Origin of the sequence: Microbacterium sp. SORGH_AS_0888, assembly GCF_030818905.1 — a bacterium.
Classification (GTDB): Bacteria; Actinomycetota; Actinomycetes; order Actinomycetales; family Microbacteriaceae; genus Microbacterium.
This window is the reverse complement of sequence record NZ_JAUTAZ010000001.1, coordinates 57,672-285,901: the sequence shown is the minus strand read 5'-3', so window position 1 is coordinate 285,901 and position 228,230 is coordinate 57,672. Positions and strand designations below refer to the sequence as shown.

Sequence of the window (228,230 nt, the reverse complement as noted above, 5' to 3'; positions counted from 1 at the left end):
CTCGGCGGCTACCTCGGGGTCGCGGGCGCCCTCTTCCAGACCGTGACGCGCAACCCGCTGGCGAGCCCGGACGTGCTCGGCCTGTCGAACGGCGCGTTCACCGGGATGCTGCTGAGCATCGTGGTCTTCCGGGCGTCCTGGCCGGTCACCACGGTCGGAGCGGTCGGAGGAGGTCTGCTCACCGCGGTCGTGATCTGGCTCCTCGCTCGGCGCGACGGCACGCAGGGCTTCCGGCTCATCGTGGTCGGCATCGGCGTGGCCGCCCTGCTCGCGTCCGCCAACACCTGGATGTTGCTCGAGGTCGAGCTCGAGACGGCCATGTTCGCCTCCGCGTGGGGCGCCGGAAGCCTCAACGGCGTCACGGCGCCGCAGGTCGCCGGAGCAGCGCTGTGCGGCATCCCGCTGCTGTTGATCGTCGCCGCCCTCACCCCCCGCCTGCGCCAGATCGCCCTCGGCGACGACCTGGCCACCGCGACCGGGGCACGACCGGCGCTCGTGCGCACCCTCGCGCTCCTCGCGGCAGTGGGGCTGGTGTCCTTGGCGACGGCGGTCATCGGACCCGTCGCCTTCATCGCACTCGCCGCCCCACAGGTCGCCCGACGCATCGCCCGCACGCCGGATCTGTCGCCGGCGCTGTCCGCGCTCACCGGGGCGCTGCTGCTCCTGGCGTCCGACCTCATCGCCCAGCACCTGCTGCCCGGGTCCCTCCCGGTCGGCGTCGTGACCGTCTCGGTCGGCGGCGCCTACCTCGTCCTCACCCTCGTCCAGGAGATCCGCCGTCGTGTCTGACCACGTCCCCACCGCCCCGTCCGCCCCCGGTGCCGCGCGACTGCGCGCGGACGGGATCACCGTCGGCTACGACGACAGACGCATCATCGAACGACTCAGCGCACAGATCCCCGACCGCTCGTTCACGGTGATCATCGGTCCGAACGCCTGCGGAAAGTCGACGCTCCTCCGAGCCCTCTCCCGGCTGCTCACCCCGCGTGAGGGGCGGGTGGTCCTGGACGGAAAGGACATCGCGCGTCTGCCCGCGAAGGACGTCGCGCGCCGGCTCGGACTGCTGCCGCAGACCGCCATCGCGCCCGACGGGATCACGGTCGCGGACCTGGTCGGGCGCGGACGATACCCGCACCAGGGTCTGCTGCGACAGTGGACGGAGGCCGACGAGCTCGCCGTGCGGGAAGCCCTCGAGGCGACGGGCGTCCAGGACCTCTCCGCCCGCCGGGTCGAAGAGCTCTCCGGCGGCCAGCGACAGCGGGTGTGGGTCGCGATGGTGCTCGCGCAGCAGACCGATCTGCTCCTGCTGGACGAGCCGACGACCTACCTCGACATCGCGCATCAGGTCGAGCTGATGGAGCTGTTCTCGCGGCTGAACCGCGCCGGTCGGACGATCGTCGCGGTACTGCACGACCTCAACCACGCGGCTCGGTACGCCGACCACATCATCGCGATGCGGCAGGGACGCGTCATCGCCGCGGGACCGCCGGTCGAGGTCGTGACGAGCGCACGGGTCGAGGAGATCTTCGACCTGCCCAACGTCGTGATCGACGACCCGGTGACGGGCGGGCCGCTCGTCGTGCCTCGGCGGATGCACGGCGCGACGGCGGCGGGATCGACGCGATGAGCCTCTCGCCTTCCCGCCCGTGGGAGTACAGCGCCTTCCCCGTCTCCGTGGCGGCGACCACGCGTCTGAGCCCGGGATTCATCCGGCTGACGCTGACGGGAGCGTCCCTGCGGCACTTCGCCCCGTGGGGCCTGGACCAGCGGATCAAGCTCGTCATCCCGATGCCGGACGGCACGCACCCCGACTTCGGCCTGACCCAGCAGCCGACCCCGCATCCCCGAGAGTGGTACGCGCGTTGGAAGGCGCTGCCCCCCGAGGGGCGCAACGCGCTGCGCACCTACACGCCGTCGGCGATCCGCGCCGATGCGGCGGAGATCGACGTGGATGTCTTCCTGCATCGGCCGCACGGTCCGGCGTCGGCGTGGGCACACGCCTGCCGACCCGGGGACGAGCTGATCGTCACCGGCCCCGACATCCGCGTCGGGCACACCGGCTACGGCATCCACTACAGCCCGCCTGCGCCGCCCTCCCGGCTGCTGCTGATCGGTGACGAGTCCGCCCTTCCCGCGATCAACAACATCCTCGCCGCGACTTCCGACATCCCCGCCGAGGTCTTTCTGGAGCTGGGCGATCCGGCCGACGACATCCTGGCCGTGCGCGGGGATCACGTGGGATGCCACGTGATGACGCGCGGCGCGCCGCCCGGCGCGCACATCGAGCGCGCGCTGCGCGACGCCTCCGCCGACGTGGCCGCCGCGGGCACCTACGCCTGGATCGCCGGCGAGGCGGCAGCCGTCGTGCGACTGCGCACACACCTCGTCGCGGAGCGCGGGCTCCCCAAGGACGCGGTCGCCTTCCTCGGCTACTGGAAGCTCGGCGGACCGCTCGTGGCCTGATCCGGGCCGGCGTCCGGCCGCGTCATCGCGCGCTCAGACGTTGAAGCGGAACTCCACCGAGCGCCGATCGCCCCGCGTGCTCGGCGCGCTGACGACGAGGAATCTCACGTCGCTGTCGCTCGGATTGAAGAAGCGATGGGCACGACCGGGCTCGACCTGAACACCCTCGCCCGCGACGAGAGGGACTGTGCCCGTCTGCGTCTGCATCTCTGCACGCCCATCGAGCACGTAGAAGAACTGACGAGCGACGTCGTGCACGTGCCACTCCTCGCCCTCGCCCGCGGGGACGCGCTCCTCGATCACCGAAAGACCGCCCTCGTCGAGCAGCCGCCATCCGTCGGAGACCTCTCCCCACACGTAGTGCTCCGCGACGGCGCGACTGACAGCCGTCACGACCTCATCGGTCATTTGGATCCGCCAGATGTGTTTCCGATGCGGAACTCCACGACGTCGCCGTCCTGCATCACGTAGTCCTTGCCCTCCATGCGGGCCTTGCCCTTGGCGCGGGCCTCGGCGACGGAGCCGGTCTCCACCAGGTCCTCGAAGGAGATGACCTCGGCCTTGATGAAGCCGCGCTCGAAATCGGTATGGATGACCCCGGCGGCCTGCGGCGCCTTCCATCCCTTGCCGATCGTCCAGGCGCGCGCCTCCTTGGGACCGGCCGTGAGGTAGGTCTGCAGACCGAGCGTGTCGAACCCGATGCGCGCCAGCTGGTCGAGTCCCGACTCCTCCTGGCCCGTGGAGGCCAGCAGCTCCGCCGCATCCTCCGGGTCGAGATCGATGAGCTCGGACTCGATCTTCGCGTCGAGGAAGACGGCCTTCGCGGGCGCGACGAGCGCGGCGAGCTCCGCCTTGCGCGCGGCGTCCGTCAGCACGGCCTCGTCGACGTTGAACACGAAGATGAAGGGCTTGGCCGTCAAGAGGCCGAGCTCCCGGATGGGCGCGAGATCGAGGTCGGATGCCGACAGCAGCACGCCGCGCTCCAACGCATCCTTCGCCGCCTGTGCCGCCTCGAGGACCGCAGGGTCGGTCTTCTTGCCCCGCACCTCTTTCTCGTATCGCGTGATCGCCCTCTCGAGGGTCTCGAGGTCGGCGAGCTGGAGCTCGGCGTTGATCGTCTCCATGTCCGACGCCGGGTCGACCTTGCCGTCCACGTGCACCACGTCGCCGTCGGCGAATCCGCGCACGACCTGCGCGATCGCGTCCGCCTCGCGGATGTTGGCGAGGAACTTGTTGCCGAGCCCCTCGCCCTCGGAGGCGCCACGGACGATGCCCGCGATGTCGACGAACGACACGGCTGCGGGCAGGATGCGCTCCGAGCCGAAGATGCCGGCGAGCGTCTCGAGTCTCGGATCGGGGAGGTTCACGACCCCGACGTTGGGCTCGATCGTCGCGAACGGGTAGTTCGCCGCGAGCACCTGGTTCTTGGTCAGGGCGTTGAAGAGGGTGGACTTGCCCACATTGGGCAGTCCGACGATTCCGATGGTGAGAGCCACGGGGATCCAGTCTAGGCGGCCCGCTGTCTCTCCCCGGTCACGGCCGCCGCGCGCGGAACGCCTCCGTGCGGTACGGCAGCGTCAGCACACCCTCCGCCGACTCCGCGTCGAACAGCGCGCCGACCTCGCCGAGGATGCGCTCGCGCTCCGCCGGCTCGGAGGTGATGATGTAGCTGCGCGACGCGACCATGTCCTGGAGCTGCTGCCGATCGAGTCCGCGCCCCCACTCCCAGGTTCGCCGCTCGAACGCGGCGAAGGGAGGATGCGGCGCCGGACCGCCGGCCGCGACCAGCTCCTCGGCCGCGGAGCCGCGCATGATCGCGGTGAGACGCCGGACGAGCGGGTCGCGGTCGTCGCGCACGTTCCAGATGGGGCCGAAGACGCCGCCGGCGCGAAGCACACGTCCCACCTCCGCCGACCCCGCGACGGGGTCGACCCAGTGCCATGCCTGCCCGCTGAGCACCGCGTCGACCGACCCGTCGGCGAGCGGGAGCGACTCCCCCGTGCCGACCACCGTGTCGACGCCCGGCGCCTGCCGGCGCAGCTCGGCGAGCATCTCGGCGTCCGGGTCGACGGCGGTCACGGCGGCGCCCGCCGCCCGGATCGCCCTCGTCAGCTTTCCGGTCCCCGCCCCGAGGTCGACGACGCGGGGGTCGTCTCCGAGCGGCTCGAGCAGCCACGCCACCGCCTCGACCGGATAATCGGGTCGCCCCGACTCGTACTGGCCGGCCACGGCGCCGAAGCTCCGGGCCATCGTCTCTTTGTCCGCCATGATCCGAGCCTACGGCGGCGTGCCTCCACGGCGCTCGCCCCGACTCGGACGAAGCTGGCATCGTGGCCCTGGACTTCACCGCGATCGACTTCGAGACGGCCAACTCCTCCAGCGCCTCCGCCTGCGCGGTCGGCCTCGCCCGCGTGCGCAACGGCCGCATCGTCGCCCGCGCGGGGTGGCTCATCCGGCCGCCGGAGGGTCACGACCGCTTCTTCGACCTCAACGTCGGGATCCACGGCATCCGGGCCGACGACGTCGCGGGCGCCAAGAGCTGGAGCGAGCAGCTCGACGACCTCGTCGCTTTCGCGGGAGCAGATGTGCTGGTCGCCCACAATGCAGGCTTCGACATGGCCGTGATGCGACGCGCCTGCGAGGCGACGGGCGACACGTGCCCGCCCTACCGCTACGCGTGCAGCGTGCAGGTCTCTCGTCGTGTGTACGACCTGCCGTCGCACCGGCTCCCGGTCGTGGCCGAGGCGGCGGGCTTCGGACCGTTCCCGCACCACGACGCGACCGCGGACGCCGCCGCCTGCGCGCACATCATGATCGACGCCGCGCGACGCGTGGGCGCGACCGACATCGCGGAGCTCGCCGCCCTGTGCGGCGTCACGATCGGCGAGATCCCCCGCACCTCGGCTGCGCGCGCGGCCGCCTGAGCCGTCGCCCTCGGCCGGGGTTCGGTCCGAGCCCGCGCCCGCGTGTCCGAGGACGGATGTCGGAGGTCCCGGCAAGACTTCGGTCATGGAGCTCTCGGTACTCGCCGTCGTCGCCGGCATCGCACTCGGGGCGCTGTGCGGCTGGTTCGCCGCCGCCGCTCGCGGCGCCCGCCACCGAGCGGCGGACGCCGCGCGTCTGGCCGCCGCGGAGGCCGAAGCGCGCACGGCGCGGCAGCTCCTGGAGCAGGCGCGCAGCGACCAGCGGGCGCAGCAGGAACGAGACGCACGCGAGCAGGCCGTGCTGCGGGCGCTGTCGCCCGTGCGCGAGACGCTGCTCGGCATGCAGCGAAAGGTCGACGACCTCGAACGCGACCGCCACACCCAGTTCGGTGTGCTCGCCGAGCAGCTGCGCCGCGCTCAGGAGTCCGACGAGTCGCTGCGACGCACGACCGAGTCGCTCGCCGGCGCTCTGCGCTCCTCGCGCACCCGCGGCGTCTGGGGCGAGGCGCAGCTGCGCCGCGTCGTCGAGGCCGCAGGTCTCACCCGACACGTCGACTTCGACCTGCAGTCCGCGACCGCTTCCGACGCGGGCGCCGGCCGTCCCGACCTGGTCGTGCGGCTGCCCGGCGGCAAGGCCATCGCCGTCGACGCGAAGGTGCCGCTCGACGCCTACCTCGACGCGGCCGAGATCGCCGACTCGGCGACGGGTGGCGAGGCCGCGCGCCGAGACGATCTCCTCGCCCGGCACGTGAAGGCGCTCCGCGCGCACATCGACGCGCTCGCCAAGCGCGCGTACTGGGCGGGGCTGTCGACGAGCCCGGAGTTCGTGATCTGCTTCCTCCCCGGCGAGTCGATCCTCTCCGCGGCACTCGACGCCGATCCGGGGCTCCTCGACTACGCCTTCTCCCGTCGGGTCGCGCTGGCCTCGCCCGTCAACCTCTGGGCGGTCCTGAAGACGGTCGCGTACACGTGGACGCAGGACGCCGTCTCCGAGCAGGCGCGCGAGCTGTTCGATCTGGGCAACCAGCTCTACGACCGGCTCGGCAGCATGGCCGGGCACGTCGACGATCTGCGCCGAGGGATCGAACGCACGGTCGACAGCTACAACCGCTTCGTCGGCTCGCTCGAGACGCGCGTGCTCGTGAGCGCGCGGCGGTTCCCCGGGATCGACGAGACGCGGCTGGACGCGCTCGCGACGCCCGTCACGGTCGTGCAGCAGCCGCGGCCGCTCAGCTCACCCGAGTTCACAGCGGCGATGGACGCGGCGACCCGCCGCTCGTCCTCGGGACCGGCCGACGAGGACGAGCGTCACACCGACCACGACGAGGTGGTCACGCCCCACCCGGAACGAAGCTGAAGAGCACGATGACCACCGCCGAGACGGCGAGGAACGCGCCCACCATCCACCATGCGCTGACCTGCTGACCCTCGGGGCGCCGCTTGCGGAACAGCACGTCGGGGCGACGGGCCGGATCGATCGGTGCCTGGACCGCCGCCTGCGACGCCAGGGCATCCGCGATGACGGCATGCGCCCCGGTACGGGGACCGGGATCGTTCGTCGGCTCAGCCACGCGCGTTCCTCCTCAGGGTCGCCGCCGTGCGAACACGGCGCCCACCATTCTGCCAGAGGACAGGAGAAAGGCAGTCGGCTGCGTCGCGCGTCGGCTCAGGAGGAACGCTCGCGGCTCACAGCCACTTCGAGGCGAGGTGCTCCGAGTTGATGCGGCGCAGCGTGCCCGATGCGCCGCGCAGGACCACGCTCTCGGTGACGATGTGGTCGCCGCCGGAGCGGCGGACACCTGCGACCAGCTCACCGTTGGTCACGCCGGTGGCGACGAAGATCGTGTTGTTCCCCTTCACCATCTCGTCCGCCTCGTACACGTGGTCATCGAGCTTCAGGCCGGCATCGATGCCGCGCTGCTTCTCGTCGTCGGTGCGCGGCCACAGCCGACCCTGGATGTGACCGCCGAGCGCCTTGATGGCGCACGCCGTGACGATGCCCTCCGGGCTGCCGCCGATGCCGATGCACATGTCCGTACGGGCGTTGTACCGGGCGGCGTTGATGCCGCCCGCGACGTCGCCGTCGCTCATCAGCCGGGTCCCGGCGCCCGCATCGCGGATCTCCTGGATGAGCTTCTGGTGGCGGGGCCGGTTCAGCACCGACACGACGAGCTCGTCGACCGGCTTGCCGAGCGCAGCGGCGAGCCGGTGGATGTTCTCGGCGACGGGAAGGCGGATGTCGACGACCCCGACTCCCGCCGGTCCGGTCACGATCTTGTCCATGTAGAACACGGACGACGCGTCGAGCATCGTGCCGCGGTCCGAGACGGCGAGCACGGAGAGCGCGTTGTTGCGCCCCTCCGCCGTCAGCGTCGTGCCGTCGATGGGGTCGACCGCGATGTCGCACTGCGGACCGCGGCCGGTCCCGACGTGCTCACCGTTGTAGAGCATCGGCGCGTTGTCCTTCTCGCCCTCGCCGATGACGATCACACCGTCGAAGTTGACGGTGGAGAGGAACGCACGCATCGCGTCGACGGCTGCGCCGTCCGCGAGCTCCTTCTGCCCCCGTCCGATGAACGGCACCGAGCGGATCGCGGCCGCCTCGGTGGCGCGCACGAGCTCGAGCGCGAGGTTGCGGTCGGGATGCAGCGGGCTCATGTCCGCGGTCAGGCTCACCATGGGATCAGCCTATCGACGCGGCCGACGCGGAACCCGCGGTTTGCACGTCCGTGCGGCGGAAGGATCGCCGTTTCTTTCCGACACGCGATCGGCGGGCACCGTGCGCGGCGCCCCGCCGGGTGCCGCGCACGGCCTTCGCTAAAGTGGCCATGGAGACCCTAGAGCTAAGGAGCAGACATGCCCGTCGCCACCCCCGAGCAGTACGCCGAGATGCTGGACCGCGCGAAGGCCGGCGGCTTCGCCTACCCCGCGATCAACGTGTCGAGCTCGCAGTCCATCAACGCCGTGCTCCAGGGCCTGACCGAGGCCGGGTCCGACGGCATCCTGCAGGTCACGACGGGCGGCGCCGACTACTTCGCCGGCCACACCGTCAAGGCACGGGCCACGGGTGCGCTCGCGATGGCCAAGTTCGCCACCGAGGTGGCCAAGAACTACCCGATCACGATCGCGCTGCACACCGACCACTGCCCGAAGCCCGCGCTCGAGGACTTCGTGCTGCCGCTCATCGCGGCGTCCGAGGAGGTCGTCGCCGAGGGCGGTAACCCGATCTTCCAGTCGCACATGTGGGACGGCTCCGCCGTGCCGCTGGCGGAGAACATCGAGATCGCCAAGGAGCTGCTGCCCCGCATCAAGGCGATCAACGCCATCCTCGAGGTCGAGATCGGCGTCGTCGGCGGCGAGGAGGACGGCGTCAAGCACGAGGGCACCAACGACGCCCTCTACACGACCACCGGCGACGTCGCCCAGGTCGTCGAGGCTCTCGGCCTCGGCGAGGCGGGCCGCTGGATCGCCGCCCTCACCTTCGGCAACGTCCACGGCGTGTACAAGCCGGGCAACGTCAAGCTCAAGCCCGAGCTCCTGGGCGAGATCCAGGAGGGCATCGCCGCCGCCTTCGGCACCGGCCCCAAGCCGCTCGACCTCGTGTTCCACGGCGGCAGCGGCTCGACCGACGAGGAGATCGCGCTGGCCGTCGCGAACGGCGTCGTCAAGATGAACATCGACACCGACACCCAGTACGCGTTCACGCGGTCCGTCGCCGGTTTCATGTTCACGAACTACGACGGCGTGCTGAAGGTCGACGGCGAGGTCGGGAACAAGAAGGCCTACGACCCTCGCGCGTGGGGCAAGGTCGCCGAGTCCGCCATGGCGGCCCGAGTCGTGGAGGCGACCCGCCAGCTGGGCTCCTACGGCAAGAGCCAGAGCTGAGATCGGAGAAGAGCGCCCGGCATCCTCGAGATGCCGGGCGCTCTTCCGTGTCCGGCGTCAGCGTCCGGCGGAACCCATCAGCGTGCTCTCGATCGCCGACCAGACGGCGTGGTCGCTCACGAGCGGGATGATCACGAGCGCCGAGGACACGAGGTTGCAGACGATCCCCGCCACGAGAGGGATCCAGAACGTGATCCGGCCCGCCCGCAGGTTCGCGAAGCTCAGCAGGACGGCCACGAGCCACCCCACGCCGAGCACGAGCGACGCCGCGAGCCCCCAGCCGCGCCCCGCCCCGGGGTCGGCCAGGGTCGCGCTGACCCCGAGCGCCGACAGGAACGTCGAGGCGAACCCGCCGTAGTCGATGAAGGTCGGGATCGACGTGAGAACGATGAACAGGCCGTATCCGAGCAGAACACCGGTCACGACACGGTCGACGAGCCGGCCGCGTCCGCGCACGGACGGCGCGGCGCCCACGGCGGGCCCTCTGGGCGTGGTGCGCTCGTCCGGAGCCTGTCCGTTCGAGAGCGCTGCCGTCGTCTCCGGCTGACGGATGCGAGCGCGCTGCTCCTCGGGCGTCGCGTACTCGCCGAACTGCGGTCGAGGACGGCCGTCGGGGTCGACCTCGGGGGCGTCGTCGGTCATGACCGTCCCCGTCCCCCGAGCGCGCGGCCGTCGCGGCGGCCCGCGGCGTCCTGGCGCAGCTCCTTGGGCAGCGAGAACATGAGGTCCTCCTCCGCGGTGCGCACCTGCTCGACATCCCGGTAGCCGGCGCCGGCCAGGTCGTCCAGCACCTCCTGGACCAGGACCTCGGGAACCGACGCACCGCTCGTGACGCCGACCGTGCGCGCCCCGTCGAGCCACTCCTGCTGCACCTCGTGCGCGTAGTCCACCCGATAGGCGGCCTTGGCGCCGTGCTCCAGCGCGACCTCGACGAGCCGGACGCTGTTCGACGAGTTCGCCGATCCCACGACGATCACGACGTCGGCGTCCTTCGCGACCTTCTTGATCGCGACCTGACGGTTCTGGGTCGCATAGCAGATGTCGTCGGAGGGCGGATCGTGGAGCTCGGGGAAGCGCTCGCGCAGCCGCCGGACGGTCTCCATGGTCTCGTCGACCGAGAGCGTCGTCTGCGACAGCCACACGACCTTCGACGGATCCTTGACCTGCACGTGGTCCGCATCCTCGGGCGAGTTGACGATCGTGACGTGCTCCGGCGCCTCGCCGGCCGTTCCCTCGACCTCTTCGTGCCCGAGATGACCGATCAGCAGGATCTCGAAGTCGTCACGCGCGAAGCGCACGGCCTCGCGGTGCACCTTCGTCACGAGCGGGCAGGTCGCATCGATCGCCTGCAGTCCCCGGTCGGACGCCGCCGAGACGACGGCCGGCGACACGCCGTGCGCACTGAAGACCACGTGCGCACCCTCGGGGACCTCGTCCACCTCGTCCACGAAGATGGCGCCCTGCGCCTCGAGCTCCGTGACGACGTGGATGTTGTGGACGATCTGCTTGCGGACGTACACCGGCGCACCGAAACGCTCGAGCGCCTTCTCGACGGCCACGACCGCACGGTCGACGCCGGCGCAGTAGCCGCGCGGGGCGGCCAGCAGCACCCGCTTCTCCCCGTCGACGGGGATATCCTGGAGGCGCCCGCGACGGCCCGGGACGCGCGGCACGGGCAGATGGACGGCGGGGGTGGTCACGCCTCGATTCTATGGGCGTGCCCCTGGACGGGCGCCGAGCGGAGGACACGCGTGACAGGATTCACCCCGGATGACGGAGCCCCGAGCGGCGACGCGATCCACCCGCGCGACTCGACGCGCGAGGCGCCGACCTCCGTCGCCCGCTTCGCCGAGACGATCCGCGCGTTCATCTCGGGGTGGGGCTCGGTGTGGGTCGAAGGCGAGATCGTGGGCTGGAACGTCCGCGGCGGCAACGTCTTCGGTCGCCTGAAAGACCTCACGACCGACGCCAGCGTCTCCTTCCGGATCTGGAGCTCGACGCGCCAGCGACTCGGCATGGAGCCCGCCGTGGGCGACCGCGTCGTCGCGGCGGTCAAGTCGGACTTCTTCGTCAAGACCGGCGACTTCTCGGTCATCGTGTCCGCCATGCGTCACCTCGGTCTCGGCGACCAGCTCGAGCGGTTGGAGCGGTTGCGCGCGCAGCTGATCCGGGAAGGCCTGTTCGACGCGGCCCGCAAGAAGCCGCTCCCCTTCTTGCCGAACACGATCGGCCTCATCACGGGCGAGCGCTCCGACGCCGAACGCGATGTGCACCGCAACGCCGAGCTGCGCTGGCCGGGCGTGCGCTTCCGCACGCGCCACGCATCCGTGCAGGGGGACCGCTGCGTTCCCGAGGTCATCGCGGCGCTCGAGGCACTCGACGCCGATCCGGAGGTGGACGTCATCGTGATCGCCCGCGGCGGCGGGGACCCGCAGCACCTCCTCGGCTTCAGCGACGAGCGCCTTCTCCGCGCGGTGGCGGCTGCGTCGACTCCCGTCGTGAGCGCCATCGGTCACGAGAACGATCGGCCCCTGCTCGACGAGGTCGCCGACCTCCGGGCCTCCACCCCCACGGATGCCGCCAAGCGCATCGTGCCCGACGTCGCCGAGCAGCGCGCGCTCGTGCGTCAGCTGCGCAGCCGGCTCGCGACGCGCCTGACGACGCGGATCGGCACCGACATCGCGCACCTCGAGCAGATCCGGAGCCGCCCGGCGCTGCGCCGACCGGAGCATCTCCTGGAACGCCGGGCCCAGGAGATCGAGCTCCTGGCCGCTCGAGGCCGCGACACCGTGGACCGCACGCTCGCCGAGGCGGCGCTGCGCACCCGAGAGCTGCGCGCGTCGCTGCGTGCGCTCTCCCCCGCGGCCACGCTCGCCCGCGGCTACGCGATCGCCCACCTGCCCGGCGGTGTCGTGCTGCGGGACGCCGCACAGGCACCACGCGGCACCGACCTCGTCGTCACGCTCGGACGCGGGTCGGTCAGCGCCCGTTCGGACGGTGAGATCGCCGAGGACGGGGACGGACGCGTCCCGGACGCGAACTAGGATGGACGGCATGTCCCAGCCCGCCGACAGCGTCGCCGACGTGGCCGGTCTCACTTTCGAGCAGGCCCGCGACGAGCTCGTCCGCGTCGTCGCCGAGCTCGAGCAGGGCGCTCCGACCCTCGAGCAGTCGCTGTCGCTGTGGGAGCGCGGCGAGGCGCTCGCGGCGCGCTGCGAGGAGTGGCTGCTGGGCGCGAAGCGCCGGCTCGACGAAGCCCGGGCGAGCGCAGAGGAGCAGTCGTGAGCCCCCGCGGGCCGCGGATCGTGGCCGAGCTCGGGCGCCCGGAGACGCCGGAGGAGACGGCGGCCCGCAAGGCCGAGTCCTCGCGCGCGTACCGCTCGAGCCAGACCTTCCGGCATCTCATCGCCGCCCTGCTCGCGACGCTCGCGGTCGTCGCGATCGTGATCTTCATGGTCCCGCGGGGCGATGTCGTCGGAGTCTCCCGGGTCGACGTCGCCACCGAGGCCGCGGCCATGGCGACGGCCTATCAGCGCACGGTCATCGCGCCCGCGGCGCCCGCCGGGTGGCTCGTGAACTCCGCCAAGATGGAGGGCGACGACGTCTCCGCGTGGACGGTCGTGTACGTGCCCGACGAGGAGGCGGGCTACCTGCGGTTCGCGCAGGCGTTCGATCCCGACCCCGCCTGGGTGTCGCGGACACTGTCGGGTGCGAGCTCGAACGGGAGCGTGACGATCGCCGGCATCGAGTGGACCCGCTACGAGATCTCGGACGCCGCGCGCGCGGGCAACGTCTCTTACGCCCTCGCGACCGACGCCGGAACCGACGAGGTGCTGCTCTACGGCACGGCCGACGCGGACACGACCGCGGTGCTCGCGGCGGCCGTCGCCGATCAGATCCGCGCGATGCGAGGAGGAGACCGATGAGCGAGACGGAGACGAGGATGACACCCGAAGAGGTCTGGACCCGGATGCTGGAGGGCAACCGCCGGTTCGTGGCCGGCGAGCCCCTGCACCCCCGCCAGGACGTCGATCGCCGTCACGAGCTGGCCGCCGGCCAGACGCCGCACACCGCGCTGTTCGGCTGCTCCGACTCGCGCCTGTCCGCGGAGATCATCTTCGACCAGGGACTCGGAGACCTCTTCGTCATCCGCAACGCCGGCCAGGTGATCTCCGACTCGGTGATCGGCAGCATCGAGTACGCCGTGGCGGTCCTCGGCGTCCCGCTGATCATCGTCCTCGGCCACGACGCGTGCGGCGCGGTCCGCGCCGCGATCGACAGCACGGCGCCCGAGGCGACGCCGCTGCCCCCGCACATCTGGCGTCAGGTCGCCCCCATCGTCCCCGCGGTGAGGCGCGTGCAGGCCGTCGACGGCAGCAGCGCCGGCCAGGTCGACCCCGACCACGTCGGGCGCGAGCACCTGCGCGACACCGTGAACGAGCTGCTGCACTCCTCCGAGCTCGTCAGCCAGGCGGTGGCCGATGGGGCGCTCGCGATCGCAGCCGTGAACTACCGGCTGTCCGAGGGGACCGCCGTACCCGACTTCATCGTGGGCGTGGCCGAGAGCCCCGCATCCTGAGATCGCCGAACGAACGCCGAAGGAGACATGACGTGGCTGAGATCGAGTACCGCATAGAGCACGACACGATGGGCGAGGTGCGCGTTCCCGCCGCCGCCCTATACGGCGCGCAGACGCAGCGCGCCGTAGAGAACTTCCCGATCTCGGGCAAGGGCCTGGAGTCGACGCAGATCGCGGCGCTGGCGCGGATCAAGAAGGCCGCGGCGCTGGCCAACAAGGAGCTCGGCGTCCTCGACGCGTCCGTGGCCGACGCGATCGCGCAGGCCGCGGACGAGGTCGTCACCGGGGTCCACGACGGCGACTTCCCCGTCGACACGTACCAGACCGGCTCGGGCACCTCCTCCAACATGAACATGAACGAGGTGCTCGCCACGCTCGCGACGCGCATCCTCGGCGCGGCGGTGCACCCCAACGATCACGTCAACGCATCGCAGTCGTCCAACGACGTGTTCCCGACCTCCGTGCACATCGCCGTCACGCAGGCCCTCATCGACGACCTGATCCCCGCGCTCGACCATCTCGCCGTTTCGCTGGAGGCCAAGGCAGAGCTCTGGAAGGACGCCGTCAAGTCCGGGCGCACACACCTCATGGATGCGACGCCCGTCACCCTGGGGCAGGAGTTCGGCGGCTACGCCCGGCAGGTGCGTCTGGGCATCGAGCGGGTGCAGGCCGTGATCCCGCACGTCGCGGAGGTCCCGCTGGGCGGCACGGCCGTCGGCACGGGCATCAACACGCCGCTGGGCTTCCCGCAGAAGGTGATCGCACTGCTCGCGGCCGAGACCGAGCTGCCGATCACCGAGGCCAAGGACCACTTCGAGGCGCAGGCGAACCGGGACGGGCTCGTGGAGGCCTCCGGAGCGCTGCGGACCATCGCGGTCTCGCTCACGAAGATCAACAACGACCTGCGCTGGATGGGCTCGGGGCCGAACACCGGACTCGGCGAGCTGCACATCCCCGACCTGCAGCCGGGGTCGTCGATCATGCCCGGCAAGGTCAACCCCGTCGTCCCGGAGGCGACCCTCATGGTCTGTGCGCGCGTGATCGGCAACGATGCGACCGTGGCGTGGGCGGGGGCGTCCGGCTCGTTCGAGCTCAACGTCGCCATCCCGGTCATGGGAACGGCCCTTCTCGAGTCGATCCGGCTCCTGGCGAACGCGGTCCGCGTGCTCGCCGACAAGACGATCGACGGCCTCGAGGCCAACACCGAGCGCGCCGCGGCCTACGCCGGCATGTCGCCCTCGATCGTCACGCCGCTGAACAAGGTCATCGGGTACGAGGCCGCGGCGAAGATCGCCAAGCACGCCGTCGCGAAGGGCATCACGGTCCGCGAGGCCGTCATCGACCTCGGCTACGTCGAGCGGGGCGAGATCACGCTGGAGCAGCTCGACAGCAAGCTCGACCTGCTGTCGATGACGCACGCGGGCTGACGGGCGCTCCGGGCGCCGGGGGCGATAATCGGAGGGTGAGACAGTCGCCGAGGATGCTCTCGGCCCGTGTGCGCACGCTGGGGACCATCCTGCTGGTGACGTGCATCGGGCTGGTCGTCGTGGGCGCGACCACGTTTCGGGCTGCAGTACGCCCGTATCTCCGCGGCTCTGGACCATCGGCTGATCACCAAGGTCGAGTCCCTCCCGGAGCCGGCGGGCGACGCGAACACGGTCGCCTACGTGACGCGCATCGTCTCCGGCTTCCTGCCGCTGCAGAACGAGGCGGTGGCGGGGATCGTGGACGGACGACCCGTCGCCTATCCGTCCGCCGGGAGCGACTTCACCGCCATCTTCGACCCCGCGCTCGTCACGGCCGCGGTGAACGCCGCGCAGGGCGCGCACGAGCCCGTGCTCGGCACGGTGGACACGCGGGCCGGCGTCGTGAGGTTCGTCGCCCAGCCGCTCGGCGTTCCCGGCGACCCTGCGCAGGGGATCTACCTGCGCGCCGTGGGAATGGACGAGGAGCTCGCACCACTGTACGCCTCGATCCTCACCTTCGCCCTCAGCGGACTCGTCGTGCTGACCGTCCTCGGCGTCGCCGGCTGGTTCGTCACAGGCCGGCTGCTCTCCCCGCTGCAGCGGCTGCGGGAGGCGGCGGACGCGGTCACGTTCGACGACCTGGGCGCACGTGTCCCGGAGACCGGCGACGACGAGTTCGCAGACCTCTCCCGCACCATGAACTCCATGCTCGAGCGGCTCGAGCTCTCGGTGGACAGTCAGCGGCAGCTGCTCGACGACATCCGTCACGAGCTGAAGACCCCGATCACGATCGTGCGCGGGCACCTGGAGATGATGGACGTCGCGGACCCGGTGGATGTCGCGGGCACGCGCGATATCGGCATCGCCGAGCTCGACCGTCTCACCCGGCTCGTCGAGGACATCGATCTGCTCTCCTCCGCCCAGGACGACCAGTTCTCGATGCGACCGATCGACCTGAGCGTGCTCACCGAGCACGTCGGCGAGCTGGTCGCAGCGATCCCGGGCCATCCCTTCACCGTCACACGCCGCGGACGCGGTGTGCTCGTCGGCGACTCCGACCGGCTCACGCAGGCGTGGCTGCAGCTGGCCGAGAACGCCGCGAAGTACACCCCTCCCGGATCCCCCGTCGAGATCGGCAGCGAATGCGACGGCGACGAGGCCCGGCTGTGGGTCCAGGACCACGGTCCCGGAATCCCGCCGGCCGCCCGGCGCCGGATCTTCCACCGTTTCGACCGCGCGGACACGCACCGGAGCGTCGGCGGCTCCGGGCTCGGGCTGGCGATCGTCGACGCGATCGCGAAGGCGCATGCCGGAGTGTGCACCGTCACCGACACCCCGGGCGGCGGCGCGACGTTCACGATCCGCATTCCGATCGGACGTCACCCCGATACGCTCGTCCCCACCCCGGTTCGCGCCGGGGACGTCGTGCTCCAACGAGAGGCCACCACATGACACTCATCCTCATCGCCGAGGACGAACCCCGCATCTCGGCGTTCGTGAAGCGCGGGCTCGAGTCGGCGGGGTTCGCCACCGAGGTCGTCGCGGACGGCGTCGAAGCGCTCGAGCGCGCCGAGTCCGGCGCGATCGATCTGCTGCTGCTGGATGTCGGGCTGCCGAGCATGGACGGGTTCGAGGTGCTCCGTCACCTCCGCGGTCAGGGCTCGACGCTCCCGGTCATCATGCTGACCGCACGAAGCAGCACGCGCGACACGGTGGACGGACTGAACGCCGGTGCCAGCGACTACGTCGCCAAGCCGTTCAAGTTCGACGAGCTGCTGGCGCGCGTGCGCTCGCGGCTCCGCGACACGGCGCCGACGGGTCCCGTCACCGTCGTCCACAGCGATGTCCGTCTCGATGTGCTCGCGCGCCGTGCGACGGTCGCGGGACGCGAGGTCGACCTCTCCGCGAGGGAGTTCGCACTGGCCGAACAGTTCCTCCGCCATCCCGGACAGGTCCTCAGCCGCGAGCAGCTGCTCTCGAGCGTCTGGGGCATCGGCTTCGATCCCGGCTCCAACGTGGTCGACGTCTACGTGCGCTATCTGCGTGCGAAGTTCGGCCACGACCGCATCACGACGGTGCGCGGCGCCGGCTACAGGTGGGAATAGGCCCCCGGCGCTGGGGGACGCCGGGGGCCTCAGGAGTTTCACGGGACCCGAACCCGTGATGCCGTTCCACGTACCGGGGGGTAGATCGTGTTCGGCCACTCCCTCGCTTCCCTCCGCCGGGTCTGGGGGAACCGTCGGCGGGGGATGAATGACTCGTCGTCATCCTTGCCTCTATCCTGCGCGAGCGGAGTGAGAACAGCAGGAGGACCACATGAGAAAGCTCTCATGTGGTCCTCCTCGCGATTCAGCTGAGCTCGCCGGACTCCAGGAGATCCGTGACGAGCGCCGCGATCGCGGATCGTTCGGAGCGCACGAGCGTGATGTGGCCGAACAGGCTGTGATCCTTCAGCGTCTCGATCACGGAGGCGACGCCGTCGTGGCGACCGACGCGCAGGTTGTCGCGCTGTGCGACGTCGTGCGTGAGCACGACGCGCGAGTTCTGCCCGATCCGGCTGAGCACGGTCAGCAGCACATTGCGCTCGAGCGACTGCGCCTCATCCACGATCACGAACGCGTCGTGAAGCGAACGCCCGCGGATGTGCGTGAGCGGGAGCACCTCGAGCAGCCCCCTCGCCACGATCTCCTCGAGCACGTTCGCGCTGACGACCGAGCCGAGGGTGTCGAACACGGCCTGGCCCCAGGGGTTCATCTTCTCCTGGGCGTCGCCGGGCAGGTAGCCCAGGTCCTGCCCGCCCACCGCGAACAGCGGTCTGAAGACGATGATCTTCCGCTGCTGCTGACGCTCGAGAACGGCCTCCAGGGCCGCGCAGAGGGCGAGGGCGGACTTTCCCGTCCCGGCGCGTCCGCCGAGCGACACGATGCCGACCTCGGGGTCGAGCAGCAGGTCGATGGCGATCCGCTGCTCCGCCGACCGGCCGTGCAGGCCGAACACCTCGCGGTCGCCGCGGACGAGCCGGAACTCGCCGTCACCGGTGACCCGGCCGAGGGCGGAGCCCCGCTCGGAGTGGATGATGAGGCCGGTGTTCAGAGGCAGTCCCCTGACGTCGTCGCTCATCGCGATCTCGGTCTCGTAGAGGTCGCTGATCTCGTCTCCGGACAGGTCGATCGCGGCGATGCCGGTCCAGCCCGAGTCCGCGGCCTGCTCGGCGAGGTACTCCTCCGCGTCGATGCCGAGCGAGGCGGCCTTCACCCGCATCGGCAGGTCCTTGGAGACGACCGTGACGTGATGCCCTTCCTGCATCAGGTGCATCGCGACGGCGAGGATGCGGGTGTCGTTGTCGCCGAGACGCATGCCGCTCGGAAGCACCGACGGGTCCGTGTTGGTGAGCTCCACCCGGAGGGTGCCGCCATGGCCCACCTCGATGGGGTAGTCGAGCCGTCCATGCTCCACCCGCAGCTCGTCGAGGTGCCGCAGCGCCTGCCGGGCGAAGTAGCCGAGCTCGGGATCGTGCCGTTTTGCCTCCAGTTCGGTGATGACGACGACAGGGATGACGACCGAGTGCTCCGCGAATCGGAAGAACGCTCTCGGATCGCTCAACAGGACCGACGTGTCCAAAACATAAGAGCGCAGATCAGTGGACTGATCTGCGCTCTCGTGGACGAGGTTCTGCCGGCTCTGCTCTGGTGCTCGTGTGGTCACAACCCGCTCCCACTCCGGGCATTGCCCGGTGTCTCGCCGAGTCGACCGTGGGTCGCGAGTCGCATCCTTCGGCCGACTCGATCAGGCGCCTTGCCCGATGCGTCGAACGTACGGCCCCGCGGCGGCACATGCCAACCGATCCCGGGCGTGTCGCGTTACGAGCAGATGAACTCTTCGGAGGTGCGGCCGGGCACCGAAACCGCGCTCCGCGGGGCGGTCACCGGCCGAAGCGCCGATCGCGACGACCGAAGTCACGGATCGCCCGCAGGAAGTCGACCTCGCGCAGGTCGGGCCCGAGGGCCTCCACGAAGTAGAACTCGCTGTGGGCGGACTGCCACAGCAGGAAGTCGCTGAGGCGCTGCTCCCCCGACGTGCGGATGACGAGATCGGGATCGGGCTGCCCGCCCGTGTACAGGTGCTCGCCGATCTGCTCGGGCGTGAGGCTCGCCGCGAGCTCCTCGAGCGAGCCGCCCTCCTTGTCGTGCTGCATGATGATGCTGCGAACCGCGTCGACGATCTCGCTGCGCCCGCCGTACCCGACCGCGAGATTGACGTGGAGGCCGGTGTGATCGGCCGTGCGGCGCTCGGCATCGGCGAGCACTCGCGCCAGCTCCGAGGGGAGGGCACCGGCGCGGCCGACGTGCTGCACCCGCCAGTCCCGCTCGTCCGCGAGCTCGGTGGCGAGCTCCGCGATGATCTCGATCAGATCGGTGAGCTCCTGCGAGTCGCGCTTTCGCAGGTTGTCGGTCGAGAGCAGGTACAGCGAGACGACGCCGACGCCGACATCGTCGCACCACCTCAGGAACTCCCGGATCTTCGCGGCGCCCGCGCGGTGGCCGTGCGCAGCCGAGGAGTAGCCGAGCTGGCGCGCCCAGCGGCGGTTGCCGTCGATCATCATCGCAACGTGCCGCGGCACGGCCATCCCCGGGATCCGGCGTCGGAGCCGGGTGCTGTAGAGCCGGTAGAGGGGGCCCCGTTCCCCGCGCGACGACCCGTTGATCACCCTCCTACGCTACTCCGCTCCCGGTTCCCATTCGATCCACAGCCCATGTGCTCTCGGCGGCATACGGCGGGATCTAGCCTGGGACGGTGAGACGCCCCCCGCGAGCACCCGACGTTCCCTCGCTTCCTCTGATGGATGCCGCCGCGTCCGAGCCGGCCGAGATCCGCCCAACCTGGCGCGGCTGGCTCCATGCCGGGACGTTCCCGGTGGCGATCGCTGCCGGGATCGTGCTGATCGTGCTCGCACAGGGAACGGCGGCGAAGTGGTCGGCGGCGGTGTTCATGGCCACGTCGCTGCTGCTGTTCGGGAACTCCGCGCTCTACCACCGCTTCAACTGGAAGCCGCGCGTGAAGCTGGTGCTCAAGCGCATCGACCACGCGAACATCCTGCTGCTGATCGCGGGCACCTACACGCCGCTCGCGGTGCTGGCCCTTCCGACTCAGCAGAGCGTGATCCTGCTGTCGATCGTCTGGAGCGGGGCGACCCTGGGCATCCTCTTCCGCGTTTTCTGGATCCATGCGCCGCGGTGGCTGTACGTCGCGCTCTATCTGCTCCTCGGCTGGGCCGCCGTGATGTACATCGTCGATCTGTTCGCGGCCGACGCCGCGATGATGGTGCTCGTGCTCGTCGGAGGCATCCTGTACACGCTGGGCGCCGTGGTGTACGCGCTGAAGCGGCCGAACCCCTGGCCGGGGTCCTTCGGCTTCCACGAGATCTTCCACCTGTGCACGGTGCTGGCGTTCCTGTGCCACTGGACGGCGAGCCTGCTCATCTGTCTGCACCCCGCCTTCCACGGCTGAGGACGGCTACGCGCGCGGACGGGCGTCCTGATCGCCGCCGCGGTCCTGCTCTGCGGGCCGGGACGCGGCATCCGCTCCCCCGGCGTCCTTCGCGGACAGCTCGGCGTCGAGGTCCTCGATCACCTCCGAGCGGTAGCGCGCGCGACGGATGCGGCGGAGCATGTCGACCACGAGGAGGATCACCGCCACGCCCAGGACCGCCATGACGGCGAAGCCCCACGGACCCGGCGTGACCAGGTTGGCGTCGACGTCCGGAGTGTCGCTCGGTGACGGCGTCACCGCTGCGGCCCACACGAGAAGATGCATCGTGACCTCTGTTCTGCACGTCGACGCGCACGGGAGCGCATAGCCTGGAAGCTCCAGCCTAATTCCCGACAGGGAGCGCCATGACGACCACGCAGCAGATGCTCGACGAGCGCTACGGCAGAACTCCCCGCAGCCGCCGGTTCTGGGTGTGGTTCACGACCGTCGCAGTCGCCGTCGCGATCGCCGTGGCCGGCTGGTTCGCGTGGTCGTCCACGGTCGCGGCGACGGATGCGACGACGACCGGCTTCGAGCTGATCGACGCGCATACCGTGACGGTGACGTTCCAGGTGACGGCGCCGGCGGGCTCGCCGATCGCCTGTGTCCTCGAGGCGCAGGACACCGATCACGGCGTGGTGGGCTGGAAGGTCGTCGAATACCCCGCATCCGACGCGCACTCGCAGGCGTTCACCGAGACCGTGCCGGTCGTCGCCGAGGCGACGACCGGTTTGGTCAACTCGTGCTGGGTGCCGTAGCCTGTCGGGACCACAGACGACGCCCCGGTCATCCGCCGGGGCGTCTCGGCTTTCACACGCCCCGCTCAGGGGCTTCCCCGAAGGAGGAGACGCCTGTGTCCGAAGAAGCCCCGGTGACCTTCCTCACCCAGGACGCGTACGACCGTCTGGTGGCGGAGCTGGAGCACCTCTCCACGACCGGCCGCGAAGAGATCGCCAAGCGCATCGAGGCCGCCCGCGAGGAGGGCGACCTGAAGGAGAACGGCGGGTACCACGCCGCGAAGGACGAGCAGGGCAAGCAGGAGGCCCGCATCCGCACGCTCCAGGCACTGCTCAAGAACGCGAAGGTGGGCGAAGCCCCCACGAGCACGGGCGTCGTCGAGCCCGGCACCGTCATCACCGCCACGATCGCCGGCGGCGAAGAGGTGTTCCTCCTCGGCAACCGGGAGATCGCCGCGAACTCCGAGCTCGACGTCTACAGCGAGGCCTCGCCCCTCGGGTCCGCGATCCTCGGCCTCAAGGAGGGCGACAGCACCTCCTACACGGCGCCGAACGGCCGCGAGATCGCCGTCACCGTCCTCAAGGTCGAGACCTACAGCGGGCAGTAAGCTGCGCCGTCGTGCCGCTCAGTCGGGCACGACGGCGGGCTCGTAGCCCGCATCCTGCAGCGCTCGCAGCACCTGGACGCGGTGGTCCTCACCCCGTGTCTCGACGCTCAGCTGCAGGATGACCTCGCTGATCTGCAGCCCGTGCCCGTGCCGGGTGTGCAGGACCTCGATGACGTTCGCGCCGACGGACGCGAGCAGCTCCGACACCCGGGCGAGCTGTCCCGGCCGGTCGGGCAGCGGGATCTGCAGGGTCATGTAGCGGGCGGATGCGGTGAGGCCGTGCGCGACGACGCGCTGCAGGAGCAGCGGGTCGATGTTGCCGCCCGAGAGGATCGAGACCGTGGGCCCCGACGCCTGCACGCGTCCCGTGAGGATCGCGGCCACGCCGACCGCACCCGCGGGCTCCACGACGAGCTTGGCGCGCTCCAGGAGCACGAGGATCGCGCGCGCGATGTCGTCATCGGTGACGGTGACGACATCGTCGACCACCCGCTCGATGATCTCGAACGGGATGTCGCCGGGCCGTGCGACCGCGATGCCGTCGGCGATCGTGGGCGTCGTGGCGACCTGCAGCGGCGCGCCTGCGGCGAGGGAGGCGGGGTAGGCGGCGGAGTTCGCGGCCTGCACGCCGATGACGCGGATCGTGCGGCCGGCGGCCGCGGCGCGCGCCTTGAGCGCGGTGGCGACCCCGGCGATGAGCCCGCCGCCCCCGATGCCGACCAGCACCGTGTCGACGTCGGGCACGTCGTCCCACAGCTCGAGGCCCAGCGTGCCCTGTCCGACCACGATGTCGCGGTGGTCGTAGGGCGGGATGAGGACCGCCCCCGTGCGCTCGGCGAACTCGGCCGCGAGACGCAGCGGTGTCTCGACCGTGTCACCCTCCAGCACGACCTCGGCCCCGTATCCGCGGGTCGCGAGCAGCTTGGGCACGGGGACTCCGAGCGGCATGAAGATGGTCGCGGGGATGCCGAGCCGCTGCGCGGCGCGTGCGACCCCCTGCGCGTGGTTGCCCGCGGAGGCGGCGACGACCCCGCGGGCGCGCTCCTCGGCGGTGAGCCGCGAGAGCCGGTACGCGGCGCCGCGGATCTTGAAGGAGCCCGTGCGCTGCAGGTTCTCGAGCTTGAGGTGCACGGGGACGCCGAGGACCTCGGACAGGTACTCCGAGGTCTCGAGCGGGGTGTGGTTGATGTGCGGCGCCAGGACGGCGGCGGCGTCTTCGAAATCGGCGAGTGTGGGCAGGTTCACGCCCTCTTCCTCCTCTGTCGGGGAACGGTGCTCCAGATGAGATCGTGGGGGTCGGGTCGCTCCCCCGTCTCCCACGCGCGGCTGGCGAGGTGGACGGCGGCGACGTTGACGAAGGCGGCGAGCGGCACGGCGAACAGGGCGCCCGGGATGCCCCCGATGAGCGCGCCGCCGGCGACCACCAGGACCACGGCGAGCGGGTGGACCTTCACGGCCGAGCCCATGAGGAGCGGCTGGAGGACGTGTCCTTCGAGCTGCTGCACCGCGAGCACGACCACAAGCATCCAGACCGCGATCCACACACCGTTGTAGACGAGGGCGAGGAACACCGCGATCGCGCCCGTGAGGACGGCCCCCACGATGGGCACGAAAGCGCCCAGGAAGACCAGGACGGCGACCGGGATCGCGAGCGGGACCCCCAGCAGGAAGGCGCCCAGGCCGATCCCGATCGCGTCGATCGTGGCGACCAGCAGCTGCGTGCGGGCGTAGTTCACCACCGTCACCCAGCCCGCGCGCGCGGCACCGTCGACGGCGGCGCGCGAGCGCTCCGGGAAGAGACGGGTGGTCCACCGCCAGATCCCGCCGCCGTCCGCCAGGATGCACAGGAGGATGAAGACGGCGAGCAGCGCCCCGGTCGCGACGTGACCGACCGTGGACCCGATCGCGAGGGCGCCCGACCACAGCAGCTCGGCCTGCTGCTGCACGAGGGCGAACGCCTGACGCAGGTAGTCGTCGATCTGCGCGGTCGTCAGGTGCAGCGGGCCGTCGACGAGGTAGGCGCGCAGCTCGCCCACGGCCGCCACCGTACGCGCCTGCACGGAGCCCCACTCACGGGTGATCTGCCAGATCGCGAGCCAGAACAGGCCGGACACGATCGCGATCGTGCCGATGAGCGCGATGACGATCGCGAGCCATCGCGGGAGCCGGTGCCGCAGCATCCACGTGAAGCCGGGCCAGACGAGCGCGGCGACGAGGATCGCGATCAGGAGCGGGATGACGAGCATCTTCAGCTGGATCACGAGCCAGACGGCGATGCCGGCTGCGACGGCGAGGACGATGAAGCGCCACGCGAACGCCGTGGCCACCCGCAGCCCACGGGGGACGGCGTCCGTCACGTCGGTCGAGACCGTGCGGGCGCGGAGCGCGTCGAAGAGCGATCCTCGGCTCTTCTGGTCCGGATCGCTCATCCGGCCAGTCTAGATCCGGCGCACGCTCAGGACCGACGACGTCACGCCGGTTGCCCGGCGCGGTCGTCGCGGTCGGTGTCCGCGGCCCTGCCTAAGCTTGCGCTCGTGCGCACTCGACTCTCCCGGTCCCAGGCCCGCCGCGTCGCCCTCTCCGCTCAGGGAGTCGGCTCGAGCCGCGTGTCCCGCGTCACCGATCGTCACCTTCATCGGGAGCTCGGCCGCATGTCGGTGCTGCAGATCGACTCCGTCAACGTCTTCGCGCGTTCGCACTACATGCCGCTCTTCTCGCGGCTCGGGCCCTACGACCGCGACCGCCTCGACCGCCTCGCCTTCTCCCGGCGCTCCCCGTACGTCGAGTTCTGGGCCCATCAGGCCGCGTTCATCGCGGCGGAGGACTGGCCGCTCTTCCGCTTCCGGATGGCGGAGCACCGCGAGCGGCACGAGCAGAAGGGCTGGTTCTCCGTGTCCGACCAGACGCTGGCCTGGGTGCGTGACGAGCTCGCCGAGCGCGGACCGGTGCGCCCCGCGCAGATCGAGCAGGACGCACTGCGGACCCCGCGGGGCCCGTGGTGGGACTGGAGCGCCGTCAAGAGCGCGCTGGAGTACCTCTGGTTCACGGGCGAGGTCGCCATCGCGGGGCGCCGCGGATTCGAGCGGGTCTACGGCCTCGCCGCCGACGTCCTGCCGGCGACCGTGATCGATCGGCACGTCGAGCGCGCCGACGCGCTCCGCGTGCTCGTCGAGCGCGCCGCACGCGCCTCGGGCGTCGCGACGGTCGCCGACCTCGACGACTACTGGCGCCTCGGCGACCAGCGCACGACGGCCGCGGTCGTCGCCGACCTCGAGCGCGAGGGCGTGCTGCAGCCGGTGGAGGTCGAGGGGTGGCGCCGCGGCGCCTGGCTCCACCGCGAGGCGAGCGTGCCGCGCGCGCTCGACGCCGCGACCGTGCTCACACCGTTCGATCCGGTCGTGTGGTTCCGTCCGCGCGCCGAGCGGCTGTTCGACTTCGACTACCGCATCGAGATCTACACGCCGGCGGCGAAGCGCCGGTTCGGCTACTACTCGCTCCCGGTCGTCCTGGGCGACGACGTCGTCGGCCGCGTCGATCTGAAGGCGGACCGCGCCGGCTCGGTGCTGCGGGTGCAGTCGGCCTGGTGGGAGCGCGCCCGGCCGCAGGACGCCGCCGAGCGGCTCGCCGGCGTCCTGCGCGACGCGGCGGCCTGGCAGGGCCTGTCGGGCATCTCGATCTCGCGCTGGGGCGACGCGGTCGAGGACCTGGCCCGGGCACTGCCCGATGCCGAACGTCACGAGGCGGGTCCCGAGCCGGTCGCGTTGGCCGCGGACGAGCCCGCGACTGCCTGAGACGCCGGCCGCCGGCCGCGGCGTCCGGTCGGCTAGAACCGTCCGCCCATCTCGTGGAGCCGTTCGATGCGGTCCGCGAGCGGCGGATGTGTCGCGAACATCCGCGAGAGGGCGCCGGGCCGGAGCGGGTCCGCGATCCAGAGGTGCGCCATCGAGGTGTTCGCCCGCTGCAGCGGCGCACCGTGCTCCTGGAGCTTCTGGAGCGCCGAGGCCAGTCCCTCCGGGTCCCGGGTCGTGAGGGCGCTCGTCGCGTCCGCGAGGTACTCGCGCTGCCGCGAGATCGCCGCCTGCACGGCTCCCGCGATCAAGGGCGCCACCAGCGCGGCGATGACACCGAACACGAGGAAGATCACCTGCGCCTGGTTGTTGCCGCTGCGGCGGGCACCGCCGAAGAAGGCGAACCGCAGGAGCATGTCGGCGACGATCCCGACGGCCACGACCAGGCCGAACACGATCAGGGAGACGCGGATGTCGTAGTTGCGGATGTGTCCGAGCTCGTGTCCGAGCACTCCCTCCAGCTCGCGGTCCGTCATGCTCTCGAAGAGCCCGGTCGTGACCGTGATCGCGGCCTTCTCGGGCGTCCGGCCCATGGCGAACGCGTTGGGCGCGGCGTCCTCGACCACGTAGAGACGCGGCATCGGGGTCCCCGTCGCGATGCAGAGGTTCTCCACGAGCCGGTAGTAGCGCGGCGCATCTGTCTGCGACACCTCTACCGCGCCCGCCAGGGCGAGGGCCTCCCTGTCGGCGGCGAAGTACTGCACGACCGCGTACCCCGCCGCGAAGACGAGGATGATCGCGGTGAGCCACCAGTTGTTGCCGGCGAGCCATCCCGCCAGCAGGCCGATGGCGGCCAGCAGCAGGAGGAATCCGATGAGGATGAACCAGGTGTTGCGCTTGTTCCGCGCGATCGCTGAATACACGCCAGCCTCAGCCGGCCCGGATCAGAACTGCACGCGGGGCGGCTCGGCGATCGCCGCGCCGTCGACGACCTCGAAGAACTCACGCTCCGAGAACCCCAGCCGACGCGCGAACAGGTTGTTCGGGAACACCTTGATCTTCGTGTTGAGCTCGCGCACGCCACCGTTGTAGAACCGGCGGGAGGCCTGGATCTTGTCCTCCGTGTCGACGATCTGCTGCTGCAGCTGCAGGAAGTTCTGGCTCGCCTGCAGCTGCGGGTAGGCCTCCGCCACGGCGAACAACGACTTCAGCGCCTGCTGCATGTGCCCCTCCGCCACTCCGGCCGAGGCGGGCCCCGTCGCGTTGATCGTCTCGGCCCTGGCCTGGGTGACGTTCTCGAACACGGCCTTCTCGTGCGCCGCGTATCCCTTCACCGTCTCGATGAGGTTCGGCAGGAGGTCGGCGCGACGCTTGAGCTGAACGGTGATGTCGCTCCAGGCCTCGTCGACGCGGACGGCGAGTTGAACGAGCGAGTTGTACGTCGCCCAGAGGTAGATGCCCACGATCACGACGAGCGCGACCACGATCAGAACCGGGATGAGCCATTCCCACATATGCCGTGTTCTCCGTTCCCTGTTGAGAGCATCCTACGCTCCGCGGGGATCACTGCCCCAGGACGCGATCCAGATAGGCGTTGGCGAAACGGCGCTGCGGGTCGAGACGGTCGCGCACCGCGAGGAAATCGTCGAATCGCGGATAGCGGGAGCGCAGGACGGCGGCGTCCAGCGTGTGCATCTTCCCCCAGTGCGGACGCCCGTCGTGCTCCTGCATGAGCTCCTCGACGGCCCGGAAGTAGGACGTCGGGTCCTCCCGCCAGTACCTGTGCACGGCGATGTAACCGCTGTCGCGCTCGTACGCCGTCGACATCCACCGATCGTCGCCCTCGGCGATGCGCACCTCCACGGGGAACGAGACGGGCCAGGGCTCGGTGTCGACGAGCTCGCGCAACGCGCCGAACACCGCGGGGAGACGCTCGACCGGCACCGCGTACTCCATCTCACGGAACCGGACGTCGCGGTCCTGGGTGAAGACACGGTGCGACCGGTCGGTGTACGTGCGGGCGCCGATCGTGCGCGCGCCCAGGCGTGCCAGCGGCGTCGACAGTGCCGGGACGGCGGCGGCCGCAGCGCACATCGCACGGTAGGCGTGATTGGACAGGACCGTGTCCTCGATCCAGCCCCCGATCCGCGGCAGCGGCTGGCGCGGCTCGCTCTCCGGCAACCGGGCGTTGCTCTTGGTGAGCGCGACGTCGGTGCGCGGGAACCAGTAGAACTCGAAGTGGTCCTCCCCCGCAGCACGGTCCGCCAGCTCCGGCAGGAGGTCGTCCAGCCCCTCCCGTCGCTCGACGGCGCGCAGGAGGAAGGCGGGCACGACCTGCACCGTGACCTCGACCAGGACACCGAGCGCTCCGAGGCTCAGCGCGAGCGCCGGGAGCAGCTCCGGCTCGTGCGACTCGTCCACGCGGAGCAGGTCGCCGTCCGCGGTGACCACCGTGACGCCGACGACCTGCGTCGACAGCCCTCCGAACCGGGCGCCCGTGCCGTGCGTCCCGGTGGAGATCGCGCCCGCGATCGTCTGCCGGTCGATGTCGCCGAGGTTCGTCATCGCCCAGCCGTACGGGGCGAGCAGGTGCGGGATCTGGCGCAGGCGCGTGCCGGCGCGCAGCGTCACGCGGCGGCGTTCGCGATCGACCGATACGAGGCCCGTCAGGTCGCGAAGGTCGAGCAGGATGCCGGGGGCCACGGCGATCTCGCTGAAGCTGTGACCGCTGCCGACCGCCTTGACGGGCAGACCGCGCGCCGCCGCCGCACGGACGGCGCGCTGCACGGCGGCCGTCGAGGCCGGGAACTCGATCCTCACCGGACGCACCGAGGCGCTGCGCGCCCAGTTGCGCCAGACGCCGCCGGGCCGCGTCACAGGAACGCCTTCCCCTCGCCTCGATAGGTGGGAACGGATCCCACGACGCGGTCGTCGTCCACGAGCGCATAGGCGTCGACGCGCTCCGCCAGCTCGCCGCTCTTCGCGTGACGGAACCAGACGCGGTCACCGATCCGCAGCGACCGCGCGGACGCACCCGACAGCGGGGTCTGCACCTCGCCCGTGCCCTCACGGCCCAGCGTCCGCAGCCCCGCCGGCCAGACGGGCTCGGGCTGCCGGGAGGCGAGCGGTGGGCCCGAGGCGACCCAGCCGCCGCCCAGAACCGTCGCGACGTCCGGCAGCGGGCGGCGCACGACGTCGAGCGCGAACGCCGCCGCCGGTGCCGGGTCGAACGCGCGATAGTGCGAGAAGAGATGGCCGGCGAGCAGACCGCTGCCGGCGGTCAGCTCCGTCACAGCGGGGTCCGCGGAGGTCACCTCGAGGGAGCCCGTCCCTCCCCCGTTCACGAACTCGAGCAGCGCGATGTCGTGGAGCGCGGCGACGATGGCGGCGCGACGATCGAGCAGTTCCGCCGCCGACCGGCGCTGCATCCACCGGATCACCGGATCCGCGGGGCCGGCGGCATCCGGCTGACCCGCGATCTGCGCCTCGTACATCATGAGTCCGACGAGCCGCACGCCGGCGCGCGCCGCGACCGTCCGCCCGAGCCGTGCGACCTCGTCGGCGTCGTGCACGGGTGACCGCCGCACGCCGACGTGGCCGAGGACGGACGATCGCCACGAGGCGTCCGCGTCGATCGCGACACGGATCTCGGGCCTCGTTCCGGGCGCGGCGACGCTGTCGAGCACGTCGAGCTGCGCCGCGTCGTCGACCATGAGCGTGATCCGCTCGGCAGCCTCCGCGTCCGCGGTCAGACGAGCGAGCGCGGCTCGGTCGACGGTCGGGTACCCGACGACGATGTCGTCGTGCCCGCCGCCGTCGGCGGAGGCGAGCCAGAGCGCCTCGGGGAGCGTGAAGGCGAGAATGCCGCGGAAGCCCGGGACCCGCAGCAGCGCGTCGAGGACCGCACGGACCCGGATCGACTTGCTCGCGACGCGCACCGGCACACCGCCCGCACGCACGAGCATGTCGAGCGCGTTGTAGCGCAGTGCGTCGGCGCTCAGCGCCGCGACCGGCGCCGGCAGCTCGTGCGTGGCGCGGGTCATGGCGTCCCAGTAGGAGCCCGCGTCACGCCACGGCTCGCGTGCACCGGGCGGTGACAGCAGATCGAGGTCCACGGGTCGAGAGTACCGCCGACGCGCGATCTGCGATCCTGGGGGTATGCCGCCTCTCGCCGCCGATCGATCCGCCTCCTGGCGACGCGCGCTCGCGCTCGAGCCGCTTCCCATCGAATCCGGGTGGTGGGCGCCGCTGTCGCGTTCGACTCTTCGCGTGCGCGAAGGCGGAGCGGAGCTCGACGCGCACAGCTCCATCTACTACCTGCTGGACGAGGAACGACCGGTCAACTACTGGCATCGGCTGGCCCCGGACGACGTCCACGTTCTCCTCGACGGCGGCCCGGTCGAGTACGTGATCGTCTCGAGCACGGGCGAGGTCACCAGACGCGTGCTCGGTCACCGCGTCGACGCCGGCCAGGAGCTCGTCATCCCCTGCGCCGCCGGCTCGACGAAGGCCCTGCGGCTGCTCGATCCGAAGGGGTTCGCGCTGATCGCGAGCGTCCTCACTCCGGCGTGGACGCCCGACCGCGTCTGGTTCGAGCCGCCGGCCGTGCCCGACGACGCGGCGCCGGAGTGGTTCGACGCCGCCCTCGTCGCGGCCCTCACCTCGCCGGAGACCTGAGGGTCCGGCCGACGAGCGGGACGACGGTGGGGAGGGGACGCGAGAGCGTCTCCCCTCCCCACCGTGACCTCAGCGCGCGGGATCGATCGCGATCGGCTCCGGGTGCGCCTCGTGGTGGTTCCGGTTGGCGGGCGTGGCGAGGACCTCGGCCGTGCGGGCGTCGAGGGCCGCGGCGTCGATGTCGCCCGCGGCCTCCATCACGCCTTCGAGGGCGACGAGCCAGTGCTCGTAGTACGACCACGGATCGCTGTCGCGATCGCCGCCCCGCGACTCCCACTCCGCGATGGAGGCGATGAGTGCCGACTGGAACTGCCCCCAGTCGAACTTCTTCGCGTGATACGCCGTGACCGCCAGGGCGAAGGCGCGGATCTCCCACGGCTTCTCGAACGACAGCTGATCCGGCGAGCCGCCGGGAAGGTCGCAGACGAGCTCCTCCACCAGCCGACGGTCGCGCTCGAGATCGCCGTCGTCGACGTAGGGAGAGGGCAGCACCGAGGTCATGCGAGCTCCGCCGGGCTCTTGGTGGCGCCCACCCCGATCATCGAGTCGCGGGTCACCAGCTCGTAGAGCTGCTCCTCCGTCCACCCCTCGGTGCCGGCGGGACGCTGCGGCAGGACCCAGTAGCGCATCTCGCTGCTCGAGTCCCACACACGGACCTCGACGTCGGTGGGCAGATCGTAGGAGAAGGCCTCGCTGAGGACCTTGCGCGGCTCCCGCGTGATCGCGGCACGGTACTGCGGGTCCTTGTACCAGTTCGGGGGCAGGCCGAGGACGGGCCACGGGTAGCACGAGCACAGCGTGCACACGATGATGTTGTGCACCTCGGGGGTGTCCTCGACGACGACCATGTCCTCGCCCTGGAGGCCGCTGATCCCGAGCTCCGCGCAGGCCTCTGAGGCGTCGTGGAGGAGCCGGGCCTTGAACTCCGGATCCGCCCATGCCTTGGCGACGACACGCGCGCCGAGCTGGGGCCCGACCTCGTTCTCGTAGATCTCGACCATCCGGTCGATCGCCTGCGTGGTCATGATGCCCTTGTCGATCAGCATCGACTCGAGCGCCTTCACGCGCGCGGCGATCTCCTCCTGGCTGCGGATGTGTGAACTCATGCTGCTGTCTCTCCCTTGCGCTCAACGAGTTCGATGTAGGGTTCCCAGACATCGAAGTAGACCGAGTCGTGCGGCTGGTCGGCACCGGTCCCCCAGAGCTCCTCCGCCGTGAATCGGACCGTGTAGACGTGCTCGGGCGCCTCGCCGAGCCCGTTCCCCGCCGTGTCGGGGTAGATGAAGACGCCGTGGGCGAAGACGATCTCGCCGACGGCCCCGCGCACGTACCTCGCCCGCCGGGTGTGCCCGTGGGGCGCGTCGCGCTCGACGCGCACGACGTCTCCGACCTGGAAGCTCGCCGGCTTGTCGGACTCGCGCTTCGCGGTCGCGCCCGCCTTCACGACGGCGTCGACGAAGGCGAGCAGCTCGGGGTCGTCCGCATGCTCCGGAAGAGGGGCGTCCGGGTTGGCGAGGTAGTACTCGGTGCGGCGGTCCAGCTCTTCCATGTCGAGCACGCCGCGCTTCTGCCCGTAGTGCTCGACGGTGTGCACCCAGTGCTCGTAGTAGGGCGACGTGAGGTACACCACGGGATCGATGAGCTCGATCCCGTGCCGGAACTCGTCGACGCCGAAGAAGCCCGCTCGGAAGCACATCGCGAACATGGGGAAGACGGCCTTCTCCCACTCGGCCCGGAAGGTGGGTTCGCTCTTCGGCACGACGACGGGCCCGATGCCGTCGGTGCCGGCGAGGTCGAACACTCCGTTCATAGCTCGCTCTCTTTCTGCGATCGGAGGGAGCACGCTGCTCCGCTCGTGTCATTACGTCAAGACTTACTGACGCGTTGAGGTATAGAGAACTCGCTCCCCCGCCATTCGTCAAGCGCGGACACGAGCTTTGCGCCGCTCGCGCTCAGAAATTCACACGCCCGACACAAACGGGGGCACTCAGCGCAGCTCGAACCCCGCACGACCCGCGATCGCGAGCCGGGTCGTGGAGGCGTACGTCTCCTCGTCGCCGAAGGTGAGAAGACCCCGCGGCGTCTCGAGCCGGACGCGCCGCACCGCCTTGGCGAGGAGCTCGGGTGTCGCGTCCGGCTCCTCCGCCAGGGCGCGATCGAGGAGCAGGAGCGCGCTGTAGACCGACTCGGAGAGGCTCGACAACGGCGGGGCCCACGCACCGAAGCGCGCCCGGTAGCGTGCGACGAACTCCTGGTTGACGGAGGACGGGAAGGCCTCGAAGTAGCCCATCGCCGCCCAGACGCCCGCGCTCTGCTCGGCCCCGATGTGCTCCCGTGTCGACTCGTCGAGCACGAGAGAGAGCGTCGTCGCTCTGGCTCGGAGCCCGAGCTGGTGGCTGCTGCGCTCGAACCGCACCTCGTCGTCGCCGACGAGGCTGGTGAGCACGAGGTCGGCGCCCGAGCGCTGGATGCGCTCGACGACCGGGGCGTAGTCGGGGTGGCGCAGTGGCAGACGCGCCTCCCCGACCACCTGGGCACCGGCCTCCGCCAGCATCGCGCGCGCCACGCGCCCCGCCGCCAGCGACCACGAGTAGGTGTGGCCGACGATGAACCATCGCGACCCGCCCGTCTCCCGCATGAGCGGCACGAGCGCCGCCCGCAACTGATGGGCGGGGCGCTCACCGAGCCGCAGCGCGGAGCGCGCCGGACGTCCGCCCTCGTTCAGCAGCGAATGGATCGCCAGCACACCGTGCCGCTGCGCGACCTGGCGCACCGCCGCGAAGCTCGCCGAGATCACCGCGGCCACGATCACGCGACAGCCCGCGGCGATGAGCCGCTCGGCCTCGATCGCCGCCATCGTCGGATCCGTGGCGTCGTCGCCGACGAACAGCTCGTTCGGCGGCCCCGTGCCCGAGGCGTTCATCTCCTCGATCGCCAGCAGCGCCGCGTTCTCCGCGCCGAGGGCGAACACCGCCCCCGAGCCGGACTTCGTCGTGAGCAGACCCCATCGCCGGCCCCGCGAGCGTGCGGCCGGCGACGAGGGGATCCCCGTGCGCCGCACCATCCAGTCCACACCGGCATCGTCGACGTCGCACGAGAGGGACACGCGTGTGCCGGCGGCGATGGGGGTCAGCCGGAGTCGGACCGTCCCCTGCCACGGCTGCGAGTGCTCGATGGAGATCGATCGCCCCCACACGACACGGCGGATGCGTCCGAAGATCGTGAACCCCGCTCCCGCTCCCCCGAACGGCACGGTGAGCGTGATCGGCTGGCCGACCTCGAGCCGCTCGCACATCGCATTGAACAGCCACACGCCGAAGGTCTCGAACACGACCTCGGGCGTCGCCGCCACGTCGCGCGTCGCCGTGAGGACGATGCCCGACACGGGACGATCAGCCGGCGCGTCGAGCGCGTTGCACCGAGGAGATCGGCGCGGTGGCCGCCGAAGCCGGCGCTCGGTCGACATCCTCGAGCGCGTCGCTCATCAGGGAGCGGAAGTAGCCCACCGCGATCATCGCGGACCCTTCGCGATCGAGCGAGTAGAACCGCTGCCGTCCGGCGCGACGCTCCCGGACGAGCCCCGACGAGCGAAGGATACGGAGGTGGGTCGAGACCGAGGTCCGGCCGACATCCGAGATCTCATCCGCGATCTCGCCCGCGCTCGCATCGCCGTGGGCCGCCAGGAACGTCAGGATGTCGCGGCGCACCGAGCTGGAGAGGGAATCGAACACGCTGTCCGCGTCCATGTGTCACTCTCCCTCTTCGTGTCTACACGCTGAACACCGGAAGTCTACCGCCCCGCGTCGCCGGACGGTCGGCTACGCGCCGACGCCCGACACCAGCCGGAGCCGGAGCGATCCGTCGGGCCGCCGCGACACGCCCACGACGGCGAGCGGCTCGGCGTCCACGTTCCAGATGCTCGCGACCGGAAGGCCCAGCGCCGTCAGCACGGCGGCGCGCACGACCGCCTGCGGGACGACGGCGATGTACCGTCCCCCCGGCAGCGAGCGCGCGACATCCGCGACCCGAGCGCAGACCTCCCCGAACGACTCGCCGCCCGGGGGCGCCTCGCCCGCCCGCCAGCGGGCCAGGTCCGCCTCGGAGAGCGAAGAGACCTCGCGTCCCGCCCACTCACCGGCCCCGGGGTCGTGCAGCTTTGGGACCACACGGGGCTCGTCCCATCCGAGCGCCGCGACGGTCTGCGCGCACGGCCGGCCCGGAGCGCTCAGGACCTCGTGGCGCCCCGGACGCAGCGATGACCTGCGACACAGCTCACGACCGGCCGGGGCGAGCTCGTCGTCCGCGTCCGGGAACGCCGCCCGCAGCTGAGATCTCGTCGTCGCCTGGACGACGAACACGATCTCGGCCCGACGGGCGGCGTTCCCTTCCGCGTTCGTCACCGCGAGAGCACGGGATCGCCGGCACCCGCCTGGAGCGCGGCGACGGGAACCGGCCGGTCGCCGCCCCGTCCGCCGACCAAGGCGGCGAGCAGCACGGTCGCGACGCCGAAGATCGTCGTCGCCACGAGCAGCGAGCCGAGGCGGAATCCCCCGAGGACCGCAGCGGGGTACCCGTCCAGGATGATCTCGTCGCCGTCCGTCACGGGCCCCGGGATCTCGGACGCCGCGCCCACGATCTCCGCGACCGAGGGCAGGAACGTCGCGGCGACGATCACCACGACGAGGTAGCCGGCGCCCACGGCGAGCGTGGCCGAGAACCAGCTCCAGCGCTTCGCGAGCCGCGTCGCGACGACGACCGCGATCACCATCGCGAACACGGAGATCGCGACCATCGAGTAGTACGCGACGGTGCGGGCGACGAGGTCGTCGTGGCTGCCGATCGCGGGCGGGTTGCTCGGGTACTTCGCGTAGGGCACGAGGAATCCCGCGACGAAGGCGAGCGACCCCGCGACGAGCGCCGCCCGACGGGCCGGGAGCTGCGGCAGGAGCTTCAGGACGGCGTAGGCCGCGACCGCGATGAGCAGCCCCATCGCCATGCCGAACAGACCGACGGACAGGAAGACGCCGAGGGTGGCCTGCACCCCGCGGGGCACGACCTCCTCCTCGCCGCCCCCGTGGTCATGGGCGGCGCCGGCATCGAGCATGGCGTGGTGGTCCCCGCCCGTGCCGCTGCCGACGGCCGCCTCCGCGGCGGAGCGCATCGACTCGTAGTCGATCGCCCCCGAGATCGAGGGCTCGACGGCGACGAGCGCCACCACGGCCCCGAGAAGCCCCGCAACGAGTCCCGCGCCGGCACCGGCCAGGACGATCCGCGACTCAGCGCTCATCGCTCCGCCTCTCAGTGGCACGGGAAGCCGAGCATGTGCCGGCCGTCGTGCATCATCTCGTGGATGTGGGTGTCGGACCCGAAGACGGACACGACGCCCTGGTCGATTCCGACGAAGTAGTACGCCGCTGCCGCGACCAGGACCGCGCCGGCGATCCACAGTGCGCGGACGGCGGCGCCGGCGGTCCGCGCCGTGGGGACGGCGACGACCTCGGAGTGTGTGCTCATGATCTCTCCTCTTACGTGGGGTGGGGGTGGGTGTCAGGCGTGGTGCACGAGGGCGGGCGGGGTCAGCGGACCGCGCTGGGCTTGGACCGCGGCGGCGACGCGCAGGCCGAGTGCGTCGTTGAAACGGGGCGCGACCACCATGAGTCCGACCGGGAGACCGGAGGCCAGCCCCACGGGCACGGAGGTCGCGGGGTGGCCGGTCACGTCCTGCGGGGATGTGTTGGCGATCATGCTCAGCGCCTTGCGCAGGTACTCCGGCCGGTCGTCGCCGGCCTCGAGCAGCGGAAGCGCCGTGAACGGGGTCGTGGGCAGCACGAGGACGTCGACCTCGGCCAGCGCGGCGTCGTAGCCGTCCCGCACGAAGGGGACGAGGCGCTGCGCCTTCGCGTACGACGAACCGCCGAGGCCGCGCAGTCCCCAGGCGCCGGTCAGCGCCGTGACCTTCACGGTGTCCGCGAGGGCGTCCGCGTGCTCGCGCTTGCCTCGCGAGAAGTACTCCATCTGGTGCGGGTCGTAGTAGCCGGGCACACCGAGGCCGTAGCCGTTGCCGTCGAGCATCTGGTACGTGGCACCGTCCGAGGCGATCGTCCCCCACAGCGCGCCGGCGTACGTGTGCGCGGGCACGCTGATCCGGGTCACCGTGGCGCCGTCTGCGGCAAGCGCCTCGGCCGCCGCGGTGACCAGCGCGTCGACCTCGGGGTCCGACATCCCGGGGATGCCGAATCCCTCGCTCAGCAGTCCGATCCGCAGCCCCGCGACGCCGTCGCCGACCGTGGAGAGGTCGCCGGGCCCGCGCGAGCCCTCCGTCTGACGCGGGTCGAGGCCGTCCGGGCCGGCGAGCACGGACAGCAGCAGCGCCGCATCCTCCACCGTGCGCGCCATGGGCCCGAGGTGGTCGATGGTCCGCTCGATCGGGAACGCACCCGTGTACGGGACGAGGCCGAAGGTGGGCTTGTGCCCGACGATCCCGGTGAAGGAAGCCGGCAACCGCACCGATCCGCCCTGGTCGCCGCCCACCGCGAGGTCGACCTCGCCCGTGGCGACGAGTGCGGCATTGCCGCTGGACGATCCGCCGGTCGTCCGGGCGAGATCCCAGGGGTTGTGGACCGGCCCGCTCGCGGAGGTGAAGCTCGACCCCGAGAAGCAGAGGTCCTCGCAGACCGCCTTGCCGAGGATCGTCGCTCCCGCCGCGAGCACGCGCGTGACGACCGTGGCATCCTCCCGCGGAACGAAGCCCTCGAGGGTGCGCGAGCCGTTCATCATCGGCACGCCCGCCACGGCGACGTTGTCCTTGATGGCGACCGTCCGCCCATCGAGCACGCCGGCGGAGGTCGGAGCGATCTCGGTCCGCACATACCAGGCGCCGAGTGGGTTCTCGTCGGCGTCCGGGTACCGGGAGTCGCGTCGGGGCGCCTCGACCTCGATGTGCGCGGCGTACAGCTCGTCGACCACGTCGTAGCCGGCGAGCCCGGCCACCACGATCTCATGGAGCTGATCGAACTCCGACTCGTCGAACTGGTAACGGAAGCGGTGCGCGAACGCCTTCACGTCCTCTTTCGTAGGGCGGCTGACAGCCATGGTGCATCCTTCCGTCGAACGTCGTTGCTGCGAGGGCCGGTCCAGCCTCCACCGCGAGCGTGTTACCTGTCAATAGGTATTGACTCATTGACGGTTTTCATCCGAGTGACGTCCGTGTTTCCATTCCGTGACACGTGCGCTCGGGCTGCCGCGCGGTGCGCAACGTGCCCGTCGCGTCACGGAGATCCGGGAAGTGCTCCTCGCGCCACTCGTTCGGAGCCGTCTCGCCCACCGCGGCGAGCGCGGCCTCCCGCTCCCGCAGCTCGACGCGGCGGATCTTCCCCGAGATCGTCTTGGGCAGCTCCGCGAACTCGATCCTCCGCACACGCTGGTAGGCGTTGAGCTCGGTGCGCGCGTGAGCCAGGATCGAGCGGGCCGTCTCCGCCGAGGGCTCCACGCCGCTCGCGAGCGCGACGTACGCCTTCGGGACGGCCAGCCGCAGCGGGTCGGGCACGGGGACCACCGCGGCCTCGGCGACGGCCGGATGCTCGACGAGAACCGATTCGAGCTCGAACGGGCTGATCTTGTAGTCGGACGACTTGAACACGTCGTCGCTTCGGCCGATGAAGGTGATGTAGCCGTCCGCGTCCCGCTCGGCGACGTCGCCCGTGTGGTAGTAACCGCCCACGCGCGCCTGCGCGTCGCGCTCGGGATCGTCCCGATACTGCGTCATGAGCGCGAGGGGCTCCTGAGACAGGTCCAGGCAGAGCTCGCCCTCGCCGACCCCGTCGATGCGCTCGCCCGTCACCGGGTCCACCAGCACGACCGGCACCCCGGGGAGGGGCAGGCCCATCGAGCCCGGCTTGATGGGGGCGCCCGGCACGTTCCCCACCTGCGCCGTCGTCTCGGTCTGGCCGTAGCCGTCGCGGACCGTGAGACCCCACGCATCCCGGATCTCGGAGATGACCTCCGGGTTCAGCGGCTCCCCGGCGCCGATCAGCTCCCGCAGCTCCGCAGGCCGGTCGCCGAGGTCGACGCCCACCAGCATCCGCCAGACCGTCGGCGGCGCACACAGGGTCGTCACCTGCTGCTCACGCAGGACCGCCAGCAGCCGGGCCGGCTCGAAGCGCTGGTAGTTGTAGACGAGCACGGTCGACTCCGCGATCCACGGTGCGAAGAAGCACGACCACGCATGCTTGCCCCACCCCGGCGAGGAGATGTTCAGGTGGCGGTCGCCCGCGCGCAGGCCCAGCCAGTACGCGGTCGGCAGGTGACCGACGGGGTAGGAGACCTGCGAGTGCTCGACGAGCTTGGGCCGGGAGGTGGTGCCCGACGTGAAGTAGAACAGCAGCGGGTCGTCGGGAGCGGTCCCGGGGTGGGGTGCGGGCGGCGCGTCGTGCTGCTGCGCGTCACGGAGATCCCGCCAGCCGTCGGCGGCTCCGACGCTCACGCGCACGACGGCGGGATCGACGTCCGCGAAGGCCTCGACGTCCCCCGCGTCGCAGATCACATGGCGCGCACCGGAGCGGGCGACGCGATCGCGGAGATCCGCGCCGCGCACCGTCGGCGCCGTCGGCAGCACCACGCCGCCGAGCTTCATGATCGCCAGCATCGACTGCCACAGCTCGACCTGGTTGCCGAGCATCAGCACGACGACGTCGCCCCGTCCGACGCCGCGCTGCGCCAGCCAGGCGGCGAGCCGGTCGGATTCACGGGAGAGCTGGTCGAAGGTGCGCCGGGTGACGGAACCGTCGAGCTCGAGGACCACGAGCGCCTCACGGTCGTTCCCCCGGGCGATCGCGTCGAACCAGTCGACGGCCCAGTTGAAGCGCGGTCCCACATCCGGCCATCGGAACTCCGCTGCGGCGGATCGCGGATCGCCCGCGAAGGAGCTGAGTCGGTCGCGCGCTGCGCGATAGGCCCGGGTGGCGACGGCATCGTCTGTCATGGGAGTCCTCCTCGTCGTGGACAGCCGGTCCAGGCTCGCGGCGACCACGCCGGGCCGGTACCCCCGAACGGGGGGTGAGATCCGGCCCGCACCCGGGGGTAATGTGTCAGCACATCGCGACACGACGACGACGTCGGGACCGTGTGCGCGGCGCAGCGCACCGAGGAGGACAAGGCATGGACGATGCGACCGCCGGCTTGACGGCGACACTGGCACCCGCCGCTCAACGCGCCCGCCGCGCGAGCGGCCTCGACATCGCCTTCATCGGCACGACCGAGCCCGGCTCGCCGGGACGGCGCCTCGTGATCTCCTCGCTGAGCGGCGCACGCAGCACGGCTCTGCGCGGTCTGCGCGTCCCCTCCGGAATCGGACTGGGCGGTCGGGTGCTCGCCGTCGCTCATCCGGTGGTCGTCTCCGACTACGCCGCGGCCGCCGACATCACCCACGACTACGACGCCATCGTCGTCGGGCACGAGGGCATCACCTCGGTCGCCGCCGTCCCGATCACGCGGAACGGCCGGGTGCACGCGGTGATCTACGGCGGCACACGACAGGGCCTCATGGTCGGCGATCGCGCCGTGCGCGCGCTCGAGGTCGCGGCCCGCCAGATCGCCGCGGCCACGCCGCAACCGGAGCTGCCCGCGCAGCCGGACAACCGCGCGGCGCTCGATGAGCTCGACCGCGCGCTCGCCCTCGCCTCGGGCGAGATGAGGACACGGCTGGAGCGCGTGCGGGCGCTCCTGGAAGCCCGCCCGCCCGCGTCGCCCTCCGCGCCGGCGCTGACCGCTCGGGAGCGCGACGTGCTGCGGCACGTCGCGGATGGCGCGACGAACCTCGAGATCGCCGTGGCGGAAGGGCTGCGGCCGGAGACCGTGAAGGCGTATCTCCGCTCGGCCATGCACAAGCTGGGCGCACACACGCGGGCCGCTGCGTGCCTGCACGCCGACCGGCTCGGGCTGTTGGGCCCCGCTCCCGCACACGAGTGAGCCCCGCCCCATCGACACCCCTGACGCCGCTCGCGCCCCACCCCTCGGTGGCGGCGCCGCATCCCCTCGTCGTGCGCCACGGCTTCGCCGCCGCGGCATCGACGCTCATGAGAGAAGGAGAACCATGGACATCGCCGGAACCGTCGCCCTCGTCACGGGAGGCGCATCAGGTCTGGGGCTGGCGACCGCCCGGCGCCTGCTCGCTCGCGGCGCGGACGTCGTCATCGCCGATCTGCCCACGTCGCGCGGCGCAGAGGTCGCCGCCGAGTTCCCCGGCCGTGTGCGGTTCGCCCCGGGCGACGTCCGCAGCGAGACCGACGTCGCGGGCGCGCTGCAGCTCGCGTCCGAGCTCGGCGATCTGCGCATCGTGGTCACCTGCGCGGGACTGGCTGACGCGATGAAGGTCACCGGTCGCGCGGGGACCTATCCGCTCGACCGCTTCCGTCGGGTGATCGACGTGAACCTCGTCGGGACCTTCAACGTGATCCGCCTCGCCGCGGCGCACATGCAGGAGCTCGCCCTCGCCGACGACGACGAGCGCGGCGTCATCGTCAACACCGCCTCCGTCGCGGCCTTCGACGGTCAGATCGGCCAGTCCGCGTACAGCGCGTCGAAGGCCGCCATCGTCGGCCTCACGCTTCCGATCGCACGCGAGCTCGCCGCATCCCGCATCCGCGTGGTGACGATCGCGCCGGGGACCTTCGACACCCCGCTGCTCGCGAGCCTTCCCGAGGCGGCGCGTATCTCGCTCGGCTCGCAGGCCCCGCATCCGTCGCGTCTCGGGCACCCCGACGAGTTCGGGTTGATGGTCACGCAGATCGTCGAGAACCCGATGCTCAACGGCGAGACGATCCGGTTGGACGCCGCGATCCGCATGGCCCCGCGCTGACCCGCGCCGCCTGAGACCACCACCCGCCCCCTCCCGAAACGAGGTCGCCACCATGCCCGTCGATCGCCTCCTGCCCACCGAGGAAGCAGCGGAGTTCATCGAGATCGTCGAGGAGTTCGCGTCGCGCACGATGGATCCGATCGTGGACGACTACGAGCGAGAGGAGCGCTACCCCGAGGGCCTGTTCGCACAGCTCGGCGAGACCGGGCTGCTCTCCCTCCCCTTCCCCGAGGAGGTGGGCGGCGCGGGCCAGCCCTATGAGGCGTACCTGCAGATCCTCGAGCAGATCGCGCAGCACTGGTCCGCCGTCGCGACCGCGATCAGCGTCCACACGATGGCCGGGTTCGCGATCCTCACGCACGGCACGCCCGAACAGATCGAGCGCTTCCTCCCCGACATGCTCGAGGGGCGGCTCATCGGCGGCTACAGCCTCTCCGAGCCGCATGCCGGCTCGGACGTGTCGGCCCTCCAATGCCGCGCCGTTCGGGCCTCCGGCGGCTACACCGTCACGGGCGAGAAGTCCTGGATCACCCACGGCGGGCGCGCCGACCTGTACATCCTCTTCGCACGCACCGGCGAGGGCGCCAAGGGCGTCTCCGCCTTCATCGCCCCCGGCGACACGGAGGGCCTGTCGTTCAGCCCCTCGCTCCAGAAGATGGGACTGTCGGCCGTGCCGACGGCATCCGCCTACTGGGACGGCGCGTTCCTCCCCGAGGACCTGCGCCTGGGCACCGAGGGGAAGGGTCTGGCGATCGCCCTCGGCGCCCTGGACTCCGGGCGACTCGGCATCGCCGCCGTCGCGACCGGCATCGCGCAGGCGGCGCTCGATGTCGCGGTCGGCTACGCGATGGAGCGCGAGGCGTTCGGCAAGGCCATCGCACAGCATCAGGGCGTCGGGTTCATGCTCGCCGACATGGCCGTCGCGGTCGACGGCGCGCGCACGCTCTACCTCGATGCCGCCCGGCGCCGCGACCTGCGCAGGCCCTTCACCCGCCAGGCGTCGGTGGCCAAGCTCGCCGCGACGGACGCCGCGATGAAGGTCACGACCGACGCCGTGCAGGTGCTCGGCGGCGCCGGCTACACCCGCGACTTCCCCGTCGAGCGCTACATGCGCGAGGCGAAGGTCACCCAGATCTTCGAGGGCACCAATCAGATCCAGCGCCTCGTCATCGCCCGCCAGCTGCTGAGCTGACGACGACCGGCTCGGCGGACGACGGACGATCTCGTCCCATATATGTGCACATCCATATATTTCATTGTCCATTCAGTTATCGTGTCCGTACGGCGCCGATGCCCGCGCCGGGCGGCACACCGAAAGCGCGAGGTTCCTCATGGTGCGTGAGCTCACCCACTTCATCGGCGGACGACACGTCGCCGGCACGTCCGATCGGTTCTCGGATGTCTTCGACCCCTCGACCGGAGCGGTGCAGGCACGCGTGCCACTGGCCTCGACGGCCGAGGTCCAGGACGCCATCGCGAACGCCGAGGCGGCCCAGCTCGAGTGGGGCGCCTGGAACCCCCAGCGACGCGCGCGCGTCCTCCTGCGGTTCCTGGATCTCATCGCCCGCGACACGGACGAGCTGGCGCGGCTGCTCTCCAGCGAGCACGGGAAGACGATCCCCGACGCGAAGGGCGACATCCAGCGCGGCGTGGAGGTCGTGGAGTTCGCGGCGGGCGGGCCGCACCTGCTCAAGGGCGAGTACACGACCGGCGCGGGCACCGGGATCGACGTGTACTCCATGCGTCAGCCGCTCGGCGTCGTCTCGGGCATCACCCCGTTCAACTTCCCCGCGATGATCCCGATGTGGAAGATCGGCCCGGCGCTCGCCGCCGGCAACGCCTTCGTCCTCAAGCCGAGCGAACGCGATCCCTCGGTGCCGCTGCGGATCGCGGAGCTGTTCCTGGAGGCGGGGCTTCCCGCGGGCGTGCTGAACGTGGTCAACGGCGACAAGGAAGCCGTCGACGCGATCCTGCACGACGATCGCGTCGCCGCGGTCGGCTTCGTCGGGTCCACCCCGATCGCGCAGCACATCTACGAGACCGCCGCCGCGAACGGCAAGCGCGCACAGTGCTTCGGCGGTGCGAAGAACCACATGATCGTCATGCCGGACGCCGACCTCGACCAGGTGGCCGACGCCCTGATCGGCGCGGGCTACGGATCGGCCGGCGAGCGCTGCATGGCGATCTCCGTCGCCGTGCCGGTCGGCGAGGAGACCGGGGACGCCCTGGCCGCGAAGCTCGCCGAGCGCGTCGCGAGCCTGAAGGTCGGTGCCGCGACCGACGAGACCGCCGACTACGGCCCGCTCGTGACCCGCGCAGCCGTCGATCGGGTCTCCGACTACATCCGGATCGGCGTCGAGGAGGGTGCGGAGCTCCTCGCGGACGGCCGCGGTCACACGGTCGAGGGATACGAGAACGGCTTCTACCTCGGCCCGACCCTCTTCGACCACGTCACGGCGGAGATGACGATCTACCGCGAGGAGATCTTCGGCCCCGTCCTGATCATCGCCCGCGCCCGGGACTACGAGGAGGCCCTCGCCCTGCCCAGCCGTCACGAGTTCGGCAACGGGGTGTCGATCTTCACCCGCGACGGCGACACCGCCCGCGACTTCACGGCGCGCGTGAACGTGGGCATGGTCGGCGTCAACGTCCCGATCCCGGTCCCCATCGCGTACCACACCTTCGGCGGCTGGAAGAAGTCCGGGTTCGGCGACCTCAACCAGCACGGGCCCGACGCCTTCCGCTTCTACACGAAGACCAAGACCGTCACGAGCCGCTGGCCCTCCGGCATCAAGGAGGGGGCGAGCTTCGTCATCCCCACGATGCACGAGAGCTGAGCGAGATCATGAGCCTGACCACCGACGTCCCCTCCCCCTACGAGCTCACCCCGGACCAGCACGACATCGTGGCCGCGGTGCGCGACTTCGCGCAGAGCGCGCTCCGGCCGCACGCGGTGGAGTGGGACCAGGACAAGCACTTCCCGACCGACGTCCTCGAAGAGGCGGGCGCCCTGGGCCTGGGCGGCATCTACGTCCGCGACGACGTCGGCGGCTCCGGCCTCACCCGCACGGACGCGACCCTGATCTTCGAGGAGCTCGCGAAGGGGGACACCGCGATCGCCGCCTACGTCTCCATCCACAACATGGTCGCCTGGATGATCGACCGCTTCGGCAGCCCGGAGCTGCGCACGACCTGGCTGCCCGGCCTGACCTCGTTGCGACTGCGCGGCAGCTACTGCCTCACGGAGGCGGAGGCCGGCTCGGACGCCGCATCGCTCCGGACGACGGCGGTCGCGGACGGCGACGACTACGTGATCAACGGCGAGAAGCTGTTCATCTCGGGCGCCGGCTCCTCCGCGGTCTACGTCGTCATGGCGAGGACGGGTGGCCCCGGCCCCGCCGGCATCAGCGCCCTCCTGGTCCCGGCGGACGTCCCGGGACTCGGCTTCGGCGCCAACGAGCGGAAGATGGGATGGAACGCGCAGCCCACGCGCGCGGTCGTCTTCGAGGATGTGCGGGTCCCCCGCTCGCACCTGCTCGGCCAGGGGGGCGACGGCTTCACGATCGCGATGCGGGGACTCAACGGAGGGCGCCTCAACATCGGTGCGTGCTCGCTCGGCGGAGCCCAGTGGGCGTACGAACAGGCCGTCCGCCATGTCCGGGAACGCGTCGCCTTCGGGCGCCCGCTCGCCGAGAACCAGTCGCTCGTGTTCCGACTGGCCGACATGCACACCCGGCTCGAGGCCGCGCGCGGACTGCTGCGCCGTGCCGCCCATGCGCTCGACGTCGGGGCCGCCGACGCCGTCGAGCTGTGCGCCATGGCCAAGCGGTTCACGACCGACGTCGGATTCTCGGTGGCGAACGACGCGCTGCAGCTCCACGGCGGGTACGGCTATCTGGCCGACCACGGCATCGAGAAGGTCGTGCGCGATCTCCGCGTCCACCAGATCCTGGAGGGCACGAACGAGATCATGAGCCTCATCGTCGGCCGATCGATCGTGGGGCGGCCGTGAACGGCGCATCGCCCGACGCCGAGGTGCTGTTCGCACGCCGGGGGCGAGCGGGCATCATCACGCTCAACCGCCCGCGGGCGATCAACGCGCTCACGCACGCCATGGTCGGGCTGATCCGCGAGCGTCTGGAGGCCTGGCGCGCCGACGACTCCGTGCAGACCGTCGTGCTCGACGGCGCCGGCGAACGCGGGCTCTGCGCAGGCGGCGACATCGCGCGGCTGTACCAGGACGCCACGAGCGGAGACGGCGCCGCATCCCTCGCCTTCTGGCGCGACGAGTACGCCCTCGACGCCGCCATCGCTCGCTACCCGAAGCCGTTCGTCGCGATCATGGACGGCCTCGTGCTCGGCGGAGGCATCGGCCTGTCGGCGCACGCCTCGCACCGCGTGGTCACGGAGAGCTCCCGGCTCGGGCTCCCCGAGACGGGCATCGGCTTCGTGCCGGACGTCGGCGCCACCTGGCTGCTCTCGCGCGCCCCCGGCGAGCTGGGCACCTACCTCGCCCTGACCGCCGGCACGGTCGGCGCCGGGGATGCGATCGCGCTCGGGCTCGCGGACGTCTACGTCCCCCGCCGACGCCTCCCGCTGCTCGTCGCCGACCTGGAACGGAGCGACGCCACCACGGCACTGGCCCGGCACACCGTCGAGTCGCCGGAATCGGAGCTGCTCGCGGAACACGGGTGGATCGACGCCGCGTTCGGGGCGGATCGTGTGGCCGAGATCCTCGTGCGCCTGCGTACGGGCCCGACCGATGATCGCGCCCACAAGACGGCGGAGCTGATCGAGACGCGGTCCCCCGTCGCGTCCGCGGTCGCCCTCGCCGCGCTCCGACGCGCGGCCTCGCTCCCCGATCTGGAGAGCGCCCTCGAGCAGGAGTACCGGGTCTCGGCCCGTGCACTGCAGACGCACGACTTCGTGGAAGGCGTGCGCGCTCAGGTGATCGACAAGGACCGCGCCCCGCGATGGCAGCCGAAGGATGCGGCCACCGTCGACGAGGCGATGGTCGCCGCCTATTTCGAGCCGGTCTCGACCCGCTTCCCCGACCAGCCGCCCCTCGTGCTCGGCCCTGGTCCGTCCCCCGCCCCGGCATCGCCGCCGGCCTGAACCGAAAGAAGTACCGCTCATGGACATCGCATTCATCGGCCTGGGGCACATGGGCGGCCCCATGGCCGCCAACCTCGTGCGGGCAGGGCACCGCGTGCGCGGCTTCGATCTCGTGGATGCCGCGATCTCGGCGTCAGCCGAGGCCGGCGTGGAGATCGCCGCATCCGCCGCCGACGCGGCCTCCGACGTCGACGTCGTGATCACGATGCTGCCCGCCGGGCGCCACGTGCTCGCCGCCTACCGTGACGAGGGCGACGGGCTGCTGACGGCAGCGCGGGCGGGGACGCTGTTCATCGACTGCTCCACGATCGCCGTCGACGACGCGCGCGCCGCTCACGACCTCGCGATCGCCGCGGGGCACCGTCAGATCGACGCGCCCGTCTCGGGCGGCGTCGTGGGCGCCGAGGCCGGGACCCTCGCGTTCATGGTCGGTGGCGGCGCCGAGGACGTCGCCGCCGCCGGACCGCTGCTCTCGGTCCTGGGCGGCCGGATCGTGCACTGCGGCGGTGCCGGGCTCGGGCAAGCGGCGAAGGTGTGCAACAACATGATCCTCGGCATCAGCATGATCGGAGTGAGCGAGGCGTTCGTCCTCGGCGAGCGGCTCGGGCTCAGCCACGAGGCTCTGTTCGACGTCGCCTCCCACGCATCCGGTCAGTGCTGGGCGCTGACGACGAACTGCCCCGTCCCGGGGCCGGTTCCCTCGAGCCCCGCGAACCACGACTACCGGCCGGGTTTCGCGGGTGCCCTCATGGCGAAGGACCTCGGACTCGCCCTCGAGGCGATCGCGACCACCGGCGTGGACGCCGCCGTCGGGCGACTCGCCGGCGCGATCTACCAGGCCTTCGCCGCGGGCGATGGCGCACGCCAGGACTTCTCCGGCATCATCAACAGCATCCGTGAACGCAGTGAAGGAGCGCACCCCGCATGACCGAGCTCGAGAACATCCTGGTCGAACGTCGCGAGCGTGTGGGGATCATCACCCTGCACCGGCCGAAGGCGCTGAACGCCCTCAACACCGCCCTCATGCGCGAGGTCGTGCATGCGGCCCGTGAGCTCGACGACGACCGGGGCGTCGGCGCGATCGTCGTCACGGGCTCGGAACGGGCGTTCGCCGCGGGCGCCGACATCAAGGAGATGGCGAACCTGGACTACATCGACGCCTACCTGGGCGAGCTCTTCGGCGGGTGGAAGGCCTTCGCCGAGCTGCGCACCCCGACGATCGCCGCCGTCGCGGGCTACGCACTCGGCGGCGGCTGCGAGCTCGCCATGATGTGCGACATCATCTTCGCGGCGGACACCGCCGTGTTCGGTCAGCCCGAGATCAACCTCGGCGTCGTGCCCGGCATGGGCGGGACCCAGCGGCTCACGCGCGCGGTCGGCAAGGCCAAGGCGATGGATCTCATCCTCACCGGGCGCACCATGGATGCCCAGGAGGCCGAACGCGCGGGACTCGTCGCCCGAGTGGTGCCCGCCGCGCAGCTGCTGGAGACCGCGACGGAGGCGGCCGCCGTGATCGCGTCGAAGTCGCTGCCGGTCGCCTACGCCGCGAAGGAGGCGGTCAACGTCGCGTTCGAGTCCACCCTGGCGGAGGGGATCCGGTTCGAGCGGCGCGCCATCCAGGCCACGTTCGCCCTGGCCGATCAGAAGGAGGGGATGGCGGCGTTCACCGAGAAGCGGGCGCCGCGCTTCGTGAACGGGTGAGGGCCGGCCCGCTCACAGCGGATCGGGCAGCGGATCCGGATCGCGGAAGTCGCCCACGTTCCGGCGCATCCGCGCAAGGATCCCCACCAGCGCGGAGAGGTCTTCGCCGGCCAGGGTCGGGCGGGCGAAGACCTGCGCGTTGAGCGCGGCGGTCGCCTGCTCGACGACCTCGCTCCCCCGCGGGGTCAGCGTGAGCATCGTCGCCCGCCCGTCGGTCGGGTGGGCCGCGCGTTCCACCATGCCGTCGCGCACCAGCCGGTCCACGGTCTTCGTCACGCTCGTGGGATGCACCTGCAGCCGGGCGACCGCACTCGACATCGGCAGCTCACCGCCGCGCGTGAAGCCGAGCAGGCGCAGCAGCTCGAACCGCGCGAACGAGAGCGAGAAGGGCCGAAGCACGGACTCCACCTGCGAGAGCACGATCTGCTGCGCACGCATGATCGAGGTCACCGCAGCCATCCCCGTGGCCGCATCGTGCCACCCGTGGACGAGCCACTGGCGCTTCGCCTCGGCGATCGGATCCACCGGCAGCGGCGCGGATGCTGGCACGGCAGTCCCTCCTGTGGGCCGGTACCCCCGGTCAGACTCGAACTGACACTGAAGCGATTTTAAGTCGCCTGCCTCTGCCATTGGGCTACGGGGGCTTCTCCCCCACCCTAGACGGCGGGGAAGACTACTTCGCGGCTCCGACCGGGGCGGTCGGCGTCGTCGCCGCCGGCGCGACATCCGTCTGCGCCGGACGCGGACGCGACGCGAACTCCTCGAAGAACCCGCGCGGGTTCTGCACCGCCTCGAGGCTCACGATGTCGCGACCGAGCCAGAAGTTGTTCCACCATCCCCACAGCACACGCCACTTGCGCTCCCACGACGGCATCGCGAGCCCGTGGTAGCCGCGGTGGGCGCACCACGCGAGGAAGCCCTTGAGGGCGATGTTCCCCGACTGGAACACGCCGTTGTACAGGCCCAGGCCCGCGACGGCGCCGAGGTTCTTGTGCACGTAGTCGACGGGCTTCTCGCCGCGCAGGACCGCCGTGATGTTCTTCGCCAGGCGCTTGGCCTGACGCACGGCGTGCTGCGCGTTGGGCACGCAGAAACCGCCCACCCCGCCGCCGCTGAGGTCGGGGACCGCGGCGACGTCACCCGCCGTCCAGGCGCCCTCGACGACGTTGCCCTCGGCGTCCACGACCCGCAGGTCGGCCTGGGCACGGATGCGGCCGCGCTCCTCCGAGGGGAGGTCGCTGCCCTTCACGACCTGCGGGTTGGCCATGACGCCCGCGGTCCAGACGATGATGTCGGTAGGGATGACCTCGCCCGTCGAGAGCTCGACGTTGCCGTCGACCGCGCCGGTCACCTGCGTGTCGAGGTGCACGAACGCACCCCGCTTGGCGAGATCCTTCAGCACCCATTCGCTCGTCTTCAGCGAGACCTCGGGCATGATCCGCCCCATGGCCTCGATGAGGTGGAAGTGGGTCTCGTCGAAGCTCAGCTGCGGGTACTTCGGCAGCAGCGCGGAGGCGAAGGAGCGGAGCTCGGCGAAGGTCTCGATGCCGGCGAAGCCACCGCCCACCACGACGACCGTCAGCAGCCGCTCACGCTCGGGGCCCGGGGGAATCGAGGCCGCCCGGTCGAAGTTGGAGATGAGCTTGTCGCGCACCCACACGGCCTCCTCGATCGCCTTCATGCCGATCGCGTTGTCGGCGATGCCGGGGATCGGGAAGGTGCGGGAGACCGAGCCCGCGGTCACGACGATCTGGTCGTACTCGAACTCGTACGAGGGCGCGTCCTTCGGCGTGATCGTCGCGACCTTGTTCGCGTGGTCGATCTTGGTCACCTTGGCCGCGACCACCTGGGTGCGGCTCAGGTGGCGGCGCGTGGAGACGACCGCATGCCGCGGCTCGATGGCGCCGGCCGCGACCTCGGGGAGGAAGGGCAGGTACGCCATGTAGGGCAGGGGGTCGACGACGGTGACCTCTGCCTCGCCCCGGCGCAGATGCTTCTCGAGCTTCCACGCGGTGTAGAAGCCGGCGTAGCCGCCGCCGACGATGAGAATGCGGGGCACGGCTGTGGTCTCGGTGCTTGTCACGGTGGGAGGAACTCCTGGAAATCAACGGCGTGGTACGCGGGAAACGCGCGCCGATCGGACACGTCGGACAGCAGCAGTGACGCCGAGTGAGACCAGTATAGCGGCGACCGTGAACGCCAGAAGCGGAAGCGAGCCGTATAAAAGGGTCATCTGCGTCGGAAGCAGCGGAGAGGCCGCCGTCGACGGCGGATCCGCCTCCGGCAGCGGGGGGATCTGAACCGGCGAGGCGGAGGGCGTCTGCGAGGTCGCCCCGGACGCCCGGCGGTGGATGCGGATCCATTCCCGGAGGTCGCCCATCGGGTTCGCGCTCACGGTCGGGACGTCGCGCGATACAGCGGCGGCGGCATCCACCAGACCGTATCCGTACAGCGCGTCGGGCAGGTTCGACACGCCCGCGGGCGGGCGGGCGGTGCGGATGAGGCGATTGATGACGTTCGCGGCATCGAGCTCCGGATGCGCCGCCCGCACGAGCGCGGCGATGCCGGCCACGATCGGCGCGGCGCCGCTCGTCCCGTTCCACGTGACGGTCTGTCCGTCCGCGGACACCCCCAGCAGCTTCTCGCTCGGGGCGGCGAGCCCGATCGTGATCCCCTGCGTGGAGGCCTCGAGGCTCGCTCGTCCCTGCGGGTCGACGCCGCCCACCGTGAGCACGCCGGGGATCGTCGCCGGCGCCCCCACCCGGTTCGTGCCGCTGCCGCGGTTGCCCGCCGCGACGACCACGACGACGTCATGGTCGAAGGCGTAGAGGAACGCGTCGTCCCAGCTCGGATCCCAGTCGAGCGTGTTGGTCGTGAAGGACAGGTTGATGACCTTCGCGCCCTGATCGACGGACCAGCGGATGGCGTCGGCGATCTGCGTGGCGAAGGGCACGGTCGCGGTGGCCCCGAAACCGACGGAGACCGAGAGCAGCTGCGCCTCCGGCGCGACCCCGACCATGCCGCCGTTGACCTCCCGTGCCGCCGCGAGCGACGCCACCCAGCTGCCGTGGTTCGCATCGACCGCACCCACCGGGGTGCGACCGTCCGGCGCGCCGACCCCGGACACGTCCGTGCCCGCGGCCACGGCGCCGTCGAACGCCGGCGCCCGCCCGATCCCGGTGTCGATCACGGCGATGCGCACACCGGCGCCGCGGGTCGTCTGCCATGCCGTCGTGATGCCGTAGCCGTCGAGCCAGTACTCCTGGCCGCGCGAGGAGGTCGGCGTCGGAGCGGGCGCCGGCGGAACCGTCGCCGCAGCGGCCGACGTCGCCGGTGCCGCCAGGGCGAGCACCAGCACCAGCGCCGAGACGAGGCGCAGGCGCTGGATCACGGGGCCTCCGCCTCGACGGCGGCGCCGGGCTCGTCGCAGACGCACCGCGACGGAGACCACTCGGACCGCGCGAGTGCGGCGTCGCCGATCGGATTCACGCCGGGGCCCGCCGCGAGGGCGTGTCCGCCGAGCGCGTGCAGGCACTTCACCCGCGTCGGCATGCCGCCGGCCGAGATCCCGGCGATCTCGTCGACCTCGCCGTAGACCGCACGATCGCGCAGGTAGGCGCGGTGCGCGGCGTCGTAGGCCGCCCGGATGTCGGGCTCGTCGAGCAGCGCGGCGAGCTCGGGCATGACGTGATCCGCCTCGAGCCGCGACATCGCGGCTGTCGCGGCCGGGTGCGTGAGGTAGTAGAACGTCGGGAACGGGGTGCCGTCATCCAGCCGCGGGGATGTCGCGACCACCGTCGGGTTGCCGCACACGCACCGCGCGGCGATCCCGACGACGCCGCGCGCGGGCCGGCCGAGCTGGGCGCGCAGAACCGTCAGCTCACGCTCGGTGACCGGGGCGAAGGGGGGCGTCGTCACCCCCACAGGCTACCCGGAGCCGCGCAGGACCCGGGCTCAGCCGGTCGGACCGGTCGCGGTGCGTGCGGCTCCGGCGGCCGCGACCGAGCGCACGAGCTGCGACATCCAGTCGGTGCGCGTCTGCTGCACCTGGTCGCTCACCGGCGCCTCCTCCTGCGGCTGGGCCGAGGCCGGCAGGTCGTTGTCCACGAGGTAGACGACCTCGCCCGGCAGCACGTAGTACAGCCGCTCCCTGGCCTGCGTCGTGACGTAGGCGGGGTCGCGCCAGCGATCGTCCTGCTGCTGGAGGTCGGCGATCTCCTGCTGCGTGACCTGGACGGAGTGCTCGAGGGCCGCGATGCGCTGCCGCTGCCCGACATAGGTGCCGATCGTCGGGACGAGCACGAGCACCGCGAGCACCACGAGCCCGAGCATGATGATCATGAACCCGGACAGCCGCATGCCGCCGAGCCACTCGCGGACATCGACGCGGCGGCGGGCACGGGAAGGGGGAGCCGCGTTCTCGGACAACGACTCCCCCTTCCTCTCGTGCTCGGTGCGCACTCAGCCCTTGAACCGGGGGAAGGCCCCGCGGCCGGCGAAGACCGCCGCCTCGCCGAGGTCCTCCTCGATGCGCAGAAGCTGATTGTATTTCGCGACGCGCTCGCTGCGGGCGGGCGCGCCGGTCTTGATCTGGCCCGCGTTCACGGCGACGGCCAGGTCGGCGATCGTGGTGTCCTCGGTCTCCCCCGAGCGATGCGACAGCATCGAGCGGTAGCCGTTCTGGGTCGCGAGGGCGATCGCGTCGAGCGTCTCGGACAGCGTGCCGATCTGGTTGACCTTCACCAGGAGCGCGTTGGCCACCCCCAGGTCGATGCCCTTCTGGAGACGGATCGGGTTGGTGACGAACAGGTCGTCGCCGACCAGCTGGACCTTCGAGCCGATGACGTCGGTGAGGTGCTTCCAGGCCTCCCAGTCGTCCTCGGCGAGCGCGTCCTCGATCGTGACCACGGGGTAGTTGGCGACGAGGTCGGCGAAGTAGTCGGTCAGCTTCTCGGCCGACCATTCCTTGCCCTCGACGGTGTAGACGCCGTCCTTGTAGAACTCGGTCGCGGCGACGTCCAGACCCACGGCGACGTCGGTGCCGGGGGTGAAGCCGGCCTTCTCGATCGCCTTGATGAGGAAGTCGAGGCCCTCGCGGTTGCTGGGCAGGTCGGGGGCGAAGCCGCCCTCGTCGCCGAGCCCGGTGTTGTAGCCCGCGGACTTCAGCTCGCCCTTGAGGACGTGGTAGACCTCGGTGCCCCAGCGTAGCGACTCGCCGTAGGTCTCGGCGCCGATGGGAGCGAGGAAGTACTCCTGGAAGTCGATGCCGTTGTCGGCGTGCTCGCCGCCGTTGATGACGTTGAACAGCGGGACGGGCAGGACGTGCGCGTTCGGTCCGCCGAGGTAGCGGAACAGCGGCAGGTCGGCGCTGTCAGCGGCCGCCTTGGCGACCGCGAGCGACACGCCGAGGATGGCGTTCGCGCCGCACCGCGACTTGTTCTCGGTGCCGTCCGTCGCGATGAGGATCTCGTCGATGACGCGCTGCTCGCTGGCCTCGACCCCCTCGATCGCAGGTCCGAGCTCGTCGATGACGGCGCCGACGGCCTTCAGCACGCCCTTGCCGCCGTATCGGCTCTTGTCTCCGTCGCGCAGCTCGTACGCCTCGAACGCGCCGGTGGACGCGCCGGAGGGGACGGCGGCGCGCTGGACGATGCCGTCGTCGAGCAGCACCTCCACCTCGACGGTCGGGTTGCCGCGCGAATCCAGGATCTCGCGCGCGCCTACAGCCTCGATCAGTGCCACTTAGGACTCCTTGGGGTGGGGAGGTCGGTTCTCGGAGCTTCGTCGGTCCGCACCCGAGTCTAGTGAGCGCCGGCGTCCGGCACACGGCCGGGCGCGCGATCGGCACGGGCGCGTCGCAGGATCAGCGGGACGGCGAGCAGGAGCACGGCGACGGCGGCCACGATGTCGAAGCCCGTGCCGGCGAGCAGCTCCGCGCGCCCCGACCACCCGACCGCGGTCGTGGCCCCGCCGATCACCACGACACCGAGCGACAGCCCGAGCTGCTGCACCGTGCCGAACATGCCGCCCGACAGCCCTGCCGCCTCGACCGGCACCTCCCGCACCACCGACTGCGTCAGCGGCGAGAAGATCATGGCCTGCCCCGCCCCGAGCACCAGCAGCGCCGGCTGCAGCCACAGGACGAGCCCGGGCCCCCAGGCGAGGACCGCGGTCGCGCCCATCGCCGCGAGCGCCACGATCTGCAGTCCGACGCCCCAGGCGAGCGTCGCCTCGCCGAGCCTGCGCTGGATGGGGCCGAGCAGCAGCGACGTCACGGCGAAGACGATCGCGAACGGCAGCAGCGCCAGACCCGCAACGAGAGGGGTCGCCCCCAGGCCGCCTTCCAGGGCCCGCGGGAAGACGTAGAGGATGGCCGAGTATCCCGCGAAGAAGAGGCCGGCGCACAGGAGACCGAGCTGCAGGGGACGCAGGCGCAGCACACTCGGGGGCAGGAGCGGCACACGACCGGAGCGCTCGATGCGGCTCTGGTGCGCCCACAGTGCGCCGAGGGCCGCCGCCCCCACCGCCATCGCCGCGAACACCGGCCACGACCAGCCGACGGCCGGTGCGACGGTGAGAGCCGACACCACGAGGAACACCCCGACCGCCAGGCCCAGAGCCCCGACGAGATCGATCGCGACCCGCTCGTGCGCCCTGCTCCGCGGGCTGCGGCGAGCCCACACGACCGAGACGATCGCGATCACGACGATCACCAGGTAGGTCACGCGCCATCCGGCGGCTCCGCCCACCGTGGCCCCGGCCAGTGCACCGCCGAGCACCTGGCCGAGCGCGGCGCCGATGCCGCCGCTCGCGCCGAACGCCGCGATCGCGCGGACCCGCGCCGGGCCGGCAGAGGTCGCCTGGATCGTGGCCAGCACCTGCGGGGTGCACAATGCCGCCGCGAGCCCCTGGGCGACGCGAGCGAGGATGAGCGCCTCGATCGTCGGAGCCACGGCGCACGCCAGCGCTGAGAGGAGGAACCCGATCACCCCGATCGTGAAGAGCAGATGCCGCCCGAACCGGTCGCCGAGACGTCCGCCGAGGATCAGGAACACGGCGAACGGGATGCCGTAGCCGGCCACGACGAGCTCGAGCTGGACCTCCGACGCCCCCAGGTCCTGCCGGACCTGGGGCATCGTGACCGCGACGGCGTTGAACGCGTAGGTTCCCATGCCGGGCGCCAGCAGCAGCCCCATGTAGCGGCCGATCGGCACGGCGGTGGGGAGAGGGACCGGCACAGCGGGCGCGACGATCGGCGAGGTCGAGGTCATGACACCACGATGGAGGCCGCGTCATCCTGGTACCAGGAGCGTGTTTATCCTGGTACCAGGAGCACTCCCCTGTCACCTCCCGCGCGCGCGGGAGCGCGGCTACGCTCGCACGAGCAGGAAAGGAGCCCGGGATGGCCGCAGCCGGACAACGCGACGAGTTCGCCGCCTTCCTCCGGACACGCCGAGCGCGACTGCGTCCGGCGGATGTCGGGCTGCCCGCCGGCACGCGACGACGGGTCGCGGGGCTGCGCCGCGAGGAGGTCGCGCAGCTCGCGGGCGTAGGGCTCACCTGGTACACGTGGCTGGAGCAGGGACGGCCGATCGCCGCCTCCCCCCAGGTCCTCGGCGCCATCGCGCGGGCGCTGCGGATGAACGACGACGAGCGCGAGCACCTGTTCGTCCTCGCCGGGGCGCCGGCACCGGATCGCGACCGGCACGCCTGCGTCTCGCAGCCGCACCTCGCGCTGCTCGCCCGGCTGATGCCCTCCCCGGCCGCGGTCCAGACAGCGCGTTTCGACATCCGCGCCTACAACCGGAGCTACCGGTTCCTGTTCGGCGATCTCGACCGCCATCCGCCCGAGGACCGCAACTGCGCCGTGCGGATCTTCACCGATCCGCAGTGGCAGAGCGCGCACGTCGACCTGCGGAACGCGCAGGAGCGCATCGTCGCGCGACTGCGCGCGGCCTACGGGCACCACCACGACGAGCCCGGCTGGCAGCGGTTCATCGCCGAGCTCGACGCGAGATCGCCGGTCTTCCGTGAGCTCTGGCTCCGGGGCGACGTGGGCGGCGAGCCGAACTCGGTCAAACAGCTCGTCCACCCCCTGTTCGGGCCGCTGCGGCTGGAGACGACGAGTCTCTGGCTCGAGGAGTCCCTGTTCTCCCGGCTGGTGCTGTTCGCCCCCGCCGACGCCGAGACGGCGCGAGCCCTCGAGCTCCTCGCCGCCTCGCACGCCGACGAGCCCGTCGTCGAGTCGGACGCCCCCGTGGTGGACGCGGGCGCGCTCGCCGCGGACTCCGCCGCCCTCGCGGGCTGAGCGTCGTCAGGTGTCGCCGGACGCGGCGCGGTGGGCGGAGGCGGTGAACCCGAGCACGGCGCGGAAGTCCGCAGCCAGATGCGCCTGGTCGGCGTAACCGGCATCGATCGCGATCTCGGCGAGCGGGATGTGGGGCTCGGTGCGCACCCGCTGCGCCGCCTCCTGCAGCCGTCGACGGCGGATGATCGCCGCCGGAGACAGACCCACCGCCCGGTGCGTGAGCCGTTGCAGGGTGCGCACGGACACCGCGAGGCGCGCCGCGGCGTCCTCGAGCCGCGCGACGCGCGAGTCGCCGAGCAGCAGGTCGACCATCTCCCCGGCCAGGAGCGCCTCGACGCTCGGCGGTCCGACACGCCGGATCAGCCACTCCCCCAGACGGGCGGATGCCTCATCCGCGCCGTGGGTGAGCGCGGCGGAGACGTCCGCCGCCAATCCGGGTTCGTAGACCGTCGTGAACGTGTCGACCAGGTCGGCGGGCGTCGCGCTGAGCGCCATGAGCGCCGCGGGGCGCAAGAGGGCGCCGACCGCCCATCCGGTCCCGGTCAGCACCCGTTCCGTCGCGCGCGTCGTCGGCCCCCAGAGCGTGACACCGGCGGGCTCGACCACCAGGTTGGCCGCCGGATATCCCAGGACCGGCTGGCGCGACACGACGCCGTCGGGCAGCTCCCACTCGGGCACCCAGTACCAGGCGACGAGAGCAGCAGCCTCGGGCGCGGGAAAGACCCGCGTGAACCGCGGCAGGCGCTCGGGATACAGCACCCCGCGGGTCGGGTCGGTCATCGCTCCAGCGTAGGCGGCGGCATCCTGTCGCGAATCTCCAAGCGCACCCCGCCACCGTCGCCTTAGCGTCGGGACATGACCGAATCGACCCCCGCGCTCACCGGCCGCCACACGATCGATGGGCGTCCCCGCTCAGCCACCAGCATCACCCCGTTCCTCGCGATCCCGAACGCTCGGGGCGCCCTCGAGTTCTATCGCGACGTGTACGGCGCACGCGTGATCGACGTCACGGAGTTCGGCGGCGTCGTCGTGCACGCGACCCTCGACTTCGGCCTCGGCCTGCTGCAGATCGGCGAGCCGATGCCCGACTACGCCCTCGTGCCGGCCCCCACGGGCGACGACGACTGCTATTCGCTGGCGCTCTACACCCCGGACGTGGACGCGCTCGTCGAGCGGGCGGTCGCCGCGGGCGCCACGGTGCGCGAGGCCGCCTCGACCTTCGTCTCCGGGGACCGCTACGCGAGCGTGCGCGACCCCTTCGGCGTGCGCTGGTCGCTCATGACCCGGGTGGAGGACCTCTCGGACGAGGAGAGCGCCGCGCGCGTCGCGGCCTGGGCGGCCGAGCAGGGCTGAGCGCCGCACGATCAGGGCTGCGCGTCGGCCAGCGCCCGGAGCACCGCCGGCAGCAGCACCTCGGATGTGCGCCGATATCCGAGCGCGCTCGGGTGGAAGCGGTCGAGGCTGAACATCTCCTCCGGCTCCTCGAGAAACATCGGTCCCACCAGCCGGCCCAGCGGCACCGCCTCCGCTCCCGTCGCGTGAGCGGCATCCGTCTGTGCCGCGGCGAGCTGCCTCGAGAGCCGAGAGGCGAGCGCGCGGAGCGGCTGCGGCACGGGACGGAGCGCGCCGAGGTCCGGGCAGGTGCCGACCACCACCGCGACACCGCGATCCCGGAGCCGTATGAGCGCATCGGTCAGGCGGGCGGCCGAGACAGCGGTCGGGATGCGATGCGTCACGTCGTTGCCGCCCACCACGATCACCGCTGCTCGCGGCGCATAGCCCTCGGGCAGCCCGTCGAGCTGGGCGGCGAGATCGGAGGTCTCCGCGCCGACGACGGCGGCGATGCGCAGGCGAACGGGCCGGCGCAGCTCGCGCGCCGACGCCTTCGCGAGCCGCGCGCCGAGCGTGTCCTTGCGACGCTCGGCCCCGAGCCCGGCCGCGATCGAGTCGCCGAGCACGAGGAGGTCGACCGGCTCACCCGGGAGGCCGGGTCGCCAGACCCGATCCGCACCCGGCGCCTGCTCGCCGAGGGGCTTCCCGATGCGTCGCCGCGCGACCGCGGCCTGATGGCGCAGCCCCGCGGCGGCGAGCCCCGCGAGTCCGATGGCCGCCAGGCCCGCGGCGGCGAGCGCGCGCCAGGCAGGCGCGGTGCGGCGGACGGAGGGCACGACCGTGACTCCACCGCATCCACGTGAATGGGCGGTGAACGGCGCCCTGCCCCACGACCGCATCGATTTCGTGCAGGCGCGACGCAGATTCGCGGCGCTGCTGCACGAAATCGGCGCGGTGGTGTGCACGGGGTCGCGGCGGCGACGCGCGCCGGTGCGCGGTCCGGGATGTGCGCGGGGGTCAGTCGAGCGGGCGCAGCTCGAGCGACCCGGGCTCGGCGCCGGCCGCGAGCGTCGCGAACGCCGTGTAACCGTCGGCGGCGGCCCGATCGAGCAGGGACCTGAGGTTCTTCGTGCGCTGCTCCAGCCGGACGCGCGCCCCGCTCGCGACGAGCGCCGCCTTGTGCGCCAGGAGCTCGGATGCGGGCACCTCACGGTCGTGCACGACGACGACGGCCGAGGCTTCGCCATCCGTTGCGGCGGTCACGAGATCGACGATCCGCTCGAACCCGATCGAGAAGCCGACCGCCGGGACGTCCTGGCCGAGGAAGCGGCCGATCATGCCGTCATAGCGGCCGCCGCCGCCGAGCGAGTACCCGACATCCGGATGCGCGAGCTCGAAGATCGTGCCCGTGTAGTAGCCCATGCCGCGCACGAGGAAGGGGTCGAACACGAGCGGCGGGCCGGGGATCGGGTCGCTGCCGCGGACGGCGGCGAGCGCCTCGCCGAGGCCGACGAGGTGCGCGATGACCTCGTCCGGCACACCCGCGGGGAGAGCCTTGCGGATCTGCCGCTCGCCGTAGGGGTTGTACTCGAGCGTGACCGGGCGGCGGAGGAACTCCGCGAAGGCGTCGACCGCGGACGGGGTGACACCGCGCTCGCGGAGCTCGTCCTCGACGCCGTCCGGGCCGATCTTGTCGAGCTTGTCGATCGTGATGAGCACGCCGGGTCGTTCGGCCGGGGCGAACCCGAACACGTCCAGCATGGCGTCCAGCGCACGCCGGTCGTTGATGCGCACGGTGGCTCCGTCGAGGCCCAAGGCGTCCAGCGTGTCGAGGGTGGCCGCCAGCAGCTCGGCCTCGGCCCGTGGGGTGGCGTCGCCGATCACGTCGATGTCGCACTGCACGAACTGGCGGTAGCGGCCCTTCTGCGGCCGCTCGGCGCGCCAGACGGGCGCGATCTGGACCGAGCGGAACACGCTCGGCAGCTCGGCGCGGTGCGTCGCGTAGAAGCGGGCGAGCGGCACCGTGAGGTCGTACCGCAGGCCCAGGTCGCTCAGCGCGGCCGGGTCGTCGGCGGCGGCGCGGACCGCCTCGGCGTCGAGCCCCCGCTTCAGGACGTTGAAGGCGAGCTTCTCGTTGTCGCCGCCGATACCGGCGTGCAGGCGTGCGTAGTCCTCCATGACGGGCGTCTCGATCTCGTCGAAGCCGTGTGCGCGGTAACGCTCGCGGATGACGGCGAGGACGCGCTCGCGTCGGGCCTTCTCGGCGGGGAGGAAGTCGCGCATCCCGCGCGGCGGATTGACGGCAGCCACGAGGGACTATTCTTCCAGGTCGTCGGGCCGGTCCCGGTCGCGCGGACCGCCGGCCCCCGATGCGTCCGCCGCCTCGGCCGCACGGATCTCCGTCGCGAGCGCCCGAACGCGCTCACGCAGTGCGCGCTCCGCATCCCATCCCCGTCGTCGTGCGAGCGCGACGAGCGCCAGGAGCGCCTCGCCGAGCTCCGCTTCGCTCTCCGCCTCATGACCGCGAGACCAGTCCGGCGCGCCGAGACCGGCGGGTTTCTCGCCGGTCTCGGCGCGCCGGACTGGTCTCGCGGACTTGGCGAGGACCTTCTGGGCGAGCGCGAGGGCCGGCATGCCGAACGGGACGCCGTCGAGCACGCTCGTGCGGGACCGCTTCTCGGCGGCCTTCGCGGCGTTCCAGTGCACGAGGACCTGTTCCGGCGTCTCGGCCACCGCATCCGCGAACACGTGCGGATGCCGCCGCACCATCTTGTCCGCGAGGTCGCCCGCGACGTCGTCGATGTCGAAGGCCTCCGCCGCATCGCGCGAGGCGATCTCCGCGTGGAACAGCACCTGCCACAGCAGATCGCCCAGCTCCTCGCGCAGCGCCGCCCGGTCGCCCGTCTCGACCGCCTCGATCACCTCGTGGCTCTCTTCGACGAGGTAGGGCACGAGGGCGCGATGGTCGACCTCCTGCGTCCAGACGCAGCGCTCGCGCACCTCGTGCATGACCTGCGCGGCACGGCGCAGCTGATCGGTCACGTGCTCACCTCCGACGAGGCGCGAGTGCCTCGCACGCCAGGATACGAGCCAGGGGCCGCGACGCGACGACGGGCCGCAGGATACCGCGTGACATCGGTGAAACAGCAGCCCACTAGCGTGGGAGCATGCACGATCCCACTCCCACGGAAGCACTCGACCTCGTCGGCCGATACGAGGCCGGGCAGGAGATGCCCGAACGCATGCGCGCGGACGTGCGCCTGCTCGGCGCGCTGCTCGGACGGGTGCTGCAGGAAAGCGGCTCGCCGGGGCTGTTCGAGGATGTCGAGCGCTTGCGCGTCGCCACGATCGAGGCGTACACGAACCCCGGATCGGACGCCCTCGACCGCGCGTCCGAGATCGCGGACGGCCTCACGGTGGCCCGCGCCGACGAGGTCGCGCGCGCGTTCACGAGCTACTTCCACCTCGTGAACCTCGCGGAGGAGCATCAGCGGGTACGGGCGCTCCGGGCGCGCGACGGCGCCGAGGAGCGTCCGGACGCGACCGACACGACCGCCGGCGCCGTGCGGCGCCTCACCGCCGAGATCGGCGAGGAGCGAGCGCTCGAGCGCCTGCGTGGTCTGCGGTTCCACCCGGTGTTCACGGCGCACCCCACCGAGGCCCGTCGCCGCGCGGTGTCCACCAGCATCCGCCGCCTGTCGGACCTCCTCGGCGACTACGACACGACGACCGAGGCCAGCGTCGAACGCCGACGCGCCGAACGCCGCATGCTCGAAGAGATCGACACGCTCTGGCGCACGGCGCCTCTCCGCGCCGAGAAGCCGTCGCCCGTCGACGAGGTGCGCTCGGTCATGGCCGTGTTCGACGACACGCTGTTCACCGCCGTCCCGCAGGTGTACCGGCGCATCGACGACGCGCTCCAGCCCGGAGCGGGCGGCGGACGCAGCCCGCTCGTGCCGCCCTTCGTGCGCGTGGGCACATGGGTGGGCGGAGACCGCGACGGCAACCCCTTCGTCACGGCCAAGGTCACGCGGAAGGCCGCGGCGATCGCGAGCGACCACGTGCTGCGCGGCCTCGAGCAGGCCACGAGCCGCATCGGCCGCGGCCTCACGCTCGATGCCGTCACGACGCCCGCCTCCCCCGCGCTCGATGCGCTGTGGACCAGGCTCCGCAGCGCCGACGAGGATGCCGCGACCGAGATCGCGAAGCGCTCGCCCAACGAGCCCCACCGCCGCGTGCTGCTGCTGATCGCCCGCAAGATCGCGGCGACCCGCACGCGCGACGCCGACCTCGCCTACCGGGATCCCGAACATCTGCTCGCCGACCTGCGCATCCTGCAGGAGTCGCTGGACGCCGCGGGCGCGGCGCGGCAGGCCTACGGCCACCTGCAGGAGCTCATCTGGCAGGTGGAGACCTACGGCTTCCACCTCGCCGAGCTGGAGGTGCGGCAGCACTCCGCCGTCCACGCGAAGGTACTGGCCGAGCTGGATGCCGCCGAGCCCGGCGCCGCGCGCAGCGAGCTGGCCGAGGAGGTGCTCGAGGTGTTCCGGGCGATCGCCTTCGTCCAGGACCGCTTCGGCCCCCGCGCCGCCGGCCGCTACATCGTCTCGTTCACGCAGTCGGCCGACGACCTGGCCGCCGTGCACCGGCTCGCCCGGCACGCGGTCGGCCCGGACGGCACGCCGCCCGTGCTCGACGTCATCCCGCTGTTCGAGACCTTCGCCGATCTGCAGGCGGCGCCCGGGATCCTCGACGAGATCGTCGTGCACCCCGAGTTCGCCGCTCGCCTGGACGCCACCGGCCGACGGCTCGAGGTCATGCTCGGCTACTCGGACTCCTCCAAGGATGTCGGCCCCGTGGCCGCGAACCTCGCACTCTACGAGGCGCAGGCCCTGATCGCCGCGTGGGCCGAGGAGCAGGGCATCGAGCTCACGCTCTTCCACGGCCGCGGCGGTGCCCTCGGTCGGGGCGGCGGCCCGGCCGGAACGGCCGTGCTCGCCCAGCCTCCGCACTCCGTGGACGGACGCTTCAAGCTGACCGAGCAGGGCGAGGTCATCTTCGCCCGCTACGGCGACGCGGACATCGCGATGCGGCATATCGATCAGGTCGCCGCGGCGGTCCTGCTCGCCTCAGCGCCGTCGAACGAAGACCGCAACCGCGCGGCGGCCGAGCGCTACCGCGACGTCGCACAGACCATGTCCGACGCGTCCAAGGCCTGCTTCTACGGGCTCGTGCAGGCGCCCGGCTTCGCGCCGTGGTTCGCGCGCGTCACCCCGATGGAGGAGATCGGGCTGCTCGCGCTGGGCTCGCGCCCGGCACGACGCGGCCTGTCGGTCGAGTCGCTCGCCGACCTGCGCGCGATCCCGTGGGTGTTCGCGTGGACTCAGGCCCGCATCAACCTGGCGGGGTGGTTCGGCCTGGGCTCGGCGCTGGAGGCCGTCGGCGACGCCGACCTGCTCCGGGAGGCTTACGGGCAGTGGCCGCTGCTGCGGGCCATGATCGACAACGTCGCGATGAGCCTCGCGAAGGCGGACGACCGGATCGCCCGCGCCTATCTCGCACTCGGCGACCGGGACGACCTCGCGCAGCGCGTGACCGACGAGATGTCACTCACCCGCGACTGGGTGGTGCGGATCGCCGGGGGCGACGGACTGCTCGCGAACAAGCCGGTGCTGCAGCGGGCGGTGAAGCTCCGAAGCCCCTACGTCGACGCCCTGTCGCTCCTGCAGCTGCGCGCCCTCCGCGCCCTCCGCGAAGCACCCGAGGGCGCGCCCGCCGACCCCGAGCTGCAGCGTCTGCTGCTGCTGTCCGTCTCCGGCGTCGCCGCCGGCCTGCAGAACACCGGCTGATCCCTCGTGCCCTAACCCCCGCGCGCTGGCCCCCGCCGAACCGCGGGGGTTAGGGCAGGGGCTCGTCGTCGGCGTGGCGGGACAGGCTCCGACCGTAGCGTTCGGTGAGCTGGACCATCAGGTCGGGCGTGTCGCGGTCGAGGCCGAAGACGTAGCCGGGGAAGTCGAGCTCCTGCTGGCGCGCCCAGATCTCGTCGTGCTTGTCGGGCGGGACCACGATCGCCGGGTCGCCCACGGCCACCCAGCCGATCGGCACCACGCTGCGCTCGGGCAGGTGGGTGCGCAGATGGACCACGGCGTTGATCCGCACCTCGCTGCGCGCGCCGATCACGGCGCCGTTGAAGACGCGGACCCCCGTCGCGAGGAACACCTCCTCCTCGACCGTCGCTCCGGAGATGCTCGCCATGGGGCCCACGAGCGTGTGGTCGCCGATGTGCACGGGGTTCGTCGCGCTGGCGCGGATGACCGCGTTCTCCATGACGATCACGTGCTCTCCGAGCGTCACCGGTCCGCCCTCAGCCGTGACGACGGCGCCGTGGAGCACCTGGCATCCGGCGCCGATCGTCACGTCCCCGGAGACGACGGCCGTCGGCGCGACGACCGCGTCGGGATGGATGCGGGGACTCTGACCGAGGTGGGCGAAGCGCATGCCCTCACGGTACGCCCCTCACGCGTCAGGGATAACGCACCGCGAAGACCGCGATGTCGTAGGGATTCGGTGTCACCAGGTTCAGCGCCTCTCCCATGAACCGATGGTCGATCTGCGTCGGACCGACGGCGTTGACCCATGCGTTCTGCCAGCCGTCGTCGTGGATACGGTCGAGCACCACGTACTCCGGATAGATCTGTCCTCCCGCGCTGTCGCGAATGTCCTCGTGAAGCCCGAACACCTGCGTCCGATCCACCAGATACGCCGCCGCGTAGTCAGCGGCCGCGACTCTCGCACCGTCGGGAACGTGCCCCAGGACTTTCGGGATCACGACGCTCGCGCATCTGTCCACGGGCTCGCAGGGCCGACTCAGAGCGGTGACGAGCCGCGCCACCGGTCCTGCCGTGGCGAGCACGACCGTCACGGCCACTGCTGCGGTCAGGACCTTCGGCACGGATGATGGACGAAGGCCTCGCAGGCCGTCCACGAACGCGAGCATGATGACGACCATGACCGCGCCGTTGTAGTGGAGATCGAGCCCCCAGTACTCCGCATGCGGCGCCGTCAGCCGGGCAGCGAGCGGCGGCAGAACGCCGAGCAGAAGCGGAGACCGTAGCGCGACTCCCAGCGTCGGCAGGAGCAGCACGAGAAGCAGGAGAGGCGCCGCCCCTGACATCATGCTGGTGGTGAGGGCCGACCACGCGGTGGCGACCATGTCGCCCTTGGCCGCCGCGCTGGAGGACCAATAGGTGTACCGGCCGTAGTAGCTCACTGCGGGGATGAACACCCCCACGATGAACGCGAACGATGCGACGGCGAAGACCGCGAGCGCGGCGGCCAGCCTCCATCTGCGACGCCACAGCAGCACGAGCACGATGCCGAGCAGGAGGAACACCGAGTCCTCTTTGACCAGCATGAGGGGTAGCGCCCAGAGCACCGCGGCGCGCTCGTGTCGCCGCACCAGGGCGCCGTACGACAACGCCAGGAACGGAAGCGCGAAGGCGACTTCGTGGAAGTCGAACACGGCCAGCCCCTGCACGCCCCACGCTGCGGCGAAGACGATGCCGACGGCGGCACCTGCCCACGGACCGAGCGGACGAGCCGCGATGGAGGCGATGATCGCCGTCGTGAAGCCGATCAGCACGCCTGGACGATGAGCAGCACCCACGCGTGCGGCACCATCGCGTAGATCGGCCCGAGCACCGCGAGAATGGGCGAGAAGTGATCACCGAGCAGGTTGAATCCCCAGGCCGCCTTGATCTCCGACCACGGCCATTCGAACTGTGCGTAGCGCTGAGCCGCCTGTGTGAAGATCGCCAGATCGACCCCGGCTTCCATGTTCCAGAAGCGGTGCATGGACACGCCGCTGTACACGCAGGCCACCGCGATGCCGAGCGCGACGTGGCCTGCCGACCGTGCGGCGAACCTTTCGGAGGCGAGTCCGGCGGGGAACCGAGCGGACAGCTGGGGTCGTCACGGACTGCTCGCTTCTGTCGCGCGCAGCGACGTCGACGCCTCGGTCGCGACCGGAACCGGCCACAGCTGGTCGAGCAGCTGCGCCGTCCATGCGATGAGATCGGCGTCGGACACGGGCTCGCCCCCCGCGGTGGGCAGCGGCACCACGACCGCCTCCCCCGACGCCACGAGCTTCGCCTTCGGATACAGGCGCTGCAGCCGCACGCGCATGGAGTCGGCCAGGTTCGCCGGCGCCACCCGAAGGTTCGGCCCCATCGCCACGACATCCGTCAGCCCGGCCTGCGCGGCGCGCCGCCGCAGCCGCGCCATCCGCACGAGGCCTTCGGCCTCCGCCGGCAGAGCGCCGTACCGGTCGGTGAACTCCTCGACGACGAGATCGATCGCGTCGTCCTTCGCGGTCACGGATGCCGCGGCCGACAGCTTCTGGTAGGCCTCCAGCCGCAGCCTCTCGCTGTCGATGTACGACTCCGGAAGGCGCGCCTGCACCGGCAGCTCCAGACGCAGCTCGGCGGGGCCCTCCGCATCCTCGCCGCGGAAGGTCGCCACGGCCTCGCCGATCATCCGCAGGTAGAGATCGAAGCCGACTCCGGCGATGTGGCCCGCCTGCTCGGCCCCCAGGAGGTTGCCCGCGCCGCGCAGCTCGAGGTCCTTCAGCGCGACCTGCATGCCGCTTCCGAGGTCGTTGTTGACCGCGATCGTCTCGAGTCGATCGGCCGCCGTCTCGCTCAGCGGCTTCGTCTCGTCGTAGAGGAAGTACGCGTACGCCCGCTCCCGACCGCGCCCCACACGGCCGCGCAGCTGATGCAGCTGGCTGAGCCCATACTTGTCGGCGCGGTCGATGATGATCGTGTTGGCGTTCGAGATGTCGAGGCCGGTCTCGATGATGGTCGTCGAGACGAGCACGTCCGCCCGCCGCTCCCAGAAGTCGTCGACGACCTGTTCGAGCTGATGCTCCCCCATCTGCCCGTGAGCGACGGCGATACGCGCCTCGGGCACGAGCTCGGCGAGCTGGGCGGCGACGCGCTGGATCGACTGCACTCGGTTGTGCACGAAGAACACCTGTCCCTCGCGCAGCAGCTCGCGCCGGATCGCCGCGGCGATCTGCTTGTCGTTGCGGGGTCCGACGTAGGACAGGATCGGATGCCGGTCCTCGGGCGGCGTCGCGAGCGTCGACATCTCGCGGATGCCGGTGACCGCCATCTCGAGCGTGCGCGGGATGGGGGTCGCGCTCATGGCGAGGATGTCGACACCCGTCTTCAGCTTCTTCAGCGCGTCCTTGTGCTCGACGCCGAAACGCTGCTCCTCGTCGATGATCATGAGCCCGAGGTCCTTGAACAGCACCTTCTCGGTGAGGATCCGGTGGGTGCCGATGACCATGTCGATCGTGCCGTCGGCGAGGCCGGCGACGATCTCGCGCGCCTCCTTGTCGGTCTGGAAGCGCGACAGCGCCCGCACCTTGACGGGGAACCCGGCGAACCGCTCGGCGAAGGTGTCGAGGTGCTGCTTGACCAGGAGGGTCGTCGGCACGAGCATCGCGACCTGCTTGCCGTCCTGGATCGCTTTGAACGCGGCGCGCACGGCGACCTCGGTCTTGCCGAAGCCGACATCCCCCGACAGCAGCCGATCCATCGGGACCGGCTTCTCCATGTCGGCCTTGATCTCGTCGATCGTCTGGAGCTGGTCCGGGGTCTCGGCGAAGGGGAACGCCTCCTCCAGCTCGCGCTGCCACGGCGTGTCCGGTCCGAAGGCGTGTCCCTTCGCCGCCATGCGCGCGGAGTAGAGCTTCACGAGCTCGACCGCGATGTCGCGCACGGCCTTGCGGGCCTTGCCCTTCGCCGCCGCCCAGTCGCTCCCGCCCATCTTGGACAGCACCGGCGCCTCGCCGCCGACGTAGCGGGAGAGCAGGTCGAGCTGGTCGGTCGGGACGAAGAGCTTGTCACCCGGATGCCCGCGCTTGGAGGGCGCGTACTCCAGCACGAGGTACTCCCGCATGCTCTTGACCGGGTTGCGTCCCCCCGAGGAGACCTCGCGCTGCACGAGCTCGAGGAATCGTCCGATGCCGTGGGTCGCATGCACGACGATGTCGCCGGGCTTGAGCTGCATCGGATCGACGACGTTGCGCCGGCGCGAGGCGAGCTTCTTGACCGCCCTCGTGTCGCCCGCGACCGTGCGCCCGTAGAACTCGGACTCGGTGACGACAGCGAGCCGCGCGCCCGGCGCCTGGAAGCCGCGCTCGAGCGGCGAGACGACGACGAGCGCGACACCCGGCTCGGGCGGCGTCTCGATCTGGTCGACCCGGCGGGCGGCGATGCCGCGCTCCGCCAGGACGTCGCGCGCGCGGTCGGCCAGCCCCGCGCCGGCCGCGGTCACGACGACGCGCCAGCCGCCCTGGAGCAGGTCGCCGACCAGGCCGGTCGCGCCGTCGACGTTGCCCGCGAAGGAGGGCACGGATGTCGCCTCCACCCGCACGCCGTCGTCGTCCACGAGCCCGAGCTCGGCCGCATCCGCCGACCCGGAGTCGAACGCCGACAGGGTCCACCAGACGTCCCGTCGTGCGGCGGCGGCATCGTGCAGCGCGTCGAGGGTCACGAAGTCGCCGGCCCCGAGGTCGACCGGGGTGTCGGCTCCCGCGACCGCGGCGCTCCAGGCCGCCTCGAGGAACTCGCGGTTCGTGTCGGCGAGGGTGCTCGCACGGGTCTGGGCGCGCTCCGGGTCGACGACGGCCACGGCCGTGCCTTCGGGGAGGCAGTCCACGAGGGTCACGAGCCGGTCGACGAGGGCCGGGGTGAGAGACTCCATGCCGTCGACGGGGATGCCCTGCGACATCCGCTCGAGCATCCCCGCGAGCGCGGGAAAGGTGCCGACGAGCGCGGCCGCCCGCTCCCGCACCTCGGCCGTCAGCAGCAGCTCGCGGCTCGGCAGCAGCTCTATCCGAGCGATCTCGCCCGGCAGCGACCGCTGGTCGGCGACGGAGAACGCGCGGATCTGATCGACCTCGTCGCCGAAGAACTCGACGCGGTAGGGGTGGTCGGCGGTCGGCGGGAAGACGTCGAGGATGCCGCCGCGCACCGCGAACTCGCCGCGGCGCGAGACCATGTCGACCCGGTGGTACGCGCGCTCGACCAGCGCCGCGATGACCTCGTCGAGCTCGTGCCCGCGTTCGCCGGCGGCGAGGTCGATGACCGGGACGTCGGCGAGCCCCGCCACGATCGGCTGGATCGCCCCGCGGACGGAGGCCGTGACCACGAGCGGTGTGCGCGCGTCCCACGCGGCGACGCGGCGCAGCACCTCGAGTCGCCGTCCGACGGTCTCGGCGCTCGGGCTCAGCCGCTCGTGCGGGAGGGTCTCCCACGCGGGGAAGTGCAGCACCTCGGCGCCCGGCAGGAGAGCCTCGAGCGCGGGACCGAGCGTGTCGGTGCGCCGGCCGGTCGGAGCGATCAGCAGAAGCGCCGGCGGCTCGCCCTGCGTGCGCCGCCGCTCGAGGAGAGCTGCGAGGAGGGGCGCGTCGAGGGCACCCGGCACGGAGAAGCCGGCGTCAAGCGCGGCCATACGGAGGGCGTCGTCGAAGGTGGGCGACTGCGCGAGGGCGCGCACGATCCCGGGAACAGTCACCGTACGATCCTACGGTCCGTCGCCGACATCGCGGCGGCGACCGGACCGTGCGATGCGTCCGCTCAGCGCGGAGCGTGCCACCGCTGCTGCGCGGCGAGCATGCCCTCGTCCACGAGCAGCTCGACGGCGTCCGCCGCATCCGACACGAGCGAGGGCAGGGCCTTGCGGTCGGACGCGCTGAAGGGGTCGAGCACCCAGTCGGCCGGGTCCTGCCGACCGGGCGGGCGTCCGATGCCGACGCGCACGCGGGGGAACTCGGGCGTGCCGAGCGCCTTCGCGACATCCCGGACGCCGTTGTGGCCGCCGTGCCCGCCCCCGACCTTCAGCTTGATCGTGTCGAAGGGGATGTCGAGCTCGTCGTGGACGACGACCAGGCGCTCCGCGGGCACGTCGTAGAACCGCGCGAGGTTCGCCGCCGGTCCCCCGGACACGTTCATGAACGTGTTGGCCTTCGCGAGGATGAGCCGGTCGCCCCCGGGGCGCAGCCGCGTCTCGACGACGCGCGCGTTGGCCTTGTGCGCGCGGAAGGTCTCGGACCGGCGGGCGGCGAGCTCATCGACCACGAGCTGGCCGATGTTGTGGCGGGTCTTCTCGTACTGCGGCCCGGGGTTGCCGAGCCCCAGCACGATCCACGTCAGCGTCATCCCGGCATCCTCTCGCTCAGACGACCATGTCCCACTTTGGTCCGGAACTGCGATGCTGTTCCGGACCAAAGTGGGACATGGTGCGTCACGAAGTGGGACGCGGTGAGGGGGTCACCGCGTCCGCGCGGTGCGTCCTACTCGGCAGCCTCGCCGGACTGCTCGGCGGCGGTCTCGGCGTCCGACTCGGCGATCTCGTCCTCGGCGGCGAGCGTCGCCGCCGGCACGGAGATGGCCACGACGAGGGTCTCCGGGTCGGCCGCGAGCGCCGCGCCGCGCGGGAGCTTCAGGTCGGCGGCCGTGATGTGCGTGCCGTCCTCCAGGCCCTCGACGTCGACCTCGATGTTCTCGGGGATGTGGGTCGCCTCGACCTCCAGCGCGATGGAGGTCGCGTCGAGGTTGGCGATCGTGCCGGAGAAGGGCTCGCCGACGACGACCACGGGGACGTCGACCTGCAGCTTCTCGCCCTTCTTGACCACGAGCAGGTCGATGTGCTCGATGACCTGGCGCACCGGGTCCTTCTGCACGTCCTTCACGAGCGCGAGGTGCTGGGCGCCGTCGACCGACAGCTCGAGCACGGCGTTGGCGCGACGGATCAGCAGCGCCATCTGGTGCCCCGGCAGCGCGAGGTGCACCGGGTCGGTGCCGTGTCCGTAGAGCACGGCGGGGACCTGACCGGCAGCACGCAGACGACGCGCGAAACCCTTGCCGAACTGCGAACGCAGCTCGGCCGCGACCTTGTTGTCTTCCGACATGATGATTCTCCTTGTGGGCACACGGGCCCGATTCTCGTTCCGGGCACGGGGCCCATGATCGGGTGAGCGGATTCGACTCGAACGCGAGCGCGTGAGGAAGCCGTGGGCCTGCGCACCCTCGTCGATAACGGATGTCGCACGACATCCCTCGCCGAAGTTCGGTCCTGAGTCTAGCAGCGCTCCCCGTATCATGAGAACGTCCCGCCACCCGTCGAAGGGCCCCGCATGATCGTGCACCTGTCCGAGCAACTCGCCCCCACGCTCGCGTCCGACATCCTGCTCGGCGTGATCGGGCTGATGTCGCTGGGCGCGCTCATCACGGCCGTCGGTGCGCTCTTCTCGCTCGGCCGCGCGCCCTACCGCAAGAACTGAGCCCGCTCACCCCACACGGGTGGGGTCGCCGACCTCCCCCATGACCTGCACGGCCAGGTCGGCCTCCGACACGATCTGCGCCATCGCCGTGGCTGCGGCGTCGCCGTCGCCCCCGGCGACGGCGAACGCCACGTCGCGGTGCAGCCGCACCGCCTCGGAGTCGGCATCGTGCGGCATGAGGGCGTGCTGCGTGCGCCCGACGAGCACCGAGGCGACGACCTCGTCGAGGGCAGCGAGCATGGGGTTGCCCGACGCCGCGAGCAGCGTGCGGTGGAACCGGATGTCGGCATCCAGGTAGGCCTGCTGATCGGCGGCGTGCGCGTTGCGGCGCATCTGCGCCACCGCCTCGGTGAGCTCACGCCGCTGCTCCTCGCTGGCCTCGGATGCGGCCAGCCGCGCGGCGAGCGGCTCGATCGCCCCCCGGAGCTGGCTGAGCTCGTGCAGCTGACGCAGCCGGTCGGGCCCGCCGAGGCGCCAGCGGATCACCTCGGGCGCATACACGTTCCACTCCGATGCCGGGCGGACCTCGACCCCGGAGCGACGTCGCACCCGCACCAGCCCGAGCGACTCGAGGACGCGCACAGCCTCGCGCGCGGCGCTGCGTGAGGCGCCGGAGTCGGAGCCGAGCTCCGCCGTGATCAGCCGCGCACCCGGTGCGTGCTCGCCGTGGACGATCGCGGCGCCGAGACGCTCCACGAGCACCTCGTGGACGGAACCGCCGGCATCGGACGCGCGCATGTCTCCGATTATCGCGCGGACGAGCCGAGGCGCCGATATGTCGTGCATATTCGCATCATCTCTGCTATATGTAGGACAATTGCTCGCTGCGGAGACGCCCTGCCAGAACGAGGATGCTCATGGCCCTTTCCACCTCTTCCCCCCTTTCTCTCCTGCCGACGGCGACGCCCGCGCCGTCCGCCGCCCCCGGGCAGCTGGTGACCGCCGCCCTCCTCGGCATCGTCCTGATCGTGGTGCTCATCACCTGGGCGAAGCTGCATCCGTTCCTCTCGCTGACGATCGGCGCGCTCGCCACCGGCATGATCGCCGGCATGCTCGTCGGCGCGGTCGTCACGAGCTTCACCGGCGGGTTCGGGTCGACCATGGGCGGCGTCGGCATCCTGGTCGCGCTCGGGGCGATCTACGGCAAGCTGCTGGCAGACTCCGGCGGCGCCGACCGCATCGTCGACACGCTCGTCTCCCGCGCGACGCCGCGCACGCTCCCCTGGATCATGGGTCTCATCGGCGCCATCATCGGCCTGCCCATGTTCTTCGAGGTCGGACTGGTGCTGCTGGTGCCGGTCATCATCCTCGTGGCGCGTCGGTCCGGCGTCTCGCTGATGCGTATCGCGATCCCTACCCTCGCCGGTCTGTCGGCGATGCACGGGCTCGTCCCGCCGCACCCGGGGCCGCTCGCGGCCATCGACGCGCTGGGCGCGAACCTCGGGATCACGCTCGCGTTCGGGGTGATCGTCGCGATCCCCGCGATCATCATCGCCGGCCCGCTCTTCGCACCTCTCGCGGCGCGCTGGGCACCCGTCCCCGTGCCCGCGCTCTTCCTGTCCGCCGAGGACGAGGGCGACACCGCCCGTCGACGTCCCTCCTTCGCGGCCACGCTGGGCTCGATCCTCCTCCCGGTCGCCCTGATGCTCCTGAAGGCCGTCGCCGACATCGTGGCCCCCGGCTCGCCCGAGCTGTGGAAGACGGTCCTGGACTTCCTCGGCACACCGGTCATCGCGCTGCTCATCGCCGTGCTCGTCGGCCTCCTCGTGCTCGGCCGTGGGGCGGGCTTCGACCGCGCCCGCCTGAACGAGACGGTGGGCTCGTCCCTCGGCCCCATCGCCGCGATCCTGCTGATCGTCGGCGCCGGCGGCGGTTTCAAGCAGGTGCTGATCGACACCGGGATCGGCGCGGTCATCGCCTCGTTCGTAGCCGGCTCCTCCGTGTCGGTGCTGCTGCTGGCGTGGGTCGTGGCCGCGCTCATCCGGGTCGCGACGGGATCGGCCACGGTGGCCACGATCACGGCCGCGGGCATCCTGCAGCCGCTCACCGAGTCCCTCGACCAGCCGATGGTCGCGCTGCTGGTGCTCGCCGTCGGCGCCGGCTCCCTCTTCCTCTCGCACGTGAACGACGCCGGGTTCTGGCTCATCAAGGAGTACTTCGGGCTCAGCATCGGCCAGACGCTCAAGTCCTGGACCGTGCTCGAATGTCTCATCTCGGTCGCCGGGCTCCTCGGCGTCCTCGTGATCGCGTTGTTCGTCTGAGCGGGGTGTGTCGATGAACGTCTCCGCTCCCGTCCTCGTGTTCATGGGCGTCGCCGGCACCGGAAAGTCGACGGTCGCCGCTCTGCTGGCCGGTCGTCTGGGCTGGCCCTTCCAGGAGGGCGACGACCTCCACCCGGCAGAGAACGTCGCCAAGATGGCCGCCGGCCACCCGCTCACCGACGAGGACAGATGGCCGTGGCTCGATCGCGTCGCGGGCTGGATCGATGACCGCATCGCCGCCGGCGAGCCCGGGATCATCACCTGCTCGGCGCTGCGGCGCGCCTACCGCGATGTCCTGCGGCGCGACGCCGTCACCTTCGTCCACTTCACGGGCGATCAGGCTCTCGTGCGCGAGCGGATGTCGCGCCGCGAAGGACACTTCATGCCGACCGCGCTGCTGGACTCGCAGTTCGCGGCGCTCGAGCCGCTGGAGCAGGACGAGCAGGCCGTCCTCGTCGACATCGACGCGACACCCGAGGAGCAGGCTGCCTACATCGCGAGCGTGCTCCGCCTCATCCCGTCGTGACCGAGGGCGATGCTCCGCCCGATACGCTGAACACGATCCGATCCCGCAAGGAGAACTGCCGTGCCCGACACCCCTCAGCCCACCGCGACCGCCAACATCGGAGTGGTCGGCCTCGCCGTGATGGGCTCCAACCTGGCCCGCAACCTCGCGTCCCGCGAGGGCAACACGGTCGCCGTCTTCAACCGCAGCCGCAGCAAGACCGACGAGCTCGTCGCCGCCCACCCCGAGGCCGGCTTCGTCCCCGCCTTCTCCTACGAGGAGTTCGCCGCGAGCCTGCAGAAGCCGCGTACGGCGATCATCATGGTCAAGGCCGGCGGCCCTACGGATGCTGTCATCGACGAGCTGATGGCCGTGTTCGAGCCGGGTGACATCATCATCGACGGCGGCAACGCGCTGTTCACCGACACGATCCGCCGCGAGAAGGCCGTGGGCGAGCGCGGCTTCAACTTCGTCGGCATGGGCGTCTCCGGCGGCGAGGAGGGCGCCCTCCTCGGCCCCTCGCTCATGCCGGGCGGCCCGGACGAGGCCTGGGCGACGCTCGGGCCGATCCTGCGCTCGATCGCCGCGGTCGCCGAGGGCGAGCCCTGCGTCACGCACGTCGGCCACGACGGCGCGGGTCACTTCGTGAAGATGGTCCACAACGGCATCGAGTACGCCGACATGCAGCTCATCGCCGAGGCGTACGACCTCATCCGCCGCGGCACCGGCTCCTCCCCGGCCGAGATCGCCGAGATCTTCGCCGAGTGGAACCGGGGCGAGCTGGAGTCCTACCTCATCGAGATCACCGCGGAGGTGCTCCGCCAGACGGATGCGGCCAGCGGCCTGCCCCTCGTGGACGTCATCGTCGACGAGGCCGGCGCCAAGGGGACGGGCGCCTGGACGGTGCAGACCGCCCTCGACCTCGGGGTTCCCGTCTCGGGCATCGCGGAGGCGACGTTCGCGCGTTCGCTGTCGAGCCACCGCGAGCAGCGGGATGTCGCGGGCTCCCTGCCCGGCCCGGCCGACGAGGCGTTCACGGTCGAGGACCCGCAGGTCTTCATCGAGCAGGTACGGCTCGCGCTGTACGCCTCGAAGATCGTCGCGTACAGCCAAGGCTTCGACGAGATCCGTGCGGGCGCCGCCCAGTACGGCTGGAACATCGATCTGGGAGCGATCAGCCGGATCTGGCGAGGCGGCTGCATCATCCGCGCCCAGTTCCTCAACCGCATCGCCGACGCGTACGCGGCCGAGCCCGAGCTCCCCGTGCTCCTCACCGCGCCCTACTTCGTCGAGGCGCTCGGCCGCGCTCAGGACGCCTGGCGGCACATCGTGGCGACGGCGGCGGCCGCCGGCATCCCCGCCCCCGCGTTCGGCTCCTCGCTCGCCTACTACGACGGGCTCCGCGCTCGGCGGCTGCCGGCGGCCCTCATCCAGGGGCAGCGCGACTTCTTCGGCGCGCACACCTACCGCCGCACGGACAAGGACGGCACCTTCCACACCCTGTGGTCGGGCGACCGCACCGAGATCGAGGCGGCCGACACCCACTGATGCGGTGGCCTGCGCCGGTGGCGTCCGGCGCAGGCCCCGCGCTCAGGTGTACCAGGTGGGCTCGGGCACCTCGCCGAGCAGCGCGAAGACCCCCACCTCGCGCTTCTTGTACGGCAGCGGGTCGTGCAGCGAGTGCGTACGCAGGTTCCGCCAGTGGATGTCCAGGCCCACCGTCTGCGCCGTCGCCCGTGCACCGGTGAGCTCGAACACCTTGGTCGCCGTCTCGAGCCCGTCCTCGACGATGCGCACCTTGGCCGCCGCGACCCGCACGGCGACCTCTCCGCGGGCGCGGGCGCTCAGCTCCTCCCGCGGTGCGTGGAGGAGGGCGGCCAGCTCGGCGTCGACGGCGTCGATCAGCGCCTCGTCCGCCCACAGCCTGGCCTGCAGCGCCCCGTAGCCCTCCAGGATGTACCACTCCTCGGTGGCCCGCTCCTTGTCGTCGCCCCCGTACGGCCAGGCGCGCGTCGTCTCGCGCGTGTACTGGGCCGCTCGTTCGAGCGCGCCCTGCGCGATGCCGAGGTAGAAGTTGGAGAACACCTGCTGGATGGTCGGCACGTTCAGCGTGTTGTAGACGAGGGGCTGGAACTCGCGATCGACGAATCCCGCGGCGGCCGCCCACGGCACCCGTACGTCCCGGATCTCGACGCTGCCCGACTCCGTCAGCCGCTGTCCGAGGCTGTCCCAGTCGTGACCGAAGACGATGCCCGGCTGCGCCGTGGGGACGATCGCGAAGACGTGCGTCTCGGTGCCCTCGAGCACCCCCTCGAGGACCGTGAGGTCGCTGACCACACCCCCGGTCGAGAACGACTTGCGACCGCTGAAGACGAGCTCGTCGCCGTCCTCACGGATCACGAGATCGCTGTCACGCGGGTTGACGGCTCCGCCGTAGAGCAGCCGTTCGGTGGTTGCGAGCTGTTCGACGGCCGCGATCTGCTCCGGGGTCGCGACCAGTCGCGCGGCCCACGCCCACAGGTAGTGGTACCCGAGAAGCTGCCCGATCGACCCGTCCGCCCGCGCGATCCGGCGGATGACGCGGAACGCGGTCGCCCAGTCCTGCCCGCCCCCGCCGTGCTCGACGGGCCCGAGGAGCGTCACCAGGCCGGAGTTCTTCAGCAGGGCGACCTCGGCGACCGGCGACAGGCCCGCCCGATCGCGCTCGACCGCATCCGTCGCGAGGATCTCCGCGACCTCGTCGGCGCGGGCGAGCCAGCCCTCTCTCCCTTCCGGGGCGGGCTTTCCGCCCCATCGGTCGGTCAGCGGATCGGTGGTCACATGCGTGTCGCTCATGGCGGCTTCCTCTCTCGTCTCTGCGGCCGGGGAGCGGCCGTGCAGCGAGACTAGGAAGCGCCGGGCGCACCGTCACGAAGATGTCGACGAAGGTCGCCGGATGACGCCGGGTGACACGTCGCCGAGCACCTCCCAGCGCGGCGTGCCGTCACCCGGCGTCCGACATCAGCGCGTGATGTCGTGCACCCGGCCGTTCTCCAGCCGCAGCCGACGCGAGGCCCGTCGTGCGACAGCGGAGTCGTGCGTGACGACGATGAGCGTCAGCCCCTCCGCGTTCAGGCCCTGCAGCAGCTGGAGGATCTCATCGCGCATGTGCTCGTCGAGATTGCCGGTCGGCTCGTCCGCCAGCAGCACCCGCGGATGCTTGGCGATCGCCCGCGCGATCGCGACGCGCTGCTGCTGGCCTCCGGAGAGCTCGCCCGGGCGATGGTCTCCGCGCTCGGCGAGTCCGACGTGCGCGAGCGCCTGCGTCACCCGGGCGGCCCGCTCGGCGCGCGCCAGGCCGAGCGGCTCGAGCCCCATGTCCACGTTCTCCGCCGCCGTCAGGGTGGGGATGAGGTTGAACCCCTGGAAGACGAAGCCGATCTCGTGCGCACGCAGGCGTCCCAGCTCCGCGTTCGACGCCGTGGCGATGTCCGTGCCGTTCAGCTCGACCGTGCCGCCGGTCGGACGATCGAGTGCGCCGAGCACCTGCAGCAGCGTCGACTTGCCGCCGCCGGTGGGTCCTTGGATGGTGACGAACTCGCCCGCGGCGATCTCGACATCCACCTCGCGCAACGCCTCGACCACGCGTGCGCGCTGCCGATAGGTCTTCGTCACGCCGGCCAGGCGGTAGGCCGGGGCGTCGTCCGCGGGCGCGGCCGGGGTCTGCTCTTCGTCGACGATGGTCATGTCGTCCTCCTTCGTGTAGGGCCGTCGTGTCGGATGCCGGTCACGCGACGGACCGGAGGGCCTCGGCCGGGCTGAGGCGCGCCGCGCGCCAGCCCCCGAAGGCGCCCGCGACGAGTCCGCCGGCGATCGCGAGCGCGACGGCCGCGACGACGATCCCCACCGACAGCGGCGCGCTCAGCACGATCTCGCTCGCCGCCCGCACGGTCTCCCGCCGGAAGCCGCCGCCGGGGCCGCCGGCACCGCCGGCCGCCACCGTCGGTCGGATGACGTTGACGGCGATCACGCCGGCGAGCCCGATCACGACTCCTGCCACACCGCCGATGAGGCCCTGGACGACGGACTCCCCCGCGACCTGCCCGACGACGCGTCGGTTGGACCAGCCGATCGCCTTCAGCGTGCCGAACTCGCGCGTGCGCCGCGAGACGCCCGAGATCGTGAGGAGCACCGCGAGGGCGACCGCGACCACCAGCACGATGATCGACAGCCACGTGCCCAGGTTCTCGATGAGCGAGGAGGCGCTCGCGAGCGAGCCCGACACGGTCGTGGCGAGCTGCGACTGCGAGCTGACCGTCGCATCGGGGACGGCGGCGGCGAGCGCGCTCTGCACCCCCGAGATGTCGGCCGCGGACGCGGCCTGCACGTAGATCGTGGAGATCACGTCGCCGACGCCGGCGAGGCTCTGCGCGACGTCCAGGGGGATGTACACGTTCGCCGCGGTGTCGGCCGACGACGACGCGGAAGCGACGATCCCGACGATCTGCATGGCCGTGCCGCCCACCTCGACGGTGCCGCCGACCGCGAGCCCCTTGCTCGACGCATAGGTCGCATCCAGCACCGCGACGTGCGAGCCCGCGTCGCCGTCGGCCAGCAGGCGTCCCGAGCTGAGCGTCGTGGCCGACAGCGGTCCCACCGTGTCGTCGGCGGGCTGGATGCCGAGGACCGTGAACGAGTCGACGTCGAACGAGCCGCCGCCGAAGCCACCGCCGCCCTCGCCCGGCTGCCGGTCGGCTCTTCCCTCGCCTCCGGCGGACGTCCCTGATCCGGGTGCCTGCGGCAGCTGGCCGTCGAAGGTGACGTTGTTCAGGCTCAGCGCCGCCGCGGCCGCCGAGACGCCCGACACCCCGGTCACGGTGCTGAGCGTCGACGAGGGCAGGGTGCCGCGTCGCGCGTCGGCCACGAGGCGCGACTGGCTGAGCGTCGTGCTCCCGTCCGAGCCGGTCGTCCCGCCGTTCTGACCGAACTCGAACGAGCGTCGCCCGCCCTCGCCCTGTCCCGGCTGCGCCTGTGCGCCGGAGACCGTGAGATCCGTGCCGACGCCGTAGACCGAGGCGAGAGCCGCGGACTGGGCGTCCTTCACACCGCCCGCGAGCGCGTTCACGACGATCACGAGCGCGATCGCGATCGCCAGTCCCGCCGCGACGATGATCGTCTGTCTCTTCCGCCCCACCAGCTCGCGGCGCAGGTATGTCCCGTACATGGCTCTCCTCCTCGGTCGCTCGGACCTGGCGAAGACGCTAGGGACGGCCCTCAAGCACGCGGCCAGCGCCGGGTATGAAACGGGTATGAGCGCATGCTTCCGGAATTCACAGCGTGCCCATAGTCTCTGCCATAGGAGTCTCATAGCTTCCCCGACAGAATCGGACCCATGACGATGGCCGTTCCCTCCCCCGCCCTCCACCGTGCCGACGGCACGGCGCCCCGCGTGCTCGTCGTCGACGACGAGCAGATGCTCACCGATCTGTTGTCGATGGCCCTTCGCATGGAGGGATGGGACGTGAAGACCGCCGCGAGCGGCTTCGACGCCCTGACGGTCGCGCGCGAGTTCGACCCGGACGCCATGGTGCTCGACATCATGATGCCCGACCTCGACGGCATGGCGGTCCTGCAGCGGCTGCGGCAGTCCGGCAACGACGTGCCCGTGCTGTTCCTCACGGCCAAGGACGCCGTCGCCGACCGCGTCGCCGGGCTGACGGCGGGCGGCGACGACTACGTCACCAAGCCCTTCAGCCTCGAAGAGGTCGTCGCACGGCTGCGCGGGCTCATGCGCCGTGCCGGCACGGCACGGGCGGACGACTCCGAGCCGATCCTCCGCGTGGGCGATCTCAGCCTGAACGAGGACAGCCACGAGGTCGAGCGCGCGGGCACGGAGATCGAGCTGACCGCGACGGAGTTCGAGCTGCTGCGCTACCTCATGCGCAACCAGCGGCGCGTCGTGTCGAAGGCGCAGATCCTCGACCGCGTGTGGAACTACGACTTCGGCGGCCGTTCCTCGGTCGTCGAGCTCTACATCTCGTACCTCCGCAAGAAGATCGACCAGGGCCGCGACCCGCTGATCCACACGGTGCGGGGCGTCGGGTACATGATCAAAGCCCCGCAGTGAGCACTCCCGCTCCACGGCGCCGGCGACGTCTCACGCTGCAGGCACGGCTCATGACCGCCGTGATCGGCATGGTGGCCGTGATCCTCGGCGGTGTGGGGCTGGCGACCGGCACGATCCTCAGCTCCATCATGCGCGAGAACCTGGACGGCCAGGTCCAGAGCATCCAGTTGCGCGGCTACCCCTCCAGCACCGCGGCCGACATCCTCAACGACGGCCGGCAGGAGACGGGAACCCTCCTCGTCTACCGCAACCCGCTGGGCCTGGTCAGCGGCGCCTATGTGTCGACGGATGCGAAGGTCGCCACCCTCAGCGACAGCCAGATCTCGCAGCTGCTCGGCCAGATCGAGTCCGGCGCGCCCGCGACCGTGCGGATCGACGACCTGGGCGAGTACCGGGTGTTCGTCTCCTCCTCGTCCGGCTCGTTCGCCGTCTACGGTCTGCCGACGAGCGAGGTGACATCGACTCTCGGACAGATCGTGACGACGGTCGGGCTCGTCACCGTCGGAGGCCTCCTGATCCTCGGGGTGCTGCTGGCGATCATCATCCGCCGGTCACTGGCCCCGCTGCGCTCGGTGGCCGCGACGGCGGAACGGGTGGCCGCACAGCCGCTCAGCGAGGGCGAGGTCACGATCTCCGAGCGGGTCCCGGCCGCGCAGACCGACGACACGACCGAGATCGGCCGGGTCGGCGCCTCGCTCAACACGCTCCTCGATCACGTCGAGTCCTCCCTCGACGCGCGCCAGCGCAACGAGGAGCGGATGCGGCGGTTCGTGGCCGATGCGAGTCACGAGCTGCGCACGCCCCTCGCGTCCATCCGCGGATACAGCGAGCTGTCGCTGCGCGACCCCACGCTGAGTGAGAACACCGAGTCCGCGCTCGAGCGCATCCAGGCCCAGTCGCTGCGGATGACGGCGCTCGTCGAGGACCTGCTGCTGCTCGCACGCCTGGAGGAGGGGCAGGAGCTCGTCTACGGCGCGGTCGATCTCAGCCGTCTCGCGATCGAGTCGATCGGCGATGCGCGGGTCGCCGGCCGTGACCACGAGTGGATCCTGGACGTCGGCGAGGACCCCGTCGTCATCGCCGGTGACGAGCCGCGCCTGCACCAGGTCGTCACCAACCTGCTCGCGAACGCCCGCACCCACACGCCGCCCGGAACGACCGTGACCCTCTCCGTGGCTCGGGAGGAGGGTGAGGCCGTGCTGCGCGTGCACGACGACGGCCCCGGCGTGGACCCATCGGTCGCGCAGGAGCTGTTCGAACGGTTCTCGCGCGCCGATCGCTCACGCGCCCGCAACACCGGCGGGACGGGCCTGGGGCTCTCGATCGTCCGCGCGATCGTCCACGCCCACGGTGGCGAGATCTCGGTGCGCTCGCAACCGGGCGACACGACCTTCATCGTGCGCCTGCCCGCGAAGCCCGCCGATCCCGCCCGCGCGGAGGCCGAGTCCGATGCGGCTCCGACGATCGCCGCGGAGGCTGCAGCCGGGTGACCGGCCGGCGCGCTAGCGTGGAGATGTGACCAGCCCTATCGATGCCACCACGACCGCTGCCTGGGCCGAGCTCGACGCTCACCGCTCCGCGTTCCACGCCGATCTGCGCGGCTGGTTCGCCGCCGACCCGCAGCGCGCGGAGCGCCTGTCCCTCCCGCTCGCCGACCTCCACGTCGACCTGTCCAAGAACCTCGTCACCGACGAGATCCTGGCCTCGCTCGTGCGCCTGGCGGAGCAGACCGGGGTCGCCGAGCGCTTCGCCGAGATGCTGGCCGGCGCGCATCTCAACACGAGCGAGGACCGCGCGGTCCTGCACACGGCGCTCCGGCGCCCCCGGGGTGCCGAGCCCGCGCTCGTCGTCGACTCCCAGCAGGTCGACCACGACGTGCACGAGGTGCTGGAGCGGATGTCGGCTTTCGCGGACCGAGTGCGCTCGGGCGAGTGGACCGGCGTGACCGGTAAGCGCGTCACGCACGTCGTCAACATCGGGATCGGCGGCTCCGACCTCGGCCCCGTCATGGTCTACGAGGCGCTGAAGCCCTTCGCGGATGCCGGGATCGAGGCACGCTTCGTCTCGAACATCGACCCGACCGACATCGCCCAGAAGACGAGCGGTCTCGACCCCGAGACGACGCTCTTCATCGTGGCCTCGAAGACGTTCACGACGCTCGAGACGCTCACGAACGCACGGCTCGCCCGTGACTGGCTGTGGCGGGAGCTGGCCGAGGCGGGCGTGCTCGCCGACGCGCCGGATGCGCGCACCGACGCCGTTGCGCACCACTTCGTCGCCGTGTCGACGGCGCTCGACCGCGTCGCGGAGTTCGGCATCGACCCCGCGAACGCCTTCGGCTTCTGGGACTGGGTCGGCGGTCGCTACTCCGTCGACTCCGCGATCGGGCTGTCCCTCGCGATCACGCTCGGGCCCGCGGCGTTCCTCGAGCTTCTGAGCGGGTTCCACGCCGTCGACGTGCACGTGGCCACGACCCCGCTCGAGCGGAACGTGCCGGTTCTCATGGGACTGCTCAACGTCTGGTACACCAACTTCCTCGGGGCGCAGTCGCACGCGGTGCTGCCGTACGCGCAGCTGCTGCACCGCTTCCCCGCGTATCTCCAGCAGCTCACGATGGAGTCCAACGGCAAGTCGGTGCGCTGGGACGGCTCCCCCGTCACGACCGACACCGGTGAGGTGTTCTGGGGCGAGCCGGGCACGAACGGCCAGCACGCGTTCTATCAGCTCATCCACCAGGGCACGCGACTCATCCCCGCCGATTTCATCGCCTTCGCCAACCCGGCCTACCCGCTGACCGACTCCGGTCGCGACGTGCACGGGCTGTTCCTCGCGAACTTCCTCGCCCAGACCAAGGCCCTCGCCTTCGGCAAGACGGCCGCAGAGGTCGAGGCGGAGGGGACGACGGGCGCCCTCGTGGCGGCGCGCACCTTCCCGGGCAACCGTCCGACGACATCCATCTTCGCCCCCGCGCTCACCCCGTCCGTGCTCGGCCAGCTCATCGCGCTGTACGAGCACATCACGTTCACGCAGGGCACGGTCTGGGGGATCAACAGCTTCGACCAGTGGGGCGTCGAGCTCGGCAAGCAGCTCGCGCTGCAGATCGCCCCGGCGATCGAGGGGGACGAGGCCGCCGCGGCGCAGCAGGACGCCTCGACCCGCGCGCTGCTCGCCTACTACCGCCGGCACCGCGCGGGCTGAGACGGATCTCAGTACCCCGCGAACGCGTCGGTCGTGAGCGAACGCGCGCGCCGCAACGCGGGCGCGAGGTCGGCGATCAGCGAAGGCGGTCCGGAGACGTAGGCGTGGCGCCGGCGGAGGTCCGGGACGAGGGCGCCGAGCGAGTCGGCGTCCAGCCGGATCCCGCCGGCCCAGCTCCAGCCCGCCGGCAGCGCGCCGGGGTCCTCCCGGGTGACGACGATCACGGGGACCCCGGCGGCCACGAGATCGTCGCGGAAGGCGAGCTGTCCCGCATCCGCCACGACGTAGACGAGGACGATGTCGCGCCGCTGGCCCTGCGCCGCGAGCTGGCGCAGCTGCGACACGAACGGCGTCACGCCGATCCCGGCGGCGACCAGCAGGAGCGGACGGGCGGGGTCGGCGGGCAGCACGAAGTCGCCCCAGACGCCCGTGACCGAGAAGCGGGCGCCGGGCTCGGCGGCGCTGAGGGCCCGCTTGTAGCTCGACTGCGGCCCGACGCCGTCGCGATAGGCGATGCGGAGCTCCGGCAGATCCGCGGGGGCCGACACGATCGAGAACTCGCGCCTGGTTCCCCGCGCGTCGGGGCGGCGGTGCGGCACGTGCAGCTCGAGGTACTGCCCCGCCGCGAACGCCAGCGGCCGCTCCACCCGGAAGACCAGCTCGTGGACCGTGGGGGTCGGTGTGCGGCGCTCACGCAGGGTCAGACGCACGGAGACGCGCAGGCACAGGAGGAACGCCACCAGGTTGCCGATGAGGAGCGCACGCTCCTGGCCGAGCGTCACGTAGCCGACCGAGATCGGCCAGCCCGCGAGGACGCCCACGACGAGGGCCACGACCAGCTGCTGCCAGCGCCGCGGCGGCGAGGTGAGCGGCTCCGAGAGCATGAAGGCGCCGAGGAACAGATACGGCGACGCAGTGAGAGTCGTGTAGACGACGTCGCCCAGCGGCAGGCTCTCGCCGAGCGCCTGGTACTGCAGCGTGACGCGGACCACGGCGACGACGACCGCGACGACGACGAAGAGCGACACCATCGCGAGCCGTTCGACGCGCCAGAGCACGACGAGGCCGACGAGCAGCACCGGGGCGAACATGACCGGCGATCCGACCCACCACGCGGAGCTGCCGATGCCCGCATCGAGCGGGAGGAGCGCCGCGACGACCGTCACGACCGTCGCGCCCACCGCCGCCGGGTTGAAGACGTGACGTCCACGCCAGGCCAGCAGGTACTTGGACACGGATGCGGCGGCCGCCGCGATCACGATGCCCACGAGGCCGATCGGCTCGACGGTCGGCCGCAGCACGAACAGCAGGATGCCCGCCGTGATGAGCGACGACTCGATGCGCAACGGGATCGCCAGGAGCCGCTGCGCCGCCGTGTCGACGGCGAGGCCCACGACGACCAGGACGAGGGCCGTCGTCACGAGCTCTGCGGGTCCCGGCACCACGAGCCCCACGAACGAGAGACCGAGCGCGATCACCCCGAGCAGCGCCAGGGCGAGCAGGACGAGCCGGTACATCGACAGTCTTCCGAGGAGCGCGAGCCCGCGCGTCCAGGCTGCCGTGATGGAGGTCATAGGAACAATCCTTCCCTGGCGCCGGCCGACCACTCCAGCACGCCGTCGGTTCGCATTCGTGCCCACTCGACGCCCCAGCGGTGTGCGAGCTCGGGGCCCCCGTCGAAGAAGAGCGCGGTCGCCGCCGCATCCGCGGTCATCGCCTCGGCAGCCCGTGCCCACGTCGCGGCATACGTGCGCACGGGCTCGCCGGTGCGGGCGTCGAGGACGTGGTGCAGGCCGTCGCCCCAGACGCGGCGGTTGACGGCCGACGCGCACAGCGCGCCGTCGGTGACCTCCCACACCCCGATCGCTCGCGAGGCGTCGTAGGGATGCTCGAGCCCGATCCGCACCGGTCCGCCGCGGACGGCGAGGTCGCCGCTCGCGTCGACGACGAGCGTTCCCTCGACGTCGGGAGCCAGCTCGGCGAGCACGAGGTCGACCAGCCGTCCCTTGCCGAGCGCGCCGACGTCGATGAGCGTTCCCGGCTCCGCCGTGAGGGTGGACCCGTCCGGCGAGAGGAGGCCGAGCCACGCCGGGGCGGGCTCGGCGCCGCGGTCGACGAGGGACGAGGCCGCGTCGTAGCCTCGTCGGGCCAGGGAGGCGCCGACGAGGGGGTTCACGGCGCCTGCCGTGGCCGCATCCAGATCGTCGTACCGCGCGAACATCGCCGCAGCGTCGCGCGGGGCGGGAGCGTCGCCCCCGTCCCGCGCGAGGCGCGCGACGAGCGAGTCGTCACGGAACCGGGACCACTCGCGATCGAAGGACTCGATGAGCGTGCGCACCCGCTCCCGCGGCTCGGGCGCGAGCGTCTGATCCGTCTCGATCTCCCAGCGGGTGCCGATCGCCTCGAACGCCCACCGGGCGGTCACGAGGTGGCTTCGGACTTGATCTCCGCGATCGCCTTGTTGAAGCCGCCGCTCGTGAGGGAGGACCCGGCCACCCGGCTCACCTGGATCTCGTCGAGCTTCTTGCCGACGACGACGTCTGAGATGCCTCCGATGAACTGCGACTGGTACTGCTGCGACTCGCGTGCCTTCGGGTCGCCCGTGACCTGGACGGCCGTGACGACGTCGTCCTGCAGCGTGAGGGTGACCTCCACCGTCTCGAGCGTCTCCGGCGTCTGGTAGGTGCCGCTCGCGGTGTACGTGCCGTCCTTGTAGGTGCCGGTCCCGGCGTCGGCGGCACCGGCCGATGCCGGGCCGGTCGAGATGGCGGTCGGGGTCGACGCCGAGGTCGCCGCGGGCTGTTCCGCCTCCGCGGACGCGGAGCAGCCTGCGAGGGCGACGATGCCGGCGGTGCCGACGAGGGCCGCGGAGACGCGGACGGAGCGGGGTACGGCGGTCATGCGGATCATGGTCGGTCCTCTCGATCGTGGTGCCTCGCGCCGAAGGACGCGACCCCGCCACTTTATGCGCCGACATGGACCGCAGGCCCGCGCGTCCCCTCCGAAGTCCCTATGAACCGCGCGCCGAGGGGGCTCAGGCGGCGCCGTCGAACATGCTCGTGACCGACCCGTCCTCGAAGACCTCGTGGATGGCACGCGCCAGCAGCGGCGCGATCGGCAGCACCGTGAGCGCGTCGAAGCGCTTCTCCTCGGGGAGCGGGATCGTGTCGGTCACCACGACCTCGTCGATCGACGCATCCTGCAGCCGCTCCACCGCCGGGTCGCTGAAGACGGCGTGGGTGGCGGCGACGATGACACGTCGGGCGCCGCTCTCCTTCAGCGCCTGCGCAGCCTTCACGATCGTGCCGCCGGTGTCGATCATGTCGTCGACCAGCAGGCACACCCGGCCGCTCACATGACCGACGATCTCGTTGACCGTGACCTGGTTCGCGACGTTCGGATCGCGCCGCTTGTGGATGATCGCGAGGGGAGCGCCGAGGCTGTCCGACCACTGGTCGGCCACCCGCACGCGTCCCGTGTCGGGCGAGACGACCGTGAGCAGCGCGCGGTCCTCCGCGCTGAGCGTGTTCTTGAAGTGCTCGAGCAGGACCGGCTTGGCGAACAGGTGATCGACCGGTCCGTCGAAGAACCCCTGGATCTGGGCGGCGTGCAGGTCGACGCTCATGACGCGATCGGCGCCGGCCGTGCGCAGCAGGTCCGCGACGAGCCGGGCGCTGATCGGCTCCCGGCCGCGACCCTTCTTGTCCTGACGCGAGTACGGGTAGTACGGGGCCACGACCGTGATGCGCTTCGCGGACGCGCGCTTGGCGGCGTCGAGCATGATGAGCAGCTCCATGAGCCACTCGTTGACGGGCGGGCCGAACGACTGGATGAGGAAGACGTCGCAGCCGCGGATGGAGACCTCGAAACGCGTCAGGATCTCTCCGGACGCGAACGTGCGGTACTCGGTGGGCACGAGCTCCGTGCCGAGCGCACGGGCGACGTCCTGCGCGAGATCGAGGTGCGACCGCCCCGCGGCCACCACGAGCCGCTTCTTCGTCTTGGCGACCAGCCCCGGGGCGATGCCCCGCTCGCGATCGAGGTCAACCGTCTTGTCTTTGCGTGCCATCGATCGCTTCCTGTGCCGCCCGTGCACGCTGGGCCGCTGCTGCGGCCCCCGTGCCGGGCCTGTTCTTCTCGACCCAACCCTCGACATTGCGCTGAGGGGCGACGCTGAGAGCCAATGCGCCGGGCGGGACGTCCTTGCGGATCACCGCACCGGCGCCGGTCTTGGCGCCATCTCCGATCCTAACGGGCGCGACGAACACGTTGTGGCTCCCGGCGTGCACCTCGTCGCCGATCACGGTGCGGTGCTTGTGGATGTCGTCGTAGTTCGCCGTGATCGCGCCCGCCCCGAGATTGACGTTCACGCCGATCTCGGTGTCGCCGACGTACGAGAGGTGCGGCACCTTGCTGCCGTCGCCGATGCGGGAGTTCTTGGTCTCGACATAGGTGCCGATCTTGCCGTCCGCGCCGAGGTAGGTGCCGGCACGGAGGTAGGCGAACGGACCGACGTGGGCGCGGGCGCCGATGACCGCGAGGGTCGCGTCGGCGCGACGCACGACGGCGTCCTCGCCCACCTCGCAGTCCGTGAGCGTCGTGTCGGGTCCGATCGTCGCGCCCCGTGCGATCGTCGTCGCGCGCAGGATCTGGGTGTTCGGCAGCACCGTGACGTCTTCCGCGAGCACGGCCGCGGCGTCGATCCATGTCGTCTGCGGATCGACGATCGTGGCGCCGGCCAGCTGCCAGGAGCGCACGATCCGATCGTTGAGCGTCCGCGCGGCCGCGGCCAGCTGCACCCGGTCGTTCACGCCGAGGGCGGCGGCGGCGTCGGACGCCTGCTCCGCAGCGACCCGCTCCCCCGCGCGCCGGGCGAGGGCGACGACATCCGTCAGGTACATCTCGCCCTGGGCGTTGTCGGTGCCCACCGCCGCGAGGTGGCCGACGAGGCTCCCGGCGCCGAAGACGTAGACGCCCGCGTTGATCTCGCCGACCTGCTGCTCGTGGTCGTCGGCGTCCTTCTGCTCGACGACGCGCTCCACGTCGCCGCCCGCGTCGCGGAGCACCCGGCCGTAACCGTGCGGGTCGGGCACGACCGCGCTCAGCAGCGTGACCGACGCGGCACGTGAACGGTGCGTCCGGATCAGGGCGGAGAGCGCGGCGGTCTCGAGCAGCGGCACGTCGCCGCTCAGCACGAGCACATCGCCCGTGAACCCCTCGAGGGCGGACAGCGCCTGCTGCACGGCGCGGCCGGTCCCCGCGATCTCGTCCTGATCGACGATCACGACCTCCGGCGCGAGCTCCGTGATGGCGCCCGCGACACGGTCGCGCTCATGACGGACGACCGCGACCACGCGGGCGGGCCGCAGCGCCGTCGCGGCGCGCAGGACGTGCCCGACCAGCGGCAGCCCGCCGATCTCGTGCAGCACCTTCGGCAGGCTCGATCGCATCCGCGTGCCCTGGCCGGCGGCGAGGACGATGACGGCGAGCTGGGGGTCGATCTGTTCGGACATGCTCCGCCGCCAGGACTCGAACCTAGACCTCACAGCTCCAAAGGCTGTCGTGCTGCCATTACACCACGGCGGATCGCGCCGCCCGCGGCGCATCGTCCAGTCTGCCATCCCGGAGCGCTCGCCCCACGATAATGGGGTCATGGCGAACGAGACCGACGAGGTGGACCGCATCGTCGGCGCGTGGCGCGCGCAGCGCGCCGACCTCGACTTCTCCCCCATGGAGGTGCTCTCCCGGGTCGACCGGCTCTCACGTCACCTGGACCGTGCGCGGCGCGATGCCTTCCGCCGCAGCGACCTGGAGCCCTGGGAATGGGACGTGCTGTCCGCACTGCGGCGCGCGGGCGAGCCGTTCCAGCTGAGCCCCAAGCAGCTGTTGCAGCAGACGCTCGTCTCCAGCGGAACGATGACGAACCGGATCGACCGCCTCGTCGGGCGTCGGCTCGTACGCCGCGAGGCCGATCCCGCCGACGGGCGCAGCGTGCTGGTGACCCTGACCGAGGAAGGACGGATCCGCGTGGATGCCGCCATCACCCGCCTGATCGACTCCGAGGCCGAGCTCCTCGGCCGGCTCCCCCGCGGCGACCGCGACAGGCTCGCCTCGCTGCTGCGCAAGCTCTCGCTGGGGTTCGACGCATGACGGAGGACACCGGGCCGGCGACCGCCCGGACGGGACGACTCCACCGCTGGTTCGATGTTCGTTTCCGCTCGGCGACGGCGATCTACGGCCTCATCGTCTTCACGTCCTTCATCACGATCGCGTCCGACGAGGTCACGGAGGACGGCCATCCGATCGACGCGTTCGAGCTCCTGATGGACGCCGCGCCCGCCCTCATCGTCTTCTACGCCGCTCACGTGTTCGCCCACACCCTGACCGACCACGGGGCGCAGGGGTTCGCGCGCGCCTTCCGGCACGCGCTGGTGCACTCGTCCGGCATGCTGTGGTCCGCGGTCCCGACGATCCTCATCCTCATCACCGGCGCCGCGACCCACCTCTCGGGCGCCGACGCCTACTGGTACTCGATGCTCGCGGCGATCGTCGTGCTCACCGTGCTCGGGTACGCCGCCTACAGCCGCAGAGGGGTCGCCGTCCCTCTCCGCGTCCTCGGCGGGATCGGGACGGGCGCGCTCGGCTTCCTGCTCATCATGCTCGAGTACGCGCTGCACTGAGCGGGCGCTTCGCCCGCCCCGCGGCCCCGCTCGGGGAACGGCGGCGCCGAGCGATGACCGAGCCGCCCGCACGGTCGCCTACGCTGGGGACGACATGGCGCATCTTCTCGGGGCCACGGGCCTGCATCTCGAATACCCGACCAAGGTGGTCTTCGACGACGTCTCGCTCGGCGTCGACGAGGGCGACCGCATCGGCATCGTCGGCCGCAACGGCGACGGCAAGTCGAGCCTGCTGGCGATGCTCGCCGGGCGGCGCGAGCCGGATGCGGGCAAGGTCACCGTGCGCGGCGGCGTCCGCATCGGTGTCCTCGACCAGGCCGACACCCTCGACGACGACGAGACCGTCGGCGGCGCCGTCGTCGGCGACACGCCCGAGCACGTCTGGGCGGGCGACCCCCGCGTGCGCGACGTGCTGGCGGGTCTCGTCGCGGACCTCCCGTGGGACGCGACGCTGGGCGCGCTCTCGGGCGGTCAGCGTCGCCGCGTGGCCCTTGCCCGCCTGCTCGTCGGAGACTGGGACGTCCTGGCGCTGGACGAGCCGACCAACCACCTCGACGTGGAGGCGATCGCCTGGCTCGCGGCGCACCTGAAGCGCCGCTGGTCCGCGAGCGCGGGAGGGCTTCTCGTCGTCACCCACGACCGCTGGTTCCTCGACGAGGTGTGCACGGCCACGTGGGAGGTGCACGACCGGATCGTCGAGCCGTTCGACGGCGGCTACGCCGCCTACATCCTCCAGCGGGTCGAGCGCGACCGGCAGTCGGCCGTGATCGAACAGCGGCGGCAGAATCTGGCACGCAAAGAGCTGGCGTGGCTGCGGCGCGGCGCGCCGGCACGCACGTCGAAGCCGAAGTTCCGCATCGACGCCGCGAACGTGCTGATCGCGGACGTCCCGGAGATCCGGGACCGGGTCCAGCTGCAGTCCCTCGCGGTCTCCCGGCTGGGAAAGGATGTCGTCGACCTCCTCGACGTCGGCGTGACCTACGCGGAGCGCACCGTGCTGCGCGACGTGGAGTGGCGGATCGCGCCGGGCGAGCGAACCGGCATCCTCGGCGTCAACGGCGCGGGCAAGTCGACCCTCCTCGGGCTCGTCTCGGGCGACGTGGCCCCGACGTCGGGGCGTGTCAAGCGCGGCAAGACCGTCAAGATCGCGATCCTCAGCCAACGGATGGACGAGCTGGCCCAGCACCTGGACGAGCCGGTCCGGGTGGTCGTCTCCGGGCTGCGGACGAGCTACACCCTCGGCACGGGCTCGAAGGCGGCGGAGCTCACCCCGGGCCAGCTGCTGGAGCGGCTCGGGTTCTCCAGCGCGCAGCTGTCGACCCCGGTCAAAGACCTCTCCGGCGGCCAGCAGCGACGCCTGCAGCTCCTGCTCATCCTGCTCGACCAGCCGAACGTGCTGATCCTCGACGAGCCGACCAACGATCTCGACACCGACATGCTCGCGGCCCTGGAGGACCTGCTGGACTCCTGGGCGGGCACGCTTCTGGTGGTCAGCCACGACCGGTACTTCATGGAGCGCGTCACCGACCAGCAGTACGCGATCCTCGACGGCCGGCTCCGGCATCTGCCCGGCGGTGTCGACGAGTACCTGCGGTTGCGGGCTGCGTCCGCCTCCCCCTCCACGCCCGCGGCCTCTGCCGCGGCGACGACCAGCGCCCTCTCCGGCGCCGAGCTGCGCGCAGCGGAGAAGGAGCTCGCGTCCCTCGAGCGCCGCCTCGAGAGACTGCAGCAGCAGGCAGCCCAGGCGCGCGCGAGGCTCGCAGACCTCGACCAGTCCGACTACCAGCTGCTCGGCACCGAGATGGCGAAGATCACGGCGCTGGAGGACGAGGCCGCCGCGCTCGAGGAGCAGTGGCTGGAGCTGTCGGCGCGGTTGGAGTGACGCCGGCGCTCAGTCGCTGAGACGCCGGTACCGCTGCAGCCGACGAAGACCCGGCGCGTCCGGCACGTCGGCGGGAACGGCGGCAAGCGCCTCGAGCCGTCGCTGCGCCGCGAGATCGTCGAGCTCGGCGCCGATCGCCACGAGCTCGCCCACCCCGGGCGGCTCCGCGAGCGGCGCCACGTGGATCATCCGGCCCACGACGTTGATCAGGTACCCCCGCTCCGAGCGCGGACCGCGCACCCGCACGCGTCCCTTGATCCGGTAGGCACCGGGAGGCGGGTTCTCGAGGAGATCGACCAATGCGGTCGGCGAGACCGGCGCCGTCAGACGCAACGATGCGGAGCGGGCATGCGCATGATCATGGTGCTCACCCGGCTCGTCGCGCAGGAGACGGGCGAGGGGAAGCTCGTCCTCGGGCTCTTCGGCGCTCGCCGCGTCGAACACGAGGGCGGGGTCGATGCGCCCCCGCGCGGCGACGACGATCTCGGCGCGCGGATTCCGCATCCGGACCCGCTCTGCGACACGGGAGATCCGCTCATCGCGCTCCGCACCGGCCAGAAGGTCGCTCTTCCCGATCACGACGAGCGTGGCCGCCGCGTATCGCTGCGGGGGCGCCTCGTGCGTGTCGACCGTGTCGAAGTGCTCCACGGCGTCGATCACCTCGACGATGCCGCCCAGGCGCACCCGGTCGACCCCGCTGAAGCGGATGAGCCGCCCGACCGCGACCGGATCGGCGATGCCGCTGGTCTCGACGATGATCGCGTCCAGCCGCAGGCGCGGCTGCGCCAGCTTCTCGAGGGCGCCGTCGAGGCCGCCCGCGTCGGGCAGGCAGCACACGCACCCGCCGGAGATCGCCGCGGCCTCGTCGACCTGCCCCGTCACGAGCGCCGCGTCGACGTTGACCTCGCCGAAGTCGTTGACCACGACGCCCAGCCGCGCGCCGGGCACACGCAACAGGTGGTTCAGCAAGCTCGTCTTGCCGGCGCCGAGACTGCCCGTGAGGGCGATGACCGGCACTTTCCCACCGTCGTCGGGCATGCGCCGCCTTTCCATGCAGTGGGCCCCGGCGCATCCGCACCGGGGCCCGTTCGCTGCGGTTCAGATCAGTTCAGACCATTCTCGCTCAGCCAGGCCTTCGCGATGTCGGCAGCCGACTTCTGGTCGACCGTGTTCTGCACGTTGAGCGCGACGAGCGCCTCCGGGGTGAGCTTGGCGCTCACGGCGTTGATCGTGTCCGCGATCTGCGGTGCGACGTCCTTGTTCACGAGCGGCACCACGTTGGACGCCAGGAACAGAGCCTTCGGGTCCTTCAGCACGACGAGCGAGTCGGTCTGGATCCGCGGGTCGGCGGTGAAGACGTTCGCGACGTTGACGTTGCCGGCGATCAGGTCGTCGACCGTCGTGTCGCCGGTCGCGGTGAACGTCACGTCGATGCCGTACGTGCTCTTGAGCCCCGTCGGACCGTACGGGCGATCGGCGAGCTCCGGCGGGCCGCCGAGCGTGAGCGGCACCGTCACGTTCGCGAGGTCGGAGATCGAGCTGAGCTTGTACTGGTCAGCGAACGCCTTGGTCACCGTGTACGAGTCCTGGTCGGTCGCGGTCGCCTGGTCGAGCACGGTGAGGTTGCTCGGGAGCGCCGTCTTCAGCGCGGCGTAGACGTCATCCGAGGAACGAGCCGTCGTGTCCTTGTCGAAGAACTGCAGCAGGTTGCCCGTGTACTCGGGGAACACGGTGATCGCGCCGCTCTCGATCTGCGGCATGTAGGCGTCGCGCGCGCCGATGTTGAACGTGCGCGTGACCGTGAACCCGGCGCCTTCGAGCGCCTGCGCGTAGATCTCGGCGATGACCTCGTTGGACGCGTAGGCCTGCGAGCCGACGACGATCGTGCCCGACCCGGCCGACGCGCCGGTGCCGGAGTCGAGCGGGTTGCTGGATGCGCAGCCGACGAGCGAAAGCGCGAGGCCCGCGGCCGCGACGGCTGCCGCCGCGATCTTGGTGCGTGCTGTGGACATGGGGGTTGCCTCTCTGGTGGGGTGGAGCAGGGTCAGGAAGACGTCGCCGGCACCGTGCGCCGGCGGGCGGACGCGCCGCGGTCCGCGCGGCCGGCACGAAGCCCGGTCGGCACGGCCGCGCGCTGAGCGAGCGCGAGGAGTGCATCGAGCAGCAGCGCGAGCAGCGCGACGAGGATCGCGCCGCCGAGCACCTGGTCGAAGCTGCGAAGGTTCAGGCCGGCGATGATGGGCTGTCCGAGACCGCCGAGCCCGATGTAGGCGGCGATCGTGACGGTCGCGACGACCTGCAGGACGGCCGAACGGAGACCGCCGATGAGCAGCGGGAGGCCGAGCGGGACCTCGACACGCCAGAGGATCTGCCACTGCGTCATGCCGACGGCTCGCGCCGCATCGATGACGCGGCGATCGATCGCCTCGAGGCCGGAGTAGGCGCCCGCGAGCAGCGACGGGATCGCGAGCAGCACGAACGTGATGACGGCCGCTTCCGGCTTGCGCAGGACGCCCATCAGCAGGACGAGCAGGAGCAGGAGTCCGAACGACGGCACGGCACGCGCCACACCGGCCACGGCCACGGCGACCTCGCGCCCCTTGCCGGTGTGGCCGATGGCCCAGCCGAGGGGAACGGCGATGACGACCGCGATCGCCACCGAGGCGGCCGAGTATGCGAGGTGCTGCAGCAGGAGCTCGCCGAGGGTGCCCGAGCCCTGCCACTGCCGCGGGGCGAAGATCCACGCGATCGCGTCGAGGAAAAGGCTCATGCGGGTGCTCCCGCCGGCTGCAGGGCGGGACGGCGCGCCCGGCGCACCCTCGTCGCGCGGGTCCACGGCATGAGCAGTCGGCCGGCGAACATGAGAAGCAGGTCGATCACGAGCGCGACGATCACGACCGCGACCACGCCCGAGAGCACCTCGGGGATGATGCGGCGCTGCAGTCCGTTCGTGAAGAGGTAGCCGAGATTGGTGACTCCGACCAGGATGCCGACCGTCGCGAGCGAGATGGTGCTCACCGCGGTGACGCGGAGCCCGGCGAGCACGACGGGGCCGGCGAGCGGGAAGTCGACGGCCCAGAACCGGCGCGCGGCGCCGTAGCCGACGGCGGTCGCGGCCTGGCGGATCGCGGGGTCGACCGAGTCGAGACCGTCGGTGACGGCGCGGACCATGATCGCGACGGCATAGATGGTGAGGGCGACGATCAGGTTGGTCTCGCTGATCGCCGAATAGCCGAGGACGGCGGGAAGGATCATGAGCAGCGCAAGAGAGGGGATCGTGTACAGGAGCCCCGTGAGCGTGATGACCCATCCGCGCAGCAGCCGGTAGCGCCAGGCGACCCAGCCGAGCGGGATCGAGATCACGAAGCCGACCACGATGGCGATCGCGCTCTGCCGCAGGTGCACCAGCAGCAGCGACCAGATCAGCTCGAGGTTGTCGGCGACCCAGGACATCTCAGGTGCCGTCCCCGACGAGCGTTCCCTGCGCGCGCCCCTCGCTGTCGATGAGGACCGCCCCGCGCTCGGTGTGCTTGACGCGCAGCGCACGACGCCCGCGCTCGACGCCGATGAAGGCGGCGACGAACTCGTCGGCCGGAGCTTCGATGATCTCGCTCGGCGTGCCGACCTGCAGCTTCTGCGCACCGGCCGCGAGGATCACCACCTGGTCGCCGAGGAGGAAGGCCTCGTCGATGTCGTGTGTGACGAAAACCACGGTCTTGTCGAGCTCGCGCTGCAGTCGGATCAGCTCCTGCTGGAGCTCGGCGCGCACGATCGGGTCGACCGCGCCGAACGGCTCGTCCATGAGCAGGATGTTGGGGTCCGCGGCGAGCCCGCGAGCGACCCCGACGCGCTGCTGCTGACCACCCGAGAGCTGACTCGGGTAGCGGTCGGCCATGGCGCGGTCGAGGCCGACGACATCCATGAGCTCGAGCGCACGCGTGCGCGCCGCCCTGCGCGTGCTGCCCGTGAGGCGCGGCACCGTGGCGATGTTGTCGGCCACGGTGAAGTGCGGCAGGAGTCCGGCGTTCTGCATGACGTACCCGATGCGACGCCGCAACGCGACAGCGGGCTCCGCGGAGACGTCCTGGTCATCGATCCGGATGCTCCCGGAGGTCGGCTCGACCATGCGGTTGACCATCCGCAGCAGCGTCGTCTTCCCACAGCCGGACGAGCCGACGAAGACGGTCGTCTTATGCGAGGGCACGACGAGGCTGAAGTCGTCGACCGCGGTCGTGCCGTCGGGAAAGCGTTTGGTGACGCTCGAGAACTCGATCATCGCCCGGGTCCCCGCCCGCTCAGTCCCCGACCTCGACTTCTTTCCAGAACGCGACGTAGCCGGAGAAGTCGGTGCCCACACGCTCGATCGCGGTGGGGTACGGGTGCGGATACGCCCAGGCACGGTCGGCGAGCTCCCGGCCGTCGGCGACGACGGTGTAGTACTGGCACTCCCCCTTCCACGGACAGGTGTAGGGGGTCGGGCTCTCGACGAGCACGCCGTCGGCGACACTCGCGGGAGGAAAGTACCAGTTGCCCTCGATGCGGACGAGGTCGCCCTCCGGCGCCTCGGCGAGGACGACCTCACCCAAACGTGCTCTCATGGGGGGAACGTTACCGGCACCCGCCGACACCGGGGCGGGGATTGCGTCAGAAGACGTCGTCGTGCTTAGCCACGAGGCCGTAGAGCGCGACGTCGAGGCGCGTCTCGCCGATCGGCAGCGCCGCGCGCAGCGTTCCCTCGTGGATGAAGCCGAGGCGTTCGGCGAGGCGACGGCTGCGCACGTTCGCGACGGCCGTGCGGATCTCGACGCGGGCCGCGCCGGCCTCGCGGGCGTGGTCGAGCAGGGCGGTGCACGCGCGGAACACGACGCCCTTGCCCTGCTCCTCCTCGTCGATCCAGTAGCCCAGCTCCGCAGTGCCCAGGTAGGAGTCGAGACGCAGCGACGCCGACCCGATGAGCACACCGTCCCGGGCGATCGCGGTCGGCAGGAGCGTGCCCGCCGCGAAGCGCTCCAGCTGCATGCCGGTGAAGGACGCCGTGGCCTCGAGTGACTGCTCGCCCTGCGCCCACGGCTCCCACTCACGCAGTCGGTCGAGGTTCTTGAGGGTGAGCCGATGCATCTCGGCGACCGTGTCGGGCGTGCGCAATGCGAGCGCGTAGCCGCCCCCGAGGTCGTGGACGAATCTCATGGCGATCAGTCTCCCACAGGCCTTGACCCGTTTCGAACATTTGTTCCACTCGTGCGGAGGCAGCCGCTTCGTGTCCGCCGATCCGACGCGGGTCAGTACCAGTAGCTCAGCCGCGCCGAGGGCTCCCACCCGAAGAGGTCTGCGACGGCGCCCGCATCGCTCGTGCGCAGGCGGCCCCCCGCCGCGAGCGTGCGCGCGGACACCTGGCCCAGGACGAGAGCGGACAGCGCGTCGATCCCGGCCTCGAGCGTGACGGTCGCCGTCGCCCGCGCCCCGGCCGGCGCGACGACCGCCGTGCCGTCGTCGTCGACCGTGAGGACGTAGCGTCCCGCGGCGATCCCCAGCGGATCCGTCACCTCCAGCAGCACCCGGCCGCGTCGACGGTACCTCCGCGCCTGAAGCACGGCCGGCACGTCGATGATGCGCACGTAGTGATGGTCGACCAGCCGCACGGTGGCCGCGCGCCGGTCCGAGATCATCCAGAGCACCGGCTCGTCGATCGACTGCTGGCCCGCGTGCACGATCTGCACGAGATCCAGCTCGACGAAGAACCGCCAGAGCGCGGCGTAGGCGTCGTCGCCGTCGGCCAGCAGCGAGACGATCTCGACACGCGCCCGGGTCACGTCCTCCGTGTTCTCCGTGACCGTGTAGAGCGCGAGACCGCGCACCGTGCCGGCGGCGTCCGCGTACTGCACGGCACGCAGTCGCTCCGGCTTCTCGGCATCGGCGCGGGTGCCCGCGAAGCGGTCCCAGTGACCCGCGGGCATCTCCAGCTCGCCCGGACGGTGCACCCGGATACGGTCGAACACGTCCGGCGCCAGCGCACGCCAGGTCTCGCGGGCGATGAAGTCGACCCGCCCGGCAGGCGCGGGACCGGCCCACGATGCGCGTTTCACATCGATCTCGATCGTGGCCACCGACACCGCCGGCCCGAAGCCGTAGCGGCCGTACAGGGTGGACTCGCTGACGGTGAGCGACGCGAACGGGACGCCGAGCGACGCCGCCGTGCGCAGCTCCCCCTCCAGGAGTGCTCGCGCGATCCCGCGGCGGTGATGGGTCGGCGCGACCGTCACATCGCTGATCGCGCACGACGGGATCACCGCGCCCGGGATCGAGAGGTCGGCGACCCAGCTCGCGACCGTCGCGACCGGCCACGCCGGAGCGGGACCGGAGGGGTCGGCCACCCCGACGAGGCGGCGGGACGCCAGGGGCTCGCGCGCCGCCTCCACCTGCGCAGAGGTCTGTGCCGCCTCGAGGAAACCGCGCGACACGGCCTCGTACCAGCCGGTGAACTCCTCGCCCTCGTGCGCGTAGCGGCGCAGCTCGAGCCCGCCCCGTTGCAGCCGCGCGGCGGACTCCGCGTCCACCGGTGCATCCGTGTGGGTCGTGATCAGATCGTGGTCGGCCATGTCAGCTCTCGTTTCCTCCGGCGTGGTCAGTCGACGATGCGGGCTCCCGGAACCGGCCCGTGCACGTGAAGCGCCGTATGCCCCGCCGCCGAGAGCAGGACCTGCAGCTCGATCGCCGCCTCCCGATCCGCGGCGAGGAAGGCGAGCGTGGGTCCCGAGCCGGAGACGATGCCGGCGAGCGCTCCCGCCCGCTCCCCCTCGGCGAGAACGGTCGCAAGCTCGGGACGGAGGGCGAGCGCCGCGACCTGCAGGTCGTTGCGCGCCGCCTCGGCGAGCATGGCGGCATCCCCCGCCCGCAACGCATGCAGGACGTCGGCCTCGACGACCGGCCGACGGCGCGGCGGAGCGATGTCGAGGGCGTACCGGCTCCGGTGCGCGTCGAGCGCGGCGTAGACCTCGGGGGTCGACAGCCCGAAGGCATGCGTCACGAGGACCCAGTCGAACCGGCCGCGAGCGAGAGCGGGGCTCAGCTCGTCGCCACGCCCCATGCCCACCGCCGTCCCGCCCATCAGCGCGAACGGGACGTCGGCGCCCAGCCGCGCTCCGAGCTCGTGGAGCTCGTGCACGCTCAGTCCGGTCCCCCACAGCGCGTCGCAGGCGACGAGAGCCGCAGCGGCATCGGCCGAACCGCCCCCCATGCCGCCGGCGACCGGGACACCCTTGCGGATGTCGAGGTGCACACCGCCGCGCCAGCCGGCCTCCTGGGCGAGCAGCCGCGCCGCCCGGACCGCGAGGTTGCGGTCGTCCTGCGGAACCTGTGCGAGATCGACGGTGCCGCTGACGGCGATCGTGATCTCGTCGGCGGTCGTGGCCCACACGTCCTCGAACACGGACACCGCCTGATAGGCGGAGGCCACGTCGTGATAGCCGTCCTCCTGGACCTCCCCGACCTCGAGGAAGACGTTGATCTTCCCGGGCGCACGCACGTGCACCCGGGCGGAGTCGGCGGACAGGCTCACAGTCTCGACGACACCGACCACAGGTCGACGTCGATCCCCGCCGAGATGGAATCGATCAGCTGCAGCTCCTCCGTGTCGAACGCGGGCCCGTCGAGAGCGGCGATGTTCTCGTCGAGCTGCTCGACGCTCGAGGCTCCCAGCAACGCGGACGCGACGATCGGGTCCCGGAGCACCCACTGGATCGCCATCTGCGCGAGCGTCTGACCCCGTTCCTTGGCGATCGCGTTCAGATTGCGAAGGGCCGCGATCGAGCCGTGGGACAACGCCTTGTCGGGCAGCGGACGCGGCTGGGCACGGCGCCCGCGGCCGTCGCCGAGGTACTTGTCGGTCAGGAGTCCCTGCGCGAGGGGGGTGAACGCGATCGCGCCCAGCTCCTCCTGCCGGAGAGCCCCCGTCAGGCCGTCCTCGATCCAGCGATTGAGGATGGAGTAGGCGGGCTGGTGGATCACGAGCGGTGTCCCCAGGCTCCGCGCGACGGCCGAGGCGACGATCGTGCGCTCAGCGCTGTAGGACGAGATGCCGACGTAGAGCGCCTTGCCCTGCCGTACGAGCGTGTCGAGCGCGCCGATCGTCTCCTCGATGGGGGTCACCGGGTCGACGCGGTGCGAGTAGAAGATGTCGACGTAGTCGAGGCCCATCCGCCCGAGCGACTGGTCGGCGCTCGCGATGATGTGCTTGCGGGACCCGAACTCGCCGTGCGGGCCCGGCCACATGTCCCAGCCGGCCTTCGACGAGATGATCAACTCGTCGCGATAGGGACGGAGGTCCTCGCGCAGCACGCGGCCGAAGTTCGTCTCGGCCGAGCCGTAGGGCGGTCCGTAGTTGTTCGCCAGATCGAAATGCGTGATGCCGCGGTCGAACGCGTGACGCAGGATCTCGCGCTGGCGGTCGAAGGGCACGTTGTCGCCGAAGTTCCACCAGAGCCCCAGCGAGATCGCGGGCAGGTACAGGCCCGAAGCCCCCACCTGGCGGTACGGCATGGCCGCGTTCCGCTCCGGCGCCGCCACGTAGGGACGGTGGACGTCGGGGATCCCGGGCCGGGCGCGGTCGTTGAGGCTCACCCGAAAAGCCTAGTCGGCGGCGGAGCGCCGTGGCAGCCGCCCCGAAACGCCACCGTAATGCGGGCGGCTTAGTCTGAACCTTCTGGCCCACGACATCGAAGGAGCTCCATGGCGTCATTGACAGCCGTTCCGGCGCAGCCGCATCCCTGGACCTCGCTGCTCGCCCGCGAGGACGTCCTGCTCGAGCATGGCGTGCTCCACCTGCTCCACGAGGACATGTCCCCCGAGGACGCGCGCATCGCCGACCTGCTGTTGATCGCCGAGACCCTCGAGTCGGCGGGCGTCGAGCCGCTCCTCATCCGGCACGAGCTGCGCACCCCCGCACTGGCCGTGGCCGACACCGACCGCGCACGGGCGCTGGACGCCCTGCGTGCCCTGTGCGACCGGGAACCCGTGTACGCCAAGCCCAAGGGCACGGCCGCGGTCCCGCTCCCCGACGTGCGCGACCGCGGCGACGGCACGGGCGCGATCCGCCTGTTCCGTCCGCGCATCACGGGTCCCGGGGGCCTGCGCTACGGCGTCGCGAGCGCCGTGCGCCTGGAGTTCTGGCGCTTCGGCGCCGAGACCGTCGAGACGCCGGCGCAGAACGCCCTCACGCGGCGCGTCATCCCCGCCGTCGATCTCGAGGTCACCGAGGTGGCGCGCCACGGCCGCACCTGGCGGACGCCGGTCGGCATGTTCGATCCGCACCCGCACGAGGTCACCGACGAGATCGACATGGTGTTCTCCTGGGTGGACGGCTCCTCCACCGACTTCCAGCGGCAGCGCGCCGCACAGCTGGCGCAGTACGTCGTCGGCGACGGCGACGCGGGACCGGCGCGGTACCGACACGTCGACGAGCTGCGCTACGCCCTGCGCAGCGTGCACATGTACGCACCGTGGGTGCGGCGGATCTTCATCGCGACCGACTCGCCCGCGCCGGCGTGGCTGATCGATCACCCCCGCGTCACCGTCGTGCGGAGCGAGGAGTTCTTCGCGGACACCTCGGTGCTGCCGATCCACAACTCGCACGCCGTCGAGGCCCAGCTCCACCGCATCGAGGGTCTGGCCGAGCACTTCCTCTACTCCAACGACGACATGTTCTTCGGCCGGCCGGTCGAGCCCGAGCTGTTCTTCAGCCCGGCCGGCGTGTCGAGCTTCGTCGAGTGCGAGGTGAGGATCGGCACGGGGCCCTCCCGCATCCAGCGCAGCGGCCACGACAACGCGCTGCGCGTCAACCGTGAGCTCCTGCAACGCCGCTTCGGCCGGACGATCGTCCGCGACCTGGAGCACTGCGCGACACCGCTGCGCCGCAGCGTCATGGCAGAGCTCGAGCAGGAGTTCGCGGAGGACTTCCGCCGAACGGCGGCCTCGCGGTTCCGCTCGGCGACCGACATCTCCGTCACCAACAGCCTGTACCACTACTACGCGCTGTTCACGGGGCGTGCCGTTCCCACGACCCGCCCCCGCACGCGCTATTACCAGACGACGCTCGCGGACTCGCTGCGCCGGACGGAGCGGCTCGTCGCGCGCGGCGACGTCGACATGTTCTGCCTCAACGACGGCGGCGAGTCGGAGGTCCCCGAAGAGGTGCGGGTGCGGGTGGTCACCGAGCTGCTGGAGCGCATGTTCCCCGTGCGGGCACCGTGGGAGCGGGCGGATGCGCTCAGCGCACGACAGGGAGCGGCTCGGTCGGCGGAGCGATCCGCCGCGCGGCACTGACCTCCTGCTCGATACCGGCCGACAGCAGCCGGCGCTGCGCCTCCGCGGCATCGATGTACTCGAGCGGATGCGGGGCGTCCACCGCGACGACGGAGTGCACGACGGTGTCGTCGTAGACGTGCACGAGGTTGAACGAGCGCGCGCCGTCCTGGGGTCGGGTTCCGCCGACCGGGACCGTGAGGTCCTGCGCGTAGCACGTGGACGAGGCGACCGACACGGGGATCCCGGCGAACGTCGCGAACGTCGAGTAGTGCAGGTGGCCGGCGATGATCGCGCGCACGTCGGTGCCGCGCAGCACCTCGGCGAGCGGGTGCTGGTCACGCAGCTCGACGCTCGCCGCGAGCGGCAGCACGCTCGGGACCGGCGGGTGATGCATGGCGAGGATCGTGCCGAGCGGCGCCGGCACCGACAGGACCTCGCGGAGCCAGACGAGCTGCGCCGGCCGGAGCTCGCCGTGGTGGGCTCCGGGGACCGTCGTGTCGAGGGTCACGAGTCGGAGGCCGTCGAGCTCGTCGACCCGATCGAAGGGCGCGGCGGGATCGGCCGCGGCGGCGTCGGTGAGCGCGGCCCGGAAGGCGACGCGGTCGTCGTGATTGCCCATGACCCAGAAGACCGGGGCACCCAGCCGCGCCGCGAACGGCTCGACGAGGCGTCGAAGCGCCGCGTAGGCGTCGGGCTCTCCGAGATCGACCAGGTCGCCCGTGAAGACGATGCCGTCGGGCCGGATGCCGGACGCCTCGATGGAGTCGAGGGCACGGGCGAGATGACGCTGGCCGTCGACGTGATCGAAGAGCATCGGCCCGGGCGCACGCAGGTGCGTGTCGCTGAGATGGAGCAGGACCCGCTCGGGTGCGGGGTACTCGGCCTTGCGCATGGGATCGGTTCTCCCGTGTCAGCCGCGTGGCGAGGTGCCGGGAACGGAACGGCGGACGGATGTCATGTTACCGGCATGTTTCCGACCGTGTGGTGAACGTGACCCCAACGATCGGTGTCGCGCGTCGCGCCCGCGGTGTCAGACCCGGGCGATCCGCACGAAATCGTCGACCGTGAGCCGCTCGCCCCGCTCGGTCGGATCGACCCCGGCGCGCTCGAGCACATCGGATGCCGCAGCAGCCGAGCCGCCCAGCACACCCGACAGCGACTGACGCAGCATCTTGCGACGCTGGCCGAAGGCCGCGTCCACGAGCGCGAACACGCGTCGGCGCTCGTCGTCGGTGCCGCGCGGCTCCGCATCGCGCTCGAATGCGACGAGCACGCTGTCGACGCCGGGGACGGGCCAGAACACCTGCCGCGACACGGCGCCCGCCAGCCGCCACGGGCCGTACCACGCGGCCTTGACGCTCGGCGCGCCGTAGACCTTCGAGCCGGGGGGCGCGGCCAGGCGCTCCCCCACCTCGGCCTGCACCATGACCACGCCCCGCTCCAGATGCGGGAAGGTCTCCATGAAGTGCAGCAGCACGGGCACCGAGACGTTGTAGGGCAGATTGGCGATCAGCACCCTCGGGTCGCCCGGCAGCTCCGTGACCCGCAGGGCGTCCGCGTCGACGACCTCGAGGGCGTCGGCGGGAACGCCGTGGGCAGCGGCCGTCTGGGGCAGCCGCGCGGCGAGGCGGTGGTCGATCTCGACGGCGAGGACGTGCGCGCCGGTCTCGAGGATCGCCAGGGTGAGCGAGCCGAGCCCGGGACCGACCTCCACCACCCGGTCGCCGCTGCCCACGCGCCCCACCTGCACGATCTTGCGCACCGTGTTGGCGTCGACGACGAAGTTCTGGCCGAGCTTCTTGGTGGGGGTGACATCGAGCTCGGCGGCGAGCGCGCGGATCTCGGCCGCGCCGAGCAGATGCACGGACATGCATGTCACTGTATCGGGCACGCGTCAATGCCCGCCGCCGGCCCACCGGCGGGTCTAGTGTGGTCGATCGTGAACAGTAGAGACGAGGCCCTTCCCACCGGGACGTTCTCCCTTCGGAGCCCGTACGGGCGACGGGCGGTCGGACTGTCGGTCGCCGCCGCCGTCGGCGGGTTCCTCTTCGGGTTCGACTCCTCCGTCATCAATGGCGCGGTCGACTCGATCGAGGGCGCGTACATGCCCGGCAACGATGTCCTCACGGGCTTCGTGGTGGCGGTCGCGCTCCTCGGCTGCGCCGTGGGCGCCATGCTGGCCGGCTCGCTGTCGGACCGCTGGGGACGCCTTCGGGTCATGTTCCTCGGCGCCATCCTGTTCTTCGTGTCGTCCATCGGCACGGCCCTCACCTTCAGCATCCCGGACCTCATCGTGTGGCGCGTGCTCAGCGGTCTGGGCATCGGGATCGCCTCGGTCGTCGCGCCCGCCTACATCGCCGAGATCGCGCCGCGCCAGATCCGCGGCGGACTCGCCTCGCTGCAGCAGCTCGCGATCACGCTCGGCATCTTCGGCGCCCTCCTCTCCGACGCACTGCTGGCCACGAGCGCCGGCGGCGCCTCGGAGACCCTGTGGTGGGGCATGGAGGCATGGCGGTGGATGTTCCTGGTCGGCGTCATCCCATCGGCGGTCTACGGCATCCTCTCGTTCACGGTGCCCGAGTCGCCGCGCTACCTGCTGTCGAAGGGGCGCACGGAAGAGGCGCGCGCGATCTTCACGCGGCTCGTCCCCGCGGTCGACCTCGACCAGACCATGCGGGAGCTCACCGCCGCGCTGGAGGCGGACCGCACTCAGAAGAAGGCGAGCCTGCGCGGCCCGGCACTGGGCCTGCAGCCGATCGTCTGGGTCGGCATCATCCTGTCCGTGTTCCAGCAGTTCGTCGGCATCAACGTGATCTTCTACTACTCCACGACCCTGTGGCGGGCCGTCGGGTTCGATGAGAGCAACTCGCTCCTGATCAGCGTGATCACGAGCGTCACGAACGTCGTCATGACGCTCGTCGCGATCTGGCTGGTCGACCGCGTCGGGCGCAAGCCGATCCTGCTGACCGGCTCCGCGCTCATGACGCTGTCGCTCGGCACGATGGCGCTCGCCTTCGCCTTCGCGCAGAAGGTCGACGGCGAGGTGACCCTCCCGGGCGCATGGGGCCCCGTCGCGCTGATCGCGGCGAACCTCTTCGTCGTCGGCTTCGCCGCGTCCTGGGGCCCGCTCGTCTGGGTGCTGCTCGGCGAGATCTTCCCCAGCCGCATCCGCGGCAAGGCGCTCGGCGTGGCCGCGGCCGCCCAGTGGATCGCGAACTTCCTCATCACGGTGACGTTCCCGGCGATGTCCGGCTGGTCGCTGCCGCTGACCTACGGCATGTATGCGCTGTTCGCGGCCCTCTCGCTCGTCTACGTCGCGTGGAAGATCCCCGAGACCAAGGGCATGGAGCTCGAGAAGACCGAGACGCTGTTCGTGCAGAAGCCGAAGCGGCACGCGTAGCCCCCGCCGGCGGGCTCAGAAGCAGACCTCGCGGGCGCGGGTGGTCCGCTCCGGCGGGGACGCGTACTCCCCGCGGCCGGCGACGCGCATCCGCATCCGCCGCATCCCGGTCGCGATCCCGACAGCCGCGGCGACGCCGTCGACGACGGGGGCGCCGAGCCGGTCGGACAGCCGGGCGGCCAGGTCGGCCATCCCCGCGCAGCCCAGCACGATCGCGTCCGCCGCGTCGCCCGGGGGCGCATCCACGGCCACCGCGCAGACGCGCTCGATCGCGGCGACGGTCTCGGCGCTGGCCTCCTCGAGCGCGAGCACGGGGATCTCCACCGCGAGGTAGCTCGCGCACGCCTGCTCCATGCCGTAGCGGGCGACGAGGTCGCGCGCGCGGCCCAGCGTGCGACCGAGCGTCGTCACGATCGCGAAGCGCCGCCCCGCGATCGCGGCGAGGTGCATCGCGGCTTCGGCGACGCCGATGACCGGGACGTCGACGAGCTCGCGGGCCGCATCGAGCCCGGGATCGCCGAAGCACGCGATGACGTAGGCATCGCTGCCGCCACGGGCGAGGTCGCGACGGACGAGCTCGACGACCGCTGCAGCGGCGGCCACCTCGTCGACGTGGCTCTCCACCGCGTCCGGGCCCTCCCCCGGTGCGGGGCAGACGGCGGCGATCTCGACGCCGGGGCCCGCCACCTCCCGGGCGGCGTCCGCGATGCTCGCGGTCATCGCCCGGGAGGTGTTGGGATTGATCAGCAGGATCCTCACGACGTGACGGCTCCCGCAGTCGCCGGCTCCGGAGCCGCATCGGCCGCCACGACGACCGGAGCCGTGCCGTCGGACACACCCTCGGTCTCGCCCTCGAAGGTCGGCACCTGCGGGTCGAGACGTTCGAAGAGCACGAAGGCGGCGTAGCCGAGACCGCAGCCGATGAACCAGCTGTAGTCACTGATCCAGGAGATGTCGAACAGCCCCATGTCGGCGAACAGCTTCGGGAACACACCGAGGAACACGGCGGGGATGCCGGCGACGAGCAGCGCCTTCATGGCGTTCGGGTTGAAGCCCCGGCGGTACCAGTACGGCCCGTTCGGATCCATCGTGAACATCGCGTCCGTCTTGATGCGCTGACGCCCCGCGACGTAGTAGCCCGCGATGAGGATGCCGAAGAGCGGACCGATGAGCGCTCCGAGCAGACCGAGCGTGTAGTGGATCGCGTCGTCGTTGGAGTACCAGTTCCACGGGGTGAGGAACACGGAGCCCACGGCGGCGATCATGCCGCCCGCCCGCCAGGAGATCTTCTTCGGCGCGACGTTGGAGAAGTCGAACGCGGGCGAGATGAAGTTCGCGACGATGTTGATGCCTACGGTCGCGGTGACGAACGTCAGCCCGCCCAGCAGGATCGCGAACCAGCCGTCGATCGCCTCGACCGTCTTGATCGGGTCCGTGATGAGCTCGCCGAACACGGGCACGGTCGCGGACGCGGTGATCACCGTCAGCAGCGAGAAGAACAGGAAGTTGATCGGCAGACCCCAGAAGTTGCCGCGCTTGACGGCCGCGAAGCTCTTGCCGTACCGCGCGAAGTCGCCGAAGTTCAGCATCGGACCGGAGAAGTACGACACGACCAGCGCGATCGCGGCGAACATGACCGGGATCGAGCCCCAGAAGTCGAGCTGCTTGGTCGACAGGTTCAGCGAGATGTTCTGGATGCCCGCCTGCGAGACCAGGTACACCGCGAGCACGATCATCACGAGGTAGACGGCGGGGCCGGCGAAGTCGATGAAGCGCCGGATGACCTCCATGCCGTTCCAGAACAGCAGGAACTGGGCGACCCACAGGATGCCGTAGGAGATCCAGCCGAGCGCCGACAGCCCGAGGAAGGAGACATCCAGCAGCGCGGCCGAGCCGGGGATGAACTTCAGGAACACGATGTTCAGCGACTCGGCGGCGAGGAAGGTCTGCACGCCGTACCAGGCGATCGCGATGAGCCCGCGGATGACGGCGGGGATGTTGGCGCCGCGGATGCCGAAGATCGCCCGGTTGACGACGGGATAGGGAACCCCCGTCTTCTGGCTGGGCTTGGCCACGAGGTTCGCGAAGTACTGGACGATGACGATGCCGACCAGCAGCGCGACGAGCACCTGCCAGCTCTGCAGGCCGAGCGCGAAGAGCGATCCGGCAGTGACGTAGCCGCCGACCGAGTGCACGTCGCTCATCCAGAACGCGAAGATGTTGTACGCGCTCCACTTCTGCTTGCGCAGCGGGGCGAGGTCCTCGTTGGCGAGACGCTCGTCGTACTGCGGCTTCATGTTGCCGGCGCCGATGGGCATGCCGGCGGCTTCGACGATGTCGTAGACACCGGTCGAGGGCGGGGTGTGAGGGGTCATGACTGCCTTCCAGGAATGTCCGATGAGGTGACGGAGGGAGCGGACCGCGACGTGGTGTCCGTGGCCTGGTGGTTCTCATGTGAAGTTATTACTTCACGCATGGCCCACGATTTCGCTCATGTAACGGTCACGTGAAGTTGCACCTTCACACCCGAGGATCGTGCGACGACGGGACCGCGACAGCTCTGCGCGATACGATCTGTGTCATGAGCCGAGCGGGCACCGTCGATCACACCTCCCCGGATGTCCCCTCCTCCCCGGGAGCCGTACGCCCCGAGTCCGTCGGCGAGCGTCTGCGTGCCCTGCGTGTCGCGCGTGGCATGTCGGCACGTGACCTCGCGCGGCGCCTCGGCATCTCGCCGAGCGCGGTCTCGCAGATCGAGCGCGGGGTCATGCAGCCGAGCGTCTCGCGACTGATCGCCATCACGGACGAGCTGGACGTGCCGCTGACCTCGGTCTTCGACCCCTCGGAGGGCAGGGCGTCCGCGACCCCCGAGAGCTTCGGCCTGCGCCGTGCGGAGCACGAGGATGCGATCGTCCTCGACGACGGCGTGACCTTCCGCCGCATCTCCCCCATCGCGACGCCGGGGGTGGACTATTTCGAGTCCACCTATCCGCCGGGCGCCACCGCCCACGCCGATCCCGGCTTCTTCCGCCACGAGGGCTATGAGGTCGGGACGGTGGTGTCGGGCGAGCTGACCGTCGACTTCGACGACGAGCGCGTCATCCTGCGTGCCGGCGACGCGATCAGCTACCCCTGCTCCCGGCCGCACCGCCTGCACAACACGTCGAACGAGCCCGTGGTCGCGCGTTGGCTCATCGTCCACTCCCCGCACTGATCGGACACGACAGAGGGGCCGCCCGGAATCCCGGAGCGGCCCCTCTGTCGGCGCTCGTCAGTCCTCGTCGGCCTCCACGGCCTTGACGTAGGGATCGGCGTCCCCGGCGTACGACGCCGAGGCGGCGAGGCCGGCGACCTGCTCATCGCGCTCGCGCGCCTCACGCAGGAGGTCCTCGATGTGTCCCGCGTTCTCCGGGATCCCATCGGCGATGAACTCCAGCGTCGGCGTGAGCCGTACGCCGAGCCTGCGTCCGACCTCGCTGCGCAGCATCCCGGTCGCGGCCCGCAGGGCCTCGGCCGTGTCGTTGCGCTCCTGCTCGCTGCCCAGCACCGTGTAGAACACGGAGGCGTGCTGCAGGTCACCCGTCACCCGGACATCCGTGATCGTCACGAAGCCGAGGCGAGGGTCACGCAGTCCCTTCTCGAGCCGCTCGGCGATCAGCACCTTGATGCGATCGGCGAGCCGGGCCTGGCGCTCGTTGGCCATGTCTGTCGTCCTTCGTGTTCCTGCGCTCAGCCGCGCGGCTTCTCGACCATCTCGGTCGTCTCGATCTCGTCACCGACCTGGATGTCGTTGTACTTGCCGAGGCCGATACCGGCCTCGAAGTCGGTGCGCACCTCGGTGACGTCGTCCTTGAACCGGCGCAGCGACTCGATGGCCAGGCCATCGGCGATCACGACACCGTCGCGGATGACCCGCGCCTTCGCGTTGCGCGTGATCGTGCCGCTGCGGACGATGACACCCGCGATGTTGCCGAACTTCGAGGAGCGGAACACCTCGCGGATCTCGGCGACACCCGACTGCACCTCTTCGAACTCCGGCTTGAGCATGCCCGTGAGCGACTGCTCGACGTCGTCGATCGCGTTGTAGATGACCGAGTAGAAGCGGATGTCGACGCCCTCGCGCGACGCCCGCTCGCGGGCCTTGGCGTCCGGGCGGACGTTGAAGCCGATCACGATCGCGTTGTCGATCGAGGCGAGGTTGACGTCGGACTCGGTGATCGCACCCACACCGCGGTGGATGATCCGCAGCTGGACGCTGTCGTCCACCTCGATCTTGAGCAGCGACTCCTCGAGCGCCTCGACGGCACCCGACACGTCGCCCTTGATGATGAGGTTGAGCGACTCGACCTTGCCCTCTTCGAGCGCGCGGGTGAAGTCCTCCAGCGAGATCCGCTTGCGGGCCTTCGCCAGCTGCGCGTTGCGCTCCGCCGCCTCGCGCTTCTCCGCGATCTGGCGGGCCGTACGGTCCTCCTCGGTCACGATGAAGGTGTCGCCGGCGCGCGGCACCGAGTTCAGACCCTGCACCTGGACCGGACGCGAGGGCGCGGCCTCGTCGACGGCGTCGCCGTTCTCGTCGATCATCGCGCGGACACGGCCGTAGGCGGTGCCGGCGACGATCGCGTCGCCGACCCGGAGCGTTCCGGACTGGATGAGCACGGTCGCGACGGATCCGCGGCCCTTGTCCAGCTTGGCCTCGATGGCCACACCACGCGCCGCCTTGTTCGGGTTCGCCGTGAGGTCGAGCCCGGCGTCCGCGGTGAGGAGCACCGCATCCAGCAGGTCCTGGATGCCGGTTCCCTGGCGGGCCGAGACGTCGACGAACATGACGTCGCCGCCGTACTCCTCCGCCACCAGGCCGTACTCGGTGAGCTGCTGACGCACCTTGGCGGGGTTCGCCTCGGGCTTGTCGACCTTGTTGACGGCGACCACGATGGGGACGTTCGCCGCCTGGGCGTGGTTCAGCGCCTCCACCGTCTGCGGCATGATGCCGTCGTCGGCCGCGACCACGAGGATCGCGATGTCGGTCACCTGCGCGCCACGGGCACGCATGGCGGTGAACGCCTCGTGACCGGGGGTGTCGATGAACGTGATGGCGCGCTCGATGCCGTCGTGCTCCGTCCAGACCTGGTACGCACCGATGTGCTGGGTGATGCCACCCGCCTCGCCGGCGACGACGTTGGTCTGTCGGATCGCGTCGAGCAGTCGCGTCTTACCGTGGTCGACGTGACCCATGACGGTCACGACCGGCGGACGGATCTCGAGGTCGTCCTCGCTCTCCTCCTCCAGCTCCTTCTCGAGGTCGAGACCGAAGCCCTCCAGGAGCTCCTTGTCCTCGTCCTCGGGCGAGACCATCTGGATCTTGTAGCCGAGCTCCGCGCCCAGCACCTCGAAGGTGGCCTCGTCGAGCGACTCGGTCGCCGTCGCCATCTCACCGAGGTTGAAGAGGATCGTCACGAGCGTTCCCGGCTGCACGGTGTAGCCGTTGAGGGCCTCGAGCTTGTCGGCGAAGTCGGCGATGGAGGCGCCGCGGCGCAGGCGGATGATCTCGCCGTTGCCCTTCTGGACGTTCACACCGCCGACGACGGGCGCCGACCGCATCTCGAACTCTTGCCGCTTGGCCCGACGCGACTTGCGCTGCTTGGCCTTGCCGCCGCCCTTGCCGAACGCGCCGGCCGTGCCGCCGTTCGGGCCGCGGCCGCGGCCGCCACCGGGACGACCCGCGACGGGACCGGCCCCACCGGGACGCGGTGCGCCGACTCCGCCGCCGCCGGGACGGCCGGGACCGCCCGAACGCTGCTGGAACGGCGCTCCCGGACGACCGCCGCCACCGGGACGACCCGCGCCACCGGGACGCGGTGCGCCCGGACGCGGGGAACCCGGGCGCGGAGCCTGCGGACGAGGGATGTTGCCCGGGGTGGGGCGCTGCCCCATGCCCTGGGCGCTCGCGAACGGGTTGTTGCCCGGACGCGGCCCGGCCGGGCGCTGACCCATGCCCTGGGCGCTCGCGAACGGGTTGTTGCCCGGACGCGGCGCGCCGCCCGGACGCGGCGCCTGCGGGGTCGCACCCGGCGTGGCCGAGGGCGCTGCGGGGGTCGGTGCCTGCGGGCCGGCGGCCTTCTCCTGCGCCGCAGGGGCGGGAGCGGGAGCGGGCGCCTGGGCGGCCGGACGTGCCGGGCCGGGGGTCGCGGCGGGTGCCGCTGCGGCGGGAGCCGCCGCAGGCGCTGCGGGTGCGGGCGCCGCTGCGGGGCCGGGCTTGGCGCTGGGCGCCGCGGGACGCGCGGGGCCGGGTCGACCGGCAGGACGGGGGGCCGGCGCAGCCGGCTTGTCGGCGGTCTTCGCTCCGCCCTCTGCCTCGAGCGCCTGCCGGAGCTTACGCGCCACCGGGGGCGCGATCGTCGACGACGGGCTCTTGACGTACTCGCCGAGCTCCTTCAGCTTCGCGAGCGCGACCTTGCTGTCGACGCCGAGCTCGGAAGCGATCTCGTGCACACGTGGGTTTGCCACAATTCTCCTGTCTCCGGGCCTACCCAGGACAGGGCAGACCGATCAGTCGCGGACGGGTCTCATTTCGAGCCGTTCACTTCTTGTCCATAGCCGTTCAGCCGTTTCTCGATGGTCTGCGTGTCGAGGGGACCCGACACACGCAATGCCCGCACGAAAGCTCGTCGTCGCAAGGCGGCGCTCAGGCACTCGCTCGTCGGGTGGACCCACGCGCCCCTCCCCGGGAGCACGGCCCTCTCGTCGATGACGAGGTGGGATTCGCGCGCGACCACCCTGAGGAGGTCGGATCGGGGAGCACGCGTGCGACATCCGACGCACGTTCGTACGGGTTCCATCTTACCCCCTCGTCGCGTCTCTCCGGACGCGACCGTCCCGTGCCGCGATCAGTCCTCGAGCACGGAATCCGGCTGGATGTCGATCTTCGCGCCCGTGAGCTTGGCTGCGAGGCGGGCGTTCTGCCCCTCCTTGCCGATCGCGAGCGAGAGCTGGTAGTCGGGCACGAGAGCGCGCACGGCCTTGATCTTGGGGTCGAGGACGAAGCTCGAGGTCACCTTCGCGGGCGAGAGGGCGTTCGCGACGAAGGCCGCGAGCTCGGGGTTGAAGTCGACGATGTCGATCTTCTCGCCGCCGAGCTCCTCCGTCACCGCGCGCACGCGACGTCCGAGCTCGCCGATGCACGCACCCTTCGCGTTGATGGCGGGGTCCGCGGTGCGGACCGCCATCTTGGTGCGGTGCCCGGCCTCGCGCGCGAGCGACACGATCTCGACGACGCCGCTCGCGATCTCGGGGACCTCGAGCGCGAAGAGCTTGCGCACGAGGCCAGGATGCGTGCGGGAGACAGTGATCGACGGCCCCTTCGTGCCCTTCGACACGGACGTGACGTACACCCGGATGCGGGAGCCGTGCCGGTACTCCTCGCCCGGCACCTGCTCCTCCGGAGGCAGGATCGCCTCGACGGAGCCGAGGTCGACGTGCACCATGCGCGGGTTGGGACCCTGCTGGATGATGCCGGCGACGATGTCGCCCTCCTTGCCGCGGAACTCGCCCAGGACGGCGTCGTCGGCGATGTCGCGCAGCCGCTGGCTGATGACCTGCTTGGCCGCGAAGGCGGCGATGCGTCCGAAGCCCTCCGGCGTCGACTCCTCCTCGCCGATGACGAGGCCCTCGTCGTCCAGGAGAGGCACGAAGACGGCCACGTGGCCGGTCTTGACGTCGAGCTTGGCCCGCGCCCCCTGGGGAAGCTCCCCGTCGGGCGACGTGTGCTTCGCGTACGCGGTGATGATCGCCTGCTCGATGATCGCGACGAGCTCTTCGAAGGGGATCTCCTTCTCGCGCTCGACAGTGCGAAGCAGTCCGAGATCGATGTCCACAGTGGCCTCCCTCTTCAGTTCTTGCGGGACGCGACCGCTCGTCCCGGCATCCCACATACGTTACCCGATGAGGCACGACGGTTATACTCCTCGCGCCTGGAGAGGTCGTCCCCGCGACCTCAGGCGAGGAGAGGAAGCGCGCTCGATGGAGAGCTTCTCGTCGTCGACCGGACGCGGCACGCAGATCGGCTCGCTCGTCTCGCCGACATCGTTCGGTACGCCAACGACACGGACTACGGCCTCGCCGAGGGAGCACGCACGCCCGGGGCGGAAGGGATTATCGCTCAGCGGGTCGGCCAGGCGTGCCAGATGCGGTCGAGGTAGTCGCGCACGGCACGGTCCGAGGAGAAGAACCCGCATCGGGCGACGTTGAGGATCGCCGAACGCGTCCAGCCGTCGAGGTCGGCGTAGGCGGCATCCACACGCTCCTGAGCCTGGACGTAGGCCGCGAAGTCGCCGAGGACCATGAAGCGGTCGTCGTACAGCAGGTTCGAGACGATCGGCTCGAACACGGAGCGGTCACCGCCCGAGAACGCGCCGGAGGCGATGAGATCCATGGCACGGCGCAGACGCTCGTCCGACTGGTAGAGCTCGGCGGGACGGTAGCCCGCCGCCCATCGCGCCTCGACCTCGGGCTCGGTCATGCCGAACAGGAAGAAGTCGTCGTCGCCCACGAGCTGGCGGATCTCGACGTTGGCGCCGTCGTCCGTGCCGATCGTGAGCGCGCCGTTGAGCGCGAGCTTCATGTTCCCGGTCCCGGAAGCCTCCTTGCCGGCAAGCGAGATCTGCTCCGAGAGGTCGGCCGCGGGGATGATGCGCTCGGCGAGCGTGACGTTGTAGTTCTCCGGGAACAGCACGGTGAGCCGCCCCTCGAGCCGCTCATCCGTTGTTGACGACCTCGCCGACGGCGTTGATGAGGTGGATGATCCGCTTGGCCATCGCGTAGCCGGGTGCCGCCTTCGCGCCGAACAGCACCGTGCGGGGCTGCAGATCCGTCACGGGCGTTCGCCCGGACACCACGCCCTCGTAGAGGCTCACGACGTGCAGGACCTTGAGCATCTGCCGCTTGTACTCGTGGAGCCGCTTGATCATGACGTCGAGCAGGTGGGTCTCGTCGATGCCGCGGCCGCCGCGGGCACGCAGAACCGCGTCGAGGCGGCGCTTGTTCGCCACCTTCACGGCCGCGAACCGCTCGCGGAACTCGGCGTCCTCGGCGAGCGCCTCGAGTCCCCGCAGCCGCTCGAGGTCGACGGTCCAGCCTGCGCCCAGCGCCTCCGTGATCAGCGCGGACAGCTCGGGGTTCGCCAGTCTCAGGAATCGCCGGGGCGTGACGCCGTTGGTGACGTTCGTGAACTTCTCCGGCCACAGCTGCGCGAAGTCCTTGAGGACGTTGTCCCGCAGCAGCTGCGAGTGCAGCTCGGCGACGCCGTTGACCTTCGACCCGGCGACGGTGGCGAGATAGGCCATCCGCACGGACCGGTACGGGTGCTCGCCGATGATCGACATGTTCCGGATGAGCAGCTCGTCATCGCCGAACCGCTCGCGCACCTCCTCCAGGAAGGCGTCGTTGATCCGGTAGATGATCTCGAGGTGCCGGGGCAGCAGCCGCCCGAGGAGATCGACCGGCCACACCTCGAGCGCCTCCGGGAGAAGGGTGTGGCAGGTGTAGGCGAAGCACTGCTGCGTGATCTGCCACGCCGCATCCCACGACATCCCCTTCTCGTCGACGAGCACGCGCATGAGCTCGGGCACCGCGATGACGGGATGCGTGTCGTTCAGCTGGAAGATGACCCGTTCCGGCAGGCGCGACAGGTCGAAGTCCTCGGGCAGCACGGTGTCGACGAAGTCGGCGATGGAGGCGGCGACGAAGAAGTACTGCTGCTGCAGACGCAGCTCCTTGCCCTGCGGCGTGGAGTCCTCCGGGTAGAGGACCTTGGAGATGTTCTCGGCGTAGGTCTGCGAGCGCACCGACTCCTCGTAGTCGCCCGAGTTGAAGATGCGCAGGTCGAACGCGTTCGTCGCGACCGCACGCCAGAGCCGGAGGGTGTTGACGCGCCCGTTGTGGTATCCGGGGACCATCATGTTGTAGGGCACAGCGACGACGTTCCACGCCGGGATCCACCGGGTGCGGATCTCGCCGCCCTCGTCGGTCACGGTCTCGGTGTGGCCGCCGAAGCAGATCGTCTGCGCCGCCTCGGGGTGCGGGAAGTCCCAGGGCGATCCCATGCGCAGCCAGGCGTCGGGCTGCTCGACCTGCTCGCCGTCGACGAAGGTCTGACGGAAGATGCCGTACTCGTAGCGGATCCCGTACCCGATCGTCGGCACGCTCATGGTCGCCAGCGAGTCCAGGAAGCAGGCCGCCAGCCGCCCGAGGCCGCCGTTGCCGAGTCCCGGCTCGACCTCGATCGCCCGCAGCTCGTCGATGTCGATGCCGCACTGCGCAAGCGCGTCGGTCGCGATCTCCGTGAGGCGCGAGGCCAGCAGGTTGTTGTCGAGCTGCCGGCCCAGCAGGTACTCGGCGGAGAGGTAGCAGACGGTCTTGGCCTGCTGCTCGCGCTGGCGTGCCTGGTCGTCGAGCCAGCGTGCGACGAGGTAGTCGCGCACCGTCCCGGCCAGGGCGAGGTAGCGGTCGTTGACGTCGGACGCCGAGAGGGCGACGCCGAGATCGAAGTTCAGGTTCTGCAGGAACTGTTTGACGAAGCCGTCGACCGAGGCCGGTGGGGCGATCACCGGCGCGACGGCGAGCGGGTGCGTGGCACGGAGGGCGGAAGCGGCGTCGGATGCGTTCTCGGGCACGAGACGACGATATCGAGCCGAGCCGTGCGGAGGGGACGAGCGCGACACTCGCCACGCGAGGTTTACATGCCCGTCACGTGACCGAGCCGTCCCGCCCCCGTGCGCGGACACGTCAGCGCGGGATCGCGAGGAGCTCTCCGAGGTGCCGATCGATCTGCGGGATGAACTGCGAGTCGATCGCGAAGAGCCCCAGGTGCCCGGACACGTCCTCCACCACGCGCAGCTCGCTGCCGGGGACGAGCGACTGCTCGGCGGCGCAGTCGCGCACCGGGAAGAACATGTCCTCGCTGATGGGCATCACGAACATGGCCGCGGTGATCCGGCCGAGGGCGGCGGCGAGGTCGCCTCCGGTGTGACGCGAGACATCGCCGCGCTGCCACTTCCACGCCATGGCCAGCAGGTCGTTCGGGTCCATGGCCGTGAAGTACGGCTCGAGGAAGTCGCCGAGGAACGCCTCCTTCGAGGTGAAGCCGAGCGCGGCCCACCTCTCCTGCTTCCAGAACTCGGTCGAGAAGCCCATGATCGCCCAGATGTGCGCGTGCCGGACGAGGCCGTCGTGGACCTCCTCGTGCGAGGCGTACTCTCCTCCGTTCCAGCCGGGGTCGGACCAGATCTGCTCGTTGAGGGCCTCGGTGAACAGGAAGTCGTGGGGCGTGTTGCGTGCCGTGCCGGCGATCGGCGCCGCCCGCAGCACCTTGTCCGGGAAGCGGACCGCCCATTCGTAGGTCTGCTGCGCACCCATGGAGCCCCCGACGACCAGGGCGAGACGGTCGATGCCGAAGTGCTCCCGCAGCAGCCGCTCTTGCGCGACGACGTCGTCGCCGATCCGCACGTGGGGAAAGCGCGACATCGACACCGACGGGTCCGTGGCGTTGTGCGGCGACGTGGAGAGGCCGTTGCCGATCTGGTTGACGCAGACGATGAAGTACTTCTCGGGATCGAGCGCGTGACCGGGCCCCACATAGGCATCGGCCCAGATCTGGTGCGTTCCCGAGTACCACGTCGGGATGAGGATCGCGTTGTCCTTCGCCGCGTTCAGGGTTCCCCAGGTGCGCACCGCCAGTGAGCAGTCGGGGATGACGCCACCCTCCTCTAGCTCGAGCCGTCCGATCGAGACGAGCGTGAAGTCCTTGTGCACCTCGGGCGAGTAATACGGGTTGTCGATCATGGTGTCCACTCCTTCGTGGTCCGACCCGGCCGAGCGTCGGGTCGTTCCCACTCTGGTGGCACCGCGCGCGTCACGACACCGACACTCGATCGCAGGTGCGTGCGCTCTCCCCCGACGAACGACGGGGTCAGCGCGCGGCGACGTCCAGCACGCGCGACTGGCGAAGCCGCCACAGCAGGAACGCCGTCCCGAGCCGGGTGCGTCCCAGCCCCGTGAGCGGGTCGAAGCCGAGCGTGGCCACGATCGACTCGACGCGCGCCGACAGCGTGCTGGGGTGGATCCCGAGATCGCGCGCGGCCTCGCGGAGAGAGGTCGTGCGCACGAGCGCATCCAGGGTGCTCTCCCCCCAGCTGTGCGCCGCGACCCGCGACACGCGTTCCTGATCCGGACCGGCGAGGCCGCGTTCGAACTGCTCCGCGAGCATGACGGCCAGGCCGCCGAGGTCATCCGCGCGCACCGGTGCCGCGGAGCGCCCGTCGTGGAGCCGTACCGCCACCAGCGCGGTGCGGTACGAGACCGGGAGCTCCGCGACGGACGCCGCGACGCCGATGCCGACGGGCGCGCCCGCGGGCTCCGGCACGGACTCGCCGATCACCGCGACGTGCACGGGACCGGCCGGGGTGGCGACGACGTCCTCGATGCCCTGCGGGTGCCGTTCCCACGCGGTGAACAGCGGTGCCACGACGACGCGGAAGCGCGCATCCGTCGGCAGGAGCAGGCGGGCCGCCGCGGCCAGCCGCTCGCCCTCGGCGACCTCGGCATCCAGGACGACGGCCAGATCACGACGGCGCGCCCCCTCGGAGAACGGGTCGACCCGCACGCGGATCGCGAGCGCGAGCCGTTCGAGCACGAGCGCATCGTTCGCATGCGCCGGAGCCTCGCCCTCCACCCACACGCGCAGCCCGTCCAGATCGTGGACGCAGCGGCGGGAGACGCCGACGTCCGGCCCCAGCCGGTCGCCACGGCGATCGATCCGCTCCACGCGGCCCTCGTACTGGGCACCCACGACGCCGCCGCAGAGGGCGGCCGCAGCGGCGAGCAGAGCGCGCGTGGGCACGTTGCCGCTCATGAGCTCATCGAAGCAGGCGATCACGCGGAGACTCTGTCGAGCTTCGGGATCGAGTGCCCCGAGACGGCCCAGCAACTCTTGCATCCGCCCTCCTTCGCGCCGTCTCATTATGGCCCTTCGCCGCCGCGACCGGGTGCTCCTTCTCCGCGCTTCTCAGCCCACGAGCATGCGCTCCACCCATTCGCGACGCGTCCGGATCATTGCGCGGGCGATCGTGGTGTGCGGGGCGAAGATGTCGCACGCGTGGAAGGCGCCCGGCCAGACGTGGAGCTCTGTCGGGACCCCCGCCGCCCACAGGCGCGCCGCGAACGCGACCGTCTCGTCGCGGAACACCTCCGCCGTGCCGACGTCGAGATACGTCGGCGGGAGCCCCCGGAGGTCTTCCGCCCTGCCCGGAGCCGCCGAGACGGGCACCTCGTCGGTGCCGGCGCGTTCGCCGAGGTACGCGCGCCATCCCGTCATGTTGCTCACCCGGTCCCACACGCCGACGCCGTCGAACTGCCCCATCGACGCGGTCGCGCACCGGTCATCGAGCATCGGGTAGTCCAGGAGAAGACCCGCGCACCGCGGGCCGTCGCGGTCGCGCGCCAGCAGTGCGACGGCCGCGGCCAGCCCCGCCCCCGCGCTCGCCCCGCAGATCAGCAGCCGCCGCGGATCGACGCCGAGCTCGGCGGCGGCGTGCACGACCCACTCCAGCGCGGCGTAGCAGTCCTCGGCCGGGACGGGATAGGGATGCTCGGGAGCGAGGCGATAGTCGATCGTGATCAGTCGCAGACCGAGCTCCTCGACCATCGAGAGCATCACATCCATTCCGCTGAAGCGGTCGCCGAACATGAGGCCGCCCGAGTGGAAGGCCAGGATGCCGGCGAGCGCCGTCCGCTCGTCCGTCCCGCGCGGCGAGACGATCGATGCGCCGAGCGCCACGCCGTCGGCCGCGGCGAACGAGAGATCGCGCACGTCGACGGCACGCTCCGCGAGCAGCTCCTCCCTCGGCCCCGAGGCGTAGGAGCGCCGCATGAACGGCACCAGCTCCGGGGTGATCGTCGGAGGGAAGGAGCCGCCCACGATCGCGAGCGCTGCGCGCAGCTCGGGATCGATCCGCTCGAGGGTCATCCCTCATTGTGCGCACAGCGCGCCCCGGCCCGAGTCGCGACGCGCGTGTCACCCCCTCGAGCGAGGGCGGGGGCCGACGCATCGTGCGGGACGGCCGCATCCGGAGCTCGGACGCGGCGTTCGTCAGCGGCGCGTGGCCGTCCGGGTCACCGCGTGCGGAGTCGGGCAACCGCCGCTGCGACGGAGAGGGTCTCTCGGTCGCCGCTGCGGCGGTCCCAGAGCTCGACCTCGCCGGCCGCGGCGCCTCGTCCCACGATGACGATCCGGGGAACGCCGACGAGCTCGGCGTCGCCGAACTTGACCCCCGGAGAGACCTTGGGACGGTCGTCGTACAGCACGTCGAGCCCGGTCGCCTCGAGGTCGGCCGCGAGCTGCTCCGCGAGGCCGTAGGCGACGTCATCCTTGCCGGTGGCGATGACGTGCACGTCGAAGGGCGACACCGAGGACGGCCAGATCAAGCCCTTGTCGTCGTTGTTCAGCTCGGCGATGATCGCGAGGATGCGTGTGACGCCGATGCCGTAGGAGCCCATGGTGACGGTCACGAGCCTGCCGTTCTCGTCGAGCACCTTCAGGCCGAGCGCCTCGGCGTACTTGCGGCCGAGCTGGAAGACGTGACCGATCTCCATGCCGCGGGCGAGCGTCACCGGGCCCGAGCCGTCCGGGGCCGGGTCGCCCTCGCGCACGCTCGCCGCTTCCACGTAGCCGTCGGCGTCGAAGTCGCGGCCGGCGACGAGCGAGTGGACGTGCTTCTGATCGATGTTCGCGCCGCTGATCCAACGGGTGCCCGGCGCGACGCGCGGGTCCAGCAGGTAGCGGATGCCGGTGGCGGACTCCTCGCCGAGGATCGCGCCCTCGGGCGACCAGGGCCCGATGTAGCCCTTCACGAGCAGCGGGTGCCTGGCGAAATCGGCCTCGTTCGCGGGCTCGACCGTGGCGGGGGCGAAGGCGACCTCGACACGCTTGTCGTCGATCTCGCGATCGCCCGGGACGCCCACCACGACGAGCTCGCGCGTACCGTCGAGATGGGTGAGGGCGAGAACGACGTTCTTCAGGGTGTCGGCTGCCGTGTACTCACCGTCGAGGGTCGCGTTCGCGTGGGCGACGAGCGTCTCGATCGTGGGCGTGTCGGGGCTGTCGAAGACGACGGGTGCGGGGAGTCCGTCGAACGGGATCGGCTCGGGTGCCGTCGTCGTGTAGGCCTCGACGTTGGCGGCGTACCCGCCGGCCGAGCGCACGAACGTGTCCTCCCCGACCGGGGTGGGGTGCAGGAACTCCTCGCTCCGTGAGCCGCCCATGGCTCCCGCGTCGGCCTGGACGATCACGTACTCGAGGCCCAGCCGCTGGAAGATGCGCTCGTACGCGTCGCGCTGCGCCTGGTAGCTCGCCTCGAGCCCGGCGTCGCTCGCGTCGAAGGAGTACGCATCCTTCATCGTGAACTCGCGTCCGCGCAGGAGCCCGGCGCGCGGCCGGGCCTCGTCGCGGTACTTGTCCTGGATCTGGTAGATCGTCAGCGGCAGGTCCTTGTAGGACGAGTAGAGGTCCTTCACGAGAAGCGTGAACGCCTCCTCGTGCGTGGGCGCGAGCAGGTAGTCGCCGCCCTTGCGGTCCTGGAGACGGAACAGGAGGTCGCCGTACTCCTCCCAGCGCCCCGTTGCCTCGTACGCCTCGCGCGGCATGAGCGCCGGGAAATGCACCTCCTGCGCGCCGGCGGCGGCCATCTCCTCGCGGATCACGGTCTCGATCTTCGCCTTCACGCGCAGCCCGAGCGGGAGCCACGCGAAGATGCCCGCCGCCTGCGGGCGGATGTAGCCGGCGCGGATCAGCAGCTTGTGGCTGGCGACCTCGGCGCCCGCCGGGTCTTCGCGGAGCGTGCGGAGGAAGAAGTTCGACAGACGTGTGACCACGAGGCACAAGTCTACGGATGCCGCGGCGCGCCCACGGACGCCCTCAGGGCAGCTGCGCGTCGAGGAACGCGAGGTACGGTGCCGCGAGCGGTGCGAGCGCGCGCGCCTCGAGCCCGATGTTCCCGCGGAAGACGATCACGTTCGGTCCGTCGCGGACCACGAGCGCGGGCGCGTATCCCTCCCAGCGTGCATTGTCGCTGGCGAGCACTGCCTGCGGCACACCCGGGATCTGGATCTGCTCCGCTCCCTGGCTCGTCGTGATCTGATCGAAGTACTGACCACCGCCCGGGACGACCTCCACCCTTGCCTGCGTCGTGATGAGCTCGCCGCTGGGCGGGAAGATGGCGTCGGCATCGATGAGGCAGCTGGTCTCATAGGGCGCGGTTGCCCGTTCGGGCGTCGCCTCCGTGGTCTGGCTGTCGTCGGTGGACGCGCTAGAACCCCGCATCGTCGCATTGATGTCCCCGAGCGGCGTCACCGTGGCTAGCTCGTCGCACGTCGGAAGCGGCCACCAGCCGACCGCCCGCTCCGCTGCCCGCGGCGGCGAGGCGGCTGACACCGACAGCGCGAGCGCGTCGATCAGCCGCTGCATTCCGTCCTGTGTCAGCGCTGCAGCGGATGCCGATGCCGAGGCCGAGACCCAGACGCCGCCCTGGACGAAGGTTTCGCTGCACGAGGTGTACGCGCCGCCGACAGTGCACGTCAACGCGGACTCCGGCGCATCGGACGACGCCGGATAGGCGTAGACGGTCAGCGACGGCGTCGCGTACGACGCGCCATCCCACCAGACGCACTCCAGGCCTCCGGCGAGCGCGTCCTGCGGGCTCTGCCAGAGCTTCGGCTGCACGGGCATCGCGACCCCGAACTCCGCTGTCAGCACGTCGGCGCCGATCATGGCGCCGCAGTCGCCGTCGAAGAGGGAGCGTGCCGTCGTCGGGGTCGAGGTCGGGGAGGCGCTCGGCGTCGAGGACGGCGTCGGGGACGGCGTGTGCGAGGCGGAAGGCACGGGACTCGCGGTCGTGATCGGTGAGGCGGCCGGCATCAGCGTCCCGAGCGTGACGGCGGTCACCACCGCGCCCACGAGCACCACGGCGGCCGCTCCGGAGAGCGCCTGGATTCGTCGCGTGCGGGAGCGCCTCATCCGCGCCGCGCCGGCGGTCACCGTCTGCCGGAGCTCGTCGCGCTCTCGCTGCGAGAGCGGAGTGTCGTTCACGCCCATGACTCCTCCATCGCCGTCATCTCCTCGCGCAGCCGCGACTTGGCACGTGCGAGCCGCGACTTCACGGTTCCTGCAGGGATGCCGAGCGCTTCGGCCGTCTCCCGTTCGGCGTAGCCCTCGAGGACGACGAGCACCACCACGCTGCGCTCCGCCGCCGGCAGCTGGGCGAGCGCTGCCATGACGCCCGTCTCGTCGCCGGCGGACGGGGCAGGGACCTCGCCGGCTGCCGGCGTCCGGTGCAGGAGCGCCCGATACCGCCGTGCCGAACGTTCCAGGTTGCGGCAGGCATTGGCGAGCGTGACCAGCAGCCACGGCAGCGGCGAGCCGTCGACGACGCGCACGGACGAGCGTCGTCGCCACAGCTCGAAGAACGCGATGGCGACCGCGTCCTTCGCGTCCTCACGCTCGCTCAGCAGTCGGCACGCGTGCCGGAACAGCCTCGACTCGTAGCGGTCGAACAGCGCCCCCAGCGCGGACTCGTCCCCCGCACGCACCCGCGCCCACAGCGCGGCATCATCGTCTCCCACACTCTGTAGTGTCCGGCATCGCCGGATCGGTTCACGCCAAGTCCGTTCACCCGTGCACCGAGCCCCGAGCCCCGAGCCCCGAGCCCCGAGCCTATTCGCGCCGATTTCGTGCAAGCGCAGCGCCAATACACGCGCGAGCTGCACGAAATCGGCGCGATCGCGTGACCGAGCGGCGAGCGGGAGTCAGCGTTGGCCGATCAGCAGCCAGCAGGCGTCGGGAGGGCAGCAGTCAGCGGGAGGGCAGCAGGCGTGCCCGCGTGGGCCGCAGCCACCGCGCGACACGTACCGCGGCCGGCGCGGCGCGTGCCCGACCGCGGTCAGGCGGTGACGACCTGCGCGGTGCCCAGCGGCGCATCGGGGCCCATCTCGGCGGCGATGCGGTTGGCCTCCTCGATGAGCGTCTGCACGATCTCCGCCTCGGGGACGGTCTTGACGACCTCCCCCTTCACGAAGATCTGGCCCTTGCCGTTGCCGCTCGCAACGCCGAGGTCGGCCTCGCGCGCCTCACCGGGACCGTTCACGACACAGCCCATGACGGCGACGCGCAGCGGCACTGTCATGTCCTTGAGTCCCTCGGTGACGCTGTCGGCCAGCGAGTACACGTCGACCTGCGCGCGGCCGCACGAGGGACAGGACACGATCTCCAGCTTGCGCTCGCGCAGGTTGAGGGACTGGAGGATCTGATGCCCGACCTTGACCTCCTCGGCCGGCGGCGCGGAGAGCGAGACGCGGATCGTGTCGCCGATCCCCTCGCCGAGCAGGATGCCGAACGCCGTCGCCGACTTGATCGTGCCCTGGAACGCGGGGCCCGCCTCGGTCACGCCCAGATGCAGCGGCCAGTCGCCCATCGCGGCCAGCAGCCGGTACGCCTGCACCATGATCACCGGGTCGTTGTGCTTGACCGAGATCTTGAAGTCGTGGAAGTCGTGCTCCTCAAACAGCGACGCCTCCCATCGGGCGCTCTCGGCGAGCGCCTCCGGCGTCGCCTTGCCGTACTTCTGCAGCAGCCGCTTGTCCAGCGAGCCGGCGTTGACGCCGATGCGGAGCGAGACGCCCGCGTCCTTGGCGGCCTTCGCGATCTCGCCGACCTTGTCATCGAACTGACGGATGTTCCCCGGGTTCACGCGCACGGCCGCACACCCCGCGTCGATCGCCTGGAAGACGTACTTCGGCTGGAAGTGGATGTCGGCGATGACCGGGATCTGGCTCTTCTTCGCGATGATGTGCAGCACGTCCGCGTCGTCCTGGCTCGGCACCGCGACACGCACGATCTCGCATCCGGATGCGGTGAGCTCGGCGATCTGCTGGAGGGTCGCGTTGATATCGGTGGTCTTGGTGGTGGCCATCGACTGCACGCTGATGGGGGCGTCACCGCCCACCAGGACCTTCCCGACCCGGATCTGCCGGCTCTTGCGTCGCGGAGCGAGGGTGTGAGGGACGGCGGGCATCCCGAGGTTCACTGCTGGCACGCCACCAGCGTACGCGTCCGCGGCCGGGTGGGCGCTGCGAGGCCGAGCCCGCGCGCATGTGGTAATTTCGGCGCATGCTCGCGAACCGCTCCTGGTGGCACACCGCCTGAGGCGGTGTGTGTGCGACACAGACCGCCCTCTCCCTCCGAATGGGCGGTCTTCTGCGTTGCGGCGGCCGCTCCTCGACGAAAGACCGATCATGACCGGCACCGCCTCCGCCCTGTTGACCGCCCTCGAGCTCGGCGATGAGCCCTTCGCGCTCATCGCCCGTGAGACCGGCTGGGTCGAGGTGCTCACGGGTGACGTGGTCGACGTCGAGCTGCTGGCCGACATCCCGCTCACGGATGCGGCCGGCTCGGCTCGCGAGGTGCTCGCCCTCGTGCCGTTCCGCCAGGTGCGCGAGCGCGGCTTCGTCTGCCACGACGACGACGCGCCGCTGCGCTGCCTGGTCGTGACCGAGCACCGACGGCTGCCGCGCGCCGAGGTGATCGGCGCGCTCCCCGGCATGCAGATCCCCCTCCGCGACGCCGGGTTCGACGTGAGCGACGACGCCTACGCCGACATCGTGCGCACCGTCATCGCGGACGAGATCGGTCGAGGCGAGGGCGCGAACTTCGTCATCCGCCGCGACTTCACGGCGACCGTCGACGCGCCCGCCCGCACCGCTGCGCTCACCTGGTTCCGTGCGCTCCTCGAGCATGAGAAGGGCGCGTACTGGACCTTCGTCGTCGTCACCGACGGGCACGTCGCGGTCGGTGCGAGCCCCGAGGCGCACGTGGGCGCCACCGGCGGGATCGTGTCCATGAACCCGATCTCCGGCACCTTCCGTCATCCCACCGGCGGGGCCACGGTCGAGACGCTGTCCGAGTTCCTCTCCTCCACGAAGGAGACGGAGGAGCTGTTCATGGTCGTCGACGAGGAGCTCAAGATGATGAGCGCCGTCTGCAGCGACGGCGGGCGCATCACGGGCCCGCACCTCAAGGAGATGTCGCGGCTCACCCACACCGAGTACGAGCTCGAGGGGCATTCCGCGATGGACCCGCGCGACATCCTCCGCGAGACGATGTTCGCCCCGACGGTGACCGGCTCCCCCATGCAGAACGCGTGCACCGTCATCGCTCGGCACGAACGCACCCCCCGCGGCTACTACTCCGGCGTCGCGGCGCTGTTCACTCCGAACGAGGGGGGCGGCCACGACCTCGACGCCCCCATCCTCATCCGCACCGCCTACCTCGTGGAGGGTCGGCTGCGGGTGCCGGTGGGCGCGACGCTCGTGCGCCACTCCGACCCGATGGGCGAGGTGAGCGAGACCCACGGCAAGGCCGCCGGCGTCCTCGGCGCGATCGGGGCGGTGCCCCGCGACGAGGCCCCGGTGCGCGAGGACGACCCGGACGAGCCGGCCCCGACGCCGCGGCCGCTGGCCGAGGATCCCGGCGTCGCGGCCCTCCTCGCATCCCGCAACGACCGGCTCGCCGCGTTCTGGCTCACGCCGCAGGACGCGCACCGGGAGGGGCCGTTCGCGGGCCGCACGGCCGTGGTGGTCGATGCCGAGGACCGCTTCACGACGATGCTGGCGCACCAACTGCGTCACCTCGGGCTCGAGGTGGCCGTCGTGCCGTGGGCCGATGCCACGGCGGAGGCGCTCGCCGCAGCCGACCTGGTGGTGTCCGGGCCCGGCCCCGGCGATCCGCGAGACCCCGGGTCGGCGCGCATGCAGCGGATGCGCGCCGTCGTCGACGATCGGATGTCCACCGGACGCCCGATCCTGGCCGTGTGCCTGAGCCACCAGATCCTCAGCGATCGGCTGGGGATCGCGCTCGTGCCGCTCGATCGACCGCACCAGGGGCTCCAGAAGACGGTGGACGTGTTCGGTGAGCCGGCCTCCATCGGCTTCTACAACACCTTCACGGCACGGGTTCCGGCAGGGACGACGCGTGTCGGACCGGCCGAGGTCTCGGCCGACCCGGTCACGGGCGATGTCTACGCGCTGCGCGGGGTCGGGTTCGCCTCCGTGCAGGGCCACCTCGAGTCGATCCTCTCCCGCGACGGGATGGCGACCCTCGAGCGCCTCGTGGCCCACGCGCTGACGCCCGCGGCGGTCTGAGCGCCGCGGGGTCAGACCGCCGCGGGGGTCAGAACAGCGAGATCGGGTTGACGAGGTCGGCGACGATCAGGATGCCGCCCATCACGATCAGCGCGATGACGACGACGAACGTGACCGGCACGAGCTTCGTCGCGTCGACGGGCTTCGCGACGGTGCCTCGGAGCTTTGCGACCGCGCGCTTGACCCCGTCCCACAGGGCGACGACGACGTGCCCGCCGTCGAGCGGCAGGAGCGGGATCAGGTTGAACACGAACAGGGCGATGTTCAGGGATCCGAGGAGCCCGAGGATGAACGCGAGCCGGTCGAGGACCGGCGCGTCGGAGGCCGCCACGTCGCCGGCGATCACACCGGCGCCCACGACGCTCATCGGTCCGTTCGGGTCCCTCTCCGCGCCCGTGAACAGCGACACCGCCGTGTCGTAGACCTTCACCGGCAACTGGACCATGATGCCCGCGACCGCGCCGACGTTCTGGAAGGCCGCCTCGGCGCCCGCCCAGATCGGCTGCCGCTCCCGCTCGGAGACCGGGCGGATGCCGACGAAGCCGACCTGCGTCGTCGCTCCCGATCCGGTGCTCGCCGCGTCGACCGCGGCGGGGGTGAGGCGAAGCGTCTGCTCGGAGCCGCCGCGCTCGACCACGACGCTCAGCTGCCGGCCGGGCGAGGCCTGGATGATCGCGGACGCATCGGCGAAGGTCGACACCGCGGTGCCGTCGATGGAGAGGATGCGGTCGCCCGGCTGGAGGCCGGCCTGCGCGGCCGGCGTCGTCGTGCTCGAGCAGTCCGTCGAGGTCGTGCTCGTGGGCACACACGTGCTGAGGCTCGAGATCGTCGTCGTCGCGGTCTGGACGCCGAACCCGCACAGCACGATCGTGAAGAGCACGATCGCCAGCAGCAGGTTCATGAGCGGGCCGCCGAGCATGATGATGACGCGCTTGTACACCGGGAGCCGATAGAACACCCGGTCGTCGTCGGCGCCGATCACGGTCTCGTCGTTCGCGAGACGCGCATCCTGCACCATCGTCGCGAAGAACCGGCCCGGCGCGTTGCCCGCCGCCCGTGCGGCCTCCTCGCCCGCCGCCACCGCGACCGCCTCGCCGTGCTGACTCGACGGCGGGTACATCCCCGCCATCGAGATGTAGCCGCCGAGCGGGAGCGCCTTGACGCCGTACTGGGTCTCGCCGTAGCGCCGCGAGAAGAGGGTCGGGCCGAAGCCGATCATGTACTGGCCGACGCGCACCCCGAAACGCTTCGCGGGCACCAGATGCCCGACCTCGTGGAGCGCGATGGAGACCGCGAGCCCGACCACGAGCACGACGATGCCGATGACGAAGGCGATGACGGTCACCGTCCCACGCTACCGATGATCGCTTTGAACGAGCCGTGTGCCGGTACCCTCGTTCCATGCCCTCCCCCGCCGCTCGCCCCCTGTCGGGGCGGCAGCGTCGAGCGCTGCGCGGTGGCGTCTCGAGCGGCGTCGCTGTGCTGCTGGCAGCCGTCTCGCACTCGGTCGGCGGCGGCCTGCCGCCCGACCTCCTGCTGGTGATCGCCGCAGGACTGCTGGCGTGGCCGGCGGCGACGCTGCTCGCAGCGTCCCGGCTCGGCCTGCCGGGCCTGCTGCTCGGCTCGGTGGTGGCGCAGTCGATCCTGCACGTCGGGTTCGCCCTCACCGCGGGCGCCGAGCCCGTCGCGGGCGGCGGTGCTCACCACCACGCGGAGCTGGTGCTGGGCCCCGCGGGAACGTCGCTCTCGCTCCCGGACGGCAGGATGCTGACGGCGCACGCGATCGCGGCGCTGCTCGCCTTCGTGGTGCTCGGCTTCGGACGGCGCGCCGTGGGCGTCGTCCGGCGCGGCGTGCGCCTGGCGGCGCGGCGGGTCGACGTGGCGCACCGGTCGCCGATCGCCGCACCGCGACCCGCGACCGCCCTCAGACTGGACGGCGCCGATGCGGTCTGGACCGCCGTCCTCCGGCGACGCGGACCGCCGCTTCGCTCTCTCCCCACCGCGTCCTGACCGGACGCCCCCGTGCCGCCGGCCCCCGGCGGTGCGTTCGCCGTCGCGCGCCCGCGCGACGGATGCTGCGGCGCGTCGGCGCCCCAGCCCGAGAGAGAGAAGACATCCATGAAGACATCCACCCGCACCCTGGCCGCCGGCATCCTCGCCGCCGGGCTCGTCATCGCCGCACCCCTGGCAGCGAGCGCCCACGTGACGGCGACGCCGCAGGGCGATCCCGCCGCCGGCGGCTACGGCCTCGTCACCTTCGCCTTCAGCCACGGCTGCAAGGAGTCCCCCACGACCGCGATCTCGATCGACATGCCCGCGGGGCTCGACTCCGTCACGCCCACCGTGACGCCGGGCTGGCAGGTGAAGGTCACTCGGGCCAACGGCGACGGGCTCGTGCAGAACGTGACCTACACGGCGGACCAGCCGGTCCAGACGGGCCTGCGGGTCGCGTTCGACCTGTCGGTCAAGTACAGCAAGGATGCGGCCGGAAAGACGCTGTCGTTCCCCGTCGTGCAGTCCTGCGTCCAGGGCGAGACGGACTGGACGCAGATCCCCGCGGACGGTCAGGACCCGGAGTCGCTGGACACCCCGGCGCCGTCGGTCAAGGTCGGCGCCGCCGTCGCGGACTCCGGCGATGACGACGGCGACGGCGACGGCGACCACAACGCGCATGCCATGGCCGCGCCCGCGGCGGACGGCACCGGCACCGGCACCACCGGCGTCTGGCTGGGCGCCGGCGGCCTCGCCGCGGGGCTCGCCGGACTGGTCACGGGCATCGTCGCGCTGCGCCGCGCTCGCCGCTGACGCAGTGGGCGGGGTCCCGGCCGCAGCGGCCGGGGCCCTGCCGTCTGCTTGAATGGAAGCCCATGTCGACACCCGATGCCTCCGCCGCCCTGCCGCCCGTCCTCCGGCCGTCGAACCCGCCGAGACGGAGCCTCGCGGAACTCGCGCGCCTCGCCGGCGCCCGCACGATCGGCGCGTTCGAGGACGTCACGATCAGCGGCATCACGCTGGCCACCGGCGACCTGCGCGCCGGTGAGACCTTCGTCGCCCTGCCCGGGCTCCACCGCCACGGCGCGGAGTTCGCCGCCGACGCCGCCGCCCGCGGAGCCGTCGCCATCATCACGGACGAGGACGGCGCCGAGCGCGCCGCGGCATCCGGTCTCCCGGTGCTCGTCATCGACGAGCCGCGCGCCCACCTCGGCGCGCTGTCGGCCTGGGTCTACGGGACCGGCCCGGACGACGATCTGCCCCTCCTGCTCGGCACGACGGGCACGAACGGCAAGACGAGCGTGTCCCACCTGCTGGAGGGGATGCTGAACCAGCTCGGGGTCGTCACCGGCCTCTCCTCCACGGCGGAACGCCACATCGCCGGGCAGGTCATCGTGTCGCGGCTCACGACGCCGGAGGCGAGCGAGTTCCATGCGCTCCTCGCGCTCATGCGCGAACGCGGTGTCGAGGCGGTCGCCGTCGAGGTCAGCGCACAGGCGCTGAGCCGGCGGCGTGTCGACGGCCTCGTCTTCGACGTCGCGGCCTTCACCAACCTCACCCACGATCATCTCGACGACTACGCCGACATGACCGAGTATCTGGAGGCGAAGCTCCCGCTGTTCCGTCCCGACCGGTCGCGGCGCGCCGTCATCTGCCTCGACTCCCCCGCCGGGCGCGAGGTCGTCGCGCGCTGCGAAGTTCCGCACACCACGATCGCGACGCCGGCCATCACGGCGAACGCGGACGATGCCGCGGGCGCCGACTGGACCGTCGAGATCATCGAGGAACGGCAGGACGGCACCCGGTTCTCGCTCAGTGGCCCGGCCGGGCGGTTGGAGACGACGGTTCCCGTGATCGGCCGCCACATGGCGGCGAACGCGGGACTCGCGATCGTCATGCTCCTCGAGGCCGGGTACGCCTGGGAGCGGCTCGCCGACGCGCTCGACGGCGGGCGCATCGACGCCTATCTCCCCGGCCGCACGCAGCTCGTGTCGGGCGAGCGGGGCCCGGCCGTCTACGTCGACTTCGGGCACTCTCCGGATGCGTTCGAGAAGACGCTGGCCGCGGTACGGCGCGTGACGCCCGGTCGCGTGCTGTTCCTGTTCGGCGCCGACGGCGACCGCGACGCGACCAAGCGCCACGACATGGGCCGCACCGGCGTCGAGGGCAGCGACATCCTCGTGATCACCGATCACCACCCCCGCCACGAGGACCCGGACGCCATCCGCGCGACCCTCCTCGAGGGCGCGCGCCGTGCACGACCGGATGCGGAGATCCTCGAGCTCTCGCCGCCCGAACGGGCGATCCGCGAGGCCGTGGCACTCGTCGGCGAGGGTGACGCGATCCTGTGGTGCGGGCCCGGGCACCAGGACTACCGCGACATCCGCGGGGTCCGCACGCCCTACTCGGCGCGCGAGCTGGCCCGGCGCGCCCTCCGTGACGCCGGATGGCCGGTCCCGGAGCCGCACTGGCCCGTGCCCTACCCGGTCGACGCGACGCCCGATTCCGACCCGACGCGCCCGTCCCGCTAGGCGCGATGCCCGGGCAGCTGTCTCGGAGACGGGGCGAGCGGAGGAGCTGCGCGGCCGAGAAGATCGACGTCAAGCGCTGAGGTCCGCGAGCAGACGCGAGCTCGGCCGCGACTACGTGGCGCCACCGCTGGAAGGTGTGTGGCGGGCGGACGACATGGATGCGTTCACGGCGGCGAGAGACACGTCGCAGTGGGACTGCGACGATGATGCTCATGGTTCCCGAGTGGATCGACGAGGCGATGTTCCACGCAGCCGTCGACGTCATCGCAGCCAAGGGGTCGGCCGATCGGCTGGAGCACGTGCGGATCGAGACCCTCGCTGAGGGGCTCTGCGTGCAGACGCTGCACCTCGGCTCCTCCGACGACGACGCAGACGTGCTGCGCGAGATGCACCATCGGCTCATCCCCCGTCAAGGGCTCCGGCTGAGCGGGAGGCACCACGAGATCTGCGTCGGCGGCGTCCGCCGGGTCGCCCCCGACAGGCTCCGCCAACCCGTCATCACGTCGTCGACGACGAGAGGGTCGGGGCGGCTAGCGAACGGCGATGAGAGCGTCGGCCGTGCGACGTGCCCATGCCTCGGCATCGGCGAGCGACTCTCTGGTGAGCGCGTCCGGCGCCTCGTGCGCGTCCACGACGCGCGCCACCGTGTCGACGATGCCCGTGAACGGCAGGCGCCCCTCGTGGAAGGCGTCCACGGCCTGCTCGTTCGCGGCGTTGAAGACGGCGGGATACGTGCCTCCCGCGCCCCCGACCCGCTTCGCGAGGCGCACGGCGGGGAACGCCTCGTCGTCGAGCGGCTCGAACGTCCAGGCCTGCGCGCGAGTCCAGTCGATCGGGGCTCCCACGCCGCTCACCCGATGCGGCCAGTCGAGCCCGAGCGAGATCGGCAGCCGCATGTCCGGCGGCGACGCCTGCGCGATCGTGGAGCCGTCGACGAACTCGACCATGGAGTGCACGACCGACTGCGGGTGGACGACGACGTCGATGCGGTCGTAGGGGATGTCGAACAGCAGGTGGGCCTCGATCACCTCGAGGCCCTTGTTCACGAGCGTGGCGGAGTTGGTGGTCACCACACGTCCCATGTCCCACGTGGGATGCGCCAACGCCTGCTGCGGCGTGACGTCGACGAGCTCGGCACGGGAGCGTCCGCGGAACGGCCCGCCCGAGGCGGTGACGACGAGCCGGCGCACCTCGGCGTGCTCGCCCGCCAGGAGCGCCTGCGCGATGGCGGAGTGCTCGGAGTCGACCGGCACGATCTGGCCCGGAGCGGCGAGGCGCGTCACGAGCTCGCCGCCCACGATCAGAGACTCCTTGTTCGCGAGCGCGAGGACCCGGCCGGCCTCCAGTGCCGCCAGCGTCGGGCCGAGGCCGACCGACCCGGTGATGCCGTTGAGGACGACGTCGGTGGCGACGTCGCGGACGAGCTGCTCGGCCTCCGCCGCGCCGAGCGCCGTGTCCTCGACCCCGAACTCGGCCGCCTGCGCGGCGAGGCCGGCGCGATCGGTCCCGGCCGCGAGACCCACGACCTCGAAGCGTCCGGGGTTGCGACGCACGACATCCAGGGCCTGGGTGCCGATCGAACCCGTGGAGCCCAGGATCAGGATGCGTCGCATCCCGTCAGCCTACCGACGCGGGAAGGTCATCCCCGCGCGGTGCTCTGGAGCGAGATCACGAACACGAGGGTCTGTCCGCCCAGGCCGTTGCTCGTCGTCGCGGTGCCGTATCCGCACTCCGGCGGGATGACGACGACCAGCTGCGAGCCGACCTTCTGGCCGACGAGGGCGTTGCCGAAGCCCGCGACGACCTGGCTGGTCGTGAACGTCGCCGGCTGGCCGCGGGTCCAGCTCGAGTCGAACACCGTGCCGTCGGACCACTTGATGCCGTGATAGTTCAGCGTGACCGAGTCGCCGGCCTGGACGGTGTCGCCGTCGCCCTCCGTCAGCACCTGCTCGGTCACGGACGTCGGCGGCGTCTGCCCGCTCGGCACCGTCACGGTCGGCACGCCCTTGTCGTCCCACGTGACGGTCGGCATCGGGGCACCCGAGGCCGGGGCCTGCGGCTGGCACCACTGAGCAGCCGGCGTGGACGAGAGCAGGTCGATCACGTAGACGGCCGCGGGGTTGGAGTTCGCCGCGGGGACCGTGATGACCGCACGGCTGCCGACGGTGCCGCAGCCGAAGGCGCTGCCGAGGATGCTGTTGGCGACCATGGGGGCGGGCGGGTCATCCGACTTGTAGTCCGCCAGGGACTTGCCCGTGGCCGGGTCGTAGCCGGCGTAGCCGATCGTCACGTAGTCGCCGTCGGCGACGGCGGGGCCCGTGCCCTTGACGACCGTCGTCGCCTGCACGCCGGTGACGTCGAGCGGCGCCGTGAAGGTGACGGTGGGCGCGGATCCGACGTCGCCGGTCACCGACACCGCATCGCTCGCCGCGCCGGATGCCGCGACGCTGTCGCACAGCGAGGCAGCCGCCGAGGCGGCGGGGTCGGCAGAGCCGGAGGCGCTGGGCGATCCCGCCGAGGAACAGCCGGCCAGGGCGAGCAACGCCACGGCGACGACGGAAAGGGTGGCGAGCGGGCGGACGCGCACGGGTGACCTCATTCGTTGGGGCAGGGAATCCCTCCATCATGGCGCACCGGAGTTCTGCGCGGGCTGGGAAGCACCACATGCGCAGCGGGGAATGCGATCGGGAGTACCCTCGTGAGGTGACTTCCGCGGACCGAGCCGACGACGACATCCCCGCCGCCGACGACGCCGAGGCCGTCCCCGCCTCGTCGGCCGGGTTCGCCTACTTCTTCGGTAGACGCGTCGTCGCCCCGCTCGCCCGACTCGCGTATCTGCCGCACATCGAGGGCCGCGACAACGTCCCGCGCACGGGCGCGGTGATCCTCGCGAGCAATCACCTGTCGTTCATCGACTCGTTCGCGATCCCCCTCGCTGCCCCCCGGACCGTGCACTTCCTCGCGAAGTCGAGCTACTTCGAGGGCACCGGCGTGAAGGGATGGATCGCCCGCGAGTTCTTCACCGGCCTGGGCGCGAGCCCTGTCGAGCGCGGCGCCGGTCAGGCGGCTCTCGACGCCCTGGAGCAGCAGCGTCGCATGCTGGAGACGGGCAAGGCCATCGCGCTCTACCCGGAGGGCACGCGCTCGCTGGACGGACGGCTGTACAAGGGCCGCACGGGCGTCGCCTTCCTCGCGCTGCAGACCGGCGCCCCCGTGGTCCCGGTGGGCCTGCTCGGCACGAACGACGCGATGCCGGTGGGCGCGAAGTTCCCTCGGCTGCGGCCGCGCGTGACGATCAAGTTCGGCACGCCGCTGGATCTCACCCCCCACGGCCCCGCCACCTCCGGCAAGGCGAGGCGCCTCGCGACGGACGAGATCATGGCCGCGATCCACGCCCTGTCCGGGCAGGAGCTCGCCGGCGCCTACAACGAGGTGCCCGCGCACGGCGCGATCGAACGCCTCAAGCAGGCGCTGCCGCACGAACGCCGCTGACGCGGCCCGTCACGCGCCGACGACCGTGATGGTCGCCTCGTGCCGAACCGGGAAGTTCACGGAGTTCGCGATGAAGCACCAGGCGTTCGCCTGCGCGTGCGCAGCCTCGGCGGCCTCGCGCATGCCCTCCTCGGCGATCACGACCTCCGGGTGCAGCACCGCCTCGACGAACGCCCCGCCGCCCCGGCCGTCCTCGCGCATCACGGCGGTCGCGGTGTCGCGATAGCCCACGACGACGACGCCGACGGTGACGCACGCGTGCAGGTAGGAGAGCAGGTGGCACTCGCTGAGGGCCGCCAGCAGCATGTCCTCGGGGTTCCAGCGCGCCGGATCTCCGCGGAAGGGGCGGTCGGCCGAGGCGAGCAGCGACGGCTTGCCGTCGACCTCGATCGTGACCGAGCGGTCGTAGTCGCGATAACCGCTCGTTCCCGTCCCGCGGTCTCCGGTCCAGGTCGCGGTCAGCCGGTACTCGTGTTCGCCGATCATGATCGAAGTCTCGCACGCCGCCGCCGGTAGGCTGAACGGATGCCGCAGACCTTCTCCCCGGGTGCCGCCGCAGAGCTCGCCGTCGTGGAGCGCAGCGGCTTCGTCGAGTCCCGGCACGTCGGCTCGGCCGTCGTGCTGGGCGCTGACGGAACGGTGATCCGCACGCTCGGCGACCCCGCCGCGCCGATCCTGCCGCGCTCCGCGCTGAAGCCGTTGCAGGCCCTCGCCTGTCTGACGGCCGGCGCCGAGCTCGTGGACGAGCAGCTCGGGCTGGCGACGGCCAGCCACAGCGGCACCGACCGTCACGTCGGTGTCGTCCGCGACATCCTCGCCGGCGCGGATCTCACCGAGGACGACCTCGCGTGCCCGCCGGCCTGGCCGGAGGACGCGTCGACCCGCGACGAGCTCGTCCGAGATCTCGCGCGTCCGACGCGCATCCGCATGACGTGCTCGGGGAAGCACGCCGCGATGCTGCGCGCGTGCCGCGCGAGCGGCTGGGACACCGACGGCTACCTCGAGCCGGCGCATCCGCTGCAGTCCCACATCCTGCAGGTCGTCGAGCGGCTGACCGGCGAACGCCCCACGACGGTGGCGACGGACGGATGCGGGGCGCCCGTTCCCGCGGTCTCGCTGACCGGGCTCGCTCGCGCCCTCCACCGGATGGGCACCGCGAGCGAGCGGTCGCCGTTCGCGATGCACCGGCTCGGCGCGATGATCCTGCAGGCCGTCCGCACGCACCCCTGGACGGTGGCCGGCCCGGGCCGGCCCGACACGATGATCGCCGAGCGCACGGGCTCCTTCTCGAAGTTCGGCGCGGAGGGCGTGGCCACCCTGGTCGCCCCCGACGGGACGACCGTGGCGCTGAAGGTCCTCGACGGCAGCGGACGCGCGGCGGCGGCGGTCGCCCTCACGCTGCTGGAGCAGGCGGGCGCGCTGGCCCCGGCCGTCGTGGAGCGGTCGCTGCAGGATCTCCCGCTCGTCGTGCACGGCGGCGGCGCCCCGGTCGGCCGCATCCGTCCGGTCGTCTGAGCGGGCGTCGGCTCGCGTCGTCGACGCGGCGGATGGACTCCGTCGGCCCCCGGGGAGGGCGCGCCCCTCATCCGACCGCGCGGAGCCGACGATCCTGGGCTCCGGGAAGCAGGATGCGGCGGGCCGGGCGTCCCTCTGCGATGAGCCACCCGCGGCCCCTCCCCGTCTCGCAGAACGGCGGCAGCGACCGGTCGCCCGTGAGCAGCCGGTAGTCGGCCGCGCACTCGGCCGCGATCACGAGCTCCGCGTCAGCGCGCAGGGCGGTGAACCGCGCCCACGCCCGCTGCCAGCCGTCCGAGTCGCCGACGAGCACCCGGGGCCGATCGCGGCCCCCGGGCTCGCCGGCGGGTCCGTCGACCTCGGCGCCGGAGCCGGACAGCGCCGCCTCGACCCGCCGCACGGCGGCGGCCCCCGGAAGCACCGCCATGCTGAGTCCCGGCTGCGGCCGCCAGACCGGGACGGTGTCGCCTCCGGGAGCGGCGGGACCGGCGGCCTCGGCGAACTGCACGGTCAGGCCGTCGATCGTGCCGCGTCCGCGGGGAGCCTGTGCGTCATACGTCGCGGGGTCGAACCCGGCGCCGACGTGGTCGAGGCGCGTGGGCAGCCGCAGCTGTGCGCGACGCGAGCACAGCTCGATCAGGCGGGCGTGGACGCCGACGGCGCGAGCGCACGAGAGCACGGGCCGCACGCCCCACCCGCGCACGAGCTCGACGAGCCGATCGACGACCGCCGTCGCGTAGTCGGCCGGATATCTGCTGAGCAGCAGGTCGAGATCGTCGCAGAGGAGGAGCACGCCGGGCGCCGGCGGCTCCTCCATCACGGCCGTCACGCGATCCCAGGCGACCTCCGGGTCCCGAGGCAGGACGATCGCGGTCGGGTCCTGCGTCGCGAGCGCGGCCAGCAGCGCGCTACGTCCGGAGACGGGACCGCCGATGACGGCGAGCCCGGTGTCCTCGCGACCGAGCGTCACGGCCTCCTGCCGCTGCCGCTCGGGCTCGTCGGCGAGCCCGAGGACGAGTCCGGCCGCGACACGCGGCGCCTCGGCGAGCGGCAACCGTGCCGGCAGCGGAGGCAGCCACACCGCGGGCGCGGGCGCCGCGCCGGCGGCCGCGGAGAGGGCAGCGATGTCGTCGTCGGCGGTCCGCGCCACGCGCACGGCCGCGATCGGCAGACCGGGCACGCGCACGTGGGCGATGCCGCGCTCGGTCTCGGTGGCCGCATCGATCGCGTCCAGGAGCGCGCGGCTGTCGGCGGCGTCGGTCACGCGCAGGCCGATCCGCAGCGGGCAGTTGGCCAGGATCGCCTCGCGGACGACGCCGGTCACACGCTGGGTGCCGAGCACGAGATGGATGCCGAGCCCGCGTCCGCGGGCCGCGACGTCCGTGAACACGGCGGCCAGCTCGGGCGCCTGCTGCAGGAGGGCGGCGAACTCGTCGACGACGACGACGAGCCGGGGCATCCGCGCGGCCGGATGATCGACATCCGTCGCCCCCGCCGCGGCGAGCTCCGCCTCGCGGCGTCGGATCTCCGCCCGTAGCGACTCGATCGCACGCCGTGTGCCTCGCGCGTCGAGGTCCGTCACCACCCCGGTGACGTGCGGGAGGGAGGCCAGCCGCCGGAACGCCGTCCCGCCCTTGAAGTCGACGAGCAGGAACGTCACCGCGTCGGGTCCGCGCCCGGCCGCCATGGCGGCGACCCACGTCACCAGCAGCTCGCTCTTCCCGGATCCCGTCACGCCCGCGACGACGGCGTGTGGACCGTCGGCGACGAGGTCGAGCTCAGTGGGACCGCCGACGCCCATGCCGACGACGGCCGCGAGACCGGTGCCGACCGCCGCAGGCAGCCGCTCCCGCCACACCTCGTCGGGAAGGGTGCGGCCGAGCGCCAGATCGCGCCCACGGCGCGCGAGGAGGCCGACGACCGCCTGCGCCTGCGACTCCGAGAGCGCCTCCACGTTCACCGTGCGCAGCTGCCCCTCGTGGTCGAGGACGCCGCGGCACGGTCCCGTCAACGTCAGCACGGCGGCGCATGCCGGTGGCGGCGCGGCGCCCGCCGCCACCGCCGTCACCACGACGTCGTCGCGACCGAAGGGCGGCGCGAGCCGCAGGGAGGCATCGCCCGTGGGTGCGTAGCCGGCCGCCCATCCCGGCGCCGGCGCCGCCAGCCGCAGCTCACCGGGCGGACGCCGGCAGAGCAGCTGCACCGCCAGCGCGCGCACGACGGCCGCGGCCCACGGCTCGGGCCCCATCACCGCGATCCCCGCCTCCACCGGGACCACGATCGGGGCATCCGCAAGGCGTTCCGCGAACCGGCGGAGCTCGTCCGCCCCGGCCCCGTCACCGCCGACACGCACCGAGCTGGGAGCCTCGCCGCGTCCGACGACGACGCCGGCGGTCCTGCCCGGAACCCGGCGCCACAGCTCCGCCGGAGCGGTCGCGAGGCGCGCGAGGTCGGGATGCCGCTCGGCGGCCTCCGCGCGCTCCCGAGCGTGCGCCTCCGAGACGCGGATGCGGAGGTCGGCGATCAGGCGTTCCCGCTCCCGTTCGTCCCGCCGCCGTTCCCGTCGAGCGGCTCGCCGCGCGTCGAGGGACGACGCCACCGCCATCATGGGCCCGAGGGCGGCGAAGCACAGGGCGAACAGCGACCCCGTGACGAGCCAGAGGATGACGGCCCCCACGACCGGCACGGCCGCGGCCGCGAGCGGGACGGAGCCCCGCCGCGGCGGCGGGGCAGGAGCGGGGAGGGTGAAGACGGGTGGCGTGGTCATGCGCCCAGTGAACCCCGACCATCACGGGGACGAGCGACCACGGCCGCAGTCCGTGGAGAACCGCCGGCGGCGTCGCGCTTGGGGAGAAGGGGTCAGCCCACGGCGACGTCGAGCACGATGACCGTCACGTTGTCGCGACCGCCGTTCTCGAGTGCCGCGTCCAGCATCGCGTCGACGGCCGCGGCCGGATCGGCGTTCTCATTGAGGAAGTGCTGGATCCCGTAGTCCGTGAGCTCCTTCGTGAGGCCGTCGGAACAGACCACGAACCGGTCGCCGTCCTGCACGTCGAGGCGCACGTAGTCGGGCTTGACGCTGTCGCTGGGACCCACGGCACGGGTGATCACGTTGCCGTAGGGGTGGTTCTCGGCCTCTTCGGGGCTCAGCCGGCCGGCGGCCACGAGCTCCTGCACCACCGAGTGATCGGTCGTGATCTGCACGAGCGTGTCCTCGCGCAGGAGGTACACGCGAGAGTCGCCGATGTTGAGCGTCACCCAGTGCGGCTCGGCACCCGCGACATCCAGGTACAGCCCCGTCACGGTCGTGCCGGTGCCCTCGTCCGTGGTCTCGGGATGTGAGGCGATGTCCTTGACCGCCCGAGCGAGCGCCTTCTCGATCGCCTTGGGGGTCACCGTGCCCCCCTCGACCATGGCGGAGAGCCGTGAGACCGTGCTGGCGCTTGCGATCTCACCGCCGATGTGACCGCCCATGCCGTCGGCCACCACGAACAGCGGGTAGGAGGCAAGGACCGCGTCCTGATTGATCTCCCGGCGTCGGCCCACGTCCGTGGCCGCCGCCCAGGTCAGCTCCACCGCGCCGGAGTCCAGCGCGACCCGACGCGAGCGGGTCGTGGTCTCGGGCACTGAGATGTCCTCCGGTCGCCTGCTTCCGCCCCGCGCACAGCCGCGCGGCATCCTCACATCTTAGTCGGAACCTCGGCCGCCCCGTCGTCGGCCGGCGCCTCGAACTGGGCGTTGTACAGACTCCAGTAGGCACCCCGCTCGCTCAGCAGCTCCTCGTGGCGCCCCTGCTCGACGATCGCACCGTCCGCCATGACCAGGATGAGATCGGCGTCGCGGATGGTGGAGAGCCGGTGAGCGATGACGAACGCGGTCCGGTCCCGGCGGAGCCGGGTCATGGCGCGCTGGATCAGCAGCTCCGTGCGCGTGTCGACCGAGCTCGTCGCCTCGTCGAGGATGAGGATGCGGGGATCCGCCAGGAACGCGCGGGCGATCGTCACCAGCTGCCGCTCCCCCGCCGACAGGTTGGCGGCGTCGTCGTCGAGCATGGTGTCGTAGCCGTCGGGCAGCGCGTGCACGAACCGGTCGACGTACGCCGCGGTCGCGGCTTCCCGGATCTCCTCGTCCGTCGCGTCCGGACGCCCGTATGCGATGTTCTCGCGGATCGTGCCGGAGAACAGCCACGTGTCCTGCAGCACCATCCCGGTGCGTCCGCGGAGGTCCGCACGCGTCATCCTCCGGGTGTCGAGACCGTCGAGGGCGATGACTCCGCCATCCACGTCGTAGAACCGCATCACGAGGTTCACGAGCGTCGTCTTCCCGGCGCCCGTGGGCCCCACGATCGCGACGGTGCGACCGGGGCGGGCATCGAGGTCGAGTCCCTCGATGAGGGGCCGGTCCGGCGTGTAGCGGAAGGAGACGTCGCGGAACGCCAGGTGCCCGGCGCCGTCCTCGACCGTCTCGGCGGGCTCGGGGTCCGGCGTCTCGTCGGGCTCGTCGAGCAGCTCGAAGACGCGTTCGGCGCTCGCGACGCCGGACTGCAGCAGGTTCGCCATCGAGCCGAGCTGCGACAGCGGCTGGGTGAACTGGCGGGAGTACTGGATGAAGGCCTGCACGTCGCCGATGGAGATCATCCCCGCGGCGACCTGCAGGCCGCCCGCGACGGCGATCGCGACGTAGACGAGGTTGCCGATGAACATCATGGCCGGTTGGATGAGGCCGGAGACGAACTGCGCGCCGAAGCCGGCCCGGTACAGCTCGGCGTTCTCCGCCGCGAAATCGGCCTCCACCTCTCGCTGATGGCCGAAGACCTTCACGAGCGCGTGCCCGGAGAACGTCTCCTCGACGCGTGCGTTGAGGACTCCGGTCGCCCGCCACTGGGCGACGAAGAGCTTCTGCGACCGGCGTGCGACGAGGACCGTGACCCCCAGCGTGAGCGGGATGGTCACGAGCGCGACGAGGGCGAGGATCGGCGAGATCACGAACATCATCACGATGACGCCGACGACGGTCAACAGCGATGTCACGACCTGGGAGAGCGTCTGCTGCATGGACTGGCCGACGTTGTCGACGTCGTTGGTCACACGACTCAGCAGCTCACCTCGCTGCATGCGGTCGAAGTACGAGAGCGGAAGCCGATGGATCTTGTCCTCGACCTGCGTGCGCAGCCGGTGCATGGCGCGCTGCACGATGCCGTTCAGCAGCCGCGCCTGGAGCCACGCGAACAACGCGGCGACGACATAGACGGCCAGCACGGTCAGCAGGACGCGGCCGAGCGCCGCGAAGTCGAGCCCTTGCCCGGGCACGAAGTCGACGGTGGACAGAAGGTCCGCCTGCGCCTGACGGCCGGAGGCGGTGAGCTGCTCGAGGAGCTGCTGCTTCGTCGTGCCCGGCGGCACCGAGCCGAGCTGCGCGGACACGAAGCCGGCCACCACGATGTTGGTCGCCGTCCCGAGCAGCTTGGGACCGAGGACGCTCAGGGCGACGCTCACCGCGCCCGCGACGGCGACGACCGCCAGGAGCGCGGCGTCAGGACGCAGCGTCGACAGCAGGCGCCGCGCGCTCGCCCCGAAGTTCCGCGGCTTCTGCGTGGCCGCACCGGCCGGCCGGAGGGGTCGCCCTGGCGCGCTCATGCCGCGGCCTCCGCCGAGAGCTGCGAGTCGACGATCTCACGGTAGGTCTCGCACTCCCGGACCAGCTCGTCATGACGTCCGAGTCCCACGACGCGTCCGTGCTCGAGCACCACGATCTGGTCCGCGTTCTGGATCGTCGAGACCCGCTGGGCCACCACGATCCGGGATGCGGCGGGCAGCCGGACGTCGAGCGCACGGCGCAGCGCGGCATCCGTCCGCAGGTCCAGCGCCGAGAACGCGTCGTCGAACACGTACACGGCCGCCTTCTTCACGAGCGCCCGCGCGATGGCCAGACGTTGCCGCTGCCCACCGGAAAGGTTGGTCCCGCCCTGCGCGACGGGCGCCGCGAGCCCGTCCGGCATCGCTTCGACGAAGTCCCGGCCCTGCGCGATCTCCAGCGCCTGCCACAGCTCGTCCTCGCTCGCCTCGGCGCGACCGTAGCGGAGATTGGCGGCGACCGTGCCCGAGAAGAGGAAGGCCCTCTGGGGCACGAGGCCGATCCGCGACCACAGGTCGTCCGGCTCGAGGTCACGGACGTCGACGCCGTCGACCGTGACACGGCCCGCGGTCACGTCGAACAGCCGCGGCACCAGTCCCACGAGCGTGGTCTTGCCTGCGCCGGTCGAGCCGATGACCGCGGTCGTCGTCCCGGGCTCCACGACGAAGGACACGTCGCGGAGGACCGGTTCGGCGGCCCCGGGGTAGGCGAAGTCGACGTGCTCGAAGGCGACGCGCCCCGTGACGGCAGGAGCGGGGACCGGATTCCGCGGCGCGACCACAGACGGCTCGGTGTCGAGCACCTCTCCGATGCGGGTGGCGCACACCGCGGCTCTCGGGATCATGACGAACATGAACGTCGCCATCATGACCCCCATGAGGATCTGCATCATGTAGCTGAGGAATGCGAAGAGCGTTCCCACCTGCGTGGTCCCGGCGTCGATCTGGAACGCCCCGAACCAGACCACCGCGACGCTGGACGCGTTCAGCACGAGCATCACAACGGGGAACATGAGCGCCATGAGGTTGCCGGCGTGAAGCGCCGTGTCTCTCACCTCCGCGCTCGCCCGGTCGAAGCGCTGGCGCTCCTCCCGCTCGCGCACGAAGGCCCTGACCACCCGGATGCCCGTGAGCTGCTCGCGCAGGATCTGGTTGATGCGGTCGATGCGGCGCTGCATGGTCCGGAACGCGGGCACCATGCGCACGACGATGAGGGACACCAGCACGAGCAGCACCGGGACCGAGACGGCCATGAGCCAGGACAGCGACGCGTCGACCTGGATCGCGAAGACCACGCCGCCGATCGCGAGGATCGGCGCCGAGACCATCAGCGTCGCGGAGACCTGGACGAGCATCTGCACCTGCTGCACGTCGTTGGTGCTCCGCGTGATCAGCGACGGCGCACCGAAGGCTCCGACCTCCCGCTGCGAGAAGCCGACGATCCGATGGAAGAGATCGTGACGGAGGTCACGGCCCAGGCCCATCGCCAGGCGGGAGCCGAAGAAGACCGCGGCGATCGCGAACGCGATCTGTCCGAGGCTGATCGCGAGCATCAGCATCCCCGTCGACCAGATGTGTCCGATGTCGCCCGTGATCACCCCGTTGTTGATGATGTCGGCGTTGAGCGCGGGCAGCCACAGCGATGCCAGCGACTGCGCGACCTGGAACGCGAGCACGCCGACGATGAGCGGCCAGTGGGGCCGCAGGTAGCGGATCAGGAGTCTGCCGAGCACGTCGCGTCCCCTCCTCGTGGCTCTCCGGCGACGCCGTAGAGGATGAACTGCACGAGCTCCTCCTCGCTGAGCGCGCCGGCACCGCCCTGGTGCACCGCGCTGGCGGCGACACCGGCCATGCGCATGATCGAGGCCATCCGCTCCGGCGCGATCCGCAGCCGAGCGGCGTCCGAGGCGAAGACGGCCGCGACGGCACGGCGATACTCCTCGTCGTCACCGCGGGAGAAGAAGCGTGGCGCCTCCTCCCGTGGCACGAGCGAGAGCATGCGGAAGGCCTCGCTGCCCCACTGCCGCGAGCCGTGGACGAGTCGGGCGACCTTCTCCGGCAGCGGCAACGACGCATCCGGCACCTCAGCCTGCCGCCGCTCCCGCGCCTGGGTGAAGAACGTCCGCACGGCCTCACGGATGAGCGACTCCTTGTCGCCGAATGCACGGAAGATCGTGCCCTCCGCGATGCCGAGGTGCTCCGCGAGCTGGCGGGTCGTGAGCGAGGAGCCGTGCTCGAGCAGGAGCGGGACGGCGGCCCCCGCGATCATCGCCCGGCGCTCGTCCGGCGGCATCGGAGCCGCCCGCCCGCGGGCGGCGGTCGCCGCATCAGGAGTCTCGATCATCACGAACGCAGCTTAATGAGTGAGCACTCACTCCGCAATCTCCTTCTCCACCGCGCCGGGTGCAGAAGGCCGTACCACGGGCGCCTCACCCCCCGCAACGCCCGTTGCGAGGATCCCCCTCCAGCCGCTACCTTGTCGGATGCGCACGACGATCACATCCGCGTGCGTTCTCGTGCCTATAGAGAGGCTTTTCATGAGCGACAACATCCCCCACCCCGAGCAGCCGCCCATCCCTCCCCAGCAGCCTCCGGCCTCCCCGCAGCCCCCCTCCTACCAGCCGCCGGCCGCGCCGCAGCAGCCGGGCGCCTACCCGCCGCCCGGTGGGTACCAGCAGCCGGGCGGCTACCCGCAGCCGGGCTACCAGCAGGCCCCGTACGCCGGCGGCGCGCAGCCCCTGACCGCCGACGGCGACCGCCAGGCCGCGATGTGGGCGCACATCGGCGGAGTCGTCGGCTTCCTGCCCTCGCTCCTGATCTGGCTCATCCTGAAGGATCGCGGTCCCCGCGTGGCGGTGGAGGGCAAGGAGGCGCTGAACTGGCAGATCACCTGGATCATCGCCTACGTCGCGCTCGGCATCCTGAGCGTGATCGTCGGCGCCATCCCGTTCCTCGGGATCATCGCGATCCTCTTCGGGCTCCTCCAGTTCGCCCTCTGGGTCGTCAACGTGATCTTCTCGATCATCGGCGGCGTGCGAGTGAACGCGGGCGGCAGCTACCGCTACCCGGTCAACTTCCGCTTCATCAAGTGACGTAGAGCCGCCATTCGGCGGTCGTCGCGTCGACACGAAGGCCCCGGTCGCGCATCCACCCCAGGATGCCGGCCGGGGTCTTCGCACGTGGCCGATCCGACGCGAGCGCACGGACCAGCTCGCCCTTGGCGTGCTTGTTGAAGTGGTTGAGGGCGCGCGCAGCACCCGATTCCGTCTCGGTCACGACCCGGACGTACGCCGAGGGGATCTCCGCCGGGACCGGGCCGAGGGCCGCGTACGCCTCGGACCGCAGATCGAGCACGAACGACGGCGAGAGCTCGAGCAGCGCCGCGGAGACGGCATCCGCCCAGAGTCGCCGGAGGGGCGGGGCCCCCGGGAGGGACGTCGCCGCGCCGAGCCGATACGCCGGGATCGGATCGAGCGCGCCCACCGGACCGAACGGCGCGGAGTGGATCAGGACGTGCGCGCCCAGCCACCGCAGCGCCGGCCGATCCAACGACGCGGCATCGAGCGCATCGAAGAGCACCCCGGTGTACCGGTCGATCGCGGGCATCGTCGGTCCGGTCCACAGCGCCGCGTTCACCGCGATCTCGCCCCGCTGCCGCTCCCCCAGCTTCAGGACGCGCGCAGCCGCATCCGGGTCCGCGGAAAGGGCGACGAGCGCATCGAGGACCCTGCGCCGCTCCGGGGCGAGCTGCGGCAGGGCGAGCGCGCCGACCTGGATCGGCGGGCCGGAGCCGCCCGCACGCTTCGTCTCGGAGGGCGGGAGCAGGATCAGCATGAGCAGCGAGGAGCCGGCTCCGGCGTGAGACGCCCGCTCACTGCGGATGTCTCACGCCGGATGCGATGTCGGACCAGGGACCAGGGTCAGGAGACGAGGGCGGCGTTGCCGGCCACGATCGTGACCTCGTCGCGTTCCACCGAGACGAAGCCGTCGCGGGCGTCCGCGACGATCTTGTTCCCGCTGGTCTCGGTGATGCGCACCTGCCCCTCGGCGAGGATCGCCAGCACGGGCTCGTGCCCGGCCATGAATCCGATCTCGCCTTCGACGGTCTTGGCGATCACGAGCGAGGCCTCACCGGACCACACCTCGGCGTCGGCCGAGACCAGGCTCACCTTGAGCGGCATGTCAGCCGTTCTCCTTCTGGATCTTCGCCCACTTCTCCTCGACGTCGGAGATGCCGCCGACGTTGAAGAACGCCTGCTCGGCCACGTGGTCGAACTCGCCCTTCACGATGGCGTCGAACGACTCGATGGTCTCCTTGATCGGAACCGTGGAGCCCTCGACACCCGTGAACTTCTTGGCCATGTAGGTGTTCTGCGAGAGGAACTGCTGGATGCGGCGCGCCCGCGACACGACGATCTTGTCCTCCTCGGACAGCTCGTCGACACCGAGGATCGCGATGATCTCCTGGAGCTCCTTGTTCTTCTGCAGGATCTGCTTCACGGCGGTCGCGACGCGGTAGTGGTCGGCGCCGATGTAGCGCGGGTCCAGGATCCGGCTCGTCGAGGTCAGCGGGTCGACGGCGGGGTACAGACCCTTCGACGCGATCTCACGGCTGAGCTCGGTCGTGGCGTCCAGGTGCGCGAAGGTCGTGGCCGGCGCCGGGTCGGTGTAGTCGTCGGCCGGCACGTAGATCGCCTGCAGCGAGGTGATCGAGTGGCCGCGCGTCGAGGTGATGCGCTCCTGGAGCACGCCCATCTCGTCGGCGAGGTTCGGCTGGTAACCCACCGCGGAGGGCATGCGGCCGAGGAGCGTGGACACCTCGGAGCCCGCCTGCGTGAAGCGGAAGATGTTGTCGATGAACAGCAGCACGTCCTGCTTCTGCACGTCGCGGAAGTACTCCGCCATCGTGAGGGCCGACAGGGCGACGCGCAGACGCGTCCCCGGCGGCTCGTCCATCTGGCCGAACACGAGGGCGGTCTTGTCGAAGACGCCGGCATCCTCCATCTCGTGGATGAGGTCGTTGCCCTCACGCGTGCGCTCGCCGACGCCGGCGAAGACGGACACACCACCGTGGTCCTGCGCGACGCGCTGGATCATCTCCTGGATGAGGACGGTCTTGCCGACGCCCGCACCACCGAACAGGCCGATCTTGCCGCCCTGCACGTACGGCGTCAGCAGGTCGATGACCTTGATGCCCGTCTCGAACATCTGCGTCTTCGACTCGAGCTGGTCGAAGCTCGGCGCCTGGCGGTGGATGCCCCAGCGCTCCGTGACCTCGATGGTCTCGCCGTCGACGCCGTTGAGCACGTCACCGGTGACGTTGAAGACCTTGCCCTTGGTGACGTCGCCGACGGGGACCGAGATCGGCCCACCGGTGTCGCGCACCTCCTGGCCGCGGACCATGCCGTCCGTGGGCTTGAGCGAGATGGCGCGGACCAGGTCGTCGCCCAGGTGCTGCGCGACCTCGAGCGTGATCTCCTGGCTGTCCTCGCCGATCGTGATCGTCGTCTTGAGCGCGTTGTAGATGTCGGGGATCGCGTCGTGCGGGAACTCGATGTCGACGACGGGGCCGGTCACGCGCGCGATGCGCCCGACGACGGCGGCTTCCGTCTCGGCGGTTGCGGTGGGGGTCATGGTCTCTTCCTCGTTCTTCTTACTTGCCCGATGCCAGGGCGTCGGCGCCGCCGACGATCTCGGCGATCTGCTGCGTGATCTCGGCCTGACGCGCGTTGTTGCGCAGGCGGGTGTAGTCGGTGATGAGCTTGTCGGCGTTGTCGCTGGCGGACTTCATCGCCTTCTGCGTCGCGGCGTGCTTCGCAGCCGACGACTGCAGCAGGGCGTTGAAGACCCGGCTCTGGATGTACACCGGCAGCAGTGCGTCGAGCACCGTCTCGGCGTCGGGCTCGAACTCGTACAGCGGGTACACGGCGCTGGATGCGGCGTCCTCGGTCGCCTCGACGACCTCGAGCGGCAGCAGGCGCACGGTCTCGGGGGACTGCGTCATCATGCTCACGAAGCGGTTGTACACGAGGTGGATCTCGTCGACGCCGCCGTCGAGACCGCCCCGGTTGAACGCCTCGAGCAGGACGCCCGAGATCTCCTCCGCGGTGGAGAAGTGCGGCGTGTCGGTGTCGCCCGTCCACTCCGCAGCAGCCTCCATCCGGCGGAACTGGAAGTAGCCCACGGCCTTGCGTCCGACCAGGTAGAACACCGGCTCGCGGTTCTCGCTGCGCAGCAGGCTCGCGAGCTCGAGCGCCTCACGGAGGATCTGCGAGTTGAACGCGCCCGCGAGGCCCCGGTCGGACGTGAAGATCACGACGGCGGACCGCCGGATCGTCTCCGGCTCGCGCGTCAGCGGGTGATCGACGTTGGAGTACGTCGAGACCGCGGAGACCGCGCGCGTCACCGCGCGGGCGAACGGCGACGACGCGCGCACGCGCGCCATCGCCTTCTGGATGCGCGAAGCCGCGATGAGCTCCATCGCCTTCGTGATCTTCTTGGTGGTCTGCGCAGAGGCGATCTTCTGCTTGTAGACCCGGAGTTGTGCGCCCATGTCCCTGTCTCAGCCCGGCTCAGCCGCGGCGGCCCTTGACGATCTTCTCCTGGTTGACGTCGGCGGCGTCGGCTTCGGCGAACTGCTCGCTGCCGGGCGCGTCGATAGCCTGGCCCGTGCCGGACTGGAACTCGAGGATGAAGGCGTCGGTCGCCTTCTCGAGCTCGGCGGTCGTGTCGTCGTCCAGGACGTTCGTCTCGCGCAGCGTGTCGAGCACCGTCGTGTTGCGACGCAGGTGGTCGAGCAGCTCACGCTCGAAGCGCAGCACGTCCTCGACGGCGATCGTGTCGAGCTTGCCGTTGGTGCCGGCCCAGATAGAGACGACCTGCTCCTCCACCGGGTACGGCGAGTACTGCGGCTGCTTGAGAAGCTCGGTCAGACGCGCACCGCGCTCCAGCTGACGACGGGATGCCGCGTCCAGGTCGGACGCGAACATCGCGAACGCCTCGAGCGATCGGTACTGCGCGAGCTCGAGCTTCAGCGTTCCCGAGACCTTCTTGATCGACTTGACCTGAGCATCGCCGCCGACGCGCGAGACCGAGATGCCCACGTCGACCGCGGGGCGCTGGTTCGCGTTGAACAGGTCGGACTGGAGGAAGATCTGGCCGTCCGTGATCGAGATCACGTTCGTCGGGATGTACGCCGAGACGTCATTGGCCTTCGTCTCGATGATCGGCAGACCCGTCATCGAGCCCGCGCCCAGCTCGTCGCTCAGCTTCGCACACCGCTCCAGGAGGCGCGAGTGCAGGTAGAACACGTCGCCCGGGTAGGCCTCACGCCCCGGCGGACGGCGCAGCAGCAGCGACACGGCGCGATAGGCCTCGGCCTGCTTCGACAGGTCGTCGAAGATGATAAGGACGTGCTTGCCCCCGTACATCCAGTGCTGTCCGATGGCGGAGCCCGTGTAGGGAGCCAGGTACTTGAAGCCCGCGGGGTCGGAGGCGGGAGCGGCGACGATCGTCGTGTACTCCATCGCCCCGGCGTCCTCGAGCGCACCCTTGACGGACGCGATCGTGGAGCCCTTCTGGCCGATCGCGACGTAGATGCAGCGGACCTGCTTGCTGACGTCGCCGGACTCCCAGTTGGACTTCTGGTTGATGATCGTGTCGATCGCGATGGCCGTCTTGCCGGTCTGGCGGTCGCCGATGATCAGCTGGCGCTGCCCGCGTCCGACCGGGATCATCGCATCGATCGCCTTGATGCCGGTCTGAAGCGGCTCGTGAACGCTCTTTCGCTGCATCACACCGGGCGCCTGCAGCTCGAGCGCACGACGACCCTCGCTGGCGATCGGGCCGAGACCGTCGATCGGGTTGCCGAGCGGGTCGACGACGCGACCGAGGTAGCCGTCACCGACCGCGACCGAGAGCACCTCGCCCGTGCGGGTGACCTGCTGGCCCTCCACGATGCCGGAGAAGTCGCCGAGGACGACCACGCCGATCTCGTTCTCGTCGAGGTTCTGGGCCAAGCCCAGCGTGCCGTTCGCGAAGGTCACGAGCTCGTTCGCCATGACACCCGGCAGGCCCTCGACGTGGGCGATGCCGTCGGCGGCGTCGATGACGGAGCCGACCTCGGCGGCCGCCGCGCCCGTAGGCTCGTATGCCGCAGCGAAGTCCTTCAGTGCGTCACGGATGACGTCGGGGCTGATGGAGATGTCTGCCATTGTCTTCCTTCGTTTCGTGGGGCCCTCGGCCCCGAAGCCTCCGCCGTCGCCGTCGTCCGGCACCGGCGGGAAGTCGTCTATCCCGCCAACCGCTGTCGCAGGTCGGCGATGCGGGTGGACACGCTCGCGTCGATGAGGTCGTCGGCGACCTGCACCCGGACACCGCCCACGAGGGCGGGGTCGACCACGAGGTTGAGCGTGACCTGCACGCCGTAGCGCGCCGACAGCGCCGCCACCAGGCGGTCCTTCTGCGCGTCGCTCAGCGGCGACGCCGCGGTGACGGTGGCCACCGTCCGGCCGCGCTGATCCGCCGTGACCGCCATCGCACGGCCGAGCAGTCCGCGCACCCGACGCTCGCGCGGATGCCGGACGAGCGAGCTCACGATGAGGACCGTCGCCTCGGAGAAGCGTCCGCCCAGGATCGAGGAGATCAAGGCGCTCTTCGCGTCGGCGTCGCCGATGCGGCTGCCGAGCGCGAGCTCGAGCTCCGGGTTGGCGGAGACGAGCCGCGAGACCTGGAACAGCTCCGACTCGAGGTCAACGCCGGCGGCTCCGATCGATGCCGCACGCACGGCGAGCTCCTCGATGCCGTCGACGAGACCGTCGGCCGAGGACCACCGGTGCTCGACCGCGGTCTCCAGCAGCGCGAGCGCCGCGGGGGTGAGCGCCGCACGGAAGACGTCGGCGACGACCTTCCGGCGCGCCTCGGGCGCCGCCGCGGAGTCGGACAGGGCGCCTCGCAGCTGCGAGGTGCCGTCGATCGCGCGCGCAGCCTGGAAGAGCCCGGCGGCGGTCGTCAGGTCGACACCGTCCGTGCGGTCGAGGACCTCACGGACGGCGCCGAGCGCCTGGGTGGTCGCACTGCCCATCTACGAGGTCGCCTTCTCGGAGGACTCGAGGTCGGCCAGGAAACGGTCCACCACGCCCTGCGCGGCTGCGTCGTCCTTCAGCTTCTCCCCGATGACGCCGCCCGCGAGATCCAGGGCCAGCGTGCCGACCTCGCTCCGCAACGAGACGAGGGCCGCCTGCCGTTCGGCCTCGATCTGCGCGTGCGCGTGCGCTGTGATGCGCCCGGCCTCGGCCGTCGCGGCGTCCTTGGCCTCGGCGACGATCTTCTTGCCGTCCTCACGGGCGGCCTCGCGGATCTCACCGGCCTGCACGCGCGCTTCGGCCAGCTGTGCGGTGTACTGCTCGAGCGCGGCCTCGGCCTGCTTCTGCGCCTGGTCGGCCTTCTCGATGTTCCCCTCGATCGCCGCGGCGCGCTCGTCGAGGAGCTTCTGCATCCGAGGCAGCACGACGCGCCAGAAGACGAAGAGGATGACGACGAAGCACACCGCCGACCAGACGATGTCGTACACCGCCGGGATCAGCGGGTTCGACGGCTGGTGGCCCTCTTCGGCCGCGCGGATGACAAGAGCGTTCAGCATCCTGTCTCCTTACTTGTGTCGGTCGAGGTCGTTTACTGGAAGATGAAGCCGGTGGCGATACCGATGAAGGCCAGCGCCTCGGTGAAGGCGATGCCGATCCACATCAGGACCTGCAGGCGGCCGGCGAGCTCGGGCTGGCGTGCCACGCCCTCGATGGTCTTGCCCACGACGATGCCCACGCCGATGGCGGGGCCGATGGCGGCGAGACCGTAGCCGATCGTCGCGACGTTTCCGCTGACGGCGGCCAGAACCGTAGTTGCGTCCACGGGGTTTTTCCTTTCGTTGAGGGCGGCGGATGCCGTCCCGATCAGTGCTCTTCCGCGACCGCGAGCTGGATGTAGACCGCGGTGAGGATGGTGAAGACGTACGCCTGGAGGAAGGCCACCAGGATCTCGAACAGGGTGAAGACGAAACCGAAGGCGAGGGTCCCGACGCCGAGCGCCGTCCACCAGCCGCTGAGGGTCACCGTGAAGAACCAGGTCGCACTGAAGAACAGCACGAGCATGAGATGCCCGACGATCATGTTCATCAGCAGACGCAGCGTGAGGGTGACGGGCCGGATGATGAAGGTCGAGAGGAACTCGAGCGGCGTGACGATGATGTAGAGCACGGGCGGCACGCCGGAGGGGAAGAGCGCGTTCTTGAGGAAGTTCTTCGGGCTCTTCCTGACGCCGGCGTAGATGAACGTCACGTAGGACACGACCGCCAGCAGCAGCGGCACGGCGATGACGCCCGTTCCGGCGATGTTCAGGAACGGGATGATCCCCGTGATGTTCATGAACAGGATCATGAAGAACATCGTCGTGAGGATCGGCAGGAAGCGGTTGCCGTCCTTGCGGCCCAGCAGGTCGTGCGCGATGTTGACGCGGACGAAGTCGAGGCCCATCTCGGCGACGCTCTGGAACCGCGTGGGCACGAGGCGCATGCGGCGAGTGGCGGCGAGGAAGAGCACGATCAGCACGACCGTGGCGAGAATCTGGATGAGGTTGATCCGAGTGATCGCGAACGGCGTACCCGCGAAGAGCAGGGCATCGGGGAAGAAGTCCTCGATGGACGGCGCATGGAAGCCGTCAGACGACTCCGAGGTCGCGATCAGGGTCGCAGCTTGAGTGAACAGCGCTGGCTCCAGCTTTGGGGCATCGGTAAAAGACCGTTGCGACGATGGTCGGTGAACACCACGCAGAAGCGCTCAAGAGGATCGCTATCGGGTGCACACTCACCCTATCAAACTCCTGGACCGCACGGTGTCAGAATTGTTGCATCCGGTGCCGGAAATCCGGCTCACACGCCCGGATCCCGCCGCTCCCCCTCCTCGGGATCGGTCGGCAGCGTGGTGTCGCTCACATGGGGCAGCCGCATCCGGGCGAGGACGACGACATCCACCACCAGCGAGGCGAGCACGCTCACGACAAGCGCGACGAAGAACACCGGCCGATCGATCCAGGCCACGCCGCGCAGCAGCAGCATAGCGACCACGAACAGGACGATCTTCAGGAGCCAGCCGCCCAGCACGACGCCGAAGAAGATCGGCACGTACAGCGGATCGCCGAACCAGCGGTTCGCGATCAGGATGCTCGCGGCCGTGATCGCCAGGAACACCGCGGCCACCACGACGCCCAGCAGCGCGCTCGCCAGCCCGGCGCCGCCTCCCGCGAGGAATCCCGCGACGGCGCCGACGACCGCCAGCACGCCCGTCACGATCGCCGCCCAGGTCAAGGCGGTGCGCAGGACCGGCGTGCTCGAGATGGTCGGGCGGTTCACAGGCTCTCCTGAGGGGTGGTCGGGACGCGACGGCGTCGGGGCGAGAGGGTCACGACGAGGCAGGCGGCGGCGCCCAGGACGCCGAAGCCGACCCCGATCCAGTACTGGCCGAACCAGTTCTCCCGGGTGGCGATGTACATGAGCAGGACCGCTAGGCCGATGACGGCCGTCCAGGCGTAGAAGATGAGCACGGCGTACAGATCCGAGTGCCCCATGTCGAGCATGCGGTGGTGGAGATGCTTGCGATCCGGGGCGAACGGCGATTTCCCGGCACGGAGCCGACGGACGACCGCGAGCCCGAAGTCGAGCAGCGGCAGGAGCACGACCGCGACGGGCAGCAGGATGGGGATGAACGCGCCCAGCAGCTGGGACCGTCCGAACTGATCCGGGTCGAGCATGGCCGGCTGGATCTGTCCCGTGATCGCCACCGCCGATGTGGCCATCAGCAGCCCCAGCATGAGGGCGCCCGCGTCTCCCATGAACATCTTCGCGGGGTGCCAGTTGAACGGCAGGAATCCGACACACGCTCCCACGAGCACGATCGCCAGGAAGGAGGCGAGGTTGAAGTAGGTGCTCGCGCCCGTGTCGCGCACGAGCAGATAGGAGTAGACGAAGAAGACGCCGTTGGAGATGAGGCAGACGCCGGCGACGAGCCCGTCCAGGCCGTCGATGAAGTTCACGGCGTTCATGACCAGCACGATGGAGAGCACCGTGAGGACGAAGCTCATCCAGCTGGAGCCGACGGTCATGCCCCCGATGGGCAGCGAGGAGATCTGCAGCTGGCCGAACCACACGATGACCCCGGCCGCGAGGAACTGCGCACCGAGCTTGATCATCCAGTCCAGGTCCCACAGGTCGTCCGCGACGCCGACGATCACGATGAGCAGCGTCGCCCCCAGCACCGCGAGCATCGGCACCGGGTCGGCCCAGATGAGGGCGAAGAACGGGTTCTGCGAGGAGAAGAGGAACGCGACGGCGACGCCGAGGAACATCGCCACACCGCCCAGCCGGGGTGTGGGCGTGGTGTGCACGTCGCGCTCCCGGATCGCAGGGTGGATGCGGTAGCGCAGGGCGAGCTTCCACACCACCCACGCCAGCGCGAACGTGATGAGCGCGGTGAGCGCCCCGGTGATGAGATAGAGGGTCACGCCGCCTCTGACGGGTCGGGCTCCAGCACCTCGCCCAGGACCGCGCGCAGCGCCGCACGGTCGATGACGCCCTCGCGCAGCACCCGCACGCGGCCGCCGCCGCCATGGGCGATGCCCGTCGCGTCGATGATCGTCGAAGGGACGCCGGTCGAGCTCGGTCCGTCGTCCAGGAACACCGCGATCGACTCCCCCAGCATCCGCATCGCCTGCGAGACGTCGACCGCCGCGGCCTGACCCGTGAGGTTCGCACTGGAGACGGCGAGCGGTCCGGTCTCCTCGAGCAGCTCGAGGGCCAGCCGGTGGGCGGGCATCCGCACCGCCACCGTGCCCCCGGTGTCGCCGAGGTCCCACGCGAGCGAGGGCTGAGCCGGGAGGACGACCGTCAGGCCGCCGGGCCAATGGGCGGCCAGCAGCTGCTCGATCGGCTCGGGCACCTCGGTCACAAGAGCGCGCACGGTGTTCAGCCCGGACACGAGCACGGGGGGCGGGGACTGCCGCCCGCGGCCCTTCGCATCGAGCAGCCGTTGCACCGCGGCGGGGCTGAAGGCGTCGGCGGCGACGCCGTAGACGGTGTCGGTCGGCATGACGATCAGCTCGCCGCGGCCGATGGCGGCGCGCGCCTGACGCATGCCGGCGAGGAGCTGGGACTCGTCCCGGCAGTCGAAATGGGAGGACATGACGCGCCCAGTCTACGTGTCAGGGCCGCAACGCCGTGGTCGCACGATCGCGGAGCGTGAGGTCGCGATGCGTCGCGGCGGCGCGCCAGCCGTCCGCGGCGAGCAGCTCCCGCACGGCGTCGCCCTGCACCTCGGCGTGCTCGATCACGAGCATCCCGCCGGGGTGCAGCAGACGCATCCCGACACGGCTGAGGACGCGGACGACATCCAGCCCGTCCTCGCCGCCGTAGAGGGCTCGAGGCGGGTCGTAGCGGCGGACCTCCGGATCCCGCGGGATCGCCGCATCCGGCACATAGGGCGGGTTGGACACGACCACCGAGACCTGTCCGTCCAGCTCGCCGAACGCGTCCGCGAGGTCCACGAACGCGAGTCGCGCCTGGGGCGGGCCCACCGCGTCGAAGTTCTCCCGTGCCCAGATGAAGGCGTCCACCGAGTTCTCCGCGGCGTGCACCCGCGCATGGGGCACCTCGGTCGCGAGGGCGAGGGCGATCGCACCGGATCCCGTGCCGAGGTCGACCGCGATCGGCGACGGCGACGCCGCGGCGGTGAGCGCGTCGATCGCGAGCTGGGCGACCATCTCGGTCTCGGGCCGCGGGACGAAGACCCCGGGTCCGACGCGCAGCTCCAAGTGGCGGAAGGGAGCGCGACCGGTCAGGTGCTGGAGCGGCTCACGCGCCGCGCGCCGCTCCACCAGCGCCGCGAACGCGGCGGGGACGCCCCCCTCGGCCGCGTCCCCGCGCACGGCCGCGGCCTGCACCTCGCCCCGCGACGTGCCGCGGACGTGGGCGAGCAGGAGCTCGGCGTCGACCTGCGGATCGGGCACCCCGGCGCGCGCCAGGACGGCCACGGCATCCGCCACGAGCGCTCGCAGGGGGACGGCGGCCGCCTCGGGGGCGGTCTCGGCGGGATCGGGCACGAGACACCACCCTATCGCCGGCGTCATATTCGACGGCGGGAAGAGTCGCGCGCCTAGTCTTGTTGTGCGCTCAGATCGCACCATCTCGCGAAAGGTCCAGCAATGCCCGGCATCCATCCCGACATCACGTCCGCCTTCGGCGACACCCCGCTCGTCCGGCTCAACAACGTCACGGAGGGCATCGACGCCCAGGTCCTGGCCAAGCTCGAGTTCTACAACCCCGCGTCCTCGGTCAAGGACCGCCTCGGCATCGCCATCGTCGACGCGGCCGAGGCATCGGGCGAGCTGCAGCCCGGCGGCACGATCGTCGAGTCGACCAGCGGCAACACCGGCATCGCGCTGGCGATGGTCGGGGCCGCACGCGGCTACCGGGTGATCCTCACGATGCCGGCGTCGATGTCCAAGGAGCGCCGCATCCTCCTCAAGGCCTTCGGCGCGGAGCTGGTGCTGACCGACCCCACCAAGGGCATGACGCTCGCGGTCGACGAGGCCAAGCGCATCGTCGCGGAGACCCCCGGCGCCGTCTGGGCCCGCCAGTTCGAGAACGAGGCGAACCCGGCGATCCACCGGCGCACGACCGCGGAGGAGATCCTCCGCGACACCGACGGCAAGGTCGACTACTTCATCGCCGGAATCGGCACGGGCGGCACGATCACGGGCGTCGGCGAGGTCCTGAAGGAGCGCGTGCCGGGCGTGAAGATCGTGGCGGTCGAGCCCGCCGACTCCCCGCTGCTCACCAAGGGACACCCCGGTCCGCACAAGATCCAGGGCATCGGGCCGAACTTCGTCCCCGAGGTCCTCAACCGCGACATCATCGACGAGGTCGTCGACGTCGAGTTCGACGACGCCATCCGCGTCGCCCGCGAGACCGCCGCGCGCGACGGGATCCTGGTCGGCATGTCCAGCGGCGCCGCGATCTGGGCGGCCCTGCAGATCGGCGCCCGCCCGGAGGCGGCCGGCAAGAACATCGTCGTCATCATCCCCTCGGCCGGCGAGCGGTACCTCTCCACGGCCCTCTATGAGGACCTCCGCGAGAACTGAGATGAGCGCCGTCTCACGTCTGCGCGAGGACATCTCCGCCGCGAAGCTCCGCGACCCCGCCGCGCGCGGAGGCATGGAGATCGCGCTTCTGTACTCGGGCCTGCACGCCATCTGGGCCTATCGGCTGTGGCACGTGCTGTGGCAGCGCCGGATGCGGTTCCTCGCGCGCGCGGGATCGCAGCTGACGCGCTGGCTCACGGGCATCGAGATCCACCCGGGCGCCACGATCGGCCGGCGCTTCTTCATCGACCACGGCATGGGCGTCGTGATCGGCGAGACGGCGGAGATCGGCGACGACGTCATGCTGTACCACGGCGTCACGCTCGGGGGACGGACCCGCGACAGCGGGAAGCGGCATCCCACGCTCGGCGACGGCGTCGTCGTCGGGGCGGGCGCGAAGGTGCTCGGGCCCGTCGTGATCGGCGCGGGCTCGGCCGTGGGCGCCAACGCCGTCGTGACGCGCGACGCCCCGGAGGACAGCGTGCTCGTCGGGATCCCCGCCAAGGCGCGGGCGCGTCGGCTCGGCGAGGACACGCGGGCGCTGCTGATGGCTCCCGAGTACAGCATCTGACGGTGCTGCACGAGCGCAGCGCCGTCGAGCTGCGAGCCGCGCTCCGCTCCGGCCAGGTGTCGCCGCAGGAGGCCGTGGCGCATTTCCTCGACCGCATCTCACGACGGGACGGCGAGCTCGGGGCCTTCGTGGAGGTCACCGCGGAGGCGGCGCTGGACCGTGCCGAGACGCTCGACGCCACCACCCCGGCGGCGGCGCGCTCCGACGCGGCGCTGTGGGGGCTGCCGACGGCCGACAAGGACCTCGTGGCCCGCGAGGGGGTCCCCACACGATATGGCTCGCTCACGCGGGCCGCCCACGTGCCGGAGACGTCCGACCCGCTCGCGCTGGCGCTGGATGCGACGGGCGCGATCTCGCTCGGCAAGACCAACACCCCCGAGTTCGGACTCACCGGCTACACCGAGTCCGCCGTCGCGCCCGCCGCACGGGATCCGTGGGATCCGCGCAACGGCGCCGGCGGATCGTCGGGCGGCGCCGCCGTCGCGGTCGCAGCGGGGATGCTGCCGGTCGCCATCGGGTCCGACGGCGGCGGCTCGATCCGCATCCCGGCGGCGACCGTCGGGGTCGTCGGGCTCAAACCCTCGCGCGGGCGGATCGCGGTCGACTCCCCCACGGGGCTCGTCGTCACGGGACCGCTGGCGCGCAGCGTCGCGGACGCCGAGCTCGTCTGGCGCGCGCTCGCCCCCGCCGCGCCTCTCCCCCGCGACGCCGGCGCCCTGCGCGTCGGGGTGACGACGGTGTCGCCGTGGGACGACGACGAGGACATCCGGCTCGATGCCGCCGCACGGATGGCGGTCTCCTGGGCTGCGGACACGCTCGCCGACGCCGGGAACGCGGTCTCGGCGGCGCGCTGGCGACCGCACGGGTACGCGGCGCTGTTCCGGGTGCTGTGGCGCGCCTCGGCGGCGCGGCTGTCCCTGTCCGAGGCGGAGCTCGCGCGCGTCGAGCCGATCACGGCGTGGCTCGTGCGCGAGGGCAGGGAGCTGCCGTCGGGCGAGCTGGCGGCAGCTCAGTCCGCCGCGGTCGAGTTCGAGCGCGAGACGATCGCGGCCTTCGCCCCCTACGACGCCGTGCTGACGCCGGCGCTCGCGCTGCCGCCGCGACCGGTGGGATGGTTCGACCCGGGCGACCCGGAACGGAACTTCGCGCAGCAGGTGCAGTACGCCCCGTACTCGAGCTTCGTGAACGTCGCGGGGCTGCCGGCGATCACGATCCCCGTCACCCGGGACGCGACGGGACACCCCGTGTCGGCTCAGCTGGTCGGGCGTCCCGGCGGCGAGGCCGAGCTGTTCCGCCTGGCGGCGCAGCTCGAGGCGCGCCGCGGCCCGCTGCCGCATCCGCCCCGCTGGTGACGAGCCGCGCCGCGCGCGGTCAGGACTCCGGCGCCAGGGCCGCGAGACGCTCTTCCTCGTCCGCAGCGATCAGGGACTCGATGACGGGGCCGAGCGCGCCGTCCATGACCTGGTCCAGGTTGTACGCCTTGTAGCCCGTGCGGTGATCGGCGATGCGGTTCTCGGGGAAGTTGTAGGTGCGGATGCGCTCCGAGCGATCCATGCCACGGATCTGCGAGCGGCGGGCGTCGGCGGCCGCCGCGTCCTGCTCCTCCTGCTGCTTCGCCAGCAGCCGCGCGCGGAGCACGCGCATGCCCGCCTCGCGGTTCTGCAGCTGGCTCTTCTCGTTCTGCATCGAGACGACGATCCCCGTGGGAAGGTGCGTGATGCGCACGGCGGAGTCGGTGGTGTTGACCGACTGCCCGCCCGGGCCGGAGGAGCGGAACACGTCGATCTTCAGGTCGTTCGGGTCGATGTGGACCTCTTCGGGCTCGTCGACCTCGGGGAAGACCAGCACTCCCGTCGTCGAGGTGTGGATGCGTCCCTGGGACTCGGTCGCGGGCACACGCTGCACGCGGTGCACGCCGCCCTCGTACTTCAGATGCGCCCAGACGCCCTGCGCGGGGTCGGTGGACGAGCCCTTGATCGCGACCTGGACGTCCTTGTAGCCGCCGAGGTCCGACTCGTTGCGCTCGAGGAGCTCCGTCTTCCATCCCTGCGAGGCGGCGTACTGCAGATACATCCGCAGCAGGTCGGCGGCGAACAGCGCCGACTCGGCGCCGCCCTCGCCTGCCTTGATCTCCATGATCACGTCGCGCGCGTCATCGGGATCGCGCGGGATGAGCAGGCGACGCAGGCGCTCCTGCGCCTCCGCCACGCGCTCCTCGAGCGCCGGGACCTCCTCCGCGAACGCCTCGTCCTCACGGGCGAGCTCACGGGCGGCCGCCAGGTCGTCGGTGGCAGCGAGCCAGTCCTCATGCGCCTTGACGATGCGCGAGAGCTCGGCGTAGCGCCGGTTCACGCGCTTCGCACGCGCGGCGTCGGCGTGGACGGCCGGGTCGCTGAGCTCGATCTGCACCGCTCGGTGCTCGTCGATCAGCGCCTCGACCGAGGCGAACATGCCGGGGGCGGACACGCGGAGGTCAGCGGATGTCGTTCTCGTGTCCGTGCGAGTGACCGCCGGCGGGTGCCGGGATCGACTTCTGCATCTGCACGAGGAACTCGACGTTCGACTGCGTCTCCTTGAGCTTTCCGAGCACGACCTCGAGGGCCTGCTGCGTGTCGAGGCCCGCGAGGGCACGACGCAGCTTCCAGGTGATCTTGACCTCGTCGGGCGAGAGGAGCATCTCCTCGCGACGCGTCGACGAGGCGTTCACGTCGACGGCCGGGAAGATGCGCTTGTCGGCGAGCTGACGCGACAGCCGCAGCTCGCTGTTGCCCGTGCCCTTGAACTCCTCGAAGATCACGTCGTCCATCTTGGAGCCGGTCTCGACGAGGGCGGTCGCGAGGATCGTGAGCGATCCGCCGTTCTCGATGTTGCGCGCCGCGCCGAAGAACCGCTTGGGCGGGTAGAGGGCCGAGGCGTCGACGCCGCCCGACAGCACACGGCCGCTCGTGGGCGCGGACACGTTGTAGGCGCGTCCGAGACGCGTGATCGAGTCGAGCAGCACGACGACGTCGCGGCCGAGCTCGACCAGACGCTTCGCGCGCTCGATCGCGAGCTCCGCGACCGTGGTGTGGTCCTCAGCCGGACGGTCGAAGGTGGACGCGATGACCTCGCCCTTGACCGTGCGCTGCATGTCGGTCACTTCCTCGGGCCGCTCGTCGACGAGAACGACCATGAGGTGCACCTCGGGGTTGTTCAGGGCGATCGCGTTCGCGATCTGCTGCAGCACGATGGTCTTGCCGGCCTTCGGCGGGGCGACGATGAGGCCGCGCTGGCCCTTTCCGACCGGGGCGACGAGATCGATGATGCGCTGGGTCAGCTTCTCCGGCGCCGTCTCCAGACGCAGCCGCTCCTGCGGGTAGAGCGGGGTGAGCTTGCCGAACTCGACGCGGGAGGCGGCGTCCTCCACCGACAGGCCGTTGATCGCGTCGACCTTGACGAGGGCGTTGTACTTCTGACGCCCCTGCTGCTCGCCCTCGCGGGGCTGCTTGATCGCCCCGACGACGGCGTCGCCCTTGCGGAGGTTGTACTTCTTCACCTGGCCGAGCGAGACGTAGACGTCGCTCGGACCCGCGAGGTAGCCCGTCGTGCGCACGAAGGCGTAGTTGTCCAGGACGTCGAGGATGCCGGCGATCGGGATGAGCACGTCGTCCTCGCCGATCTCCGGCTCGAACTCGTCGGCGGCGCCGCGGCGCTTGTTGCGCTGGCGGTTGCCGTTGCGGCCACCCTGCTGCTCGTCGTCGCCGGACTCGGCGGCGGGGGCGGGCTGGCTCGCCGCGGCCGGCTGACCGTTGCCCTGGGCATCGGCCTGCGTGCCACCGCGCTTGCGGTTGCGCGAACGGCTGCGGCTGCGGCTGCGGCTGCTGCCTTCGCCCTGATCGCCGTTCTCCGGAGTCTCGGCGACGGGGGTCTCGGCGACAGGGGTCTCGGTCGCGGCCTCGGGCTGTGCGGCCGCACTCTCGCCCGTCTCGACGGGGCTCGCCTCGCCGACGACCTCCGCGCGCGCCGTCTCGGCGGCCGGCGTCTCCGCGGGCGCGGTCTCCTCGGCAGCCGCGGTCTCCTCGGCAGCCGCGGTCTCCTCGGCAGCCGCGGTCTCCTCGGCAGCCGGGGCCGGGGCGACGGGGGTCTCCTCAGCGGCGGGCGCCGGGGCCGGCTCGGCCGGAACATCCGTGCTCTTCGCGCGACGCGGGGCACGCTTGCGCGGTGCCTTGACGGGCTTCTCGACCACGGGCTCCTGCTCGGCGGCGGCCGCGGGCTCCTCGGCAGCCGCGGGCTCCGCGGCGGCCGGCTCGTCCGGCGCAGCGGCCGCAGGCTCCGCCGCGGCGGCGGGAGCCGCCTCGGCGTCCGTGGACGAAACGGCGGTGGTCTCGGTCGGCTCGACGATCTCGTCGGCAGCCGAATCGGTGGTCTGGATCTCGGAGATGGACTCCACGAGTTCTCCCTTGTGAAACGTGTGGAAATGCGCGCCCGCGCGACCGGCGGACGCGCCCAGGCAGACCTCTCGTGAAACTCAGAGGCAGGCCGCGACGACTGTCGGGTCGGAAGCGGGAATTCGCGCGGCGGTTCGCAGATCTGCGACGGAGGCCGGATACACGATGATCACGTGGCACCCTCCGCGTTGTCCCTCACTGTACCACCCTTGACGTCGACGGCGAGCATGCGGGCCTCCCACGGTGTGTCCGCATGCGCGTCCACCACCCGCGCGGCCTCGAGGCGACGTCCGGGGCCGTCTGCGAGCACCAGGACGCTCGGTCCGGCGCCCGAGACGACGGCGGCGAAACCCGCCGCCCGCAGCGCGCGCACGAGCCGGTCGGTCTCGGGCATCGCGCTCGCACGGTAGCTCTGGTGCAGCTTGTCCTCCGTCGCCGCCATCAGCAGCTCGGGGCTCTGCGTGAGGGCCGCGATCAGCAGCGCGGAGCGCGAGACGTTGAACACGGCGTCCTCGCGCGAGACCTGAAGCGGTTGCAGGCTGCGCGCGACCGAGGTCGACATCGTGAACTCCGGCACGAAGACGATCGGGGAGACGCCGCGGTGGACCAGCAGCTTCTTGTGCTGCGGGCCCGACTCGTCGACCCAGGCGATCGTGAGCCCGCCGAACAGGGCCGGAGCGACGTTGTCGGGGTGACCTTCCATCTCGGTGGCAAGGCGCAGCAGCAGATCCGGACCGAGCTCCACCTCGTCCGCGAGCAGTCCCTTCGCCGCGAGCAGTCCCGACACCACCGCGGCGCCGGAGGATCCCATGCCGCGCCCGTGCGGGATGACGTTGCGCGCGCGGATACGCAGTCCCGGCATCCGATGCCCCACCGCGTCATAGGCGTACGCGATGGCCCGCACCACCAGGTGCGAGGCATCCCGTGGGACGGAGTCGGCGCCGGAGCCCTCGACCTCGATCTCGAGGCGTCCCGGCTCGAGGGCCGTGACGGCGAGCTCGTCGTAGACGCTCAGCGCGAGTCCCAGCGTGTCGAAACCGGGGCCGAGGTTCGCGCTCGTCGCGGGCACCCGCACCGAGACGCTGCGGCCGGGGGCCTGTGTCACGCCTGCGCCCCGGCGGGGGCGAGCTCGAGGACGGAGGCGACCTCGGAGACCGTCGCGTCCACGACCGTCGGCGTGACCTCGCCGCCGTCGGGGGTACGCAGCGCCCACTGCGGATCTTTCAGGCCGTGGCCCGTCACGGTCAGCACGACCTTCGCGTCCGCGGGCACCACGCCCGCCTCCGCGCGATCGAGCAGACCCGCGACCGAGATCGCGGAGGCCGGCTCCACGAAGACGCCCACGGTCCCGGCCAGGAGCTTCTGGGCCGCGAGGATGCGGTCGTCGTCGATCGCGCCGAACCACCCGTCGGTGGCGTCGCGCGCCTCGAGCGCGAGCTGCCAGGACGCGGGGTTGCCGATGCGGATCGCGCTCGCGATCGTCTCCGGGTTCTTCACGACCTCGCCGCGCACGAGCGGGGCGGAGCCGGCGGCCTGGAAGCCGAACATCCTCGGGACCTTCGTCGCCACCCCGCGCTCGGCCTCCTCGCGGTAGCCGCGCGTGTACGCCGTGTAGTTCCCGGCGTTGCCGACGGGGATGAAGTGGTAGTCCGGAGCGTCGCCCAGCTGCGAGACGACCTCGTACGCGGCGGTCTTCTGACCGTCGATGCGGTCGGGGTTGACCGAGTTCACGAGGTGCACGGGGTAGTTGTCGGCGAGCTCGCGGGCGATCTCGAGGCAGTCGTCGAAGTTGCCGCGGATCTGGATGAGCCTGCCGTCGTGCGCGACGGCCTGGCTGAGCTTGCCCATCGCGATCTTGCCCTCGGGCACGAGCACCGCGGCGGTGATGCCGGCGTGCGCGGCGTACGCGGCCGCGGAGGCCGACGTGTTGCCCGTGGAGGCGCAGATCACGGCCTTCGCGCCGTGATCGATCGCGCGCGAGATCGCGACGGTCATGCCGCGGTCCTTGAACGATCCCGTCGGGTTCATTCCCTCGAACTTGACCCAGACATCCGCGCCGGTGAGCCGCGAGAGCGCCGGCGCCGGGATGAGGGGGGTCCCCCCCTCGCCGAGGGTCACGACGTTCGAGGCCTCGGTGACCCCGAGCCGATCGGCGTACTCGCGGAGGACTCCGCGCCAGACGTGTGCCATGTCAGTCTCCTTCCACGCGCAGGACCGAGGCGACCCGTTCGACGACGTCGCTCGCGGCGAGTCGCTCCACGGTGTCGCTGAGATCCTGCTCTCGTGCTCTGTGCGTGCCGATCACCAGGCGCGCGACGCGCGCGCCTGTCTCGGTCTCGGTCGTTGCGCCCACCCCGGCGGGGTCGACGACGGTCTGCTCCACGGTCGCGATCGACACGTTCCCCTCGCTGAGGATGCCGGCGACCGTGGCCAGGACTCCCGGCTGGTCGGCGACCTCGAGCGTGATCTGGTATCGCGTCACGGCTCGTCCGATCGGGACGACGGGGAGGTTCGCGCGGGTCGACTCCCCCACACCGACGCCGCCGGCGATGTGGCGCCGCGCCGCCGAGACGACGTCGCCGAGCACCGCGGACGCGGTCTGCACGCCGCCGGCGCCGGCGCCGTAGAACATGAGGGGCCCCGCGGCCTCGGCCTCGACGAAGACCGCGTTGTTGGCCCCGTGGACACTCGCGAGCGGGTGCGACCGGGCGATGAGGGCCGGATAGACGCGCACCGAGATCGCCTCGCCGCTGGCCGAGGTCTCACCCGTGAGGCGCTCGCACACCGCGAGCAGCTTCACGACGTACCCGGCCTTGCGGGCGGCCTCGATCAGCGTCGCGTCGATCTGCGTGATGCCCTCGCGGTGGACGGCGTCCAGCGGGACGCTCGTGTGGAACGCGAGCGAGGCGAGGATCGCGGCCTTCTGCGCCGCGTCGTAGCCCTCGACGTCCGCCGTGGGGTCTGCCTCCGCGTATCCCAGTCGCTGCGCCTCGGCGAGCACGTCGGCGAACTCGGCGCCCTCCACGTCCATGCGGTCCAGGATGTAGTTGGTCGTGCCGTTGACGATGCCCATGATCCGCTGCACGCGGTCGCCGGCGAGGGAGTCGCGCAGCGGGCGGATGATCGGGATGGCGCCGGCTGCGGCGGCCTCGTAGTAGACCTCGGCGCCGACCTGGTCCGCGGCGTCGAAGATCTCGCTGCCGTGCGTGGCGAGGAGCGCCTTGTTGGCGGTCACGACATCCGCCCCGGAGTTGATCGCCTGCAGGAGATACGCGCGCGCGGGCTCGATGCCGCCCATGAGCTCGATCACGATGTCGGCCCCGACGATGAGAGACTCGGCATCCGTCGTGAAGAGCTCGCGGGGCAGGTCGACGTCGCGCGGCGCGTCCAGGTCGCGCACCGCGATGCCGGCGAGCTCGAGCGAGGCGCCCGCGCGGTCGGCCAGCTCATCGGCGTGCTTGAGCAGCAGCGCCGCGACCTGGGAGCCGACGGCCCCGGCGCCGAGCAGCGCCACGCGCAGATTCCGGTAGTCGATCATGCGGTCCTCTCGATCGCGGCGATCCCGGCGTCGCGGGCGAGCAGGTCGTCGACCGTCTCGCCGCGCACGATGACGCGGGCCTCGCCGCCGTGCACCGCCACGACCGGCGGGCGGGGCACGTAGTTGTAGTTGCTGGACAGGGAGAAGCAGTAGGCGCCGGTCGCCGCGACCGCCAGCAGGTCGCCGGGAGCGAGGTCGCCGGGCAGGTACTCGTCCTCCACCACGATGTCACCGGACTCGCAGTGCACGCCCACGACGCGCGTGAGCACGGGGTCGGCGGAGCTGCGGCGCGAGGCCAGACGTGCGGAGTAGGCGGCGCCGTACAGGGCCGTGCGGGCGTTGTCGCTCATCCCGCCGTCGACGCTCACGTAGCGGCGCTCGTGATCGGCGTCCACACGCACCTGCTTGGTCGTGCCGACGCGATAGAGCGTCACGCCCGCCGGACCCACGATCGAGCGCCCCGGCTCGACCGCGAGCTGCGGAACGGGGATGCCGCGCGCGGCGCACGCGCGCGCGACCGCCGCCACGACGCCGTGGGCGATGTCCTCGATGGGGCTCGGGTCGTCCGCGCTCGTGTAGGCGATCCCGAATCCCCCGCCGAGGTTCAGCAACGGCACGTCCGCCTCGGCCGCGAGCTCGGCGTGCACCGCGACGAGGCGCGACGCGGACTCGGCGAACCCGGCGACGCCGAAGATCTGCGAGCCGATGTGGCAGTGCAGGCCCAGGAAGCGCAGGCCGGGGACGGCGCGGATGCGCGCGACGACCGCCGTGGCGTCGGCGAGCGGGAAGCCGAACTTCTGGTCCTCGTGGGCCGTGGCCAGGAACGCGTGGGTCTCGGCGTGGACGCCGGTGTTGACGCGGACGAGCACGTTCTGGACGACGCCCTCGGCGGCCGTGATCGCCGCCAGCCGGTCGATCTCGACGAGGGAGTCGACGATGATCGTGCCGAGGCCGAGGCGCACGGCGCGGGTGAGCTCGGCGACGGACTTGTTGTTGCCGTGGAAGCCGAGTCGCTCGGGGGACGCGCCGCCGGCGAGCGCCACGGCGAGCTCGCCGCCGGAGCACACGTCGACGTTCAGCCCCTCCTCGATCACCCAGCGCACGACCTCGGTGGACAGGAACGCCTTGCCGGCGTAGTAGACGCGGATGGTCGTGCCGTGCGCGGCGGCGGCCTGCTCGAACGCGGCCCGCGTGCGCGCCGCGCGGGCACGCACCTCGCCCTCGTCGAGCACGTAGAGCGGCGTGCCATAGGTCTCGGCGAGCCGTGCGGCATCGACCCCTCCGACGCTCAGCGCGCCCTCGTCATCGCGTGCGGCCGAGTCAGGCCAGACGCCCGCGGCCAGTGCGTTCACGTCCTCCGGCACGGTGAGCCAGGACGGCGCGAAGGAGCGGGCGGGCGAGGCGGACACAGGAGAGCCAATCGGATGCAGGGTTTCTCGCGCGGACCGGGGCGGTTCACCGGTCGCGCAGTCCTTGCAGTCTAGGGGATGCCGGGCAGCACGCTCAGGAGCAGCTGCCGCGCTCGCGCAGGGCGGGGTCGGTCAGCAGGGCGCCGTCGACCCGGAAGTCGGCCTCGAGGCGGTCTCCGGTCACGGCAGCGCCCGTCAGCACCAGCCCGCGCGGGAGACGCTCGGCGAGGCACACCCGCCAGTCGTGCAGGACGTCGTCGGCGAGCCCGCCCAGACGCGCGCGCAGGTCGCCGGCCGTGATGGCGGACCCGCCGAGGGTCAGAGTGGCCGGCGTGAGCACGAGGTCGCCGGCGTCCGCGCTAGGGGTGAGCCCGACGCCGAGCGGGACGGAGACGCCCAGGACCGAGGGGGTGACCGACATCGTGACATCCGGCGCGGCGAGGCCGACCGTGTCGGAGGGGAAGCCGTCGACCCGTGACAGGAGCGCGCGCAACTGGGCCGCGTCGAGACGGACGGTCGCGGACCCGTCGCTCATCGCGAAGCCCTCGCGCACCCGCACGTCGCGCAGCGTGAGGGACACGTCGCCCGAGAAGCCGTCCGTCTCGACGTCGGGCGCCGTGATGGTCGCGGTGTCGATCGTCCCGGTCGCGAGCTGCAGCAGCAGCGAGCCCGGGATGTCGACATCCACCTTCGTGCCCGCCGGCACGCCCAGGCGCGCCGACAGCTGCTGGGTGACGGCCTTCGTGACGAGGTCGCGCGCGACCCACTCGCCGCCGAGCACGGCGCCCGCGGCGAGCACGAGGACGATCCCGACGGCGACGAGCCAGGGCCATGCGCGGCGCCGGCGACGCGGGGCGTCCGGCTCCGTCTCGGGGAACGGGAACGTGTCCCGCGATGCGCCGGTCACCGCCGGGTCACATTCGCTCGGGGGCGCTCACGCCCAGCAGGTCGAGACCGTTGCGCAGCACCTGGCCGGTCGCGTCGTTCAGCCACAGCCGCGTGCGGTGGACGGGCTCGACGGGCGCGTCGCCGAGCGGGATGACGCGGCAGCTGTCGTACCAGCGGTGGTACAGGCCCGCGAGCTCCTCGAGGTACCGCGCGATGCGGTGCGGCTCGCGCAGGTCGGCGGCGAAGGCGACCAGGCGGGGGAACTCCTGCAGCGCGCCCAGCAGCGCGGACTCGGTCTCGTGCGTGAGGGTCTCGGGGGCGAACTCGCTGCGATCGACCCCGGCCTCGGCCGCGTTGCGCGCGACGTTGTGCGTGCGCGCGTGGGCGTACTGCACGTAGAAGACGGGGTTGTCGTTCGTGCGCTTGCGCAGCAGCTCGGGGTCGAGCGTCAGCGGCGAGTCGGCCGGGAACCGCGCGAGCGAGTAGCGCAGCGCGTCCGTCCCGAGCCACTCGCGCAGGTCGTCCATCTCGATGATGTTTCCCGCACGCTTGCTGAGTCGGGCTCCGTTGACCGACACGAGCTGACCGATCAGCACCTCGATGTCCTTGTCCGGGTCGTCGCCCGCCGCGCCCGCGAGCGCCTTCAGGCGGTGCACGTAGCCGTGGTGATCCGCGCCGAGCAGATAGATCTTGTGCGCGAAGCCGCGATCCCCCTTGTTCAGGTAGTAGGCGGCGTCCGCGGCGAAGTACGTGTACTCGCCGTTGGCGCGGCGGATGACGCGGTCCTTGTCGTCGCCGAACGCGGTCGTGCGCACCCAGACGGCGCCGTCCTGCTCGAACACGTGGCCCTGCGCACGAAGACGCTCCACGGCCTCGTCGACGAGGCTCGGGGCGCCGTCGACGTGGGCGTGGAGGACCCGCTCGCTGAACCAGACGTCGAAGTGCACGTTGAACGCCTCGAGCGAGGCCTGGATCTCACCGAGCTGCAGCGTGTACGCGAGCTCGGTCGCGAAGGCGAGCTGCGCATCCGCCTCGGCCTGCAGGATGCCGCCGACGACGCCCTCGTACTCCGCCGCGCGCACGCGCTCGGCGAGGTCCTGGATGTAGGAGCCCGCGTAGCCGCCCTCGGGGGTGTCCTCCCCCTTCACCGCCGCCAGCACGGATCGGCCGAAACGCTGCATCTGCGCGCCCGCGTCGTTGATGTAGAACTCGCGCACGAGCGTCGCCCCCGAGGCGACGAGCAGCCGTGCGATCGCGTCGCCGAGCGCCGCCCACCGGGTGTGGCCGATGTGCAGCGGTCCCGTGGGGTTGGCCGAGACGAACTCCAGGTCGATCGTGTTGCCGCGCTGGGACTCGTTCGTGCCGAACGCGGCGCCGGCCTCGACGATGGTCTTGGCCAGCGCGCCCGCGGCCGCGGCGTCGAGGCGGATGTTGATGAACCCTGGGCCTGCGACCTCCACCGACGCGATGCCCGGCACGGCCCCGAGCCCCTCGGCGATCTGCGCGGCGAGCTCGCGGGGCGCGACGCCCAGGGGCTTCGCGAGCTTCAGCGCGAGACTGGAGGCCCAGTCTCCGTGGTCGCGGTTCTTGGGCCGTTCCAACACGATGTCGGCGGCGGTCAGCTCGGCGGCGGATCCCGCTCGTCGCTCCTCGGCGAGCGGGGCGACGACGGCGAGGAGGGCTTCGGAGAGCTGCTGGGGATCCATAGGCCCTCCATCCTACGGTCGCGCGTCAGGCCAGCCGTGTGAGCGTGCGGAAGTCGTCGCCGGAGCCATCGTCGCCCGCCCAGGCCGTCACGCGCATCCGCGACAGCCCGACGGAGCCGCCGTGGTAGCTGAGGAAGGCGCAGTCGGCGGCGTCGCGGCCCGTCGCGATGCGCACGAGCGTGCCGCGCGGTGCGAGACGTGTGGCGTCGACGACGTACCAGGCCCCGTCGACGTAGGCCTCGGCGACCGCGTGGAAGTCCATCGGGACCAGGTCCGGGGCGTAGCAGGCGGTGTAGCGTGCCGGCACGTCCATCGCCCGCAGCAGGGCGATGACCAGATGCGCGTAGTCGCGGCAGACGCCCTGTCCGGTCATGAGCGTCGTCACGGCACTGTCGGTGCCGAGGCTCAGGCCCGGCGTGTACGTCACGGTGCTCGCCACGAAGTCGTCCACCGCGACGACGAGCTCCTCGCCCGAGAGACCGCGGAACTGACGGCGTGCCTGCGTGAAGACCTCGTCGGACTGGCAGTAGCGGCTCGGGCGCAGGTAGGTGATGGCCTCGAGATCGCTCGTCCGCGTCTCCGAGGCCCGGCCCTCGACGATCGCCTCGTAACGGACCTCGAGGAGGCCCGGCTCCGCCGTCAGGCGATGCAGACGGCTGCCGGCCTGGTCGACGATCTCGGTCGCCGTGTAGGTGCGTCCTCCCTGTTCGAAGACGAGGCGCTCGCTCGACAGCGGCACGCTCTGGGCGGCCGTGATCTGGAAGATGAGGTCGACGGAGCCCCCGATGTCGAGGTCGAGCTCTGCGGAGACGGCGCGCTGCACCGAGCAATCCTCGCATGCGCGGAGCGGGTGGCGGCGACGAGGCCGTCGTCACGGGCCGACTGCCACGGGCGGGAGGTGCCCCGACGAGAAAACTAGTTAAGCTAGTTAATCACTCTGGTTAACCGCAACCCGTCCTGTACCTTGTCCGCATGGGCAGATTCATTTACTCCGATGGCACATCTTCTTTCGACATCGACGACAGACTGCTTGCCCACCTCCGTATTGTCGTGATGAACAAGCTTCGGCGCAACGAGCCGTTCATGTTCCACCTCGACCGCACCGACGGGCTCGGCCCGAAAAGCGTCTGGGTGCATCCCGCGGTCCCGATCGTGTTCCACTTCTTCGGGTCGCGAACGCCGGCGATCAACCGCGCATGGGTCGAGGCCCTGATGTCCGAGGCGAGCGGTCCGAACGGGCTCACGCTGCTTCCCGAGCCCGTCGCCGAGACGAGCTCAGCCGTCCACGCGGCTCAGACGCACTCCTGATCGACCTCATCGGCCACGGCATCCAGGAAGCCGGCGATCTCCACCATGGCCTCTTCGGAGAGCCCCGCCGACAGCCGCCGGATCTTCGCCGTGAGCGGATCGATGTCGTCCAGATCGACGGAGCGGTCGACGGGGACGACGAGCTTGCTGCGCCCATCGCTCGGGTGCGCACGGAAGGTGACGAGCCCGCCGGCGCGAAGACGATCGAGTATCCCCGTCACGGCCGCCGTCGACACGCCCAGGTGTTCGGCGATCGCCGTCGGCGTCACGTCCTCGTCGGCGTCCGAACGCTCGTAGACGAACCGCATCGCGGCGCGTGCGTTCTCGCTGGGCCCGCAGTCGGTCTGCCGGCGCCGCGCGAGTCTCGACTCGGCCAGCCGCAGCCGCTCGGTCGCACGAGCCACGGACTCCTGACGGGTCGACTCCTCGGTGTCGGGCATGTCTTCCCCTGGGTGCACTGGCGGACGGTCGCGAAGGGATTCTACGCTCGAACGGCACAGCGAGTGCGACGACGACGGGGGCTGCCATGGTCGGGATGACGGACGATGCCGTCGACGACGGTCGCGACGAGACCGCCGACGAGCGCTCCGACCGCAACTGGTCCGAGATCCTGCAGGAGCTGCGCGCCGTCCAGACCGGGACGCAGATCCTCTCGGGCTTCCTGCTCGCCGTCGCCTTCCAGCCCACGTTCGCCGAGCTCCCGGTGCCCGAGCGGGCGTTCTACCTGTGCCTCGTGAGCCTGGCGGGCGCCGCCGCGCTCATCGGCCTGATACCGGTGGTCCTGCACCGGCGCCTGTTCCGCGACCGCCAGAAGGAGCGGCTCGTACGACTCGGCGATCGCCTGTTGCTGGCCATGCTGGCGATCGTCTCCGTGCTCGTCGCCGGCGTCATCGGGTTCGTGTTCGGCGTCACGACGGACCGCGCGGCGGGGATCGTGGCGCTGGGCGTCTCCCTCGTCGGGGTCGCCGTCATGTGGCTCGCGATCCCGCGCCGCAGATCGAGCAAGAAGGCCCGGACTTCCTGAGAAGTCCGGGCCCGTACGCCGTGCCCCCGGAGGGATTCGAACCCCCGACTTTTGGTACCGGAAACCAACGCTCTATCCCCTGAGCTACGGAGGCGTACCGATCGAGCCTATCATCCGCGCGGCGCGACGACCGACCCGGGAGGGATCACGGATAGCCGATCGTCCACAGCAGCAGCACCGCCGCGACCTGCAGCACGAGCGCTCCCCCGAGGGTGACGGCACGCCGACGCCGGGTGCGGGAGAGGCGCTCGTCGCCGAGGAGCGGCGCCATCGGCAGCATGAGCCGGAACAGGCTCTGCTGCGGCAGGAAGACGCCGAACAGGTACAGCCCGTAGCTGAGGCCGAAGGCGGCGACCACGAGACCCAGCCGACGCACCGGGGTCGACCACATCCAGCAGAAGAACCCGATCATGATCGCCAGGACCAGGACGATGCCGAGGATGCCGAGGTACATGCCCGCGAACCGGAACCAGGGGGTCAGCGGCACGAACTCGCCGGTCCCGATCAGGGGCGTCCACCATGCGGTCTCGGTGAGGATGTAGGCGTGCGGGGTGCGCGTGACGGTGTCGGCGATCCACGACCACGACAGGCCCGCCGCCGCGATCACCAGTCCGGCCGCGCACAGCCGCAGACGTTCCCTGAGCGGGAACGGGTCGCTGCGACGACGGGCCCACCGCACGAGGAAAACGATCCCCAGCGCCAGGGCCAGCGCCAGCACGCCCGGGCGGGTGTACGCGCACACGACGCCGATGACCAGGGTCCACACGTACCGGCGGCGCACCGCCAGCAGGAGCGCCGCGAACAGCAGGAACAGGAACAGCGACTCGGCGTAGGCGATGACGAAGATGAACGAGAGCGGTCCGAAGGTGAACAGCACGGTCGCCCACCACGCCGCGCCGGGCTTGGTGACCGCGCGCAGCAGCAGGAACAGCACGATCGTCGCACCGAGACTGAACAGGATGCTGAGGAGCACGCCCGCCAGCTGCCAGCTCATCCCCGTCGCGCCGGCGACCGTGCGCTCGAGGAACGGGAACACCGGCAGGAAGGCCCAGTCGTTGGGCTCGACGTCGCCGTACATGTCCAGCGGCAGGTTCGGCGGATAGCCGATCTCGGCGATCCGCCCGTAGCGGTCGGCATCCCAGTCGGTGAGGAACGACAGGAAGTCCTTCGCGGGATAGCCGGGCGCGCCGAAGCCCCAGTTCGCCGCCTTGGAGACGAGGTACCAGCCGCCGAGCAGCAGGACGTTCACGAGGCGCCCGATGCCCCAGAGGAGCGTCACGGCGCCGAGGTCACGCCGGGACGGACGGCGGATGCCGGGGTCCGTCTGCACGGCGTCGCCGACCCAGTCCTTCACCCCGGCCCACGCGCGCCGCGCCGTGCGGCGCGGCCAGGCCGGGCGCACCGGCGCATCCACGACGGCGGATCCGTGTGCGATGCCGGACCGGCTCACGAGACTCCCTCCCCGCTCGGCGGCGACTGTCGGCGACCGAAGGCGGTCGTAGCGTGACGGCGCGCGAACGCACCGCGATCCATCATGGCCGATGGCGGGCGATTCTCGCTCAGGCTCTGCACAGCGTCGTGGTCAAGGCACCGCCGCGATCGCGCTCAGCCCGCGGGACGACGGTAGGCGAGATCGCGGATGCTGCGACCGGCGCGGGCGCCCTTGCGCTCGAACGCGGTCTGCACGCGTCCGTCGAACCGCTCGGCCCACTCCCCGTCGAAGTCGCGGACGAAGCTCGCGTCGGCGTCGAGCACATCGCGCATCTGCACGGCGTACTCCTCCCAGTCCGTGGCGAGGCGCAGCACGCCGCCCGGACGCAGGGCACGCCCGGCCGTGCGGGCGAACTCGGGCTGCACGAGGCGGCGCTTGGTGTGCCGCTTCTTATGCCACGGGTCGGGGAAGAAGACCCACAGCTCGGCGATAGCGGCCGCCGGCAGGAGGTGCTCCAGCACCTCGGGCGCGTTCGCCTCGACGAGGCGCAGATTCGCGATGCCCGCGCGGTCCGCATCCAGCATCGTGCGCGCGAGACCCGCGCGGAACACCTCCACCGCCAGGAAGTCGTGGTCGGGACGCAGCCCGGCGGCGTGGACGATCGCGTGCCCCTGGCCGGAACCGATCTCGACGATCAGGGGCGCCCGCCTCCCCCACACGACCGCCGGGTCGATCCGCGCATCGCGGGCGACGCTGGTGGCGGCCGCGTCCCGGGGGACCGGGAGCAGATAGCGCTCGCCGAGCTCGTTCCACGCCCGCTCCTGCGCCTCCGACATCCGGCCGCTGCGGCGGACGAACGAGACGGGGCGGTCGCGGAAGCCGGGAGGCGCGGAGTCGGTCACTCCCCCAGGCTACCCAGCACGCTCACGCGGTCACGAAGTCGATGAGCTCCTCGACCCGACCGAGCAGCGCCGGCTCCAGGTCGCGGTAGCTGTGGACGCGCGAGAGGATCCGCTGCCAGGCGTGGGCGATGTCGGCCTGGTCGCGCGCGGGCCAGCCGAAGGCCCGGCAGACGCCCGCCTTCCACTCGATGCCGCGCGGGATCTCGGGCCACCGCGGAATGCCGAGCGCCTGCGGCGTCACGCACTGCCACACGTCGACGTAGGGGTGTCCGACGATCCTCAGGTGCGCGCCGTGCGGTCCGCGCTCGATCCCGCGGGCGATCCGCTCCTCCTTGGATCCCGGCACGAGGTGGTCGACCAGCACGCCGTAGCGGCGGTCCGCGCCCGGCGGCTCCGCATCCAGCAGGTCGGCCAGCAGATCGACGCCCTGGAGGTACTCCACGACGACCCCCTCGGCCCGCAGGTCGTCGCCCCAGACCTTCTCGACGAGCTCCGCGTCGTGACGTCCCTCGACGAGGATGCGGCTGGGCCGGGCGATGCGCGCACGGGTGTCGGCGGGTGCGAACGAGCCGGAGGCCGTGCGGCGCGGCGCGGACGACGTCTCCACTGCCGGAGCGACGAGCACGACGTCGGCACCGTCGACCAGGAAGCCCGCTCCGAGCGGGAAGCTGCGCCGTCGGCCGTGGCGGTCCTCGAGCTCGACGAGCCCCTCCGAGACGCGCGTGACCGCGCCGCAGAAGCCGTCGGCGGCGACCTCGACGACCGTGTCGCGACGAGCGGGGACACGCGCGAGCTCGCGACGCCCGCGCTCCTTCCAGCCGGGCGCGAGCACATCGGCCCCGTATCGATCGTCCATGGTGACCCTCCCGGGTCGGCAAGCGTAGCCGCCGGGGCCTGCCGCGGCCGGGAGCGACCCGCCATCGCCGCCGCGCGGGCCCATGGAGCCGACCGGCCGAGCCCGGTGCCGGCCATTCATGGCACTTGCCAAGCCGCCACGCATAGACTCGACACAGGCTGCGGACCACCCCCGAAGGAGGAGATCGATGCGGCGTCGAGCTCTCGGACTCGCGGCGGCGATCGGGATCGCGGCGAGCCTCGCGGTCGCCGCGCCGGCCTTCTCCACACCGCCGGTCACGCTCGGCGCCGGGCACGTGGTCGACGAGGCGGACGCGCTCTCCCCCGCCCAGGCGCAGGCGGCCGAGGAGCGGCTCGGCCGCCTCAAGACCGAGACCGGCATCGACCTGTGGGTCGTGTTCGTGGAAGATTTCACCGGCCCTGCCGATGCCGAGGGCTGGACCACCCAGGTCTCCCGGCAGAACGGCCTCGGCTCGCAGGACTTCCTGCTCGCGGTGGCCACGGACGGCCGCCAGTACTGGCTGGACGGAGACCTCGACACCCTCAGCGCAGCGAAGCTCGCCACGATCCGCCGCGACGACATCGAGCCCGCCCTCACCCGCAGCGACTGGGCGGGCGCGGTCGACGGGGCGGCGGAGGGCATGACCATCGCGGTGAACGGTGATCCGCGCGCAGCCCGGACCGCCTGGATCGTGGTCGGCACCCTCGCGGGTGCCGGCGTCGTGCTGGTCCTCGTCCTCGTGCTGCTCGGCGCACGCCGGCGCCGCGCTCGGGCACGGGCGGCCGCCGAGTCCCTCGCGACGCTGGCGCAGCGCGCGGGCGTCGCCCTCGTGCAGGCGGACGACGCGGTCCGGACCGCGCAGCAGGAGCTCGACTTCGCGGCCGCCCAGTTCGGCGAGTCGACGACATCGGAGTTCCGCGCGGCGATCGCGACGGCGCAGCAGGAGCTCGAGCAGGCGTTCCACATCCGGCAGCAGCTCGACGACGAGATCCCGGACACCGACGAGCAGCGGCGAGCCTGGCACACCCAGACCATCGAGCTCGCGGAGTCCGCGCAACGGCGGCTCGCCGAGAAGTCCGCGGCGTTCGAGGAGCTCCGAGCTCTCGAGAAGGAGGCCCCGGCAGCGCTCGAGCGCCTGTCGGCGCAGCGAACCCGGACGGCGACGCTCGTCGCCGCGGCCCCCGCGGAGTACCGGCGGCTCGCCGCATCCTCCTCCGCGGGCGCGCTCGCAGCCGTCGCCGACAACCCGGCGCAGGCCGAGAGCCGTCTCGGCTTCGCCGACGAGCGGCTCGCGGCCGCACGCGAGGAGCTCGCGGCCGGACGGACAGGTCCTGCCGCCGTCGCGCTGCGCGGCGCCGAGCAGTCGCTCGCACAGGCCGAGCAGCTCACGCAGGCGATCACGACGCTCGGCGCCCACCTGCAGGAGGCCGCAGCACAGCTCCCGGCCCTCATCGCGGAGGTACGCGCAGAGGTGGCCGCCGCGGGCGCGCTGCCCGACCCCGACGGACGCGTGGCCGCTGCGGTCGCCGCCGCGCAGGCGGCCCTCGGCCAGGACGCCTCCGCCGACCCGCTCGCCGCCGTCGCCGCGCTCCAGTCGGCCGACACGCAGCTGGACGCCGCGCTGGCAGAGGCCCGTGACGCCGCGGCACGCGCCGAGCGCGCACGACAGCTGCTGCCCGCCGCGCTCTCCCACGCGGACGCGGCGGTCGCCACCGCGGCTGATTTCATCGCGACGCGCCGCGGCGCGGTCGGGGCGACCGCACGCACCCGCTTCGCCGAGGCGCAGTCGGTGCTCGCCCAGGCCCGGGCGCTGACCGATCCCGAGCAGGCGCTCGCCGCAGCCGGACGCGCCGATCAGCTCGCCACGGATGCGCTGCGCAGCGCGCAGACGGATGTCGGCGCCTTCGGCTCGCCCGGAGGCGGGAACAGCTCCGGCGCCATGCTCGGCGGCATCCTCATCGGCAGCCTGCTGGGCGGAGGCGGTCACCGCGGTTTCGGAGGGGGCGGCTTCGGCGGAGGCGGGGGCTTCGGCGGCGGCTTCGGCGGCGGGGGCTTCGGCGGCGGCGGTGGGGGCGGCTTCGGCGGCGGCAACCGCGGGGGCGGCGGCGGCCGCTTCTGAGCGGGATCACGACTTCTCATCACGACCACAACGAAAGGAAGCACGATGGCCAAGCAGTCCATCTTCGGACGCATCTCGACCCTCGTCCGCGCCAACATCAACGCCATGATCGACGCGGCGGAGGACCCGCAGAAGATGCTCGATCAGCTGGTGCGCGACTACACCAACAACATCGCGGACGCCGAAGCCGCCATCGCCGAGACGATCGGCAACCTCCGGCTGCTCGAGCGCGACCACCAGGAGGACGTGCAGGCGGCGGCCGAGTGGGGCAGCAAGGCGCTGGCCGCGAGCCGCAAGGGCGACGAGCTGCGGGCCGCCGGGGATGTCGCGGGAGCCGACAAGTTCGACGGGCTCGCCAAGATCGCCCTGCAGCGTCAGCTCTCCGAGGAGAGCCAGGCCAAGGCCGCGGAGCCGCAGATCGCGGCGCAGACCGAGGTCGTCGACAAGCTCAAGGACGGCCTCAACGGCATGAAGCAGAAGCTCGAGCAGCTGCGCGCCAAGCGCAGCGAGCTGCTTGCGCGGGCCAAGGTCGCCGAGGCGCAGAACAAGGTGCACGACGCGATCAAGAGCGTCAACGTCCTCGACCCCACGAGCGAGATCGGCCGGTTCGAGGACAAGATCCGTCGTCAGGAGGCGCTGGCCGCCGGCAAGGCGGAGCTGGCGGCATCCAGCCTCGACGCACAGTTCGAGTCGCTGGAGGACCTCGGCGAGCTCACCGAGGTCGAGGCTCGGCTGGCGGCGCTGAAGGCCGGCGGGTCGCCGCAGGGCGCACTCGGGGCGGGCGCGGCACCCCAGGTCGCGGAGCCGCAGGCTCTGCCGGGTCACACCCAGCAGTGACGCGATGACCCGGTTCGTCGTCGTCCCGCAGTGGCAGGGCTCGGCGTCCTCACGCGCCATGCAGCTCATCGACGGCGCGGAGGCCATCGCCGGCGACCTGCCGCGATCGGCGTGCTCGCGCGTGGAGGTGCCGCTCGAGGCCGGCGATGCCCTGGGGACGACCGTGTGGCGCGCGAGCGCCCTGCTGCAGGTGCGGCGGGCGCTCGACGCCGCGCTGGCCGGGATCGACGAGCCCGCGCTCGTCGTCGGCGGCGACGCCTCGGTCTCGGTCGGGGCCGTCGGTCACGCCGCCTCGCGCGCCCTGCGACTCGCGGTCGTGTGGGCCAGCGCCCGGCCGACCCTGCACTCGCCCCTTCTGGCCTCAGCGACCGCGTTCGCGGACGTCGCGCTCCGCGCCATCGTGGGCGAGGCTCCGGACGGCCTGCGGCTGCGTCCGGGGACGATCGTCCCCGCCGACATCGTCCTCGTCGGCGCACGGGCCGCCGACGAGGACGAGCTCGGCTACATCGAGGGCTACGGCATCCGCTCGGTGCCGGTCGAGGCGCTCGCGGACCCGGACGCGATCGCCGCGGCGGTGCGGGCGACGACGGCGGACGCGGTCTACGTGCACGTGGACGTGGACGTGCTGGATCCGAGCGAGATGCCGGGGGTGACCTCTGCCGTGCCGTTCGGCGTGCACCTCCCGGATCTGCTCGCGGCGCTCGCCCGGCTGCGAGCCGAGGTCCCGCTCGCCGGCGCCTCCCTCACCGAGTTCGCTCCCGCGTCGGCAGCGGCCGCCGCGGACGACCTCGGGATCCTGCTGCGTCTGGTGGGCGCTCTTGCCTAGTCGCGAGCAGGCCGACCGCTCCCGGCGGCCGGGGCCGGCGGGAGCGGTTGCGCGCGTGGCGGACTGGGTCACCCTCGCGGGGTACGCCTACGGCTGCGCGGTCGGCTGGGTGTGGGGCGGGCTCCTCAGCCGGGGCCGCATCCGCCGCCACGGCCGGCTCTGGGTGTTCCGTGGCCTCCCGAACTGGGCGTTCCCCCGCGGCGGGGTCTGCGTCGGCCACTGCTTCCTCACGGGCGACGGCCCGATCGACGAGCGGCTGCTGCGGCACGAGTCGGTGCACGAACGGCAGTGGCGCCGCTACGGCTTCCTCATGCCGGTGCTCTATCGGCTGGCCGGGCGCGACCCGCTGCGCAACCGCTTCGAGATCGAGGCGGGACTCGAGGACGGCAACTACCTGCCTCGGGGTTCCTGACGCGCTCCATCCGGGCGGCATGCCCGCTCGACGCGGACGAGCCGGAGACCGCGGCGCGGACCTTCAGCGTACGGGCAGCAGCCGGAAGCGCTCGGGAGCGTGGATGCGGTCCGGCTCGACACCGCGCTCGTCCATCAGGTGATCGACGATCTCGGCCGTGCCGAGGAAGCCGCCCAGCAGCGTGACGGTGGTCGTGTCGTCCTCGCCGCACATCATCTCGTCCGCCCAGGCGTTGACGGCACGAGCGAGCGCCTCGCCGTGACCGCACGAGCGTCCCGTTCCCGGAGCACCCGAACGACGGTCACGCGCGAGCCAGCTGATCGTCATGCGCGGGGGCACCACGATCGGGACGATGTGCGCGGCATCCGGGACCTCGACGAACACCCGCCCCACGGCGCACAGCGGCAACGTCGCCAGCACCGTCTCGAGCTCGGTCAGCGAGCTCTCGTCGGCCGCGACGAGGTGCTGCACGCGCGGAGCGCGGGAGGCACGGCGGGTGCCGGTGCGCTGCGAAGAGAGGATGTCGGGCATGTCACCGACGAGTATACGCCCGGAGGGTAGGCATGCCTAACCATCCTCACGGTCGCGGGGGCACGGGATAGCGCCCCGCGATCGTCACCCGGTTGAACGCGTTGATCGACACGAGGATCCAGCTGAGCGCGACGTACTCGGCTTCCGTCAGGACGTCGCCGACGTGGTCGTAGACCGCATCCGGGACCCCCTCCTCGTGGATGAAGGTGAACGCCTCCGCGAGCTCCAGCGCGGCACGCTCGCGCTCGCTGAAGACCCCCGACTCACGCCACGTGGCGACCTGGGCGATCGTGTCCGCGTCCAGTCCCGCCGCCACGGCGCGTCCCACGTGCACACGGACGCAGTACGCGCAGCCGTTGAGCTGCGAGGCGTGGATCTGCACGATCTCCTTGAGCCGGTCGTCGATCCCGGCGTCGGCCGCGAGGGTGCCCACCGTCCGGGCGAGCCCGTCGAGCGCGCGGTAGGCGTCGGGGGCGGACTTCGACAGGTGCACGCGGCGTTCCTCGCTCATGGCGGCAGCCTACCGAGCGCACCGCACCGAGCGCCTACGATGCACACATGGGCGACGACGCGTTCGACGAGTTCTCCTTCCTCCCCGAGCAGGCCGCGGACATCGGCGCCACCACGCCCCTGCCCCCGGTTCGGCGGCTGGCCGTGGGCCTGCCCGACGGGCGCACGCTCTCGGCCCTCCGCTTCGGCGATGCGCCGCCGCAGGTCACGCTGCTGCACGGCGCGGGGCTCAACGCTCGCACCTGGGACACGACCGTGCTCGCCCTGGGCCTGCCCGCCCTCGCGATCGACCTGCCGGGCCACGGCGACTCCTCGTGGCGAGAGGATGCCGACTACTCGCCGCACACGCTGGCGCCCGACATCGTGCGGGCGCTCGAGGAGTGGACGGAGGGCCCGCAGGTCCTGGTGGGGCACTCGCTCGGCGGGCTCGCCGCGGCCGCCGTCGCCGCCGCGGCACCCGCCCTCGTGGCACGGCTCGTGATCGTCGACATCACTCCCGGGGTGGACCCGGCAGCGGGCCCGCAGCAGATCCGGTCCTTCTTCGCCGGGCCGACCGACTGGGCGAGCCGCGACGAGCTGGTCGAGCGGGCGCTCTCCTTCGGGCTCGGCGGCACGCGACGCGCGGCCGAACGCGGTGTCTTCCTCAACTCCCGCGTGCGCCCGGACGGCCGGGTCGAGTGGAAGCACCACTTCGCCCGGCTCGCCGCCGCGCAGGCGAACGGCGAGCTGCCGGAGGGACGGAACGACGCGCTCGCCGCCCTCCTGTCGGACGCGGGATGGAGCGATCTCCGCTCGCTCGCCCTGCCCATCACGCTCGTACGCGGCGACTCCGGCTACGTGACCCCCGCCGACCTGGCGGAGTTCTCGCGACGGCTGCCCGCCGCATCCATCGTGACCCTTCCCGCCCACCACAACGTGCACGAGGAGATCCCGGTCGCGTTCGCCGACGCCCTGCGCCGGATCGCGGCCGGCTGAGGCGTCAGCGGCCGAACAGCCGTCGCCTCTTGGCCGGCTTGAGCGACTTCTGCAGGTAGACCGTGCCCAGCCAGCGGCCGAACTTGAAGCCGACGCGCCCCATGCGACCCACCTCGGTGAAGCCGAGCTTCTCGTGCAGCGCGATCGAGCCCTCAGCGCCCTTGTCGCTGATGACCGCGACCAGCTCGCGGATGCCCCTCTCCTCGCAGGCGGAGATCAGCGCCTGCAGCAGCGCCCGGCCGAGCCCCTTGCCGGAGGCCGCCTGGCCGAGGTAGATCGAGTCCTCGACCGTGTACCGGTAGGCGGACTTCCCCGCCCACGGCTGCACCAGCGCGTACCCGAGCAGCTGCCCGGTCGGCGAGACCGCGACGAGGAAGGGGAGGTCGAGCTTGGCGAGGTGGTCGAACTTCTCCCGCCACTTCTTGAGCGTCCACTTCTTCTCGTCGAAGGTGACGACCGAGTTCGTGACGTAGTAGTTGTAGATCTCGCGGATGTCGGGGATGTCGGACACGCGCGCCGGACGGATCTCGTACGAGAACGACGCCTCGACCGCCTCGGCACGGCGCAGGTGGCGTGGCAGCCGTCGACGCTTCTCGTATTCCTCCTCGAGCATGGCGTTTACTCTACGACGAGACGCGCCAGTCCACGGGACTCGCGCCCTGCTGCTCCAGCAGCGCGTTGGCGCGCGAGAACGGCGCGGACCCGAAGAAGCCCCTGCTCGCCGAGAGCGGCGACGGATGCGGCGACTCGATCGCGGGCGTTGCGCCCAGCAACGGGCGGAGGTTCGCCGCATCCCTGCCCCACAGGATGGCCACGAGCGGCGAGGAGCGCGCGGCCAGCACCCGGATGGCGTGCTCGGTGACCTTCTCCCAGCCCCACCCCCGATGGGACGCGGGCGCGCCGGGGGCCACCGTCAGCACGCGGTTGAGCAGCATGACGCCCTGCTCGGTCCACGCCGTGAGGTCGCCGTGCGGCGCCGGCGGGATGCCGAGGTCGGACTGCAGCTCCTGGTAGATGTTCGACAGGCTCCGCGGGAGCGGCCGGACGTGCGCGTCGACCGCGAACGAGAGACCGATCGGATGCCCGGGCGTCGGGTAGGGGTCTTGGCCGACGATCAGCACCTTCACCTCGGCGAGCGGACGTTGGAACGCGCGCAGCACCCGCTCCCCGGCGGGGAGATATCGACGGCCCGCCGCGACCTCCGCACGCAGACGTTCGCCCAGGGCGGCGATGTCGCCGGCGACGGGGGCGAGCGCCTCGGCCCAGCCGGGATCCATGAGCCCCGCCTCCGCGAGCTGCGGCAGTGTCATCGCCACGGCGTCAGGCCGATCCTTCGAGCCCCGCGTCCTGCTCGATGACCGAGCCCTGCCACGACCAGGGGAAGTCGATCCACAGCGCGGTGTCCTTCCAGCTGTAGTCGGGCTGGATGATCGTGGTCGGCTTCGTGTAGATGACGGCCGAGCGCACCTCGGCCCCCTGCTCGGTCAGGAGCCGCACGGCCAGATCCAGGGTTCGCCCACTGTCGGCGACGTCGTCGACCAGGAGAACCTTCCTGCCGTCGAGGTAGGTCATGTCGAGCTCGGGCGGGAGCAGCTCCGGCGCGTCCAGAACCGTTCCGATGCCCGTGTAGAACTCGACGTTGATCGCCCCGCAGTTCTTGATGCCGAGCCCGTAGGCGATCGCACCCGCCGGCAGCAGACCGCCGCGCGCGATCGCGACGACGACCTCGGGCACGAAGCCCTCCGCGACGATCGACCGCGCGATGTCGCGGCACGCCTCTCCGAACCCGTCCCAGCTGAGTTGCTCGCGCTCCTGCGCCACCGCTTCTGCCACCGACCCAGCCTACTGCCGCACGTGCAGCTCGCCGCGCGCCAGCCGGTGCTGCGCGGACTGCGCCACCGGACGCAGGACCACGAGGTCGAGGTTGACGTGGGCCGGCGCCTGCAGCGCGTAGCGGATGATGTCGGCGACGTCCTCCGCGCGCAGCGGATCGGCCACGCCCTCGTAGACCCGATCGGCGGCATCGGCGTCGCCGCCCAGCCGCCGCAGGGAGAACTCCTCCGTCTGCACGAGGCCGGGCGCGATCTCGCTGACGCGGATCGGCTCGCCGTTCAGCTCCAGGCGCAGCGCCTGCACGAGCATGGACTCGGCGGCCTTGGCCGCGTTGTACCCGCCGCCGCCCTCGTAGGCCGTGCGCGCCGCCGTCGAGGTGACGAACAGCGTGTCCGCGTGTCCCCCGCCCGCCGCCGCCTGGCGGAGCAGCGGCAGCAGGTGCGCCACGAGCCGTTGCGCGGAGAGCACGTTCGCCTCGTACATCCAGCGCCATTGCTCGGGGTCGCCCGCCGCGACCTCGTCGACGCCGCGGGCGCCGCCCGCGACGTGCACGAGCGCGTGCACGGGACCGCTCTCGGCGAGCCAGGCGGCGAGCGCCGTCACATCGGCTTCGACCGTGAGGTCCGCGGCGAACGCGACGGCGCCGGTCGCCTGCTCCAGCGCCTGCAGTCGTTCCGCTCGGCGTGCGACCGCGACCACGTCCCATCCGGCGTCGCGCAGCATCCGCGCCGTCGCCTCGCCGATCCCCGAGCTCGCCCCCGTCACCACCGCGCGTCTGTTCGCCATCCCCCCACCGTACCTGCGTGTTGTTACGCAGCGTGTCCGGCCCGTTGTCGCCCGACGCGCGGCCCCGTACTGTCGGTCGTGGCCCAGGCAGAAGCCTCGGACCCCATCGAATTCAGGAGAATGCCATGTCCGCACCCGAGAACTGGCGGTTCGAGACGAAGCAGGTCCACTCCGGAGCTGCGCCCGACCCGGTCACCAAGGCTCGTGCCACGCCGATCTACCAGACGACGTCCTACGTCTTCGACAACACCGACCACGCGGCCAACCTGTTCGCGCTGGCCGAGTTCGGCAACATCTACACCCGCATCCAGAATCCCACCCAGGATGTCGTCGAGCAGCGCATCGCGGCGCTCGAGGGCGGCTCCGGGGCGCTGCTGGTGGCGTCGGGCCAGGCGGCCGAGACGTTCGCGGTGCTGAACATCGCCCAGGCGGGAGACCACATCGTCTCCTCCAGCTCGATCTACGGCGGCACGTACAACCTCTTCAAGTACACGCTGGCCAAGCTCGGCATCGAGACGACCTTCGTGGAGAACCAGGACGACCCCGAGGAGTGGCGCCGCGCCGTCCGCCCGAACACGAAGCTGTTCTTCGCGGAGACGATCGGCAATCCCAAGGTCAACGTCCTCGACATCCGCACGGTCGCCGACATCGCGCACGAGAACCGCGTGCCCCTCATCGTGGACAACACGATCGCGACGCCCTACCTCATCCGCCCCTTCGAGCACGGCGCCGACATCATCGTGCACTCGGCGACGAAGTTCCTCGGCGGCCACGGGACCACGATCGGCGGCGTGATCGTCGACGGCGGCACGTTCGAGTGGTCCAAGAACGTCGACAAGTTCCCCGGGCTCACCGAGCCCGACCCGTCCTACCACGGCGCCTCCTACACCACGGCGGTCGGCGACGCGCTCGCGTACATCATCAAGGCCCGCGTGCAGCTGCTCCGCGACCTCGGATCCTCGATCGCGCCGAACAGCGCCTGGCTGCTGATCCAGGGGATCGAGACGCTGTCGCTGCGCATCGAGCGTCACGTGCAGAACGCCCAGGAGATCGCGGAGTGGCTCGAGGGCCTCGACGACGTCGCCAGCGTGAACTACTCGGGGCTGCCCACCTCCCCCTGGTACGCCGCCGCGAACCGCTACGCCCCCAAGGGCGTCGGCGCGATCGTGTCGTTCGAGCTCAAGGGCGGTGTGGAGGCGGGCCGCGAGTTCGTGAACTCGCTCACGCTGTTCAGCCACCTGGCCAACATCGGCGACGTGCGCTCGCTCGTCATCCACCCGGCATCCACGACCCACTCGCAGCTCACGCCGGAGCAGCAGCTCACGGCGGGAGTGACGCCGGGCCTCGTGCGCCTGTCGGTCGGCATCGAGAACGTCGACGACCTGAAGGCCGACCTGGAGCAGGCGCTCGGCGCCGCGCGCCGGGTCGCCGAAGCCGCACGCGCCTGAGTCCTCGCGCCCTCGCGGCGCGCCGCATCCGGATGCCCCGGGGGTCCCGCACCCCCGAGGCATCCGCGTGCGCGCCCCGTGCCCCACTCCCCCTCTCTTTCCCCTGATCGCGTCGATTTCGTGTAGTCGCGCCGCGAAAGCGATGCGCGACTACACGAAATCGACGCGGTCGTGGGACGGCACGAGCAGCTCGGGCCGCGTAACACAGCACCGCGGGACGCGACGCTCCGGGAGAATGGATGTGTGGATTGGCAGACCTCCGAGGACACCGTGCCGAGCGCGCCGGTGACGGAGGCGGACGCACGCCTGCTGCGCGGCCGCCCGCCCGCGACGGGCGCCTGGCGCGACGGCGATCCCGCGGGTGAGCGGCGTTTCGCCGCGTTCGGCGCCTTCCGCACCGAGGGCGGCGAGGAGCTTCCCGCGTACCGGCTGGCCTACGAGACCTGGGGCGAGCTGAGCCCGGCCCGCGACAACGCCGTGCTCGTCCTGCACGCCCTCACGGGCGACAGCCACGTGCGCGGCGACGCCGGACCGGGTCATCCCACGGCGGGCTGGTGGCAGGACATCGTGGGCCCGGGCGCCGCGATCGACACCTCGCAGTGGTTCGTCGTCGCCCCGAACATGCTCGGCGGCTGCCAGGGTTCGACCGGCCCCGCGAGCATCGCGCCGGACGGCTACGAGTGGGCGGGACGCTTCCCCTATCTCACGGTGCGCGACCAGGTCGAGGCGCAGCGCGCGCTCGCCGATGCACTCGGCATCGACCGCTGGGCCGCCGTCGTCGGCGGGTCGATGGGCGGCATGCACGCCCTGGAGTGGGCGGCCGGGCATCCCGATCGCGTCGCGCGCGCGGCCATCATCGCCGCTCCCCCGGTCAACACGGCCGACCAGATCGCACTGAACTCCGTGCAGCTCGAAGCCATCCGCATCGACCCGCGGTTCGCCGGCGGCGAATACTACGACGCGGCACAGGGCGAGGGGCCGCACCGGGGCCTCGCGCTCGCGCGCCGCATGGCGCTGCTGAACTATCGCAGCCCGACCGAGCTGAACCAGCGCTTCCAGCGCTCCTGGCAGTCCGGGGTGAGCCCGCTCGGTCACGGCGGCAGGTTCGCCGTCGAGTCCTACCTCGACTTCCACGGCAACAAGTTCACGCGCCGCTTCGATGCGAACAGCTACCTGACCCTCGTCGAGGCCATGAACTCGCACGATGTCGGCCGCGGCCGTGGCGGCGTGGAGGATGCGCTCGCCCGGGTCACCGCGACGACGCTCGTGCTGGGCATCGACAGCGATCGGCTCTTCCCCGTCGACGGACAGCATCGCATCGCTCGCGGCGTCCGGAACACGCTGGACGGCGACCGCGCGGTCGTCATCACGAGCGACTTCGGCCACGATGGGTTCCTGATCGAGACGGATGTCGTCGCGCACCACCTGCGCCGCCTGCTCTCGGCGCCGGTGTGAGCACCCGCGACCGTCGGGCGACCGGGAGCGATCAGTCGAAGGGCAGCGGCTCGGAGCGATGCCCCGCGAGGGTCTGCGAGCGGTCCGGCAGGCGGTAGGACACGAGCGCGATCGCGAGCCCCGCGAGCGCGAGCAGGCCGCCGACCCAGGCGGGCGCGACGTAGCCCCAGCCGAGGGCGATGACGACACCGCCGAGGAAGGCGCCGAGACTGTTGCCGATGTTGAGCGCCGAGTGGTTCAGGGCGGCGGCGATCGACTGGTTGTCCGCGGAGACATCCATCAGCCGTGTCTGGATCGCCGGGCTGAGCGCCGAGGACACGAAGCCGACCCCGAACCCGAAGAGCGCGAGGAGCACGATCCACTGCGCGGTCAGCGCGAGGGCGGCGAGGACGATCGCCAGCAGGAGGAGACCGCCGAGCACCGTGCGGCGAAGATCGACGTCCGCGAGGTGTCCGCCGACGAGGTTGCCGAACGTCATCCCGAGACCCACGACGACGAGCACGATCGGAACGACCCAGGCGGGCGAGCCCGCGACCTCGGTCACCATCGGGGCGACGTAGCTGTAGACGGCGAAGAACCCGCCGAACCCGATGGCACCGGTCGCGAGGGCGAACCAGACCTGCGGGATGCGGAAGACGCCCAGCTCCGCCCGGAGCGTGCGCCCCGGCTGACCCGGCGCACGCGGCACGAAGACGAGGATCGCGACGGTGGCGAGGGCGAAGATGCCGGCCACGACCGCGAAGGCGGTGCGCCAGCCGAACTGCTGGCCGAGGAACGTGCCCAGCGGCACGCCCACGACGTTCGCGATCGTCAGGCCCGTGAGGACGAACGCGACGCCCTTCGCACGCTTGCCCGGACCCAGCACGTCGGCAGCCACGAGGGCGCCGATCCCGAAGTAGGCGCCGTGCGGGAGGCCGGCGAGGAACCGGGATGCCGCCACGAGCCCGAAGGAGGGCGCCACGACCGTGAACGCCGTGAAGACCGTGAGGGCGAGGGCCAGACACACCATCACGCGGTGCCGCGGGAAGCGTGCGACCGAGCCGGCGATCGTCGGGGCGCCGACGACGACGCCGAGGGCGTAGAGGCTGATGAGCCACCCGGCCTGCGCGATCGCGTCCTCCTGGCTCGCGGCCCACTGCGCGGGCAGCAGCTCTGCGGCGATGTTGGGCAGGAGGCCCATGATCGTGAACTCGGTCATGCCGATGCCGAACGAGCCGATGGCGAGAGAAAGGAGCGCCCCCGTCGCCGCGCCCTTCGAGAGTGTCGAAGAGGTCACTCGGTCATGCTATCCCCGCGACGGGGCGCACGTCGAATCGATTCGGCCGAGCAGGGACGCGCCCGCGGCTCAGTCGTCGGCGGCGTCCTCGATCGCGCGCTCCAGGCGTTCGATCTTGGCATCGAGCTCGCCCGTGAAGCCGGGCCGGATGTCGGCCTTCAGCACGAGCGAGACACGCGACCCGAAGGGCATGACCGCCTCCGTCGCGCGCTTGACGACATCCATGACCACGTCCCACTCGCCCTCGATCTCGGTGAACATCGAGGTCGTCCGGTGCGGCAGACCCGACTCGCGCACGACCCGGACCGCGGCGGCGACCGCGTCGTGCACGGAGCCGTCCGCGCGGCCGGTGCCGCTGGGGGCGACGGAGAAGGCGACGAGCATCAGGAACCTCCTGCGAGGGCGGAGTCGGATCGGAAGGATGTCGCGGCGCGGGGGGCCCGCGTGCGCACGCGGGCGAGCAGCACGACCGACCACACGAACAGCGTGACCATGAGCGCGTTGCGGATCGTGATCGACACGAGCGGCACCGGCATCACCACGAGCAGGTCGAAGTACGTGAGCGGATAGACGATCTGCGTCGTGATCGCGACGACGAGCGCGACGATCGCGGGACCGCGCCACCGGGCGCGGTCGAGCACGAGGCCCATGATGAGCGGCACGCTGATCCACACGATGTACTGCGGTGAGCCGACCTTGTTGAGCGCGATGAAGGCCGTGACGAGCGCGAGCGCGAGGGGCGGGAACAGCGCCGAGAAGCTCGCCCGGCGCCACGCCTTGTAGCCGCCGAGGGCGGCGACCGCGAGCACGCCGACCACCAGCAACGGCGTCATGACCGCGATGACGGTGTCGACGTGCGGTCCCGTGATGTAGAAGGTGAGCAGGTCCGGGTCGTAGTGGACGCTGGAGGTGCCGTTGATCCGGTCGTCCCACAGGTAGAACGTGCTGACGGGCGACTCGACCTGGAGCGACCGGGAGGTCTGGTCCATGATGAAGTTGAAGGCGTGCGCGCCGCCGCCCAGCAGCACGACGGCGCCGAGGGTCACGGCCGTCACGGCCAGCCCCCCGCCGATGATCGCCATCCGCCGCCGCACCGCGATGACGGCCGCCGCGAGCAGCGCCGCGGGCCAGACCTTCATCCAGGTCGCCACGGCCAGCAGCACGGATGCCGCCCAGGGACGGCCGCGCAGCCACAGCACGCCCATGATGCCCAGTGCGACCGTGACGGCATCGATCCGGTAGAGCGCGATGGGTCCCAGCAGCACGATGAACGCGAGCCAGAACCATGCCGCCGTCACCCGGCCGCGGGACCGCGCCCGACCCACGAGCATCGCGAAGGCGGCGGCGTCCAGGAGGATGATCATGATCGCCCACGCGGGCGTGTAGCTCACGAGCCAGCCGAAGATCCAGGTCGCGAGCATCGGCAGGATCGCCAGCTGCGGATAGACCCATGGCTTGTCGAGACCCACGAAGCCGACGTACGTGTCCTTGCTGTACAGCGAGTAGTCGGCCTGGAAGACCCATCCCCCCGAGAAGTACGCCCGCGACCAGGGCTCGTACACGAGGTAGACATCGCCCATCGGAGCGTTCGGCAGGATCCAGCCGAGCCAGGCGACCCCCACGTGCACGACCGCGAACGCGATCCACAGCACGACACGTCTTGACACCCCGACATCCTACGGGGCGGGCATCCGCCGACCCTGAGGGATGTCGGTGCCCGATGCGAGGATGAGCGCATGCGGTTGCGCACCACCTCGCCAGAACGGACCTATCGGTACCTCCGCCTGGGCATCGTCGGCGTCGTGCTCCTGCTCGGCGTGTCGCTCGCCGTCCAGTCCATGACGGGCGGCCCCCTCGGCTCGGTGAGCGCCGCCTACTACACCCCTGCGCGCGACGTGTTCGTGGGATGCCTGTGCGCCGTCTCCCTCGCGCTGCTGGCGCTGTCGGGCCGCAGCGTCGAACAGGCGCTCCTCGACCTCGCGGCGCTGTTCGCGCCCGTGATCGCCTTCGTCCCGACGCCGATCGCCCCGGGGGACGTCGCCGCGGTCGGGTGCGCGGCGACGACGGCGCCGTGCGTCCCCGCCGCCGCACAGGGCGGCATCGACAACGCCATGCTCTCCCTGGCCGTGCTGGGCGCGATCGGGCTGGCCGGCGCCCTCGCGCTGGCGATCGCTCAGGGCACGCTGTCCTGGCGCCTCGGCCTCGCGCTCACGGTCGCGGGCCTGGTCATGGCGGGCTTCGTGCTGTGGTGGCGGCTCTGGCCACGCGGGTTCGTGACGGGCGCCCACGACGTCGCGACGATCGCGTTCTTCGCCCTCATCGCGGCGGTCGCGGTCGTCGCGGCGCTCCGGCCCGTGAACGCACGGCACCCGGCGGCCGTCCGCGCCGCCTACCTGGTGATCGCGGGCGGCATCGTCCTGTCGCTCGTGTTCCTGGTGACCGTGGCGATCGTTCGACGCTCGACCGCGAGCGGCGGCATCCCGCTGTTCTTCGTCGGCGAGGCGGTTGCGCTGGCGTTGTTCGCAGCGTTCTGGCTCGTGCAGACGGCGGAGCTGTGGGAGCGTCCGGATCCGGCGCTCACGCGGCGGCGAGGGCCTCGGCGACGGCTGCCGGCAACGCCGCTGCGACATCCAGGGCCGTGATGGGGCCGCCCGCCGGCTCCCCCTGACGCGCCGCGGCGAGCACGCCCGCGCGACCGTGCAGCCAGGCCGCGGCGGCCGCGGCATCCGCGAGAGCGGCCGCGTCGGGCCGCCCCTCGGCCGCGCGGCCCGCGACGAGAGCGCCCAGCGCCCCCGCCAGGACGTCGCCGGTGCCGGCGGTCGCGAGCCACGGCGTGCCCGCGGCGATCCGCCGCACTCCGCCCGAGGGATCGGCGACGAGCGTCGTCGCCCCCTTGAGCAGCACGACCCCGCCGAGCGAGGCGGCGGTCCGGGCGGCCGCCGCGGCACGCTCGGTGAGATCCGCATCCGGCGCGACGGGAGCGAGCCCGAGCAGGAGCCGCAGCAGGTCGTGCTCGCGCGCGTGCGGCGTGACGATGACGGGCGCCGTGGCCGTCGGCGCGAGATCGAGCGCTCCGGCGTCGACGATCACCGGATCGCTGCCGGCCAGCACCTCCGCCAGCTCCGCGGTCTCCGCGCCCGAGCGCGCGGCCGCATCCGTGCCCGAGCCCACGACCCAGGCCTGCACCCGGCCCGCCGCGGTCACCGTCTCGGGGCGACGGGCGAGGACGAGGTCGGCCGCGCGGGCCGGTCCGAGGAAACGCACCATCCCCGTGCCGGCGCGCCATGCCGCCTCCACCCCGAGCACGGCCGCACCCGGATAGGCCGGCGAGCCGGTGCGGATGCCGACCACTCCGCGTGAGTACTTGTCGTCGGTGGGACGCGGCGCGCGCAGCGACCGCGCCGTGTCCGCCGCCGTCCAGGGCGTCATGCGGTCCATGTGGTTCACCCTAGGCGTCTCAGCGGCCCCGGCGGGTGGCGTCCTCCACCTCGCCGACGAGCTCCTCGATCACGTCCTCGAGGAACAGGACCGCCGTCGTCGTGCCCGCGGCATCCCTCACCCGAGCGAGGTGGCGCCCGGCGCGGCGCATGAGCGCCAGGGCGTCCTCGAGGTCGGTCGTCTCGAGCACCGGCACCATGTGGTGGATGCGCTTGGGCGGGATCGGGCGGACGAGGTCCGCCTCGCCCTCCGCGACCCGCAGCACGTCCTTCAGATGGACGTAACCGATCGGCTCGCCGGCCTCGTCGACGATCACGTACCGAGAGAAGCCGTGCTTGGCGACCGCACGCTCGATCTCGGCGGCGGTCGTCGTCGTGGGCAGCGTCACGAGATCGGCGAGCGGCAGGGCGACCTCCTTCGCCTTCTTCTCCGTGAACTCGACGACGGCCGTCACGGTGCCGGAGCTGTCATCGAGCACGCCTTCGATGCGCGACTGGTTGACGATCGTCGCGACCTCCTCGAGCGTGAACGTGGACGCCGCCTCATCCTTCGGCTCCACTCGGAAGAGCCGCACGATGTGATTGGCGGTCCAGTTGAGGGCGACGATGATCGGGTGGAAGGCCTTCGAGACCCACACGAGCGGCGGCGCGAGCATCAGCACGGCGCGGTCGGGCAGCGAGAAGGCCATGTTCTTGGGGACCATCTCGCCGAACACCACGTGCAGGTAGGAGACCACGAGGAGCGCGACGACGAAAGCCGTCGCGTCGACGGCGGTCTCGCCCCAGCCGGTCCAGCCGAGCGGAACCGCGAGCAGGTGGTGGATCGCCGGCTCGGACACGTTCAGGATCAGCAGCGAGCAGATCGTGATGCCCAGCTGACAGGTCGCGAGCATGAGCGTCGCGTGCTCCATCGCCCACAGCGCCGTCTTCGCCGTGCGCGATCCGCGTTCGGCGAGCGGCTCGATCTGCGAACGGCGCGCGGAGATGACCGCGAACTCGGCGGCGACGAAGAACGCGTTGAAGGCGAGCAGCACGACCAGCCACGCGATTCCGGCCCAGTCGCTCATCGTGCACCCCCTCGCTCGGCGCGATCGGCATCCGTCGCGGCGTCCGCCGGAAGGGGGCGCGGCACGAACCGGATGCGGTCGACGCGGCGCCCCTCCATCCGCACGACCTCGAGCGTTCCATCGTCGATCTCGACGGCGTCGCCCGGACCCGGGACGCGCTCGAGCACGCTCATGACATACCCGCCGACGGTGTCGTAGACCTCGCCCTCCGGGACACGGATGCCGGTGGCCGCCTGCAGCTCGTCCGGGCGCAGGCTGCCCGGGAAGGTCAGCGAGTCGGTGCCGCGCACGACGCCGGCGCGGCGCCGGTCGTGCTCGTCCAGGACCTCGCCCACGATCTCTTCGACGAGGTCCTCGAGCGTCACGACACCGGCCGTCCCGCCGTACTCGTCGACGACGACGGCCATCTGGTAACCGCGGGCGCGCAGCTCGGTGATGAGTGCGCCGAGATGGACCGTCTCGGGCACGCGCAGCGGCTCGCTCGCCAAGGCGCCGACGGGCACCTCGCCGCGACGCTCGCGCGGCACGCCGATCGCCGCTTTCAGGTGCACGATTCCGATGATGTCGTCCATCGACTCCCCCACGACGGGAAAACCGGCTGTGTCCCGTATCGCGGGCACGCGCGACGACCGTCTCGGCGGGGTCGTCGGCTCCCACGGCGTGCACGCGCGGGCGCGGGGTCATGACGTCGGCGGCGGTCAGACGGGCGAACGTGAGACTCCGGTCGAGAAGCGACGCCGTGTCCTCCTCGAGCACGCCCGCGCTCGCCGACCGGCGGACGAGGCTCGAGAGCTCCTCCGCGGTGCGCGCCCCCGAGAGCTCCTCCTTCGGCTCGATGCCGATGCCGCGGAGCACGGCGTTCGCACTTCCGTTGAGGACGAAGATGGCGGGGCGGAACACGGTCGTGAAGGCGACCTGGAACGGCATCACGAGCTTCGCCGTGGCCCGCGGGACCGCCAGCGCGAAGCTCTTGGGAACGAGCTCGCCGATGATCATCGAGAACACGGTCGCGATGCCGATGCCGACGAACGCGGCCAGCGGGACCCGAACGGTCGCCGGCAGCCCCCATCCTTCGAAGACCGGACCGAGCAGGCGCGAGATCGCGGGCTCCATCGTGTAACCGGTGAGCAGCGTCGTCAGCGTGATCCCGAGCTGGGCGCTCGAGAGATGCGTCGAGGTGATGCGCAGGGCGTCGATCGTCAGCGAGAGCCGCGACTCACCGGCATCCCGCCGAGCCTCAAGATCGGCGCGGTCGAGGTTGACCAGCGCGAACTCGCTGGCGACGAACAGACCCGTGCCGATCGTGAGCAGGAGCCCCACACCCAACATGACGTAGTCCATCACGCATCACCTCCCTGACGGGAGGAGGGGAGGTGGGGCCATCGTCTACTAGGAGGGTCGTCCATCGTCGCTCCAGTCTATGCGACCGCGTCCGCGCGGGCCCCCGCCGTTCCACAGCCCCTCTCCCCCCCCCCCCACCCCCACCCCACCCACGCGCGTCGCGCGTTCGCACCGATTTCGTGCAGCTCGCCTGCCTTTTCGCGGCGCGGCTGCACGAAAAGGGCGCGATCGTGGGGGGCTGGTGGGCGGGGCGGGCGGGAGGGCTGCGCAGCGAGTTCTCCACAGGGCGGTCCGCAGCGCGAGCCGTCCACGGATAGCCCGCCGCGGCCCCGACACGGATGCGGTGGCGCGACCCTCGTCGCATGCACATGGATCTCGACCTGCCGGTGGATGTCGTCCGCCGCTACGAACGCCTCGACCCGATCGACGGGCGACGGCTGAAGCGGGCGATCGAGTCCGGCGAGTGGGTGCGGATCGCCGCCGGGGTGTTCGTGCCCGGGGATCAGTGGCGTGCGCTGCTGCCGATCGAGCGCCACCGCGTCCGCGTGCTGGAGGCCATGCGACGGCTGACGCGGCCCACGACCTTCGTGCTCTTCGCGGCCGCCGCGTTCTGGCGCATGGACGTCCTCGGTCCGTGGCCGACGCAGGTGGATGTCGCCGCCGCCGGATCCCGTGGCGGCCGGGCGACCGGCAGCATCCGGCGCCACGCGGTGAGTCCTGACGCGCTGGCCGTGATCGCTGCCGGCGGCCATTCGGTGACCACGCCGGCGCAGACCGCGACCGACATCGCGCGGGCGCTCCCTCACCTTCGCGGCGTGACGGCGATCGACCAGGCGCTCTGGGTCGGGCGTCCGGGCGGACCGCTCACGACGCGGCGCGAGCTGGAGCTCGCCCTCGACCGTGGTCCCGCACGGCGCGGGCACGTTCGCGCACGGCTCTCGGTCGCCGCCGGCGAGGACGGCGCCGCCAACGTGCGGGAGACGCAGGCGCGGGTCGAGATCATCCGTCTCGGGTTCCCCCGGCCCCGGCTGCAGGAGCGTCGCCTGCTGCGCTCCGGCCGGCTCGTGTTCGGGGACATGTACTTCCCCGACGCCGACCACTGGCTCGAGGTGGACGGCGACGGAAAGTACCTCAGCCCGGAGTTCACCCATGGCCGGGCGCCGGAACGGATCGTCCTCGACGAGAAGGCGCGAGAGAACGAGATCCGGCGCGAAGTGCGGGGCTTCAGCCGGCTCGGGGCGCGCGACGCCGATCATCCGCGAACGCTGTACGACATCCTCGCCTTGGACGGCCTGCGCAGCGCGCTCCCCCGCCCCTGAGACGCGCTGTCAGCCCGGTCCGCGCGCACATTGCCCAGCAACCCGGGGTGGGCTACCAGCTCACGGGCAGCGCCTTGCCCTCCTCGTAGCCGGCCGCGGACTGCAGGCCGACCAGGGCCCGCTCGTGGAACGCCGCGACGGTCGGGGCCCCCGCATAGGTGAACGAGGAGCGGACACCGGAGGTGATCATGTCGAGCAGGTCCTCCAGGCCCGGGCGGAGCGGGTCGAGGTAGATGCGCGAGGAGGAGATCCCCTCCGCGAACAGCTCCTTGCGCGCGAGCTCGTAGGGGTCGAGGCGGCCGAACCGGGCCTGCACGGCCTTCGTCGACGCCATGCCCCACGACTCCTTGTACACACGCCCGTCGGCATCCGTGAACAGCTCACCCGGAGCCTCGATCGTGCCGGCGAACCAGGAGCCGATCATGACCGAGGAGGCGCCCGCCGCCAGTGCCAGCGCGACGTCGCGCGGATAGCGCACGCCGCCGTCGGCCCACACATGCGCGCCCTGCGCGTGCGCGGCCTCGGCGGTCTCGAGCACGGCGGAGAACTGCGGGCGGCCGACGGCGGTCATCATGCGCGTCGTGCACATCGCCCCGGGACCCACCCCCACCTTGAGGATCGTCGCGCCCGCGGCGACAAGGTCGTTCACGCCGTCGGCCGTGACGATGTTGCCCGCCGCGATCGGCAGCCCCAGCCCCAGCCCGGACACCGTGCGCAGCGCACGCAGCATGCCTTCCTGGTGGCCGTGCGCCGTGTCCATGACGAGGACGTCGACGCCCGCCGCGGCCAGCGCGCGCGCCTTGGCCTCGACGTCGCCGTTGATGCCCACCGCCGCGGCCACGATGAGGCGTCCCTCGGCGTCGACGGCGGGACGGTAGAGGGTCGAGCGCAACGCGCTGCGTCGCGAGAGGGTGCCGACGACGTAGCCGTGCTCCAGCACGCAGACCGTCTCGGCGTCGATCTGGACGAGCAGGTCGAACGCCGCGCGCGCGTCGGGCACGTCGGCGGCGTCGAGGGATGCCGGGCGCGCGTGGGCCAGGTCGCCCAGGGTCGCGTCCGCCAATGCCGTGGACAGGCGCGACGCCGCCACGATCCCGACCACATCGTCGATGTGGAGACGCTCGCCCGTCACGGATGCCACGACGATGCCGTGGCCGGGGGTCGAAGGCAGCAGCCGCGACGCGTCGGCGACCGTCGCCTCGGGCGGCAGCACGAGCGGCGTGTCCCACGGCACCGGCTGGCGCTTGACCCACCGGATCGCGGCATCCAGCTCCTGCAGCGGCATGTCCTGCGGGAGGACGCCGAGTCCCCCGCGGCGGGCGAGGGTCGCCGCCAGCCGCGCCCCGGTGACGGAGTTCATGTTGGCCGAGACGAGCGGGATCTGCGCGCCTGTCCCGTCGCCGGGGGCGAGGTCGACGTCGAGGCGGCTCGTGATGCCCGAGCGCCTCGGCACGAGGAACACGTCGGAATACGTGAGGTCGACGGTGGGCAGCGGTCCGGAGAAGTCCATGTCTGTCAAGGTTAGCGATTCCTGACGGTCGCGATAATCACGCGGGATCGATCACGGCCGACGTCCGGTTTTCCCGGCTCATCGCAGGGAGACTGGGCTACGATGGGTCACCGCGTGTCCATGCCATGAAGGCCCGGTCAGCGGCCAACGAATCTCACGAAAGAGGCGATCTTCAGTGTCGAGCCAAGTGACGGGCGTCGGGGTGTCGAGCGAGGGAGAGTTCGGGGCCAACGAATGGCTCGTCGAGGAACTCTACGAGCAGTACAAGATCGACAAGAACTCGGTCGACAAGTCCTGGTGGCCGATCCTGGAGTCGTACACCCCCGTCGCCGTCGGTGCGCCCGCCGCGGGTTCCGAGCCGAGACCGGTCACGGCGCCCATCCCGGTCATCGGCACGAAGCCGGCCGCGCGCACGACGGCCAAGCCGGCCGCCCCGCAGCCGATTCCCGCCCAGGCACCGGCAGTGGCCCCCTCCGACCCCACCGCCGCCGTCGCGGAGGACACCGTCACGGTCCTGCGCGGGATGACCAAGACGCTCGCCGCGAACATGGACGAGTCGCTGACCGTTCCCACCGCGACGAGCGTGCGCACGGTCCCCGCCAAGCTGATGATCGACAACCGCATCGTCATCAACAACCACATGGCGCGCACGCGCGGCGGCAAGGTCAGCTTCACGCACCTCATCGGCTGGGCGCTGATCCAGGCGCTCAAGGAGTTCCCGAGCCAGAACGTCTTCTACGCCGAGGTGGACGGCAAGCCCTCGGTCGTCGCGCCGGCCCACATCAACCTCGGCATCGCGATCGACCTGCCCAAGCCCGACGGCAGCCGCGCGCTCATGGTGCCGAGCATCAAGCGCGCCGAGTCGCTGACCTTCAACGAGTTCCTCGCCTCTTACGAGGACCTCGTCAAGCGCGCCCGCGCGAACAAGCTGACCGCGGCCGACTTCCAGGGCACGACGATCTCCCTCACCAACCCGGGCGGCATCGGCACGGTGCACTCGGTCCCGCGTCTCATGAAGGGCCAGGGCTGCATCGTCGGCGCGGGCGCCCTGGAGTACCCGGCGGAGTTCCAGGGCTCGAGCGAGAAGACGCTCGTCGAGCTCGGCATCGGCAAGACCATCACGCTCACGAGCACCTACGACCATCGCGTGATCCAGGGTGCGGGCTCGGGCGAGTTCCTCAAGAAGGTGCACGAGCTGCTCATCGGGCAGCGCGGCTTCTACGACGACATCTTCGCCGCGCTGCGCATCCCCTACGCCCCCATCCACTGGGCGGGCGACATCAACGTCGACCTCGCCGAGCGCGTCGACAAGACCGCGCGCGTGCAGGAGCTCATCAACGCGTTCCGCGTGCGCGGGCACCTGATGGCCGACATCGACCCGCTCGAGTACGTGCAGCGGACGCACCCGGACCTCGAGATCGAGAACCACGGGCTCACCTTCTGGGACCTCGACCGCGAGTTCGTCGTGGGCGGGTTCGGCGGCCGGCGGCTCATGAAGCTGCGCGATGTGCTCGGAGTGCTCCGCGACTCCTACTGCCGCACGATCGGCGTCGAGTACATGCACATCCAGGACCCGGTGCAGCGCAAGTGGTTCCAGGACACGATGGAGGTCAAGTACCAGAAGCCGGGTCACGACGAGCAGCTGCGCATCCTCGCCAAGCTGAACGAGGCCGAGGCGTTCGAGACCTTCCTGCAGACCAAGTACGTCGGTCAGAAGCGCTTCAGCCTGGAGGGCGGCGAGTCGCTCATCCCGCTGCTCGACGAGGTGCTCCAGGGCGCGGCGGATGCCGGGCTCGACGGTGCCGCGATCGGCATGGCCCACCGCGGCCGCCTGAACGTGCTGACGAACGTCGCGGGCAAGACCTACGGGCAGGTGTTCCGCGAGTTCGAGGGCACGACGCTGCCGGGCAACAAGCGCGGCTCCGGCGATGTCAAGTACCACCTCGGCACCGAGGGCACGTTCGTGTCCGACCAGGGCGCGGAGATCCCGGTGCTGCTGGCCGCCAACCCCTCGCATCTCGAGGTCGTCGACGGCGTCCTGGAGGGCATCGTCCGCGCCAAGCAGGACCGCAAGCCCATCGGCACGTTCGCCTGGCTGCCGATCCTCGTGCACGGCGACGCCGCCTTCGCAGGCCAGGGCGTCGTGGTCGAGACCCTGCAGATGTCGCAGCTGCGCGGCTACCGCACGGGCGGCACGATCCACATCGTCGTCAACAACCAGCTCGGCTTCACCACGCTCCCCGTCGACGGCCGCACCTCCGTCTACGCGACGGATGTCGCCAAGACCATCCAGGCGCCGATCCTTCACGTCAACGGCGACGACCCCGAGGCCGTCGTCCGCGCCGCGCACGTCGCGTTCCTGTACCGCCAGGAGTTCCACCGCGACATCGTGATCGACCTGGTGTGCTACCGCCGACGCGGTCACAACGAGGGCGACGACCCCTCGATGACCCAGCCGCTGATGACGAACCTGGTCGAGGCGAAGCGGTCGGTGCGGCGCCTGTACACCGAGTCGCTCGTGGGCCGCGGTGACATCACCGAGGAGGAGTACGAGCAGACCAAGCGCGACTTCCAGGACCGTCTGGAGATCGCGTTCGCCGAGACGCACGCGGCAGAGACCGGCACGACGGATGTCGTCACGGCCGACGCCGCGGACGGCGACGAGGTCTCGGGCGAGCCGGACACGACCGGGGTCTCGACCGAGGTGGTCCAGCTCATCGGCGACGCCTTCGTGACCAAGCCCGCGGGCTTCACCGTGCACACGAAGCTCCAGCAGCTGTTGGAGAAGCGCCACGCCATGAGCCGCACGGGCGGCATCGACTGGGCGTTCGGCGAGCTCCTGGCCTTCGGCACGCTCGTGCTCGAGGGCACGCCGGTGAGGCTCGCCGGCCAGGACGCACGACGGGGCACGTTCGTGCAGCGTCACGCGGTGTTCCACGACCGGGTCAACGGGCAGGAGTGGCTGCCGCTGGTGAACCTCTCCGAGAACCAGGGGCGCTTCTTCGTCTACGACTCGCTGCTGAGCGAGTACGCGGCGATGGCGTTCGAGTACGGCTACTCGGTCGAGCGGCCGGAAGCGCTCGTGCTGTGGGAGGCGCAGTTCGGCGACTTCGCGAACGGCGCGCAGACGCTGATCGACACCTATCTCTCCTCGGCATACCAGAAGTGGGGACAGCAGTCGAGCGTCGTGCTGCTGCTCCCCCACGGCTACGAGGGCGCGGGCCCCGACCATTCCTCGGCCCGGATCGAGCGGTTCCTGCAGATGTGCGCGCAGGACAACATGATCGTCGCGCGCCCCTCGACGCCGGCATCCTACTTCCACCTGTTGCGCCGTCAGGCCTATGCGCGTCCGCGCAAGCCGCTGATCGTCTTCACGCCGAAGGCGATGCTGCGGCTCCGGGACGCGACCAGCCCGGTCGAGGACTTCACGCAGGGACGTTTCGAGCCGGTGCTCGACGACGACCGACAGCTCGACCGCCAGGCGGTGCGGCGTGTGCTGCTGCACTCCGGAAAGATCCACTGGGATCTGCGCAGCGAGCTGGAGAAGCACCCGGACCCTGCGATCGCGCTCGTGCGGCTCGAGCAGTTCTACCCCGCGCCGATCGACGAGCTCAACGCCGTGATCGACGCCTACCCGAACGCCGAGCTCGTGTGGGTCCAGGAGGAGCCGGAGAACCAGGGCGCGTGGCCGTTCATCGCGCTCGAGGTCGTGAAGTTCCTGCACGGTCGGACGATCCGGGTGGTCTCGCGGGCGGCCTCGGCCTCGCCGGCGGCGGGATCGGCGAAGGTGCACGCGATCGAGCACGCGGCGCTCATGGAGAAGGCCCTCGCGATCTGAGCCGGTCGCGCGCGTCTGGGGCTCGGCGTCAGCCGGCGGCGAGCCCCAGACGCGGCCCGAGCGAGTCGATCGCGAAGCGGAGTCCGAGATCGAGCGCCGGCCCGGTGTGGTTGACCCCCGGAAGGGTGGTCTCATAGACCGTGAAGCCGGCCGCCTTCGCGGCGGCTGCGTTGGCGACCTGTCCCGGGCCGAACGTGGCGTCCTGGTCGCCATGGGTGAACACCGCCGCGTGCCCGCCGTAGGAGCCGGCGTTCCTCGTCAGCCATGAGGTCGGGCGAGCAGCCTCGAAGGCGGCCGCGTCTCCGCCGAACACCTCCTGGGTGGTCTTGGCCACGTGCTCGGAGCCGGGGTACTCGTTGCCCGAGACATCCATGAGGTTGCCCCACAGCTGCGGATACTGCGCCGCGTAGGCGAACGCGCAGGCGCCGCCGTTGGAGTACCCCCCGATGACCCAGTAGGCGGGGTCGTCGACGATGTTGAGGTGCGTGCGGGCGTAGGCGGGGACATCGGTGTTGATGTACGTCGACACCTTCCCGTACTTGTCCGAATCGTGGCATGCGGGATCCGCGTTGATCGACCCCAGCTGATCGACCACGATCGCGATCGGCGCGAGTCCGTGGTGCGCGGCGGCGAAGGCGTCCAGCGCAGCGGCCAGGCTCGTCGGATCGGGCGTGCCCGGCTGCCCCATCATGAAGACGATGAGGGGCAGCTTCGGCGGATGCGCGACGAGCGCCGCGGGCGGCAGGTAGAGAGCGGCGTCCCGCGCGGCGAACCCCGTGTCGGGGATGCGCTCGGCGTCGCTCAGCGCGCTGACCCGCCCCTTGGCGGGCATGTCCGCGGGCGGGGTCCAGGTCTGGAAGAGCGTGGCGGGATCGTCGCTGCTCGCCGTGGCCGCGGGCAGCGGCGCCGACTCGAGCGCCTGGATGCCGAGGATCGTGGCGAGGGTGTGGGTCAGCCCGTAGGAGCGGTTGACGCCGAGACCCGCCGCCACGAGCGCGACCAGGACCAGCACGACCGCGAGGGCGCGCCGCCACCACGGCCGGGAGAACGCACCGACGACACCGACGGCCGCGAGCGCGAACCCGCCCGCGGCCCAGATCGAGGCGCTGCCCGGGAGGGGACCGTCGAACGCCCCGAGCGCCTCGAGCCCGATGACGGCGACGTAGCCGCCGATCGCGCCCACGGCGAGCGCGATCAGCAGCCGCCAGCCCCGCCAGGGGCGGACGAGGACGACGACGAGCGCCAGCGCGACCGCGAGCGCGACGAAGATCCACACGATCGGGCTGTTGATCAGCTCGAGCGTCAGCAGCCACTGTCTCATCTCTCACTCCCTCGGGCGGCACGGGCGACCCCCCACACATCGCGGGCGTCGGCATCCGGAAGATACGCGCGACCGATCGCGACGCCGATGAGCGGCAGCTGCATCGGGTCGCCGTAGGCGAGGTGGATCGTGCGGTACTCGGGGTGGAACTTGCTCTTGAACCGGAACAGCGAGGCGAAGCCGTACACGGGCTCGAGCACCTCCGCGAGCTGTTCGAGGAGCGCGGCGAGCACGGTCTGCGAGCCGGGACCGTCGGGCTTGGTGGCCAGCGGCGCGCCGGAGAGGCTGAGCTCGGTGAGCCCGTCGTCCTTGGCCCGCAGCGCCGCGCGCGCGATGACGAACTCCATCAGCCCGTTCGGCCCGTCCGGGCGGCGCCGCATGAAGTCCAGCGTCCATCCGGTGAGCCGTCCGTCGCACCACGAGGGCATCCAGCTGGTCACGACCTGGATGCGCCCTTCCGCGTCGACGGCGAGCAGCAGCGCGACCTCCGGGTCCTTCGCCTCCTCGAGCGACCCGAGAGTGAACCCCATCTCCGGCAGCGCCCGATCGGCGACCCACTGCTCGTCGATCTCCTCGATCTGGGAGATCTGTGCCGCGGTCAGGTCCTGCCATCGGGTCCAGACGTCCACGATGCCCTCGCGTTCGGCGCGGGTCATCGGCTGGCGGACCTTCTGCCACGCCTTCCCCGTCATCGTGAGGTCGGCGAGCACCATGACGGTCTCCTCGCCGACGGAGGTGTGCTCCCACCCCATCTGTTCGAACACCGGCAGGAACTCGTCGTGGATGCTGTAGAACACCGGGGTCCAGCCGTGCGAGATGCAGTGATCGACGAATCCGCCCACCGTCCGCGCGCGGTGCGCCGGGACGGTCAAGGGGTCCGCGATGGCGATCGCGACGTCCCCCACGAGCCGGTAGGCGACGGCCGACTGACGATCCTCGCTGTACCAGTAGCTGTTCCCGTGCCAGGTTCCGATGAAGCCGAGGGTGCCGCCGCCACGACGGAGGAGGTCGCGGTAGAGGGCGGCATCCGCGTGCGCGCCGCTGCGGACACGGCGGTAGAGCCGCAGCATGCCGACCACGACGACGCACCAGAAGGCGACTCCCACCCACTGGTAGATGAACAGCGCCACGCCGCGCCGCGGGTAGGGCGGCTGCCCCACGCCCTGCAGGAACGCCGGCGGCACGAACCTCCGGATCATCTCGACGAGGATGTCGCCGAGCGAGGGCAGCACGTCGAACGAGGCGCGCTCGGTCCAGGACGCCGCCACGAACAGGGCCGCGCAGAGCACGAACGCGAGCGCCACCGCTCCGGCGAACGCGCGCACGGCGCGGGAGGTCGCCCGCACCGGGAACCGGCGCCGGAGCACCACGAGGCTCACGGCCGCCGCCAGCGGCACGCCGATCGAGGCGATCCCCCACATGACGTACTGCAGCCCGCTGCCGTCGACCCAGCGGTCGATGTACAGCTCACCGCTGAGCAGCGAGTACACGGCCAGACCGGCCAGGAGCGTCTCGACCGCGACGGCGAGGACCAGACCCGCCCTCCGCCCCTGCCGCAGTCCGAGCGCTGCGACCAGGAGCAGCACCAGCGGGACGAGCGCGAGCGCCGTGGGACCCGCGCCGTGCGTGACCAGGAGCGCGAGCTGGTGGTCGCAGCGCGGCGTGTACGTGACGGCGCACGTGTCGATGAGGTGCTGGTTGAACTCCGCGAAAGAGGACACCACCAAGGAGAGCGGTCCGCGCCCGCCGCCGCCGACGAGAGCCGCGAAAGGACCGAAGCCGGTGACGGCCACGAGCGCAGCCATGAGCGAGCGGGTCTCACGGACCGAGGAGCGGTGCCAGGGATGCCGTTCCCGCCCACGAGCAAGCACCATCCCGAGCACGAGCCCGACGAGCGCGACCGCGAGTCGGTACCACGCGTCGACGTCGCCGGCGTAGAGCGCGAACATGAGCAGGACGGCGAAGCCGATGAATCGGATCCGGCGCCGCCAGAGCGCGGACGAGAACGCCGTGGCGGTCATGGCGGCGCCCACCACGGCGATCGCGGGGTCGAGCACGGGCATCTCGTCGATCTCGACCGGGCCGAGCTCGGTGACCACCCAGAGGCCGGCATGGATGCCGATCGACACGCCCACGCCGACGAGGGTCGTGCACAGCATGACCCAGATCGTGCGCCGATGACCGAGCACCGCCTCGGCGTAGGCGAGCACGGTGACGCTGAGCAGAAGCGCGAGCACCGTGTCGATCGTCGAGTCGGGGACGGCCGCCACCGTCAACGGCGTCCACCAGCGGCCGTCGGCGAACACCGCCAGCGGCCCCGTCCCCCAGAACGACGCATCCGCCCCCCAGAGCGAGCCCGTCGCGACCGAGGTGACGAGGATCAGGGCCGCGAAGCCGAAGGCGACCGGATGCGCCTGCACGTAACGTCGCAGCAACCGTCCCCGAAGGCGGGCACGCCGAGGCGCCGCCTCACCGGTTGTCGCTCGCACTCAACCCTCCGTCGCACAGTGCCGCGGACACATTACCGTCCGTTCCCGTGCGCTCGCCGAGGCCGGGCTCACCTGCGAGGTGTCAGTGGTGGGTCGCCTGGACCTCTCGCAGCCGCGCCAGCACCTGGATCCGGAGGTCTTCGGGTGCCGTCTCCTTGCACGCGCGCGCGACGACATCGGTCAGCGTCCGCGCCACCAGGGCCTCGTCGCGGCAGGCCTCGCACGTGGCGAGGTGCTCGGTGATATCGGTGTGCTCGGTGTGGCACACCTCGTTGCGCAGGTACTCCTCGAGGTCCCGCCGGGCCTTGTCGCAGCCGCAGTCCGTCATTTCTTGCTCCTGGATGACACGGGGGTGATCCCCCGCTCGTGTGCGTAATCGGCGAGCAGCTCACGCAGCATCCTCCTGCCACGGTGCAGGCGGCTCATGACCGTGCCGATAGGGGTTTTCATGATGTCCGCGATCTCCTGATACGCGAAGCCCTCCACGTCCGCGAGGTACACCGCCAGGCGGAAGTCCTCCGGGATCGCCTGCAGCGCGTCCTTCACGACGGATGCCGGCATGTGGTCGATCGCCTCGGCCTCGGCCGAGCGGGCGCTCGTCGCGGTGGTCGACTCGGCGCCCCCGAGCTGCCAGTCCTCGAGCTCGTCGATCGCTCCCTGGAACGGCTCACGCTGCTTCTTGCGATACGTGTTGATGTAGGAGTTGGTGAGGATGCGGTAGAGCCAGGCCTTCAGGTTCGTCCCCTGGGTGAACGTCGCCCACGAGGCGAAGGCCTTCACGAACGTCTCCTGCACGAGGTCCGCCGCGTCCGCGGGATTGCGGGTCATGCGCATCGCGGCGGCGTAGAGCTGATCCATGTAAGGGAGCGCCTGCTCCTCGAACTGGGTGCGCACCTCTGCCTGCTCGTCCATCATGGGAGAGTCTACGGCCGCGGTATCCGGCCGCTGCAGCGTCGCGATCACACACATCCCCTCCGACGTCCCGGTGACGCCCTCGGTAGTCTGGAACCGATGAGCACACTTCGGTATTCCCCCTGGACCGCACCGACCGCCACCGAGCCGGTGAAGGCGTCCGTCTCCGTGCCGGGATCCAAGTCGCTCACCAACCGCGAGCTGGTGCTCGCCGCGATCGCCGACGGCCCCGCGACCGTGCATGCGCCGCTGCACTCCGACGACTCCGCGCGCATGATCGAGGCGCTCCGCGCCCTCGGGGTCGGCATCGACGAGGTGCCGGGCGAGGGCGAGTTCGGGCCCGACCTGCGCGTGACTCCCCCCGCACGGTTCGCCGGGGGCGGCACGATCGACTGCGGACAGGCCGGCACCGTCATGCGCTTCGTCACCCCGTTGGCGGGGCTCGCGGACGGCGACGTGGCCGTGACGGCGCACGAGAGCGCCCTCCACCGGCCGATGGGCGAGATGATCCGCGCCCTCCGCGATGCCGGGGTCGACATCGACGACGGCGGCACGTGGGCGCTCCCGTTCACGGTGCGCGGCCGCGGCCGCATCGCCGGCGGCGAGGTAGAGATCGACGCGAGCGCCTCGAGCCAGTTCGTCTCGGGCCTGCTGCTCGCCGCCTCGCGCTTCGACGTGGGGCTGCGCCTGCGGCACCGCGGAGCCCGGCTGCCGAGCATGCCGCACATCGAGATGACGATCGAGTCCCTCGCCCACCGCGGCGTGCACGTGGAACGAGCGGGCGTCGGAGAATGGCTCGTGCCTCCGACGGTCCCGCACGGCAAGGACGTCGTGATCGAGCCCGATCTCTCCAACGCCGCCCCCTTCCTCGCCGCGGCGCTGGTGACGGGAGGCAGCGTGTCGGTGACGGGCTGGCCCGCCCATTCGACGCAGCCGGGCGTGCAGCTGCCGGAGCTGCTGGCCGCGTTCGGCGCGCGGACGTCGCGGCGCCGCGGCGCGCTGACCGCGACGGCGGGTGACCGCATCCAGGGCGTCGACCTCGACCTGTCCGCCGTGGGCGAGCTCACCCCGACTCTCGTCGGGCTGGCGCTGTTCGCGGACGGCCCCTCGACGTTCACCGGCATCGGTCACATCCGCGGGCACGAGACCGACCGGATCGCGGCGCTCGTGGCGAACGTCCGGCGGATGGGCGGCCACGCAGAGGAGCTGCCCGACGGCATCCGCGTCGTTCCGCGCGCGCTGACGGGCGGTGTGTGGCAGGCCTACCACGACCACCGGCTGGCGACGACGGGGGCGCTGGTCGGCCTCGCGGTCCCGGGGGTCTCGGTGGACGACATCGGCTCGACCGGGAAGACCATGCCGGAGTTCCCCGACCTGTGGGCGCAGATGCTGGCGGAGCCCGTGCGCGAGGCGACGGATGCTCGGTAGCCGCACACGGGGTGGGCACGGCGCATCCTCCTCCCGGAGAAAGCCGGGCCCCGCGTGAGCTGGCTCCCTCCGGACGACGAGGACGACGAGCCGGAGTACGACGAGACCGCCTTCCGCGTGCGTCCCAACCCCAAGGCGAACCGGCCCCGCACCAAACGCCGGCCGGCCCACGCGGACGCCGAGACGGCGAGGGTCCTGGGCGTCGATCGCGGACGCTATGCCGTGCTGGTCGACGAGGACGGCCCCGACGAGCGCGAGGTCGTCGCCACCCGCGCGCGCGAGCTGCGGCGCCAGCCGATCGTGACGGGCGACCGCGTCCGCGTCGTGGGCGACACGAGCGGCGCCGAGGGAACCCTCAGCCGCATCGTGGGCATCGAGCCGCGCGCGACCCTGCTGCGGCGCAGCGCCGACGACACCGACCAGGTCGAGCGCGTCGTCGTCGCGAACGCCGACCAGATGCTCGTGGTGGTCGCCGCGGCGGACCCCGAGCCGCGGGAACGGCTCGTGGACCGCTACCTCATCGCGGCGCTGGATGCCGGCATCCGGCCCCTCCTGGTCGTCACCAAGACCGACCTCGCCGATCCCTCCGACTTCCTCTCGCACTTCGCCGGCGTCGATCTGGAGGTCTTCACGAGCCGCCGCGGCGACATGCCGCTCGAGCGCATCGGCGCCGCGCTGGCCGGACACTCCACGGTCTTCGTCGGGCACTCCGGGGTGGGCAAGTCCACGCTCGTGAACGCGCTCGTGCCGACCGCTGGACGCGCGACCGGCCACGTGAACGAGGTCACCGGACGCGGCCGTCACACCTCGTCCTCGACCGTCTCCCTGCGCTACCGCGGCGCGACGGGCACGGGGTGGGTCATCGACACCCCCGGCGTGCGCTCGTTCGGGCTCGGCCACGTGGATCCGGCCAACATCCTGCGGGCCTTCACCGATCTCGCCGAGGTGGCCGAGCAGTGCCCGCGCGGCTGCACGCACCTTCCCGACGCCCCCGACTGCGCGATCGCGGAGGCCGTCGCGGAGGGACGCCTCGGCCCGACGGGAGCCGCACGGCTGGACTCGCTGCAGCGGCTGCTCACGACCTTCGCCGGACGGTGAGCCGGGCCTAGGCTGGTCGTATGACGCTGCAGCCCGGAGACACCGCCCCGACGTTCACCCTCCTCGACCAGGACGAGCGCCCGGTCTCGCTCGCGGACTACCGCGGGCAGCGGGTCATCCTCTACTTCTACCCCGCCGCGATGACGCCGGGCTGCACGACGCAGGCATGCGACTTCCGCGACAGCATCTCCGCGCTCGCGGGGGCGGGATTCGCCGTGCTCGGGGTCTCCCGGGACGAGCCCGCGAAGCTGCGGCGCTTCCGCGAGCGCGACGGGCTCACCTTCCCGCTGCTCAGCGACCCCGACCACGCCGTGCACGAGGCGTACGGCGCGTGGGGCGAGAAGCAGAACTACGGCAAGACGGTCACGGGCGTCCTGCGCTCGACCTTCGTGATCGACGGCGACGGCCGCATCGAGCACGCGCTCGTGAACGTCAAGGCCACGGGACACGTCGCGCGTCTGCGCAAGCTCCTCGGCGTCGACGCCTGAGGCGCCCCTCAGCGCGGACGCCGACGGCCGGCACGCACGACGGCGACGACGAGAAGGACGAGCGTCACGACGGCGGGCGCGGCGATGCCCAGCCCGAGGATCGGATGGGCGTAGGCGTCCGTCGCGGCGCCGCCCGCGACCGCCAGCACGAGCACCTGCGTCACGATGCCGCCGGAGCGACCCCAGGAACGGTCGCGCAGCGTCGCGACGCCGAAGGCGATCACGGCGGCCGCGCCGACGAGCGTGAGCACCAGCAGGGCCACGGCGCTCGTCGGCGAGTCGGTGTCCCCGCCCGCGAGCGCGGCCCCCTGCCACAGCGCGAGCGCCACGATCGCGGCGCCCTCGATGAGCAGCAGGATCCCCGCGAGCCACTCCACCAGACCCGTCTTCATCCGCTGGTCTCCTCTCCGGATGCGTCGCCCCGCCCGTCCGCACGAGGCCCGTCGATCAGGGTGAACGCTGTGAAAACAGCCGGAGAACCCTTGTCAAGGTGATGTCACTGTGCGACGATGGACGGCGTCGTGTGCTCCCACAGCGAGGTGGGGCGGGCTTTGACCCGCACACCGAAAAGAGTAACGGACTCGTCTTCGTGCTCTGACACCCCCACCCGAAAGCTTTCATCCTGAGGAGCACAACTATGGATTGGCGCGACAAGTCCGCCTGCCTGACGGTCGACCCCGAACTGTTCTTCCCGGTCGGCAACACCGGCCCCGCGGTCGACCAGATCGAAAAGGCCAAGGCGGTGTGCGCGCGCTGCACCGTGACCGAGGTCTGCCTGCAGTACGCGCTGGAGACCGGCCAGGACTCCGGCGTCTGGGGCGGTCTGAGCGAGGACGAGCGCCGCGCCCTCAAGCGCCGCGCCGCTCGCGCGCGCCGCGCGTCCTGAGCCGCGCCGCGCGCCCGGCTCAGCCCCGGTCTCGCTCGATGTAGCGCAGCGGGATGTCGATCGTGACCTCCGTGCCGCTGCCCATGATCGTGTGCCAGTCGATCGTGCCGCCGAGCTCGCCCTGAATGAGCGTGCGGACGATCTGCGTGCCGAGACCGCGTCCGACCTGCCCCTCCGGCAGGCCGACGCCGGTGTCGCGCACACGCACCTCGAGGCGCTCCCCCGTGCGCTCCGCGGCGATCTCGACCTCGCCCTCCTGACCCGCCAGGCCGTGCTCGACGGCATTCGTGACCAGCTCGGTCAGCGCGAGGGCCAACGGGGTCGCGTACTCGCTCGGCAGCGTGCCGAACGATCCGGACTTGCGCGTACGGGCACGGGTGTTGGGAGCCGCGGCGACCTCCGCGACGAGCTTCAGCACCCGTGAGAACACGTCGTCGAAATCGACGCTCTGGGTGAGCCCCTCCGAGAGCGTGTCGTGGACGACGGCGATCGCCGCCACACGACGCGTCGCGTGAGTGAGCGCGTCGCGCGCCTCGTCGGAGTGCGTCCGACGTGCCTGGATCCGCAACAGCGAGGCGACCGTCTGCAGGTTGTTCTTGACCCGGTGGTGGATCTCTCGGATCGTGGCGTCCTTGGTGATGAGCTCCTGCTCCTGGTGGCGCAGCTCGGTGACGTCGCGACACAGCACGATCGCGCCGATGCGGGTGCCGTGGTCGCGCAGTGGGATGGCGCGCAGCGACACGGTCACCCCGCGCGCCTCGACATCCGTGCGCCAGGGGGCCCGACCGGTCGCCACGACCGGGAGCGACTCGTCGAACTGACGCTTCTCCGGCAGGATCCGGGTGATGACCTCCACGAGCGGCTCCCCTTCGAGCTCGTCGTCGAATCCCATGCGGTTGAAGGCCGAGAGCGCGTTGGGGCTCGCGAAGGTCGTGACGCCGTCGACGTCGATGCGGATGAGGCCGTCCGAGGCGCGCGGCGCGCCCCGGCGGGGGGCGGTGGGCGCGGCGAGGTCCGGGAACTCGCCGGAGGCGACCATGCCGAACAGATCGTCGGCGCAGTCGTTGAAGGTGATCTGCTGACGCGACGGGGTTCGCGCCTCTCCGAGGTTGGTGTGCCGGGTGAGGACGCCGATCACGCGCGGCGGTGTGTCGCCGCGGCCCGGCTGGCGAACGATCGGCACGGCGCGCACGCGCGTCGGGGTCTCCTCGAACCAGTCGGGCGAGGCGGAGTCGACGATCCGCGCGCCCTGGTACGCCTCGCGCACCTGAGCACGCCACTGCGGCCGCACCCGGTCCCCGACGATGTCGCGGTAGAACAGCGTCGCCGCACCGCCGGGCCGCGTGTGCGCGACGGCGACGTAGGAGTCATCCGGCGTCGGAACCCAGATCACGATGTCCGCGAACGCGAGATCGGCCAGCAGCTGACCGTCTCCCGCGAGGCGGTGGAGCCATTCCACGTCGGCGGGGTCGGAGAACCCCTGGGCGTACACGAGGTCGGAGAGCGTCGACACGGGACCAGCCTATGCGCACCGGCGGCGGCGATCAGCGCGCGGCGGCGAGGGCGCGTCGCGCCGCCCTGCGAGTCGTCGGCAGAGCCGCGCTCGGGCTCAGCTCCGCCGCCACCCGCCGGACCGCGGCGACCAGCGGTGACCGTGCCGCGACCTCGGAGACCGGGCGCGCAGCCAGGCGCGCGGCGTCGGCCGCCCGCGGGTCGTCGGGCACGAACAGCACGTCGGTGAGGTCGGCGTAGCGCTCGAGCGTGCGGCGGATCTGCCCGCGGGCGTCGAGGCCGACGGCGCCCGCACGCAGCCGGTTGACCACGACCGTCACCGGCACCGGGCCGACCGCGGCCCGCAGCTCGGTGTAGCCCCGCACGAAGCGGGCGATCCCGACCGGCTCCGCGGCGGCGACCGCCACGACACGATCGCAGGCGGCGAGCGTCGCAAGCGTCGCCGCGTTGCGGCGCGGCCCGTCGGCGAGGTCCGACACGATCTCCTCGTCGCGCTCGAGCGATGCCGCGACGTCGACGATCGTGGTCCTGGCCCAGGACCGGCACGCGCCGAGGACGGCCGATATCCGCCGCGCGGACAGCTCGGGCCACCGTGCGGGGCGGTTGATGCCCACCAGGACGCTCACGTCGCGCCCCGCGATGGCCAGCGGGACGCTGATGCGCGAGAGCTCCGCATGATCCAGGCCGCCGAGCTCTGCCTGCCGGCAGGCGGCGGGCAGCCCCGGCCCTTCGTCCGGGAGCGCCAGGGCCTGTGCGATGGAGGGCGCGTGGGCGTCCGCGTCGACCAGGGCCAGGTGGCGGCCGTCCCGGGCGAGCTCCGTCGCGAGCTCGATCGCGATCGTGGTCCGTCCGGGCGCGCCGTGCGGGCCCCAGACCGCGATCGTGGCAGGGTCCTCGACGCCCGCCGTCGAGGCGGCGGGACGGGAGCGGAGGATCGCGACGGCGAGGCGCCGCGGCCCGAGCCCGGGCGGCAGGGGCTCGGCGAGCCCGAAGCCGGCGGCACGCCGCGCCCCGTCCGGCTCCGCCGCGACCGGCACCACGCGCACGCCGGCGCGATCGGCGAGCGCGACCAGCTCCGCCGTCAGGAGCTCACGGCTGGCGGGGACGACGACCAGCTCCGCGTCCGCGAGGTCGGGAAGGGATGCCGGCGCCCGGGCGTCGACGATGCCCGACACCGTGGCACCGCGGGCGGTGAGCTCCGCCGCGACGCGCGACGCCGTGGGCTCGGGGAGCACGAGCACGACCCGGGTCATCGCGCTCCCCCGCCCGCCGGCACGACCGAGAGCATCGACTCGTCCGACAGCGCGCCGAGGAGCTCGGCGAGCGCGGCGCGGGGCACGACGAGCTCGACCGAGTCGGCGGTCGCGGAGCCGAGCGCCTCGCTCGCGACGACGCGGGAGACCACGGCGTCGGCGACGAGGACGCGCGGGATCCCGTGATCGCCCTCGGCCGTGCGCGGCGCGGCCCACACCTCGACCGGCGCTCCGGGCGCGACCGCGGCCGGGACGCGCATCGAGGACGGCACGACGACCGTCGTCGTGCGCGCCGCCTCCGCCGATCCCAGGGCCTCGAGCGGGACGAGCTCGCCCGCCGACACGGTGCGCACGACGACGGCGTCCGCGGCGGACGCTCCCGGCTTCGCGTATCGCTCGGCCGCCTGTCCGAGGGCGACCTCGGCGACACGGAGGTCGCCCGACGCGATCGTCTCGCCCGGCACGAGGGTCCGTGCCGCGACCAGCACCGGGGAGGTCTGACGGGCGGCCGCGACGACGAACCAGACCCCCGTGACGGATGCCACGACGAGAAGGATCCCGACGACGAATCGCGGGTCGATCCGGACCGATCGCGGCCGCGGCCGGGGTGCGCTGCTGCTCATGGCGACCATGCTCGCCCAGCCGCCTCCGTGGCGTCGAAGGTTATCCACAACAGGTTCCGCGAACGGCCCTCGCAGTGCCTCGGACGACGGATAATCGACGCATGCCCGAGCCGACCGCGTTCGAAGGACGCCATCTCGCTCCCGCGGATGTCGCCGATGCCCTGGCGATCTCCGTCGACGAGGTCATCGCGCTCGTCCTGGACGGCCGCCTGCGCGGTGCGCGGCTCGGCTCGCCGGCGCAGTGGCGCATCGACGAGCGCAGCGTCGTCGACTATCTCGACGACCAGGCGGAAGAGGCACGCCGGATGGCGCTGTGGCGCCAGTCGAACGCGGCGAGCTTCCCGGAGCTGTGGGGCCAGGGCCCCGTCCGCAGCCCCGACTGACCTCGCACGCCTCAGGCCGGACGCTCGTACAGCCGCATCCAGCCGATCGCCGCGAAGGGGAGCAGGCGGAAGCCGGTGACCTCGGCGGCCCGGCGCGGCACGTCGGGATCGTGACGGGCGAGATCGAGGTGGTCGGCGCCGGCGCGGTCGATCGTCCCCGTGAGCACGGCGCCGTCGAGGCGATGGATGCCGACCGTCACCCGCCGCCGAGCGAGGTCTCGTGCGACGAAGCCGAAGCTCATCCGTTCGGCCAGCGACCGCGGCGTGCGCGCGTCCTCCCGCGCGCTGTGGAGCAGCCCCTCCTGGTCGATCGCGAGCGCCGCGATCGCGTCGGTGCGGACGACCCCTGCGGCGCCCCCGTCGAGGTCGACACCGAGCCAGTCCTCGCCCGCAGCCGTCAGCGTGCCGCGCAGCGGCTCTCCCCCGACGACCTCGATCGTCGCGGCGTCGCCGACGAGGGCGCGCAGGCGCGATCGCAGCGGCAGGCGGGCGAGCCGTAGGCGCTCCGCCTCGGTGTCGAGCACGGCGCGCTCCGCCTCCCACTCCGACGCGAACTGCGTCTGGAGGTCTTCGAAGAGCCGTTCCCATCGCACGCGCCGACATTAAGGCATTGCGGGAGCAAGATGAGAACTTTTCCACAATCGCACATCGCCCCGTGGTCGGCCGATTGACTGATCCCGCGTACGCCCCACAAAAGAGCGAGGTGACCATGTCCTCTTCACAGCAGATGCCCGCGGCTTCGCTTCACCGACGGTTGGTCTCGGAGGACTTCTTCGCACCGCAGCCGACCTCCTCGTCGGAGCTCCCCGACCCGGAGCCGCTCCTGCGCAACCTCACCCAGGGCGTGCTCGAGACGCTCGCGGGCGTGCGCGACCTCGATCAGCTCGCGCGCTGGCTGACGGAGGAGGCGTACCGCGCGCTCCTCGTCCGCGTGAACCTCGCGATCCGCGCCCGGAGCGCCCGCGGAGTGCCGGCCGCGCGCCCCGTGCACAGCATCGTGAGCGTGCGTCACTCCTCGCCCGCGGACGGCGTGGTGGAAGCCGTCGTCGTCGTCGCGGCCCCCGCACGCACCCGCGCGGTCGCCATCCGGCTCGAAGGGATGGACCGGCGCTGGCGCGCGACATCCCTCGCCCTGCTCTGAGCGGCGCGGGCCGCTACGACCTGTCGGCGTCGATGAGCTCCAGGAGCGAGCGCAGCGCCTTCTCGATCTCGTCGTGGTCGTGCTGACCGGCTCTGCTCTCGCCCGAGATCACTCCGGAGCGCCGTACCTTGCGGAAGTCGCCGTAGGGGAACGAATAGGCAGCCTTGGTCTCCGGGTTCGCATCCCGGTCGATGCCGAGGTGCCAGTGGGCGAAAGCAGTCCATCCCTCGCGCTCGATGAAGGCGTTCTCCTCATCCGGGGTGGGAGCGGCCTCCGACCAGTCATCCCGCTCGTCGCGCACGACCTTCCCCTCCCGAACGAGGCTGCGGGCATGTCGCACCGCCGGCTGGTTCAGCTCGATCGTCATGGCACCCACGGTAGGCGGGCGCCCCGCGTCACGGAAGCGGGTTGACGCCGAGCGCGCCTACTGTCGATAGGACGCCAGGAAGTTCCCGAGCCGTTCGATCGCCTCCGTGATGACCCGGGCCTCGGGCAGGGTGACGACCCGCAGGTGGTCGGGGGTGGGCCAGTTGAAGCCGGTCCCCTCCACCAGGAGGATGTGCTCGGCCACCAGCAGATCGCGCACGAGCTTCTGGTCGTCGTGGATGTCGTGCACCTCGGGGTCCAGCCGCGGGAAGGCGTAGAGCGCGCCCTGCGGCTGGACGCAGCTCACGCCGGGGATCGCCTCGAGCCCCGCCCAGGCGGCGTCGCGCTGCTCGTGCAGCCGGCCGGTGGGAGCGATGAGCGCATCGATCGACTGCACGCCCGACAGCGCCGCCTGGACGGCGTGCTGGGCCGGCACGTTCGGGCACAGCCGCGTGGAGGCGAGCAGGTTGATGCCCTCCAGGAAACCGGATGCGTGGCTCTTGGGGCCCGTGATGACGAGCCAGCCGGAGCGGTAGCCCGCGACCCGGTAGGTCTTGCTCAAGCCGTTGAAGGTGAGGCAGAGCAGGTCGGGAGCGAGGGTCGCGAGGGACACGTGCTGGGCGTCGTCGAACAGGATGCGATCGTAGATCTCGTCGGCGAGCAGAAGCAGCGAGTGCTCGCGGGCCAGGTCGACGATCTGCTGCAGCAGCTCGCGCGTGTAGACCGCTCCCGTCGGGTTGTTCGGGTTGATCACGACGATCGCCTTGGTGCGCTCGGTGATCTTGGCCCGGATGTCCTCGATGTCGGGCTGCCAGCCGTTGTTCTCGTCGCACATGTAGTGCACGGGGGTGCCGCCGCCGAGGCTCGTCATGGCCGTCCACAGTGGATAGTCCGGTGCCGGGATCAGCACCTCGTCGCCCTCGTCGAGCAGCGCCTGCATCGTCATCGTGATCAGCTCGGAGACCCCGTTGCCGAGGAAGACGTCCTCGGGCGTGAACGACGGGAAGCCGGGCACCTGCTCGTACCGGTAGACGACGGCGCGACGGGCGGACACGATGCCCTTGCTGTCGGAGTAGCCGTGCGCGGTCGGAACGGCCTCGATCATGTCGCGGACGATCTGGAAGGGAGCCTCGAACCCGAACACCGCCGGGTTCCCGGTGTTGAGCTTGAGGATCGAGTGGCCCTCCGCCTCGAGCCGGTCGGCCTCCGCGAGTGCCTCGCCGCGGATCTCGTACAGGACGTTCTGCAGCTTGCGGGACTGATCGAGGGGGCGGAGCGGGCTCATCGGTTCAGGATATCCCCGCGCCGACGGGCTCCGCGCCGGCCGGGCGTTCGTCCGCCGAACGGGGCGACTCAGGCCGGGAGGACGGCGACGGCCTCGATCTCGACGAGCTGATGCGCGTAGCCGAGCACCGTGACCCCCAGCAGCGTGCTCGGCACGTCGTGCTCGCCGAAGGCCTCGTGCACGACATCCCACACGTCGCCCAGGTCCTCGCGTCGCGCCGAGGCGACGAGGATCCTCGTGCTCACGACGTCCTCGATGCCCGCACCGGCGTCGCGGAGGGCCTGCCTCAGCGTCTCGATGCACTGCGCCGCCTGACCCGCGTAGTCGCCCACGGCAGCCGTCGTGCCGTCCTTCTCGAGCGGACACGCTCCCGCGAGGAACACGAGCCGGGAGCCGGCGGGAACGATGGACGCGTAGGCGTACGGGGCGGGGCTGAGCTCCGCCGACCGGACCAGACGGACGCCGGGGCTCACCGGCTACTTCTTCTTGCCGGACGCACGACGCTCGGCGCGGTTCTGCGGCGCGGGCGCGCCGCCCGCCGCCGGGTCCACACGCTGACCGAAGGCGCCGCGAACGGAAGGCTCGGCGGGCGCCTGCGGTGCCGCCGCAGCTGCCGCCGCCTGGCGCGCTTTCCCGGTCGCGGCCTGCTGCACCTGCCCGCGGTTGTTGCGGACCTCGACGTCGCCGTCCTCGCTCGGGGCCGAGTACTCGAGGCGCTGCTGCTCCGGCGCGGACGCGTTGAGCCCCTTCGCCTCGACCTCGGTGACCTCGGCGCCGTCCGTGCGCACCTCGACCTCGAGGTTGAAGAGGAACCCGACCGACTCCTCCTTGATCTGGCCCATCATGGCCTGGAACATCTCGAACCCCTCGCGCTGGTACTCGATGAGGGGGTCGCGCTGCGCCATGGCGCGCAGGCCGATGCCGTCCTTCAGGTAGTCCATCTCGTAGAGGTGGTCGCGCCACCGGCGGTCGAGCACCTGCAGCACGACCCGGCGCTCGAGCTCGCGCAGCGCCTCGGCCCCCAGCTGCTCCTCACGGCGCTGGTAGGCGATCTTCGCGTCGCTGCGCAGCTCCCGCTTGAGACCCGCCGCGGTCACACGGCCCTTCTCGCCGGCCTCCGCGATGACCTCGTCGATCGTGACGCCGACGGGGTAGATCGTCTTCAGCTCGGTCCAGAGCGCGTCGAAGTCCCAGCTCTCGGTGTGGCCGCTGCCGGTCTTGTCGTCCACGATGGCGTCGATCGCGTCCTCGATGAAGTGCTGGACGCGGTCGGCGATGTCGTCGCCCTGCAGCATGTGACGGCGGTCGGCGTAGATCGCCTCACGCTGCCGGTTGAGGACGTCGTCGTACTTGAGCACGTTCTTGCGCATCTCGGCGTTGCGCGCCTCGACCTGCGCCTGGGCGCTCTTGATCGCACGGCTCACCATGCCCGACTCGATCGCCACGTCGTCGGGGAAGTTGGTGCGGGCGAGGATCGCCTCCGCCGCACCGGACTGGAACAGCCGCATGAGGTCGTCGGTCAGCGAGAGGTAGAAGCGGCTCTCCCCCGGGTCGCCCTGACGTCCCGAGCGTCCTCGCAGCTGGTTGTCGATCCGGCGCGACTCGTGACGTTCGGTGCCGAGGACGTAGAGTCCGCCGGTCTCCACGACCTTGGCCGCCTCGGCGGCGACCTCGTCGCGCACGCGCTCGTAGACGGCATCCCACTCCGCCTCGTACTCCTCCGGCGTCTCGACCGGGTCGAGGCCCTTGGCCTTCATCTCCTGCACGGCGAGGAACTCGGCGTTGCCGCCGAGCATGATGTCGGTGCCGCGGCCGGCCATGTTGGTCGCCACGGTCACGGCTCCCAGCTTCCCGGCCCGCGCGACGATCTCGGCCTCGCGCGCGTGGTTCTTCGCGTTGAGGACCTCGTGCTTGACGCCCTTCTTCGCGAGCAGCCGCGAGAGGTACTCGCTCTTCTCGACGCTGACGGTGCCGACGAGCACGGGCTGGCCGGCCTCGTGCCGGCTGGCGATGTCCTCGACGACCTGCGCGAACTTGGCCTGCTCGTTCTTGTAGACGAGGTCGGGCTGGTCCTTGCGGATCATGGGCTTGTTCGTCGGGATCGGGACCACGCCGAGCTGATAGGTCGACATGAACTCGGCCGCCTCGGTCTCGGCGGTGCCGGTCATGCCCGAGAGCTTGTCGTACAGACGGAAGTAGTTCTGCAGCGTGACGGTCGCGAGCGTCTGGTTCTCCGCCTTGACCGGGACCCCCTCCTTGGCCTCGATCGCCTGGTGGATGCCCTCGTTGTAGCGGCGCCCGACGAGGATGCGTCCGGTGTGCTCGTCGACGATCATGACCTCGTCGTTCATCACGACGTAGTCGGAGTCGCGCTTGAACAGCGCCAGCGCCTTGATCGAGTTGTTGAGGAACGAGATCAACGGCGTGTTCGCGGACTCGTAGAGGTTGTCGATGCCGAGGTAGTCCTCGACCTTCTCGATGCCCGGCTCGAGCACACCGATCGTGCGCTTCTTCTCATCGACCTCGTAGTCGACGCCGGCCTCGAGCGTCCTGGCGATCTTCGCGAACTCCGTGAACCAGCGATTCGCCTCCCCCGAGGACGGACCGGAGATGATGAGCGGCGTGCGCGCCTCGTCGATGAGGATCGAGTCGACCTCGTCGACGATCGCGAAGAAGTGGCCCCGCTGCACGAGGTCCTGCTTCTGCCAGGCCATGTTGTCGCGCAGGTAGTCGAAGCCGAACTCGTTGTTGGTGCCGTACGTGATGTCGGCCTCGTACTGCTGCCGACGCACCTGCGGGTTCTGGCCGGAGACGATCGTGCCGGTCGTCATGCCGAGGGCGCGGTAGACACGTCCCATGAGCTCGGACTGGTAGCTCGCGAGGAAGTCGTTGACCGTGACGACGTGCACGCCGTGCCCGGCGATCGCGTTGAGGTAGGCCGCGAAGGTCGCCGTCAGCGTCTTGCCCTCACCGGTCTTCATCTCCGCGATGTTGCCGAGGTGCAGGGCCGCTCCGCCCATGACCTGGACGTCGTAGGGCCGCTGTCCCAGGGTGCGCTTGGCCGCCTCCCGCACGGCGGCGAACGCCTCCGGCAGCAGCTGATCGAGCGTCTCCCCCGCCTCGTAGCGGGCGCGCAGCTCGGCGGTCTCGCCGCGCAGTTCCTCGTCGGTCAGCTGGGCGTACTCGTCCTCGAGCGCGCCCACCGCCTTGACGATCTGGCCGAGGCGACGGAGGATCCGTCCCTCGCCGGCGCGGAGCAGTTTCTCGAGCGGGTTGGCCACCAGGCATCTCCATCCATCGGTCGGCGCGGGCACGCCGGCACTTGCGTGCGCGGCAGGCACACCGTCCCCATGTTATCCACCCGTGACCTTGGCGGAGACTGCATGCCACATGCCACGTATGCATATACTCGGAAAGTACATACCCGGAAATTACCCGAGGGGGAAGCATGGTGGTCTGGCGACGGTGGGTCTTTCCCATCCTGTTGGTGGCGGTGTTCGGTCTGATCGCCGCGTCTCTGGTGAAGATGGCGTTCTTCCCCGACGACGCCCGAGCGGCGGCGGAGCTCCCCGCGGGGGCGGTGAGCGACCCGATCGTCGCGGTGTCGCGTGGCGACGTCGTCAACGCCATGAGCCTGAACGGGACCATCGCGCGGGACGAGGCCTACGCGCTCAAGGCCGACATCGAGGGGACGGTGACGGAGGTGAAGGTCGGCGACGGGCAGTCGGTGACCGCGGGTCAGGCGCTCTTCACGATCAAGCGGGCCGACAACTCGCGCCTCGTCGACGTGACGGCCCCCGAGGCGGGAGAGCTCGCCAAGATCGCCGTCGTGAAGGGGCAGCCGGCGACGATCGGCGCGGAGCTCGCCTCGCTGACCCCCGCGCGCTACCACGTGCTCGCCACGGTCCAGCCGGTCCAGCTGTACCGCCTGCTGAACGCGCCGAGCCAGGCGACGGTGACCATCACGGGCGGCCCCGCGCCGTTCACCTGCACAGGGGTCACGGTGCAGGTGGCCGAGGACAACACGACGAGCGTGCGCTGCGCCATCCCCGGCGAGGCGACCGTCTTCGCGGGACTGCCCGCGACGGTCGACCTCACGATCGGGAGCGTGACGGGCGTGCTCGTCGTGCCCACGACGGCGGTCAAGGGCGGCGCCAGCTCGGGCATCGTGTGGGTGGACCCGGGCGACGGCAGCGCACCGACGGAGCGCACGGTCTCCCTCGGCATCAACGACGGCACCTCCGTCGAGGTCACGGACGGACTCGCCGAAGGAGACATGATCCGCCAGTTCGCCCCGGGCACCGAGTCGTCCGCCGAGGAGATCTGCTACGACGACGGCCGCGGCGGGCAGTTCTGCGAGACCGGGACGAGCTGGTGACCGCGCTCATCTCCCTCCGCGGGGTCGCGAAGCAGGTGCTGCTCCCGGACGACTCACGGCTGGACATCCTGCGCGGCATCGACCTCGAGGTCGAAGCCGGCGACCATCTGGCCATCGTGGGACGCAGCGGCTCGGGGAAGTCGACGCTGCTGAACATCCTCGGCCTGCTCGACGGTCCCTCCGCCGGAACCGTGCACATCGACGGTCAGCGGACGACCCGGATGCGGGCGGGCGCTCTCGACAGGCTGCGCGGCCGGACCGTCGGCTTCGTGTTCCAGCAGTTCAACCTGCTCTCCGGCCGCACCGCGCTGGAGAACGTGTCCATGCCGCTCGGCTACGCGACGGATCGGTCGTTCTGGCGGCGGGAGCAGCGGGCACGCGCCATGCTCGAGCGCGTGGGACTCGGCCACCGTCTCGACGCGACGCCCGAACGCCTCTCGGGCGGCGAGCAGCAGCGGGTGGCGATCGCCCGCGCGCTCGTGCGGCGTCCGCGGCTCATCCTCGCCGACGAGCCCACCGGCGCTCTCGACATCCAGACGGGCGCGACCGTCATGGCGCTGCTCGCCGAGATCGCACGGGAGACGGATGCGGCCCTGGTCACCATCACGCACGACCCGCACGTGGCCGCCCGCGCCCGCCGTCACTTCCGGCTCGATGCGGGCGTGCTCTCCCCCATCGGCCTCGACGTGCTCGAGGACCGCGACCCGGCCCAGGAGGTCCCGGCATGACCGCCCTCGCGTGGCTCGTCGGCGCGCTCGGGGAGGCCTGGGCGGAGCTGCGCCACCACAAGCTGCGGGTCGCGTTGAGCCTGGTCGGCATCGCGGTCGCCGTCGGTGCGCTCACGAGCGTCGTCGCCCTGTCGGACTACATGCGCCAGTACCAGGCCGAGCAGTCGGACCGCTACGGCGGTCGGGTGGCCACGCTCCAGCTCTCGGGCGGGCGCGAGGACGGCGCGCCGGTCGACAACGATCGGCTGGACGCGCAGTTCGAACGGGTGTCGGAACGGTACGGATTCTCCCGTGTGTCGCGTGTCGCCGCCGGTGTGACGCTGAAGGTCCAGGGATTGGACGGCGTGCACGCCACGGCAGCGCGACTGATCGATCCCGACTACGCCGTCATCCACCGGCTGCCGCTCGCCGCGGGCCGCTGGTTCACCGCGCAGGACGAGCAGCTGCTCGCTCCCCCCGTCGTGGTCTCCGCGCCGCTGTGGGAGTCGCTCGGCGCTGTCCCGCTCCGCCAGCACCCGACCCTGACCCTCACGGGAGACCTCGCCGGCACCTATCTGATCGTCGGCGTGACCCCCAAGCAGGGGACGTGGGACACCGAGCACCGCGTTGACATGATGTACGGCACCTACCGGTCCCGTGTCGACGCGCTCCCCGCGGAGGCCGCCGTGCAACGGGAGATCTGGGTACCGGTGGCGCGGGTCGACGCCATCGCACCGGCGCTCGCGACGGACCTGCGCGCGGTCGCCGACCCCGGCGTGAAGATCGCCGTGAACCGGGTCGACTGGGCCGCGCAGGCGGGCGCGGCCGACTCCGCGCAGATGTTCGAGCTGGTGACCGGCGCGATCGCCGCGGTGGTCCTGCTGCTCGGCGGCCTCAGCCTCGTGAACGTCCAGCTGGTCGCCATGCGCCAACGCATCCGTGAGATCGGAGTGCGCCGCAGCTTCGGCGCGACGGCCGGACGGGTGTTCACCTCGGTCATGCTCGAGAGCGTGGTCGCGACCGCTGTCGCCGGGGCAGCCGGAATCGTCCTGGCCGTCGTCGCGCTGCGCTCCCCCCTCGTCCTTCAGATGTTCAGCGGCATGCAGGACCTGCCGCCGTTCCCCCTGCGCGCGGCCGTCACCGGGCTCGGGGCCGCCGTTCTCATCGGCGCGCTCGCGGGGCTCGTGCCCGCCCTCGTGGCGCTGCGCGTCAACGTCATCGACACGCTCAGGTTCTGAGCAGATCGGAGTTCGCATGTCCGTCAGGCAGAGCCTTCTCGCCATCCTCGACCAAGGCCCGTGCTACGGGTACCAGCTGCGCCTGGAGTTCGAGCGCCGCACCGGCGGCACCTGGCCGCTGAACGTGGGCCAGATCTACAACACCCTCGAGCGGCTGGAGCGCGACGGACTGGTCGCCAAGGGCGAGACCGACGCGCAGGGGCACGTCTACTACGAGATCACGGATGCGGGCAGCGCCGAGGTGCGGGACTGGCTCGGCGCCCCGGTCGATCGCGGGACGGGCACGCGGGACGAGCTCGCGATCAAGCTCGCGGTCGCGGCGACGCTCCCCGGCGTCGACATCTCCGCCGTGATCCAGACGCAGCGACGCGCGTCGCTCTCCCAGCTGCAGTCGCTGAATCGGGCCAAGTACGCGGGTGCGAGCCCGGACGGGCCGGAGGAGCTCGCGTGGTCTCTCATCGTCGACGCGATGATCTTCCAGACCGAGGCCGAGGTGCGCTGGCTCGACCACACCGAACAGCGCCTGTCGCGGCATCCGGCTCCCGCGCTCCCCCTCTCGACGGAGCAGCCGCGACGAGGCCGGCCGGTGCGCGGCGAGGCGGAGCCCGCGCGATGACGGAGACCGTGCTGCGCCTGATCGGGGTCACGCAGCAGTACGGGCACGGTCCGACGGCCGTCTCGGCGCTCTCCGGCGTGGATCTCGAGATCTGCCGCGGCGAGCTGGTCGCGGTCATGGGCGCCTCCGGCTCGGGGAAGTCCACGCTGCTCACGATCGCGGGCGGCCTCGCGATCCCCACGACGGGCGAGGTCGTCGTCGAGGGCGCGCATCTGAGCACGCTCGGGCGCAGTCGGCTCGCGGCACTTCGGCGCCGCTCGCTCGGGTTCGTGTTCCAGGACTTCAACCTCGTGCCGACCCTCACGGCCCTCGAGAACGTCATCCTGCCGCTCGAGCTCGACGGCTTCGGCGGGCGGGTCGCCCGCAGGGCGGGGCGCGATGCGCTCGCCGCCGTCGACCTCGTGAGCCGCGGCGACGCCTATCCCGACGATCTGTCCGGCGGCGAGCAGCAGCGTGTCGCGATCGCGCGCGCCGTCGTCGGCGGGCGTCGTCTGATCCTCGCCGACGAGCCGACCGGAGCCCTCGACTCCGTCACCGGTGACGTCGTCATGCGGATGCTGCGAGGACGGGTGGATGCGGGAGCAGCCGGGATGCTCGTCACGCACGACGCGCGGCACGCGGCATGGGCAGACCGCATCGTGTTCCTCCGCGACGGTCGGATCGTGGACGAGTCGAGGCGCCTCGACGCCGACGATCTGCTGTCCGAGTGCCGGCCGTGACGGGATTCTGGGCGAGGCTGCGGGTCGCGCAGCGCCTCGCCCGCCGCCAGGTGCGGCGCGCGCCGGGGGCCGGCCTGCTCGTCGCGGCGCTCGTCGCGCTCCCGGTCGCCGCGCTCACGGCGAGCGCGACCTTCTGGCAGAGCCAGCAGCCGACGCCGCAGCAGCGGGTGACGCTCCAGCTCGGACAGGCCCAGTCCTGGCTGGGACCGGGAGCCGGAAGCCCCGACATGCGGCAGTACGTCGACGCGCCGAACATGCTCTACCGGGTGTCCACGCCGCGCACGACCGCCGTGCACGTGCAGGACCCGGTGTCCGCGGCGATCCCGGCCTCGGCGCGGACGCTGCCGGTGTCCGAGTACGCGTCCGCCGTGGTGTCCGCTCCGAACGGCCCGGCGCGCGTCGACGCGGTCGTGGGGGACGTCTGGGATCCGCTGCTCGCGGGGCGCTACCTCGTGCTCGGCGGCCGTGCACCCGCCGCTCCCGACGAGGCGATGGCCTCACCCGGTCTGCTCGCGCTCCTGCACGCGCGCCTCGGCGACGAGGTCGTGCTGCCGACGACGGGAGAGCCCGTCACGATCACGGGGCTCCTGCGCCGCGCCGACGTCTCCCCCGACCACGCCGTGCTGTTCCTGCCGCCGACGGCAGCGGGGGCCGCGGGCGCGGATCCGACCGTGTGGTACGTGGCCGACTGGCAGCCGAGCTTCGGCGACCTCGACGCGCTCAACGACCGCGGCATCGTGGCCTACGCCCGCGATCTCGTCCTCGATCCGCCGCCGGACGCGCGGCTCTCGAGCAGTGACGGTGCGGGCGGAGCGTTCTGGACGATCGCCGCGACGGCGGCTGCGGCTGCCGTGTTCGGCGGGTATCTGACGGTGCTCCTCGCTGGGGCCGCACTGTCGGTGAGCTCGAGGCGGCAGCAGCGCACGCTCGCCGTCGCCGCGAGCGTCGGCGCGGGCCGGGCCGATCTGTTCCGGGTGATCCTGCTCCAGGGGAGCGTGCTGGGGGCCGGCGGCGGCGTCGCGGGCCTGCTTGTCGGCGTCGCCGCCGCGGCGGCGGTGCTCGCGATGACCGATGACGGGGTCGCGGGATCCGTGCTGCACGGGAACTGGGGGTTCCGCATCCCGTGGGCACTGCTCGCCGCGATCCTGCTGTTCGCGGTCGTCGCCGGCACGTGCGCCGCGATCGCCCCGGCCCGCGCGGCCAGCCGCGGCGACACGATCGCTGCGCTGCGCGGTGCGCGTCGGCCGGGTCGTGTCGATGCGCGTCGCCCCGTGTGGGGGCTCGCGCTGCTGCTCGGCGGGCTCGCGCTCACCCTCGGCGGCGGCGCACTCCTCGCGGCGGTGGAGGCCGCATCCCGAAGCCCCGAGATCACCGCTGAGGTCGCGAGCGCGCTTCGCATCGTCGCGCAGTGGATGATCGTGCTGGGGCCCGTCGTGCTCCAGGTCGGCGTGCTGATCGCCGGGCACTGGATCCTGTCGCAGTGCGCCCGACCGCTCGCTCGTCTCGGCCTCGCCTCGAGACTCGCGAGCCGGGATGCGGCCGCCCATCCCTCCCGCGTGGTGCCGGCCTTCGCAGCGATCGCCGGGTGCGTCTTCCTCGCCGCTTTCGCCCTCTCGGCCACGGCCGTGACAGCGGCCGGAGCCGCTCGCGCCTACATCTCCACGACCCCGATCGGAAGCCTCACGGTCACGGTCTGGGCCGAGGAGCCGGACCGGTTGCCGGCGCTGCTCGCGCGTGCCCGAGGCATGCTCGCGGAGACCGACCCGGTGGCGACCGTGCTCGTGCAGCAGCCCGCGGACGGCACGTACGAGCCCACGACCGGCGATCCGACCGACCCCGATCTCCCGCTCTTCCGCGTGGGGTCGGCCACGGCCGATCCGGGCTGCGGCTTCTCCTGTGCGGCCGACCGCTCCCTCACGATCGTGGCGGCGACGGACCTCGACGCCTTCCTGGGCGAGAGCGTTCCGGCGGACGCGCGCGACGTGTTCCGCGACGGCGGTGCCCTCGTGCTGGACCGCGCTCTGGTCTCCGGCCAGGGGACGATCCGGATCGATCGCTGGCGCGCCGCGGATCTCACCGAGTACGGCCGCACCGGCACGACCACGCACGCACCGCAAGAGGAGCTCACGGTCCCCGCCGCGACGCTGACGCTGCCGCACCGCAGCGACTCCACCGTGCTGATCTCGCCGGAGACCGCGGAGCGGATCGGAGCCCAACCCGTCCCCAGCATGCTCGTCGCGACCTACGACGAGCCACCCGCCGCCGAGGTGGTCGACCGGCTGCAGGCGGACGCGGAGGTCCTCGCCGCGTCCGGTGAGGCGGGGATCGGCGTCTGGCTGGAACGGGGACCCACAGCCCCGGACCCCTGGCTGTGGCTGATGACCGCCGTCGCGGCGGTGCTCGTGGTCGGCGTGAGCGGCGTGTGCCTCGGCCTGGCCCGGTTCGAGCGTCGTCCCGACGACGCCACCCTCGCCGCCGTCGGCGGCGAGCCTCGGCTCCGGCGACGCGTGAACGCCTGGCAGGCACTCGTGATCGTCGGCCTCGGATCGGTGACGGGCACGGTCGCGGGCACGCTCCCGATGCTCGGGGTGGCCATCGGCAGCGGCGGCTACCTGAGCGGCGCGGACTCCCCCTGGGGGTGGCTGGCCACGCTCGCGATCCTGTTCCCGCTCGGTGTCGCCGCCGCATCCTGGCTCGTGCCGCCCCGCCGCCCCGACCTCACCCGCCGGCAGGTCATCTCCTGAGGCCGCTCGCAGACGGCCGCCGTAGGATCGAGGTATGGCGGGACTGTGGGGCAGGCGCAAGCGCGAGGCGAAGACGCAGCAGGACGCGCAGGACGCGGACCTCGCGCGCCGCGCGCAGCAGGCGCTCGTCGCGATCGACGAACGGATACGTTCGACGACCGAGGAGCTCGCCTTCGCCGAGGCCGAGCTCGGTGAGAAGTCGACAGCCGATGTGCGCGCCGCGCTGACCGCCGTGCGCACGCATCTGGCGGAGGCGTTCACGCTCCACCAGCTGAACCACGACGAGATCCCCGACACCCCGGAGGAGCTGCGCACCCGCAACGCCCGCATCGTGCAGCTGTGCGACTGGGCCGAGGAGCTGCTGGACGATCGCACGGCGTCGCTCGCCGAGCAGGTGGCCCGCATCCGCCGTGCCCCGCAGGTGCTCGCACAGGTGCGAGCGGATGCCACTCGCCTGCGCGAACGCATCCCCGCCGCGCGGGAGATCGTCGAGCGGCTCTCGACGCGGTACGCCGAGAGCGCCCTGCGGCAGATCGCCAACGGACCGGACGAAGTCGACCAGGTGCTCGGTTTCGCCGAGCACAGTGCGGATGTCTCGGCTCGACGGCGGGACGCCGGGCGCGCCGAGGAGGCCAACCTCGCGCTCGAGGCGGCGACGGAGTCGGTGCGTCGCGCCGAGAGCCTGCTGGATGCGGTCGAGGACTTCGAGATCGAGGCGCTGCGCGCGGAGTCGACCCTCGCGGATGTCGTCGCCGACTCCCGGGGCGACCTGGTCGCGGTGCGCGATGTGCCGCCCTCGCCCGAGGTGACGGCGGCGGCGGCGCGACTCGAGCAGGCCCTCGCGGCGCTTCCGCCGGCCGGCACCAAGACCGACCCGTTCGGCGACCTCTCGCGACTGCGCGAGGCGAACACGGCACTGGACGCCGCGGTCGCGAAGGCCCGTGCCCGAGCGGAGAGGCCGCTGCCGAGCCGCGCGGCCGTGGAACACGCGGTCGGCGACGCCGACAGCCAGATCGCGGTCGCCCGCAGTCTCATCGGCGGTCACCGCGGGTGGATCGGCGCCGACGCGCGCACACGGCTGGCGGAGGCCGAGCGCACGCGGGCCGAGATCGACCGTCTCCCGGCCGAGGACGAGTCACGGGAGCAGGCACTGTCCCTCGCGCGCCGCGCGGGACAGCTCGCCGGCGAGGCGCTGCAGCTCGCGCAGCGCGACATCGACTCCTCCCGCCCGAACGACGACGGCTGGGGCGGGAACGGCGGCTACGGCGGCGGCCGTCGAGGCCCAGGCGGCGGCGACATCATGGGCGGCCTCATCGGCGGCGCCATCCTCGGCGGCCTGCTCGGCGACATGTTCGACTGACCCCCCGCCCCCCGCCCCCGACACAGACCGCGAGACCAGTCCGCCGCGCCGAGACCGGTGGGTAACCCGGCGGTCTCGGCGTGCGGAACTGGTCTCGCGGTCAGGGGTCGGAGTCAGGAGACGAGCGCGGCGGGCTGCGCCTGCGTCGTCAGGGCGATCACGCCGTAGTCCCACCCCTTGCGGCGGTAGACGACACTCGGCTGATCCGTGCGGGCGTCGATGAACAGGAAGAAGTCGTGCCCGACCAGCTCCATGCGGTCCACGGCCTCCTCGACGCTCATCCATTCGGCGTCGAAGCTCTTGGTCCGGATCACGACCGGCGAGTACTCCGCCTCCTCCGCGCCGCCCGAGACGACCGGCACCTCGCCGGTCGCGACCGCCTCGAGCACGTCTATCGAGGCCGGCTGCACGTCCAGTCCCGCCAGCTCGCCCGTGCCCTTCTCGAAGTGCGCCTTGCGCGGGTG

The 228,230-nt window shown here is 71.5% G+C and carries 215 protein-coding genes, 3 tRNA genes and 2 pseudogenes (2 of these 220 cut by a window edge); 77 read left to right on the top strand and 143 right to left on the bottom strand.

The annotated features are described in order from the left end of the window. The 3 genes in view from QE381_RS01355 to QE381_RS01345 are tightly spaced (each overlapping or abutting the next) and all read left to right on the top strand, a layout consistent with a single transcriptional unit that may run on beyond the window. Window positions 1-789, top strand: the 3' portion of a protein-coding gene (locus QE381_RS01355; protein WP_307214793.1) for an iron chelate uptake ABC transporter family permease subunit. 264 nt of this gene lie to the left of the window's left edge; the window shows 789 of its 1,053 coding nt (coding positions 265-1,053); the start codon falls outside the window, past its left edge; its stop codon occupies window positions 787-789. Further along, window positions 782-1,627: an ABC transporter ATP-binding protein gene (locus QE381_RS01350; RefSeq protein WP_307214791.1), complete on the top strand. Its 846-nt coding sequence runs from the start codon at window positions 782-784 to the stop codon at window positions 1,625-1,627. Before QE381_RS01355 ends, QE381_RS01350 begins: the two co-directional genes overlap by 8 nt. After that, window positions 1,624-2,463, top strand: a complete 840-nt coding sequence (locus QE381_RS01345) for a siderophore-interacting protein (RefSeq protein WP_307214790.1) — start codon at window positions 1,624-1,626, stop codon at window positions 2,461-2,463. Before QE381_RS01350 ends, QE381_RS01345 begins: the two co-directional genes overlap by 4 nt. Before the next feature lie 33 nt (window positions 2,464-2,496). Here the strand turns inward: QE381_RS01345 and QE381_RS01340 are convergent, their stop codons facing one another. From QE381_RS01340 to QE381_RS01330, 3 genes are read right to left on the bottom strand one after another with little or no spacing between them, the layout of a single operon-like run. Further along, a complete protein-coding gene (locus tag QE381_RS01340) occupies window positions 2,497-2,871 on the bottom strand; it encodes a cupin domain-containing protein (RefSeq protein WP_307214789.1) in 375 nt (124 codons plus the stop codon). Beyond that, entirely contained in the window at window positions 2,868-3,959 is a 1,092-nt protein-coding gene (gene ychF, locus QE381_RS01335) for a redox-regulated ATPase YchF (protein WP_307214787.1), read from the bottom strand. The genes QE381_RS01340 and ychF overlap by 4 nt, the downstream gene beginning before the upstream one ends. A 37-nt stretch (window positions 3,960-3,996) precedes the next feature. Beyond that, a complete protein-coding gene (locus QE381_RS01330) occupies window positions 3,997-4,731 on the bottom strand; it encodes a class I SAM-dependent methyltransferase (protein ID WP_307214786.1) in 735 nt (244 codons plus the stop codon). A 62-nt stretch (window positions 4,732-4,793) separates the two neighbouring features. On the opposite strand from QE381_RS01330, the gene QE381_RS01325 reads away from it, so the two are divergent. Together QE381_RS01325 and QE381_RS01320 are read left to right on the top strand one after the other, a co-directional pair. After that, a complete protein-coding gene (locus QE381_RS01325; protein ID WP_307214784.1) occupies window positions 4,794-5,387 on the top strand; it encodes an exonuclease domain-containing protein in 594 nt (197 codons plus the stop codon). A gap of 85 nt (window positions 5,388-5,472) precedes the next feature. Continuing rightward, a complete protein-coding gene (locus QE381_RS01320; RefSeq protein ID WP_307214782.1) occupies window positions 5,473-6,744 on the top strand; it encodes a DNA recombination protein RmuC in 1,272 nt (423 codons plus the stop codon). Here QE381_RS01320 and QE381_RS01315 read toward each other — a convergent pair. Then, complete coding sequence (locus QE381_RS01315) at window positions 6,719-6,958, bottom strand: UDP-N-acetylmuramyl pentapeptide phosphotransferase (RefSeq protein ID WP_307214780.1); 240 nt, start codon at window positions 6,956-6,958, stop codon at window positions 6,719-6,721. The two genes, QE381_RS01320 and QE381_RS01315, sit on opposite strands and share 26 nt — an antisense overlap. A 115-nt stretch (window positions 6,959-7,073) precedes the next feature. Further along, the gene (glpX, locus tag QE381_RS01310; RefSeq protein WP_307214778.1) at window positions 7,074-8,066 is read right to left on the bottom strand and encodes a class II fructose-bisphosphatase; all 993 of its coding nucleotides are present in this window, start codon (window positions 8,064-8,066) and stop codon (window positions 7,074-7,076) included. Between the two features lie 177 nt (window positions 8,067-8,243). Here glpX and fbaA point away from each other — a divergent pair, with 177 nt between their 5' ends. Then, window positions 8,244-9,272 (top strand): class II fructose-bisphosphate aldolase, encoded by a 1,029-nt coding sequence (gene fbaA / locus QE381_RS01305; RefSeq protein ID WP_307214776.1) that lies wholly within the window; start codon window positions 8,244-8,246, stop codon window positions 9,270-9,272. Between the two features lie 57 nt (window positions 9,273-9,329). Here fbaA and QE381_RS01300 read toward each other — a convergent pair whose 3' ends face one another. Together QE381_RS01300 and QE381_RS01295 are read right to left on the bottom strand one after the other, a co-directional pair. Then, the gene (locus QE381_RS01300; protein WP_307214774.1) at window positions 9,330-9,914 is read right to left on the bottom strand and encodes a DUF6264 family protein; all 585 of its coding nucleotides are present in this window, start codon (window positions 9,912-9,914) and stop codon (window positions 9,330-9,332) included. After that, the gene (locus QE381_RS01295; RefSeq protein WP_307220371.1) at window positions 9,911-10,945 is read right to left on the bottom strand and encodes a 4-hydroxy-3-methylbut-2-enyl diphosphate reductase; all 1,035 of its coding nucleotides are present in this window, start codon (window positions 10,943-10,945) and stop codon (window positions 9,911-9,913) included. Before QE381_RS01295 ends, QE381_RS01300 begins: the two co-directional genes overlap by 4 nt. A gap of 78 nt (window positions 10,946-11,023) precedes the next feature. Here QE381_RS01295 and xseA point away from each other — a divergent pair, with 78 nt between their 5' ends. The 7 genes from xseA (at window position 11,024) to QE381_RS01260 (ending at window position 17,422) form a co-directional block, all read left to right on the top strand. Beyond that, entirely contained in the window at window positions 11,024-12,316 is a 1,293-nt protein-coding gene (gene xseA / locus QE381_RS01290) for an exodeoxyribonuclease VII large subunit (protein ID WP_307214772.1), read from the top strand. 1 nt (window position 12,317) lies between these two features. Beyond that, complete coding sequence (locus tag QE381_RS01285) at window positions 12,318-12,557, top strand: exodeoxyribonuclease VII small subunit (protein ID WP_373426888.1); 240 nt, start codon at window positions 12,318-12,320, stop codon at window positions 12,555-12,557. Then, window positions 12,554-13,198, top strand: coding sequence for a DUF4245 family protein (locus QE381_RS01280; protein ID WP_307214769.1), 645 nt, complete (start codon window positions 12,554-12,556; stop codon window positions 13,196-13,198). Before QE381_RS01285 ends, QE381_RS01280 begins: the two co-directional genes overlap by 4 nt. Further along, complete coding sequence (locus QE381_RS01275) at window positions 13,195-13,851, top strand: carbonic anhydrase (RefSeq protein ID WP_307214767.1); 657 nt, start codon at window positions 13,195-13,197, stop codon at window positions 13,849-13,851. Before QE381_RS01280 ends, QE381_RS01275 begins: the two co-directional genes overlap by 4 nt. A 32-nt stretch (window positions 13,852-13,883) precedes the next feature. After that, on the top strand, window positions 13,884-15,278 hold the full coding sequence (locus tag QE381_RS01270; RefSeq protein WP_307214764.1) for an aspartate ammonia-lyase: 1,395 nt from the start codon (window positions 13,884-13,886) through the stop codon (window positions 15,276-15,278). 240 nt (window positions 15,279-15,518) lie between these two features. Continuing rightward, window positions 15,519-16,769 (top strand): cell wall metabolism sensor histidine kinase WalK, encoded by a 1,251-nt coding sequence (locus tag QE381_RS01265; RefSeq protein ID WP_307214762.1) that lies wholly within the window; start codon window positions 15,519-15,521, stop codon window positions 16,767-16,769. Next, complete coding sequence (locus QE381_RS01260; protein WP_307214760.1) at window positions 16,766-17,422, top strand: response regulator transcription factor; 657 nt, start codon at window positions 16,766-16,768, stop codon at window positions 17,420-17,422. The genes QE381_RS01265 and QE381_RS01260 overlap by 4 nt, the downstream gene beginning before the upstream one ends. 244 nt (window positions 17,423-17,666) lie before the next feature. On the opposite strand, the gene QE381_RS01255 is transcribed toward QE381_RS01260, so the two are convergent. Then, the gene (locus QE381_RS01255) at window positions 17,667-19,022 is read right to left on the bottom strand and encodes a PhoH family protein (protein ID WP_373426887.1); all 1,356 of its coding nucleotides are present in this window, start codon (window positions 19,020-19,022) and stop codon (window positions 17,667-17,669) included. A gap of 217 nt (window positions 19,023-19,239) precedes the next feature. Next, entirely contained in the window at window positions 19,240-20,025 is a 786-nt protein-coding gene (locus QE381_RS01250; protein ID WP_373426886.1) for an isoprenyl transferase, read from the bottom strand. Window positions 20,026-20,156: 131 nt separating this feature from the next. On the opposite strand from QE381_RS01250, the gene QE381_RS01245 reads away from it, so the two are divergent. Beyond that, window positions 20,157-20,825 carry a hemolysin III family protein gene (locus QE381_RS01245; protein WP_307220366.1) on the top strand — a complete coding sequence of 223 codons (669 nt, stop codon included), beginning with the start codon at window positions 20,157-20,159 and terminating at the stop codon, window positions 20,823-20,825. A gap of 6 nt (window positions 20,826-20,831) precedes the next feature. On the opposite strand, the gene QE381_RS01240 is transcribed toward QE381_RS01245, so the two are convergent. Continuing rightward, window positions 20,832-21,131 carry a hypothetical protein gene (locus QE381_RS01240; protein ID WP_307214758.1) on the bottom strand — a complete coding sequence of 100 codons (300 nt, stop codon included), beginning with the start codon at window positions 21,129-21,131 and terminating at the stop codon, window positions 20,832-20,834. 80 nt (window positions 21,132-21,211) lie between these two features. Here QE381_RS01240 and QE381_RS01235 point away from each other — a divergent pair, with 80 nt between their 5' ends. Both QE381_RS01235 and greA read left to right on the top strand, forming a co-directional pair. After that, a complete protein-coding gene (locus QE381_RS01235; protein ID WP_307214756.1) occupies window positions 21,212-21,604 on the top strand; it encodes a DUF4307 domain-containing protein in 393 nt (130 codons plus the stop codon). A gap of 95 nt (window positions 21,605-21,699) precedes the next feature. Beyond that, window positions 21,700-22,191: a transcription elongation factor GreA gene (greA, locus tag QE381_RS01230; protein WP_307214754.1), complete on the top strand. Its 492-nt coding sequence runs from the start codon at window positions 21,700-21,702 to the stop codon at window positions 22,189-22,191. 18 nt (window positions 22,192-22,209) lie between these two features. Here the strand turns inward: greA and ilvA are convergent, their stop codons facing one another. Together ilvA and QE381_RS01220 are read right to left on the bottom strand one after the other, a co-directional pair. Continuing rightward, window positions 22,210-23,436, bottom strand: coding sequence for a threonine ammonia-lyase (gene ilvA, locus QE381_RS01225; protein WP_307214752.1), 1,227 nt, complete (start codon window positions 23,434-23,436; stop codon window positions 22,210-22,212). Beyond that, a complete protein-coding gene (locus tag QE381_RS01220) occupies window positions 23,433-24,620 on the bottom strand; it encodes an AI-2E family transporter (RefSeq protein WP_307214750.1) in 1,188 nt (395 codons plus the stop codon). Before QE381_RS01220 ends, ilvA begins: the two co-directional genes overlap by 4 nt. 177 nt (window positions 24,621-24,797) lie before the next feature. Here QE381_RS01220 and QE381_RS01215 point away from each other — a divergent pair, with 177 nt between their 5' ends. Next, the gene (locus tag QE381_RS01215; protein ID WP_307214748.1) at window positions 24,798-25,982 is read left to right on the top strand and encodes a winged helix-turn-helix domain-containing protein; all 1,185 of its coding nucleotides are present in this window, start codon (window positions 24,798-24,800) and stop codon (window positions 25,980-25,982) included. A gap of 32 nt (window positions 25,983-26,014) precedes the next feature. Here QE381_RS01215 and QE381_RS01210 read toward each other — a convergent pair whose 3' ends face one another. The 4 genes from QE381_RS01210 to QE381_RS01195 are packed head-to-tail and all read right to left on the bottom strand — an operon-like array spanning window position 26,015 to window position 30,094. Further along, window positions 26,015-26,902, bottom strand: coding sequence for a M48 family metallopeptidase (locus QE381_RS01210; RefSeq protein ID WP_307214746.1), 888 nt, complete (start codon window positions 26,900-26,902; stop codon window positions 26,015-26,017). Between the two features lie 21 nt (window positions 26,903-26,923). After that, window positions 26,924-27,493 (bottom strand): LemA family protein, encoded by a 570-nt coding sequence (locus tag QE381_RS01205; protein ID WP_307214744.1) that lies wholly within the window; start codon window positions 27,491-27,493, stop codon window positions 26,924-26,926. A 49-nt stretch (window positions 27,494-27,542) separates the two neighbouring features. After that, window positions 27,543-28,856 carry a D-arabinono-1,4-lactone oxidase gene (locus tag QE381_RS01200; RefSeq protein WP_307214743.1) on the bottom strand — a complete coding sequence of 438 codons (1,314 nt, stop codon included), beginning with the start codon at window positions 28,854-28,856 and terminating at the stop codon, window positions 27,543-27,545. Next, window positions 28,853-30,094 (bottom strand): alanine racemase, encoded by a 1,242-nt coding sequence (locus tag QE381_RS01195; RefSeq protein WP_307214742.1) that lies wholly within the window; start codon window positions 30,092-30,094, stop codon window positions 28,853-28,855. Before QE381_RS01195 ends, QE381_RS01200 begins: the two co-directional genes overlap by 4 nt. Window positions 30,095-30,137: 43 nt before the next feature. Here QE381_RS01195 and QE381_RS01190 point away from each other — a divergent pair, with 43 nt between their 5' ends. Beyond that, a complete protein-coding gene (locus QE381_RS01190) occupies window positions 30,138-30,656 on the top strand; it encodes a cupin domain-containing protein (RefSeq protein ID WP_307214740.1) in 519 nt (172 codons plus the stop codon). Between the two features lie 69 nt (window positions 30,657-30,725). Here QE381_RS01190 and QE381_RS01185 read toward each other — a convergent pair whose 3' ends face one another. The 10 genes from QE381_RS01185 to QE381_RS01140 form a co-directional block, all read right to left on the bottom strand. Beyond that, window positions 30,726-31,157, bottom strand: coding sequence for a nitrile hydratase accessory protein (locus QE381_RS01185; protein ID WP_307214738.1), 432 nt, complete (start codon window positions 31,155-31,157; stop codon window positions 30,726-30,728). After that, entirely contained in the window at window positions 31,154-31,762 is a 609-nt protein-coding gene (gene nthA / locus QE381_RS01180; RefSeq protein ID WP_307214737.1) for a nitrile hydratase subunit alpha, read from the bottom strand. The genes QE381_RS01185 and nthA overlap by 4 nt, the downstream gene beginning before the upstream one ends. Then, window positions 31,759-32,466 carry a nitrile hydratase subunit beta gene (gene nthB / locus QE381_RS01175; protein ID WP_307214735.1) on the bottom strand — a complete coding sequence of 236 codons (708 nt, stop codon included), beginning with the start codon at window positions 32,464-32,466 and terminating at the stop codon, window positions 31,759-31,761. Before nthB ends, nthA begins: the two co-directional genes overlap by 4 nt. Before the next feature lie 177 nt (window positions 32,467-32,643). Continuing rightward, window positions 32,644-34,041, bottom strand: coding sequence for an ABC transporter substrate-binding protein (locus tag QE381_RS01170; RefSeq protein ID WP_307214733.1), 1,398 nt, complete (start codon window positions 34,039-34,041; stop codon window positions 32,644-32,646). Window positions 34,042-34,048: 7 nt separating this feature from the next. Further along, complete coding sequence (locus QE381_RS01165) at window positions 34,049-34,402, bottom strand: helix-turn-helix transcriptional regulator (RefSeq protein ID WP_307214732.1); 354 nt, start codon at window positions 34,400-34,402, stop codon at window positions 34,049-34,051. Window positions 34,403-34,474: 72 nt separating this feature from the next. Then, window positions 34,475-35,056, bottom strand: a complete 582-nt coding sequence (locus tag QE381_RS01160; RefSeq protein WP_307214730.1) for a histidine phosphatase family protein — start codon at window positions 35,054-35,056, stop codon at window positions 34,475-34,477. Next, the gene (locus QE381_RS01155) at window positions 35,053-35,943 is read right to left on the bottom strand and encodes a CbtA family protein (RefSeq protein WP_307214728.1); all 891 of its coding nucleotides are present in this window, start codon (window positions 35,941-35,943) and stop codon (window positions 35,053-35,055) included. The genes QE381_RS01160 and QE381_RS01155 overlap by 4 nt, the downstream gene beginning before the upstream one ends. 11 nt (window positions 35,944-35,954) lie before the next feature. Further along, window positions 35,955-36,170, bottom strand: coding sequence for a CbtB-domain containing protein (locus QE381_RS01150; protein ID WP_307214726.1), 216 nt, complete (start codon window positions 36,168-36,170; stop codon window positions 35,955-35,957). A gap of 33 nt (window positions 36,171-36,203) precedes the next feature. Then, window positions 36,204-37,748: an amidase gene (locus QE381_RS01145; protein WP_307214725.1), complete on the bottom strand. Its 1,545-nt coding sequence runs from the start codon at window positions 37,746-37,748 to the stop codon at window positions 36,204-36,206. 97 nt (window positions 37,749-37,845) lie between these two features. Further along, window positions 37,846-39,636, bottom strand: a complete 1,791-nt coding sequence (locus QE381_RS01140; protein ID WP_307214723.1) for an AMP-binding protein — start codon at window positions 39,634-39,636, stop codon at window positions 37,846-37,848. Window positions 39,637-39,812: 176 nt separating this feature from the next. On the opposite strand from QE381_RS01140, the gene QE381_RS01135 reads away from it, so the two are divergent. The 8 genes from QE381_RS01135 (at window position 39,813) to QE381_RS01100 (ending at window position 48,327) form a co-directional block, all read left to right on the top strand. Beyond that, window positions 39,813-40,622 (top strand): LuxR C-terminal-related transcriptional regulator, encoded by an 810-nt coding sequence (locus QE381_RS01135; protein WP_307214721.1) that lies wholly within the window; start codon window positions 39,813-39,815, stop codon window positions 40,620-40,622. 124 nt (window positions 40,623-40,746) lie between these two features. Continuing rightward, entirely contained in the window at window positions 40,747-41,511 is a 765-nt protein-coding gene (locus QE381_RS01130; protein ID WP_307214719.1) for an SDR family NAD(P)-dependent oxidoreductase, read from the top strand. A gap of 52 nt (window positions 41,512-41,563) precedes the next feature. After that, window positions 41,564-42,703 (top strand): acyl-CoA dehydrogenase family protein, encoded by a 1,140-nt coding sequence (locus QE381_RS01125; RefSeq protein WP_307214717.1) that lies wholly within the window; start codon window positions 41,564-41,566, stop codon window positions 42,701-42,703. A 139-nt stretch (window positions 42,704-42,842) separates the two neighbouring features. After that, window positions 42,843-44,348 carry a CoA-acylating methylmalonate-semialdehyde dehydrogenase gene (locus QE381_RS01120; protein ID WP_307214715.1) on the top strand — a complete coding sequence of 502 codons (1,506 nt, stop codon included), beginning with the start codon at window positions 42,843-42,845 and terminating at the stop codon, window positions 44,346-44,348. An 8-nt stretch (window positions 44,349-44,356) separates the two neighbouring features. Next, entirely contained in the window at window positions 44,357-45,523 is a 1,167-nt protein-coding gene (locus tag QE381_RS01115; protein ID WP_307214713.1) for an acyl-CoA dehydrogenase family protein, read from the top strand. Next, window positions 45,520-46,626, top strand: a complete 1,107-nt coding sequence (locus tag QE381_RS01110; RefSeq protein ID WP_307214711.1) for an enoyl-CoA hydratase/isomerase family protein — start codon at window positions 45,520-45,522, stop codon at window positions 46,624-46,626. Before QE381_RS01115 ends, QE381_RS01110 begins: the two co-directional genes overlap by 4 nt. Before the next feature lie 19 nt (window positions 46,627-46,645). After that, on the top strand, window positions 46,646-47,554 hold the full coding sequence (gene mmsB, locus QE381_RS01105) for a 3-hydroxyisobutyrate dehydrogenase (RefSeq protein ID WP_307214709.1): 909 nt from the start codon (window positions 46,646-46,648) through the stop codon (window positions 47,552-47,554). After that, entirely contained in the window at window positions 47,551-48,327 is a 777-nt protein-coding gene (locus QE381_RS01100) for an enoyl-CoA hydratase (RefSeq protein ID WP_307214708.1), read from the top strand. Before mmsB ends, QE381_RS01100 begins: the two co-directional genes overlap by 4 nt. A gap of 12 nt (window positions 48,328-48,339) precedes the next feature. On the opposite strand, the gene QE381_RS01095 is transcribed toward QE381_RS01100, so the two are convergent. The 8 genes from QE381_RS01095 to QE381_RS01060 all read right to left on the bottom strand — a co-directional run bounded on the left by QE381_RS01095 (window position 48,340) and on the right by QE381_RS01060 (window position 55,598). Next, a complete protein-coding gene (locus QE381_RS01095) occupies window positions 48,340-48,876 on the bottom strand; it encodes a MarR family winged helix-turn-helix transcriptional regulator (RefSeq protein ID WP_307214706.1) in 537 nt (178 codons plus the stop codon). A 22-nt stretch (window positions 48,877-48,898) separates the two neighbouring features. Beyond that, window positions 48,899-48,971, bottom strand: a tRNA-Leu gene (locus QE381_RS01090). Window positions 48,972-49,000: 29 nt separating this feature from the next. After that, complete coding sequence (locus QE381_RS01085) at window positions 49,001-50,386, bottom strand: NAD(P)/FAD-dependent oxidoreductase (RefSeq protein ID WP_307214704.1); 1,386 nt, start codon at window positions 50,384-50,386, stop codon at window positions 49,001-49,003. Window positions 50,387-50,431: 45 nt separating this feature from the next. Continuing rightward, window positions 50,432-51,718 carry a S8 family serine peptidase gene (locus QE381_RS01080; protein WP_307214702.1) on the bottom strand — a complete coding sequence of 429 codons (1,287 nt, stop codon included), beginning with the start codon at window positions 51,716-51,718 and terminating at the stop codon, window positions 50,432-50,434. Then, window positions 51,715-52,245, bottom strand: coding sequence for a DUF501 domain-containing protein (locus tag QE381_RS01075; RefSeq protein ID WP_307214700.1), 531 nt, complete (start codon window positions 52,243-52,245; stop codon window positions 51,715-51,717). The genes QE381_RS01080 and QE381_RS01075 overlap by 4 nt, the downstream gene beginning before the upstream one ends. A gap of 36 nt (window positions 52,246-52,281) precedes the next feature. Continuing rightward, window positions 52,282-52,755, bottom strand: a complete 474-nt coding sequence (locus tag QE381_RS01070; RefSeq protein WP_307214699.1) for a septum formation initiator family protein — start codon at window positions 52,753-52,755, stop codon at window positions 52,282-52,284. A 33-nt stretch (window positions 52,756-52,788) separates the two neighbouring features. After that, window positions 52,789-54,069: a phosphopyruvate hydratase gene (gene eno / locus QE381_RS01065; RefSeq protein WP_307214698.1), complete on the bottom strand. Its 1,281-nt coding sequence runs from the start codon at window positions 54,067-54,069 to the stop codon at window positions 52,789-52,791. Between the two features lie 59 nt (window positions 54,070-54,128). Next, a complete protein-coding gene (locus QE381_RS01060) occupies window positions 54,129-55,598 on the bottom strand; it encodes an MFS transporter (protein ID WP_307214696.1) in 1,470 nt (489 codons plus the stop codon). A 131-nt stretch (window positions 55,599-55,729) separates the two neighbouring features. Between QE381_RS01060 and QE381_RS01055 the strand changes: the two genes are divergently transcribed. Next, entirely contained in the window at window positions 55,730-56,635 is a 906-nt protein-coding gene (locus tag QE381_RS01055) for a helix-turn-helix transcriptional regulator (protein WP_307214694.1), read from the top strand. A gap of 6 nt (window positions 56,636-56,641) precedes the next feature. Here the strand turns inward: QE381_RS01055 and QE381_RS01050 are convergent, their stop codons facing one another. Further along, complete coding sequence (locus QE381_RS01050) at window positions 56,642-57,415, bottom strand: helix-turn-helix transcriptional regulator (protein ID WP_307214693.1); 774 nt, start codon at window positions 57,413-57,415, stop codon at window positions 56,642-56,644. A gap of 75 nt (window positions 57,416-57,490) precedes the next feature. On the opposite strand from QE381_RS01050, the gene QE381_RS01045 reads away from it, so the two are divergent. Continuing rightward, window positions 57,491-57,988 (top strand): glyoxalase/bleomycin resistance/extradiol dioxygenase family protein, encoded by a 498-nt coding sequence (locus QE381_RS01045; protein WP_307214690.1) that lies wholly within the window; start codon window positions 57,491-57,493, stop codon window positions 57,986-57,988. An 11-nt stretch (window positions 57,989-57,999) separates the two neighbouring features. On the opposite strand, the gene QE381_RS01040 is transcribed toward QE381_RS01045, so the two are convergent. The 3 genes from QE381_RS01040 to QE381_RS01030 form a co-directional block, all read right to left on the bottom strand. Continuing rightward, window positions 58,000-58,803: an SGNH/GDSL hydrolase family protein gene (locus tag QE381_RS01040; protein WP_307214688.1), complete on the bottom strand. Its 804-nt coding sequence runs from the start codon at window positions 58,801-58,803 to the stop codon at window positions 58,000-58,002. 181 nt (window positions 58,804-58,984) lie between these two features. Continuing rightward, window positions 58,985-60,250 carry a histidine--tRNA ligase gene (gene hisS / locus QE381_RS01035; RefSeq protein ID WP_307220364.1) on the bottom strand — a complete coding sequence of 422 codons (1,266 nt, stop codon included), beginning with the start codon at window positions 60,248-60,250 and terminating at the stop codon, window positions 58,985-58,987. Between the two features lie 33 nt (window positions 60,251-60,283). Then, complete coding sequence (locus QE381_RS01030; protein WP_307220362.1) at window positions 60,284-60,976, bottom strand: MazG family protein; 693 nt, start codon at window positions 60,974-60,976, stop codon at window positions 60,284-60,286. A gap of 158 nt (window positions 60,977-61,134) precedes the next feature. On the opposite strand from QE381_RS01030, the gene QE381_RS01025 reads away from it, so the two are divergent. Beyond that, window positions 61,135-63,816, top strand: coding sequence for a phosphoenolpyruvate carboxylase (locus QE381_RS01025; RefSeq protein WP_307214686.1), 2,682 nt, complete (start codon window positions 61,135-61,137; stop codon window positions 63,814-63,816). Window positions 63,817-63,865: 49 nt separating this feature from the next. On the opposite strand, the gene QE381_RS01020 is transcribed toward QE381_RS01025, so the two are convergent. The 6 genes from QE381_RS01020 to QE381_RS00995 form a co-directional block, all read right to left on the bottom strand. Next, window positions 63,866-64,465, bottom strand: a complete 600-nt coding sequence (locus tag QE381_RS01020) for a gamma carbonic anhydrase family protein (RefSeq protein ID WP_307214684.1) — start codon at window positions 64,463-64,465, stop codon at window positions 63,866-63,868. A 25-nt stretch (window positions 64,466-64,490) separates the two neighbouring features. Further along, window positions 64,491-65,609: a DUF2079 domain-containing protein gene (locus QE381_RS01015; protein WP_307214682.1), complete on the bottom strand. Its 1,119-nt coding sequence runs from the start codon at window positions 65,607-65,609 to the stop codon at window positions 64,491-64,493. After that, window positions 65,603-65,839, bottom strand: a complete 237-nt coding sequence (locus QE381_RS01010; protein WP_307214680.1) for a DUF2079 domain-containing protein — start codon at window positions 65,837-65,839, stop codon at window positions 65,603-65,605. Before QE381_RS01010 ends, QE381_RS01015 begins: the two co-directional genes overlap by 7 nt. 99 nt (window positions 65,840-65,938) lie before the next feature. Beyond that, window positions 65,939-69,553 carry a transcription-repair coupling factor gene (mfd, locus tag QE381_RS01005; protein ID WP_307214678.1) on the bottom strand — a complete coding sequence of 1,205 codons (3,615 nt, stop codon included), beginning with the start codon at window positions 69,551-69,553 and terminating at the stop codon, window positions 65,939-65,941. Window positions 69,554-69,615: 62 nt separating this feature from the next. Further along, the gene (gene pth / locus QE381_RS01000) at window positions 69,616-70,197 is read right to left on the bottom strand and encodes an aminoacyl-tRNA hydrolase (protein ID WP_307214676.1); all 582 of its coding nucleotides are present in this window, start codon (window positions 70,195-70,197) and stop codon (window positions 69,616-69,618) included. A 134-nt stretch (window positions 70,198-70,331) separates the two neighbouring features. Continuing rightward, a complete protein-coding gene (locus QE381_RS00995) occupies window positions 70,332-70,949 on the bottom strand; it encodes a 50S ribosomal protein L25/general stress protein Ctc (RefSeq protein WP_307214674.1) in 618 nt (205 codons plus the stop codon). A 225-nt stretch (window positions 70,950-71,174) separates the two neighbouring features. Between QE381_RS00995 and QE381_RS00990 the strand changes: the two genes are divergently transcribed. Next, complete coding sequence (locus tag QE381_RS00990; protein ID WP_307214673.1) at window positions 71,175-71,321, top strand: hypothetical protein; 147 nt, start codon at window positions 71,175-71,177, stop codon at window positions 71,319-71,321. Between the two features lie 6 nt (window positions 71,322-71,327). Here the strand turns inward: QE381_RS00990 and QE381_RS00985 are convergent, their stop codons facing one another. After that, entirely contained in the window at window positions 71,328-72,059 is a 732-nt protein-coding gene (locus QE381_RS00985) for a FadR/GntR family transcriptional regulator (RefSeq protein WP_307214672.1), read from the bottom strand. A gap of 113 nt (window positions 72,060-72,172) precedes the next feature. Here QE381_RS00985 and QE381_RS00980 point away from each other — a divergent pair, with 113 nt between their 5' ends. From QE381_RS00980 to gndA, 3 genes are read left to right on the top strand one after another with little or no spacing between them, the layout of a single operon-like run. Beyond that, window positions 72,173-73,582, top strand: a complete 1,410-nt coding sequence (locus QE381_RS00980; protein WP_373426884.1) for a GntP family permease — start codon at window positions 72,173-72,175, stop codon at window positions 73,580-73,582. Between the two features lie 13 nt (window positions 73,583-73,595). Further along, a complete protein-coding gene (locus tag QE381_RS00975) occupies window positions 73,596-74,108 on the top strand; it encodes a gluconokinase (RefSeq protein WP_307214670.1) in 513 nt (170 codons plus the stop codon). Window positions 74,109-74,168: 60 nt separating this feature from the next. Beyond that, window positions 74,169-75,635 carry an NADP-dependent phosphogluconate dehydrogenase gene (gndA, locus tag QE381_RS00970; protein ID WP_373426883.1) on the top strand — a complete coding sequence of 489 codons (1,467 nt, stop codon included), beginning with the start codon at window positions 74,169-74,171 and terminating at the stop codon, window positions 75,633-75,635. 42 nt (window positions 75,636-75,677) lie between these two features. Here the strand turns inward: gndA and QE381_RS00965 are convergent, their stop codons facing one another. From QE381_RS00965 to QE381_RS00955, 3 genes are all read right to left on the bottom strand, one after another. After that, on the bottom strand, window positions 75,678-76,922 hold the full coding sequence (locus QE381_RS00965; protein ID WP_307214669.1) for an acyl-CoA dehydrogenase family protein: 1,245 nt from the start codon (window positions 76,920-76,922) through the stop codon (window positions 75,678-75,680). A 165-nt stretch (window positions 76,923-77,087) separates the two neighbouring features. After that, complete coding sequence (locus QE381_RS00960) at window positions 77,088-77,813, bottom strand: ABC transporter ATP-binding protein (RefSeq protein ID WP_307214668.1); 726 nt, start codon at window positions 77,811-77,813, stop codon at window positions 77,088-77,090. Window positions 77,814-77,853: 40 nt separating this feature from the next. Next, window positions 77,854-79,290, bottom strand: a complete 1,437-nt coding sequence (locus QE381_RS00955) for an ABC transporter permease (protein ID WP_307214667.1) — start codon at window positions 79,288-79,290, stop codon at window positions 77,854-77,856. Between the two features lie 174 nt (window positions 79,291-79,464). On the opposite strand from QE381_RS00955, the gene QE381_RS00950 reads away from it, so the two are divergent. From QE381_RS00950 to pgi, 3 genes are read left to right on the top strand one after another with little or no spacing between them, the layout of a single operon-like run. Beyond that, entirely contained in the window at window positions 79,465-80,193 is a 729-nt protein-coding gene (locus tag QE381_RS00950; protein WP_307220358.1) for a response regulator transcription factor, read from the top strand. A gap of 50 nt (window positions 80,194-80,243) precedes the next feature. After that, complete coding sequence (locus QE381_RS00945; RefSeq protein ID WP_307214666.1) at window positions 80,244-81,683, top strand: cell wall metabolism sensor histidine kinase WalK; 1,440 nt, start codon at window positions 80,244-80,246, stop codon at window positions 81,681-81,683. 25 nt (window positions 81,684-81,708) lie between these two features. Continuing rightward, the gene (pgi, locus tag QE381_RS00940) at window positions 81,709-83,391 is read left to right on the top strand and encodes a glucose-6-phosphate isomerase (protein WP_307214665.1); all 1,683 of its coding nucleotides are present in this window, start codon (window positions 81,709-81,711) and stop codon (window positions 83,389-83,391) included. An 8-nt stretch (window positions 83,392-83,399) separates the two neighbouring features. Here pgi and QE381_RS00935 read toward each other — a convergent pair whose 3' ends face one another. From QE381_RS00935 to QE381_RS00910, 6 genes are all read right to left on the bottom strand, one after another. Continuing rightward, window positions 83,400-84,965, bottom strand: a complete 1,566-nt coding sequence (locus QE381_RS00935) for an FAD-dependent oxidoreductase (protein WP_307214664.1) — start codon at window positions 84,963-84,965, stop codon at window positions 83,400-83,402. After that, a complete protein-coding gene (locus tag QE381_RS00930; protein ID WP_307214663.1) occupies window positions 84,962-85,816 on the bottom strand; it encodes an FAD:protein FMN transferase in 855 nt (284 codons plus the stop codon). The genes QE381_RS00935 and QE381_RS00930 overlap by 4 nt, the downstream gene beginning before the upstream one ends. Then, window positions 85,813-86,301, bottom strand: coding sequence for a hypothetical protein (locus QE381_RS00925; RefSeq protein ID WP_373426882.1), 489 nt, complete (start codon window positions 86,299-86,301; stop codon window positions 85,813-85,815). The genes QE381_RS00930 and QE381_RS00925 overlap by 4 nt, the downstream gene beginning before the upstream one ends. A gap of 124 nt (window positions 86,302-86,425) precedes the next feature. Next, the gene (locus tag QE381_RS00920; RefSeq protein ID WP_307214660.1) at window positions 86,426-87,460 is read right to left on the bottom strand and encodes a ribose-phosphate diphosphokinase; all 1,035 of its coding nucleotides are present in this window, start codon (window positions 87,458-87,460) and stop codon (window positions 86,426-86,428) included. Continuing rightward, on the bottom strand, window positions 87,435-88,904 hold the full coding sequence (glmU, locus tag QE381_RS00915; RefSeq protein WP_307214659.1) for a bifunctional UDP-N-acetylglucosamine diphosphorylase/glucosamine-1-phosphate N-acetyltransferase GlmU: 1,470 nt from the start codon (window positions 88,902-88,904) through the stop codon (window positions 87,435-87,437). The genes QE381_RS00920 and glmU overlap by 26 nt, the downstream gene beginning before the upstream one ends. Window position 88,905: 1 nt before the next feature. Next, window positions 88,906-88,977: transfer RNA gene (locus QE381_RS00910), tRNA-Gln, on the bottom strand. 66 nt (window positions 88,978-89,043) lie between these two features. Between QE381_RS00910 and QE381_RS00905 the strand changes: the two genes are divergently transcribed. From QE381_RS00905 to QE381_RS00895, 3 genes are all read left to right on the top strand, one after another. Then, entirely contained in the window at window positions 89,044-89,541 is a 498-nt protein-coding gene (locus tag QE381_RS00905) for a MarR family winged helix-turn-helix transcriptional regulator (RefSeq protein ID WP_307214657.1), read from the top strand. After that, window positions 89,538-90,071 (top strand): hypothetical protein, encoded by a 534-nt coding sequence (locus QE381_RS00900; RefSeq protein WP_307214655.1) that lies wholly within the window; start codon window positions 89,538-89,540, stop codon window positions 90,069-90,071. The genes QE381_RS00905 and QE381_RS00900 overlap by 4 nt, the downstream gene beginning before the upstream one ends. 94 nt (window positions 90,072-90,165) lie before the next feature. Beyond that, window positions 90,166-91,953 (top strand): ABC-F family ATP-binding cassette domain-containing protein, encoded by a 1,788-nt coding sequence (locus tag QE381_RS00895; protein ID WP_307214653.1) that lies wholly within the window; start codon window positions 90,166-90,168, stop codon window positions 91,951-91,953. Window positions 91,954-91,962: 9 nt separating this feature from the next. Here the strand turns inward: QE381_RS00895 and QE381_RS00890 are convergent, their stop codons facing one another. The 10 genes from QE381_RS00890 to QE381_RS00845 all read right to left on the bottom strand — a co-directional run bounded on the left by QE381_RS00890 (window position 91,963) and on the right by QE381_RS00845 (window position 100,488). Next, entirely contained in the window at window positions 91,963-92,991 is a 1,029-nt protein-coding gene (locus QE381_RS00890; protein ID WP_307214651.1) for a GTP-binding protein, read from the bottom strand. Window positions 92,992-93,056: 65 nt separating this feature from the next. Beyond that, on the bottom strand, window positions 93,057-93,965 hold the full coding sequence (locus QE381_RS00885; RefSeq protein WP_307214648.1) for an ABC transporter substrate-binding protein: 909 nt from the start codon (window positions 93,963-93,965) through the stop codon (window positions 93,057-93,059). Window positions 93,966-93,997: 32 nt separating this feature from the next. Continuing rightward, window positions 93,998-94,723, bottom strand: coding sequence for an ABC transporter permease (locus tag QE381_RS00880; RefSeq protein WP_307214646.1), 726 nt, complete (start codon window positions 94,721-94,723; stop codon window positions 93,998-94,000). Further along, window positions 94,720-95,406 (bottom strand): ABC transporter permease, encoded by a 687-nt coding sequence (locus QE381_RS00875; RefSeq protein WP_307214644.1) that lies wholly within the window; start codon window positions 95,404-95,406, stop codon window positions 94,720-94,722. The genes QE381_RS00880 and QE381_RS00875 overlap by 4 nt, the downstream gene beginning before the upstream one ends. A 1-nt stretch (window position 95,407) precedes the next feature. Further along, window positions 95,408-96,229: an ABC transporter ATP-binding protein gene (locus QE381_RS00870; RefSeq protein ID WP_307214642.1), complete on the bottom strand. Its 822-nt coding sequence runs from the start codon at window positions 96,227-96,229 to the stop codon at window positions 95,408-95,410. A gap of 19 nt (window positions 96,230-96,248) precedes the next feature. Further along, window positions 96,249-96,551, bottom strand: a complete 303-nt coding sequence (locus tag QE381_RS00865) for a DUF427 domain-containing protein (RefSeq protein WP_307214640.1) — start codon at window positions 96,549-96,551, stop codon at window positions 96,249-96,251. A 46-nt stretch (window positions 96,552-96,597) separates the two neighbouring features. After that, on the bottom strand, window positions 96,598-97,140 hold the full coding sequence (locus tag QE381_RS00860; RefSeq protein WP_307214638.1) for a GNAT family N-acetyltransferase: 543 nt from the start codon (window positions 97,138-97,140) through the stop codon (window positions 96,598-96,600). Window positions 97,141-97,232: 92 nt separating this feature from the next. Beyond that, entirely contained in the window at window positions 97,233-98,549 is a 1,317-nt protein-coding gene (locus tag QE381_RS00855; protein ID WP_307214637.1) for a GNAT family N-acetyltransferase, read from the bottom strand. 26 nt (window positions 98,550-98,575) lie between these two features. Beyond that, a complete protein-coding gene (locus tag QE381_RS00850) occupies window positions 98,576-99,508 on the bottom strand; it encodes a 4-(cytidine 5'-diphospho)-2-C-methyl-D-erythritol kinase (RefSeq protein WP_307214635.1) in 933 nt (310 codons plus the stop codon). After that, entirely contained in the window at window positions 99,505-100,488 is a 984-nt protein-coding gene (locus QE381_RS00845; RefSeq protein WP_373426970.1) for an aldo/keto reductase, read from the bottom strand. Before QE381_RS00845 ends, QE381_RS00850 begins: the two co-directional genes overlap by 4 nt. A 189-nt stretch (window positions 100,489-100,677) precedes the next feature. On the opposite strand from QE381_RS00845, the gene QE381_RS00840 reads away from it, so the two are divergent. Further along, entirely contained in the window at window positions 100,678-102,270 is a 1,593-nt protein-coding gene (locus QE381_RS00840) for a stealth conserved region 3 domain-containing protein (protein WP_307214631.1), read from the top strand. Here QE381_RS00840 and QE381_RS00835 read toward each other — a convergent pair. Next, window positions 102,215-103,144 carry a phosphodiesterase gene (locus tag QE381_RS00835; RefSeq protein WP_307214629.1) on the bottom strand — a complete coding sequence of 310 codons (930 nt, stop codon included), beginning with the start codon at window positions 103,142-103,144 and terminating at the stop codon, window positions 102,215-102,217. The genes QE381_RS00840 and QE381_RS00835 overlap by 56 nt on opposite strands. Before the next feature lie 138 nt (window positions 103,145-103,282). Beyond that, on the bottom strand, window positions 103,283-104,122 hold the full coding sequence (gene rsmA / locus QE381_RS00830) for a 16S rRNA (adenine(1518)-N(6)/adenine(1519)-N(6))-dimethyltransferase RsmA (RefSeq protein ID WP_307214628.1): 840 nt from the start codon (window positions 104,120-104,122) through the stop codon (window positions 103,283-103,285). 27 nt (window positions 104,123-104,149) lie between these two features. Here rsmA and QE381_RS00825 point away from each other — a divergent pair, with 27 nt between their 5' ends. Further along, window positions 104,150-105,652, top strand: a complete 1,503-nt coding sequence (locus QE381_RS00825; RefSeq protein WP_373426881.1) for a sugar porter family MFS transporter — start codon at window positions 104,150-104,152, stop codon at window positions 105,650-105,652. 15 nt (window positions 105,653-105,667) lie between these two features. Here QE381_RS00825 and QE381_RS00820 read toward each other — a convergent pair whose 3' ends face one another. After that, window positions 105,668-106,411, bottom strand: a complete 744-nt coding sequence (locus tag QE381_RS00820) for an aspartate/glutamate racemase family protein (protein ID WP_307214624.1) — start codon at window positions 106,409-106,411, stop codon at window positions 105,668-105,670. Then, entirely contained in the window at window positions 106,408-108,027 is a 1,620-nt protein-coding gene (locus QE381_RS00815) for an NCS1 family nucleobase:cation symporter-1 (protein ID WP_307214622.1), read from the bottom strand. Before QE381_RS00815 ends, QE381_RS00820 begins: the two co-directional genes overlap by 4 nt. A 206-nt stretch (window positions 108,028-108,233) precedes the next feature. Here QE381_RS00815 and QE381_RS00810 point away from each other — a divergent pair, with 206 nt between their 5' ends. Then, a complete protein-coding gene (locus QE381_RS00810) occupies window positions 108,234-108,866 on the top strand; it encodes a helix-turn-helix domain-containing protein (protein WP_307214620.1) in 633 nt (210 codons plus the stop codon). Window positions 108,867-108,923: 57 nt separating this feature from the next. Here the strand turns inward: QE381_RS00810 and rbfA are convergent, their stop codons facing one another. From rbfA to ispG, 12 genes and pseudogenes are all read right to left on the bottom strand, one after another. Further along, window positions 108,924-109,355 carry a 30S ribosome-binding factor RbfA gene (rbfA, locus tag QE381_RS00805; protein ID WP_307214618.1) on the bottom strand — a complete coding sequence of 144 codons (432 nt, stop codon included), beginning with the start codon at window positions 109,353-109,355 and terminating at the stop codon, window positions 108,924-108,926. 26 nt (window positions 109,356-109,381) lie between these two features. Then, complete coding sequence (gene infB / locus QE381_RS00800) at window positions 109,382-112,156, bottom strand: translation initiation factor IF-2 (RefSeq protein WP_307214617.1); 2,775 nt, start codon at window positions 112,154-112,156, stop codon at window positions 109,382-109,384. Between the two features lie 59 nt (window positions 112,157-112,215). Then, complete coding sequence (locus QE381_RS00795; protein ID WP_307214615.1) at window positions 112,216-112,488, bottom strand: YlxR family protein; 273 nt, start codon at window positions 112,486-112,488, stop codon at window positions 112,216-112,218. A gap of 48 nt (window positions 112,489-112,536) precedes the next feature. Next, entirely contained in the window at window positions 112,537-113,523 is a 987-nt protein-coding gene (nusA, locus tag QE381_RS00790; RefSeq protein ID WP_307214614.1) for a transcription termination factor NusA, read from the bottom strand. A gap of 284 nt (window positions 113,524-113,807) precedes the next feature. Next, window positions 113,808-116,253 (bottom strand): annotated as a pseudogene (locus QE381_RS00785) (glycogen/starch/alpha-glucan phosphorylase). Between the two features lie 178 nt (window positions 116,254-116,431). Continuing rightward, a complete protein-coding gene (locus tag QE381_RS00780; protein WP_307214613.1) occupies window positions 116,432-117,487 on the bottom strand; it encodes an alpha/beta fold hydrolase in 1,056 nt (351 codons plus the stop codon). A gap of 127 nt (window positions 117,488-117,614) precedes the next feature. Then, entirely contained in the window at window positions 117,615-118,640 is a 1,026-nt protein-coding gene (locus QE381_RS00775) for a helix-turn-helix domain-containing protein (RefSeq protein WP_307214612.1), read from the bottom strand. Between the two features lie 69 nt (window positions 118,641-118,709). Beyond that, window positions 118,710-119,669 carry an alpha/beta hydrolase gene (locus tag QE381_RS00770; protein WP_307214611.1) on the bottom strand — a complete coding sequence of 320 codons (960 nt, stop codon included), beginning with the start codon at window positions 119,667-119,669 and terminating at the stop codon, window positions 118,710-118,712. A 146-nt stretch (window positions 119,670-119,815) separates the two neighbouring features. Next, window positions 119,816-121,573 (bottom strand): proline--tRNA ligase, encoded by a 1,758-nt coding sequence (locus tag QE381_RS00765; RefSeq protein WP_307214610.1) that lies wholly within the window; start codon window positions 121,571-121,573, stop codon window positions 119,816-119,818. A gap of 43 nt (window positions 121,574-121,616) precedes the next feature. Further along, window positions 121,617-122,786 (bottom strand): hypothetical protein, encoded by a 1,170-nt coding sequence (locus QE381_RS00760; RefSeq protein WP_307214609.1) that lies wholly within the window; start codon window positions 122,784-122,786, stop codon window positions 121,617-121,619. Further along, window positions 122,783-123,319, bottom strand: a complete 537-nt coding sequence (locus QE381_RS00755) for an RNA polymerase sigma factor (protein ID WP_307214608.1) — start codon at window positions 123,317-123,319, stop codon at window positions 122,783-122,785. The genes QE381_RS00760 and QE381_RS00755 overlap by 4 nt, the downstream gene beginning before the upstream one ends. 317 nt (window positions 123,320-123,636) lie before the next feature. Next, window positions 123,637-124,767 (bottom strand): flavodoxin-dependent (E)-4-hydroxy-3-methylbut-2-enyl-diphosphate synthase, encoded by a 1,131-nt coding sequence (gene ispG, locus QE381_RS00750; RefSeq protein ID WP_307220355.1) that lies wholly within the window; start codon window positions 124,765-124,767, stop codon window positions 123,637-123,639. 220 nt (window positions 124,768-124,987) lie between these two features. Here ispG and QE381_RS00745 point away from each other — a divergent pair, with 220 nt between their 5' ends. Continuing rightward, window positions 124,988-126,892 carry a chorismate-binding protein gene (locus QE381_RS00745; protein WP_307214607.1) on the top strand — a complete coding sequence of 635 codons (1,905 nt, stop codon included), beginning with the start codon at window positions 124,988-124,990 and terminating at the stop codon, window positions 126,890-126,892. Between the two features lie 28 nt (window positions 126,893-126,920). Here QE381_RS00745 and QE381_RS00740 read toward each other — a convergent pair whose 3' ends face one another. Next, complete coding sequence (locus QE381_RS00740; RefSeq protein ID WP_307214606.1) at window positions 126,921-128,237, bottom strand: RIP metalloprotease; 1,317 nt, start codon at window positions 128,235-128,237, stop codon at window positions 126,921-126,923. A gap of 56 nt (window positions 128,238-128,293) precedes the next feature. On the opposite strand from QE381_RS00740, the gene QE381_RS00735 reads away from it, so the two are divergent. The 3 genes from QE381_RS00735 to QE381_RS00725 all read left to right on the top strand — a co-directional run bounded on the left by QE381_RS00735 (window position 128,294) and on the right by QE381_RS00725 (window position 131,415). Further along, a complete protein-coding gene (locus QE381_RS00735) occupies window positions 128,294-128,902 on the top strand; it encodes a hypothetical protein (RefSeq protein ID WP_307214604.1) in 609 nt (202 codons plus the stop codon). 108 nt (window positions 128,903-129,010) lie between these two features. After that, the gene (locus tag QE381_RS00730; RefSeq protein ID WP_307214603.1) at window positions 129,011-129,697 is read left to right on the top strand and encodes a YcnI family protein; all 687 of its coding nucleotides are present in this window, start codon (window positions 129,011-129,013) and stop codon (window positions 129,695-129,697) included. 62 nt (window positions 129,698-129,759) lie between these two features. Continuing rightward, a complete protein-coding gene (locus tag QE381_RS00725; RefSeq protein WP_307214602.1) occupies window positions 129,760-131,415 on the top strand; it encodes a Mur ligase family protein in 1,656 nt (551 codons plus the stop codon). 530 nt (window positions 131,416-131,945) lie between these two features. Here QE381_RS00725 and dxr read toward each other — a convergent pair. Both dxr and QE381_RS00715 read right to left on the bottom strand, forming a co-directional pair. Next, a complete protein-coding gene (gene dxr / locus QE381_RS00720; protein WP_307214600.1) occupies window positions 131,946-133,028 on the bottom strand; it encodes a 1-deoxy-D-xylulose-5-phosphate reductoisomerase in 1,083 nt (360 codons plus the stop codon). Between the two features lie 26 nt (window positions 133,029-133,054). Beyond that, window positions 133,055-134,002, bottom strand: coding sequence for an FKBP-type peptidyl-prolyl cis-trans isomerase (locus QE381_RS00715; protein ID WP_307214599.1), 948 nt, complete (start codon window positions 134,000-134,002; stop codon window positions 133,055-133,057). A 146-nt stretch (window positions 134,003-134,148) separates the two neighbouring features. On the opposite strand from QE381_RS00715, the gene QE381_RS00710 reads away from it, so the two are divergent. Further along, window positions 134,149-134,907 carry a lysophospholipid acyltransferase family protein gene (locus QE381_RS00710; RefSeq protein ID WP_373426969.1) on the top strand — a complete coding sequence of 253 codons (759 nt, stop codon included), beginning with the start codon at window positions 134,149-134,151 and terminating at the stop codon, window positions 134,905-134,907. Window positions 134,908-134,916: 9 nt separating this feature from the next. Here the strand turns inward: QE381_RS00710 and QE381_RS00705 are convergent, their stop codons facing one another. Beyond that, on the bottom strand, window positions 134,917-135,393 hold the full coding sequence (locus QE381_RS00705) for an OsmC family protein (protein ID WP_307214595.1): 477 nt from the start codon (window positions 135,391-135,393) through the stop codon (window positions 134,917-134,919). A 39-nt stretch (window positions 135,394-135,432) separates the two neighbouring features. On the opposite strand from QE381_RS00705, the gene QE381_RS00700 reads away from it, so the two are divergent. Beyond that, a complete protein-coding gene (locus tag QE381_RS00700; protein WP_307214593.1) occupies window positions 135,433-136,422 on the top strand; it encodes an asparaginase in 990 nt (329 codons plus the stop codon). 67 nt (window positions 136,423-136,489) lie between these two features. Here QE381_RS00700 and QE381_RS00695 read toward each other — a convergent pair whose 3' ends face one another. The 5 genes from QE381_RS00695 to QE381_RS00675 all read right to left on the bottom strand — a co-directional run bounded on the left by QE381_RS00695 (window position 136,490) and on the right by QE381_RS00675 (window position 144,399). Further along, window positions 136,490-139,189: an FtsK/SpoIIIE domain-containing protein gene (locus QE381_RS00695; RefSeq protein WP_307214592.1), complete on the bottom strand. Its 2,700-nt coding sequence runs from the start codon at window positions 139,187-139,189 to the stop codon at window positions 136,490-136,492. Between the two features lie 92 nt (window positions 139,190-139,281). Next, a complete protein-coding gene (locus QE381_RS00690) occupies window positions 139,282-140,049 on the bottom strand; it encodes a PP2C family serine/threonine-protein phosphatase (RefSeq protein WP_307214590.1) in 768 nt (255 codons plus the stop codon). Window positions 140,050-140,102: 53 nt separating this feature from the next. Next, the gene (locus QE381_RS00685) at window positions 140,103-142,058 is read right to left on the bottom strand and encodes an ABC transporter ATP-binding protein (RefSeq protein WP_307214588.1); all 1,956 of its coding nucleotides are present in this window, start codon (window positions 142,056-142,058) and stop codon (window positions 140,103-140,105) included. Beyond that, window positions 142,055-143,788 carry an ABC transporter ATP-binding protein gene (locus QE381_RS00680; protein WP_307214586.1) on the bottom strand — a complete coding sequence of 578 codons (1,734 nt, stop codon included), beginning with the start codon at window positions 143,786-143,788 and terminating at the stop codon, window positions 142,055-142,057. The genes QE381_RS00685 and QE381_RS00680 overlap by 4 nt, the downstream gene beginning before the upstream one ends. After that, window positions 143,770-144,399 carry a TetR/AcrR family transcriptional regulator gene (locus tag QE381_RS00675; protein WP_307214584.1) on the bottom strand — a complete coding sequence of 210 codons (630 nt, stop codon included), beginning with the start codon at window positions 144,397-144,399 and terminating at the stop codon, window positions 143,770-143,772. The genes QE381_RS00680 and QE381_RS00675 overlap by 19 nt, the downstream gene beginning before the upstream one ends. 193 nt (window positions 144,400-144,592) lie before the next feature. Here QE381_RS00675 and QE381_RS00670 point away from each other — a divergent pair, with 193 nt between their 5' ends. Beyond that, window positions 144,593-145,147 carry a DUF4870 domain-containing protein gene (locus QE381_RS00670; protein ID WP_307214582.1) on the top strand — a complete coding sequence of 185 codons (555 nt, stop codon included), beginning with the start codon at window positions 144,593-144,595 and terminating at the stop codon, window positions 145,145-145,147. On the opposite strand, the gene QE381_RS00665 is transcribed toward QE381_RS00670, so the two are convergent. The 13 genes from QE381_RS00665 to prmC form a co-directional block, all read right to left on the bottom strand. Continuing rightward, the gene (locus tag QE381_RS00665; protein WP_307214580.1) at window positions 145,140-145,889 is read right to left on the bottom strand and encodes a YaaA family protein; all 750 of its coding nucleotides are present in this window, start codon (window positions 145,887-145,889) and stop codon (window positions 145,140-145,142) included. The genes QE381_RS00670 and QE381_RS00665 overlap by 8 nt on opposite strands. A gap of 86 nt (window positions 145,890-145,975) precedes the next feature. Beyond that, window positions 145,976-146,236 carry a F0F1 ATP synthase subunit epsilon gene (locus tag QE381_RS00660; RefSeq protein ID WP_307214578.1) on the bottom strand — a complete coding sequence of 87 codons (261 nt, stop codon included), beginning with the start codon at window positions 146,234-146,236 and terminating at the stop codon, window positions 145,976-145,978. Between the two features lies 1 nt (window position 146,237). Then, complete coding sequence (gene atpD, locus QE381_RS00655; RefSeq protein WP_307214577.1) at window positions 146,238-147,689, bottom strand: F0F1 ATP synthase subunit beta; 1,452 nt, start codon at window positions 147,687-147,689, stop codon at window positions 146,238-146,240. 19 nt (window positions 147,690-147,708) lie between these two features. Then, complete coding sequence (locus tag QE381_RS00650) at window positions 147,709-148,608, bottom strand: F0F1 ATP synthase subunit gamma (protein ID WP_307214576.1); 900 nt, start codon at window positions 148,606-148,608, stop codon at window positions 147,709-147,711. 19 nt (window positions 148,609-148,627) lie between these two features. Then, window positions 148,628-150,268, bottom strand: coding sequence for a F0F1 ATP synthase subunit alpha (atpA, locus tag QE381_RS00645; RefSeq protein WP_307214575.1), 1,641 nt, complete (start codon window positions 150,266-150,268; stop codon window positions 148,628-148,630). Between the two features lie 77 nt (window positions 150,269-150,345). Then, window positions 150,346-151,137: a F0F1 ATP synthase subunit delta gene (locus QE381_RS00640; protein ID WP_307214574.1), complete on the bottom strand. Its 792-nt coding sequence runs from the start codon at window positions 151,135-151,137 to the stop codon at window positions 150,346-150,348. Beyond that, complete coding sequence (locus tag QE381_RS00635; protein ID WP_307214572.1) at window positions 151,138-151,695, bottom strand: F0F1 ATP synthase subunit B; 558 nt, start codon at window positions 151,693-151,695, stop codon at window positions 151,138-151,140. It abuts the gene before it with no gap. 32 nt (window positions 151,696-151,727) lie between these two features. Continuing rightward, window positions 151,728-151,961, bottom strand: a complete 234-nt coding sequence (atpE, locus tag QE381_RS00630) for an ATP synthase F0 subunit C (protein ID WP_307214570.1) — start codon at window positions 151,959-151,961, stop codon at window positions 151,728-151,730. Between the two features lie 41 nt (window positions 151,962-152,002). Further along, window positions 152,003-152,791: a F0F1 ATP synthase subunit A gene (gene atpB / locus QE381_RS00625; protein WP_373426968.1), complete on the bottom strand. Its 789-nt coding sequence runs from the start codon at window positions 152,789-152,791 to the stop codon at window positions 152,003-152,005. A gap of 185 nt (window positions 152,792-152,976) precedes the next feature. Continuing rightward, the gene (locus QE381_RS00620) at window positions 152,977-153,456 is read right to left on the bottom strand and encodes a hypothetical protein (RefSeq protein ID WP_307214568.1); all 480 of its coding nucleotides are present in this window, start codon (window positions 153,454-153,456) and stop codon (window positions 152,977-152,979) included. Then, window positions 153,453-154,604 carry an MraY family glycosyltransferase gene (locus QE381_RS00615; protein WP_307214566.1) on the bottom strand — a complete coding sequence of 384 codons (1,152 nt, stop codon included), beginning with the start codon at window positions 154,602-154,604 and terminating at the stop codon, window positions 153,453-153,455. Before QE381_RS00615 ends, QE381_RS00620 begins: the two co-directional genes overlap by 4 nt. Then, window positions 154,601-155,281, bottom strand: coding sequence for an L-threonylcarbamoyladenylate synthase (locus QE381_RS00610; protein ID WP_307214564.1), 681 nt, complete (start codon window positions 155,279-155,281; stop codon window positions 154,601-154,603). Before QE381_RS00610 ends, QE381_RS00615 begins: the two co-directional genes overlap by 4 nt. A 19-nt stretch (window positions 155,282-155,300) precedes the next feature. Then, the gene (gene prmC / locus QE381_RS00605; protein WP_373426880.1) at window positions 155,301-156,224 is read right to left on the bottom strand and encodes a peptide chain release factor N(5)-glutamine methyltransferase; all 924 of its coding nucleotides are present in this window, start codon (window positions 156,222-156,224) and stop codon (window positions 155,301-155,303) included. Window positions 156,225-156,299: 75 nt separating this feature from the next. On the opposite strand from prmC, the gene cysK reads away from it, so the two are divergent. From cysK to QE381_RS00590, 3 genes are read left to right on the top strand one after another with little or no spacing between them, the layout of a single operon-like run. Further along, window positions 156,300-157,238 (top strand): cysteine synthase A, encoded by a 939-nt coding sequence (gene cysK / locus QE381_RS00600; RefSeq protein ID WP_307214562.1) that lies wholly within the window; start codon window positions 156,300-156,302, stop codon window positions 157,236-157,238. A gap of 1 nt (window position 157,239) precedes the next feature. Beyond that, the gene (gene epsC / locus QE381_RS00595) at window positions 157,240-157,809 is read left to right on the top strand and encodes a serine O-acetyltransferase EpsC (protein WP_307214560.1); all 570 of its coding nucleotides are present in this window, start codon (window positions 157,240-157,242) and stop codon (window positions 157,807-157,809) included. 2 nt (window positions 157,810-157,811) lie between these two features. Further along, the gene (locus QE381_RS00590) at window positions 157,812-159,161 is read left to right on the top strand and encodes an amidase (RefSeq protein WP_307214558.1); all 1,350 of its coding nucleotides are present in this window, start codon (window positions 157,812-157,814) and stop codon (window positions 159,159-159,161) included. Window positions 159,162-159,180: 19 nt separating this feature from the next. Here QE381_RS00590 and prfA read toward each other — a convergent pair whose 3' ends face one another. The 9 genes from prfA to QE381_RS00545 form a co-directional block, all read right to left on the bottom strand. After that, on the bottom strand, window positions 159,181-160,260 hold the full coding sequence (prfA, locus tag QE381_RS00585) for a peptide chain release factor 1 (RefSeq protein WP_307220349.1): 1,080 nt from the start codon (window positions 160,258-160,260) through the stop codon (window positions 159,181-159,183). A 22-nt stretch (window positions 160,261-160,282) separates the two neighbouring features. After that, window positions 160,283-162,238 carry a transcription termination factor Rho gene (rho, locus tag QE381_RS00580; protein WP_307214556.1) on the bottom strand — a complete coding sequence of 652 codons (1,956 nt, stop codon included), beginning with the start codon at window positions 162,236-162,238 and terminating at the stop codon, window positions 160,283-160,285. 167 nt (window positions 162,239-162,405) lie between these two features. Continuing rightward, entirely contained in the window at window positions 162,406-163,341 is a 936-nt protein-coding gene (gene thrB / locus QE381_RS00575; RefSeq protein ID WP_307214554.1) for a homoserine kinase, read from the bottom strand. Then, window positions 163,338-164,426: a threonine synthase gene (thrC, locus tag QE381_RS00570; RefSeq protein WP_307214552.1), complete on the bottom strand. Its 1,089-nt coding sequence runs from the start codon at window positions 164,424-164,426 to the stop codon at window positions 163,338-163,340. Before thrC ends, thrB begins: the two co-directional genes overlap by 4 nt. Before the next feature lies 1 nt (window position 164,427). Next, window positions 164,428-165,774 carry a homoserine dehydrogenase gene (locus QE381_RS00565; protein ID WP_307214550.1) on the bottom strand — a complete coding sequence of 449 codons (1,347 nt, stop codon included), beginning with the start codon at window positions 165,772-165,774 and terminating at the stop codon, window positions 164,428-164,430. Beyond that, window positions 165,771-167,183: a diaminopimelate decarboxylase gene (gene lysA / locus QE381_RS00560; protein WP_307214549.1), complete on the bottom strand. Its 1,413-nt coding sequence runs from the start codon at window positions 167,181-167,183 to the stop codon at window positions 165,771-165,773. Before lysA ends, QE381_RS00565 begins: the two co-directional genes overlap by 4 nt. Before the next feature lie 94 nt (window positions 167,184-167,277). Further along, window positions 167,278-168,090 carry a DUF2993 domain-containing protein gene (locus tag QE381_RS00555; RefSeq protein WP_307214547.1) on the bottom strand — a complete coding sequence of 271 codons (813 nt, stop codon included), beginning with the start codon at window positions 168,088-168,090 and terminating at the stop codon, window positions 167,278-167,280. Window positions 168,091-168,097: 7 nt separating this feature from the next. Continuing rightward, entirely contained in the window at window positions 168,098-169,777 is a 1,680-nt protein-coding gene (argS, locus tag QE381_RS00550; RefSeq protein WP_307214545.1) for an arginine--tRNA ligase, read from the bottom strand. 25 nt (window positions 169,778-169,802) lie between these two features. Next, on the bottom strand, window positions 169,803-170,600 hold the full coding sequence (locus QE381_RS00545; protein WP_307214543.1) for a transglutaminase family protein: 798 nt from the start codon (window positions 170,598-170,600) through the stop codon (window positions 169,803-169,805). Window positions 170,601-170,830: 230 nt separating this feature from the next. Here QE381_RS00545 and QE381_RS00540 point away from each other — a divergent pair, with 230 nt between their 5' ends. Next, complete coding sequence (locus QE381_RS00540) at window positions 170,831-171,085, top strand: ATP-dependent DNA ligase (protein ID WP_307214541.1); 255 nt, start codon at window positions 170,831-170,833, stop codon at window positions 171,083-171,085. On the opposite strand, the gene QE381_RS00535 is transcribed toward QE381_RS00540, so the two are convergent. Continuing rightward, window positions 171,070-171,525, bottom strand: a complete 456-nt coding sequence (locus QE381_RS00535; RefSeq protein ID WP_307214539.1) for a MarR family winged helix-turn-helix transcriptional regulator — start codon at window positions 171,523-171,525, stop codon at window positions 171,070-171,072. The genes QE381_RS00540 and QE381_RS00535 overlap by 16 nt on opposite strands. Before the next feature lie 95 nt (window positions 171,526-171,620). On the opposite strand from QE381_RS00535, the gene QE381_RS00530 reads away from it, so the two are divergent. Further along, window positions 171,621-172,109 carry a DUF6328 family protein gene (locus QE381_RS00530; RefSeq protein ID WP_307214537.1) on the top strand — a complete coding sequence of 163 codons (489 nt, stop codon included), beginning with the start codon at window positions 171,621-171,623 and terminating at the stop codon, window positions 172,107-172,109. Between the two features lie 21 nt (window positions 172,110-172,130). Here the strand turns inward: QE381_RS00530 and QE381_RS00525 are convergent. The 4 genes from QE381_RS00525 to QE381_RS00510 form a co-directional block, all read right to left on the bottom strand. Continuing rightward, window positions 172,131-172,203, bottom strand: a tRNA-Arg gene (locus QE381_RS00525). A gap of 51 nt (window positions 172,204-172,254) precedes the next feature. After that, a complete protein-coding gene (locus QE381_RS00520; protein ID WP_307214535.1) occupies window positions 172,255-173,559 on the bottom strand; it encodes a hypothetical protein in 1,305 nt (434 codons plus the stop codon). 155 nt (window positions 173,560-173,714) lie between these two features. Beyond that, entirely contained in the window at window positions 173,715-174,377 is a 663-nt protein-coding gene (trmB, locus tag QE381_RS00515; RefSeq protein ID WP_307220347.1) for a tRNA (guanosine(46)-N7)-methyltransferase TrmB, read from the bottom strand. A gap of 88 nt (window positions 174,378-174,465) precedes the next feature. Next, the gene (locus tag QE381_RS00510; RefSeq protein ID WP_307214533.1) at window positions 174,466-175,299 is read right to left on the bottom strand and encodes a DUF3097 domain-containing protein; all 834 of its coding nucleotides are present in this window, start codon (window positions 175,297-175,299) and stop codon (window positions 174,466-174,468) included. Window positions 175,300-175,486: 187 nt separating this feature from the next. Between QE381_RS00510 and QE381_RS00505 the strand changes: the two genes are divergently transcribed. The 4 genes from QE381_RS00505 to QE381_RS00490 are packed head-to-tail and all read left to right on the top strand — an operon-like array spanning window position 175,487 to window position 179,493. Then, complete coding sequence (locus QE381_RS00505; RefSeq protein ID WP_307214531.1) at window positions 175,487-177,418, top strand: TPM domain-containing protein; 1,932 nt, start codon at window positions 175,487-175,489, stop codon at window positions 177,416-177,418. Between the two features lie 45 nt (window positions 177,419-177,463). Next, window positions 177,464-178,255 carry a PspA/IM30 family protein gene (locus tag QE381_RS00500; RefSeq protein WP_307214530.1) on the top strand — a complete coding sequence of 264 codons (792 nt, stop codon included), beginning with the start codon at window positions 177,464-177,466 and terminating at the stop codon, window positions 178,253-178,255. Between the two features lie 4 nt (window positions 178,256-178,259). Further along, window positions 178,260-179,081 carry an arginase family protein gene (locus tag QE381_RS00495; RefSeq protein ID WP_307214528.1) on the top strand — a complete coding sequence of 274 codons (822 nt, stop codon included), beginning with the start codon at window positions 178,260-178,262 and terminating at the stop codon, window positions 179,079-179,081. A 55-nt stretch (window positions 179,082-179,136) separates the two neighbouring features. After that, window positions 179,137-179,493, top strand: a complete 357-nt coding sequence (locus tag QE381_RS00490; RefSeq protein ID WP_307214526.1) for a Fe-S oxidoreductase — start codon at window positions 179,137-179,139, stop codon at window positions 179,491-179,493. Window positions 179,494-179,556: 63 nt separating this feature from the next. On the opposite strand, the gene QE381_RS00485 is transcribed toward QE381_RS00490, so the two are convergent. Beyond that, a complete protein-coding gene (locus tag QE381_RS00485) occupies window positions 179,557-180,024 on the bottom strand; it encodes an SIP domain-containing protein (protein ID WP_307214524.1) in 468 nt (155 codons plus the stop codon). Window positions 180,025-180,070: 46 nt separating this feature from the next. Further along, the gene (locus QE381_RS00480) at window positions 180,071-180,535 is read right to left on the bottom strand and encodes a carboxymuconolactone decarboxylase family protein (RefSeq protein WP_307214522.1); all 465 of its coding nucleotides are present in this window, start codon (window positions 180,533-180,535) and stop codon (window positions 180,071-180,073) included. A gap of 47 nt (window positions 180,536-180,582) precedes the next feature. Between QE381_RS00480 and QE381_RS00475 the strand changes: the two genes are divergently transcribed. Beyond that, entirely contained in the window at window positions 180,583-181,509 is a 927-nt protein-coding gene (locus tag QE381_RS00475; RefSeq protein ID WP_307214520.1) for an alpha/beta fold hydrolase, read from the top strand. A gap of 4 nt (window positions 181,510-181,513) precedes the next feature. Here QE381_RS00475 and QE381_RS00470 read toward each other — a convergent pair whose 3' ends face one another. From QE381_RS00470 to QE381_RS00455, 4 genes are read right to left on the bottom strand one after another with little or no spacing between them, the layout of a single operon-like run. Beyond that, window positions 181,514-182,122: a GNAT family N-acetyltransferase gene (locus tag QE381_RS00470; RefSeq protein WP_307214518.1), complete on the bottom strand. Its 609-nt coding sequence runs from the start codon at window positions 182,120-182,122 to the stop codon at window positions 181,514-181,516. 10 nt (window positions 182,123-182,132) lie between these two features. Continuing rightward, window positions 182,133-182,825, bottom strand: coding sequence for a uracil-DNA glycosylase (locus QE381_RS00465; protein WP_307214516.1), 693 nt, complete (start codon window positions 182,823-182,825; stop codon window positions 182,133-182,135). Between the two features lie 4 nt (window positions 182,826-182,829). After that, complete coding sequence (locus QE381_RS00460; protein ID WP_373426967.1) at window positions 182,830-183,330, bottom strand: phosphoribosyltransferase; 501 nt, start codon at window positions 183,328-183,330, stop codon at window positions 182,830-182,832. A 21-nt stretch (window positions 183,331-183,351) separates the two neighbouring features. Further along, entirely contained in the window at window positions 183,352-184,128 is a 777-nt protein-coding gene (locus QE381_RS00455) for an SDR family oxidoreductase (protein ID WP_307214512.1), read from the bottom strand. A 125-nt stretch (window positions 184,129-184,253) separates the two neighbouring features. Here QE381_RS00455 and QE381_RS00450 point away from each other — a divergent pair, with 125 nt between their 5' ends. Together QE381_RS00450 and QE381_RS00445 are read left to right on the top strand one after the other, a co-directional pair. Further along, window positions 184,254-185,576, top strand: a complete 1,323-nt coding sequence (locus QE381_RS00450) for a bifunctional o-acetylhomoserine/o-acetylserine sulfhydrylase (RefSeq protein WP_307214510.1) — start codon at window positions 184,254-184,256, stop codon at window positions 185,574-185,576. 243 nt (window positions 185,577-185,819) lie between these two features. Further along, window positions 185,820-187,031, top strand: coding sequence for a homoserine O-acetyltransferase (locus QE381_RS00445; protein ID WP_307214508.1), 1,212 nt, complete (start codon window positions 185,820-185,822; stop codon window positions 187,029-187,031). Between the two features lie 31 nt (window positions 187,032-187,062). Here the strand turns inward: QE381_RS00445 and QE381_RS00440 are convergent, their stop codons facing one another. From QE381_RS00440 to QE381_RS00430, 3 genes are all read right to left on the bottom strand, one after another. Next, the gene (locus QE381_RS00440) at window positions 187,063-188,229 is read right to left on the bottom strand and encodes an MFS transporter (protein WP_373426966.1); all 1,167 of its coding nucleotides are present in this window, start codon (window positions 188,227-188,229) and stop codon (window positions 187,063-187,065) included. A 147-nt stretch (window positions 188,230-188,376) separates the two neighbouring features. Then, a complete protein-coding gene (locus tag QE381_RS00435; protein WP_307214504.1) occupies window positions 188,377-188,691 on the bottom strand; it encodes a thiamine-binding protein in 315 nt (104 codons plus the stop codon). Further along, the gene (locus QE381_RS00430; RefSeq protein ID WP_307214502.1) at window positions 188,691-189,974 is read right to left on the bottom strand and encodes a glycosyltransferase 87 family protein; all 1,284 of its coding nucleotides are present in this window, start codon (window positions 189,972-189,974) and stop codon (window positions 188,691-188,693) included. Before QE381_RS00430 ends, QE381_RS00435 begins: the two co-directional genes overlap by 1 nt. A gap of 69 nt (window positions 189,975-190,043) precedes the next feature. Between QE381_RS00430 and QE381_RS00425 the strand changes: the two genes are divergently transcribed. Further along, complete coding sequence (locus tag QE381_RS00425; protein WP_307214500.1) at window positions 190,044-190,949, top strand: hypothetical protein; 906 nt, start codon at window positions 190,044-190,046, stop codon at window positions 190,947-190,949. On the opposite strand, the gene QE381_RS00420 is transcribed toward QE381_RS00425, so the two are convergent. The 3 genes and pseudogenes from QE381_RS00420 to QE381_RS00410 form a co-directional block, all read right to left on the bottom strand. Then, window positions 190,885-191,745 (bottom strand): NAD(P)H-hydrate dehydratase, encoded by an 861-nt coding sequence (locus QE381_RS00420; protein WP_373426879.1) that lies wholly within the window; start codon window positions 191,743-191,745, stop codon window positions 190,885-190,887. The genes QE381_RS00425 and QE381_RS00420 overlap by 65 nt on opposite strands. A gap of 19 nt (window positions 191,746-191,764) precedes the next feature. Then, the gene (locus tag QE381_RS00415) at window positions 191,765-192,811 is read right to left on the bottom strand and encodes a hemolysin family protein (RefSeq protein ID WP_307214498.1); all 1,047 of its coding nucleotides are present in this window, start codon (window positions 192,809-192,811) and stop codon (window positions 191,765-191,767) included. Further along, window positions 192,808-194,152: pseudogene (locus tag QE381_RS00410) on the bottom strand (hemolysin family protein). Before QE381_RS00410 ends, QE381_RS00415 begins: the two are co-directional and overlap by 4 nt. Window positions 194,153-194,514: 362 nt before the next feature. Between QE381_RS00410 and QE381_RS00405 the strand changes: the two are divergent. Then, window positions 194,515-195,471, top strand: a complete 957-nt coding sequence (locus QE381_RS00405) for a hypothetical protein (RefSeq protein ID WP_307214497.1) — start codon at window positions 194,515-194,517, stop codon at window positions 195,469-195,471. A gap of 52 nt (window positions 195,472-195,523) precedes the next feature. Here QE381_RS00405 and QE381_RS00400 read toward each other — a convergent pair whose 3' ends face one another. Further along, entirely contained in the window at window positions 195,524-196,981 is a 1,458-nt protein-coding gene (locus tag QE381_RS00400) for a GuaB1 family IMP dehydrogenase-related protein (protein WP_307214495.1), read from the bottom strand. A 175-nt stretch (window positions 196,982-197,156) separates the two neighbouring features. Between QE381_RS00400 and QE381_RS00395 the strand changes: the two genes are divergently transcribed. Then, entirely contained in the window at window positions 197,157-200,819 is a 3,663-nt protein-coding gene (locus QE381_RS00395; protein ID WP_307214493.1) for a multifunctional oxoglutarate decarboxylase/oxoglutarate dehydrogenase thiamine pyrophosphate-binding subunit/dihydrolipoyllysine-residue succinyltransferase subunit, read from the top strand. A gap of 28 nt (window positions 200,820-200,847) precedes the next feature. Here the strand turns inward: QE381_RS00395 and QE381_RS00390 are convergent, their stop codons facing one another. The 4 genes from QE381_RS00390 to QE381_RS00375 form a co-directional block, all read right to left on the bottom strand. Then, window positions 200,848-202,140, bottom strand: coding sequence for an alpha/beta hydrolase-fold protein (locus QE381_RS00390; RefSeq protein ID WP_307214491.1), 1,293 nt, complete (start codon window positions 202,138-202,140; stop codon window positions 200,848-200,850). Then, window positions 202,137-204,629: a bifunctional lysylphosphatidylglycerol flippase/synthetase MprF gene (locus QE381_RS00385; RefSeq protein ID WP_307214489.1), complete on the bottom strand. Its 2,493-nt coding sequence runs from the start codon at window positions 204,627-204,629 to the stop codon at window positions 202,137-202,139. The genes QE381_RS00390 and QE381_RS00385 overlap by 4 nt, the downstream gene beginning before the upstream one ends. A gap of 82 nt (window positions 204,630-204,711) precedes the next feature. Continuing rightward, on the bottom strand, window positions 204,712-204,957 hold the full coding sequence (locus QE381_RS00380; RefSeq protein WP_307214487.1) for an anti-sigma factor: 246 nt from the start codon (window positions 204,955-204,957) through the stop codon (window positions 204,712-204,714). After that, complete coding sequence (locus QE381_RS00375; RefSeq protein WP_307214485.1) at window positions 204,954-205,544, bottom strand: sigma-70 family RNA polymerase sigma factor; 591 nt, start codon at window positions 205,542-205,544, stop codon at window positions 204,954-204,956. Before QE381_RS00375 ends, QE381_RS00380 begins: the two co-directional genes overlap by 4 nt. A 96-nt stretch (window positions 205,545-205,640) precedes the next feature. Between QE381_RS00375 and aroA the strand changes: the two genes are divergently transcribed. Genes aroA through bcp form a run of 3 tightly spaced genes read left to right on the top strand, consistent with a single transcriptional unit; the run spans window position 205,641 to window position 208,555 of the window. Next, a complete protein-coding gene (aroA, locus tag QE381_RS00370; protein WP_307214483.1) occupies window positions 205,641-206,969 on the top strand; it encodes a 3-phosphoshikimate 1-carboxyvinyltransferase in 1,329 nt (442 codons plus the stop codon). 54 nt (window positions 206,970-207,023) lie between these two features. Continuing rightward, the gene (gene rsgA, locus QE381_RS00365; RefSeq protein WP_307214481.1) at window positions 207,024-208,067 is read left to right on the top strand and encodes a ribosome small subunit-dependent GTPase A; all 1,044 of its coding nucleotides are present in this window, start codon (window positions 207,024-207,026) and stop codon (window positions 208,065-208,067) included. 20 nt (window positions 208,068-208,087) lie between these two features. Then, window positions 208,088-208,555 (top strand): thioredoxin-dependent thiol peroxidase, encoded by a 468-nt coding sequence (bcp, locus tag QE381_RS00360; protein WP_307214478.1) that lies wholly within the window; start codon window positions 208,088-208,090, stop codon window positions 208,553-208,555. Between the two features lie 8 nt (window positions 208,556-208,563). Here the strand turns inward: bcp and QE381_RS00355 are convergent, their stop codons facing one another. Beyond that, a complete protein-coding gene (locus tag QE381_RS00355) occupies window positions 208,564-208,947 on the bottom strand; it encodes a histidine kinase (RefSeq protein WP_307214476.1) in 384 nt (127 codons plus the stop codon). 245 nt (window positions 208,948-209,192) lie between these two features. On the opposite strand from QE381_RS00355, the gene QE381_RS00350 reads away from it, so the two are divergent. Then, the gene (locus tag QE381_RS00350; RefSeq protein WP_047542656.1) at window positions 209,193-209,441 is read left to right on the top strand and encodes a WhiB family transcriptional regulator; all 249 of its coding nucleotides are present in this window, start codon (window positions 209,193-209,195) and stop codon (window positions 209,439-209,441) included. A 19-nt stretch (window positions 209,442-209,460) separates the two neighbouring features. On the opposite strand, the gene QE381_RS00345 is transcribed toward QE381_RS00350, so the two are convergent. Genes QE381_RS00345 through QE381_RS00335 form a run of 3 tightly spaced genes read right to left on the bottom strand, consistent with a single transcriptional unit; the run spans window position 209,461 to window position 212,829 of the window. Further along, window positions 209,461-210,954, bottom strand: coding sequence for a sensor histidine kinase (locus QE381_RS00345; protein ID WP_307214472.1), 1,494 nt, complete (start codon window positions 210,952-210,954; stop codon window positions 209,461-209,463). A gap of 31 nt (window positions 210,955-210,985) precedes the next feature. Continuing rightward, window positions 210,986-212,206 carry a hypothetical protein gene (locus QE381_RS00340; RefSeq protein WP_307214470.1) on the bottom strand — a complete coding sequence of 407 codons (1,221 nt, stop codon included), beginning with the start codon at window positions 212,204-212,206 and terminating at the stop codon, window positions 210,986-210,988. Next, the gene (locus QE381_RS00335) at window positions 212,203-212,829 is read right to left on the bottom strand and encodes an SAF domain-containing protein (protein ID WP_307214468.1); all 627 of its coding nucleotides are present in this window, start codon (window positions 212,827-212,829) and stop codon (window positions 212,203-212,205) included. The genes QE381_RS00340 and QE381_RS00335 overlap by 4 nt, the downstream gene beginning before the upstream one ends. 101 nt (window positions 212,830-212,930) lie before the next feature. Between QE381_RS00335 and QE381_RS00330 the strand changes: the two genes are divergently transcribed. Further along, window positions 212,931-213,212, top strand: coding sequence for a helix-turn-helix domain-containing protein (locus tag QE381_RS00330; protein WP_307214466.1), 282 nt, complete (start codon window positions 212,931-212,933; stop codon window positions 213,210-213,212). Between the two features lie 11 nt (window positions 213,213-213,223). Here the strand turns inward: QE381_RS00330 and QE381_RS00325 are convergent, their stop codons facing one another. Next, window positions 213,224-213,805, bottom strand: coding sequence for a hypothetical protein (locus QE381_RS00325; RefSeq protein WP_307214464.1), 582 nt, complete (start codon window positions 213,803-213,805; stop codon window positions 213,224-213,226). A gap of 116 nt (window positions 213,806-213,921) precedes the next feature. Here QE381_RS00325 and QE381_RS00320 point away from each other — a divergent pair, with 116 nt between their 5' ends. Then, window positions 213,922-214,353 (top strand): Rv3235 family protein, encoded by a 432-nt coding sequence (locus QE381_RS00320; protein ID WP_373426878.1) that lies wholly within the window; start codon window positions 213,922-213,924, stop codon window positions 214,351-214,353. Between the two features lie 13 nt (window positions 214,354-214,366). Here QE381_RS00320 and QE381_RS00315 read toward each other — a convergent pair whose 3' ends face one another. The 4 genes from QE381_RS00315 to secA all read right to left on the bottom strand — a co-directional run bounded on the left by QE381_RS00315 (window position 214,367) and on the right by secA (window position 219,285). After that, entirely contained in the window at window positions 214,367-214,720 is a 354-nt protein-coding gene (locus QE381_RS00315; RefSeq protein ID WP_307214460.1) for a hypothetical protein, read from the bottom strand. A gap of 57 nt (window positions 214,721-214,777) precedes the next feature. Beyond that, complete coding sequence (locus tag QE381_RS00310; protein WP_307214458.1) at window positions 214,778-216,004, bottom strand: pyridoxal phosphate-dependent aminotransferase; 1,227 nt, start codon at window positions 216,002-216,004, stop codon at window positions 214,778-214,780. Window positions 216,005-216,072: 68 nt separating this feature from the next. Next, complete coding sequence (locus tag QE381_RS00305; protein WP_307214456.1) at window positions 216,073-216,477, bottom strand: RidA family protein; 405 nt, start codon at window positions 216,475-216,477, stop codon at window positions 216,073-216,075. A gap of 3 nt (window positions 216,478-216,480) precedes the next feature. Next, entirely contained in the window at window positions 216,481-219,285 is a 2,805-nt protein-coding gene (secA, locus tag QE381_RS00300; protein WP_307214454.1) for a preprotein translocase subunit SecA, read from the bottom strand. Window positions 219,286-219,452: 167 nt separating this feature from the next. On the opposite strand from secA, the gene QE381_RS00295 reads away from it, so the two are divergent. From QE381_RS00295 to QE381_RS00265, 7 genes are read left to right on the top strand one after another with little or no spacing between them, the layout of a single operon-like run. Continuing rightward, window positions 219,453-220,382 carry an efflux RND transporter periplasmic adaptor subunit gene (locus QE381_RS00295; protein ID WP_307214451.1) on the top strand — a complete coding sequence of 310 codons (930 nt, stop codon included), beginning with the start codon at window positions 219,453-219,455 and terminating at the stop codon, window positions 220,380-220,382. Then, window positions 220,379-221,110: an ABC transporter ATP-binding protein gene (locus QE381_RS00290; protein WP_307214449.1), complete on the top strand. Its 732-nt coding sequence runs from the start codon at window positions 220,379-220,381 to the stop codon at window positions 221,108-221,110. Before QE381_RS00295 ends, QE381_RS00290 begins: the two co-directional genes overlap by 4 nt. After that, window positions 221,107-222,327: an ABC transporter permease gene (locus QE381_RS00285; RefSeq protein WP_307214448.1), complete on the top strand. Its 1,221-nt coding sequence runs from the start codon at window positions 221,107-221,109 to the stop codon at window positions 222,325-222,327. The genes QE381_RS00290 and QE381_RS00285 overlap by 4 nt, the downstream gene beginning before the upstream one ends. Window positions 222,328-222,343: 16 nt before the next feature. After that, window positions 222,344-222,943 (top strand): PadR family transcriptional regulator, encoded by a 600-nt coding sequence (locus QE381_RS00280; protein WP_307214446.1) that lies wholly within the window; start codon window positions 222,344-222,346, stop codon window positions 222,941-222,943. Next, window positions 222,940-223,662: an ABC transporter ATP-binding protein gene (locus tag QE381_RS00275; protein WP_307214444.1), complete on the top strand. Its 723-nt coding sequence runs from the start codon at window positions 222,940-222,942 to the stop codon at window positions 223,660-223,662. Before QE381_RS00280 ends, QE381_RS00275 begins: the two co-directional genes overlap by 4 nt. Next, window positions 223,650-226,406, top strand: a complete 2,757-nt coding sequence (locus QE381_RS00270; RefSeq protein WP_307214442.1) for an FtsX-like permease family protein — start codon at window positions 223,650-223,652, stop codon at window positions 226,404-226,406. Before QE381_RS00275 ends, QE381_RS00270 begins: the two co-directional genes overlap by 13 nt. A gap of 34 nt (window positions 226,407-226,440) precedes the next feature. Continuing rightward, window positions 226,441-227,766, top strand: coding sequence for a hypothetical protein (locus QE381_RS00265; protein WP_307214439.1), 1,326 nt, complete (start codon window positions 226,441-226,443; stop codon window positions 227,764-227,766). A 113-nt stretch (window positions 227,767-227,879) separates the two neighbouring features. Here the strand turns inward: QE381_RS00265 and hpf are convergent, their stop codons facing one another. Beyond that, window positions 227,880-228,230, bottom strand: the 3' portion of a protein-coding gene (hpf, locus tag QE381_RS00260) for a ribosome hibernation-promoting factor, HPF/YfiA family (RefSeq protein WP_307214437.1). It continues 312 nt past the right edge of the window; the window shows 351 of its 663 coding nt (coding positions 313-663); its start codon lies beyond the right edge, outside the window — the gene reads right to left on this strand; the stop codon is at window positions 227,880-227,882.

Bases quoted from the DNA above. Each gene is read 5' to 3' on its own strand.
- QE381_RS01345 (WP_307214790.1), top strand. From the start codon at position 1,624: ATGAGCCTCTCGCCTTCCCGCCCGTGGGAGTACAGCGCCTTCCCCGTC.
- QE381_RS01340 (WP_307214789.1), bottom strand. From the start codon at position 2,871: ATGACCGATGAGGTCGTGACGGCTGTCAGTCGCGCCGTCGCGGAGCAC.
- QE381_RS01330 (WP_307214786.1), bottom strand. From the start codon at position 4,731: ATGGCGGACAAAGAGACGATGGCCCGGAGCTTCGGCGCCGTGGCCGGC.
- QE381_RS01320 (WP_307214782.1), top strand. From the start codon at position 5,473: ATGGAGCTCTCGGTACTCGCCGTCGTCGCCGGCATCGCACTCGGGGCG.
- glpX (WP_307214778.1), bottom strand. From the start codon at position 8,066: ATGGTGAGCCTGACCGCGGACATGAGCCCGCTGCATCCCGACCGCAAC.
- fbaA (WP_307214776.1), top strand. From the start codon at position 8,244: ATGCCCGTCGCCACCCCCGAGCAGTACGCCGAGATGCTGGACCGCGCG.
- QE381_RS01300 (WP_307214774.1), bottom strand. From the start codon at position 9,914: ATGACCGACGACGCCCCCGAGGTCGACCCCGACGGCCGTCCTCGACCG.
- QE381_RS01285 (WP_373426888.1), top strand. From the start codon at position 12,318: ATGGACGGCATGTCCCAGCCCGCCGACAGCGTCGCCGACGTGGCCGGT.
- QE381_RS01275 (WP_307214767.1), top strand. From the start codon at position 13,195: ATGAGCGAGACGGAGACGAGGATGACACCCGAAGAGGTCTGGACCCGG.
- QE381_RS01260 (WP_307214760.1), top strand. From the start codon at position 16,766: ATGACACTCATCCTCATCGCCGAGGACGAACCCCGCATCTCGGCGTTC.
- QE381_RS01245 (WP_307220366.1), top strand. From the start codon at position 20,157: ATGGATGCCGCCGCGTCCGAGCCGGCCGAGATCCGCCCAACCTGGCGC.
- QE381_RS01240 (WP_307214758.1), bottom strand. From the start codon at position 21,131: ATGCATCTTCTCGTGTGGGCCGCAGCGGTGACGCCGTCACCGAGCGAC.
- QE381_RS01235 (WP_307214756.1), top strand. From the start codon at position 21,212: ATGACGACCACGCAGCAGATGCTCGACGAGCGCTACGGCAGAACTCCC.
- QE381_RS01220 (WP_307214750.1), bottom strand. From the start codon at position 24,620: ATGAGCGATCCGGACCAGAAGAGCCGAGGATCGCTCTTCGACGCGCTC.
- QE381_RS01205 (WP_307214744.1), bottom strand. From the start codon at position 27,493: ATGTGGGAATGGCTCATCCCGGTTCTGATCGTGGTCGCGCTCGTCGTG.
- QE381_RS01190 (WP_307214740.1), top strand. From the start codon at position 30,138: ATGCCGCCTCTCGCCGCCGATCGATCCGCCTCCTGGCGACGCGCGCTC.
- QE381_RS01185 (WP_307214738.1), bottom strand. From the start codon at position 31,157: ATGACCTCGGTGCTGCCCTCTCCCTACGTCGACGACGGCGATCTCGAG.
- nthA (WP_307214737.1), bottom strand. From the start codon at position 31,762: ATGAGTTCACACATCCGCAGCCAGGAGGAGATCGCCGCGCGCGTGAAG.
- nthB (WP_307214735.1), bottom strand. From the start codon at position 32,466: ATGAACGGAGTGTTCGACCTCGCCGGCACCGACGGCATCGGGCCCGTC.
- QE381_RS01165 (WP_307214732.1), bottom strand. From the start codon at position 34,402: ATGGACGCGGACAGCGTGTTCGATTCCCTCTCCAGCTCGGTGCGCCGC.
- QE381_RS01155 (WP_307214728.1), bottom strand. From the start codon at position 35,943: ATGAGCGCTGAGTCGCGGATCGTCCTGGCCGGTGCCGGCGCGGGACTC.
- QE381_RS01150 (WP_307214726.1), bottom strand. From the start codon at position 36,170: ATGAGCACACACTCCGAGGTCGTCGCCGTCCCCACGGCGCGGACCGCC.
- QE381_RS01145 (WP_307214725.1), bottom strand. From the start codon at position 37,748: ATGGCTGTCAGCCGCCCTACGAAAGAGGACGTGAAGGCGTTCGCGCAC.
- QE381_RS01140 (WP_307214723.1), bottom strand. From the start codon at position 39,636: ATGACAGACGATGCCGTCGCCACCCGGGCCTATCGCGCAGCGCGCGAC.
- QE381_RS01135 (WP_307214721.1), top strand. From the start codon at position 39,813: ATGGACGATGCGACCGCCGGCTTGACGGCGACACTGGCACCCGCCGCT.
- QE381_RS01130 (WP_307214719.1), top strand. From the start codon at position 40,747: ATGGACATCGCCGGAACCGTCGCCCTCGTCACGGGAGGCGCATCAGGT.
- QE381_RS01125 (WP_307214717.1), top strand. From the start codon at position 41,564: ATGCCCGTCGATCGCCTCCTGCCCACCGAGGAAGCAGCGGAGTTCATC.
- QE381_RS01120 (WP_307214715.1), top strand. From the start codon at position 42,843: ATGGTGCGTGAGCTCACCCACTTCATCGGCGGACGACACGTCGCCGGC.
- QE381_RS01115 (WP_307214713.1), top strand. From the start codon at position 44,357: ATGAGCCTGACCACCGACGTCCCCTCCCCCTACGAGCTCACCCCGGAC.
- mmsB (WP_307214709.1), top strand. From the start codon at position 46,646: ATGGACATCGCATTCATCGGCCTGGGGCACATGGGCGGCCCCATGGCC.
- QE381_RS01100 (WP_307214708.1), top strand. From the start codon at position 47,551: ATGACCGAGCTCGAGAACATCCTGGTCGAACGTCGCGAGCGTGTGGGG.
- QE381_RS01060 (WP_307214696.1), bottom strand. From the start codon at position 55,598: ATGACCTCGACCTCGCCGATCGTCGCGCCCGCTGTGCCGGTCCCTCTC.
- QE381_RS01055 (WP_307214694.1), top strand. From the start codon at position 55,730: ATGGCCGCAGCCGGACAACGCGACGAGTTCGCCGCCTTCCTCCGGACA.
- QE381_RS01050 (WP_307214693.1), bottom strand. From the start codon at position 57,415: ATGACCGACCCGACCCGCGGGGTGCTGTATCCCGAGCGCCTGCCGCGG.
- QE381_RS01045 (WP_307214690.1), top strand. From the start codon at position 57,491: ATGACCGAATCGACCCCCGCGCTCACCGGCCGCCACACGATCGATGGG.
- hisS (WP_307220364.1), bottom strand. From the start codon at position 60,250: ATGCGCGACTTCCTCCCCGCCGAGAAGGCCCGACGCGAGCGCGTCCTC.
- QE381_RS01030 (WP_307220362.1), bottom strand. From the start codon at position 60,976: ATGCACGAGGTGCGCGAGCGCTGCGTCTGGACGCAGGAGGTCGACCAT.
- QE381_RS01025 (WP_307214686.1), top strand. From the start codon at position 61,135: ATGCACGATCCCACTCCCACGGAAGCACTCGACCTCGTCGGCCGATAC.
- QE381_RS01020 (WP_307214684.1), bottom strand. From the start codon at position 64,465: ATGCGCTTCGCCCACCTCGGTCAGAGTCCCCGCATCCATCCCGACGCG.
- pth (WP_307214676.1), bottom strand. From the start codon at position 70,197: ATGACGCTGACGTGGATCGTGCTGGGGCTCGGCAACCCCGGGCCGCAG.
- QE381_RS00995 (WP_307214674.1), bottom strand. From the start codon at position 70,949: ATGTCGGAAGACAACAAGGTCGCGGCCGAGCTGCGTTCGCAGTTCGGC.
- QE381_RS00990 (WP_307214673.1), top strand. From the start codon at position 71,175: ATGATCGTGCACCTGTCCGAGCAACTCGCCCCCACGCTCGCGTCCGAC.
- QE381_RS00985 (WP_307214672.1), bottom strand. From the start codon at position 72,059: ATGCGCGCGTCCGATGCCGGCGGTTCCGTCCACGAGGTGCTCGTGGAG.
- QE381_RS00980 (WP_373426884.1), top strand. From the start codon at position 72,173: ATGCTCATGGCCCTTTCCACCTCTTCCCCCCTTTCTCTCCTGCCGACG.
- QE381_RS00975 (WP_307214670.1), top strand. From the start codon at position 73,596: ATGAACGTCTCCGCTCCCGTCCTCGTGTTCATGGGCGTCGCCGGCACC.
- QE381_RS00965 (WP_307214669.1), bottom strand. From the start codon at position 76,922: ATGAGCGACACGCATGTGACCACCGATCCGCTGACCGACCGATGGGGC.
- QE381_RS00960 (WP_307214668.1), bottom strand. From the start codon at position 77,813: ATGACCATCGTCGACGAAGAGCAGACCCCGGCCGCGCCCGCGGACGAC.
- QE381_RS00955 (WP_307214667.1), bottom strand. From the start codon at position 79,290: ATGTACGGGACATACCTGCGCCGCGAGCTGGTGGGGCGGAAGAGACAG.
- QE381_RS00950 (WP_307220358.1), top strand. From the start codon at position 79,465: ATGGCCGTTCCCTCCCCCGCCCTCCACCGTGCCGACGGCACGGCGCCC.
- QE381_RS00945 (WP_307214666.1), top strand. From the start codon at position 80,244: ATGACCGCCGTGATCGGCATGGTGGCCGTGATCCTCGGCGGTGTGGGG.
- QE381_RS00935 (WP_307214664.1), bottom strand. From the start codon at position 84,965: ATGACCTCCATCACGGCAGCCTGGACGCGCGGGCTCGCGCTCCTCGGA.
- QE381_RS00925 (WP_373426882.1), bottom strand. From the start codon at position 86,301: ATGATCCGCATGACCGCCGTACCCCGCTCCGTCCGCGTCTCCGCGGCC.
- QE381_RS00920 (WP_307214660.1), bottom strand. From the start codon at position 87,460: ATGGCACGCAAAGACAAGACGGTTGACCTCGATCGCGAGCGGGGCATC.
- glmU (WP_307214659.1), bottom strand. From the start codon at position 88,904: ATGTCCGAACAGATCGACCCCCAGCTCGCCGTCATCGTCCTCGCCGCC.
- QE381_RS00905 (WP_307214657.1), top strand. From the start codon at position 89,044: ATGGCGAACGAGACCGACGAGGTGGACCGCATCGTCGGCGCGTGGCGC.
- QE381_RS00900 (WP_307214655.1), top strand. From the start codon at position 89,538: ATGACGGAGGACACCGGGCCGGCGACCGCCCGGACGGGACGACTCCAC.
- QE381_RS00895 (WP_307214653.1), top strand. From the start codon at position 90,166: ATGGCGCATCTTCTCGGGGCCACGGGCCTGCATCTCGAATACCCGACC.
- QE381_RS00890 (WP_307214651.1), bottom strand. From the start codon at position 92,991: ATGCCCGACGACGGTGGGAAAGTGCCGGTCATCGCCCTCACGGGCAGT.
- QE381_RS00885 (WP_307214648.1), bottom strand. From the start codon at position 93,965: ATGTCCACAGCACGCACCAAGATCGCGGCGGCAGCCGTCGCGGCCGCG.
- QE381_RS00880 (WP_307214646.1), bottom strand. From the start codon at position 94,723: ATGAGCCTTTTCCTCGACGCGATCGCGTGGATCTTCGCCCCGCGGCAG.
- QE381_RS00875 (WP_307214644.1), bottom strand. From the start codon at position 95,406: ATGTCCTGGGTCGCCGACAACCTCGAGCTGATCTGGTCGCTGCTGCTG.
- QE381_RS00870 (WP_307214642.1), bottom strand. From the start codon at position 96,229: ATGATCGAGTTCTCGAGCGTCACCAAACGCTTTCCCGACGGCACGACC.
- QE381_RS00865 (WP_307214640.1), bottom strand. From the start codon at position 96,551: ATGAGAGCACGTTTGGGTGAGGTCGTCCTCGCCGAGGCGCCGGAGGGC.
- QE381_RS00860 (WP_307214638.1), bottom strand. From the start codon at position 97,140: ATGAGATTCGTCCACGACCTCGGGGGCGGCTACGCGCTCGCATTGCGC.
- QE381_RS00855 (WP_307214637.1), bottom strand. From the start codon at position 98,549: ATGGCCGACCACGATCTGATCACGACCCACACGGATGCACCGGTGGAC.
- QE381_RS00845 (WP_373426970.1), bottom strand. From the start codon at position 100,488: ATGCCGTACCGCCAGGTGGGGGCTTCGGGCCTGTACCTGCCCGCGATC.
- QE381_RS00840 (WP_307214631.1), top strand. From the start codon at position 100,678: ATGGCGTCATTGACAGCCGTTCCGGCGCAGCCGCATCCCTGGACCTCG.
- QE381_RS00835 (WP_307214629.1), bottom strand. From the start codon at position 103,144: ATGCGCAAGGCCGAGTACCCCGCACCCGAGCGGGTCCTGCTCCATCTC.
- rsmA (WP_307214628.1), bottom strand. From the start codon at position 104,122: ATGTCCGTGCATCTGCTCGGCGCGGCCGAGATCCGCGCGCTCGCCGCC.
- QE381_RS00825 (WP_373426881.1), top strand. From the start codon at position 104,150: ATGCCCGCCGCCGGCCCACCGGCGGGTCTAGTGTGGTCGATCGTGAAC.
- QE381_RS00815 (WP_307214622.1), bottom strand. From the start codon at position 108,027: ATGACCCCTCACACCCCGCCCTCGACCGGTGTCTACGACATCGTCGAA.
- QE381_RS00810 (WP_307214620.1), top strand. From the start codon at position 108,234: ATGAGCCGAGCGGGCACCGTCGATCACACCTCCCCGGATGTCCCCTCC.
- rbfA (WP_307214618.1), bottom strand. From the start codon at position 109,355: ATGGCCAACGAGCGCCAGGCCCGGCTCGCCGATCGCATCAAGGTGCTG.
- QE381_RS00795 (WP_307214615.1), bottom strand. From the start codon at position 112,488: ATGGAACCCGTACGAACGTGCGTCGGATGTCGCACGCGTGCTCCCCGA.
- QE381_RS00780 (WP_307214613.1), bottom strand. From the start codon at position 117,487: ATGATCGACAACCCGTATTACTCGCCCGAGGTGCACAAGGACTTCACG.
- QE381_RS00775 (WP_307214612.1), bottom strand. From the start codon at position 118,640: ATGCAAGAGTTGCTGGGCCGTCTCGGGGCACTCGATCCCGAAGCTCGA.
- QE381_RS00770 (WP_307214611.1), bottom strand. From the start codon at position 119,669: ATGACCCTCGAGCGGATCGATCCCGAGCTGCGCGCAGCGCTCGCGATC.
- ispG (WP_307220355.1), bottom strand. From the start codon at position 124,767: ATGCCCGCCGTCCCTCACACCCTCGCTCCGCGACGCAAGAGCCGGCAG.
- QE381_RS00745 (WP_307214607.1), top strand. From the start codon at position 124,988: ATGACCGGCACCGCCTCCGCCCTGTTGACCGCCCTCGAGCTCGGCGAT.
- QE381_RS00735 (WP_307214604.1), top strand. From the start codon at position 128,294: ATGCCCTCCCCCGCCGCTCGCCCCCTGTCGGGGCGGCAGCGTCGAGCG.
- QE381_RS00730 (WP_307214603.1), top strand. From the start codon at position 129,011: ATGAAGACATCCACCCGCACCCTGGCCGCCGGCATCCTCGCCGCCGGG.
- QE381_RS00725 (WP_307214602.1), top strand. From the start codon at position 129,760: ATGTCGACACCCGATGCCTCCGCCGCCCTGCCGCCCGTCCTCCGGCCG.
- dxr (WP_307214600.1), bottom strand. From the start codon at position 133,028: ATGCGACGCATCCTGATCCTGGGCTCCACGGGTTCGATCGGCACCCAG.
- QE381_RS00705 (WP_307214595.1), bottom strand. From the start codon at position 135,393: ATGATCGGCGAACACGAGTACCGGCTGACCGCGACCTGGACCGGAGAC.
- QE381_RS00700 (WP_307214593.1), top strand. From the start codon at position 135,433: ATGCCGCAGACCTTCTCCCCGGGTGCCGCCGCAGAGCTCGCCGTCGTG.
- QE381_RS00695 (WP_307214592.1), bottom strand. From the start codon at position 139,189: ATGACCACGCCACCCGTCTTCACCCTCCCCGCTCCTGCCCCGCCGCCG.
- QE381_RS00685 (WP_307214588.1), bottom strand. From the start codon at position 142,058: ATGAGCGCGCCAGGGCGACCCCTCCGGCCGGCCGGTGCGGCCACGCAG.
- QE381_RS00675 (WP_307214584.1), bottom strand. From the start codon at position 144,399: ATGATCGAGACTCCTGATGCGGCGACCGCCGCCCGCGGGCGGGCGGCT.
- QE381_RS00670 (WP_307214582.1), top strand. From the start codon at position 144,593: ATGAGCGACAACATCCCCCACCCCGAGCAGCCGCCCATCCCTCCCCAG.
- QE381_RS00665 (WP_307214580.1), bottom strand. From the start codon at position 145,889: ATGCTGATCCTGCTCCCGCCCTCCGAGACGAAGCGTGCGGGCGGCTCC.
- QE381_RS00660 (WP_307214578.1), bottom strand. From the start codon at position 146,236: ATGCCGCTCAAGGTGAGCCTGGTCTCGGCCGACGCCGAGGTGTGGTCC.
- atpD (WP_307214577.1), bottom strand. From the start codon at position 147,689: ATGACCCCCACCGCAACCGCCGAGACGGAAGCCGCCGTCGTCGGGCGC.
- QE381_RS00650 (WP_307214576.1), bottom strand. From the start codon at position 148,608: ATGGGCGCACAACTCCGGGTCTACAAGCAGAAGATCGCCTCTGCGCAG.
- atpA (WP_307214575.1), bottom strand. From the start codon at position 150,268: ATGGCAGACATCTCCATCAGCCCCGACGTCATCCGTGACGCACTGAAG.
- QE381_RS00640 (WP_307214574.1), bottom strand. From the start codon at position 151,137: ATGGGCAGTGCGACCACCCAGGCGCTCGGCGCCGTCCGTGAGGTCCTC.
- QE381_RS00635 (WP_307214572.1), bottom strand. From the start codon at position 151,695: ATGCTGAACGCTCTTGTCATCCGCGCGGCCGAAGAGGGCCACCAGCCG.
- QE381_RS00610 (WP_307214564.1), bottom strand. From the start codon at position 155,281: ATGTCCTCCCATTTCGACTGCCGGGACGAGTCCCAGCTCCTCGCCGGC.
- prmC (WP_373426880.1), bottom strand. From the start codon at position 156,224: ATGACGCCGGCGATAGGGTGGTGTCTCGTGCCCGATCCCGCCGAGACC.
- cysK (WP_307214562.1), top strand. From the start codon at position 156,300: ATGCCCGGCATCCATCCCGACATCACGTCCGCCTTCGGCGACACCCCG.
- epsC (WP_307214560.1), top strand. From the start codon at position 157,240: ATGAGCGCCGTCTCACGTCTGCGCGAGGACATCTCCGCCGCGAAGCTC.
- prfA (WP_307220349.1), bottom strand. From the start codon at position 160,260: ATGTTCGCCTCGGTCGAGGCGCTGATCGACGAGCACCGAGCGGTGCAG.
- thrC (WP_307214552.1), bottom strand. From the start codon at position 164,426: ATGGCACACGTCTGGCGCGGAGTCCTCCGCGAGTACGCCGATCGGCTC.
- QE381_RS00565 (WP_307214550.1), bottom strand. From the start codon at position 165,774: ATGATCGACTACCGGAATCTGCGCGTGGCGCTGCTCGGCGCCGGGGCC.
- argS (WP_307214545.1), bottom strand. From the start codon at position 169,777: ATGGATCCCCAGCAGCTCTCCGAAGCCCTCCTCGCCGTCGTCGCCCCG.
- QE381_RS00540 (WP_307214541.1), top strand. From the start codon at position 170,831: ATGAACAAGCTTCGGCGCAACGAGCCGTTCATGTTCCACCTCGACCGC.
- QE381_RS00535 (WP_307214539.1), bottom strand. From the start codon at position 171,525: ATGCCCGACACCGAGGAGTCGACCCGTCAGGAGTCCGTGGCTCGTGCG.
- QE381_RS00530 (WP_307214537.1), top strand. From the start codon at position 171,621: ATGACGGACGATGCCGTCGACGACGGTCGCGACGAGACCGCCGACGAG.
- trmB (WP_307220347.1), bottom strand. From the start codon at position 174,377: ATGTCGGAGGCGCAGGAGCGGGCGTGGAACGAGCTCGGCGAGCGCTAT.
- QE381_RS00510 (WP_307214533.1), bottom strand. From the start codon at position 175,299: ATGGACGATCGATACGGGGCCGATGTGCTCGCGCCCGGCTGGAAGGAG.
- QE381_RS00505 (WP_307214531.1), top strand. From the start codon at position 175,487: ATGCGGCGTCGAGCTCTCGGACTCGCGGCGGCGATCGGGATCGCGGCG.
- QE381_RS00500 (WP_307214530.1), top strand. From the start codon at position 177,464: ATGGCCAAGCAGTCCATCTTCGGACGCATCTCGACCCTCGTCCGCGCC.
- QE381_RS00495 (WP_307214528.1), top strand. From the start codon at position 178,260: ATGACCCGGTTCGTCGTCGTCCCGCAGTGGCAGGGCTCGGCGTCCTCA.
- QE381_RS00485 (WP_307214524.1), bottom strand. From the start codon at position 180,024: ATGCCCGACATCCTCTCTTCGCAGCGCACCGGCACCCGCCGTGCCTCC.
- QE381_RS00480 (WP_307214522.1), bottom strand. From the start codon at position 180,535: ATGAGCGAGGAACGCCGCGTGCACCTGTCGAAGTCCGCCCCCGACGCC.
- QE381_RS00475 (WP_307214520.1), top strand. From the start codon at position 180,583: ATGGGCGACGACGCGTTCGACGAGTTCTCCTTCCTCCCCGAGCAGGCC.
- QE381_RS00470 (WP_307214518.1), bottom strand. From the start codon at position 182,122: ATGCTCGAGGAGGAATACGAGAAGCGTCGACGGCTGCCACGCCACCTG.
- QE381_RS00455 (WP_307214512.1), bottom strand. From the start codon at position 184,128: ATGGCGAACAGACGCGCGGTGGTGACGGGGGCGAGCTCGGGGATCGGC.
- QE381_RS00450 (WP_307214510.1), top strand. From the start codon at position 184,254: ATGTCCGCACCCGAGAACTGGCGGTTCGAGACGAAGCAGGTCCACTCC.
- QE381_RS00440 (WP_373426966.1), bottom strand. From the start codon at position 188,229: ATGACCGAGTTCACGATCATGGGCCTCCTGCCCAACATCGCCGCAGAG.
- QE381_RS00435 (WP_307214504.1), bottom strand. From the start codon at position 188,691: ATGCTCGTCGCCTTCTCCGTCGCCCCCAGCGGCACCGGCCGCGCGGAC.
- QE381_RS00425 (WP_307214500.1), top strand. From the start codon at position 190,044: ATGCGGTTGCGCACCACCTCGCCAGAACGGACCTATCGGTACCTCCGC.
- QE381_RS00420 (WP_373426879.1), bottom strand. From the start codon at position 191,745: ATGGACCGCATGACGCCCTGGACGGCGGCGGACACGGCGCGGTCGCTG.
- QE381_RS00415 (WP_307214498.1), bottom strand. From the start codon at position 192,811: ATGAGCGACTGGGCCGGAATCGCGTGGCTGGTCGTGCTGCTCGCCTTC.
- QE381_RS00405 (WP_307214497.1), top strand. From the start codon at position 194,515: ATGCACATGGATCTCGACCTGCCGGTGGATGTCGTCCGCCGCTACGAA.
- QE381_RS00400 (WP_307214495.1), bottom strand. From the start codon at position 196,981: ATGGACTTCTCCGGACCGCTGCCCACCGTCGACCTCACGTATTCCGAC.
- QE381_RS00390 (WP_307214491.1), bottom strand. From the start codon at position 202,140: ATGAGACAGTGGCTGCTGACGCTCGAGCTGATCAACAGCCCGATCGTG.
- QE381_RS00380 (WP_307214487.1), bottom strand. From the start codon at position 204,957: ATGACGGACTGCGGCTGCGACAAGGCCCGGCGGGACCTCGAGGAGTAC.
- QE381_RS00375 (WP_307214485.1), bottom strand. From the start codon at position 205,544: ATGATGGACGAGCAGGCAGAGGTGCGCACCCAGTTCGAGGAGCAGGCG.
- aroA (WP_307214483.1), top strand. From the start codon at position 205,641: ATGAGCACACTTCGGTATTCCCCCTGGACCGCACCGACCGCCACCGAG.
- bcp (WP_307214478.1), top strand. From the start codon at position 208,088: ATGACGCTGCAGCCCGGAGACACCGCCCCGACGTTCACCCTCCTCGAC.
- QE381_RS00355 (WP_307214476.1), bottom strand. From the start codon at position 208,947: ATGAAGACGGGTCTGGTGGAGTGGCTCGCGGGGATCCTGCTGCTCATC.
- QE381_RS00350 (WP_047542656.1), top strand. From the start codon at position 209,193: ATGGATTGGCGCGACAAGTCCGCCTGCCTGACGGTCGACCCCGAACTG.
- QE381_RS00340 (WP_307214470.1), bottom strand. From the start codon at position 212,206: ATGACCCGGGTCGTGCTCGTGCTCCCCGAGCCCACGGCGTCGCGCGTC.
- QE381_RS00335 (WP_307214468.1), bottom strand. From the start codon at position 212,829: ATGAGCAGCAGCGCACCCCGGCCGCGGCCGCGATCGGTCCGGATCGAC.
- QE381_RS00330 (WP_307214466.1), top strand. From the start codon at position 212,931: ATGCCCGAGCCGACCGCGTTCGAAGGACGCCATCTCGCTCCCGCGGAT.
- QE381_RS00320 (WP_373426878.1), top strand. From the start codon at position 213,922: ATGTCCTCTTCACAGCAGATGCCCGCGGCTTCGCTTCACCGACGGTTG.
- QE381_RS00315 (WP_307214460.1), bottom strand. From the start codon at position 214,720: ATGACGATCGAGCTGAACCAGCCGGCGGTGCGACATGCCCGCAGCCTC.
- QE381_RS00310 (WP_307214458.1), bottom strand. From the start codon at position 216,004: ATGAGCCCGCTCCGCCCCCTCGATCAGTCCCGCAAGCTGCAGAACGTC.
- QE381_RS00295 (WP_307214451.1), top strand. From the start codon at position 219,453: ATGGTGGTCTGGCGACGGTGGGTCTTTCCCATCCTGTTGGTGGCGGTG.
- QE381_RS00285 (WP_307214448.1), top strand. From the start codon at position 221,107: ATGACCGCCCTCGCGTGGCTCGTCGGCGCGCTCGGGGAGGCCTGGGCG.
- QE381_RS00280 (WP_307214446.1), top strand. From the start codon at position 222,344: ATGTCCGTCAGGCAGAGCCTTCTCGCCATCCTCGACCAAGGCCCGTGC.
- QE381_RS00275 (WP_307214444.1), top strand. From the start codon at position 222,940: ATGACGGAGACCGTGCTGCGCCTGATCGGGGTCACGCAGCAGTACGGG.
- QE381_RS00265 (WP_307214439.1), top strand. From the start codon at position 226,441: ATGGCGGGACTGTGGGGCAGGCGCAAGCGCGAGGCGAAGACGCAGCAG.